This window comes from Thermophilibacter immobilis, from assembly GCF_015277515.1.
Lineage (GTDB): Bacteria > Actinomycetota > Coriobacteriia > Coriobacteriales > Atopobiaceae > Thermophilibacter > Thermophilibacter immobilis.
The window spans coordinates 1,781,447-2,009,152 of sequence record NZ_CP063767.1 but is presented as its reverse complement, the minus strand read 5'-3'; the positions used below and the strand labels follow the sequence as shown (position 1 = coordinate 2,009,152).

The window sequence follows — 227,706 nt, the reverse complement described above, 5'->3', positions numbered from 1 at the left end:
TCGACCAGGCCCACGACCTTCTGGTCGGGCGTCAGGAGCAGCTCCATGCGACCGGGAACCTTGGCGCGGACGAGTGCCGCCTGGATGCGCTCCCGGCCAATACCCAGGAGCTCGCAGATGGCAATCGTGGCGAGCGCGTTGTCCACGTTGAAGAGGCCCGGCATGGCAAGGGCGATGTTTCCCTCCCAGCTGGGAGTGTGAGCGCGAAACTGCACGACGCCACAGGAGGAGCGGACGTCAGTTGCCCACACGTCGGCCCCGGGACGCGTCTCGGCGGAGAAGCTCAGCACGCGCTCGCACTTCTCGGCATGGGTGCGGATGACGTCAGCATGGTCGCAGTCGAGGTTGATCACGGCGGCGCGGGCGTGATCGAAGATGCGCAGCTTGCTGGCAAAGTAATCCTCGAAGTTCGGGTGCTCCACGGGAGAGATGTGGTCGCGCCCGATGTTGAGGAAGCAGGCCACGTCCAGGTCAAGGCCCAAGACGCGGTCGTACTTGAGGCCCTGGCTCGAGACCTCCATATCAAGGTAGGCCAGGTGCGCGTCGCGCATGTGCGCGATGTGGCGCCAGAGGTCGGGGGCCTCAGGCGTGGTGTTGTGGCTCTCGAGGTTCTCGACGCCGTCAAAGGTCTCGATGGAACCGATGACGCCCGCTGTGGAATAGGGCTCGCCGCCGTCGAGCACGGCGCGCAGCATGTAGGAGACCGTGGACTTGCCCTTGGTCCCCGTGATGCCGATGGTCGTGAGGTCGCGGTCCGGATGGCCAAAGGCCTCCGCCGACGTCACGGCCATGGCCCGCCTGAGGTCGGAGGCTATGAGAGCCGGCACGCCCGGGGCGGTTGCCGCGAGCCCGTCGGCGTGCTCCTCGTCGCAGAGATACGCCACGGCCCCCTGCTCGAGCGCGCTCGTGAGGTAGGCAGGCGAGAAGGCCCGGCCCTTGCACACAAAGAGATGGCCCGCGCGCACGACGCGCGAGTTGCAGTCGGCACCGGTGACGGGTATGGTGCCCGTCTCGGCCGTGAGGTTGTGGGTGCCTGCGAGAAGGCCCTGCTCGGTGAGGAGCGTGGCCAACGAGGCGAGCGTCGTCGTATTCATGCGGCTAAGTATAGGACACGAAGCTCTGGAGACGCCATGCTGCGGCGTGCCGTGGTAGACTTCTTGAGTCCGGGCGATTGGCGCAGTGGCTAGCGCAGGTGCTTTACACGCACAAGGTCGGCGGTTCGAACCCGTCATCGCCCACCATGCACGCGCTCAGGGGCTCCTCGTGGCCCCTGATTCTTTTTTTGCTCTTAACGTGGCCGCCGAGGAGGCCGAAGGGACGTTCATGACTTCCGACTCTGCTTCCACCCCTGCTCGCGCACAGGACCGCTCCGCCTCTCAGATGCGGCCCGTCACGCTCACGCCGAACGTGATGAAGAACGCGACGGGATCCTGCCTGGCCGAGTTCGGGGACACGCGCGTGCTCTGCTCGGCAACGGTCGAGGAGGGTGTGCCCTCCTGGCGCAAGGGAAGCCATGCCGGCTGGGTTACGGCGGAGTATGCGATGCTTCCCGCCTCCACCAACCGTCGCACGTCGCGCGAGTATCGAGGTCGTAAGGGCCGCTCGATGGAGATCGAGCGTCTCATCGGGCGGAGCCTGCGGGCGGTCTGCCGGCTCGACCGGCTGGGTGAGGTCACGATTACGCTCGACTGCGACGTTCTTCAGGCGGACGGAGGTACCCGCACGGCCTCCGTGACGGGAGCCTGGGTCGCGCTGCACGCGGCGCTCTTGTCCCTCGTGGAGAAGGGACGCCTGCCGCGCCTGCCGCTGACGGGCCAGGTGGCGGCCATCTCCGCGGGAATCGTGGGTGGTAGGCCCCTGCTCGACCTGGACTATCCCGAGGACTCCCATGCAGACGTTGACCTCAACCTGGTGGGAAACGAGAAGAGCCAGATCGTGGAGGTGCAGGGCACCGGCGAGCGAGCGCTTCTGAGCCGGGAGCAGCTCGACGAGCTACTCGACCTGGGCCAGGCGGGTATCGCCCAGCTGACGGAGCTGCAGAGCCAGGTAACGGGCTTTCGCCTCTAGGTCGCGTGGCGCGTGCCACCTTTCTGCCTCGCTCGTTCAAAGAACGAAGCCCTGTTGACCCGTCCCAGCTGACATTCCCTTCGTTTTCATTGCCAGAGCGTAGACGCGCTCCCAGGAGAAGTGGCTGCGCACGATTTTGCATCGGCGGCGATGGTCGGTCTCCTGCAGGGCCTCTTTGGCTACGAGCTCCACAGCGCTCTCATCTTCGCCGAGCGCCTCTGCAATCCACAGAAGGGATCCGGCGTTCTGGAGTCTGCCATAGGCTACGCGGGCGCTCGTGTTGGGAACTTTGCGAGAATAGGCTCCGCTACCGTTGTTCCCGTCCTGACAGCCGAACCAGGAGAGCATATGCTCTCGTTCGTCCGCATAGCCGAATTTTGAGACGCCTGCGTATCCGGGGCCGTTCAATGCACTCTTGATAAAGAGGCCCGCTGCCGGGGTATGCGCGGGAAGCTCCCGTAGAATTCTCACGAACTGTCTCGTGGTGAGATCTGGTTCCGTGGCCATGGCTGCCGCTCCTCCGAGATGGTGTGTCTAGATAGTATCCCTGTATAAGGGCTCTGCGCGAGTCCTCCGGACATCTCTTCCCAGCCTTGAGCCAGCGCTCACGAAGAGCATCGTGCTGCCAATGGGTAGCTCCCCGTAGGAGGCTAGTTCGATGACGTTCTGTATAAAATGCTGGTTACGCTCCGCTCAAAGAATGCTCAAGTGATCGTGGTGGTCTGGAAAAGTGCCCTCAAAAACACTGGAAATTTGCACATTAGTTCAGGTGATGCCGCTATTTTAACCATCCCGCTAAAGAGGGAGAAGGGCACATCATGAGAGAGTACATCCCCCGCGTCGTGGACTCCGGGCTTGAGGAAGACCTTTCTCTATTCGGTACTCTCGTGCTTCGCGGGCCAAAGTGGTGCGGCAAGATCACGATCGGGCGCAGATACGCAAAGTCTGAAATCTCGATGACTGATCCAGCCGGTGACTTCGCAGGACGGCTCATGGCGACTGCGGACCCCGCGACAGCGATGGAGGGGCCGACGCCGCGTCTCATAGACGAGTGGCAAGAGGTGCCAAAGTTATGGGATGCGGCTCGCTTTGAGTGCGACCGTAGGGGAGATCCGGGGCAGTTTATCCTCACGGGCTCGTCGACCCCCCATGACGCCGCTCAGCCTATGCATAGTGGCGTAGGGCGTTTCTCCGTGCTGAGAATGGATACCATGACCCTCTTTGAGTCGGGAAGATCCACGGGAGAAATTCCTCTTTCGCGGTTACTCTCCGGAGACACGTTCACCAGGGCACAAGGATCGATGTCTGGTCTTCCGTCTGTGGCGGAAGCTGTATGTCGTGGTGGGTGGCCCCGGTCTGTCGGCCTTTCGACGAAAGCGGCGATGCGAATAGCGGCAGAATACGTGCAGACGGTCGCCGATTCAGATATATCGAGGTTAGATGGTGTGCGTCGTAGCCCCGATAAGGTGAATGCCCTACTTGCCTCGCTTGCTCGCAACGAGTCGACGCTTGCAGGGAGAGAAACCGCCCGTCGCAAAATGTGTCGTAGTTGCCTATGGGGCTCCCGCTTACGTAACAGACGAAGGAATTCAGGTCGTACCGCTTGACGTGCTGGCGCCATAGCCGGTGGCCTCGAGAGACTCCACGGTTCATAGTTGTCAGGGGGCGAGAGCTTCTTGTCGTCTTGGACTCGCTCTTTGAACGCTATCGGCAGGTGCGGACGAGAAACAAGCCTCCGAACTGCCGATAGCGTTCAAAGAACCAAAGAACGGGAGATGCCCGGTTGAGCTGCAGCTGACGAGCCGTGCGCCCCCTAGCTGACCACGACCTCGCCAAAGCCAAGCTCGTGCGCTCGTGCCTCCAGCGCGTCCATCCGTGCGTCGGAGGGGGAGGGCGCGCTCGCCATGGGCCCGCGCACCCCAAAGTGGCGGAAGCGCATGAGGCGCAGACGCGCGGCCCCCACGCGCCTGCCCAGCGTGGCCGCGATGCCGTCCACGGCATCCTCGGGGTCGTTCCATCCCTCGGTCACGATGACGCGCACCTCTTCGAGCTTGTCGCGCTCCGCCAGAAAGGCGAGGTTCTTTCTCACCGTCGCGCCGTCGGTGCCCGTGAGGTGCACGAACCACGCGTCGCTCCACGCCTTGACGTCAATCATCACGCCGTCGGCCACGTTTAGGAGCCCCTCGTGCTCAGAGAAGTCGATTGTCCCGTTGGAGTCGATGAGGGCGCCGATCCCCGCCGCGCGGCATAGGCCAAAGAGCTCAAGCAAAAACTCCGGGTAGAGCATGCACTCGCCGCCCGAGGTCGTGACGCCACGGATGAAGGGCTGATAGCTGGATACCTCGGCAAAGACCTCACGCGCGTCCATGTGGCGGATGCGCGGCGAGGAGCGATACGTGCAGGTGCCAATGCACGTATCGCAACCCGTGCAAAGCTCGGAGTCCCACACGACTGCGCCCGCCTCGAGCGTGAGAGCCCGTGCCGGACAGGCCCTCACGCAGGCGCCGCAGGCCACGCACAGGGACTGGGTCTCGGGGTTGTGACAGTAGGCGCAGCGAATGTTGCAGCCCTGCAAAAACACCGAGCAGCGAGCCCCCGGCCCGTCCACCAAGGAGAACGGGATGATGTTGTTGATGGGGACGTGTGCGGACATGACTAGGGCTCCGACCTAGAGCCTGACCTTGCGGTCGGCAAGGTCGTTGGCGCGCCAGTTGCCCTCGCCGTCGTGGGAGGTATCAGCGAGAACCGCCTCGCCCTTGGCGTACTTCTCCATCTCGGAGCGCTTTACGAGGAAGCCCGTGATGCGCACGAGGTCGCCGTCGGACGAGTAGAACGACAGGTACTTGTCGTCGATGGAGAAGGCGGCTTTGATGACGTCGAGAAGGGCATCCGGGTTCTTCTCGGCCGTGGGTTCGACGGGGAAGATGTCGGACACGCCGGCGTTGAAGAAGCGGTGCAGGCTCGCGGCCTGGCGAATGTGGTCGTAGAGGACCTCGGGCTCGTCGCCCACCTTGACGCGCACGCCCGGCGTGACGCCCACCTGGTCGGAGAAGCCGGCCTGCGCGTGCAGGGTGAAGCGGCCGCCCGCCACCTCGGAGTACACGGCGTCGAACTCGTTGACCTGGTCGTAGATCTTCTGCATGATCTTCTCGGCCAGCTCGTCGGCCTCGGGGTCCGTGCCGTAGGCGCGCTCGTCTCCCAGGTGCAGGAGCTCCTTCACGCACTCGCTCATACCAGCCACGCCGAACATCCCGGTGAAGCGCTCGCGGCTGATGAGGCCGTCCTTGACGAGCCAGGAGCTCTGGAAAAAGTTAGACTCCTCAACCTCGAAGCGGATGCGCTCGTTCATGTAGTTGCACAGCTCGCCGGTGGCCGAGGGCAGGATGTTGTCCAGGAAGTCGTCGACGCTCGTGGCCAGGCGCGCCATGCCCGGCAGCAGGAGGCGGTCCAGGCAGTAGGCACCGCCGCCCAGGGGCAGCACGTTGTAGCAGCTCACAACCTGGTAGCCGCCCTGATAGGTGTGCTTGTGAATGGCGTGGTTGGCAAACGCCGGGTTGGCGCACTTCATGGCGGTCGTAAGCGCGAGGCGCATGAAGTCGTCGGGCGTCACCGCGGGGTCGTACTTCAGGGTGAAGTTTGGCACGGCGTTTTGGAGCTCGGCCTCGACCTCAAGGAGCAGGCGACCGGCTCGGGTGTCCTCGGGGCCTATGTTGGCATGGCAGTAGCCAGAGGCTACGGTGCGGTCGATGTAGTTCAGGAAGTGCTTGAGCGCGCGCTTGGCCTCGTCGTCGGAGACGCCGTCAAGGAACGGGTCGATGATCTTGTCGAGCTGCCCCACCGAGACGGGACGGCTCGTGACGGAGGGCACGTTGTTATAGACCATCGAGAGGCCCCAGAGCAGGTCGTCGAGGTCCCTGGGGGCATCCAGGTGAAGGAACTCGGAGCCGTGGCCGGAAAAGTGCTGGTAGTCGGGGCAGATGTAGCGCGGGCGATAGGGGGCGTTGCCCTCCTGCATGTCGTCGAGCGCGCGGGCCTCGAAGAAGCGGTCGAACTCCTTGGTGGTCTTGAGGGGGCGCACGGAGTTCTCGGCGGCCTGCGCCAGGTGCAGCACCTTCTGCTTGTAGGTGAGGTTGCTCGCGGTGATGATGTTCAGGTACCCGTTGTCGCTCATTGTTCCTCCCTCTTGCCGCCCTGGGGCGGCTCCGACTCCAGCTCGTGTCGTATCTCGTTTTCCAGGCGCTCGTAGGCGTCCCGGTCAATGACGATCTTTCTGCCTGAGCGCCTGAGCATCTGGCGGCCCTCGAGCTCGCCCAGCGCGCGCGAGACGGTCTTGGTACTCACGCCGGCCCGCTCGGCGAGCTCCGCGCGCGTGGCCTGGATGGTGGCGCCTCCGTTTTCGCTGCGCCCCGTGCCCTGGTGACAGGACTGGAACAAGACGAACATGAGGCGCCTCGTTGCGCTCCAGCCCATGAGGCTGCGCGCGTTGCCCATCTGACGCAGGAGGCTCCTCACGACCCAGCGCGAGCGGGCGAGAAGGGCCTCGGGGTCGGACGTGAGCCAGGCGAGGTAGTCCGCCTGCGGCGCCGCGATGAACGAGCAGCCGCTCAGTGCCACGAGCGATCCCAGGGTGATCGGGCTCTGGGCCAGGAGCTCCATCTCCCCGAAGACCGTGGGGGCCTCGAACTCGTCGATGGTGAAGCTCGAGCCCGAGACGCTCCGGGTCGTGGTTCGAATGCGACCCACGCACAGGACGTAGACGTGCTCGCAGCGATCGAACATGCTCACGAGCTCCTCGCCGCGCTCCACGTGGATGAGGCGGCAGCGCGCCAGGAGGCCAGCCGGGATGCGACGCGCCCACGGCATGAGCGCCTCGCGCGTGGGCGCGTTCAGCGCGCTGATGTATCCGAGAACGTCCACGGCCCTCTCTCCGGCGTCATCGAACCCCTTTTGGGCCATTCTACGGAGCTGCTGGTTTACATTCGAGGACATATGTCCCTTTATGGAAAAGCGCCCGCAGCCATGTCGGCGAGCGGCGTGGCTGCGGGCGCAGACGGCGGGCGTGGGACGCGAGAGGGAGCTACCCCTCGAGGGCGCGCAGGGCAACGGCGGTCTTGGCCCCCAGGACCACGTTGTTGAACACGAGGCGGATGTTGGAGTCGAGCGAGTCCCCGCCGGTGAGCTCTGCGACCTTGGCGAGAAGAAACGGCGTGCACTCCTTGCCGTGGATTCCCTGTTCGTCAGCCTCGGCGAGCGCCTGGTCGATGGCCTGGTCGATGACGGCCTTGTCCATCGAGTACTCCTCGGGGATTGGGTTGCCCACCAGGACGCCGCCGGACAGGCCCATCTCACGCTTGGTGTGGAAGACCCGCGCGAGCTCCTCGGGGCTGTCGACCTCGTAGTCCACGGCGAAGCCGGAGTGGCGGGTGTAGAAGGCGGGCAGCTCCTGGGTCTGGTAGCCCAGGACGGGCACGCCCCTGGTCTCCAGGTACTCGAGCGTGAGGCCCAGGTCGAGAATGGACTTGGCGCCCGCGCAGATGACCATGACGGGGGTCTGCGCCAGCTCCTCGAGGTCGGCCGAGACGTCCATGGTGGTCTCGGCGCCGCGGTGGACGCCGCCCACGCCGCCGGTGGCAAAGACCTCGATGCCGGCCATGTGGGCGATGATCATCGTGGTGGTGACGGTCGTGGCGCCGTCCATGCCCCGGGCGCAGACCACTGCGAGGTCGCGGCGGGAGACCTTGGCCACGCCGTGGCCCTTCTTGCCCAGATGGTCGATCTCCTCCTTGGACAGGCCGGCGCGCAGGCGCCCGCCGATGACGGCGATGGTCGCCGGCACGGCGCCGCTCTCGCGCACGAGGCGCTCGACCTCGAGGGCCGTCTCGACGTTTTGGGGGTAGGGCATGCCGTGCGAGATGATGGTGGACTCCAGGGCGACGACAGGCCGGCCCTCCTCGAGCGCCTTCTTGACCTCGGGGGCAACGTCCAGGTACTGGTTGAGCTCCTTCATGGCAGTTCCTTTCATGTAGGGTTGGCTACGTGGTTTGATCGGGCGCATGCCCCTAGGCGGACTTGTGCTCCCCGGGCGACGCGGACATCCTCCTGCGGACCGCCGCTGCGGTGATGGCCGGGTTGATGGTGCCGGCGGACTCCACGCACAAGGAGGAGGTGGCCAGGCCAGCCAGTCCCTGCCCCCTGAGGTCGGCCCCGTCGAGGTATGCCCATGCGATGGCGGCCATCATCGAGTCCCCGGCTCCGGTGGCATTGACCACCTCGCTGTCGAACGTGGACAGCTCGAACTGGCAATCGTGGTTGGCGCAGTAGAGGCCTCGTGTGTCGAGCGAGATGAACACCTGCTCCAGGCCCGTGTCCAGGAGGCGCTGAGCGGCGAGGTGCAGGGTCTTCTCGTCATGGATCTCAACACCCGAGAGGGTCTGGGCCTCGAGCTGGTTGGGCTTGATGGTGTGGAGCTTGCCCAGGATGCCGTCGAGCTTGTGCGCCTTGGCCGTGGAGACGGGGTCGCAGAAGAGGGGGACCGAGACGTGCTCGGTGAGCCACTGGAGGCTCTCTGCGGGAATGTTGGTGTCGACCACGCACAGGGCCGCGCGTTCGATGAGGTCGAGCTTGCGCCCGAGGCACGAGGGCGTGAGACGGTCGTAGATGGCCATGTCGGCGATGGCGAGCTGCATGTCACCCGTCTCGTCCATGATGAACAGGTAGGTCGAGGTGGCCGCCCCGGGGATGGTCACGGAATCCTTGACCTCGATGCCCACGGAGCGGCAGCTATCCTGCAGCTCGCGGGCGTGCAGGTCGTCGCCAAAGGCCGAGATGAACTTGACGTTGCAGCCCAGAAGCGCCATGTTATGGGCGATGTTGCGACCGGCGCCGCCCGCCGACATGCGCACTGTGCCGGGGTTGGAGTCGCGCGGCACCAGGTCGTGGTCGGGCCGGCCGGCGATGTCCATGTTGGCACCCCCGATGATCACGGCGTAGGGGCTCTCGGAGATGACGTACTGCCGTCCCAGGATGGCCCCCTTGCGCGCGAGGTTGGAGATGTGGACGGCGACCGAGGAGCGAGAGATGCTCGCGCGTTCGGCTATCTCCCTTTGGGTGACGGAGGGGTCCTCGCGGATCCAGTCAAGAATCTGCCGTTCTCGTTCGGTGAGCATGGGACCTCCTCCTCAGCACTTCTTTAGAGACGTAATCACTTCTTTATTTCTCGTCATTATACGGAGGCCCTGACGTTGTGTAAAGAAGGCTGTGAGAAAAGGGCGCCGCTGGGGTCAGGCGGTCGTAAAAGGGGGCCAGAAGGTGCTTTTGCACCCTGAAGACGAAGATTTCTGGTGACGGCCGGCGCGCCCCGCGTCTCCTGTGGCAGCATCGCCTTCCCGCATCTGCCACTCGCGGCAAATCACCTGCCACTCGTAACACTGAGGCGCAGGGGCGGTTCGTGCGAGAGAAGCGATGAAGTAGACTGACGTCGGCTAATCAAAGTAACAAGATGGTAAGCAGATATTTATGCACGTCACGGCAAGCGACAGTTCGTGCATCATGCCAGGGAGCGGGTGCAGACCCATCGGGGATTGGAGTACACATGAGTGAGGCTTCCCATGCCGATCGGCGCGTGTTTCTTGTCGTTCTTGACAGCTTTGGCATAGGATCGGAGCCCGACTGGCCCGACTTCGACGACGAGCTGAGCAACACGCTTACCGCATGCGAGACCTCGGGAGAGCTTCACATTCCCAACCTCACCAAGCTGGGCCTCCTTAACATCGAGGGCGCGCTCGAGGGCCCCCGTGACGTTGACCTCGCGCCCATCGCGCATCCCACGGGAGCCTTCGCGCGCCTGCGGGAGGCCTCGGCCGGCAAGGACACCACCGTCGGCCACTGGGAGATGGCGGGCGTCGTCACGCCGCGCCGCTTCCCGACCTACCCTGAGGGTTTCCCTCCCGAGGTCATCAAGGAGTTCGAGCGCCAGACGGGGCGCGGCGTGCTCTGCAACCGGCCCTACTCCGGCACCGAGGTCATCAAGGACTTTGGCCAGGAGCATCGGGACACCGGCAAGCTGATCGTCTACACCTCGGCGGATAGCGTCTTCCAGATCGCCGCTCACGAGGACGTCGTTCCCGTCGAGCAGCTCTACGCGTACTGCCGTATCGCCCGCGCGATTCTCACCGGGGAGCACGGCGTCGCTCGCGTCATAGCTCGTCCGTTTGTGGGCGAGGACGGCTCCTTCACGCGCACTCCGCGTCGCCACGACTTCTCCCTGGAGCCCACGGGACCCACGATGCTCGACGTCCTCTCCAAGAGCGGCTACGACGTGCTCTCGGTGGGCAAGATCTACGATATCTTCGCCCATCGCGGCATGACCGACTTCGTCTACACCTCGGGCAACCCCGAGGGGATCGACAAGACCATCGAGCGTACGGGGCGCGCCTTCAACGGCCTGTGCTTCACGAACCTCGTGGACACCGACATGATCTACGGCCATCGCAACGACGCGGTGGGCTATGCCAAGGCAATCTCGTACTTTGACGCCAAGTTGCCCGAGCTCCTGACGGGTCTCGGCGAGGACGATCTGCTCATGATCAGCGCCGATCACGGCTGCGACCCCGTCACTCCCTCGACCGACCATTCGCGCGAGTACGTCCCCTGGCTCATCGCGGGCCCGCGCGTCAAGCCGGGCGCGAACCTGGGGACGCTCCCCACGTTCGCCGACGTCGCCGCGACCGTCCTCGACTATCTGGGGGCTCCCATGCTCCCCATCGGAACGTCTCATCTCGACCAGATCCTGGAGGGCTAGGACATGGCGCTCACCCCCACCCCGCACAACGCCGCCGCCAAGGGGCAGATCGCAAAGATGGTCCTCATGCCCGGAGACCCGCTGCGCGCCCAGTTCGTGGCCCAGACCTACCTTGAGGACGTCGATCAGTTCAACTCCGTGCGCGGCATGCTCGGCTACACGGGAACCTATCAGGGCGCGCGCGTCTCGGTCATGGGATCGGGCATGGGCATGCCGTCCATCGGCATCTACTCCTACGAGCTCTTCAACTTCTACGACGTGGATGCGATCATCCGCATTGGCACCGCGGGCGGCCTAGCCCCCGACGTGCAGCTGCGCGACCTGGTCATGGGCATGGGCGCCTGCACGGACTCCAACTACGCCGCGCAGTTCCACATGCCCGGCACGCTCGCCCCTCTCGCCGACTTTGGCCTTCTGCGCCGCGCCGTCGAGGTGGCCGAGCAGCTTGGCTTTGACTACAAGGTTGGCAACGTCCTGTCCTCCGACGTCTTCTACAACGACGACGAGACGGTCAACGAGCGCTGGGCACGCATGGGGGTGCTGGCGGTGGAGATGGAGTCGGTCGCCCTGTACCTCAACGCCCTGCGCGCCAAGAAGCGCGCTGTGACCCTGCTCACCGTCTCCGACCTTCCCCTCACGGGCGCATCTTTGCCGGCCGAGGAGCGCCAGACGTCATTCACCCAGATGATGGAAGTTGCGCTGGGAGTTGCCACCTCGGATGTGCGCTAATGCCAGGGGGAGTGCACAAAAAGCGGGCACTTCACGGGTCTTCGGGCCCGTTCAAAAGGAGACGGACAAGGCCGTCTCAAAGGGGTCTCGGCGTCCAGCCGAGATACAACAGAGAAGGAGCGTTGCAATGAGGGAGAATCACAGCGTTTCGCGTCGTGGCTTCATCGGGGGGATGGGTGCCGTGGCGGTCTTTGCGGGTCTCGGCCTGGCGGGGTGCGGTGGTGGCTCGAGTACCTCCGACTCCTCCTCCGATTCCGGCTCCTCCAGCACGGATTCCGAGGCCAGCTACAAGCTCGAGATGATCACCGACACCGGCGGCGTCAACGACCAGTCCTTCAACCAGCTCTCTTGGGCCGGCCTTCAGCAGCTCAACGAGGAGAAGGGCTGGGAGGTGAGCTACCTCGAGTCCAAGCAGGAGGCCGACTACGCCACCAACCTGGACAAGGCCGTCGATGACGGCTCTAACCTGATCTGGGGCGTGGGCTTTGCCATGGCCGACGCCGTCGAGAAGTCCGCCCAGCAGAATCCCGACGTCAAGTTCGCCATCGTCGACAACGCGAACGCCTCTGACGTCTCCAACCTCACCGGCGTCCAGTTCCGCGCCCAGGAGCCCTCGTTCATGGTCGGCTACATCGCGGCGTGCTTCACCAAGACGGGCAAGGTCGGCTTTGTGGGCGGCGTCTCCTCGGACGTCATCGACCAGTTCGAGTTTGGCTACAAGGGCGGCGTCGCCTACGCCAACTCCACCAAGGGCACGAGCGTCGAGGTCCAGGCCCAGTACGCCGAGTCCTTCAGCGACTCCGCCAAGGGCAAGTCCATCACGCAGAAGATGTTCTCGGACGGCTGCGACATCGTCTTCCACGCCGCCGGTGGCGTGGGCACGGGCGTCATCGAGGCGGCCAAGGAGGCCAACCAGTACGCGATCGGCGTGGACATGGACCAGTCCTACCTCGCCGAGGACAACGTCATCACCTCGGCGCTCAAGCGCGTCGACGTGGCCGTCGTGGACGTGTCCACCCGGATCGAGTCCGGCGACCTCGAGGGCGGCACCACGATCAGCCTGGGCATGACCGAGGACTGCGTGGGGATCCCCGAGGGGCATGACATCATCGGCGACGAGATCTACAACGAGGCCGTCGAGATCGGCGAAAAGATCAAGAGCGGAGACATCAAGCCTCCCGCAAACGAGAGCGAGCTCAGCTCCTTCTCTGCCTAGGGCTGCACGCAGGCCCATTGCGCCGGGGGATGCCTCGATGAGGTGTCCCCCGCGCTATGGGAGGACGAGCTAAAGGAGGCGACACGTGGAGGTCAGTCCGGCATACGCGGTGCAGATGCACGGCATCACCAAGACCTTCGGCACGTTCAAGGCGCTCGACGGCGTGAACCTGGACGTCAGGAGGCAGTCCATCCATGCCATCTTGGGAGAGAACGGGGCGGGCAAGAGCACGCTCATGAACGTGCTCTATGGCCTGTACCAGGCCGACGAGGGAGAGGTCTTTCTCAACGGCGAGCAGGTCGGCATCAAGGACCCCACGGGTGCCATCGCGCAGGGCATCGGCATGGTTCACCAGCACTTCATGCTCGTGGAAAACTTCACGGTCACCGAGAACATCGTGCTCGGCGACGAGGTCTGCGGCGCCCCCGGCATCCTGGACCCCCGGCGAGCGCGCGAGCGCGTCGCCCAGATCGCCGACGAGTACGGCTTCGACGTTGACCTGGACGCCAAGGTCGAGGACATCTCGGTGGGCATGCAGCAGCGCGTGGAGATCCTCAAGGTCCTCTATCGCGGGGCCCAGACGCTGGTCTTGGACGAGCCCACGGCCGTGCTCACCCCTCAGGAGATCGACAAGCTCATCAAGATCATGCACGGCCTGGTGGACAAGGGCAAGACGATCATCATCATCACCCACAAGCTCAAGGAGATCATGGCCTCCGCGGACGAGTGCACCATCATCCGCCGGGGCGTCTACATGGGCACCGTGGACGTTGCCACGACTAGCCAGGAGGAGCTCGCCTCTCGGATGGTGGGACGTCGCGTGAGCTTCAACGTGGAGAAGGGCTCTACGCGTCCCGGTGACGTGGTTCTGTCCATCCGCGACCTCCACGTGAAGGACGCGCGTGGCATCGGGCAGGTCAAGGGCCTCTCCCTTGACGTGCATGCCGGCGAGATCGTGGGCGTGGCGGGCATCGACGGAAACGGGCAGGCGGAGCTCACCGACGCCATAGACGGCCTTGTCAAGGTGGAGTCGGGGACCATCAGCGTACGGGGCGTCGAGGTGCAGAATACGAGCATCAAAAACGTGCTCGACCACTCCGTGGCCACCATCCCCTCCGACCGTCACCGCTGGGGCCTGGTCTTGCCGTTTACCGTGGCCGAGAACGTCGTGCTCGAGATTCACGACCAGGACGAGTTTGGCTCGGGCATCCGGCTCGACTACGACCGCATGCGCGCGTATACGCGCGAGCTCATCAGGGAGTTTGACATTCGCCCCGATGACTGCGAGGACCACGCCGCGGGAGGCCTCTCCGGGGGCAATCAGCAGAAGGTCATCATTGCGCGCGAGGTCTCACGCGAGCCCGATCTTCTTGTTGCGGTTCAGCCCACGCGCGGCCTCGACGTGGGCGCTATCGAGTTCGTGCACAAGGCGCTCGTGCGCGAGCGCGACCGAGGCGCCGCCATCCTGCTCATCTCGCTCGAGCTTGACGAGGTCATGAGCGTGTCCGACAGAATCGACGTCATCTACGACGGTGCCATCGTCGGCTCCTTCGACCAGGGAACGGTCAACGAGCGACAGATTGGCCTTCTCATGGCAGGGGGTGAGAGCAAATGAGCACCTTCACCAAGATCCTGAAGAAGCCCATCGTCTCGGCGATCGTCGCCATTCTCTTTGGTTTTGGTGTGGCGGCGATCGTGCTCGCCAGCGCGGGCTATGACCCCGCGGGCTCGTTTGCCGCGCTGTTCAACGGGGCTCTCGGCAGGCCCAAGTACATTGCCAACGTTATCATCAAGGCCACGCCGCTCCTGCTCACGGGCTGTGGGGTCGCCTTTGCCTACAAGGCGGGGCTCTTCAACATCGGCGGAGAGGGGCAGTACATCTGCGGCACCGTGCTCGCCGTCGTCGTGGGCTCGCAGGTCAATCTCCCGGCGCCCCTCCAGATTCCGCTCGTGATCCTTGCGGGCACGGCGGGAGGCGCGCTCCTGGGCGCCTTTGTCGGCTGGCTCAAGGGGAAGTTTGGCATCCACGAGGTCATCACGAGCATCATGCTCAACTGGATCATGCTCTACCTCTGCAACTTCGTCGTGCAGACTGACACCTTCCACCGTGCCAACTCCACGGGGGCCATCCCGGTCAACGAGTCGAGCTTCACGATGATCCTTCCCAACTGGAAGGTGTCCGAGGCGGGCCAGAAGGCGCTCTCCGGCATTCCCTGGCTCCAGGAGGCGCTCGTCAAGACCGACGCCAACGTGGGCTTTGCCATCGCCCTTCTGGCCGCGATTTTCATCGCCTGGCTGCTCACCAAGACCAAGGTGGGCTACGAGATCCGCGCGGTGGGCCTGGCCCGCGACGCCGCCCAGTTCGCTGGCATCAACGTGCAGAAGAACATCGTGTTGTGCATGCTCATATCCGGAGGCCTGTGCGGCCTTGCCGGCGCCCTCACCATCACGGGCATCTCCCCGCACTCCATCTCCACGATCGCCGCTTTTGAGAACTACGGCTTCAACGGCCTGTCCGTTGCCTTTATCGCCGGCTGCTCGCCTCTGGGCTGCATCCCCGCGTCCCTGCTGTTTGCCGGTCTCATCTACGGTGGCCAGACGGTGCAGCAGGTCATGGGGGCGCCGTCAGAGATTATCAACATCATGATTGGCACCATCGTATTCTTCATGGCCCTGGGCGGCATCGTGCCCAAGCTCGCCGAGCGCATCGAGCGCAGGCGCGCACTCGCGGCCGAGGGCGCCCTCGTAGGGGCGAGTCCGACGGATGCGTCCGGTGGCGTCATCGAGATGGGCGCCGAGAAGAACGAGACCTCCGCCTATCCCATAGAGCAGGAGGCATCCCCGGTGGAGCCGGGCCCTGTGCCGGCTGACCCCGACGTGGGCGCGCCCGGCGGCACGGACGCAGACGCGAACAGCAAGGAGGCCGGCGATGCTGAATAGTCTGATCATGCTCGTTGCCATCACACTTACGTATTCCACGCCCTACGTGTTCGGGGCCCTGGGCGGCGTGGTCTCGGAGCGCTCCGGCGTGACCAACATCGCCATCGAGGGCATGATGGCCGTGGGTGCCTTCGCCGGCGTGGCGGGCAGCCACCTCACGGGCAACCCGTGGCTCGGCTTTTTGTTCGCGGGCGTCTGCGGAATGCTCATCGCGGCGCTCCACGCCTTGGCGTCGGTCACCTTTACGGCCGACCAGACGGTCTCGGGCGTGGCCATCAACCTGCTCGCCCCGGGCATTGCCCTGTTCGCTTGCCGCAGCATGTTCGACGGGGCGGCCATGTCCTCCATCGTCGCCACGCTTCCCAAGGTCTTTGGGGCCGGAGGTCTTTCGGACACTCCGATTGCGAGCCTCAACGTGGACGTCACGGTGCTGCTCGCTCTTATTGCCACCATCGCCGTCTGGTTCGTGCTTTACAAGACCAAGTGGGGGCTGCGCGTGCGTGCCGTGGGCGAGCATCCCGCCGCTGCCGACACGCTCGGCATCAACGTCTCCCGCACCCGTTGGCTGTGCGTCCTCACCTCCGGCATGCTCGCCGGCTTTGGGGGCGCCTCGGTCACGCTGGCCATCATCTCCCAGTTCACGCAGACGGCCATCGCCGGCCAGGGCTTCATCGCGCTTGCTGCGGTCATCTTCGGCAAGTGGAAGCCGTTTGGCACCTATGGCGCGTGCATGCTGTTCGGCTTCACGCAGGCGCTCGTCATCATGCTGGGCGGCGGTGCGGCCATTCCGTCCCAGATCCTCTCGATGCTGCCCTACGTCATCACGATTCTCACGCTCGTCCTGTTCGTGGGCAGCTCCGTGGCTCCCAAGGCCGATGGCGTGCCGTACGTGAAGGGCAGCCGATAAGGAGGGCACCATGGAGGACGAGGAGCTCGTCGGACTGGCCGTCGGGGCGCGCGAGCGGGCGTACGTCCCGTACTCCCGCTTTGCCGTGGGGGCGGCGCTGCTCGCGTCCGACGGCAGCGTGACCCAGGGGTGCAACATCGAGAACGCCTCCTACACGCCCAGCAACTGCGCCGAGCGCACGGCCTTCTTCAAGGCCGTCAGCGAGGGGACGCGCTCCTTTGCGGCCATCGCCATCGTGGGCGGGCCCGAGGGCGAGCCCCCGCGTGAGTGGTGCGCGCCCTGCGGCGTGTGCCGCCAGGTGATGCGCGAGTTCTGTGACCAGGATACGTTCCGTGTTATTCTCGGACGCTCCGGCACACGGGCAGGCACGTTCGAGACGCGCGCGCTCGCGCTGAAGGAGCTTTTGCCCCTGGGGTTCGGACCGGAGGATCTAGGACGGCCCGCGCCCGGGACATCGGCGTAGCGCTACGAAAGGAAACGATTCGGCATGAGAATGTACGACATCATCGAGCAGAAGCGCAACGGCGGCGTGCTCACGGACGACCAGATCGACTTCTTCGTCAACGGCTACGTGGCGGGAAGCATCCCCGACTATCAGGCGTCCGCCCTGCTCATGGCCATCTTCTACGAGGGCATGAACGCCGGCGAGACCGCGCGTCTCACCATGGACATGGCCCGTTCCGGCGACATGGTCGACCTCTCCGCCATCCGAGGCGTGAAGGTCGACAAGCACTCGACCGGCGGTGTGGGCGACAAGACTACGCTGGTCATAGCCCCGCTCGTGGCGTCTCTGGGCGTGCCCGTGGCTAAGATGAGCGGACGCGGCCTGGGACACACCGGGGGAACCCTAGACAAGCTCGAGTCCATCCCTGGGCTTTCCGTAGACGTGGACATGGAGCGGTTCTTCAGAATCGTGAACGAGGTCGGCTGTGCCGTCATCGGACAGACGGGCAACCTCGTCCCCGCGGACAAGAAGCTCTATGCCCTACGTGACGTCACCGCCACCGTCGACTCGCTTCCCCTCATCGCCTCGAGCATTATGAGCAAGAAGATCGCGTCCGGTGCCGATGCGATTCTGCTCGACGTCAAGTGCGGAAGCGGCGCCTTCATGAAGACCTCCGAGGACGCCGTAGCCCTTGCTCAGTGCATGGTCGACCTGGGAGAGGAAGTTGGCCGCACCACGGTCGCCCTTATCACCGACATGGGACGTCCCCTGGGCCGTGCCATCGGCAACTCCCTCGAGGTCATGGAGGCCTGCGATGTGCTCAAGGGCACGGCTTCCGAGGATCTCACCGAGACCTGCGTGGAGCTTGCGGCCAACATGCTCTTTCTCGCGGGCGTGGGCAGCCTGGAGAAGTGCCGCAAAACGGCGCGTACGCAGATCTCCAACGGTCAGGGATTCCAGAAGCTGCACGAGATGGTCGCGGCTCAGGGCGGGGACGCGCGGGTCCTCGATGATTACGCGCTCTTTGCACAGCCCGCGTGCTCTCGCGAGGTCCGCTCCGTTGACGGAGGCTGGGTCTTTGCTATGGACACGGGGCGCTGCGGCATCGCGTCGGTCGCGCTCGGGGCGGGTCGTGCCACCAAGGAGGATGCCATCGATCCGGCGGCCGGCATCGTGCTCGCGGCCAAGACCGGCGCGCGGATTGCTCCCGGAGACCTCATGGCCACGCTCTACGCCAACAGCGAGGAGCGTCTCGACGAGGCGGAGCGCATCCTTCGGGGCGTGTATGACATCCGCGATGAGCAGCCGGAACCCGTTCCGCACTTCTTCGCGCGTGTCTCGCGGGAGGGCGTGGGGCGTTTCGGCGCCTAGGGGGTGCCCCCCCTTGCCCGCTTATCGCGGTGGGCTCTCATTGCTCGTTCGTCCGGGGGCGCGGGGATCTTCTCGCCCTCGGGGCTTTTCCGGGCTGAGCTATCATGAGACGTCTTAGAAGGCTCTTGAGAGGCGAGCGACACGTATGTCGACAGGCCCAAGCTGCGGCGAATTTACCTTTTCGTGCGTCGATGGCCTAAAGTGCAGGAGACGGACAGGGGAGACAAGATGGCAGCCATTGACACAGAGAGCCTAGACCCCGCAAAGACCGTGGTCGTGGCTACGGGCAACGCGCACAAGGTCACGGAGATCGAGGCCATGCTCTCAAAGGTTCTTCCGGGGGTGCGCTTTGTGGCCCTCGGTGAGCTTGGGGACTTCGAGGACCCCGTCGAGGACGGCGAGACCTTCTTTGACAATGCCCTCATCAAGGCACGAAACGCGCAGACTGTCACGGGACTGCCCTTGGCCGTGGCCGATGACTCCGGCCTGTGCGTGGACGCGCTCGATGGCGCCCCGGGCATCTTCTCGGCACGCTGGGCGGGCGCACATGGGAACGACGCCGCCAACAATGCCAAGCTCCTGTCCGAGCTCAAGGATGTCGCGGATGCCAAACGCACGGCGCACTTCCACTCGACGGTGGTCTTCGCGCGCACAGACGAGGTGCTGCGTGGAGACGGTGACTGTGAGGGTGCGATTGGTCACGAGGCCCGTGGCCAGTACGGCTTTGGCTACGATCCCCTGTTCCGACCCAGCGTGACTCCCGGTCGTGCCATGGCAGAGCTCACCCTTGACGAGAAGAACCGCATTTCTCACCGCTTTCATGCCCTCGAGGACCTGGTCTCCAAGCTCTAGGCGATTCTCCGCTCATGCTGCCTCGGGGTGCCTATCCTAACTCACGCGTCCGAGATGATCGTTCCTATAAAACTCGGCACCGATGGCCCGCGGACGCGCTATGGTGGTGCCGTGGGGCAGTGCGCCTCGCGATCTCCGTGGACGGGCAGGGGCCTCGACACGGTGAGTCCTTTTTGAGCTCTGTGCGACCTCGCCCTGGTGGTCGCCGTCACATTGGCCGCGGCTGATGGGGCCGCGAGGTGGGCGGACGATCGCTCGCCGCTGGACGAAGGGATGCACCATGAAGATTCTGCGCGCTAAGGACTATGCCGACATGAGCCGCAAGGCGGCCAACATCATATCGGCGCAGATCATACTCAGGCCCGACTGCGTGCTGGGGCTGGCAACGGGCTCGACGCCGGTGGGCACCTATCAGCAGCTCATCGAGTGGTACCAGAAGGGGGACCTCGACTTCGCACAGGTCTCGACCTACAACCTGGACGAGTATCGCGGGCTCTCCCACGACGACTCCCAGAGCTACCACCACTTCATGCGCGAGAACCTCTTCGACCACGTCAACATCGATGCGGCCCACACGCACGTGCCCGACGGCTCCAATCCCGACGCCGACGCCGCCTGCTCCGCCTATGATCAGGCGGTGGCTGCGGTCGGCTACCCTGACCTGCAGCTTCTGGGCATCGGCAACAATGGGCACATCGGCTTCAACGAGCCCGACGACCACTTCTCCAAGGGGACGCACTGCGTCGATTTGACCGAGTCGACCATCCAGGCCAACAGCCGCCTGTTCGCGCATGCCGACGACGTGCCCCGCCAGGCCTATACGATGGGAACGCAGACGATCATGGCCGCGCGTCAGATTCTGGTGATCGCGAGCGGCAAGAAGAAGGCGCAGGCCGTCTACGACATGTGCTACGGCCCGGTAACGCCCGCCTGTCCCGCCTCCATACTGCAGCTGCACACCAACTGCGTGGTGGTTGCTGACGAGGCCGCGCTGACGATGTGCCCGGCTGAGTAACCTCTCAAAGGGCGGAGGGACAACCCCCGTTCTCAAACAGCGCTTCGCGAACTGCGGGCGGGGGTTGTCCCTCCGCCCGCAGGGGCGTCTCTGGGCCGGGCGCGCAGCTGGCACGGCCTCGTCGGTGCCGACGGCCTTGGGGTGCAGCCTTACCCCTATTTAAAAACGCTCAATAAGAAAGAAATCGCTAGAGGACGACTAGGTCGTGGGGGTAGTGGTTGAGGATCTCGCAGCCGGTCTCGGTGACGATGAGAAGGTCCTCGATGCGGACGCCCATGTCGCCGGGGAGGTAGATACCCGGCTCGATCGAGAAGCACTGGCCGGGCTGCACGGGCTCGTCGTGGGAGGCCGAGACGTCGCCGGGCTCATGATCCACCAGGCCGATCTGGTGTCCCAGGCGGTGCGTGAAGTACGGTCCCCAGCCAGCGTCCTCGATGGTGCGGCGGGCGGTGAGGTCTATCTCGGCAAACGTTACCCCGGGGCGCACGATCTTCTCGGCGGCCTCGTTCGCGCGCCGCACGGTCTCGTAGACGGCACGCTGGTGATCGGTGGGCTCGGCGGTGAAGAAGGTGCGCGTCATGTCCGAGCAGTAGTCCTCTTGGCGGCAGCCCACGTCAAAGAGGACCACGTCACCCGGAACGAAGGCGGTGTCATCGGGCTCGTGGTGCGGGTCGGCCCCATGGTCGCCAAAGCTCACGATGGGCGAGAAAGAATGCCCCTCGGCCCCGAGCCGGCGGTACTCCCCGAGCAGGGCGTCGGCGATGGTGCGCTCGGTCACGCCGGGTGCGATCTGCTTGACGAGCCATGCCATGGCCTGGTCGTTGGTGGCCGAGGCGGCGCGCATGAGGTCCTGCTCGCGGGCATCCTTGATGGAGCGGGCACCGTCCACGGCATCCGAGGCAAGCACGAAGCCGGAGGCCGCGCCGGACTCCATGAGAGGCACGAGCCAGCGGGCCATGAGGGCCTTGTCCACCCCAAGAGGCTGTTCGCGCGTGCAGGTTTCGGTCACGAACGCCACGGGATCGTCGGTGTCAGAGAAGCTCACGATGCGCGCGCCACAGCCGGAAGGGTCGGGGAAGAGCTGGTTGGCAAAGAGCGTCGGCGCGCCCTGTGCGGGCACGTAAAGCGCAAGAAAGCGCTCGTAGGGCTCGGTGTAGTAGCCGCAGAGCCACTTGATGGAGATGGGATCGACCACGAGCATCTGTGCGAGGTCTCTCTTGCTCAGGTTCTCGCGCACGCGTGCGAGGCGCCTCTCGTCCATGGGCGCTCCTTTCTGCCGCAGGGCAACGTAGGGTTTCGTGGGCAGTGTATCACCGAGGTGCCTCAGCGCATGGTCTTGTCGTGTCAAGAGATTGCTGCAGATTGTGGCTAGCGTGATGGCAGCGTATGATTGAACTTCCTGTATTCTGGACTTTTTGCCCCTGGGGCGCATGGAGGTTTACATGGAGAACGACATTCCGCCCGTCAATCGGATTGACGAGATTCGAGACGAGCTCAGCGGGCTTGAGGGCAAGCGTTTGCGGGTCAAAGCCAACATGGGACGCTCGCGCATCATCGAGCGTACGGGAACGCTCGTGCACGCTCACCCTTCCCTCTTTGTCGTGGAGGTCGAGGAGCGCCGCGGGCGCACCGCGCGCCAGTCGTATCAGTACGTTGACGTTCTCACCGGTACCGTCGAGCTGTATGACGCGGAGACCGGCGAGCGGCTCTTTGACTTTATCGAGTCGGCTTCTGACTAGGCGTCGTGGCTAGCATGGCGCGCCGTGAGGTCGTCACCATACCCTGCAAGATCAACCTTCACCTGGGAATTCATGGCGAGAAGGACGCGCGTGGCTATCATCGCGTCGACTCCGTAATGGTGCCGGTAGCGCTCTTTGACACCGTGGTGGTCGAGGAGGCTCCCAGCCTGTGCGTGGCGCATGAGCCCGCGCTCGAGGTGCTCTCCGAGAAGACCACCGTGTGGAAGGCCACCACGCTTCTGGCCAAGGAGCTGGGCGTGGAGCCCGCCGTGCGCATCAGCGTGACGGCGCGCATTCCCGAGCGCGCGGGGTTGGGGGGCTCGTCTGCCGACGCGGGTGCCACCCTGCGCGCCCTTGCGCGGCTCTGGGGCGTGAACGCGCTCGACGCGCGCGTGGTCGGCGTGGCGCGGCGCGTGGGCGCGGACGTGGCCTTCTTCTTGCAGCCGGTGCCGTCTCTGTATCTGGGGGCGGGGGACGTGCTTGAGGAGGCATTTCCCTCTTTTGAGGCTCCCATCGCCTTGGTCATGCCCGCGACGAACGGCATCTCCACCCAGGCCGCCTACGACGAGTTCGACCGCATGGGGTCCGAGCCCATGGGCTACGAAGACCTCTGCGCAGCACTTCGCGCGAGCGACATGCGCGGCGCTGCGGCTCATCTCTACAACAACCTGGCACCTGCGGCGAGCAGTCTGTGCGGCGAGGTCGCGCGTGTGCAGGAGTGGCTGCATGACCAGCCGGGAGTGCGTGCGTCTCAGGTGACGGGCTCGGGCAGCTGCTCGTTTGCGCTCTGCGAGAACACGGAGGATGCCGAGCGGATTGCGCACGTCGCTGCGGAGGAATGCGGGTGGCGCGCGTGGGCAACAATGTCGGTTGGTTCGCCTGGTAAAATCTGCTAGACTTTCTGAGCTTCGGGTTGTGGCTCAGCTTGGTAGAGCGCTCGGTTCGGGACCGAGAGGTCGCTGGTTCGAATCCAGTCAACCCGACCACGAAAGCGCAGGTCGGAGGCCCTATGGCTTCCGACCTTTTTTGTTCGCTACTGCACTGAGTGACGCTTCGCTCCGGACGGTCCGTCTCTCATGGGACGGGCTCAAGATGCGATTGAACTTCTCCTCTATCTCCCAGGTCATGGGAGAGATGAAGGCCCATATCTGGGCCTTGTTGCGTGCGCAGAGATCGGCAAGGATAGGGCCTGGCCACACTTGCGCAGATATCTCGATAAGATTCGGGATGATGCGGCGCCTTTGCTCGTCACGAGCAGAGACCCCAGCGCCAACGTGGTCGTCATCAGCGCTCGTGACTACGACAACCTGATGGAGAACCTCCGCATTGCATTCAGTCCCTGTCTGCGCAATAGGCTCGAGCCTGGGCAAGCCGGATCCACTGCAGGGCAACTATGTGGGCATGTGGTCAAGGAGGATAGGCCAGGAGAACAGGCCTATTTCCTCAGTGACGGGCGACGAGCTGAGAGCTTACTCGGCCAAAGATCACTACGCCGAGAGATAGCCCCATCTTAGCCATCAGGTTTTCTACTGCTCGAAGAGCCGAGCGGCTCGGGCTCGACCATCCTCTTAGCGCTGCTGCAGGTGCTCGCGTGCTGCTCGGTCGTACCCCTCGGCCTTCTCGGCTTCTCCGCGGTTGCGATAGATCTGTGCCGCGATGTTCTCGTAGTAGCCGCGCTCGGGCCCCGTGGCCTTCTCCATCGCGGCGAGCACCTCGTCAAGGTGCGCGTCTCCGTGCTCGGCGTAGGCGTCGTAGAGCCAGGCTGACCTGGTCTTGAGAGCGTCGCTACCCTTGAGGGCCTCGATGACCTCGAGCCAGGTCTTTGCCGTGGGATAGTCGTCTCGGTTCATGTAATAGCTAAAGGCGAGGTTGGCAGCGGCGGCGCGTTGGCGCTCTACGAGGCTCGATACGTTCATCTCGCGCAGAATCTTGCTTGCGCGTCTCTCGTCATCCTTGGCGATGGCCCCCTCCAGGCGCATGTAGCTTGCGTTGAAGCGTGGGAAGAGGCCTAGGTTTTCGTTCTTGTCGATAAGGGACTCGTAGGTCGCAAAATCCTTCTTGAGCAGGGCCTTGGTGAGCTCGGAGAGCGCCTCGTTCGTCTGCTTCTTGCGCTTGCGGGCCTTCCACGCGTCGACAGATATAAAGAGGAGCGCAAGCAGAATCGTGACCAAGAGAGGGATGTTCATGGGAAGCTCCAGACTCGTCGTCGCCTAGAAAGAGGATAGGACATCGGGCTCACGCCTGCCGAGGCGCTGTCGACCCTTTGGGGATACTGCGATAGGCTGATTGCCTAGTCGACCGTCTAGGTCCTTGGAGGTGTCCCGTGAGGTCATACGAGTCCGGCGACGAGCTTGCCGACGAGATAGAAAAGCGCGCACGACTGTTCATCACAGAGTTCACGGACGTCCCCGCTGATTGTTGGGGCGTTCTTGTTGAAGGTGTAGACCGAACTCCTCGTCAGATGATCGCCTACCAGCTGGGTTGGATGGAACTGCTGCTCGGTTGGGAGCGCGATGAGCGGTCTGGTAGCGCGGTTGTAACTCCCGCCCCGGGCTTTACCTGGGGTCGTCTGGGCAAGCTCTATGAGTCCTTTTATGCAAGATGGGAGGACGCCCCGCCTACGAAGCTAGCCGAGGCGTTTGACCAGGGCGTCGATGCCGTGTGCGCTTGGGTACGCTCCCTCTCAGAGGACGAGCTGTTCGGAGAGGAGCAGCGCGCGTGGGCGGCGTCCACTCCCTCAGCGTGGCCGGTGTGGAAGTGGATTCATATCAACACGGTCGCTCCGTTCACGACGTTTCGCACCAAGATCAGAAAGTGGAAGAGGCTGGCAGACGCTGGGTAAAGCGGGGGGGGCTCTCAGCGGGTTCGCGGCTACTCCAACGGCCCTTCTCGGCGTACGGTCCGCAGCAGGTGGCGGGGCACGGCGTGAAACGCGCATGAGCCCAAGACGCTCCCGGCGGCGCGCTTGGCCTCGTCGCTGGCACCTCGGGTGGCATAGGCGTGCTCGAAGCGCGAGAGCATCGCCAGGTCGTTGCCACCGTCCCCATAGACGGCGACCTCGTCCTCGCCTACGTCAAGATGGCGCGCAAGCCAGGCGACGGCCGAGCCCTTGTTCACGCTCGCATCGGTGAGCTCGAAGAGGTCGCCGTCAAAGGAGGCGTTCGTAATTGTGCTCGCATGATCGGCGACAAAGGCGTCGAGCTCACGCCTGAGCCCCGGGTCCTTCTCGCGCACGTTGACCTTGCAGACGTCCTTTCTCAGGATGTCCGAGGCTGTCCGATCGAAGTGAAACTCGCCGCTTTGCGCGTTGCGCTGCATTCGTCGTTTGATGAGAACGCCCACGAGCCCGCGCGGCATGAGGTAGCCGGAGGCGAGCTGCTCCTGGCTTCCCCTCACGTAGGTTCCGTCAAGCGCGATGCAGCTTGCGCAGACGGTGGGAAAGCAGGAGAGAAGTTCTTCGAGCGTTGCCGGGTCAAGGGGAGCATGACGTAGGAGCTGCCCACGCGGGCCCAGGATGAGGGCCCCGTTTGCGCAGACGACGTCAAGGGGAAGCGAGCCAAAGCCAAGATCGGCGGTCGAGCGTACGCAGCGTCCCGTGGCCAGCGCGACGTGGCGACCCGCCCGGAGCGTGCGATCAAGGGCCGCGCGTATGGTCCCGTCAACCTCGTGCAGGGCGTTGAAGAGCGTTCCGTCAAGGTCGCTTGCAAAGAGCTTTATCAGGCTGCTCGCCTCCCGTCGCGCCTTGTCGCCGTTGCGGACGGCGTCAGTATAGCCCGAGCGCGATTCGAGCTTCTGATGCCGCATCCTAGGGACTCTGACTTTTGTGAGAGCGGAGTTCTTCCGCTTGAATATCTCAATTAATCTACCTGTGTTCATATGAATAGAAATGAATAAAACCGAAGCTGGCTCTTACAAAAGTCAGAATTTGCCGGGGGAGGAGTGGGGCAGTGGCAGCAGGGACGGTGGTGCGTGATGCCCATGCAACCCGTGCATGCTAAGCAGTCAAAGGTTCGATGTTTTCCTTGGTTGCAACCAGCTTCTCAAGTAGCGCGGCCTACCGCTTACCTCTTGACTGGGCCCGTCCGCGCAGGCAAGGGCCTACCATAATGTGCGCTTCAGACCAAGATGCGACCTAAGGAGAACAAAATGGTGGCTACCGCGGCATCCGGGGGCATGAAGAAGGAGCTCACTCTCTTCAACTTCTTCACCATTGGATTTGGTGCCATCATCGGGACCGGGTGGGTCCTGCTCGTGGGCGACTGGATGATCTTGGGCGGCGGTCCCGTTCCTGCCATGATTGCGTTTGCGATAGGAGCTCTCTTCCTCGTCCCCATCGGCATGTGCTTCGGCGAGCTCACGGCGGCCATTCCCATTTCGGGCGGCATCATCGAGTACGTAGAGCGCACCTTTGGTCGCAAGATGGGGTTCTTCACGGGATGGATGCTGCTTTTGGGCAACGCTCCCCTGTGCCCTTGGGAGGCCATCGCCATCTCCACTCTGCTTACTGACCGATTCGCCGAGTTTTCCGCCCTTGCGTGGCTGCGCTCGGTGAAGCTCTACACGCTTCTGGGGGCAGACGTCTACCTCTGGCCTACCGTTATCGCGCTGGCCTTTGCGATTCTCGTCATCTTTCTCAACTTCAGGGGCGCGGGCGCGGCTGCCAAACTGTCGAGCTTTCTTACTAAGGCCCTTCTTGCCGGCATGGTGCTCGCCATGGTTGTCTCGTTCATGACCGGCTCGCCCCAGAATGCGCTGCCCGTGTTCTCGCGAGTTGCGGAGGGGGCAGGCGGGAGCTCGACTGAGGCCACGAGTCTTCTGGGTGGCATCGTCGCAGTGCTTGTCATGACCCCGTTCTTCTATGCGGGATTTGACACGATCCCTCAGCAGGCCGAAGAGGCGTCCGAGAACATCGACTGGAAGAAGTTCGGGCTCGTGCCGGCCATTGCACTTCTGGCCTCAGGGGTCTTCTACCTCGTGTGCATCTACTCGTTTGGCACGATCGTCGACTGGCACGAGTTCGTCCAGTCCTCCGTTCCCGCTCTGGCCGTCCTCGAGCGCATCAGCCTGTTCTTCTACGTTGCGATGCTCATCATCGCTACCCTGGGGCCCCTAGGTCCGATGAACTCGTTTTTTGGCGCGTCGAGCCGACTCATGCTGGCCATGGGGCGCAAGCAGATGCTGCCGATGTCCTTTGGCGAGATCGACCCCAGAACGGGCACGCCCAAAAAGGCGCTCGTCGTGATGGGCGTGCTCACGCTTGTGGGTCCGTTTCTGGGTCGCAACATGCTCGTCCCGCTTACCAACGTGGCCTCGCTCGGATTCATCTTCGCGTGCACGATGGCGGGATTCGCCTGTCTCAAGCTGCGTCGCACTGAGCCGAACCTGTCGCGACCCTACAAGGTCAACGGCGGGAAGGCAGGCATGGTGTGCGCCATTGTTGCCGGTCTCACCATCATCGCCCTCATGGTCGTTCCGATAAGCCCGGCGGCGCTTTCGGGTGTGGAGTGGGCTATCACGGCCGCGTGGATTCTGGTGGGGGCGGTCGTTCTCATTGTTTTCGGAGGCGCTCGCGGGCGCGACAGAACACCAGCACCCGCCTCGGCATCCGCGGGGCAGGGGAGCAAAAGATAGCGGAAAGCTAGTTAGCAGGTTTGCGGCGAATGGAGGAAAGCATGGGTAAGTATGCATTTAGGGGTGGAACGCTGGTCGATGGCACCGGTGCGGCTCCGGTGACAGACAGCCTCGTCCTCGTTGACGACAAGAAGATCACCTACGCCGGCCTCGGCACCGAGGTGCCCGAGGGCTATGACGTCGTGGACACTACGGGCAAGACTGTGATGCCCGGCATCATCGATAGCCACCTGCACTTCTCGGGTAACCTGACCGATGATGATGACGACTGGGTCATCGAGTCCGTCCCGCAGAAGCAGGTCGTAGCCGTCAAGCAAGCCTATGATGCATTGACGCACGGCCTCACCACGGTCTGCGAGATCGGCCGCAACGGCATCGCCGTACGCGATGTGATCAACATGGGCATCATGAAGGGCCCACGCATCTTTGCTACCGGCCTCGGCTTCTGCCGCACCGCCGGTCACGGGGACTCGCATCGTCTGCCGCAGGACTACAACAAGGCCTCGCATCCCTGGGGCGATCAGGTCGACGGCCCGTGGGAGCTGCGTCGCGCTGTGCGTCGCCGCCTGCGCGAGAACCCCGATGCCATCAAGATCTGGGCCACCGGCGGCGGCATCTGGCGTTGGGACTCCGGCCGCGATCAGCACTACTGCTACGAGGAGATCAAGGCCGTCTGCGACGAAGCCGCGATGGTGGGCATCCCCGTGTGGTCGCACAGCTACAACTCGGTGAGCGCCGCCTATGACTCCGTGCGCGCCGGCTGTGAGCAGCTCATTCACGGCTTTGAGCTTGACGATAAGACCATGGATCTCATGACCGAGCAGGGTACCTTTTTTACGCCTACGATTGGTTTTCTGCCCACCTGGTATGCCACGTATCCTCCCGTCTACGTTCCCGAGATTCACGACAAGTTTCCCGGAGACACCGTCGTGGAGAAGGAGCTCCAGCGTACGTATGCCAATCTGCGCGAGGCCAATGATTGCGGCGTTACACTGACCATCGGCTCCGACTCGTTCTCCTTCGTCACGCCGTACGGCTACGTGACGATTGACGAGATGTATGACTTCGTGGATAAGGCCGGCATCCCCATCCTGGACACCATTAAGGCGGCCACGCTCAACGGCGCTCGAATGGTCCACAAGCAGGACGAGTTTGGCTCGCTCGAGGCCGGCAAGCTTGCCGACCTGCTCGTGGTTAAGGGTGACGTGGCTTCCAACATCCATGACCTCACGCCCGATAACATGGACGTCATCATGAAGGAGGGCGACGTCGTCGTGCGCGGTGCCCTGTAGGGTCAACGTTTTTGTCGACGCTGCTCTCTCTGGCGCCCCGTCGCACGCGCGACGGGGCGCTATCATGTCTCGCAACGACGTGTGGAAGGGACGGCGATGGACGCGAACGTGCGCAAGATTCAAGTGTTTGCCACCGCCGCTCGGCTGGGAAGCCTGACGCGCGCCGCCGAGGAGCTCGGATGCGCCCAGTCGACGGCGAGCCGCATGGTCTCGAGCCTCGAGGAGGACTGGGGCGCGCGCCTCTTCGAGCGTCGAGGGCCATCGCTTCGCCTCACGCAGGAAGGTGGCCAGCTGCTGCACGATGCTCGGAGCGTGTGCGAGGCGTACGAGGCGCTGGTCCGCCACGTGGGAGACCTTCGAGGCCTCGAGGCGGGAACCGTGAGCCTTGCCGCTCCCTCGAGCATCGTGTCCTGGAGGCTTGCGGAGCCGCTGGGACGTTTTCTGGCTGACCATCCGCTCCTTGAGGCAGACATCCACGAGTGCACCTACGGGGAGGCCGAGCACCTGATGCTTGACGGTAAGGTTGACCTGGCCTTTGTTCCTCGTGAGCTGGTCAAGTCGATCGGATGCGTTGCGTCGCTGTTCGACCGTGACGAGATCGTAATCGTGGCGCCGAAGGGATACTTTGCGGGCGAAATAGGCAGCATCCCCGTCGAGCGGCTCGTGGGCGGGCGCTTCATTGCCGACTCCGAGACGGCACCCCTTCTCCAGCGTGAACTTGAGAACCCCTGCGTACGCTTCGTGACCTCTGACATCACGGCTATCCTTGCCATGGTGGAGGCGGGCTTGGGCGTCTCTTTGCTGCCGAGCCTCGCGCTCGAGAGGACCGCGCTTGCCGTGGATGTCCGCCATCTTGCGGCCCCAGCCTACCGCAGCATCTATCTCGTGCATCGCACGCCGGACGAGCTCTCGCATGCCGCCTCCGCGTTTCTCGGCTACCTACCTAGATAGCGCGCTGACCTCACTGAATAGCGAGTTCCCGGCTCTCTCCGAATCGTGACTTTTGTGAGAGCCATCCTTTTTAGTATGCATATTGATGTTGCGGTATCAGACTATGAACAAGAGAAAGTGTATGTTCCTAGAGGCTGCTCTTACAAAAGTCAGGATTTTCTGAAGAGGAGCGGGGCAGCGGTGACGTGGCGGCGCGCTAGGCCCCTGCGCTTACACAAGGGCAGTTCCGCCCAGCTCGTAAAAAGCTCGTCACGTAGCTCGCACGTTCTTCTCTGCTGCAGAGCTGTCTTGCAGAGCACCTCTTGTCCAAGTTTGTCTGCCACAAGATGCGAGAGCGCGGCGAACCGCTCGGGACTCACAATCTGGCCGTGAGTGGCAAACTCAACGTCGATGCCCATGAGCTCGAGCGCGTCGGCTCGGTCGGCATCGGAGAGCGTGGACGTTCTGCCCGAGTGAAATCGGGCGCTGTGACATTCAAGATCGAGTCTGCCCCAGAAGAGGTCGCAGAAGCAGCTTGACCTTCGAGCGATGAGACGCGCCTCAGGGGAGAGCACGATTCTCTGGTTGTGCACAAATCTCGCGTACCCCTCCCCACCTCGGCAGGTCGGAAGTCCCAGAAGCATGCCGCTGCGCACCTCCAAAGGTGAGGCCGCACGAGGCACGGTGAGTTTGAGAGCTTCGATGAGCCGTGCTCGCCCGCGGGAGGCTGAGCTGGCGCTCAGATCCCCCAATGCCTTCGGTATCTTTAGCAGTGCAGGGCGTGACCAGAGATCGGTGAGCTGCCCGTTTTCATCGAGTGCGGGCCTCCACCCGCCCAGCAGGGAGAGGCGGCCCTCATCGCAGAGCTCTTGGAGTAAGGCCGCAAGGGGCGAAGGAGGCTCATAGACGGAGAAGGTTCCGCAGAGCTCGGAGGCAAGCATGACCGTTCGCGTGAGCGTTGAGCGGGCGGCGAGCTGCTGCAGGGTCAACAGGGGTGACGTGACAAGGAGACCCGGCGAGACTCTTCGCGTGGAGCCCGCTACCAAAGGGGCACTCCAGAGCCGTGGGCGGCAGAGCACGGAAGGTCGCCTCTCGTCTGGGGAGGATACGAGCAAGTCAACGGGCACCGTGACGCTGGGGCCAACAAGCCTGTTCTCCTCAAGAAGGGCGGAGGTCTCCGCTCCGTAGTGTGCACTTCTCGGTAACGGGAAGCGCGCTCCCATTTCCTCCAACTCGGTGCGCAGTCGAGAAAGACGGGGGTCCATCAAACTACGCAGCAGCCCATCGTCCTCGGGCGCGCCGGCCAGAAGACGAACCACTGGCGGGGTACGCCAGTAAAGAAGTGCCGATATGTCGCAGATAATGAGCTCCATGCCATGAGGCTAGCCGCTCCGTGCGCCCGCGCAAGCGGCATCTGTGGGGTGCCACGCCGACATGCCGTGACTTTTGTAAGAGCGGAACGCGATTTTATTCAATAAGAATTAGATATTAGCAGGTAGATTAGAATCGTTATTCATTTCTAGGAGGACAGTTTTTACAAAAGTCAGAAAAGACCGCTCGCGTCAGGTTGGGGACAGGTTCGTAAACGGTCGCTACTTCACCACGACGGCGTCGGTGGGCAGGATGGCCTCGGCGCTGGTGGCAACGAACGTGTTGTTGCCGGGCTTCTCGGGCTCGTCGGGCCACTCGGGAACGTAGCAGACGTGCGCGAACTCGCGGCCAAACGCCTCCGCGACCTCGCGCAGCGCACGCGAGCGTCGCCCCGAGGTGGCACAGCGAACGTTTGCCAGGTAGACGCCGTCCTTACCCAGATGCTCGCGCACCACGCGCGCACCCTCGGCGCTGCTCAACGGCCCCAGCGGGCGCTTGCCCGAGAAGGCGTCGTTCACGATCACGTCGTAGGGCTCTCCGGCGGCGCGCAGAAAGCCCCAGGCGTCACCGTTGAAGAGGTTGAGCCTCCCTTCGCGGGCGGCCCCCGTCTGCTCGAGGCACTCGTCCAGGAAGAACGACTCCCGCGCGACTCGGGTGATAGCGGGGTCCACCTCAACCACGTCCGTGCGCGTGCGGCGCACGTGGGCGGCCAGGTACTTGGGCAGCGAGTAGCCGCCCCCGCCCATGACCAGCACGCGCGGGGATCCCCCGAGTCCCTCTATGACCTCGGCCATCGAGCGGTGATAGACGCAGGCGAGCTCGAAGCGCAGGTCCTCGGGCACGTAGGAGACGGACTGGAACGTGCCGTTCACGTTGAGCAGGCGCACGGGGGTCCCGTCGGCGTTCTCGGAGTCAAAGACCAGAGTGAGTCCGAACTTGGTGCGACTCATGGTCACGCCGCGTCGCGCGAGCAGCCACGGCAGCAGGGCGACGATGAGCGTGAGCATGGCGGTCACCACGAGGGCGACGATGAGCAGAGTCTTCAAGGGGCCTCCCGAAAGCGGCGACGACAAAAAAGCAACGGCAAAGACACGTTTAGGGATTGTGAGTAGCCAACAACCTCGGCTATACTAACTGATGCCGCATCGGGCCCAGGGCCCGCGCCCAAACAACGCATTGGAAGGACACTTCATTATGATTCTTGGCATGGGACCTCTTGAATTGATTCTTATTCTCGTTGCCGTCCTGCTCATCTTCGGGCCCAAGAACCTTCCCAAGATCGGCAGCGCGCTGGGAAAGACCGTGAAGAACGTGCGCGAGGGGATGGACGAGGGCAAGGACGACGAGAAGTCCGAACCCGACGCGTCCGCGGATGACTCCGTCGAGGTCATCGCTGACGAGGACGACGCCGACGCCCCTGTCGAGGGCGCTCCTGCCGAGGGCGGTCAGTTCTGCCCCAAGTGCGGCGCCCACAACGCCGCCGGCGCTGGTTTCTGCGCCAAGTGCGGTGCCAAGCTCGGCTCCGACGAGTAACACGTGGCACCCAGCGCACGTCGTGGTGACCAGGCAGCATAATTGCAGATAGAGCTAGCAACAAGTAGAGGGCAGGCTATGGACGCAACCAAGAAGATCGAGCTCACCGCAGAGGGTCGCCAGCGCCTTGTTGACGAGCTTGCCTACCGTGAGGGCGAGAAGCACGACGAGATCGTCGAGCGCATCAAGGAGGCGCGTGGCTTCGGCGACCTCTCCGAGAACTCCGAGTACGACGCGGCCAAGGAGGAGCAGTCCCACAACGAGTCGCGCGTCTCCGAGATTCGCCAGATTCTCTCGGTGGCCACCGTCGTCGAGAGCGGCGCCCGCCGCACCCTCGAGGTCTCGATCGGCACCACGGTCGAGCTCAAGGACGAGAAGGACAAGAAGTCCACGTTCACGCTCGTGGGTACGACCGAGACCAACTCCCTGGAGCACAAGATCTCGAGCGAGTCTCCCGTGGGCAGCGCGCTGGTGGGCCACAAGAAGGGCGATGAGGTAGAGGTCGTCTCTCCCTCGGGCGCGTCCAGGACGTACACCATCACGGGAATCACCCGCTAGAGCGTAGACTTCCCGAGCACAAGACAGCGAGGCGCCCCGTGTCTGCACCGCAGGTACGGGGCGCGCCTATGAGATGACAGGAGAGAAGATGGCCAGCGAGACCACCCCGAGCACCATCAACGACGAGCGAGCCATCCGCCGCGGACGCCGACAGGCCCTTATCGACGCAGGCATCGAGCCCTATCCGGCGCACTCCACCGTGGACGCTCACGCGGCCGACCTCGAGGAGCGCTATGCCGACCTCGCCGACAGCGCCTCCACCGAGGACACCTACTGCGTGGCGGGGCGCATCCGCGCCTTTCGCAAGCAGGGCAAGGTGGCCTTCATCGTGCTCGAGGACGTCTCCGGCTCCATCCAGCTCTTCTGTCGCGTGAACACGCTCGAAGCCAGCGGATGGGACCTCCTGTCCCAGCTTGACCTGGGCGACATCATCGGCGCCACGGGCACCATCATGCGCACGCGCCGCGGGCAGCTGTCCGTCTCGCCCACCGCGATCGAGCTTCTGTCCAAGTCTCTGCGCCCGCTTCCCGAGAAGTTCCACGGCCTCACCGACCGCGAGGTCCGCTACCGTCAGCGCTACGTCGACCTCATCATGAACCCCGAGGTCCGAGAGGTCTTCCGCAAGCGCTCACGGATCGTCTCGACCATCCGCCGCCACATGGAGGAGTGGGGCTACCTGGAGGTCGAGACCCCCATCCTGCACGACATCCTGGGCGGAGCCAACGCCAAGCCCTTCACCACCCACTACAACGCGCTTAACACGGACTGCTACCTGCGCATCGCCACCGAGCTGCCGCTCAAGCGCCTCATCGTGGGCGGTCTGGAGCGCGTCTTCGAGCTCGGGCGCCAGTTCAGAAACGAGGGCATGGACCTCACGCACAACCCCGAGTTCACCACCATGGAGGCCTACTGCGCCTACTCAGACCTCGACGGCATGAAGGAGCTCTCCCAGAGCCTCTTTCAGACCATCGCGCGCGAGGTCTGCGGCTGCAAGGAGGGTCGCGAGCGCCTGAGCTATCAGGGAGCTGAGGTGGACCTCTCCGGAACCTGGCGCTCGGCCACCCTGTCCGAGATTGCCTCCGAGGTCACGGGCGAGAAGCTTAGCATGGGCACCCCCGTCGAGCACCTGCGCGAGGTCTGCACGACGCACGGCATCGAGTGGGCCCCCTCCTGGGGCGCGGGCAAGCTCCTCTTCGAGCTCTACGATGAGCTTGGCGAGAAGACCCTGGTCGACCCCACCTTCGTCTGCGACTATCCGGCCGAGGTGTCGCCCCTGGCCAAGCGCAAGCCCGACGACCCCCGCCTCACCGACCGCTTCGAGCTTGTCATCTGCGGCCACGAGTATGCCAACGCCTTCTCTGAGCTCAATGACCCCGTGGACCAGGAGGGGCGCTTCGCCGCGCAGATGGAGGCCAAGCGCGAGGGCGACGAGGAGGCCATGGGCTACGACACCGACTACATCCGTGCCCTCGAGTACGGCATGCCCCCCGCCGGCGGCATAGGCTACGGCATCGACCGGATGATCATGCTCTTCTGCGACCAGCCCTCCATCCGCGACGTCCTGCTCTTCCCGCAGCTGCGTCCCGAGGGGGGCAGGGCTCAGGCAGCCCCTGCGTCCGAAGCCGTCCAGCTGCGGAGCGGCCTCACGCGCGAGCAGGCGTTCGAGCTGCTCAAGCGCTACAACAAGGACCCCTTCCACATCCAGCACGGCGAAACCCTCGAGGGCCTCATGCGCTACTACGCCCAGAAGTACGACCCTGCCAACGTCGAGTTCTGGGGCCAGGTGGGCCTTCTCCACGATCTGGACTGGGAGCAGTTCAGGGACGAGGTGAGCCACACCGTCAAGGGAGCTGAGCTCCTCGCCGAGGCGGGCGGCACCACCGAGCTCTCGCATGCGATTCAGACGCACAACTCCGACAACAATCCCGACCTCCCCAAGCCGGAGCACAAGATGGAGCGCGTGCTCTTTGCGGTCGACGAGCTCTCCGGCCTCATCCAGGCCGCCGTGCTCATGCGGCCGAGCAAGTCCGTCATGGACTTCGAGGTGAAGTCGCTCAAGAAGAAGTTCAAGGACAAGCGCTTCGCCGCCGGGTGCGACCGCGACGTCATCCGCAAGGGCGCCGAGCTCAACAACATGGAGCTCGACGAGCTCTTTGCCTCCGTGATAGAGGCCATGAGGGCCATCGCGCCCGACCGCGACACCTTTGGTGCGGACGGGGCCGCCCGGTAGCCCGTGGCCCGGAACAGCCTGGCGTGGCGCGGTCTCATGCCTTCGCCACGCCCTCCCCATGCCCGCGTTTGTCGGCGTGCCCTTCTGGGTACATCTTACTGATGCGATTACTGACATGGGGAGGGAAGTACCCATATGTTTGAGAAGTTCACCGACAAGGCCAAGAAGGTCATGAGTCTCGCCCAGGACGAGGCCCGGGGCCTGGGCCAGATGTACGTGGGCACGGAGCACCTGCTCCTGGCCCTTATCAAGGAGGGCGAGGGCGTCGCCGCCCAGGCTCTCGCCAAGCTCGACGTCAACTACGACGAGACCCTGGCCACCGTGAAGGGGCTCACCTCGAGCGAGGCCGAGCCCGCTCCTGGCGGCCACATCCCCTTCACGCCGCGCGCCAAGCGCGTGCTCGAGGGCGCCTATCGCGAGACCATGACCCACGGCCAGACCTACATCGCCACCGAGCACCTGCTTCTGGGCATCGTCGCCGAGGGCAACGGTCGCGCCATGGACGCCTTGCGTCAGATGGGCGTCTCCGGCGACGCGGTGCGCAATGCCGTCGACGCGCTCGCGTCCTCGCAGCCCGAGGGGGCCTCGTCCGGTCCCGCCCCGGCGGACGTGCGCATGGGCGGCTTCATGGGAGGCCCCTCCCCGCAGTCGTCCTCCGACGAGGGCTCTATGCTCGAGCAGTACGGGCGCAACCTCACCAAGCTCGCTGCCGACGGCAAGCTCGACCCCGTCATCGGCCGTGACCGTGAGATAGAGCGCGTCATGCAGGTCCTCGCGCGCCGCCAGAAGAACAACCCGCTCATCCTGGGCGACCCGGGCGTGGGCAAGACGGCCATCGTCGAGGGCCTCGCGCAGCTCATTGCCTCCGGCAACGTGCCGGACATCCTACGCGGCAAGCAGATCTGGACGCTCGACCTGGCCTCGCTCGTGGCGGGCTCCAAGTACCGCGGCGAGTTCGAGGACCGCATGAAGAAGGTCATCAAGGAGCTCGAGAAATCCCAGGAGGATATCCTGTTCATCGACGAGATCCATACCGTCATCGGCGCGGGTTCCGCCGAGGGCTCCATCGACGCCGCCTCGATCCTGAAGCCGCCCCTGTCGCGCGGCGAGATTCAGGTCATCGGCGCCACGACCGCCGAGGAGTATCGCAAGCACATCGAGAAGGACTCCGCCTTCGAGCGGCGCTTCCAGCCCGTCAACATCGGCGAGCCCTCTCCCGAGGACACCATCAAGATCATCGAGGGGCTCAAGGACCGCTACGAGAAGCACCATCACGTCCACTACACCGAGGCTGCGCTCAAGGCGTCGGTGACCCTCTCCAGCCGCTACGTGCAGGACCGCTTCCTGCCCGACAAGGCCATCGATGTGCTCGACGAGGCAGGCGCGCGCACGCGCGTCCACAAGATGGCCCTGCCCCCCGAGATCGCCCAGGTCGACGCCGACCTGGCCCGCGTGCGCGACGAGAAGTCCGCTGCCGCGGCCGCCCAGGAGTTCGAGCAGGCCGCGCGCCTGCGCGACCAGGAGAAGGAGCTCACGGCTCGTCGCGACGAGCTGGAGAGCGGCTGGCGCGAGGAGCTCGCGGCCAACGTCGTGACCGTGGACGAGGATGACATCGCCGACGTGGTCTCCAGCATCACGGGCGTGCCCGTCTCCAGCCTGACCGAGGCAGAGGCCTCCAAGCTCCTGCGCTGCGAGGACGTGCTCCACGAGCGCGTCATCGGTCAGGACGAGGCCGTCACCAAGGTCGCCAAGGCCATCCGGCGCAGCCGCTCGCCGCTCAAGGACCCCCGCCGCCCCGGTGGCTCGTTCATCTTCCTGGGCCCCTCGGGCGTGGGCAAGACCGAGCTCGCCAAGGCGCTCGCGGAGTTCCTCTTTGGCTCCGAGGACGCGCTCATCTCGTTTGACATGTCCGAGTTCATGGAGAAGCACACCGTCTCCAAGCTCGTCGGCGCGCCCCCGGGATACGTGGGCTATGACGAGGGCGGCGAGCTCACCAAGGCTGTCCGTCGCCGTCCGTACTCCGTCGTCCTGTTCGACGAGGTCGAGAAGGCCCACCCGGACGTCTTCAACGTGCTCCTGCAGATTCTCGAGGAGGGCCGGCTCACCGACGGCCAGGGTCGCCACGTGGACTTCTCCAACACGGTCATCATCATGACCTCCAACATCGGCGCGCGCGACATCGCCCAGACCACCACAATGGGCTTCTCGGCCCAGGGCGCGTCCGGCCTGTCCGACAAGGAGATCACGAGTCGCGTGACGGCCGAGCTCAAGAAGCACTTCCGCCCGGAGTTCCTAAACCGCGTGGACGAGGTCGTGGTCTTCAAGTCCCTGACTGCCGGGCAGCTGCGGGGCATCGTGGAGCTCATGGTGTCCGACCTGCGCGAGCGTCTCATCGCCCAGGGGATGTCCATCGAGCTCACGGACGCCGCGCGCGCCCTGGTGGCCAGGGAGGGCGCAGACCCGGTCTACGGTGCGCGCCCCCTGCGCCGCGCGATTCAGACGCTCATCGAGGACCCGCTCTCCGAGGAGCTTCTGCAGGGCAGGTGGCACAGCGGCGACATCATCAAGGTGGACGCCGTGGATGACGCGCTCACCTTCGAGAAGACGACGGGAACCATCCCCGAGCCGCGTCACCGCGAGCACCTCACGTCTCCGGACCTCTCGCGCCTGCCCGAGCCGCACGGCAGCGTTGCGAACACGGGAGGTCTCACCGCCTCTCAGGAGTAGCGCGCAGGAGTGTCGCTCAGCTCATGGCGTGCCTCCACGTGGCCGTGTCCCCTTCGGAGGGCGCGGCCGCTTTGGCCGGGACGCCGCGACGATCGAGGCCGCGCGTGGCAAGGCGCAGCGCATATACTTAAGGACGTGCATGCGCGCAGGGCATGCGAGAAGGGCACACGGAGGTCACCCATGGACGCTTCCCAACTGGATACTGGCGTCTCCGAGCGCGAGCTGCGCCTGGACGACGCCATTAGGAAGACCGCGCCGGGCACGGCGCTGCGCCATGCCCTCGACATGATCATCGCGGGCCACCTGGGCGCCCTTGTCTGCATCGGCGACACCGAGAACGTGCTGGCCGCGGGAGACGACGGCTTTCGCCTGGACGTCTCGTTCACGGCCAACCGTCTCTTCGAGCTCTGCAAGATGGACGGGGCCGTGGTCGTGGACCGTGATCTCACCAAGATCCTGCGCGCGAACTACCACCTCAATCCTGACCCGTCCTTGCCCACCTCCGAGACGGGCACGCGCCACCGCACGGCCTCGCGCATGAGCCTGCTCACCAACGCCATGGTCATCTCGGTCTCCGAGCGCCGTTCGGTCGTGAACGTATACGTGGACGGCAAGGGATACCAGCTCAAGACCGTGAGCGAGCTTCTCGCCCTGGTAAACCAGCTCACCAATGCCATGCAGAACACCCGCCAGCAGCTTGACCGCAGCCTCTTGCGCCTCACGTCGCTCGAGCTCGACAACTGCGTCACGCTCGGGGACATCACGAACGTCCTCTACCTGTTCGAGACGCTCATCACGGCCGGAGACGAGCTTGACGACTGCGTCGTCCAGCTCGGCCGCGAGGGCAAGACCACGCAGATGCAGCGCGAGGAGTACCTGGCCGGCATAGACGAGGCCTACACCCTCATGATCCGCGACTACGCGCTCGACTCGTCTGCGGAGGCTGCCCGCGCCATTCGCGTGAGCCTCCACGACATTGTGAACACCCAGCTGCGCTCCGCGAAGTCCGTCTCCAAGCTGCTCGGCTACACCGACGAGCGCGCGGACGACTCCATCATGGTCCCGCTTGGTCTGCGTACGCTCTCGCGCGTTCCCGTGGTGCGCGAGGGCATGGCCGACAAGATCGTGGACGAGTACGGGTCACTCCAGGAGGTGCTCGAGGCCGTGGACGATGACCCGGCCCGCCTCGGCGAGATTGGCGTCAAGAACCCGGGCGTTCTGGCCAACAGCCTGCACCGCATGTGGGGCAAGGGGGAGAGATGAGCGCGCCCGCGCCCTGCGTCTGCGAGAAGACCGAGCTCGTGGGAGCTTCTGACCGCGCCCCGGACACCTGTGCGGTCATCGTTGCGGGCGGCGCCGGGGACCGCTTCGGCGACCCGCGCGGCAAGCAGTTCGTTGAACTGTGCGGCCTGCCGCTCATGTGCTGGTCGCTCGTCGCGCACGACCGGGCGCCGAGCGTGGCGCGCCTCGTGGTGGTCTGCGCCCCCGAGCGCGCAGCTGAGGTCGAGCGCGACGTGCTCTCCCGCGTGGTTCTCAAGAAGCCGACGACGCTTGCGGCGGCGGGCGCCACGCGCCAGGAGTCGGTTCTGGCGGGACTGCGCGCGATGCCGCGCGACCTCGCGCTCGTTGCGGTCCATGATGCGGCGCGCCCGCTCGTGGAGACCGAGATGATCGAGCGTGTGATCTCGACCGTGCGTGCCGACCCCGCGCTTGCGGGCGCCATCCTTGCGGCCCGCTCGATCGACACGCTCAAGCTCGTGGAGAAGGACACCATCATCGCGACGCCGGACCGGACGTTTTACTGGGCGGCGCAGACGCCGCAGGTGTTTCGTACCCAGGCGCTGCTCTTTGCCCATCGCCAGGCCGTGCGCGAGGAGTATCGGGGCACCGACGACGCGTCGCTCGTGGAGCGCTGCGGCGGACGCGTCCGCGTCGTCGAGTGCTCGCGCGACAACATCAAGGTGACGGTCCCAGGGGATCTCGCCATTGCCGAGGCGGCCCTTGAGCAGCGTCTCGTTGACGCGGGGTGCGGGCGTCCCGAGGAAGGGGCCCTCTGATGCGCATCGGGCACGGCTATGACGTCCACCGGTTCGGCGCGGGAAGGCCGCTCGTTCTGGGCGGCGTCCACGTCCCCTGCGACCGGGGGCTGGTTGGTCACTCGGACGCGGACGTGGTCGCCCATGCCCTCATGGACGCCATCCTGGGGGCCCTGCGCGCCGGCGACATCGGCGCGCTGTTCCCGGACACCGACCCCGCCTACGCGGGCGTGGACTCGCTCGTCCTCATGGCTCGCGTCGCCGACCTCGCGTGCGAGCGCGGCTGGAAGGTCGTGGACGCGGACTGCACCATAGCTGCACAGGCCCCCAAGCTGGCCGGATATCGTGAGGCCATGCGCAAGAACATGGCCCGCGCCCTCGGGGTGAGCGTCGAGAGCGTGGGAGTCAAAGCCACCACGACGGAGCGCCTCGGCTTTGTGGGGCGCGAGGAGGGCATCGCCGCCTGGGCGGTGGTTCTTCTCGACCGCGCGTAGCGCAGGCGTCGAGCATCCCGCGTCCGGCGCGTTCGTGCCACAATAGGCGCCTAGCAAGCAAGCGCGCCTCGGTGGCGCCGGAGAAGGAGTTCGCCGTGCTCGTCTATAACAGTCAGACGCATCGCAAGGAAGAGCTTATCCCCCTCGAGGAGGGCAAGATTCGCATGTACGTCTGCGGCCCCACCGTCTACGACCAGATTCACATTGGCAACGCGCGCACGTTCCTCTCGTTCGACGTGATTCGCCGCTACCTCATGTACAAGGGCTACCAGGTTACCTTTGCGCAGAACCTCACCGACGTGGATGACAAGATCATCAACCGCGCCCACGAGCAGGGCCGCGAGGCCTCTGAGGTCGCCGAGGAGTGCTCGGCTGCCTTCATAGACCAGATGCACCGCTTCGGCGTGCTCGACCCGGACATCCGTCCACGCGCCACGCGCGAGGTCGAGGCCATGCAGGAGATGATCTCCACCCTCATTGAGCGTGGCTTCGCCTACCCGGTCGCATCCGGCGACGTGTACTTCTCGGTGCGCGCGGACAAGAGCTACGGCATCCTCTCCGGTCGCGACCTCGACCAGATGCGCGCCGGCGAGCGCGTGGAGGTTAACGACGAGAAGCGCGACCCGTTCGACTTCGCCCTCTGGAAGGCGGCCAAGCCGGGCGAGCCGAGCTGGTCCTCTCCCTGGGGGGACGGCCGTCCCGGCTGGCATACCGAGTGCTGCGCGATGATTCATCGCTACCTGGGCACCCCCATCGACATCCACGGCGGCGGGGCGGACCTCATCTTCCCCCACCACGAGAACGAGACCGCTCAGGCCCTGTGCGCTTGGGATACCGCGCTCGCCAACGTCTGGATGCACGCGGGGATGCTCAGGGTCGACGGCGAGAAGATGTCCAAGAGCCTGGGCAACTTCTACACCCTCAAAGAGGTGCTCGACACGTACCCCGCCGATGCGATACGCCTGCTCATGCTGCAGACCCACTACCGCGCCCCACTCGACTTCTCCTTCGCGCGCCTCGAGGGCGTCCGAGGCACGCTCGAGCGGCTGCAGACCTGCGTCCAGAACCTGCGCTGGGCCGCCGATCGGGCACCTCAGGACGGCAAGCTCAACAAGGCTGATCGTATCCTCGGCCGCGCGATCGACGACGCGCGCGAGGACTTCAGCCACCAGATGGATGACGACTTCAACACCGCGGGTGGCCTTGCGGCGATCTTCGCGCTCGTGACGGCCGCGAACACCTACCTTGCTGACGCCGCCGACGACACCTCGACCGCTGTGTGTCTGCGCGCCGCGGACATGCTCTGCGAGCTGGCCGACGTCATGGGCGTCGAGCTTCCCCACGCCGCGGCCACCGAGGAGCTGCCCGCCGGCCTCGTCGACCTCGCGCGCGCGCAGGCCGGCTACGGGGGAGACTCCGCCGCCGACGCCGCCGAGGCGCTTCTCGGCGCCCGCCAGGAGGCGCGCAGCGCCAAGGACTGGGGTCGCGCCGACGCCATCAGAGACGGCATCGCGGGCCTGGGCCTCCTGGTCGAGGACACGTCCGCCGGCGCGCGCCTGCGCCGCAAGGAGTAGGACACATGGCGCGTGACATATCCAGGAAGAACGGTCGCGGCCCCGCCCGCCAGAAACAGGGCGGCGAGGGTGCACGCACGCACGGGAAATCCTCGCAGAGGGGTCGCTCCCGTGCGGGATCGGAAGAGCCTCGGGGCACACGTCCCCCCGGGCGTGATCGCACCGACCTCATCGAGGGACGTCGCGCCGTCGAGGAGGCGCTCGCGTGCGGCATGCCGCTTCGCTCGGCCCTCGTACTCGCATCCTCTGGTGAGCGCGACCAGGCGCTCGAGCGGCTTGCGGCCAAGTTTGACGAGGCGAGCGTCCCGGTGGAGCGCGTCGCCCGCCCACGCCTCGATGCGCTCTCGAGCCATGGAGCCCACCAGGGTGTCATTGTGCGGACTCGCCCCTTCGTCTACGCGACGCTGACTGACGTCATCGCGGCCGCCGGCTCGAGTGATGCTCTTGTCATCGTGCTCGACCACGTGACCGACCAGGGAAACTTCGGTGCGATCGTGCGCACGGCCGAGGTCGTGGGCGCGGCAGGCGTCGTGGTGGCCAAGGCGCGGTCGGCCTCGGTGGGCATAGGCGCCTACAAGACGTCAGCCGGGGCCGTCATGCACCTCCCCATAGCGCAGGTCTCCAACCTCGCACGAGCCCTCGACGAGCTCAAGGGCGCTGGGTTCTGGTCCTGTGCCGCCACCGAGCATGCCAGGGAGGACGCCTGGCACGCCCCACTCGACGGGCGTCTCGCCCTGGTCATGGGCTCGGAGGGCGAGGGAATCTCCCGCCTGGTCGCCGAGAAGTGCGACTTCTCGTGTCGGCTTCCGCAGCGCGGACGCGTGGAGTCGCTCAACGTGGCCCAGGCCACGACGGTCCTATGCTACGAGTGGCTGCGCCGCGTGGAGCTGGGGGCTGAGCGGGATGCCTAAGAGCAGCCCCCTGGGCCTGCTCGTGGTGGACGGCTACAACGTGATCCACCAGACGCCTCGCTACGAGGAGCTCGTCGATGCGCACACGGTGCCGGAGAATCTGGACACCGACCCCTTCGTACGCGCGCGCGGCGCGCTCGTCTCTGACGTGGCTGCCTTCGCGCACGGCTCCTACGAGGCCGTCATTGTCTACGACGGGGCGAACAACCTCAACCCGGAGCACCCCGTCCTGACGAGCGCCGGTGTGCGCCTCATGTTCTCGGACGTGGGCCAGAGCGCCGACGAGCTCATCGAGCGCCTGGTGACCGAGGCACGCCAAGCGGGCCGCGCGGTGGCCCTCGTGACCTCTGATGGCGCGATTCGCTCGACGGTGGGGTTTGGCCCCGGCGAGGTGACCTGCATCTCGAGCGCCCTTCTCGTCCATGAGATCGAGGTCGGTGCGTCCGAGGCCGCGCGCAGCGCGCAGCGGGGACGGGTTCGCCTCACGCTCGAGGACCGCATAGACCCCGCGCAGCGCGAGAGGCTCTGGCGGCTTCTTGGCAGGTAGCGCGGGGAGCGGGGACACGCTATCATGGACGGCGTCGCCGGCATGGCTCAATGGCAGAGCAACGGTTTTGTAAACCGTGGGTTGGGGGTTCGACTCCCTCTGCCGGCTCCAGAGAACGTGGGAGGCCGTGGGGCGCTGCCCCGCGGCCTCTTTGTCGAGCGCTGGAAGTGCCGCTCTTTTTCGTACGTACCTACAAAGAATTTCTGTAGGTACAAAAAAACTGTGTCACTACTTTGTCACCCAGGCGCTCGAGTGACAAACTTTGTACAAAGTTTGCCTACAAAGACGAGAATGCAAAGGCACATGAGCCCGAGGGAGGCGGAGGAGTCCCGTGCAGAGAAGCGTTGACGTCGCCTCCCCCCGCCTGCGCCGCGACCCCGAGGGGCTCACGCTTGTGGCCGCGGACGGCCATGAGCTGCGAGCTGACCTTACGCGGATGCTGCCCCGCCTGCGGCCCGACCGGCTCGCCCGCGAGCTCCTGGTGCGTGCGGCCAAGATCAGGGGAACGTCAATCAAGGAAGCGCCCACGGCGGTGGACGCCACGGCAGGTCTGGGCGAAGACGCGCTGCTGCTCGCGACGGCGGGCTTCGAGGTGACGCTCGTCGAGCGAGATCCCACCATCTTCGCCCTGCTCGCCGACGCCTTAGACCGTGCGGAGCGCGTGGACACGCTCGCGGGTCCCGTCGCGCGCATGCATCTTGTTCAAGGCGACGGCCTCCAGGTCCTCGCGAGCCTTCCGGAGCCTCCCGACGTGGTCTACCTCGATCCGATGTTTCCCGCCCGCCGCAAGAGCGCGGCGGTGAAGAAGAAGTTCCAGCTGCTCCACCAGCTCGAGGCCCCCTGCGCCGATCAGGAGGGCCTTCTGGCCGCCGCCTGTGCGGCAGTTCCGCGCAAGGTCGTCATAAAGCGCCCGGCCAAGGGGGAGCCTCTGGCCGGGCGGCGCCCGAGCTACGTGATTCGCGGAAAGTCCGTGCGCTACGACGTTATCGTGGCGCCCCTCCCACCCGATGGGGTGCCGTCTTAGGGGGCCTGCGATTCGCAGGAGCGCACCCTGCTTGCCAGGTGTTTCTCGTATGCCGTGGCACCTACCGTCTACCTGCGCGCGTGTGAGAATCGTGGTGTAGATACGCCCGGGTGGGAGGTATACGTTGACAAGTTTTTTGCGCCGTCGTAATCTTTTCACCGCTTGCGAGGGGGTCAGTGTCTCGCGGGTGTCTGAAAACGGAATGGGGATGTGGCACAGCGGCAACTGCGGCGGACTGTAAATCCGCTCCCTCTGGGTTCCTTGGTTCGAGTCCAAGCATCCCCACCATCCGCCCGTGTAGCTCAGTCGGTAGAGCACTTCGTTGGTAACGAAGAGGTCACCGGTTCAAATCCGGTCGCGGGCTCCATTCCAGATTCAGGCGAACGACACCATGCCGGTGTAGCTCAGCTGGTTAGAGCACGCGGCTCATACCCGCGATGTCACTGGTTCGAATCCAGTCACCGGTACCAGAGTTCTTGGCGGCGCCTCGGCGCCGCCTGGTATAAGGACGCAGAAGCACGTACTAAGGAATGGCCGCAAAGGTTGGTTCCAGGAGGAGGATGGCAATGGCCAAGGAGAAGTTCGATCGTTCTAAGCCGCACGTAAACATCGGTACGATTGGTCACGTCGACCACGGCAAGACCACCACGACGGCCGCAATCACCAAGGTTCTCTCTGAGACCCCCGGCTGCAAGGCAGACTTCACGGCCTTCGAGAACATCGACAAGGCCCCCGAGGAGCGTCAGCGCGGCATTACCATCAACGTCGCCCACATCGAGTACGAGACCTGGGAGCGCCACTACGCCCACGTCGACTGCCCGGGCCACGCCGACTACATCAAGAACATGATCTCCGGTGCCGCCCAGATGGACGGTGCCATCCTGGTCATCGCCGCCACCGACGGCCCCATGGCCCAGACCCGCGAGCACATCCTGCTCGCCCGTCAGGTCGGCGTGCCCTACATCATCGTCTTCCTGAACAAGTGTGACATGGTCGACGACGAGGAGCTTATTGACCTCGTCGAGATGGAGACCCGTGACCTTCTCACCGAGTACGGCTTCCCCGGAGACGATACCCCCATCATCCGCGGCTCCGCTCTGGGTGCCCTCAACGGCGAGCAGAAGTGGGTCGACTCCATCATCGAGCTCATGCACGCCGTGGACTCCTACATCCCCACGCCCCCGCGCGACAACGACAAGCCCTTCCTGATGGCCATCGAGGACGTCATGACCATCTCCGGCCGCGGCACCGTTGCCACCGGTCGTGTCGAGCGCGGCGAGCTCAAGCTCAACGAGACCGTCGAGATTGTGGGCATCAAGCCTACGCAGACCTCCACGGCCACGGGCATCGAGATGTTCCGCAAGACCATGGACTTCTGCGAGGCCGGCGACAACGTGGGCATCCTCCTGCGCGGCATCAAGCGCGAGGACATCGAGCGCGGCCAGGTTCTCTGCAAGCCCGGCTCGGTCGACCCCCACAAGTGCTTCACCGGCGAGATCTACGTCCTGACCAAGGAGGAGGGCGGCCGTCACACCCCGTTCTTTGCCGGCTATCGTCCGCAGTTCTACTTCCGCACCACGGACATCACGGGCGACATCACCGAGCTCACCGACTCCAACGGCAACAAGGTCGAGATGGCCATGCCGGGCGACCACATCACGGTCACCTGCGAGCTCATCCACGCCATCGCCATGGAGCAGGGCCTCAAGTTCGCCATCCGCGAGGGTGGCCACACCGTCGGCGACGGGCGTGTCTCCACGATCACCGACTAGCTAGATTCTTAGCGAGCATCGGACCCGGCGCCCTTGGGACGTCGGGTCCTTTTTCTTGCCCGTCTCTTTGGTATTTTTGTGAGAAGATGTGCAGGACACACGGGAGGTTGACAGCTTTGGCCACGGGATGGTAGCGTATACCACCGCGTCACGTTCGAGGGAGACCTTCCACCGAACGAAAAGTTGTTCAGGAGGATTCATGCGTACTCTGGTTACCCTCGCATGCACCGAGTGCAAGCGTCGCAACTACACCACGGATAAGAACAAGTCCAACAACCCCGATCGCATGGAGTTGAAGAAGTACTGCCCGTGGTGCCACAAGCACACACTTCACCGGGAGACCCGCTAAACGGGTGGGCTTTCATCACAGGCCAGTAGCTCCAATGGTAGAGCGGCGGTCTCCAAAACCGTTTGTTGAGGGTTCGAATCCTTCCTGGCCTGCCAGACTTCACCACCGGCTTTCCCCTCGGGGTTAGCCGGTTTCTATGTAAGGCACACTTTGAGGGAGTCGAGGGATGGCGAACAAGGACCGTAGCAAGAGAAGCGCCCGCAAGGCACGTGCCGAAGAGCGCGCCCGGGTCGAGGCCGCTCAGGCTGCTTCGGTGCCTGAGACTCAGGGGAGCAAGAAGGTCCCTGCCAAGGCTCCCGCCAAGACGGAGAAGAAGCCCGACAAGAAGCCCGACAAGAAGCCAGGCCTCCTTCGTCGCTTCCGCACCTATCTAGGCGACGTGCGCTCCGAGATGCGCCGGGTCGTATGGCCCTCTCGCGACGAGCTCAAGACCTACTCGATTGCGATCATCATCATGCTGGTCGTCTTTGGGGTGCTTCTCTGGTTGGTCGATTCCGGTATCGTGGCCGCACTTGTCGGCTTCACGAGTCTGAGAGGGTAGAGATGGCTAAGCGCTGGTATGTGATTCACACCTACTCGGGCTACGAGAACAAGGTCAAGGCCGACCTCGAGCACCGCATCGAGATCTACGGCCTCGAGGACAAGGTCGTGGACATCCAGATTCCGACCGAGGAGGTCACGGAGATCAAGGACGGCGGCAAGCGCGAGACCAAGGAGTCAAAGGTCTTCCCGAGCTACGTCCTCGTGCGCATGGAGGTCGATGACAACACCTGGGCCGTCGTGCGCAACACGCCCGGCGTCACGGGCTTCGTGGGGCTGGACGGCAAGCCCACGCCGCTGCGCCGCGAGGAGTTCAACAAGATCATGCGCCGCACGGGTGCGCGCGGGGACAGCGTCGTGGTGCCCAAGCGTACCGCCACCAACCTCGAGGTGGGCCAGTCCGTCAAGGTGCTCTCGGGCCCTCTGGCGGACTTCGACGGCCAGATCTCGGAGGTCATGGCCGAGTCCGGCAAGGTCAAGGTCATGCTCATGATCTTTGGCCGCGAGACTCCCGTCGAGCTCACGCTCGACCAGGTGACGGCCATAAGCTAGGGGTTTCCGCGCGCCCGGTATCGGTGAGGATTGCTTCTCGGGCGCAGCGACACTGATAGTAGGTTTTCCGCTCGACTCCCCAGGAGGGACATCATGGCCAAGAAGAAGGTCACGCACTTCATCAAGCTTCAGATTCCGGCTGGCGCCGCCAACCCGGCTCCTCCCGTCGGCCCCGCCCTCGGCGCTGCCCAGGTCAACATCATGCAGTTCTGCCAGGCGTTCAACTCCGCCACGGCAGACAAGCAAGGCGACATCATCCCGGTCGAGATCACGGTCTACGAGGACCGCACCTTCGACTTCATCTGCAAGACGCCCCCCGCGGCCCAGCTCATCAAGAAGGAGCTCGGTCTCAAGGGTGGCTCCGGCGTTCCCCAGCGCGACAAGGTCGGCCAGCTGACCGACGAGCAGCTCACCAAGATCGCCGAGATCAAGATGCCGGACCTCAACGCCAACGACATCGACGCTGCCAAGAAGATCGTCGCCGGTACCGCCCGCTCCATGGGCGTGACCATCGCCGAGTAGTCGGCGCGCTCGAGCACGACGCCCCTCGGGGCATTCCTTTCAGGACGCGGGCCTTCGCCCGCCAAGATGTGGGAGGGCAGCACGCCCGCTGACCACAGGAGGTAGCAACATGGCAAAGCACGGAAAGAACTACCGGGCCGCGACCAAGAAGGTCGAGCAGTCCAAGCTCTACACCCCCAAGGAGGCCATGGGTCTGGTCAAGGAGCTCTCCTCGGCCAAGTTCGACGAGACCGTCGAGGTGGCCATCCGCCTGGGCGTCGACACCCGCAAGGCGGACCAGAACATCCGCGGCTCCATCTCGCTTCCCCATGGCACGGGCAAGACCGTGCGCGTCGCCGTCTTCGCCGAGGGCGAGAAGGCACGCGAGGCCGAGGCCGCTGGCGCCGACATCGTGGGCTCCGATGACCTCGTCGCCCAGATCCAGGCCGGCAACCTCGACTTCGACGCCGCGATCGCCACGCCCAACATGATGGGCAAGGTCGGACGGCTCGGCAAGATTCTCGGTCCCCGCGGCCTCATGCCCAACCCCAAGCTCGGCACGGTTACCATGGACGTCACCAAGATGGTCGAGGAGCTCAAGGCCGGTCGCGTGGAGTACCGCGCTGACCGCTATGGCATCTGCCACGTGCCCATGGGTAAGGCCTCCTTCGAGCTCTCCCAGCTCGTCGAGAACTACGCCGCCCTGCTCACCGAGCTCCTGCGCGTGAAGCCGTCGAGCGCCAAGGGCAAGTACGTCAAGTCCATCGTCGTCTCCAGCACGATGGGCACGGGCGTCAAGGTCGACTCCTCCAAGACGCGCGACTTCATGGAGGACTAGCTCCTCTCGCGTCTTTCTCGCCAGCTTGACGAGGGTCTCGCGGCGTGCCACAATGTGGCCTGCGCGAGATGACCGTCTCGCCGTTTCGTACGTCGCACGTCCGCTGCCAAAGACAGCCGGTGCCGAAAGGCTCAAAGGGGAAACCTGCCTGCCGAGGTGGTCTCAGAGATTGCATTCTGAAGGCCCCGCTTTGGTTGCAAAGCGGGGCCTTTCCTGTGAAGGGCCCGCCCGCGTTGGCGGTTCGTGCCCGATTGCAATCAAGGAGGTGTACTAACCATGCCATCCCAGTCCAACCAAGCCATGCTCGACAAGGTCGCCGTCTCCCTCGAGGCCTCCAAGGGCGTCTTCGTCGTGGATTACCAGGGGCTCTCCGTCAAGGAGACTCAGGAGGTCCGTCGCGCGCTGACGGCTGCAGGCGCCCACATGAAGGTGTACAAGAACAACATCGTCAAGATCGCCCTCAAGAACGCCGAGATGCCCCAGATCGACGAGCAGCTGTCCGGTACCTGCGCCTACGTCTTCTACGAGAAGGATCCCGTCGACGCCGCCAAGGTGATCAAGGAACAGTCCGAGAAGCTCAAGAAGATGGCCTTTGTCGGCGGCATCGCTGACGGCAAGGCCCTCTCCGCCGAGAACGCCCAGGCCTATGCTGACCTGCCCTCCCGCGAGGAGCTCCTGGCCAAGCTCGTCTACGTCATCGGCAGCCCGCTGTCCGGCATCGCCCAGGTCTGCGCCGGTCCCGCCCGAGGCCTCGCAACGGCCCTTCAGGCCGTCGCCGACCAGAAGAACGCCGCCTAGGCACGCACGTCGCACGTCGTACCACCCCATATGACCCGGGCGCGCCCGCGCCCGCTACAGAAGGAGAATTGACATGGCTGTCACCAAGGAAGAGATCGTCGAGGCCCTCAAGGAGATGCCCGCCCTTGAGCTCTCCGAGCTCGTCCACGAGCTGGAGGACGTCTTTGGCGTCTCCGCTGCCGCCCCCGTCGCCGTTGCCGCTGCTGCCCCGGCCGCCGCTGCCGAAGAGGAGGAGGAGAAGACCAATTTTGACGTGGTCCTCGAGTCCTTCGGCGACAACAAGATCGCCGTCATCAAGGTCGTTCGCTCGCTGACCAGCCTCGGCCTCAAGGAGGCCAAGGATGTCGTCGAGAGCGCCCCCAAGGCCGTCCTCGAGGGCGCCAAGAAGGAGGACGCCGAGGCCGCCAAGAAGCAGCTCGAGGAGGCCGGCGCCTCCGTCACCCTCAAGTAACTTCTCGTTACTCGGGTTTCGCGCACGGATCTTGTGGGGGTCGGGCCTTTGGGCCCGGCCCCTTTTTGCGCGGCGGCCCGCGGCGTTCTTCTCAGCGCGCTCACGAATCCCGCGCTGTGGCACGTGCACGGTCCCCGCAGTCTGCCACAGGGCCCCGTTCCTGCGCAAGCGCATCGTAGACGTGCCCCAGCCCCGGATTCCCGCGCGCATCGAGGGGCGCAGGTGGTCTTGGTGGCCGTCTTTGTGTCCCTGAGCACCTCGAGCGAGCCCGCGTCGACGACTGCCGAGCCGGCGCAGAAGACCTCCGAGACGACCCCGGACCAGACGGAGGAGGCCGCCCCGCCAACGGACGAGGACTCGTCCGACGCCGACAAGGACTCTGACGCATCCTCGACGGACGACTGTCTGCTCGCCCAGAGCAACGCGCGCATTTACTCGAGCGCGGGGCTCGAGAAGCTCTCGACCGATGAGCTCTGGCTGGCCCGCAATGAGACTTACGCCCGTCACGGCAGGCGCTCCCCCCGCCTTCACCCTCCAGACGTACTTCGACGAGAAGACCTGGTACCGCCAGACGTACACTCCCGAGGAGTTCGACGGGCTGATCAATCAGCTCAACGTCACCGAGCAGGCCAACGCGGACGCCATCTCTGCCATCGAGGGGTCTCGCGGCTCGCCTCACCTCTAGGCCCCTGCGTGTGAGCTCATGCCTCAACGGCGGGAACGCATCGTGATGCCTACCCCGCCACTCACAGAACCGCCATATTCGGAGCACGTGAGAATAACGATTCCGCAGCTCAGATGGGTCAAGCCCAAAAAGCTAATCGAAGAGAGGGTGCAAGTCAAGGCTTTTCATTGACCCTCGCGAGGGCTTTCGGTAGATTATTAGGTTGCGACAATTACCACCTTCCACCCTTTTGAAGGAGGAAAAGCCTGGTGTCTACCGCGAAGAAGACCTCTTTTACGAAACCACAAGGCATGACCGGACGCAAGACCTTTAGCAAGATTGCTCCGGCTATGGAACTGCCAAATCTCATCTCCGTTCAGAGGGAGTCGTTCGAGCACTTCATGGGCGAGGGGCTCGCTGAGTCCTTCTCCGAGTTCTCTCCGATCGAGAACAATGCTCACACCATGCAGGTCGTCTTTGGCGACCATCAGTTTGGTGACCCCGCCCACACGGTCGCGGAGTGCCGCGCCAAGGACATCTCCTATCAGGCGCCCCTCTTCGTTGACGTGCGCTTCGCCAACCTCGAGACGGGCGAGATCAAGGAGCAGCTCGTCTTCATGGGCGACTTCCCGCTCATGACCGACCGCGGCACCTTCGTCATCAACGGCACCGAGCGCGTCGTGGTGTCCCAGCTCGTGCGTTCCCCGGGCGTGTACTTCTCGTCCGAGATCGACAACGGCGTGCGCGTCCATCGGGCCCAGTTCATCCCCGCGCGCGGCGCGTGGCTCGAGTTCGAGGTCGACAAGCGCGGCCACCTGGTGGTCTCCATTGACCGCAAGCGCCGCCAGTCCGCGACCATGTTCCTGCGCGCCCTGGGCATCGCCGAGACCGACGACGAGCTCCTCTCGCTTCTGGGCGACTCCGACGTGGTGCGCAACACCCTCGAGCGCGACACCGCCACCACCCGCGAGGACTCCCTGCTGGAGATCTACCGTCGCCAGCGCCCCGGCGAGCCCCCCACGGTCGACTCCGCCCGCTCGCTTCTCGACGGTCTCTACTTCAACGCGCAGCGCTACGACCTCGCCAAGGTCGGTCGCTACAAGGTCAACAAGAAGCTCGGGCTCGACCTCGAGCCCACGCAGAAGGTCCTCACTCAGGAGGACATCGTGGAGGCCCTGCGCTACCTCCTGGCCCTGCACAACGGCGACGAGTCCAAGCGCCTCGACGACATCGACCACTTTGGCAACCGTCGCGTCCGCACCGTCGGCGAGCTCGTCCAGAACCAGTTCCGCATCGGCATGAGCCGCATGGAGCGCGTCGTGCGCGAGCGCATGGCCTCGCAGGACGCCGATGACATCACGCCGCAGTCGCTCATCAACATCCGCCCGGTCGTGGCGGCCATCAAGGAGTTCTTTGGCTCCTCTCAGCTGTCCCAGTTCATGGGCCAGTCCAACCCCCTTGACGGTCTCACCCACAAGCGTCGCCTCTCGGCCCTGGGCCCGGGCGGCCTGGCGGGCCACAAGTCCGGCTCGAGCCGCCGCACCAACGTGCCCACGGCCGTCCGCGACGTCCACAATTCGCACTACTCGCGCATGTGCCCGATCGAGACGCCTGAGGGCCCCAACATCGGTCTCATCGGCTCGCTCGCGCTCTATGCGCACGTCAACTCCTATGGCTTCATCGAGGCACCGTACCGTCGCGTCGAGGACGGCAGGGTCACCGACACGATCGACTGGATGACGGCCGACGAGGAGGAGTCGCACCACATCGCTCCCGCCGACACTCCGTTCGACCCCAAGACTCGCCAGTTTATCGAGGTCGATGCCAAGGGTAACGTCACCAACCCCGACCGCGTCATCGCCCGCACCCGCGACTTCGACGGCTCCTTTGGCGCGCCCGCCCAGGTCAGCGTCAAAGACGTCGACTACATGGATGTCTCGCCGCGCCAGATGCTCTCGGTGGCCGCGAACCTCATCCCGTTCCTCGAGCACGATGACGCCAAGCGCACCCTCATGGGCGCCAACATGCAGCGCCAGGCCGTGCCCCTGATTCGCGCGCACGCCCCGTACGTGGGCACGGGCATGGAGGAGCGCGCCGCGCTCGACTCCGGCGAGCTCATCTGCGCCGCGCACGCGGGTACCGTCTCCGAGGTCGATGCCGCACACGTGACCGTCTACTCCGAGGAGCATGGCTCCGAGCGCTTCGACCTGCCCAAGTACGAGCGCTCCAATCAGTCGACCTGCATCAACCACCGCCCGACGGTCCACGCCGGCGATAAGGTCGAGGCTGGCCAGTCGCTCGCCGACGGCACCTCGATCGATCACGCCGAGCTGGCCCTGGGTGCCAACCTCACCGTGGCCTACATGCCCTGGGAGGGCTTCAACTACGAGGACGGCATCGTCGTCTCCGAGCGCGTGGTGCAAGACGACCTTCTGACCTCGGTCAACATCTCCCGTCACGAGATCGACGCTCGCGACACCAAGCTCGGTCCCGAGGAGATCACCCGCGAGATCCCGAACCTCTCCGAGGACATGCTCGCCAACCTCGACGATGACGGCATCATCCGCATCGGCGCCGAGGTCGGCCCCGGTGACATCCTCGTCGGCAAGGTCACGCCCAAGGGCGAGACGGCCCTTACGGCCGAGGAGCGTCTGCTGCGCGCCATCTTTGGCGCCAAGGCCCACGACGTGCGCGACACCTCCCTCAAGATGCCGCACGGCGCCTACGGCCGCGTTGTCGACGTGATTCGCTTCAGCCGAGAGGCCGGCGATGACCTGCCGCCCGGAGTCAACGAGCTCGTCCGCGTCTTTGTGGCCCAGCGCCGCAAGATCCAGCAGGGCGACAAGATCTCCGGTCGTCACGGCAACAAGGGCGTCGTCTGCAACGTCTTGCCGGTCGAGGACATGCCCTACATGGCCGACGGCACGCCCGTCGACGTCCTTCTCGACCCCTTGGGCGTCCCGTCCCGCATGAACGTGGGCCAGCTCCTCGAGTGCCATCTTGGCTGGGGCGCCGCCCACGGCTGGGACGACGAGGACGCCGACTCCAAGCGCTACGTCCCCGGTCCCGTCACCGTGGCCACGCCCGTCTTCGACGGAGCGACCGACGATGACGTCGCCGAGGTTTTGCGCCGCACCAACATCAATCTCATGAACAAGGCGACGCTCGAGTACGGCAAGCACGTGCGCGCGGAGTTCGTGCCGCAGCTCAACGAGCGCGGCAAGACCACCCTGTTCGACGGGCGCACCGGCGAGGCCTTCAAGAGCCCCATCACCGTGGGAACGAGCTACATCCTGAAGCTCGGCCACATGGTCGACGACAAGATTCACGCGCGCTCCACCGGCCCGTACTCTCTCGTCACGCAGCAGCCCCTGGGCGGCAAGGCCCAGTTCGGCGGCCAGCGCTTCGGCGAGATGGAGGTCTGGGCCCTGTACGCCTACGGCGCGGCCAACGTCCTCCAGGAGATCCTCACGGTCAAGTCCGACGACACCAACGGTCGCGTGAAGACCTACGAGTCGATCGTCAAGGGCGAGAACGTGCCCTCCGCGGGCATTCCCGAGTCCTTCAAGGTCCTCGTCAAGGAGATTCGCTCCCTCGCCCTGGACATCGAGCCCATCTCCCACAAGAAGCGCGCCGAGCACCCGGCGCCGGAGAGTCAGGCCGAGGCCGAGAGCGCCGTGGACGTCTTCGCCGACATGCCGGTCTCCTCCGAGCTCGTCGACGGACTCACCCGCGGGCCCCGGGATGCCAAGAGCGTCCTGGTGGGCGACGCGAACAGCGATAAGGAGTAGCGACTGTGGCAGATTTCGACACCACTGATTTCGACGCGATCAAGATCTCCCTGGCCTCCGCCGACCGCATCCGCAGCTGGTCGTGCGGCGAGGTCAAGAAGCCCGAGACCATCAACTACCGTACCCTCAAGCCCGAGAAGGACGGTCTGTTCTGCGAGAAGATCTTCGGGCCCGTCAAGGACTGGGAGTGCGCCTGCGGCAAGTACAAGGGCATCCGCTTCCGCGGCATCGTCTGCGAGCGCTGCGGCGTGGAGGTCACGACGGCCAAGGTTCGCCGCGAGCGCATGGGCCACATCGAGCTCGCCGCTCCCGTGAGCCACATCTGGTACTTCAAGAGCCCCGCGAGCTTCCCGCTCGCGCGCCTGCTCGACATCAAGAGCAAGGACCTCGAGAAGGTCCTGTACTTCGCCAGCTACATCATCACGAGCGTCGACACCGAGGCCCGCGAGGCCGATGCCGACGACCTGCGCGAGGAGCTTGCCGCCGACCTCGAGGAGCTGGACGCCGAGCGCGACGACCAGATCGAGCGCCTCAAGGAGCAGGGCGAGGTTCCCGAGGGGGAGTTCGGCGACATCGAGCCCCTCTCCGCCGACGAGATTCGCGCCGGCATCGCCGACCTCGAGGAGGAGTACGAGGAGGAGAAGGCGCTGCGTCGTGACGCCTACGAGAAGTTCATGCAGCTCGAGGAGCGCGAGCTCATCTCCGACGATGGCCTCTTCTCGGAGCTCAGGCGCTACTACGGCATCTACTTCAAGGGCGGCATGGGCGCCGAGGCCGTGCGTGAGCTCCTGCGCGGCATCGACTTGGAGGCCGAGGCCACGACCCTGCGCGCCATCATCTCCTCCGACGAGTCCCAGAAGCAGAAGCGCGAGAAGGCCGTCAAGCGCCTGGAGATCGTCGACGCCTTCCTCAAGGGCGGAAACGACCCGGCCAACATGATTCTCGACGTCGTGCCGGTCATCCCCCCCGACCTGCGCCCGATGGTCCAGCTCGACGGCGGCCGCTTTGCTGCGTCCGACCTGAACGACCTGTACCGCCGCGTGATCAACCGCAACAACCGCCTGAAGCGTCTGCTCGACCTGGACGCTCCCGCGATCATCGTCAACAACGAGAAGCGCATGCTCCAGGAGTCCGTCGACGCCCTCTTTGACAACGGCCGTCGTGGACGTCCCGTCACCGGCCGTGGCGGACGCCCGCTGAAGTCGCTCGCCGAGGCGCTCAAGGGCAAGCAGGGCCGCTTCCGCCAGAACCTTCTGGGCAAGCGCGTCGACTACTCCGGTCGCTCGGTCATCGTGGTCGACCCGAACCTCAAGCTCCACCAGTGCGGCCTTCCGTCGCAGATGGCGCTTGAGCTCTTCAAGCCGTTCGTGATGCGCCGCCTCGTCGAGCTGGGCAAGGTCGAGAACATCAAGGGCGCCAAGCGCGCGATCGACCGGCAGCTGCCGGCCGTGTGGGACGTGCTCGACGAGGTCATCCAGGACCGCCTGGTGCTTCTCAATCGCGCCCCCACCCTGCACCGCCTCTCCATCCAGGCCTTCGAGCCGATCCTGGTCGAGGGCAAGGCCATCCACCTGCACCCGCTCGTGTGTGCCCCCTTCAACGCCGACTTCGACGGCGATCAGATGTCGGTTCACGTGCCCCTGTCCACGCAGGCCCAGACCGAGGCCCGCGTCCTCATGCTCTCGTCCAACAACCTGCGCAGCCCCGCGTCCGGCAAGGTCATGACCGTGCCGTCCCAGGACATGGTCTTTGGTGTGTACTTCCTCACGACCGAGAAGGGCGAGCCGAGCGAGGAGATGCGAATCTTCTCCGACTTCGAGGACGCCCAGCTCGCCGTTGACATGAAGGAGGAGGTCGGCCTGCAGGAGCGCGTCATCGTGCGCGTGTCCACCGCAGATGCCAACGTCGTCGAGGGCGACCGCAAGATCTTTCGCGTGCTCACGGCCCGCGGTACCTCCGAGGACTACGACGTCACCAAGGGTGCCGCGCGCTTCGAGACCACGGTCGGCCGCATCATCTTCAACCGCCAGTGCCTGCCTGCCGACTACCCCTTCATCAACTACAAGATGGTGAAGAGCGACATTGGCACCCTGGTCAACGACTGCTGCGACCGCTACGACACGTCCGCGGTCGAGCCCATCTTGGATGCCATCAAGGCGATCGGCTTCCACTACGCCACCGTCGCGGGTCTGACCGTCTCCGTGTGGGACGCCGTCATCCCCGACGACAAGCCGCAGCTGCTCGAGGAGGCACAGGGCCGCGTCGACGAGATCAATGAGTATTACGAGGACGGCTTCCTCTCCGAGCGCGAGCGCCACATCGAGGTCGTCAACGCCTGGACCGAGTGCACCGACCTTCTGGGCACCGAGATGCTCGCGGGCTTTGCCGAGGACAACCCCATCTACATGATGGCCGACTCCGGCGCCCGTGGCTCCAAGACGCAGCTGCGCCAGCTCGCAGGCATGCGCGGCCTCATGGCCGACATGTCCGGAGACACGATCGACCTGCCCATCAAGGCCAACTTCCGCGAGGGCCTGCAGCCGCTTGAGTACTTCATCTCCACCTACGGCGCCCGCAAGGGTCTGGTCGACACCGCGTCGCACACCTCCGACTCCGGCTACCTGACCCGTCGTCTCGTCGACGTGGCCCAGGACGTCATTGTGCGCGAGGAGGACTGCGGCACCGACGAGGCCGTCACCTATGCGCTCGTCAAGCCGGGCGAGACCGAGGTCGACGTCGACCTCGTGGGCCGCTGCGCCCTCAACGACATCGTCGACCCCGTCACGGGCGAGGTCCTTATCGCCGGGGGTACCTACCTCGAGTCCAAGGACGACCTGGATCGACTCGTCGCCCACGGGCTCAAGACGATTCAGCTGCGTGCCCTTCTCACCTGCAAGTCCAAGCACGGCATCTGCCAGAAGTGCTACGGCTGGGACCTCTCCACGCGCCGTCCGGTCAACATCGGCACGGCGGTGGGCATCATCGCCGCCCAGTCTATCGGCGAGCCGGGCACCCAGCTCACGATGCGTACCATTCACTCCGGCGGTGTCGCGGGCGCGGACGACATCACGCAGGGCCTCCCCACGGTCGCCCGCATGTTCGACGTCGTCGGCAACGTCAACGAGAAGATCTTAGGCCGCGAGGCCGATCTCGCCCCGGTGAGCGGCCTTTTGCGCGTCATCCCCGAGCAGACCGAGTACCTGCTGCGCATTTGCGACACCGAGGACACGAGCCGCATCATCGAGGAGTGGCGCGTCCCCGCGTCCGTCCGCTTCATGCCTGGCGTCGAGGACAGCGTCGAGGTTCGCGCGGGCGATCAGATCACGCGCGGCTTCGTCAACTTTCGCAAGCTCCGCAAGCTCACGGACATCGAGTCGACGATGCACACGTTCGTGGAGTCCGTCAAGGACGTCTATACCTCCCAGGGCGTCGAGCTCAACGACAAGCACATCGAGGTCATCGCCCGTCAGATGCTCCGTCGCGTCCAGGTGACCAACCCCGGCGACTCCCAGTACCTGCTGGGCCAGTACGTCGACCGCTACGTCTTCGCCGAGACCGTGCGCAACGTGGCGCTCGCCGGCGGAACCCCGCCGGAGGCCGAGCCCGTCATCCTGGGCACGCTCAAGGTGGCCAGCTCCATCGACTCCTGGCTCTCCAGCGCGTCGTTCATCCGCACGGCGGGCGTCCTCACCGAGGCCGCCATCGAGGGCGACGTCGACCACCTGCTCGACCTCAAGTCCAACGTCATCGTGGGCAAGCAGATTCCCGCTGGTACCGGCCTTGCCGCCTACCACAACGTGGCACCCACCTACCACGGCACCAAGATCGACGGTCCCACCTCGCCTCTGGCCAAGGGCCTGCCCGAGTGGGCGCCCGATGACCTCAAGGGCATCGAGGAGCAGCTCCCCAAGCAGCTCGACTGGGTCGGCGACGACTACGGCTTTGGCGGCGTGTACTCCAAGAACGGCCGCACCCTCTCCAGCGAGGACGCCAAGCTCTATCTCTTCGACGACCTCGGCGTCTCGCAGCGCTGGACCAACAAGTTCAGCGAGGTGGGCATCGAGACCGTGGGCGACCTCATTGGCAAGACCGAGGATGACCTGCTACGCATCGACGGGATCGGTGCCAAGGCCATCGAGGAGCTCCGCGACGGCCTCGAGGCCCGCGGCCTGCTCTACATTCTGGAGCCTGATGACGACGAGGCGGACAGCGAGGATCTCTCCCAGCTCTTGAACATGGTCTTCTCCCCTGACGCGGATGCCGACATCATGCTCGGCACGGCGGCCCCCTCCAAGCACCACTTCGAGGACGATGAGCTTATCGGCGGTGCCGAGGAGGACGAAGAGTCCGGGACTCCCGAGGTCATAAACGAGGACCTTGGCTCCCTTGACGATCTGCTCTCCCAGGTCGTACGCCAGGAGTCCGAGGATTCCGAGGGCGAGACCGACAGCGAGGAGTAGCGTTTCCTCCTGCCTTAATGTTCACTGCGGGCACCGGCTCCCCTTGGGGGTCGGTGCCCTTTTCTGTGGAGGCCTCGGCACCCCCACGCTCCGCTCGCGGGGTCTGCCCTCTGCCGAGCTCACCCTCCTACCGGGCCGTCCACCGCGCGCCTGCCCCGCCCTGCCGGTTCAGTCCCTTTACCGTGGACGTGGACGCCGCTGGGCGTCGCCCTCGACCCTAGTCATCCTCGGTTTGTGCGGCCGCAAAAGTCGAAGTTGGAACGATAAATCAAAAGCGTCTGACGTTTTCTCAGCTCACAGGCTCGTGAGTTTTTGTCAGTCGAGGAGTCTTGTCTTTTGCGGCCGCACGTTCGAGAGGAGGGGAGAGGGGGAGGGGGAGGAGTCGGGCCCGCGGGGACTAGGGCGCGAGGGGTCTGAGGGAGGCCTCCTCCGCCGAGAGGTGCCTCGGGCCCTTCGGCGTGGCAACGACGGCGCACCCCCAGGCGTCCACGTGCGAGAAGACGCCCTGGGCGAGAAGCTCGCCGGCGGGGGACAGCGCCACGACCGGCCCGCCGAGAAGCGCGAGGCGGGCGTGGTAGTCGTCGAGCAGAGGCGCGAGCGGCCCCTCGTCGGGTGCCAGCTCGCGCGCGGCGCACGCCCACGCGTCAACCCGCCAAAAAATGCCGTCACGGACCCGCTTGGCCAGAGACTCGAGCGCGGGTGGCTCTGAGTCAATCTCGGCCAGGCCAATGGGCTCGAGCGCATGTGGCTCGTCGGCACCCGGCGTCAGGTCAGCCGCACTTGGCGCAGCCACGTTGACGCCGACCCCGCAGACCGCGAAGGGTGTACCGTCCGCGCGCCACGCCTCGACGAGGATGCCGCCGAGCTTGCGCCCTCGCGCGACCAGATCGTTGGGCCACTTGAGCAGGACCTCGTCGCGCCCGCCCGCGCCCGCCTCCTCGAGTCCCTCGAGCACGCCGAGTCCGCAGGCGGCGGAGAGCCCGGACAGACGCGCGAAGTCGACGTCGGGTCGCAGCAGAACGGAGAGATAGAGGCCGCCGTCTCCCGACGCCCATCGATGTCCCCGTCGTCCGCGCCCCCGGGTCTGCCTGCGCGCAAGGAGTGCGGCACCCGCACGCGCTCCGTCGAGCCCGCGCTCTCGCATCACACCGTTCGTCGAAGCGGCCTCATCTACGACCTCGACGGGGGGCAGGGGGGCTGGCCCCTGTGAAAGTCTCATGATGATGGGCCTCCTTTCGGTGATGGGACTAGCCTTCGTCAAATTAATTAGTTAGTCTAACTAATGAAAGATATTGACTAGTTAACATTAGCAGAGGGGAGGGGCAGGGTGTTCGAGCAAGACGAGAAGGCCGAGAAGGGCCAGAGAGCCGCAGGGCCCTCCCCGCGCGTCGCCTCGTCGCACGACGCTTCGGCGGAGCTCGACGAGGAGTTCGTGCGCGAGCTCAACGAGCGCCTCGCCCTCACCTACGGCTCCATCGAGGACCTCGAGCACCAGATGCTCTCGCGCGGCCACGGCCTCGACATCACCGTGAGCGAGAGCCGCCTGCTCGAGGCGGTGGGCGAGCGGACCCTCCACGTTGACCGCACGGTGAGCGTGAGCCAGATCGCCCACGCCCTAGGCATCCGCGTTCCCTCGGCGACCTCCGCGGTAAACCGCCTCGTGACCAAGGGCCTTCTCGAGAAGAGCCGCTCCAAGCGCGACGCCCGCCGTGTGAACGTCACCCTGACGCACGAGGGAGAGGTGGCCTTTCGCCTCCACAGCATCTTTCACCGCAAGATGGCGGAGGCCATCGCAAAGGACATGAGCCCAGAGGAGCGCGCCGTGCTCCTCAGGGGCATTCGCCGCCTCGAGCAGTTCTACGCCGAGCAGAGGGAGACGCTGTAGCCATGGGCTTCAGGATTCTGGGGACGGGCTCCGCCCTGCCGGAGCGCGCGGTGTCCAACGACGAGCTCTCGGCGTTTCTCGACACGTCGGACGCATGGATTCGTCCGCGCACGGGCATCGCGAGCCGTCGCCTCTGCACGACGGAGACCCTGGACGACCTCGCTCGTGACGCGAGCTTCGCGGCCCTCGAGGTCGCGGGCGTGTCCCCCGAGGAGCTCGACCTCATCGTCTGCTCCACCACGAGCGCGGACCACCTCATGCCCGCCCAGGCCTGCGTGATCGCGCAGTCCCTGGGGACCACCTGCCCGGCCTTTGACGTGTCGGCGGCGTGCGCGGGCTTCGTCTTTGCGCTCGACGTGGCCGACGGCTGGTTCGCGCGCGGCCGTGCCCGTCGGGTCCTGGTCGTGGCCGCCGAGAAGATGAGTCGCCTCATGGACTGGTCGGACCGCTCCACCTGCGTGTTGTTCGGCGACGGTGCCGCAGCGGCCGTGCTCGCGGACGGAGAATCCAACCCGCTCGCCCTGCGCCTCGCGACCGAGCCCTGCGCGGAGGCGCTTCACGTGCCGGGCCTTGCGGGCACGTCGCCCTTCGACCAGACCGAGCGTCGCTCGAGCACCCTGCGCATGGAGGGCCGTCACATCTTCAAGTTCGGCGTCGCTACCATCTGCTCGTCCGTCGCGGACCTGTGCGAGGACGCGGGCGTCTCGATTGACCAGGTCGACCGCTTCATCTTTCATCAGGCGAACGAGCGCATCATAGCGGCGGCCGTCTCCCGTCTGGGCATTGGCGACGAGCGCGTCGCCCACACCCTCGCCCAGACGGGCAACGTCTCGAGCGCGTGTATTCCCCTCGCCCTTGATCGCCTCGCCCGCGCCGGAGAGCTTCACGCCGGCGACCTCGTGGCCCTTGTCGGCTTTGGCGCCGGGCTCGACACCGGCGCATGTCTCATGCGCTGGGGTTAGCCCTCCGCGCAGAACCACCCACACCCATTGGCGCGCCCCGCGGGGCGTTGAAGAAGGAGAAAGACCATGGCAGAGCAGGGCACCTTCGACCGCATTTGTGCAATCGTTCGCGAGCAGGGCGGTCTTGACGACGTCAGGCTCACCCCCAAGACCAAGCTCTCCGACGTGGGCCTGGACAGCCTGGCCACCGTCGAGGTGGTCATGGCATGCGAGGACGAGTTCAACGTGGAGATAGACGCCGAGTCCAATCCCACCACGATCGGTGCCTGCGTCGAGCTCGTCGACTCCCTCCTGGGGAAGTAGCCATGCTGCGCACCCCTCTCTGCGACGTCTTGGGCATCGAGAAGCCGGTCTTTCAGGGTGGCATGGCCTGGATTGCGGATGCGAGCCTGGCCGCCGCCGTGTCCGAGGCCGGAGGACTGGGCATCATCGCCGCCATGAACGCCGACGCGGCCTGGCTGCGCGCGCAGATCCACGAGCTTCGCGTGCGCACCGACAGGCCCTTTGGCGTGAACGTCATGCTCATGAGCCCGTTCGCCGCCGAGGTGGCCCAGGTCGTCATCGACGAACAGGTGCCCGTCGTGGTGACGGGTGCGGGCAACCCCGCCCAGTACCTGAAGGCGTGGCGGGCCGCGCACATCAAGGTCATCCCCGTCGTGGCCTCGGTGGGCCTCGCGCGGCTCATGGAGCGCTCCGGTGCCACGGCCGTGGTGGCCGAGGGCACTGAGTCGGGCGGCCACATTGGCGAGACGAGCACGATGGCGCTCATCCCGCAGGTCGTGGATGCGGTGAGCATCCCCGTCGTCGCGGCGGGCGGCATCGCCGACGGGCGCGGCTTCGCGGCCGCCCTCATGCTGGGGGCCGTGGGCGTCCAGGTGGGAACGCGCTTTCTGGTGGCCGATGAGTGCACGGTCTCCGAGGAGTACAAGGAGCGCGTGCTCGCGGCCAAGGACATCTCGACGGTGGCCACGGGCCGCAGCCTCGGCCATCCGGTGCGCTGCCTCAAGACGCCGCTCTCCAACGAGTACGCGCGCCTCGAGGCCTCTGGCGTCTCGGCCCACGAGCTCGAGGGCCTGGGCACCGGCGCGCTCAGGCGGGCGGCTAAGGAGGGCGACTACGAGCACGGGTCCTTCCTCTGCGGCCAGATTGCCGGCATGGTCCGCGAGCGTCAGAGCGCCCGCGAGATCGTGGACGACCTCGTGAACGGTGCCGAGCTGGTGCTCCAAGGGGCGGGCGCATGGGTAAGCTAGCCCTTCTCTTCGCGGGTCAGGGAGCCCAGCACCCGGGCATGTGCGCGGACCTCGTCGCAGGCGAGCCCGCTGCCCGCGCCGTCTTCGAGATGGCCGACGCCGTGCGCCCCGGCACGAGCGCGCAGTGCCTCTCCGGCACCGCGGAGCAGCTCGCGCAGACCGTCAACACCCAGCCGTGCGTCTTCGCGGCTGATCTCGCCTGCGCCCGCGCGCTCGCTGCGCACGGCGTGCAACCCGACCTCCTGGCCGGGTTCTCGCTCGGCGAGGTCGCCGCCCTCACCTTCGCCGGAGCCTTCTCGGACGAGGAGGGCTTCTCGCTCGCGTGTCGGCGCGCCCGTCTCATGGATGACGCCTCCCAGAGGCGCCCCGGGCAGATGCGCGCCGTGCTCAAGCTCGGGGCCTCCGAGGTCGAGCGCCTGGCCGCCCAGGCGGGCGACGCCTGGCCCGTGAACTACAACAGCCCGCGGCAGACCGTCGTCGCGGGCCTGCCGGACGCCCTGGCGCGCCTCGACGAGCTCGTGCGCGCCGCGCGCGGCCGCTCGATGCGCCTCGCCGTCTCGGGGGCCTTCCACAGCCCCCTCATGCAGGAGGCCTCCGAGGGGCTCGCCGCCTACCTTGCCCAGGGCCACGCGCCGGGCGCCCCGCGCGTGGAGGTCATCGCCAACGCGACCGCCGAGCCCTACCCGGACGACGCCGGCGCCCGCGCGCGCCTTCTCGCGCGTCAGGTGGCCCGTCCCGTCCAATGGGTGCGCACGCTGGAGCTCTGCCGCGCGCGCGGCGTGGACACCTTCGTGGAGGTGGGCCCCGGCGCGACCCTAACGGGGCTCGTGCGACGCACGCTGCCCGGCGCCACGGCGCTTCCCTGTGAGGACGCGCACCAGCTCGAGGCCGTGCTGGCGGAGCTCTTCGCGAGCGGAGGGGAGCGGTCATGACCGAGAGGACCGGGGCGCTCGAGCGCGACGCCGAGCGCAGGGTTGCGCTTGTCACCGGCGCCTCGCGTGGCATCGGGCGCGCGATCGCGGAGGGCCTGGCCGCCGACGGCATGGACGTCGCCCTGGTCTTCGCGGGCAACGCGGAGGCCGCCGAGGAGGCGCTCGAGGCTGTGCGCCGCGCCGGGGCCACGGCGCGCGCCTACCGCTGCGACGTGTCCGACGCTTCCGCGACCAGGGCCTGCGCGGAGGAGGTCCTCGCCGACTTCGGCAGCATCTGGGCGCTCGTCAACAACGCGGGCATCACGCGAGACGGCCTCGTCGTGCGCATGTCAGACGAGGATTTCTCGCGCGTGCTCGACGTGAACCTGACGGGGGCCTTCCACATGATGCGCGCCGTCGCGCGCCCCCTCATGCGCCAGCGCGCCGGCCGCATCGTAAGCGTGAGCTCGGTCGTGGGGCTCATGGGCAACGCGGGCCAGGCCAACTACGCCGCCTCCAAGGCGGGTCTCCTCGGCCTCACCAAGTCCGTGGCGCGCGAGCTCGCGCCGCGCGGCGTCACCGTGAACGCCGTGGCGCCCGGCTTTGTCCAGACCGACATGACGGCCGTCCTCTCTGAGGAGGTGCGCGCGTCCTACGACGCGCAGATTCCCCTCGGGCGCATGGCGCGTCCCGATGAAATCGCCGCGCTCGTTCGCTTTCTCGTGAGCGAGCGGGCCTCCTACGTCACCGGAGAGGTCATCCGCGTCGACGGCGGCATGGACATGTAGCAAGGCCCGCGGGGCGACTCGCGGGCGGTTGGGAGCATGAGATGGAACACAGGGTCGCGATCACCGGCATGGGCACCGTCACCCCCGTGGGCAACACCGCGCAAGAGACCTGGGCGTCTCTGGTGGCTGGCGTCAGCGGCATAGGCCCCCTGACGCGCTTTGACACCATGGGGTTCAAGGTCAGCGTGGCCGCTGAGGTCAAGGGCTTCGACGGCGCGGGGCTTCTCGGCAAGGTCGAGGCGGCTCACGAGGACCTGTTCGTGCAGTACGTCCTCGTCGCCTCGGACGAGGCCATGGCCGACTCCGGATTGGACGCCGCGGACGCGATCGACCACGAGCGGCTGGGCGTCTACGTGGGCTCGGGCACCGGTGGCATGACGACCCTCGTCGACAACGTCCACACCATCGCCGAGCGCGGCCCCCGGAGGGCCTCGCCGTTCATGATCCCCATGATGATCTCGAACATGGCCGCCGGCAGCGTCTCCATCCGCCATCGGGCCCTGGGGCCCACCCTGCCCGTGGTGAGCGCCTGCGCCACCTCGGCCCATGCGGTGGGCGAGGCCTTCCGAGCGATCAAGGGCGGCTATGCCGACGCGATCCTGGCCGGCGGCTCCGAGGCCGCGATTATCCCCGAGTCCATCGCGGGTTTCACGAGCTGCCGGGCGCTCAGCACCAACCCCGACCCCGCGACCGCGTGCCGCCCCTTCGACGCCGGGCGCGACGGCTTCGTCATGGGGGAGGGTGCCTGCATCCTCGTGCTCGAGGATCTGGAGCACGCCCGCGCTCGCGGCGCGCACGTCTACGCCGAGGTCGTGGGCTACGGCAACACGGCCGACGCCTACCACGTTACGAGCCCCGACCCCGAGGCCGCCGGCATCGCCCGCGCGATTCGCCTGGCCGTGGAGGAGGGCGGCGTCCGTCCTGACGAGGGGCTCTACGTCAACGCCCACGGTACCTCGACCAAGCTCAACGACGCCTCTGAGACCCTCGGCCTCAAGCGCGCCCTGGGCGAGAAGGCCGCCCGCGCCGCGCACGTCTCGTCCACCAAGTCCATGACGGGGCACATGATTGGCGCGACCGGTGCGGTGGAGGTCCTGGTCTGCGCTCGCGCCCTCGAGGAGGGCGTCGTGCCGCCGACCATCGGCTACGCCACCCCCGACCCCGCCTGCGACCTCGACTACACGCCCAACGAGGCCGTGCGCTGCGAGCTCACGTGGGCCCTCTCGACCAGCCTCGGCTTTGGAGGACACAACGCGGCGCTCGCGCTGCGCGCCTATAGGGAAAGGTAAGGCGCATGGATACGCGCAAGATATCTGAGATGGCCGCCGTCATGGAGGAGCGCGGGCTCGTCCGCGTGCGCGTCGAGGAAGCGGACGGTACCGTCGTCGAGCTCGAGCGCGAGCGTGCCGTCGTGGCCGCCCCGCCGCTCGCGCAGCCGGTCCCGTCCGCTCCCGTGATCCCTGCCGCGCCCGCGCCTGCCCCGTCAGCCGCCGACGTCCCCGCGCCGTCCGACGACGACCCGCTCGACCTGACGCGTGCCACCGTGGTGAGCGCGCCCATGGTCGGGGTGTTCTACGCGTCGCCCTCGGTGGGCTCGGAGCCCTTCGTGCACGTGGGCTCTCAGGTGAAGAAGGGCGAGACGCTCTGCGTCATCGAGGCCATGAAGGTCATGAACGAGGTCACCGCGGAGGCCGACGGCGAGGTCGTGGACATCTGCGTCAAGGACGGGCAGCTCGTCGAGTACGGCTGCTGCCTCATGAAGCTCTACTAGGAGGTGCCCATGAACCGTTCTGAGCTGGAGGGGCTGCTTCCTCACCGCGCGCCGATGCTTCTGCTCGACGAGTCCGAGGTGGTGGGCGACGAGGCACGCGGACGCCTTGCCATTACGGGTGACGAGTTCTTCGTTCAGGGCCACTTCCCGGGTAACCCCGTGGTGCCCGGCGTCATGCTCTGCGAGATGCTGGCCCAGAACTGCTGCGTGCTTATGGCCTCCGACCCCGCCGCACGCGGGGCGACGCCCTACTACACGAGCCTCGACAAGGTTCGCTTCAAGCACCCGGTGCACCCCGGCGACGTCGTGGAGCTCACCTGCCGGCTCACGCGCGCACGTGGCCCCTTCCGCTTTGCCTCGGGCGAGGCGCGCGTGGGCGACGAGCTGTGCTGCGTGGCGCAGATGTCGTTTGCGCTCGTGGCCGAAGAGGGGCGCTGAGGCGATGTTCGACAAGATCCTCATAGCCAACCGCGGCGAGGTCGCCGTGCGCGTGATTCGCGCCTGCAAGGAGATGGGCGTCAAGACCGTCGCGGTCTTCTCGACCGCCGACGCCGAGGCCCTGCACGTGGCCCTCGCCGACGAGGCGTACTGCATCGGGGGACCGCGCCCCCAGGAAAGCTATCTGAACGAGGACGCAATCCTCACGTGCGCGGTCGAGTCCGGCGCCAAGGCCGTCCATCCCGGCTACGGGTTCTTCTCGGAGAACGCGGGCTTCGCGCGCGAGTGTGGCCGGTGCGGCCTCGTCTTCGTGGGCCCGTCTCCCGAGGTCATCGAGCGCATGGGCGACAAGGACGCGGCCCGCAGGTGCGCGCGCGAGGCGGGCGTAGCCGTGGTCCCCGGCTGCGATTTGCTCTCCGGCCCCGACCAAGCCACGGCCGAGGCCGCGCGCATCGGGTGCCCCGTGCTCATCAAGGCACGCTCGGGCGGCGGCGGGCGCGGCATCCGTCGGGTCGACGCCCCCGAGGCGGCCGTCGCAGCCTTCAACGAGGCCCGCGCGGAGGCGGCTGCGGCCTTTGGGGACGGCGAGTGCTACCTGGAGAAGTTCGTCTCGCCCGCCCATCACGTTGAGGTGCAGGTCATCGCCGACTCCCAGGGCAACGTGGTCTCGCTCGGCGAGCGCGAGTGCTCCGCGCAACGGCGCAACCAGAAGCTCCTCGAGGAAAGCCCGGCACCCTGCCTGGACGGTCACGACGACGTGCGCGAGCGCATGGCCACCGCCGCCCGCGACCTGGCCCGCGCGGTGGGCTACGTGGGCGTGGGCACGATCGAGTTCCTCTACTCCGACGACGGGCGCTTCTACTTCATGGAGATGAACACGCGTCTGCAGGTGGAGCATCCCGTCACGGAGTTCGTGAGCGGGATCGACCTCGTCAAGTGGCAGCTGCGCGTGGCAGCCGGACGCCCCCTGCCCTTCTCGCAGGACGACGTGCGCATAGCGAACCACGCCATCGAGTGCCGCATCAACGCCGAGACGCCGGATTTTCTGCCCTCCTGCGGCGAGGTCACGATGCTGCACGTGCCCAACGGCCCCTGGACGCGCTTCGACTCGGCCCTCTATCAGGGGGTCGTCGTGCCGCCCTACTACGACTCGCTCCTAGGCAAGCTCGTCGTCTGCTCGCCCACGCGTGAGGAGGCCATCCGCAAGATGCGCTCGGCCCTGGGCGAGCTCGTGATCGAGGGGGTGCAGGAGAATAGCGAGCTTCAGCTCGACATCCTGTCCAACCCCCGCTTCGTCGCGGGCGCCTACCACACCAACCTGATGGAGCACCTCTATGAGTCGTAGGAGAGACAAGAGCGTCAACGAGCTCGAGGGCCCCGTCACCGACGTACCCGTCGAGCTCCCGCAGCGCCACCTCTTTGTGAAGTGCCCCGGCTGCAAGCGCATCATTGACGAGGACGACCTGCGCGCCCATCTGGACGTGTGCCCGCGCTGCGGCCATCACCTGCGCGTCTCGGGCCGCCGTCGCATGGAGATGACCTGCGACGCGGGAAGCTTCGAGGAGTGGGACGCCGAGCTGGCCGCCACGGACTTCCTGGGCTTTCCGGGCTACGCCCAAAAGCTCGACCAGGCACGCGAGAAGACCGGCGAGAACGACGCCGTCGTCTGCGGGCGCGGCCTCGTGGGGGGCCAGACCTGCGCCCTGTTCTTCATGGACGCAGACTTCATGATGGGGTCCATGGGCTCGGTCGTGGGCGAGAAGGTCTGTCGCGTCTTCGAGCGTGCCTGCGAGCTCGGCCTGCCCGTCGTGGGCTTTACCGTCTCCGGCGGCGCGCGCATGCAGGAGGGCGCGACCTCGCTCATGCAGATGGCCAAGGTCTCCGCGGCCGTGCGCCGCCACCGCGAGGCGGGCCTCGCCTACCTCGTCGTGCTCACGGACCCCACCACGGGCGGGGTGACCGCGAGCTTTGCCATGGAGGCCAACGCCATCCTTGCCGAGCCGGGGGCCCTCGTGGCCTTCGCCGGCCCGCGCGTGATAGAGCAGACCACGCACAAGCGCCTGCCCTCGGGCTTCCAGCGCTCGGAGTACCTGCTCGAGCATGGCTTCTGTGATCTCATCGTGGAGCGCCAGGACCTCACGGCTGTTCTCGCCGAGCTGCTTAGGCTGCATGCGGGGGTGGTCCCGGGGACCGATGCCCCCCACGCGCTCGGACGCGAGGAGCCCTCTCGCCGCCGCGAGCGCCGCCGCAGCGCGCGCGAGGCTGCGACGGACGCCTACGACATCGTCAAGATGACGCGCTCCACCGATCGCCCCACGTCCCTCGAGCTTCTCGAGCGCTCCCTCGACGGCTTCGTCGAGCTGCACGGCGACCGCCTGTACGGCGATGACGCCGCGGTCGTGGCGGGCATCGGCTGGAGAGCCGGCCGCGTCCTCACCGTGATCGCGCTTGAGCGCGGCCGCTCCACCAAGGAGCGCGTGCGACGCAACTTTGGCATGGCTCACCCGGAGGGCTACCGCAAGGCGCTGCGCCTCATGCACGAGGCGGAGCGCTTTGGCCGGCCCGTGGTCTGCCTCGTGGACACCTCGGGGGCCTACTGCGGCGTCGAGGCCGAGCAGCGCGGCCAGGGCGAGGCCATCGCCGCCAACCTCGTGGCCCTGTCGGGGCTGCGTGTGCCCGTGGTAAGCGCGATCGTGGGCGAGGGAGGCAGCGGCGGCGCGCTCGCGCTCGCCGTGGCCGACCGGGTGCTCATGCTCGGGAGCGCAGCGTACTCCGTCGTGAGCCCCGAGGCCTGCGCCACGATTCTGTGGAAAAAGGCGGGCCGGGCCCCCGAGGCGGCTCGTGCCCTGCGCCTCACGGCCCCCGACCTCAAGGAACTCGCCCTCGTGGACGCAATCGTCCCCGACGGGGGCCTCTCCGCAGCAGAGGTCGCCCACGACCTCTTCCGCGAGATCGACCGCTGCCTCGATGACCTGGCGGGTCTTGACCCCCAGGAGCTCGTGGAGCGTCGCTACGAGCGGCTCCGCGCGATGGGGGGAGATCGCCTATGCTCGCGCTCGTGACAGACTCGACCTGCGGCCTCACGCGCGACGAGGCACGTGAGCTTGGCGTCGACATCGTTCCCATGTCCTACGTCGCCGACGGCGTGCGCCACGCCGAGGGCTTCGTGGGGGAGACCGGCGACTACGCGGATCTCTTCTGGAGGAGCCACCTCGTCACGTCGGAGGCCGTGCGGCCCTCCGCCTTCAGGCGCGCTCTTCGCCCCCACCTCGAGGCGGGAGACGATGTCGTGTGCCTTACGATCTCCTCGCGCCTGTCGGGCACCTTCAGAAGCGCCGAGCAGGCCGCGCGCACCCTGCGCGCCCAGTACGAGGACGGCCCCCAGATTTGCGTGGTCGACTCATGGCTCACCGCCGGTGCCCTTGAGTTCATGGTCCGTCGCGCGCGCCTGAGGGCGGACCAGGGAGTCTCGCTCGATGAGATCGTGCGTGACCTCGAGCGGGAGCGCCGCGCCCGCTGTATAGCCTTCAGCGTGCCTGACCTGCGCGCGCTGCATCGCAGCGGCCGCTTGGGGGCCTTCGGGCGCTCCGTGGCGACCAAGCTCAACCGCTATCCGGTCATGCTGCTCGAGGAGGGTGGCATCGTCGAGGCGGGCTACGGGCGCGGCGCGCACGGCATGGGCACGGCGCTGGTGCGGCTTGCGGGTGATGGCGCCCACAGCTTCGTGATCTCTCACTTCGGGGAGCGCGGCGTGGAGGCCCAGCAGCTGCTCGTTGCCGTGCACGAGCGCTTCCCGCACGCCCCGGTTCGCGTCAAGGACGGCGGCCCCGTGCTCGCCAAGCACCTTGGCCTTGGTGCCGTGGGCCTTTCCTGGGAGTAGGCCGGGCGGCCCCGTCCTCCGCGGGGTACTTTTCCGACCACGCCCAATCGTGCTTCTCAGGGCCAAAGGGGGCCCGGAGGGACCGGTTGGGCGTAGTCGGCTTTCTAGACCCGCGTGCCAACGCTTTGTCGCGACGCAGGCTGACGGGCCTGGCCCCAGAAGAAGCCTCGGTTGGGTGCGTCGTGGGGCCAACTATGGAGATAGATACGCCCGGATGCGTGGCGTGTTGACAACAGTTGCGTCCCAGCGTAAAGTTCATCGTCGCGTCAATCCGGGGCGGAGGTGCTGCTCAGCCCTTGACTTAAGAGAACAGCACGTCGATAGGTATATGAAGGAGAGAACTTTGCCTACTATCAATCAGCTCGTTCGCAACGGCCGTGTGAGCACCAAGGCCAAGTCCAAGAACGCAGCTCTTCAGCACAACCCCCAGAAGCGCGGCGTCTGCACCCGCGTCTTCACCACCACGCCCAAGAAGCCGAACTCGGCCCTGCGCAAAGTCGCCCGTGTCCGTCTTGTCAACGGCATCGAGGTCACGGCCTACATCCCTGGTGAGGGCCACAACCTGCAGGAGCACTCCATCGTCCTCATCCGCGGCGGCCGCGTCCGTGACCTCCCCGGTGTCCGCTACAAGATCGTCCGCGGTGCCTATGACTGCGCCTCCGTCCAGAACCGCCAGAAGGCGCGTTCTCGCTACGGCGCCAAGCGCGCCAAGTAGTTCTCGCCCCCCTGAAAGCACAAAACGAGTTCTGAGGAGATACAACATGCCGCGTCGTGCAGCAGCAGTGCGTCGTGAGGTCCAGCCTGACGCCGTCTACAACAACCGTCTCGTGACCCAGCTCATCAACAAGGTCCTCCTCGATGGCAAGAAGGCCACCGCCGAGCGCATCGTCTACGGTGCCTTTGACATCGTCGCCGAGAAGTCCGGCGAGGACGCGCTGACCATCTTCAAGAAGGCTATGGACAACATCCGCCCGACTCTCGAGGTCAAGCCCAAGCGCGTCGGTGGTGCCACCTACCAGGTGCCCATGGAGGTCAACTCCCGTCGCGCCACCACCCTCGCCATTCGCTGGATGGTCACCTTCTCGCGCGCCCGCAAGGAGAAGACCATGGCCGAGCGTCTGGCCAACGAGATCCTCGACGCCTCCAACGGCGTGGGTGCCTCTGTCAAGCGTCGCGAGGACCTCTTCAAGATGGCAGAGGCCAACCGCGCGTTCTCTCACTACCGCTTCTAGTTCGCAGAACCGAGGAGAAGCTATTTATGGCAAAGGTTAAGTACAAGCTTGAGGACCTGCGCAACATTGGCATCATGGCCCACATCGACGCGGGCAAGACCACGACCACCGAGCGCATCCTGTACTACACGGGCAAGACCCACAAGATCGGCGAGGTCCACGACGGTGCCGCCACCATGGACTGGATGGTCCAGGAGCAGGAGCGCGGCGTGACCATCACGTCGGCGGCCACCACGTGCTTCTGGAAGGACCACGTCATCCAGATTATCGACACCCCGGGTCACGTTGACTTCACGGCCGAGGTCGAGCGCTGCCTGCGCGTCCTCGACGGTGCCGTCGCCGTCTTCGACGCCGTGGCCGGCGTCCAGCCGCAGTCCGAGACCGTCTGGCGCCAGGCCACCAAGTACAACGTGCCGCGCGTCGCCTTTATCAACAAGTACGACCGCGTGGGCGCCGACTTCTTCCACGCCATCGAGACCATGAAGGACCGCCTGTCCGCCAACGCGGTGGCCGCCCAGGTCCCCATGGGCGCCGAGAGCAACTTCTGGGGCCTCATCGACCTGGTCACCATGACCGCCTGGGACTTCAAGGAAGACGCCAAGGGCATGATCTACCCCGAGCCCCTGGAGGCCATCCCCGACGAGTTCGCCGAGGTGGCCGCGGAGAGGCGCGAGGAGCTGCTCGACGCAGCCTCCAACTTCTCCGACGAGCTCATGGAGGCAGTGCTCGAGGAGGGAGAGGTTCCCGTCGAGCTGCTCAAGGACGCCATCCGCAAGGGCGTCATCGCCGGTGAGCTCAACCCCGTCTTCGTGGGCTCCGCCTACAAGAACAAGGGCATCCAGGAGCTTCTCGACGCCGTCGTGGACTACCTCCCCAGTCCGCTCGACGTGACCGAGATCGACGGCAAGAACCTCAAGGGCGAGGAAGAGGTTCGCCACGCCGACCCCAAGGAGCCCTTCAGCGCCCTGGCCTTCAAGATTATGACCGACCCGTACGTGGGCAAGCTCACCTACATCCGCGTGTACTCGGGCCAGGCCGAGGCCGGCTCCTACGTCTACAACGCCGTCAAGGACAACCGTGAGCGTCTGGGTCGCATCCTCGAGATGAACGCCAACGACCGCGTCGACCGCGAGGAGTGCTCCGCCGGTGACATCGTCGCCTGCGTCGGCCTCAAGAACACCACCACGGGCGATACCCTCTGCGACGAGAAGCACCCGATCGTGCTCGAGGCCATCCAGTTTGCCGACCCAGTCATTGACGTCGCCGTCGAGCCCAAGACCAAGGCCGAGCAGGACAAGATGTCCGTGGGCCTGGCCAAGCTCGCCGAGGAGGATCCGACCTTCCAGGTCCACACCGACCACGAGACCGGCCAGACCATCATCGCCGGCATGGGCGAGCTGCACCTGGAGATCATCGTCGACCGCCTGCGCCGCGAGTTCAAGGTCGACTGCAACGTGGGCAAGCCTCAGGTCGCCTATCGCGAGACCGCCGGCAAGGCCGTCTCCCACGCCGAGGGTAAGTTCATCCGCCAGTCCGGCGGCCGCGGCCAGTACGGCCACGCGGTCATCGACATGGAGCCCAATGAGGAGGGCGCCGGCTACGAGTTCGAGAACGCCATCGTCGGCGGCGTCATCCCCAAGGAGTACATCCCCTCCATCGACAAGGGCATCCGCGAGGCGATTCAGAGCGGCGTCATCGCCGGCTACCCGGTCGTTGACATCAAGGTCAAGCTCATCGACGGCTCCTATCACGAGGTCGACTCCTCCGAGGCCGCCTTCAAGATCGCCGGCTCCATGGCGATTAAGGACGCCCTCAAGAAGTCCAACCCCGTTCTTCTCGAGCCCGTCGAGCAGGTCGAGGTCGAGACGCCCGAGCAGTACATGGGCGACGTCATGGGCAACCTCTCAGGTCGCCGTGGCAAGATCGAGGGCATGGAGGATCGCCGCGACACCAAGGTCATCCGCGCCAAGGTGCCCCTGGGCGAGATGTTTGGCTACGCCACCGACCTTCGCTCCCAGACCCAGGGTCGCGCGAGCTACACCATGCAGTTCGATTCCTACGAGCCGGTGCCGAAGGCCGTCCGCGACGAGATCATCGCCAAGAACGGTGGAAGCGCTTCTTAGTTAACGACCAACGAGCCCTGCTCATTGATGGAGGTACCTAACGTGTCAACTCAGAAGATCAGGATTCGCCTCAAGGGCTACGACCACGAGGTCGTCGACCAGTCCGCGAAGCTCATCGTGGACACCGCGCAGAAGACCGGCGCCCGCGTGTCCGGCCCCATTCCCCTGCCCACCGAGCGCAACCTCTACACGGTCATCCGCTCCCCGCACAAGGACAAGGACTCCCGCGAGGAGTTCGAGATGCGCACCCACAAGCGCCTCATCGACATCCTCGACCCCTCGTCCTCGACGGTCGACTCGCTCATGCGCCTCGACCTGCCGGCCGGCGTGGACATCGAGCTCAAGCTCTAGTCCGAGCTCCTGCGTTCGTACTCTTTGGTCCCTCCTTTCTGCGCCGCGCGCGCCGGGAGCGAGGGGCTTTTTGCTGTTGTCCGCGCTTGCGTTTCTCGGCATGCTCAGAAATCGCGACCCGTGGCACGCCGGGAGCCTCCTTGCGCAAGAATTTCCGCCGTGGCATGCGTAAACCCCTCGCCACGTGTCCCACTTCGCAATTCGTGAACGCTCGCTCCGCGCGTCCCGCAGGAGACGCCCGAGAGCGTGGCGCGTCAAGGCGCAGCTCAGCGCTATCAAAATTTCTGCGTAGACCTTGTGGAGACCGAGGCACGTGTGTAAACTAGACAGGCTGCGCAAAAAGAGGAGAGAGGTGTGTCCTTTTGCTGCGTGACAAAGAGGACGTGGTCCGCTGGGGAGGGGCAAAGGGTGCCCCGCTGGTCCCATGACCACCGAAGGTTAGGAAAGAGCATGGTCAATACGATTCTTGGCCGCAAGCTCGGAATGACGCAGATCTGGGACGAGAACGACAACGTCGTGCCCGTCACTGTCATCCAGGCTGGCCCCTGCACTGTCTCGCAGGTTAAGACGAAGGCGACCGACGGCTACGACGCCGTTCAGATCGGCTTTGGAGACATCTCCGCCAAGCACGTCAACAAGCCCATGGCTGGACACTTCAAGGTCGCCGGCGTCGAGCCCATGCGCTATTTGCGCGAGGTTCGCGTGGACGACGGCGAGGAGCACCACACCGGTGACGTCGTGTCGGTCGCTGACTTCTCCGAGGGCATCTCCATTGACGTCATCGGCACCTCCAAGGGCAAGGGCTTCCAGGGCACCGTCAAGCGCTGGAACTTCTCCATTGGCCCCAAGGCCCACGGCTCGCGCAACCAGCGCCGCCCCGGCTCCATTGGCCAGTGCGCCTACCCCGCTCGCGTCCGCAAGGGCCTGCACATGTACGGGCACATGGGCGATGATCGCGTCACGGTCAAGAATCTCAAGCTCGTTCGCGTCGATGCCGAGCAGAACCTCATGCTCATCAAGGGCGCTGTCCCCGGCGGCAAGAATGCCCTCGTCCAAATCCGCATGGCCTAAGTGCCAGGAAAACTCTTAGGCTACCAAGGAGGACAGAATGTCCAAGTACGCAATTAAGAACGCCGAAGGGGCCCAGGTCGGCGAGGCCGACCTCTCCTCTGACGTTTTCGGCATCGAGCCGAACATCCCCGTCATTCATCAGGTCGTGGTCTGCCAGGACGCCTCCGCGCGTCAGGGCACCCACTCCACCAAGAACCGCCATGAGGTCTCCGGCGGCGGCGCCAAGCCCTATCGTCAGAAGGGCACTGGTCGCGCTCGCCAGGGCTCCATCCGTGCCGGCCAGTGGGTCGGCGGCGGCGTGATCTTCGGGCCCACCCCGCGCAGCCACGCCAAGCGCGTCAACAACAAGATGGTCAAGCTGGCCATGCGCTCTGTGCTCTCCGGCAAGCTCGCTGATAACGAGCTCGTGCTTGTCGACGCCCTCGCGTTCGACAGGCCCTCGACCAAGCAGGCCGTGGCGCTTCTCGGCTCGCTGGGCCTGGCCGACAAGCGCGTCACCGTCGTGGTCCCCGACGACGACATCAACACCTATTTGTCGTTTCGCAATGCCCAGAAGGTCAGCGTGATTGGCGTCTCCGAGGCGTCCGCGCGCACCCTCATCGACAACGGTGCCCTCGTCATGGCCACCGACGTCGCCAAGAAGCTTGAGGAGGTGCTCGCATAATGAACTCCGCCTACAACGTGATCATGCGCCCGATCGTCTCCGAGCGTTCGTTTGATCTCATGGAGAAGGGCAAGTACACCTTCGAGGTGGCCAAGACCGCTCCCAAGGAGGAGATCGCCGCCGCCGTCGAGAAGCTCTTCAACGTGCACGTGGTCAAGGTCAACACCATGAACGTCTCCGGCAAGAAGAAGCGCGTCCGCTACCAGATTCCTGGTACCACGCGTTCCTGGAAGAAGGCCGTCGTCACCCTCGCCGAGGGCGACTCGATCGAGGTCTTTGGCAGCCAGCAGGCTGCTGAGTAGCTCAGCACTTCGCCCGCACCTCCCCCAAAGGGGAGGTCGGGTTTTCATGCCGCGCAGCATGGATACGCGCGGTACCGTGGTAATCCGGCGTCGCCCACCAATCCCTGAGCGGGTGGCAAACGGAAGAAGAAGGGAAAGAGTCAATGGCAGTCAAGCACCTCAAGCCTACGAGCGCAGGCAGGCGTTTTCAGACGATCTCGGACTTCTCCGACATCACCTGCACCGAGCCCGAGAAGTCACTTCTCGAGCCCCTGCCCAAGCAGGCCGGCCGCAACAACAACGGCCGCATCACGACCCGTCACCAGGGTGGCGGCCACAAGCGTCAGTATCGTCGCATCGACTTCAAACGCCGTATGGATGACGTGCCGGCCAAGGTCGCCACGATCGAGTACGATCCCAACCGCTCCGCTCGCATCGCGCTTCTGCACTATGCCAACGGCGCCAAGGCCTACATTCTGTGCCCTGAGGGGCTCAAGGTGGGCGACACCGTCGTCTCCGGCACCTCAGACGTCGACATCAAGCCGGGCAACTGCATGCCCCTCTCCGAGATTCCCATCGGCACGCTTGTCCACGCCGTCGAGTTCCAGCCCGGCAAGGGTGCGGCCATGGCCCGTGCCGCCGGCACCTCCGTGCAGCTCATGGGCAAGGACTCCGGCTACGCCGTCCTGCGCATGCCCTCCTCCGAGCTGCGCCGCGTCCTCATCACCTGCCGCGCTACGATCGGCGAGGTCGGCAACGCGGACCACTCCAACGTGGTCGTCGGCAAGGCTGGGCGTAGCCGCTGGGCTGGCGTGCGTCCGACCGTCCGTGGCACCGTCATGAACCCGGTCGATCACCCGCACGGCGGCGGCGAGGGTAAGAACCATACCTCCGGTCGTCCGTCCGTCACCCCGTGGGGCAAGCCGACGAAGGGTTACAAGACCCGCGACCCGAAGAAGGCCAGCAACCGCCTCATCATTCGTCGCCGCAAGTCCAAGTAGCCGGAACACGAGTAGTAGGAGATAGAAAGCATGAGCAGAAGTCTCAAGAAGGGCCCGTTCGTGGAGACTCGCCTCCTCGCGCGTGTCGCCGCTCAGAACGAGGCCGGCAAGAAGGAGGTCGTCAAGACCTGGTCGCGCTCCTCGACCATCTTCCCCGAGATGGTCGGCCACACGATCGCCGTCCACGACGGCCGCAAGCACGTGCCCGTGTACATCACCGAGTCCATGGTCGGTCACAAGCTGGGCGAGTTCGCCCCGACCCGCACCTTCCGCGGGCACAAGGTTAATAACTAGGGGGTAGGGAAAACAGATGCCTCAGAACACCACCGACACCATCGAGGTGCGCGCAACCGCCAAGTACGTGCGCATCGCTCCTCGCAAGGCCCGTGCCGTCATCTCTCTGATCCGCAACCTCCCCGTCGCAAAGGCGCTCGAGGTCCTTCAGTTCTCGACGCGCGCTGCCTCCGAGGACGTTGCCAAGGTCCTGCGCTCCGCGATTGCCAATGCGGAGAACAACAACCACCTGCGCGGCGACGATCTTATCGTCAAGCTCGCCTACGTCGACGAGGGCCCCACGCTCAAGCGCGTCCGTCCCCGCGCCAAGGGCTCCGCGTCGCGCATCAACAAGCGCATGAGCCACATCACCGTCGTCGTTGCTCCTCGAAAGGAGGCGTAGGGAAAGCATGGGTCACAAGGTTCAGCCTACGGGCTTTCGTCTCGGCATCACCGAGGAGTGGCGTTCCCGCTGGTACGCCGATAAGGACTATGCCGAGAATCTCGGCAATGATCTTTCCATTCGTGCCTACCTCACCAAGCGCCTCGAGAAGGCCGCCCTGTCCCGCGTGGACATCGAGCGCGCCGGCGACAAGGTCAAGGTCACGATCTACACGGCCCGCCCGGGCATCGTGATCGGCAAGAAGGGCGCCGACATCGACGTCCTGCGCTCCGACCTGGAGAAGGTCGCCAAGGTCGGCAAGGGCCAGGTCAGCGTTGACGTCATCGAGGTCAAGCGCCCCGAGCTCGACGCCAACCTCGTCGCGCAGTCTATCGGCGAGCAGCTCGAGCAGCGCGTCGCCTTCCGTCGCGCCATGCGCAAGGCGGTCCAGTCCGCCCGCAAGGCCGGTGCCAAGGGCATCCGCATCCAGTGCTCCGGCCGCCTGAACGGTGCCGAGATGGGCCGTCGCGAGTGGTACCGCGAGGGCCGCGTGCCCCTGCACACCCTGCGTGCCGTGATCGACTACGGTCAGGCTACCGCCCGCACCACCATGGGCGCCTGTGGCATCAAGGTTTGGATTTACCTCGGCGAGAAGCTTCCCGGTCAGCCCACGCCCAAGCCGGCGCTTGAGGGGTCCTCGCGTCCTCGCCGCGGTCGCAATGAGAGGAGGGGCCGCTAATGCTTGCACCTAAGCGTGTGCTCCACCGCAAGGTCCAGCGTGGCTCCATGAAGGGCCAGGCAAAGGGCAACACCGAGCTGCACTTTGGTACCTATGGTCTCGTGGCTCTCGAGCGTCACTGGATCACCAACCGTCAGATCGAGGCCGCTCGTATCGCCATGACCCGCGAGATGAAGCGTGGCGGCAAGGTTTGGATTACGATCTTCCCGGACAAGCCCGTCACGCACAAGCCCGCCGAGACCCGCATGGGCAAGGGCAAGGGTAACCCCGAGGAGTGGGTGGCCGTTGTCAAGCCGGGCCGCATCATGTTCGAGATCGGTGAGGTCACAGATGACGTCGCCAAGGAGGCCCTGCGCCTCGCCCAGCACAAGCTGCCCATCAAGACCAAGATCGTCACCCGCACCGAGCAGGACGGGGAGGAATAGGTAATGAAGTACACCGAGATCAAGGCTCTGAGCGATGACGAGCTTTCCAAGAAGGTGGAGGAGGGCCGCGCCGAGCTGTTCAACCTCCGCTTCCAGATGGCCACGAGCCAGTTGGACAACACGTCTCGCGTCAAGGCCGTCAAGAAGGACATTGCGCGCGCCCTCACCGAGCAGCGCGCTCGTCAGATCGCAGCGGACAAGTCCGCTGCGGAGAACTAGAGCGCAGGAGAATAAGCTATGGCTGAGACCGAAACCAGGAACGCGCGTAAGGTCCGCACCGGGACTGTTGTCTCCATCTCCGGCGACAAGTCCGTCACGGTGAAGATCGACTACCGCAAGCACCACCCCAAGTACGGCAAGATGATGACCGTCTCCAAGAAGCTCCACTGCCACGACGAGAAGAACGAGTGCAGCGTGGGCGACGTCGTCACAGTTATGGAAACCCGCCCCATCTCCAAGACCAAGTGCTGGCGTGTCACGGAGATCGTCGAGCGCGCCAAGTAAAAGTATTAGCGACTGCCTACGTGTGCCCCTGGGGGGCGCACCTCTGGGCGGGCACACGTTCGGAGGAACGCCATGATTCAGATGGAGACCATGCTCAACGTCGCTGATAACAGCGGCGCTCGACGCGTGAAGTGCGTCAAGGTTCTCGGTGGCTCCAAGCGTCGTTACGCCGGCCTGGCCGACGTTGTCGTCGGCGCCGTGCAGGAGGCCACCCCCGGTGGGTCGGTTAAGAAGGGCGACATCGTTCGCTGCGTCATCGTGCGCACCGTCAAGGAGACCCGTCGCAAGGACGGAAGCTACATCAAGTTCGACCAGAACGCCTGCGTCTTGGTCGACAAGGAGGGTGAGCCCAAGGGAACCCGTATCTTTGGGCCCGTCGCTCGTGAGCTCCGCGACCACAAGTACATGAAGATCGTCTCGCTTGCGCCTGAGACGCTCTAGGGAGTGAGGACGAATGTCTAAGATCAAGATCAAGACGGGCGACACCGTCCAGGTCCTCTCCGGCAAGGACAAGGGCAAGCGTGGCACGGTGCTGCGCGCCATCCCCGCGGAGGGCAAGGTTGTTGTCGAGGGCGTCGCGGTGGTCAAGAAGGCCCTGCGTCCGACCGCCACCAACCAGCAGGGCGGCATCATCGAGAAGGAGGCGGCCATCGACGTCTCCAACGTCGCGCTGATCGACCCCTCCACCGATGCCCCTACGCGCGTCGGCTTCAAGGTCAAGGAGGACGGCACCAAGGTGCGCGTCTCCAAGAAGAGTGGCGCCGAGCTTTAGGAGCACGGTTTACGTGTCGTTTCAAGGCCCCCGTCAAGCGACGGGGGCCTTTGCTTTGAGGAAGAAGGCGTACCGCGCACATGTCGCCGCGCTCCAGGAGATCGTCTCAGATCGCCCTTCGGGTTTGGGTTCGGGAAATGCTGACTCCTGAGGGCGCTGAGGGATTCGAGTTTTCGTTATCTGGAGTTTCTCGGTTCAGAGAGCCGTACGTCACAGACTACCGAACCCAAACCCATAGAGGGGTTTGGGTTCGGCGTGGTGCGAAAGGGGGAGAGAAACCCTAGGTCGTTGCTGCCAGGAACCTAGGATGCCCTCCACAGTCGTGGGCTGCGAAACCCAAACCAAAAAAGGGTCTCGGCGTGGGGGTTGTGTGGCGGTTCCGTCACAGTAGCCTTTTTTGTGGAGAAGGCATACCATAAACGACTGTGTCCGTAGATAGGGAGTGTTCTGTCTCGGCGCAGATGGCTCCTGGCTCCGCCAAGGTCAGGAGGCACGAGGTTGGAACCCCGTGCTGAGAACCCCATGAACGAAGGAGACAACATGGCAGACACGTACGTCCCACGTCTGAAGGAGCAGTACTTCGCCACGGTTCGTGACGAGCTCCAGAAGCAGTTCGGCTACAAGAACGTCAACCAGATTCCCAAGATCGAGAAGATCGTGGTGAACATGGGCGTCGGCGAGGCGGCCACGGATTCCAAGGCCATCGATGGTGCCGTCGAGGATCTGCGGGTTATTACCGGCCAGCAGCCCCTCATCACCCACGCTCGCAAGTCCATTGCTACCTTCCGCCTGCGGGCGGGCATGCCCATCGGCGCCAAGGTGACCCTGCGCGGCGACCGCATGTGGGAGTTTCTCGACCGCCTGATCGGCGTCGCCATCCCGCGCATCCGCGACTTCCGCGGCGTCTCCCCCAAGAGCTTCGACGGTCGTGGGAACTTCTCCATGGGCGTCACCGAGCAGCTCATCTTCCCGGAGATCGACTACGACAAGGCCGATCGCACCCGCGGTATGGACATCACTATCGTGACCACCGCTCCGACCAACGAGGAGGGCAAGGCGCTTCTCTCCGCCTTCCGCTTCCCGTTCAAGGCAGAGTAGGACTAAATTTTCGTAAAGGTCGCTCCGGCCTCGCCGGAGCTGCCGAGAGGTACTAAGAAGGAGGATTTGTGGCTAAGACATCGATGATCGTCAAGGCATCGCGCGAGCCGAAGTACTCGTCACGCAAGCAGAACCGCTGCCAGCGGTGTGGGCGTCCCCACTCCGTGTATCGCAAGTTCGGCCTGTGCCGCGTGTGCTTCCGCGAGCTTGCGAGCAAGGGCGAGCTTCCTGGCGTCCGCAAGGCAAGCTGGTAGGACGCAAAGGGCTCTGGCGCCTAGGCGTCTGCGCCACGGGTGCGGGCGAACCAGGCACGCAGGTTCATCTTTAACGAAGGAGACGGATCCATGAAGATTACTGATCCCATTTCTGACATGCTGACGCGCGTACGCAACGCGAACTCCGCCAACAAGGCCGAGGTTTCCATGCCCTCGACCAAGGTGCTGGTGGAGATTGCCCGCGTTATCTGTGAGGAGGGCTACATCGCCAGCTACGAGGTCGAGGACACGATCCCGCAGAAGACGCTGCACATCACCCTCAAGTACGGCACGCGCCACGCTAAGATCATTCGCGGCATTCGCCGCATTTCCAAGCCGGGACTGCGTATCTACTCCACCGCGGACAAGCTCCCGCGCGTTCTCGGGGGTCTCGGCACCGCCGTTATCTCTACTTCCAAGGGCATGATGTGCGACCGCGACGCTCGCAAGCTGGGCGTTGGCGGCGAGGTCATCGCCTACGTCTGGTAACTCTCGGCAGGAATGAAAGGAGACTACCGTGTCTCGTATTGGTAAGATGCCCGTTCAGGTTCCCGCCGGAGTCACTGTGACCATCGAGGGTGCACGCGTTAGCGTCAAGGGCGGCAGGGGCGAGCTCTCTCGCACCTTCTCGGACCTCGTTCAGATCAAGAAGGAGGGCGACGAGCTCATCGTGAGCCGCGTCGACGACTCCACTGGCTCCAACGCGCAGCAGGGGCTCACCCGCACTCTGGTCCACAACATGGTCGTCGGCGTGTCCGAGGGCTTCGAGAAGAAGCTCGAGCTCGCCGGCGTCGGCTATCGCGCGGCGCTCAAGGGCAAGGACCTCGATCTCTCCCTTGGTTACTCGCACCCCGTCATCTACGCCGCCCCCCATGACATCTCGTTCGAGGTGCCCGACAACACCCACATCACGGTGAAGGGCATTTCCAAGGAGCAGGTCGGCCAAGTCGCCGCCGAGATTCGCATGAAGCGTCCGCCCGAGCCGTACAAGGGCAAGGGCATCCATTATGCGGGCGAGCACATCCGCAGGAAGCTCGGCAAGGCTGCCAAGTAGCCTCAGCTCAGGTAGAAGACCGTCACCCCGTCAGGTGACGGCACGTCTAAGGAGAAGGAATGAACAAGCAGAAGGCGAAGAAGGCCGGTCTCAAGCGCCGCGAGCGCCGCGTCCGCGCCAAGATCTTCGGCACCGCTGAGCGCCCGCGCCTCAGCGTGCACCGCAGCAACGCTCACATCTACGCTCAGGTCATCGACGACGCCGACGGCAGGACCATCTGCTCTGCCTCGACCCTCGACGCGGAGTTCCGTTCCATGGGCAAGCGTGGTTCCAACAAGGAGGCCGCTGCGTTTGTGGGCGACCTCGTTGGAAAGCGCGCCGTCGAGAAGGGCGTCACCACGGTCACCTTTGACCGCGGCGGTCGCATCTATCACGGTCGCGTCAAGGCTCTGGCAGACGGTGCCCGCAACGCGGGCCTGAAGTTCTAGGAGGATTCAATGGCACGAGATCGTAAGCGCCAGCAGGACACGGACCTTCAGGAGCGCGTCGTCTACATCCACCGCGTCTCCAAGACCGTCAAGGGCGGCCGTCGCATGTCTCTCGTCGCGCTTGTCGTCGTCGGTGACGGCAAGGGTAACGTCGGCCTGGGCATGGGCAAGTCCGCTGAGGTGCCCCTGGCTATTTCCAAGGGCGTCGAGGACGCAAAGAAGAACATGTTCAAGGTGCCCGTCACCGAGCACGGCACCGTGCCCCACACCGTCGAGGGCCACTACGGTGCCGGCCATGTGCTCATCAAGCCGGCCATCGAGGGTACCGGCGTCATCGCTGGCGGCCCCGTGCGTCCGCTCTTCGAGCTCGCTGGCATCACCAACGTGCTCTCCAAGTCTCTTGGCACCAATAACGCCATGAACATCATCAAGGCCGCCGCTGCGGGCCTCAAGGAGCTGTCCAGCCCCGAGGAGACCGCCGAGCGCCGTGGCCTCACCGTCAGCGAGATGTTCACGGGGAAGGAGAACTAGAAGATGGCTCAGTCCCTCAAGATCACGCTCGTTCACAGCGCGGTCGCCTCTGTCAAGAAGGACCAGACGGCCACCTGCCGAGCCCTTGGTCTGCGCAAGATCGGTGACGTCGTCGAGCAGCCCGACAATCCGAGCATCCGTGGAATGATCTTCAAGGTCAAGCACCTTGTCGACGTGGAAGAGAACTAGGAGTTATTCATGCAGCTCAATGATCTGCGTCCCGCGGAGGGCTCGCGCAAGAACCGCAAGCGCGTCGGTCGCGGCAACTCGGCTGGCCAGGGCACCACGGCTGGCCGAGGTACCAAGGGCCAGCTCTCCCGTGCCGGCGGCGGCAAGGGGTCGGGCTTCGAGGGTGGCCAGCAGCCGCTTGCGATGCGTCTGCCCAAGCTCCCCGGCTTCACCAACCACAATCGCGTGGAGTACGCCCCGGTGAACGTCGCTCGTCTCGACACGCTGTTCGCCGACGGTGACACCGTCGACTCCGACAGCCTGGTCGCCAAGGGCGTCATCAAGCACGCGTACGTCCCCGTGAAGGTCCTCGGGGACGGCGAGCTCACCAAGAAGCTCACCATCAAGGTGGATAAGGTCTCCGCCTCGGCCAAGGCTAAGATCGAGGCGGCCGGAGGAAAGGTCGAGCAGGCGTGCTAAAGGGAATCGCCAACGCGTTTCGCGTTCCGGAACTGAGGCAGAAGCTCCTGCTGACGGCGGGAATCCTCCTGCTGTACCGCTTTGGTGCCTATCTGCCCGTCCCGGGCGCTCCGTTCAAGGACATGCTCTCCGCCTATCAGGCGGGGCTCTCCTCGGGTGGTGCGATGGCCGTGCTCAACCTGTTCTCAGGTGGCGCGCTTTCCCGCATGTCCGTTTTTAGCCTGGGAATCATGCCCTACATCACGGCGCAGATCATTCTGCAGCTTCTGCAGGTCGTCATTCCGTCCCTCGGCGAGCTTGCCAAGGAGGGCGAGGCCGGTCAGCGCAAGGTAACGCAGTACACGCGCTACCTCACGATCGGGCTTGCCCTTCTCAACGCCATTGGCTACCTCTTCCTCTTCAAGAGCTACGGCGTGAGCTTCTCGAACATGGGCATCCCCGCGATGCTCGAGAACGTCATCGTGGTCTTCACCATGCTCGTGGGCGCCGTGGTCATCATGTGGCTCGGCGAGGTCATCACGCAGCGCGGCGTGGGCAACGGCATGTCGCTCATCATCTTTGCGAACATCATGTCGGGCCTGCCCACCTCGCTCATCTCGTCGGTCACCAGCACGGGCAACGTGGCCCTCACGCTGGTCACGCTTGCGATCATTGTCGCGATCATCCCGATCATCGTCTACGTGGAGCGCGGCCAGAGGCGCATCCCGGTCCAGTACGCCAAGCGGGTCGTGGGCCGCAAGATGATGGGCGGCCAGTCGACCTACCTTCCCATCAAGGTGAACACGGCGGGCGTCGTGCCCATCATCTTCGCCTCGGCAATTTTGTATCTGCCGGTGCAGCTCGCCGTCTTCTTCCCCACCGTGGGCTGGGTTCAGGTCGTGGCCAACGCCCTTTCGGCCGGCTGGGTCAACTGGGTGCTTTCCGTGGTGCTCATCGTTGCCTTTGCGTACTTCTACTCCTCGATGGTCTTCAACCCCACGGAGACTGCCGACCAGCTGCGCAAGCAGGGTGGCTTCATCCCCGGCGTCCGTCCGGGAGCTGCCACCGCGGCCTACATCAAGAGCACGATTGATCACGTCACGCTTCCAGGTGCCCTGTTCATGGCCGTCCTGGCCGTCGTGCCCACGATCATCTTCTGGTTCACGGGCAACTCGCTCATCCAGGCCTTTGGCGGCACCTCGGTCCTCATCATGGTCGGCGTTGCCATGGATACGCTCTCATCCATCGAAAGCCAGCTCAAGATGCACAATTACGAGGGGTTCTTCAAGTAGGCCCCTCGTGGCAGACAGGCAAGGCGAGGGAAAGGCAGGCGGCATCATCATGAACATTGTTCTCCTTGGCGCGCCGGGTGCCGGTAAGGGCACGCAGGCCCAAAAGCTCGTGGCCGAGTTTGGCTTTGCCCACATCTCCACGGGTGACCTCTTGCGCGCGGCCATCAAGGATGGCTCGAAGCTCGGCGCGCGCGCCAAGGGCTATATGGATTCTGGCAAGCTCGTTCCCGACGCACTCGTCATCGACCTCGTCAAGGAGCGCCTGGCTGCCGATGACGCGCAGGAGGGCTTTATCCTCGACGGCTTCCCTCGCAACACGTCGCAGGCGGTCGTACTTGACTCCGAGCTTGCCGACATGGGTCGCACGCTTGACGCAGCCTTGCTCGTGGACGTGGAGCCGGACGTGATCATTGAGCGCCTGAGCTCGCGTCGCACCTGCCGCGACTGCGGCTACACGGCACCCGCGGGCGTGGACGTGTGCCCGCGCTGCTCAGGTCAGATGTACCAGCGCGATGACGATAAGCCCGAGACGATCCAGCAGCGCCTTGACGTCTACCAGACGCAGACGGCACCGCTCGTCGAGTACTACAAGGGGCATTCAATTCTCAAGGAGGTCAAGGGAGACCGTCCGGTCGACGAGGTGTATGCCGACGTCAAGGCACTCCTGGGTCTATGATCAACATTAAGTCGCCTGCAGAGATCGAGCAGATGAAGGCCGCTGGGGCATTGTCCAAGGCGGCCCTTCGTCGCGCGGGGACGCTTGTTAAGCCAGGCGTCACCACCAAGGAGATCGACCAGGTCGTGGAGGGCCTCATCCGCCTCCACGGTGCCATTCCCACCTTCAAGGGATACGGCGGCTTTCCGGCGAGCATCTGCTCGTCCGTCAACGAGCAGATCGTCCACGGCATTCCGTCTCCTCTGACGGTTCTGCAGGAGGGCGACATCGTCTCCATCGACACGGGCGCCACCTACCGGGGATGGGTGGGGGACAACGCCTGGACCTTCTACGTGGGCACGCCGTCCGAGGCCTATCAGGCCCTCTGTGAGTGCACGCGCGACTGTCTCAAGGCGGGCATCGACGAGGCTGTTCCGGGAAACCACCTGGGCGACATTGGTGCTGCCGTTCAGGAGCTCGCCGAGTCGAACGGGTACGGCGTGGTGCGCGACTACGTGGGCCACGGCGTGGGCCACGTAATGCACGAGGAGCCCGAGGTGCGCAACTACGGCAAGCGCGGTCGCGGTGTCAAGCTTCAGGCGGGCATGGTCATCGCCATCGAGCCCATGATTACGCTTGGCACCTATGAGTGCGTGGCGCTCGCCAACGGCTGGACCGTCGTGACCGAGGACGGCCTGCCGGCGGCCCACTACGAGAACACGCTCGCCATCACCGAGGACGGTCCGGTGATCCTGACCGCCGACGACGAGGGTCCCTGGTGTCCCCTGCAGGGCGGCGTCGAGGAGTAAGCCCTTCTCGGCACGTGTTGTGTTTGTCTGGTGCAGCATGGATTCCGTTGTGTGTTTTAGGTATGATTATCAGTCGCTGTCACAGTGTGGAGAGGGTGGAATTTGAGCAAGCAAGATGCCATCGAACTGGAGGGCAAGGTCGTCGAGCCCCTGCCCAACGCGATGTTCAAGGTTGAGCTCGAGAACGGTAAGACTATCCTCTGCACCATATCGGGCAAGATTCGGATGAACTACATCCGCATCCTTCCCGGCGACAAGGTCGTGGTCGAGATTTCTCCCTACGATCTCACCAGGGGGCGCATCACCTACCGCTACAAGTAGGTCGCGTCTTTCAGCTGTGGATGTTCACGCCAGCGGCTGGGCGAGTAGATAAGTTCGTATCAGCACTACCGGAAGGAATGGCTCATGAAGGTACGTCCTTCGGTCAAAAAGATGTGCGACAAGTGCAAGATTGTCCGTCGCCATGGCAAGGTTTACGTCATCTGCGAGAACCCGCGCCATAAGCAGCGTCAGGGCTAAGGAAGGAGCTCCAAGTTGGCCCGTATCAACGGCGTCGACCTGCCGCGCGAGAAGCGCGTTGAGGTCGGACTCACTTATATCTACGGCATCGGCCAGACCAGCGCAACCAAGATTTGCGCAGAGGCCGGCGTTAATCCGGATACCCGCGTCAAGGATCTGACCGAGGACGAGGTCACCAAGATTCGCGACTACCTTGACGCCAACTTCACCACCGAGGGCGACCTTCGCCGCGAGGTCAGGCAGAACACGGCCCGCCTCATGGAGATTGGCTGCTATCGCGGTCTGCGTCATCGCAAGGGACTTCCTGTCCGTGGCCAGCGCACCCACACTAACGCTCGCACCCGCAAGGGCAAGAAGCGTCAGATCGGTGCAAAGAAGAGGGGCTAGGGAGTAGACCATGCCGCAGAAGAAGAACGCTCGCACCACGCGCGTCCGCCGGTCTGAGCGCAAGAACATCGCTGTGGGCCAGGCCCACATCAAGAGCACCTTCAACAACACCATTGTCTCGATTACCGATCCTCAGGGCAACGTCATCTCCTGGCAGTCTGGTGGCACCGTCGGCTTCAAGGGCTCTCGTAAGTCCACGCCGTTTGCTGCACAGCTCGCTGCCGAGGCTGCGGCCAAGGCGGCCATGGAGCACGGTCTGCACAAGGTTGCCGTCTTCGTGAAGGGTCCCGGCTCCGGCCGCGAGACCGCCATCCGTTCTCTTCAGGCCGCTGGCCTGGAGGTTTCGGGCATCCAGGACATGACCCCCATCGCGCACAACGGTTGCCGTCTGAGCAAGCGTCGCCGCGTGTAGCTAGGAGGAGTATCAATGGCTATCGATAGGACCCCGGTCCTTAAAAGGTGCCGCCAGCTCGGCATCGATCCCGTTGTCATGGGCATCAACAAGACCTCTCACCGCGAGCCCAAGCGTCGTCGCCGCCAGGAGAGTGAATACGGCATGCAGCTTCGCGAGAAGCAGAAGGCCAAGTTCATCTATGGCGTCCTCGAGAAGCAGTTCCACGGCTACTACGCGCTTGCCATGAAGCGCGAGGGCATCACCGGTGACAACCTCATGAGCATCCTCGAGTGCCGCCTCGATAACGTGGTGTTTCGTCTCGGCTTTGCCCGCACCCGCAAGGAGTCTCGTCAGACTGTCCGTCACGGTCACATCACCGTCAACGGTCGTCGCGTCGACATCCCCTCCTATCAGGTGAAGGCTGGTGACGTCGTCGCGGTCGCCGAGAAGGCCAAGGAGCTGCTCCCCATCAAGGAGGCCCTCATCTCCTCCGAGCACATGGCCGTGCCGGCCTGGCTTGAGGTCGACATCGAGAAGCTCAAGGGCACCGTCCTCCAGACGCCGACGCGCGATCAGATTGACCTCGACATCGACGCGCAGCTGATCGTCGAGCTCTACTCCAAGTAAGCCCGACTAGTTTTGGAGGTAGCAATGTCCGAATTCATCCGACCCCAAGTGTCGGTCGAAGAGATCAGCGAGAACCTCGCGCGCGTGAGCGCCGAGCCGCTCGAGCGCGGCTATGGTGACACGCTGGGAAACTCGCTGCGCCGCGTGCTGCTGTCCTCTCTTTCGGGGGCTGCCGTGGAGGCCATCCAGATCGACGGCGTGCAGCATGAGTTTACGACGGTCGAGGGTGTGTACGAGGACGTCACCGACATCGTCTTGAACGTCAAGGGGCTGTACTTCCGCTCCATGGAAACCGGGGACGAGGCGGAGGCCACACTTTCCGTCGACGGCCCCATGACGGTCACGGGTGGCGACTTCTCGATTCCCGCCGAGTTTGAGCTCGTGAACCCCGATCAGGTCATCTGCACGCTTGGAGCGGGTGCGCACCTCACCATGCGCATGCGCATAGGCGTGGGTCGCGGCTACGTCTCCGGTGAGGACAACGAGCGCGAGAACGACCCCATCGGAATCATCCACGTGGACTCGCTCTACTCGCCCGTGCGCCGTTGCGCCAAGGCCGTCGAGGCCTGCCGCGTCGGACGCCACACCGACTACGACCGTCTCGTTCTCGAGGTCGAGACCAATGGCTCGATCACTCCGCGCGATGCCGTCGTCGAGGCCGCCAACATCATCAACCAGCACATGGCTGCGTTCATGAGCCTGGCCGACGAGGACGAGCCCGCCGAGGACGCATCCATCTTCGCCGTAGGCACCGTCGAGGACAACGTTGAGCTCGACAAGCAGATCGAGGACCTGGACCTCTCCGTCCGCTCCTACAACTGCCTCAAGCGCGCCGGCATCCACTCTGTGCGCCAGCTCGTCGAGTTCTCTGAGAATGACCTGCTCAATATCAGAAACTTTGGCGTCAAGTCCATCGAGGAAGTCAAGGACAAGCTCGAGACCATGGGACTTTCCCTCAAGCTCTAGGCGCGCCGCCGGATTTAGGAGAAGCAAGAAATGCGACACAACAAGAAGAGGGGCATGAAGCTTGGCACCGATGCCAGCCATACCAAGGCCATGAAGAAGAGCCTGGTCTGTGCCCTGTTTCAGAACGACCGCATCAAGACGCTGGACGCGCGCGCCAAGGCCATCCGCGGAGACGTGGACAAGGTCATCACCTGGGCCAAGAGGGGCGACCTTGCGGCTCGTCGCCTTGCCATCGCCAAGCTCGGTGACAAGGATCTCGTTCGCGAGATCTTTGAGAAGGCCGCGCAGGGCATGTGGGCCGATCGCAACGGCGGCTACACGCGCATCATGAAGCTCGGTCCCCGCAAGGGCGACGCTGCCGAGGTCGTGATCATGGAGCTCGTCACTGAGCCCGTCAAGGCCAAGGTCGCTCCCAAGGCAAAGGTCACCAAGGTCGAGGCTGCCCCCGTCGAGGAGGACAAGCCCGCCGAGAATGACGCTCCCGCCGAGGACGAGCCCAAGGCCGAGGAGGCCTCTGAGGAGACGGCCGAGTAGGTCGGGCTTCTCGTACGTTTGATGTTGGGGCCTCGGCCATGCGCCGGGGCCCTTTTTCTCGGGAGGTGAGACGTTGATCGAGCTGCGCCGCGTGGGGTTCTCCTATGACGGAGAGCACCCTGTGCTCGAGGATGTCTCACTGAACCTGATGCCGGGCGAGCGCACGGTGCTGCTCGGGCTCAACGGGTCCGGAAAGTCGACGCTCGCTCGCATGCTGAATGGTGCCCTTCTCCCTGCGCACGGCACCGTCACGGTCGATGGGGTCGTCTCGGGACTCGCTACAGCGCGCGAGCTGGCCCGTCGCGTGGGCTACGTGCGGCAGGACCCGCGCAATCAGATCGTAAGCGCGCTCGTGTCCGACGAGGTCGCCTTTGGGCCTCGCAATCTGGGCCTCGCGCGCGAGGAGGTCCTGGCGCGCGTCGACGAGTCGCTTGTCGCCTGCGGCATCTCCGAGCTGTCCGATCGCATGACCACGGAGCTCTCGGGCGGACAACAGCAGCTCCTGGCCCTGGCTGGCGTGCTCACCCTGCATCCGAGTTACCTGGTGCTCGACGAGGCGGGCTCTCAGCTGGACGGTATCGCGCGCGCTCGGCTCCGCGCGACGGTCGGGCACCTGGTCGAGCGAGGCGTTGGCGTCCTCGAGATAGCTCATGGGGCCCAGGCGCCCTTTGGGGCCGATCACGTCCTGGTGCTCTCGGGCGGCCGCATGGGCTGGGAGGGCACAACGCAGGGCTTCTTTGAGAGCGAGGCAGCCCTGGCGGCTGCGGGGCTGGCGGATGATACGCTGGCGCGTCTCCTCTCAGAGGCGACCCGACGGGGCTACGCGCTTGGTCAGCAGCCCGACCCCGAGGGGCTCGCGGCGTTCCTGGGACCGGAGTCCGTCCGCGTGCGGCGGGAGGCTACGGACGAGCCATGCCCCACCGCCCAAACTCATGAGATTTCGCTCTCTCAGGTGACGGTGGGGTATGGTGACGTGCGCGCCCTCGATGAGGTCTCGCTTGCGGCGTCGAGCGGGCTGACCCTCGTGCTGGGGCGACCCGGCTCGGGAAAGACCACGGCCGCCCGGGTGCTCGCGGGCGTCCTCGAGCCGGACGCGGGCCGGGCGCTGCTTGACAGGAAGTCGGTGCGGGCCGGGCGTGTGGGCCTTGCCTTCCAGCGACCCGAGGACCAGCTCTTTGCCGACACCATCCTTGCCGACATAGCCTTTGGCCCCCTGGCGGCGGGTCGCACGCCCCGGGAGGCCGAGAAGGACGCCCACGCCGCGGCCGTCCGGCTCGGGGTGGGAAAGGAGCTTCTGAGAAGGTCTCCCTTCGAGCTCTCGGGCGGTCAGATGCGCCGCGTCGCGCTCGCGGGCGTGATCGCTGCCGAACCCGTCGCCTACGTCTTCGACGAGCCCACGGCGGGACTCGATGCGCCTGCGCGACGGCTTCTGCACGATCTCATACGGAATCTGACCTCGCGCGGTGCCTCCGTGCTCGTGATCAGCCATGACGCAGATGAGTGGCTGGACGAGGCCACGCGCGTCGTCTTTGTCCGTGACGGTCGCGTCGTGCGGACGGTGCCGCCCGAGGCGCTGTTCGAGGCCCCGAAGATCTTTGAGGAAGCTGGCCTCGAGGTGCCCTTCGAGGTGCGCCTGCGCGCGGCCCGGGGAGGAAGGGACCATGCGTAGGGCTCCCTTGCCGGGTGCCTATGCCCCCGGAGCAACCCCCATGCACCTGCTTGACGCGCGCGTGAAGACGGCCCTGCTTCTGGGGGCCGCCGTGGCCTCCTTTGGGGCCTCGACGCCCCTCGGCTTTGCCTTCGCGGCGGCAGGGCTCGTGGCAGCTCTCACGGCAAGCAAGACGTCGCTTCGCACCGTCGCCCTGGGGCTGCGCCCCGCGCTCGTGGTCCTTGCGTTCTCGCTTCTCGCCAATGCGGTCGTGCTCGCGGGGCAGCCCCAGGTCTCTCTGGCAGGCCTCGTGCGCGGGGCGCTTGCCGTGGGAAGGATCGTGCTTGTGGTGGGCTTCGCGCTCGTGTTCTCCGCCACGACGATGCCGCCCGCCATCGCCGACGCGTTCGCGAGTCTCATGTCTCCGCTCGCCCGGGTGGGCGTTCCCGTGGGGAGCGTGGGCACGGCGATCTCGGTGGCGCTTCGCTTCATTCCCCTCACGGTCGAGGAAGTCGAACGGATCAGATGCGCGCAGCGCGCCCGGGGGGCCCGTCTCGACGAGGGGGGCATCGTGAGGCGTCTGCGGGGCTGGACCCAGGTGCTCGTGCCCCTGCTCGTGGGGCTGTTCCGCCGAGCCGACGAGCTGGCGTGCGCCATGGCGGATCGCTGCTACACGGGCGAGCAGACCTTGATGGCGCGTCCGCTCACCAGGCGCGACCGCGCGGTCCTTCTCGGTGGCCTGGCCTGGGTCGTGGTGACGGTCCTCGCCTGAGCAGAGAAGAAGGGGCGCGTGGTATCCTCGCAGGGGAGAAGGGGGCCTCATGGCAGACGCGACCATGGTCATAGAGCTGGGCTATCGCGGGGCGGACTTTGCCGGCTTCGCCGAGCAGCCGAGCGAGCGCACCGTGGCCGGCGAGCTGCGTCGCGCCCTGGAGACCGTGCTACGTCGTCCCATCGAGCTGACCTGCGCCGGGCGCACGGACGCGGGTGTCCATGCGCTCTGCCAGTACGTGAGCCTGCCCGTGAGCGCTGACGAGCTTAAGCTCCCGGCACGGCGGCTTCTGCGCGCGCTCGTGGCGCTCACGCCAGACGACCTCTCGATCAGGGGGATCCAGCGCGCCCCGGAGGGCTTCTCGGCGCGCTTTGATGCCCTGAGCCGGAGCTATCGCTACCGCATCGCGGCGGGGGAGGCGCGTCCCGTCCTGGCATGGGACCACGCCTGGTGGTACAAGGGCGCGCTTGACGTCGAGGCTATGAACGCCGCCGCCCAGCCTCTCGTGGGCGAGCACGACTTCAAGAGCTTCTGCAAGGCCACTTCGGCCGTGGGCAGGCCAACCTGTCGCCGGGTGGAGGGGCTCACGGTGAGCAGCGTCTGCGAGGCGGGCGAGCGGCTCGTGGCCATCGACGTCACGGGCAACGCCTTTCTCCACAACATGGTGCGCACCATCGCGGGGACGCTCGTGGAGGTGGGCAGAGGCCACCGTCCTGCCGCGTGGGTGAGCGAGGTCCTCGACGCGCTTGAGCGGACAGCCGCAGGCCCCTGCGCCCCGGCCAAGGGCCTCACGTTCGTGGGGGTGGCATATCCCAAACGGATGCTGGAGAGCTGGGAGTAGCCCCGGCGAGCCCCAACCCGTCCGTGGGATTGCTGCGACTGCAGGAACTGCGCCCATCGCCTCGGGTATCCTATTCTAGAGTCCGTCTTGTAGGAGCCAGAGGGAGGCGCGTGAGATGCCCAGAAAGCGTGAGAAGTTCGACCGCATTGACGTCCCTCGTGAGAGTCCGCACAAAAACGTGATGGGTGCGGTCATAAGCGGCGTGGTGCTCGTGGCGGCGGCCCTCGTCGTGGGCGTGGTATGGAACCGCGTGCAGCTCGAGAGCCGTCTTGGTGACACGGGCCTCACGAGCGCCGTGGGCGCCCAGAGCTCGACGAGCGTGTCAGACGAGTCCTACGTCGCCTCCACGGACGAGTTCGAGTGCATCCTCCTGTTTACGGCGGACAGCTTAGATCAGACGGGTGCCACCCTCAACTCCGCGCGCATCCTCGCGCTCAACAAGACCCAGGGCACGGCGATCCTGGCTGACGTTCCGCTCGAGGCCACGCTGAGCGTGCAGGACTCGTCCGTCACCCTCTCTGACCTCTACACGTCCTCGGGCTACGCCGCGTGCGTGGCGCCCCTCTCCAAGGCGACCAACGTGGAGTTTGCCCACGTGGTCGTCGCAACGGACGACGTGCTCGAGGAGGCCTCGTCGCTTGCGGGGTCGAGCGCGTCCGAGCTCGTGAGCTCGGCCTCGGGGCTGCTCTCCAAGATTAGAACGGACATGGGCGCCCAGGAGCTGCTCTCGCTCGCGCAGACCCTCTCGAGCGTGGGGAGGGCCAACCTGACGCGCGTGGACGCGACGCTCGTGCCCCAGACCACGACCGATGACGAGGGCAGCGTCACCGAGACGGGCTCTCAGGTGATCGACGCGACGCAGCTCGACGTGGCGCTCGGTCTTCTGGTGGCGGCGGAGTAGGAGCCCCTTTCGTAGAGTGTCCCGCGGCCAGGGGTCATGTGAGACCCCACTGTGCTCATTTTGCCAAGGGGGGGTCGTGTGCCTTCAGCTTGGCGGGGTGGCTGATAACCTAGGGAGCATGTTCCTACGCAGCTTCTTGTGGGGCGAAAGGACCGTGCATGATGCACTACACGCCAACTTCACCTACGGTTTCGGTACTCATGATGACCCATGATGCCGGTAAGACCGTGCGGCGTGCCGTCGAGAGCCTCCAGAATCAGACCTTCAGAAACTTCGAGCTCGTGGTCGTCGACGCGGGGTCCGATGACACCACCCTAAGGCTCCTCGACGCGCTCGCTGAGCGCGACCTGCGCGTAGTGGTCGTGCGTGCTGACGAGCTGGGCCGTCAGGAAGCCCTGTCGCTCGCGCTTGACCGTGCGCGAGGCTCCTGGGTGCTTGTCATGGACGCCGACGGATGGGCCGAGCCCTCGCTGCTCACCGACCTCGTGAAGAGCGCCGAGGAGCACGATCTCGACCTGGCCGTGGGCGGCTTCTCGGTGAGCGTGTCCTCTGCGGGCCCGCGCGTATCGGAGCTCGCTGCCTCCTCGGAACCTCTGATCTATCCCACGCAGCAGGACTTCAGGGCCGCCGCCTGGCAGCTCTTTGCCTCGGGGCAGCTCCTTCCCGCGAGCGCCAAGCTCTTCTCGCGCGCGCGCATCGACGAGTGGGGCGTGCGCTTTGACCCCGAGGCGCTGACGGACCACGCCTTCGTCATGGGGTATCTGCGCGAGGTCCAGCGCGTCGGCGTGATGGGTGGCGTCGGGTATCATCTGAGCCGCTCGAGCGCCCCTGCGCTGAGCGCGGGAGGAGGGTCCGCCCGGGTTCGTCTTCTGGAGGAGGAGCACGCGAACCTTCTGGCCCTCTACCACGCCTGGGGGCTCGACGGTGACGTGGCGAGCATGGAGATGCTCCAGAACCGCCATCTCGAGCGCCTCGTGGCCTGCATCGAGGACGTGTGCGGGTGGGGGAGCCCCCTGTCTGCCTCCGAGCAGCGCCATCTGGTATCTCAGATGATCGGGACCGAGAGCGCCCAGCTCGCGCTCAGCGTGGCCCATCCGCAGGGCAGCGAGGCACGCGCCCTTCTCGTCCCCCTTCGCGCGCATAACGTGGCGCTCGTCTGCGTGCAGGCCCGGCTCGTCTCGCTCTTGAGGCGTGGCTCCATGGCGCGGATCGTACCGGACGCATTCGTGTAGGGAGCCTGACGCCTGGCCCTCTCCTGGACCCAACACAAAAACAAAAGGGAATTACGCACAAGGGAATTACCGACGGAGGACCCATGTTTCTCAAGGAGCGACAGGCGAAGATCATCGAGCTCATCAACGCCGAGGGGCGCGTTACCGTGGCCGACCTGGCCCAGCGCTTCTCGGTGACCGAGGATTGCATCAGAAAGGACCTCAAGCAGCTTAACGCGCAGGGCGCCCTTAAGAAGGTCTACGGGGGCGCGCTCAGCGTCGCGAGCGCGCCCGACAGAAACGTCAGCAAGCGCGTGGGCAGCCACATTGCCGAGAAGCGCGTCATTGCGGAGAAGGCCCTCGAGCAGATCGCCTCCGGGGACACCATCTTTCTGGACGTCTCGACCACCAACCTCGCCCTTGCCGAGCTCCTTGCCAAGGGGTCCAAGCAGGTCTTCGTGGTCTCCAACATGATGGAGATCCTTCGCACGCTCGCGACCAACCCCGCCCTCACCGTTCTGGGCACCGGAGGCAGCGTCAACACGGAGCTCGACGGCTTCATTGGGACCATGGCCCTTGCGTGCCTTAAGCCCATGCGGTTCGACAAGGTCTTTCTGGGCGGCTTGGGCGTCGACTTGGAGACGGGCGACGTCACCACCTACGTCTGGGACGACGCCATGATCAAACAGCTGGTCATAGCGAACTCGCGACGGAGCTTTCTGGTGGTGGACGAGCACAAGTTTGGCATCGGAGGGAACTACGTCTACGCGAGCGTCTCGAGCTTCGACGCCCTCATCACCGACCGGCCCTCCACGAAGCTGCGGGCCCAGATCAAGGACCTCGGGTCGATAGTCATATAGGCGATTCCAAGCTGAGGCGTGTCGAGTCTGAGGCACCTCGACCCCGGTGCCGCATAAAAACTGCCGCACCTCGTATGAGGCGCGGCAGAGGGGGCTGCCTGCGACCACGCTGAGGGATTACTCGACGGGATGCCGGGCGATGAGATCCTCGAGAATGGCCGCGGCCGTTTTGACCATGCACTCGCAGCGGAGCTCGTCGGTCTTGTGGCGGCTCTTGAGCTCCTCGCACCTCATGGCTCCCAGGTCGTGGTCAAACCGAGAGACCAGCTCCTTGACGAGCCGCCGCATGAGCTCGCTGTCGTGGGCCCGCCCGGTGGAGTAGAGCACCCCGAGCACCGCACTCGCCCCGACAAGGGCCCCACAGGTCTGGTCGGAGTACATGCCACCGCTGAAGGCAGACATCATCTTGAATGACTTTTCATCTAATCCTAAATCATAGTAATCATTGGCGGCATGTATGAGCGCCTCCGAGCAGCTATAGTTGTTGGTCTTCTGATAGGTCTGCAGCGCTTTGCCCACGAACATGGCCCCTCCGCTCTGTCCGATGCCCCCAAGGCCGGGCCTATGCCCAGCCGAAATCCCTCGCGCAGCGCTCCACGTCATCCTCGAACGAGGACCCAAGCTCAATGCCGGCGCCCAGCGCCTTGGCGTTGTCCAGGCGATAGTCGCGGAAGCGGTCGGAGTAGCGCTCGTTGTCGGGGAGTATGAACTTCTCGATCTGGGCGTCGGGGTAGCCAAGCGCGCGGGCCACGATCCTGGCGCACTCGTAGGTGCTCTTGTCGTTGGAGCTGGCGATGTGATACTCGCCCGTGGGGAGCTCCGTTATCCTCTTGAAGTTGTCGGCGAGGTGCTGGGCGTAGGTCATGCAGCGCCTCTCGTTGACGGTGAACTTCGTGGGGGTCTGGGAGCGCAGGGCCGCAAGCGCGTTGAGCACGATCCCGGGGGACGGATTGATGTGCGGCAGGGGCATGCCGAACTGCCAGCTCAGGCGGATGATGATGTAATCGTCGAGGTTCTCGCGAATCCAGGAGTCGACCTCAGCCTTCTGCCTGCCGTAGTTCGTGACGCTGTCCGCGGCCGTGGCCTCGTCGAAGGGGCCGGGAACCGCTTTGCCATTGAAGACCTGCTCGGTGGAGATGAAGACGAAGCGCTTGCCCTTCTTACGGCAGACCTTTGCGATTTCTATGGCGGAGTCGCAGTTCACCAGATGCGTGCCCTCGGGGTCGTTCTCGCAGGCAGCGGTCTGGGCGTTGGCGGCGGTGTGGAAGAAGAGGTCGAAGTCGAGCGCGTCGAAGAACCTCCCGACCTCCTGGGGCTTTGAGTAGTCGACGTCATGGCGCTCGAAGCCGGTGAAGTCGAAGTTGTCCTTGTTGTACAGCTGGATCAGGCTGGCAAGATAGCCCCGCGCGCCGGTGATGATCATATGTGGTTTCATGCTGCTCTCCCTTGCGGTCGTGTTCGGTGCCAAACCTCGTGATGCGCGCTCTTGCTCGGGCTAGGGGCGGTAGCTCCGGATGACGCGGCAGGTCCCCCGCACGGTGTAGCTTCCCGCGCTTGCGGGGATGAGAAGGGACTCGGTGAACTTGAGGTCCGTGGTGCCCCCCTCGGGGGTGGACACCTGAGCGTCGCCCCAGACGCAGGTGAGAATCTGGTAGCGGTCCAAGAGCTCGCCTGCGAACTCGCCGTGGACGTCAACGACCTCGGCCTCGAAGAGCTCGTGGGTGACGCCGAGCTGCACCTGGTCGGGCCCGTTGGGGTCGAAGGCTCCCAGATGGCGCGGCTCGGGGCGCAGGGAGGTGTCTATGAGGTCGAAGCCCTGTTTGACGTGCAGCTCGCGGCCACGGCCCCAGTCGCAGATGCGATAGGTCTTGAAGCCCAGGGACCCGATCTCCACGGCGAAGATGCCCGCGCCCAGCGCGTGCATGGTGCCGGCCGGGATGAGGATGAAGTCGCCCTCGCTCACGCTCACGTGTCGTCCAAAGAGGTTCCCGACGGTGTCATCGGCCGCCGCCGCGCGCAGGGCGTCCCTGTCGTTGGTGGTGGATCCGGCGATGAGGGTCGCGCCGGGATCGGCCGCCAAGATGTACCACGACTCGGTCTTCTCGTGATCGTTCTCGTGAGCCTGGGCGTAGGCCTCGTCGGGATGGACCTGCACCGAGAGGGACTCGCGCGCGTCCATGGTCACCACCTGGATGATCCCGTCGTCATCGGGAAGGCCTTGGCCGAGAAGCTCCTCGTGGTGGGTGTCGATGAGCTCATCGAGCCTGATACCGTCGTAGGGTCCTCCCTCGACGGTGTTGACCAGGTCGCGGTGAGCGGTGACGTCAAAGGACTCTCCCGGGGGAGTGCCCTTGTCGTAGACGATTCCGCGAGCTCGGGCGATGCGGTCCCCCGACCAGATGGGAGAGATGTAGTTTGGCTTGAGCCTCAGAGGGGTCATATCGGTCTCTCCTGTCTTTCCGGATTCCTACAACTCTATATGGTCGACACCCTGCTCGTCCATGCGACGGCGGATCTCCTCGATGATGGGGATGCCTGCAGAGCAGCCGATGCGCCGGGCACCCGCCTTGACCATGGCGAGAAACGTGTCGGCGTCGCGGATGCCACCGGCGGCCTTGACGCTGACCTCAGCGGGGACGTTGGCACGCATGAGCTCGACGTCTTCAAGAGTGGCACCTCCCGCGAGAGAGAAGCCGGTGGAGGTCTTGACGAAGGTCGGCTTCACCTCCGCGGCAATCTGGCAGAGTCTTATCTTCTCATCTTTGGTGAGCTCTTGGGTCTCAAAGATGACTTTTGAGGGAACTTTGGCCTCGTTGCACACGTCGACGATCTGCTGCATCTCGTCGCGCACGTAGTCCCAGTTGCCATTCTTGAGCTCGGTGCGGTTGACCACGTAGTCGATCTCAGTAGCCCCGTTGGCGAGGGCGTCCTTGGTCTCGAAGACCTTGGTGGCAACGCTCGTCTGACCCAGGGGGAAGCTGATTGCGGCGCCCACGTGGACATCGGTCCCCTTGAGCATCTGCGCGCATCGGGCTACCTGGGACGACTCAATCGCGACCATGCGGAAGTGGTACTGACGCGCCTCATCGCAGAGCGTGTGCATGTCGGCTGTGGTCGCATTGGGCTTGAGGTTGGTGTGGTCAATCAGCTGACAGAGGTCATCGATGGTCCAGGTGGTCATGGCTTCCCCTTCGGTTGCGGAACAGACGCCTTTCGTCTGTTTGAAAACATGTTAGTCAAAATATACCAGTGTGGTTTGCATATATGGAAATATGTCTGTATCGTGACTACAAAAATCGCAAAATTCCTCTTGATTTGTCCGAATAGTGCTGCAATAAGTGCTGCAATAATTCGAATGTGATGGAAGAGTGTAGGAAATAAATGCTGTCATATAAGCAAGCTACACCGAACTGCCATATGTAAGGAGCTGCCTTGAACATCCTTCTCGTCTCTCATGGAACGCTGTGCGGGGGCGTCTATGACGCCTATCGGATGCTGATGGGCCCCACAGACACCATCGATACGCTCAGCCTCACGGTCGACGGGGGCATCGAAGGGTTTCGCGCCGAGTTCAACAAGAAGATGGACGACCTCGTTGACAAAGGCGTCCTCGTGATGGCCGATCTCAAGGGTGGGACTCCCTATAACGAGGCCTACGCCCGCTACCTTCAAGACCCCGACCGCATCCGCATCGCGTGCGGTCTCAACCTTCCCATGCTGATCGAGGTGGGCATGGACGCGGCGTCCTCCGATGATCTCGAGGCCATCTACCAGTGCGCCCTTTCCTCCGGTGCCCTCGGAGTGAGCGGAGCGGACGCTCCTGGTCCGGACGCCTGCGAGATTGACGACGACCTCTTCTAGGGAGAGGCGTCGCACATGCGGTGGTGTCAGGTCGAGGCGCGCAGAGGCGCTTCGATGAAATAGCAAAAGCAAAGAACAAGAGAGAGGAGTGTCGCGCAATGGCTATCAGCTTTGTACGGATTGACGACCGCGTGATTCACGGGCAGACCATGACCCGCTGGGCAACGCAGAGGCCGCTCAACGCGATTCTCGTCATCAGCGACGCAGTCGCTGGCGACGAGCTGCGCAAGAAGGTCCTGCGTGCCGCAGCCGGTCACTTCAAGATCGGCATCTACACGGTCGCCCAGGGGGTCGAGGCGCTCAAGAAGGCAAAGGAGTCTCCCAAGAACTTCTTCGTCATCTCGGACACCGTCGAGGAGTTCGCGAACCTCAAGAAGGCCGGCGGCGATTTTGGAGGCGTGCTCAACGTGGGCAACATCCACGCCTCCGGAGGCGGCGCCAAGAACCTCGGCAACGCCGTCGTCATCGGGACCGAGGACGTCGAGGCATTCGACTACCTGGCGTCCCAGGGAATCGATCTTCAGTTCCAGCTGATTCCCGACAACAAGGTCACCGCTTGGCCCCAGATCAAGGCCAAGTATCAGTCTGCATAGCGTGAACGAAGGAGGAAAACATGCTTGCACTTCAAGCAGCGCTCGTTGGCATTTTCAGCTATCTTGCCGCCATCGAAGCCGCTAACCCACTGGGTACCACCGGAAGCTTCTACTGCCTTGGCCGCCCCCTGGTAGCCGGTCTGGTCCTCGGCCTCATCTTTGGCGATGTGACCCAGGGCGTTTTGTGTGGCGTCGCCGTCCAGGCGGTCTTCATCGCCAACCTCTCCACTGGCGGGGCCACCAACGCCGAGATCTCCTATGCCAGCTACGCGGGCATGGGCCTCGCGATGGCCACCACCAAGGACCCCGCGATTGCGGTTACGCTCTCCGTGCTGGTGGGCAACAGCTTCGGCCTCATCTTCTACAACCTCCGTATGGCCTTCTACTCCGTGATCAACAACAAGGAGTATGACGCCGCGGCAGCGGGAGACACCAAGGCGCTCAACTTCTGGCACATCGTGGTGTCCCAGATCTGCACCTTCCTCATCCGCTTCCTTCCCGCCTTCATCGCCGTCTACTTTGGCCAGGGCTTCGTCGACGTTCTTATCTCCAGCGTTCCCGAGCTGGTCACCCACATGATCCAGGTCCTCGGTGGCGTTCTGCCCGCCCTTGGCGTCGGCATGCTCATGAACATCGTCGTCAAGGAGAAGACCCAGCTCGTCTTCTTCTTCCTCGGCTTCGTGCTCTTTGCCTTTGCCGGCCTGGGGACCATCCCCGTCGTCTTCATCGCTGCCGTCGTCGCGTACCTCGTCTACCTCGCTTCTGGCAAGTCCGCCGCAGGTGAGGTCCTGACGTCCTCCGCAGACGCCGCGTACGAAGACGCCGACCTATTCTAACGAGAGGAGAGGACTCACTCATGGCAAAGGATAGTCAGTCCGTGCGCGTTGGCGCCAACGGCAAGCAGGGCCTTACCAACAGCGACCTCAACAAGCTCTGGTATCGCTGGCAGGTGGGCTGGTTCGCAACCTCCTCCTACGAGAAGCTCGAGACCCACGGGTTCGCGTGGTCCTACATCCCCTTCGCGGAGAAGTTCTATGCCGACGATCCCGAGGGCAAAAAGGAGCTCCTGCTCCGCCACTCGCAGTTCTACAACACCGAGCCCCAGGTGGGCACCATCATCAACGGCATCGTCGCCTCCATGGAGGAGGATATCGCCCTGGGCGGCGAGACTCCCAATGAGCTTCCCGTCTCCATCAAGACGACCCTGATGGGCCCCCTCGCCAGTCTTGGTGACTCCGTCATTCAGGGCATCATCGTTCCGACGCTGCTCTCCATCGGCATGTCCATCGCCGCTGACGGCAGCGCCGCCGGCCCCCTGTTCTACATCGTCTCCTGGCTGATCATCGGCATGGGGCTCTCCTACGGCCTGTTTCGCTACGGCTACAAGATGGGCCTGAACGCCCTGGACATCTTCGTGGGCGAGAACTCCCGTCGCATCATGGACGCGATCAACGTCGTGGGCATCATCATCACCGGCACGCTGGCGGCATCGATGATCTCGGTTAAGACCATCGTCCAGATTCCCATGGGCTCGGAGATGAGCGCGCTCCAGGATACGCTCAACGGCGTGTTCCCCGGCCTGCTTGCTCTTATCACCGTCCTGTTCACCTACTGGATGCTCAATAAGAAGCAGTACACCGCCACCAAGACCATGCTTATCTTGGTCGTCGCTGTTATCGTGCTCTGCGCCGTCACCTTCCTGTAGGCCCCCGAACCGCTCGCACGGGCTCTGGCACAGAGAAATGCGGGGCCCAGCAGTTCGAGGAATTGCTGGGCCCCTGCTTCAACGCATGGTAAGGAGTCTCATGGAACCCCTCTTCTTCAAGCCCCTCCCCTTCGAGACCGTTTGGGGCGGCGCCGCCATCAGGGAGTACTACGGCTACGACTGGATGCCTCGCATGACCGGGCAGGCTTGGGCGTTTGCCGCCCAGGACAAGGGATCGAACATTTGCCAGAGCGGACCGTTCAAGGGCCAGACGCTGGGCGAGCTGTGGGAGTCGAATCCCGAGCTCTTTGGCGACACCGATCGCGCGTTCCCGGTGATCGTCTCTCTGCTCTGCCTCTGCGACGACCTCTCCATTCAAGTCCATCCCGACCAGGAGCACGCCCGTGCCCTGGGCTATCCCTATGGCAAGAACGAGGCATGGTACTTTCTTGAGGCCGATCCCGACGCGCGCATCGTCTTTGGTCACAACGGTGCGAACGAGCGGGACCTGCGTCAGAAGATCGCCGCCGGGAGGTGGGTCGAGCTCGTGCGCCACCTCAAGGTGCGTAGGGACGACTTCGTCTACATCCCGTCCGGCACCCTGCACGCCTGCGGCAGGGGCGTGATTGCCTACGAGGTCCAGCAGTCCACCGACGTCACCTATCGCTTCTACGACTACGATCGCGTCGATCCTGAGGGCAACAAGCGCCCGCTCCACCTCGAGCAGGCCCTGTCCACGCTTCACTATGACTCCGCAGGCAACTACGAGGGCTACCAGGCGTCCGTTGTTGCCTATGGCGGCTGCGTCAGGACAACCTACTGCGACAGCCCCTCGTTCACCATCGAGAAGCTCGTGGTCGACGACGACGCCTACGTCCTCGAGGGAGGCACCTACGAGCTCGTGAGCGTCGTGCGCGGCCAGGGCACGGTCAACGGCGTCGGGGTTGCGGTCGGCTCCCACTTCCTTGCCCCACGGGGCTGCAAGACCGAGATTTCCGGAACGCTTACCTGCATGATGACGACTGCGTAAGGAGAACACGCATGCTGCTTTGCCCCTCAATGATGTGCGCTGACTTTTCCCGGCTTGGCGAGGAGACCGACGAGCTTGCCGCGGCCGGTGCCGATATCTTTCATCTGGACGTGATGGACGGCTCCTTCGTGCCCAACTTCGGGCTCGGGCAGTATGACGTGGAGGCCATCTGCAGGAGGACGGACGTTCCCTGTGACATCCATCTGATGGCCGCCCAGCCGGACGTCTTCATCGACCTGGCTGCCCAGTCCGGCGTCAAGATCGTCTACGTTCATACCGATGCCGTGCAACCGATTAACTCCACGCTGCTCAAGATTGCCGAGCTTGGCATGAAGGCCGGTATCGTCGTAGATCCGGGGGTGAGCTTCGAGAGCGTCAGGTACTCCCTGCCCACCGTCGACTATGTCTTGATCATGACCGTCAACCCGGGCTTTGCGGGTCAGACCTACCTCGACTACGTCAACCCCAAGATCGAGGAGTTTGCCGCGCACAAGGAAGAGTTCGGCTACCAGATTATTATTGATGGTGCCTGCTCCGCGCAGGTGATCAAGCAGGCCGAGACGCTCGGTGCCGATGGCGCCGTTTTGGGAACGAGTGCCTTGTTCGGCAAGGGCAGGCCCTATGCCGAGATTATGAAGGACCTTCGCCGCCTCTAGCAGCGTCCACGGCTGCTGACGCAATAGTGACGATGGGTCAATCCTGCTGGTTTTGTAGTGGTGTGCCCTGATTCGGGAATAGTCAGGGCACATTCTTTTAAACATGGTATTTTTGTAAGTACATAAGTATTTGTATAGCAGCATGGGATTACGAGAACATGGAAACGCTTTACTCGTCTATAAAGAACGACCTCCTCGCAAAGATCAAGAACGGTACCTACGCCGTGGGAGACGTCATCCCCACGGAGGTCGCCCTTGCCAAGGAGTACGGCGTCAGCCGCCCGACCATCAGGCAGGCGCTCCAGATTCTTGTCAACGCGGGCTACCTCGACAAGCGCAAGCGCCGCGGGACCATTGTCATGAATCCCGACCTTGCGACAAGCGAGCCGGAGACCCCTCTGGGGGGCTCGGGCGTGCGAAGCTTCGAGGACGAGATCGCGGCGGCGGGTCGCGCAGTCAGGACGCTGCCCATCCTGGTAAAGGAGGAGCCGGCAGACGACGAGGTCGCCGCAGGGCTGAGAATTGCTCCGGGAGACCCCGTGTACAAGCTGATACGCCTTCGCTACGTGGATGACGTTCCCAACGTCTTCATGGAGAACTACGTTCCCTGTGCCCTCTTTCCCAACTTCACTGACTGCGACTTCTCCCAGAAGCGCCTCTACGAGCGCATGACCGAGCTGGGCCATCCGGTAAAGAGGATCACGCGTCACCTGGAGGTCATCAAGGCGGACTCGTCCATCTCCGTCCTTCTTGACGTGCCCGTGGGGGACCCCCTTTTTTACTTCCACACCGTGGGACGCGACGAGAACGATAACATCGTTGAGTACTCGGCCTCGATGTACCGGGGCAGCGAGAACTCGTTCGAGTTCGAGGTCGCCCCGTCCTCGGATAGCCAGCGGGACGCCTTCGACGGCTTTGCCACCTACGATGACGCGCTGATCGGCTGATCGGCCGGCAACCCCTCCATCGCCGAGGTTCCTAGAGAGACTTCTCGACGAGGGCGCTCATGCGCTCGTGACAGCGCTCGACCATCTCCGGGTTGTGGGCGTTCTCATATTGGATGGCCAGCAGGTGGAGGAGGCGCATTCGCTCGGAGGCCTCGGCGTGCGCGGCCCTCTCCTCCATCTCGGCTATGTGGCTCGTGTCCGCCTTGGCCGTGATGTCATAGGTGAGCTGACACTCCGCCACGAACCGCGGGTTTGTTGAGGTCGAGGTAATCTCATCAAGGATCACCTGGGCCTGCTTGTACTTCCCGTTCTGAAGGTAGAAGTCGAAGGCTCGCGGAAGCAGGTCAGCGCGCTGCTTCTTGGTGCACTTAGAGCGAAGAAGATCGCCCATCAGGGTGCCTGCGGCCTTCCGGTCCCCCTTCTGCAGCTTGGCGTTAAGACGCAGGAGCGTGAGGTTGTAGGTGGGAAAGCAGAGCCTGACCCACCATCGATCGAGATAGTCGAGGACCTCGTCGGGACGTCCCTGGGCAAAGAGCCGATGGACCCTCCGATACGCATGCTCGCGCTCCAAATTGTTCCACACCACAAGCGCGACGAAGGCAAGGGGAATCAGGAGAAATGGTGACACGGATGCCTCCTCGGGCACGTGCGGACGGGAGCGAGCCTTCTATCTGCAAAAAACATGTTAACGCAGATACCATACTTATGGTAGCAAACTGAGGTGAGATACTGAATATGACCGATAAAGTTAAGAAATATGTCATTATAAAACTCATGACTTAATGGAAATCCTGGTGAGGAGCTTTAAGAGATGAAGTCTCTGTACCTTTCCATACGTGACGAGCTTCGCTCCCTGATCGCCGACGGGACCTACAAGGAGAAAGAAGTCCTGCCCTCCGAGGAGCAGTTCGCCGAGCTCTACGGCGTGAGCCGTCCGACCATACGCCGTGCCATAGACCTCCTGGTGGAGGAGGGCTGTCTTGAGAGGAGGCCACGTCGAGGGGTGATCGTGCGCTCCCGCAAGATCGAGCAGGCCTTTGCCACGTCGATCCTCAGCTTCAACGACGAGATGTATCGTCACGGCAAGGTTCCGCGCACGAAGGTGATCTTGGGCAGAGTCGTGGCGGCCGATGAGTCCATGGCAAAAAAAATGGGACTGACAAGAGGCGACGAGGTGTTCAAGCTGGTGCGCCTTCGCTACGCGGACGAGCTCCCGAACGTTCTTGTCGACTCGCTCGTTCCCATGGAGCTGTATCCCAGCATCGGCTCGGCCAACTTTGAGGTGACCTCGCTCTACGACTACTTCCACGAGTGCGGAAACCCGGTCACGTGCGTGAGACGCCGTCTGAGGGTCGAGCGCTCGGACGCGCACATGGCGACCCTGCTCGACATGAACGAGGGAGACCCCCTCTTCCTGTTCAACACGTCGGCGACCGACCGCAGCGGGCGGATCGTCGAGTACTCGGTTGCCAGCTATCGCGGCGCGAGCAACGCCTTCGACTTTACCGAGGGCCTCTCCTATGCCTAGAAGAGGCCCAGAGCGAAGGTGCCTCTCGAGCCGTGCCCTGCGGCAGTTTCCTATCCAACCTATTTCGTCTTAAACAATAGGAATAAATAATAATTAGCTGCAAATGGGATATACTAAGAGCGAATGCAGGAAGAGGGACGAGGGAGGAATCGCATGCTTACGCCACGCACGCAGCGCATCAAGGACAGTCTGTTTTCCCGAAAGAGGCAGGTCTCCATCGAGCGCGCCCTTCTCTGGCAGGAGAGCTATCAGCAGACGGAGGGGGAGCCCCCGGTCATGCGGCGGGCGAAGGCGTTTTGTCATGTACTGGAGAACCACCAGATCGTCATTGATGGCTATGACCTGCTCGTGGGCAACCGCAGCGCCACTCCGCGCGCCGGCGTGCTCTCGCCCGAGATGTCGCCCTACTGGATTCTTGACGAGCTCGACCAGTTCCCCACGCGCCCCCAGGACACCTTTGAGATGTCCGACCAGGACAAGCGCACGTATCGCGAGGTCATCTACCCCTACTGGGCGGGTCGCTCGCTCAATGACTGGTACACGCAGCATCGACCCCCCGAGGTCGCGGATGCCGAGAATGACCGCGTCTTCGCCGTTGCCCAGACCGACAAGGGTCAGGGCCACATCATCGCTGACTTCGGGCTCGTTCTCTCTCGGGGACTCGGCGCGCTTCTGAGGGAGGCGAGCGCGCTTCGGGACGCCTCTCCGGACAAGGACTTCCTGCAGGCGTCCGTCCTGAGCCTGCAGGCCATGATCGACTACGTGCGTCGCTACGAGCATGCGGTGCGTCTTGCCGCGCAGGGCTCGCCCTCCGATGACGCCCACGCCCTCGTGGAGCTGCCCGACACGCCCCAGCGTATCTCTGAGCTCGTTCGCCTCGCGGACGTCCTTGCCCACATCGCCACGGAGCCCTGCCGAGACCTCTACGACGCCCTCCAGATGGTGTGGCTGCTCTCGGTGGTGCTGCAGCACGAGTCGAACGCGAGCTCCCTCTCGCTGGGGCGCATGGACCAGTACCTGCTCCCGTACTACCAGGCGAGCCTGGCGTCCGGAGCAAGCGGCGCCGAGGTGCGTGAGCTCCTTCAGTGCTTCTACCTCAAGACGAACACGGTGGTCGCCATACGCTCTACCGACAGCGCCCGCTTCTTCGCGGGATTCCCCATTGGCTACAACCTCGTGGTGGGTGGGGTGGACGCGGAGGGCAACGACGCGAGCAACGAGCTCTCCTCCCTGCTCCTCGACCTTCAGCGCGATACGCGCCTGCCCCAGCCCAACCTGAGCCTGCGCATGCACCAGAAGACGCCCGACTCCCTTCTCCACAAGGCGACCGAGATCATCCGCCTGGGCGACGGTCTTCCCCAGTGCTTCAACGACGGGGTCAACGTCGAGTCCTTCGTGGAGCGGGGCATCTCCCTGGCAGACGCCCGAGACTATGCCGTCGTGGGCTGCGTGGAGCTCTCCATCCCAGGGCGCATGTACGGCCTGCATGACATATCCATGTTCAACATGGTGCGCTGCCTCGAGCTGACCCTGCGCGCACACCCCGAGGGATTTCCCTCCTTCGAGGGGCTCGAGACGGCGGTCGAAAAGACCATCGACCGTTACATCCGCCTCATGGTGCAGGGGTGCAACGTCTGTGACAAGGCCCATCGAGAGACCTCGCCGACACCGTTTCTCTCGACCCTCGTGCACGACTCCCTCGAGCGGGGAGCCGACATCACGTCGGGCGGCGCTCGTTACAACCCGTCCGGCGTGCAGGGCGTGGGAACGGCCAACCTCGCGGACTCGCTTCTCGTGATCAAGGAGGCCGTCTTCGAGGAGCACTCCATTACCTGGGAGCACCTGCTCGAGGTTCTGGACCGCGACTGGGCCGGCGAGGGCGACGAGGTTCTGAGGCAGCGCTTCATCAACGGGCACGCAAAGTACGGAAACGACGTCGACGAGGTCGACGAGATAGGCCGCCGCTTCCTGCACCACTATGGGTGCGAGGTGGCCCGCTACGACAACGTGCGTGGCGGCAGGTTCCAGCCGGGAAGCTATACCGTCTCGGCCCACATCCCCCTGGGGGCCGCCGTGGGAGCCACTCCCGACGGGCGCCGCGCGGGCGAGCAGCTCGCGGACGGGGGTCTTTCCCCGATGGTTGGTCGCGACAAAAACGGTCCCACCGCCAGCCTGCTCTCGGTGTCCAAGCTCAACAACGTCCTCGACACGAACGGCTCTTTGCTCAACGTCAAGTTCTCCCCGTCGACGCTCGAGGGGGAGACGGGCCTGGCGAGGCTCATGGCGTACCTGCGCAGCTACTGCAGGCTCGGCATCCAGCACATCCAGTTCAACGTGGTGGACCGCGCGACGCTCTTGGACGCCCAGGAGTACCCCGAGAACCACAAGGACCTCGTCGTGCGCGTCGCGGGCTACTCCGCCATGTTCGTCGAGCTCTCGAAGGCGATTCAAGATGACATCATCAATCGAACCGAGCATGAACTGTAGGCGCGAGCTTGATGGTGCTCCCGCGGCCGTGGTCACCAACGTGCAACGCTTCTCCCTGCACGATGGGGGCGGCATACGCACCGTGGTCTTTCTCAAGGGCTGCCCCTTTCGCTGCCCCTGGTGCTGCAACCCGGAGAACCTCTCGTGCGAGCCTGAGGTGTCCTACAAGGAGCGCCTCTGCATCCGGTGCTCCATGCGCGCGGGCGAGCACGTGTGCCCCGTGGCGCCCGAGGAGTGCCCGACGGGTGCCAAGGAGCTTCTCGGCAAGGTGAGGGGCGTCTCCGAGCTCGTCGACGAGGTCGAGCGGGACAGGACCTTCTACGAGGAGAGCGGGGGCGGCGTCACGGTCTCCGGCGGAGAATGCCTTATCTACCAGGACTTTCTCCATGCCTTTTTGGAGGCCTGCCACGAGAGGGGGCTGAACACCGCCCTGGAGAGCACGCTCGGTATCCCCCTCAAGGACGCTCCTCGCCTGGTCGCGGCGTGTGACAGCTTCCTCGTCGACTACAAGATGGCCGACCGGGAGCGAAGCCTCGAGGTGACGGGCATCGACCCCAGGGTTCGAGACGCCAACGTCCGGGCGATTCTCACGCTGGGGGGCCGGGTGGTTGCGCGCATGCCCATCATCCCGGGGTTCACCGACGACCTCGACTGCGTGGCGTCCAACGTGGCCACCATCAAGCGGCAGGGCATCGACCGGGTGGACGTGCTCCCCTTCCATCAGCTGGGGGAGGGCAAGTACGACGCGCTCGAGATGCCCTATGCGCTCAGGGGAATGAGGCAGCTCTCCGAGAGCGACGTCAAGACCGTCGTCGACCTGTGCGGGCGGGCGGGCCTGAAGACGATCATCCACGGGGAGTGATCAACAAGGCATAAACTGGGGAGTCATAGATGCATCATTGCGAGATGCTTCGCAAAAAAAGAAAGCTTAAGCAGGAAAGGAAAGGCAGTCACATGGAGTTCATGCTCGATACCGCAGATGCCCAGGCCGTCAAGGAGCTCAGCTCCGTCATCAGCGTTTTTGGCGTCACCACCAATCCCACGATCATCACCAAGAGCGGCAAGGCTCCCGAGCAGGTCGCCCAGGAGATGCTCGAGGTGCTCTCGGAAGACCAGGCGTTCTTCATGCAGAGCATCGCCACGGACTTCGAGGGCATCATGACGGACGCGCGCAAGATCTGCTCCCTGCGCCCCAAGAACATGTACGTGAAGATTCCCGTGACGCCGGCCGGGCTGCGTGCGATCAAGGCGGCCAAGGCGGAGGGCCTGGGGGTGCTGGCCACCGCGATCTACTCTGCCGACGAGGCCTTTCTCGCGGCCATGAACGGGGCGGACTACCTGGCTCCCTACGTCAACCGCATGTGCAACTACGGCGACGGCATCCAGCAGGTCTCCGATCTGCTCGACATGCTGGCCGTCAATGGGCTCGAGTCCAAGGTGGTCGCGGCCTCGTTCAAGAACTCGGGCCAGGTGCACGACATCATGCACCTGGGGGCGCACGCGGTCACCGTGTCGCCGGACATCGTGTGGGCCATAATCGATCACCCCGGCACGCAGATCGCCGTCGACGAGTTCAGCACCGCATGGAAGAGCTCGTTCGGGCGCAGCACCTTCGCTGCCGAGTAGCGCCTCGTCTCAGGTGGGCCTGCGAGGAGCGGCCCCGATGCCTCACCGGTGTCGGGGCCGCTCCCTTCTCGGCTTGTCCTACTCGCGGTCGGCGAGACGGGCGCGGGCGGTCCTCAGCGCGAGGCCCAGCCCGTTCGTGCGCACGCGATAGAGAGCCTCGCCCGCGAGGTGGGCGTAGTGGGGAAGGGGGCTGGCCTTGGGCCCGGGCAGGCCGCACGCCCGGGCGTAGAGCCTCTTTCCCGCGGGGCTGATCCGGGGCTCGGCCATCACCACGTCCTCGTCGATCCTGCGCAGAGAGGATTCCACGAGCTCGCGCACGCCGGGGGCATCGCCTGCCGCACCGACCGTGATCAGGGCGTAGTTGACGCCGCGCAGGGCAAGCGCCGAGATGACGCGCGCGTCGTCCACGCCGGCGAGGGCGGCGGCGTCCAGCATGTCGTTCCAGCGCGTGAGCGGCACGAGCGGGAAGCGCGCGGCGAAGGCGCTCGCGTCATCGAGGGCGTGCTCGCGGTAGACGTAAAGCGGGCGGTCGAGATAGCAGATCTTGTCCGTGCGGCAGAGCGACTCCACGAGGAAGGGGTTGTCGACCCAGCCGGACCCCGGGGCCTCCACGAAGCGGATGCGCCTCTGGGCGAGGTAGTCGCGCCGATACACGCCCGACCAGACGGCGGGGTGGTGGCGCAGGAGCTCGACGCCGTCTCCCACCGAGAAGGGCTGGTGGCGCGGGTGGACGCGCCCCTTGTACGGGCAGGTCGTTCGCGGCCCGTCCGCACCCTGCGAATCCTCGAAGACGCGCCAGTAGGCGCAGCGCACCACGTCGACGTCGCGAGCCCCGCCGTGCTTCTCGGCACAGGCGAGAAGCTCCTCGTAGCAGGTGGGCTCGAGGACGTCGTCGGGCTCCACGATGGCGACCCAGGTCCCGCGTGCCATGCCCATGCCCCGATTGCAGGAGGCGCCGTAGCCCTCGTTGGGCTTGTCGACCACCAGGACGCGCGGGTCGCGCGCGGCGTGCGCGTGCGCGAGGGCGCTCGAGCCGTCGGTCGAGCCGTCGTTCACGCAGATGATCTCGAGTCGCTCGTGCGTTTGGGACTCGATGCTGCCCAGGCACTCGTCGAGGGTCTTCTTGACGTTGTAGATGGGGACGACGACCGAGACCAGGTCCCGTTCGACCTCTGCGTTGTTGGTGCTCATGCGGCCTCCCTGCGGATGCGGGTCCGATTCGGTCGTACCCTATACTAGTATGTCGGACGGGTCGCGGAGCTGCGACAGGAGCCGTAGAGGGACGTGCATGAGAAGACCTGCGATCGTCATCGTGACCTTCAAGCGCCAGCAGCTGCTGGCCGAGCTCTTCGACTCGATTCTGGAGCTTACCGTGGCGCCGTGGCGCGTCGTGGTCGTGGACAACGAAAACTCCTCTGACACCGCGCGGCTCGTGGCGGACTTCTCCGCACGCGCGGGTGCCCTGTGGGGTCCCACCACCGACGACCCGGACGCCGCTGGTGGCGTCGGGCGTGTGGTCTACGACCCCATGCAGACCAATACGGGAGGCTCCGGGGGCTTCTCGGAGGGCGTGCGACGGGCCTTCGAGCTGGGCGCGGAGTGGTTCTGGGTCATGGACGACGACGTGTGCGCGCTGCCGGAGGCGCTCGAGGTCCTGGGCCGCTGGTCCGAGCGGGCCGACGCCATCCAGGGGCAGCGCTACGACTTCGACGGCGGCCCGTTCTTCTGGCAGTATCGCTTCAACACCGCGCTCGGCATCTACAACCCTCTCTCCCGGGCGCGCTGGGAGCCCGGGGAGGAGTACAAGGAGTGCAACGCGCTGTGCTTCGAGGGGGGCTGCTTCAGCCGGCGGGTGGTCCAGAAGATCGGCCTGCCGGACCCGCGCTTCTTCATCTACTGGGACGACGCCCTCTACGGCTACCTGGCCAGCAAGGTGTGCCCGGTGCTGCTCGTGCCGGACTACGTGCTGAGGCGCCGTCGAGAGGTGCCCAACAAGGAGATCGGGACGGTCCGCCAGCTCAACTCCACCTCGGACATGACGCGCTTCTACATCACGCGCAACCGCGGCTTTCTGGCCCGCTACTACCGGCTCCATGGCGACTACCATCCCGCGGCCTTTGGCGTGGGGACCTTCCTCACGTTCGCCAAGGAGATCGTGCGCATCCTCATCGTGGACCGGGGGAGTCTCGTCTCGGGCACCAAGCGGCTCTTCGCCGGCTGGCGCGAGCAGCGCCGCATCCAGAAGGATCCCGACTGGGAGCCCATGCCCCCACTGGGGTAGGGGCGACGTGTGACCCGGGTCTTGTTTCTGCCCTTCTCGTCACTTGCCGCGCCCCTCGAAGGCCACCTCCCCTAAAGCAGCAACTTTTTATGTATGACCGAAGTCGCTCATGAATCTTTTTCAGACGACCCTTTGACATTGTTTATCGGGGGCTTTGTCAAGTGGTGACAGGTTTATGTACGATTCGCGTCAGACACAAAGAACTAAGCTTTATTTTCTCGAGGGAAACCCCTGCGTCCGGGATGGATTGGTATGGCCGAGGGCCCCCATCCTCCAGGGAGGGGATCACCGTGTTGATTCTTATGAGTCACAACTCTGCGCTCGGGCTACGACGCGCGCCTCTTCACGTCCTCGTGCGCAGATACGCCCCCGCCTGCAAGGCGCAGGGGATTCAGATTCACCGCTTCGGGCTCGGCGAGGTTCCGGCTGGGCCGATGCTCGAGGCGGCCCCGGAAGTCTATGCCGCCGGTCCGGAGGCCTGCTTCGCCCAGATGGCGCGCGAGGCCCTGCGCTGGATTCGCGACGGCTCGCGCTCTCCCATGGAGACGGTGATGTCGCGTCTGCTCTACCTGCCGGAGGAGCATGGAACCCTTGCGTTCGCTGCTCCGCAGCTCAACTACGAGGTCAAGCTCGATGCCGTGGCTGCAGCGGTTGGGGGTACGGCCGCCTGCTCGATCGACGCCGCGCGCAAGGAGGAGAAAAAATATTCATGCATGAGCGGGGTCGTACATAAATAGTGGACAGGAGGGGGACGGGGGCTAGCGGCTGGAAATCGGGGTTTCGACGTGACGAGGGGGGACGAGGCGCAACGGCTGGGAGTCGAGGACTGTGGCCCAACGAGAAACGTGAGGTCGACGGGGGGACGTAGTCCTTCTCGGTACGGACACACATGCCTGCACGCGGGCGGTACAATAGGACGCTCACCAACCCAAGGAGAGGACGGTCGACGCGTGGCCGAGAAGAGAGACTTCCTCGATGACCTCATCGACATCCAGACCGACTGGCAACGGCTGCAGGACCTCCCCAGCTCGATGATGAACTCCCTGGTCGCGGACCCGGGCGCGCGCAAGGTCTTCGATCCGGCCGACTACAAGGAGAAGCCCTTCGCCAACTCAAATCGCTGCCTGCGTGGGGCGGCCGGTCGCGAGGACGTGTGCTCGCGCTGCCTCGACGTCTGCCCGGTCGACGCCATCACGATTCACAAGCAGTCGGTGAGCATCTCCGACGCCTGCCGCAAGTGCGGCCTGTGCGCGGCCGTGTGCCCCACGGAGACCTTCTCGTCGCGCCGGCACATGCCGCGTCAGGTCTACGACCAGATCGCGCGCGTGGCCTCGGCCTACGAGCACTGCTACGTGACCTGCACGCGCGCCCTCAGGCGTCTGCCCAAGGGCAACGAGGTGACCCTCGCCTGCGTGGGCATGATTTCGCGCGAGATGTGGTTCTCGCTGCTCGCGGACTACGATAACATCAGCGTCTACCTGCCGGTGGGCATCTGCGACCGCTGCCGCACCACGACGGGCGAGGACACCTACGTGGAGGCCATCGGCACGGCCGAGGAGTGGGCGGACGCTGCCCTGGGCCTGGAGGTCGACGAGAAGGATCTGGACCACGAGCTTACGCGCGCCTACAAGCGCAGCCAGTTCATGAGCAGTGCCATCCACTCGGCCGAGCGCCTGGTCGTGAGGAGCACTCCCGCGCTCGCGGGCGCCCAGGCCGTGGCCAAGAAGATATCCGACCACTCCAAGCGCCTTGATCAGCTTCAGCGCCAGCTCGAGAACGCCGTGGGCTCCAAGACCTCGTCCAACCGCGCGCGCATGCTCACCCAGAGCCGCAAGCTCATGATGGGCGCCCTGCAGCACGACGAGGGCCTCGCTGACTTCGTGAAGCTCCGGATTCCCGTCTGCGACTCGGCGCTTTGCACCCTGTGCGGGGAGTGCACCAAGGTCTGTACCACGCGTGCGATCGACCTTGACAAGGGCGGCAACATCACGGTCCAGAGTCCCTATTGCGTGAGCTGCGGGGCGTGCGTGACCGTCTGCGCGGACGGTGCGCTCACCATGGAGCCCATGGATGCGCACGACCTCGTGGTCCCGGACAAGCTGGCCGAGGAGGTCGCGCTCAAGAAGGCGCAGGCCAAGACCGAGGTCGCCAAGTATCTGGAGCAGGGCAAGAAGCAGCTTAATCGCGCGGCCGACGCGCTCGAGCGCCTGGACGGCTCAGGCACCGCCGCAGGCGAGAGCGGCGCCACGGTTGCCAAGAAGGAGTAAGGAGAGGGACGTGTCTTTATCGATAGGTATCGTCGGCCTGCCCAACGTGGGCAAGTCGACCCTGTTCACCGCGTTGACCCGCAAGGGCGGGCTCGCGGCCAACTATCCGTTCGCCACGATCGATCCCAACGTGGGCGTCGTCGACGTGCCGGACGCCCGCCTGTCCAAGCTGGCCCAGATCGTGCACCCCAGCCGCATCGTGCCGGCCACGGTCGAGTTCGTGGACATCGCCGGCCTGGTGAAGGGCGCCAACGAGGGCGAGGGGCTGGGCAATCAGTTTCTGGCCAACATCCGCAACACCGACGCGATCTGTGAGGTCGTGCGGTTCTTCTCGGATCCCGACGTCGTACACGTGGAGGGGCGCGTCGATCCCGCCGAGGACGCCGACATCATCCAGACCGAGCTCATCCTGGCTGACCTGGGCACCCTCGAGCGCGCGATTCCCAAGCTCGAGAAGGAGGCCAAGCGCGACAAGGAGAACGTGGCGCGCCTCGCCGTGGCCAAGCGCCTGCAGGAGTGGCTGAACGAGGGCCGGCGAGCAGCGGACCTGGAGATGAGCGACAAGGAGCGCGAGGCGTCCCACGACCTCTTCCTGCTCACGATGAAGCCGATCCTCTACGTGGCCAACGTGGACGAGGACAAGCTCGGAGGACCCGCACCGATGGTCGGCGACGTGGAGGCCATTCCCGTGTGCGCCGAGGTGGAGGCCGAGCTCGCCGAGCTCGACGAGCAGGAGGCCGCCGAGTACCTGGAGAGCCTGGGCCTGGAGAAGAGCGGCCTTGAGACGCTCGCGCAGGCGGCGTACAAGCTGCTGGGACTGCAGAGCTACTTCACGGCAGGAGAGCTCGAGGTCAAGGCCTGGACCGTGCGCATTGGGGCCAAGGCGCCCGAGGCCGCCGGCGTGATCCACTCCGACTTCGAGCGGGGCTTCATCAAGGCCGAGGTGGCTAGCTACGAGGACTACGTGGCGCTCGGCGGCGAGGTGGGATGCAAGACTGCCGGCAAGCTCCGCATGGAGGGCAAGGACTACGTGGTGGCCGACGGCGACGTGATGCACTTCCGCTTCAACGTGTAGGGTTCGCGGGGTCTTCTCCTGCGAGTCGGGGCGCTCCCGAGGCGTGTCCGGCCGGCGCTAGTCCTCGACCTGATCGGCTCCGAGCACGACCACGACGTCCGTGCTCGTGGGGTAGGTCCCGTCGTTGGTGGTGACGGCGTCCTCGTCGATGCCGAGCGTCTGGGCCACGCCGAGCGCCGCAGCCTGCGCGCCCGTGCGCGAGCGGTTGTAGAGGATGGCCGTCTCCGCTATGTCGCTGGACGAGGCGTTCTCCGCCGTGGCCGAGAAGCCCGCGTTCACCAGGGTGTTGGCCATGTTCTGAGCGAGCCCGCTCGTGCCAGTGCCGTTGAGGACGGTGACGGAGCCGGTGAAGCTCGCCGCAACGGAGCTCGTGGAGCTGTCCGAGCTGGTAGTGCCCACCGAGCCGGCAACGCCCGCGGTCGGGTCCTCACTCTCGTCGGCGTAGGGGCTCTCGCCGTTGTTGACGCGCTGCATCATGGTCTTCCAGGCGCTCTCGTCGACCACCTCGTACCAGAGGCTGTCGATGTACTGGGAGTTGGTGGGCACCAGGCCCGAGTAGACGTTGTTGTCCACGTCAAGGTCCTTGAACTGCGTGGCGAGGCTCAAGATGTCCGTGACGTTGAAGTCCGTGGTGACGCTGCTCGCGAGCTGTGAGACCGTGGAGGTCATGGAGGCTGCGTCGAGCTGCAGGACCTTCTTGACGATGGCACCTATGACCATGCGCTGGTTGGCGGCGCGGTAGAAGTCGCCCGCTCCGTACGCGTCGTAGGCGTGACGGCTGCGCACGAGGCCAAGGGCCTCCCCGCCGTCGAGCGTCTGGGTGCCGGCGGGCAGGTCGATGCCGGCGTAGTCCACGTCGGAGACGGCCACGGGCAGGGTGACCTCAATGCCGCCGATGGTGTCGACGATGGAGGTGAACTGCTCGAAGTCGATCTCGGCGTAGTGGGAGATGTTGACGCCGGCAAACTGGGAGACGACCTGGGTCATGTAGGCGGCGCCACCGTAGGAGTAGGCGGCGTTTATCTTCTGCTTGCCGTAGTCTCCCATGTCCACCATCGTGTCGCGGGGGATCGAGACGAGCGTGATGGTCTGGTTGGGCGGGTCGACGCGCGCCAGGATGATCGTGTCAGAGCGGAAGTTCGAGGTGTCGGAGCCCCAGTCCTCGGCGCGCTCGTCGCTCTTGTCGACGCCCAGAAGGAGCATGTAGAACGGCTCCTGGGGCTCCACGGAGACGAGCTGCTGGCGCAGGCTGTCGGAGACGCCCGCGCTCAGACGGCTGTTGATGTCCGTGAGGTAGACGCCGGCCGCCACGCCTACGCCCACGAGGATCACCGCGAGCGAGATGAGCACGCCGCGCAGCACGTGACCATGGCCCTTCTTCTTGCGACGGGCGGCATATGCCTCAACGCCGTTCGTGCGCGAGGCGGCGTCGCGAGAGTTGTCTGCATGGGAGCCAGAATGCCGGCCCGCATGGGCGGCCCTGCTCCGAGGAGCCTGAGCCGGGGTACCTTGTCCGTAGCGGTCCTCCGAGAGGCGCGCCTGCTCTGCACGAGTCATGCGTCCATGAGGTCTTCTGTCAGCCAAGAGGGCCCCTTCTCCTGATCGAATGGGAGGCTGTGCCCCCGCGAGCTGCTCAAACGCGAGCACTACATGATAGATAAAACAGATGTAAGGCGCATGAAGGGTCATTAATTCGCCGCTCTCCACAGAAAACTGGCAATAATAGAGGGGCTTTCCAGATAACGCATCAGCTGCCGAGAAAACCGGAGGACGCATGAGCGAAGCGAGGCCAGAGCAGTTCGTCGCAGTATTGGACTTTGGGGCCCAGTATGGACAACTTATCGCCCGGCGCGTGCGCGACCTGCACGTCTACTCCGAGATCGTCCCCTGTGACGTCTCGGCGGAGGAGCTGCGCGAGCTGGCTCCCAGCGCGCTCATCCTCTCCGGCGGCCCCGCCTCGGTCTACGCCAAGGACGCCCCCTCCATCGACCCCGCGATCTTCGACCTGGGCCTACCGGTTCTGGGCTTTTGCTACGGCCATCAGATCATGGCCGTGACGCTGGGGGGCGAGGTCTCCCACTCCGACGTGGGGGAGTATGGCCCGGCCACGATCGAGCGCGCGCCCAAGTCTGCTCTGTTCAACGCCACGCCGCTCAAGCAGACCGTCTGGATGAGTCACCGCGACGCCGTGAGCCGCGCGCCCGAGGGGTTCATCGTGACGTCGAGCACCGCGGTCTGCCCCGTGGCCTCCATGGAGTGCCCCGCGCGCAAGCTCTACTCGACGCAGTTCCATCCCGAGGTGCGCCACACCGAGCACGGCCAGCAGATGCTCTCCAACTTCCTCTTTGACATCTGTGGCCTCTCCGGCGACTGGACCATGGAGAACATCGTGGACCGGAAGGTGGAGGAGATCTGCAAGAAGGTGGGGGAGGACCGCGTGATCTTGGCCCTTTCCGGCGGCGTGGACTCCTCCGTGGTCGCGGCTCTGGGCGCGCGCGCCATCGGACGGCAGATGACCTGCGTGTTCATCAACCACGGCATGCTGCGCGCCAACGAGCCCGAGCAGGTCGAGGAGGTCTTCACCAAGCAGTTCGACGTCGACTTCATCCACGTCCACGCGGAGGGGCGCTATGCCGCGTTGCTCGACGGCGTGACCGACCCCGAGCAGAAGCGCCGCATCATTGGCACGCAGTTCTGGAAGGAGTTCTTCGCCGTCGCACAGCAGCTCGAGGAGGGTGGCCGCCCGGTGAAGTTCCTGGCGCAGGGCACCATCTACCCCGATATCATCGAGAGCGGCGCGCGCAAGACCGGCGGCAAGGCGTCCACGATCAAGAGCCACCACAACCTGATCCCGTTCCCCGAGGGCGTGAGCTTTGACCTGATCGAGCCGCTCGACCACTTCTTCAAGGACGAGGTCCGCGAGCTGGGGCTGGCCCTGGGGCTGCCGGCGCACATCGTGTATCGCCAGCCGTTCCCCGGGCCGGGCCTGGCCATCCGTATCATCGGTGCGGTCTCTCCCGAGAAGCTTCAGATCCTCAAGGGCGCCGACGCCATCGTGCGCGAGGAGCTCGACGCCTACAACCAGCGCCTGTTCGACCAGACCGGCGAGCGCAACTCCGAGCACAGCTGCTGGCAGTACTTTGCCGTGCTGCCCGACATTCGCTCCGTGGGCGTGATGGGCGACGAGCGCACCTACGCGCGCCCGGTGATCCTGCGTGCCGTGGAATCCTCCGACGCGATGACCGCCGACTGGGCGAAGCTTCCCTACGACGTGCTCGCGCGCATCTCCGGGCGCATCGTGGACGAGGTCCCCGGCGTCAACCGCGTGGCCTACGACATCACGAGCAAGCCGCCCGCGACGATCGAGTGGGAATAAAGCACATTTTGCATTGGCTGGCAACAGCTGGCATCGAACGTCGTTCCGTATCAGGCTTTGCTCTCGCATCTCCTTTAGTCGAAGCGGAATGTTGCGATTGTAGGGAAACAGCCTACAATCGCAACATGAAGTATTCGAACCACATAGAGAAGATCGCCGAGCTCTCCGAGTCGGAGGGCGTCTTCACCACGGCCCAGGCTGCTCGCATGGGCATCCCGCGCGACGCCCTTCACGACGCTGTCGAGTCCGGCCGCCTCGAGCGCGTCGTGCGCGGCGCCTACCGCATGGTGGGGTTCGGCTCCTCCCTCGCGGACGAGCTGGCGGCGATATGGAAGCTCACCGCCCCGGCGAAGTTCTCCCGCGAGAGGATGCGGGTCGCGGATTGGGACGGCATCGCCGTCGGGGGGTCCACCGCCTCCGCCCTCCTCGGGATCGGAGATCTGCAGCTCTCGCCCTACCGGCTCTACGCCCCAAGGAGAATCAACACGAGGAACCCGTCGGCGAGCTTCGTCAGGCGGGAAGTGGCCCGCGACGAGGTGACGTTCGACTCGGGGCTCCCCGTGACGCGCCCCGAGCGCACCGTCTTCGACCTCGTCGTGGACGACGAGGACCTCTCGCTCGTGGCGGACGCCTTGAGCGACGCTTCGAGGAGGTACTCCGACTTCGACTACGGGAGGCTCCAGAGGCTGCTCGAAGGTCGTTACGGTAATGAATGCGGACGGGTCATCTACCAAGGTCTGGTTGAGGACTCGGGGATTCTTGGAGATTGAGGAATGAGGCGAGATATGGAACATCGCGCACATGAATCGATTGGCGACCTTCCTAAAGTCAAGAAGCTGCGACGAGAAGCGTCGGCCCTTGGCGCTCTCGGCTGGCTGTTGGGGAACGGCGATGCTAGGAAAACCGCACGTGGTATCAATGATGAACTTGATGTTATCGTTTCGCTCGTAGACGACTTCTATCGTCTGCTCGGCGACAGGAACTGGGTCTTCTCTGAAACCCTCAATCTGGATAGGATGCGCAAAGTTGTCGCGCAACCTACGCCCGAGGAGGCGGAGCGCGAACTTGTCGAATATCTCAAGGAGAAGGACTCGCTTCACTGGATGGTCACTCGGCTGAGCCGTTTTCCCGACATGCGCCCCCGTATCCCGCTTCTGGAAAAGGCGGAGAGGGACTATCTCGAAGGGCGCTACTACAGTTCGGTTCTCGTGACGGTTTCCATGATGGACGGGTTCGTGAACGACGCTTTCAAGGCCGAGAGGAAGGGGCTTCACGCGAGGGAGGCCGGGGAACTCCATTCCGAGGATTGCGTCGCCACCGTGTGGGATGGATTGCCTTCCGTTCAAAAGACGTTTACGAAACCCTTTTTTGCAAGGGAGGACAAGCCGGTTTACGAGGTCTACCGCAACGGCATTATGCACGGGATGACCGTTGATTACGATAACGACGTGGTCGCCTCGAAGGCGTGGTGCATGCTATTCGCTGTCGGGGATTGGGTCGATTCTGTAACCAGGGCGCAGAAAGAGGGCGAAGGCAACCGTCAAAGCCTGGCTGAGACGCTCAGGCGCATCTCCGAGATGAAAAGGCGGAACGCTGAGAACGACATGAGGTTGAAGGCTTGGAAGAAGCACCAGGTGGATCTCGAGCATCCCATCGGCCCGGACGATGAGGTCCTGAGAAGCTGCAACGACTTCTTGGAGGCATGGAAGGCGAAAAATTACGGGGCCTTGGGGTCGTTTTTCCCAAACATCGTGGGCATGACGTACGGCAAGCTTGCGGGCCAGGCGAGGGAGCTCTACTCGCCCCATCCGATTGAGGAATTCAAGATCGAGGAGATAGACAGGCCTGCTGCTGCGCTTGCTCTTGTAAAAGTGAGTCTCCGTTTCCAAAACAGATCGTGGACTGCGCTTATTCGCCTTTGCCGATTCGACGGGGTTGACCCGGCAGCAGAGTGGGAGCCGGGCGAATGGAAAGTGAGTAGGTACGGAGTCGATCCGTTTTCCGACATCGAGGAAGCGGAGCCCACGAAGTAGATTCTGCCTACTTGGCTGTGTGGCAAGGCTTGTTTCGAGACGTCACGGAATGATTTGCTGCTGATAGACCATGGATATACCAACCAATAATTGTGGTTTCGTGATAAATTATGCAGCATGAAGTTCTCAGACTACATAGATAGCCATCACGTGTTCACCACGTCCTCGCTCCTCGAGGCGATGGATTCTGCGGGCGCGGCCGAGGAGCAGCTGCGCCGCGCCGTGAGGTCCGGGGCGGTGGAGCGCGTGCGCCGCGGGCTCCTCGTCTCCAACCACGGGCGGTTCGAAGACGTCCCCGTTGAGCAGACGGAGGTCGTCGCGGTGCTCGACGCCGGCGCGGTCGTCTCGTACCACTCGGCCCTCGAGTCGCACGGCGTCGCGCACAATGCGGGCTTCGCGTGCCGCTTCCGCTCGGACTCCGTGCGGTCCAGGTTCGACTTTCGGGGCGTCGCCTACTGCCCCTGTGGCCCGGTGGGAAACGCGAGGTCGAAGACCATGAGGTCGCCCGCGGGCACGTACCTCGCCACGACCAGGGAGCAGACGGTAGTCGACTGCCTGGGCAAGCCGGCCCTGGCGGGAGGGGTCGAGGAGGCGGTGCGGAGCCTGACCGCCTTCGTGTACCTCGACGTGGAGGAGCTAGTCGGGCTCGCCGTCGATGCGGGGCCTTCGATGGCTTCTCGCGTCGGGTGGCTGCTGTCCGCGAAGAAGGCTGAATGGCACGTGGGCGAGGAGAGCCTGTCGCTGCTCGAAGGTCGACTCGGGCCCGGACCTTACCGCCTGGGGCCCGCGAGCGCGGGATCGGCGGGCTGGGTCGCCAGCTGGCGGCTCGTCCTGCCCGAAGACGAGGAAGAGGTGATGTCGTGGATAACGCGCTCGTGAGGGAGTTCCCGCCCCGCACGCTAGACAAGGTCGAGAGACTTCTCGACCTGCTCGCGGAGCTCGACGAGCACCCCATGCTCAGGGGCAAGTGGGCGCTGCACGGCGGGACCGCGATCAACCTGTTCATGCTCGAAGTGCCGAGGCTGTCAGTGGACATCGACCTCTCGTACGTCGGCGCGCTCGACAGGGACGCGATGCTTGCCGAGAGGCCGGCCATCGAGAGGTCCATCGGCGAGGTGGCGCGCTCCCAAGGATATGCCGTCTCCGGGGCTCCAGGTGGCCATGCCGGTAGGACCTTCATCCTCAATTACAGGTCGCAGTGGGGGCCCGACCACGTGAAGATCGACTGCATCTATTTGAACCGCTCCCCGCTGATGGCCATCGAACGCAGGGCTTCGACCCTCATGCCAGAGCTCCGCGTCCCGCTCTTCGCCGATGTCGAGCTCGCCGGAGGCAAGGTCAAGGCGTTCTTCGACCGCGTGAAGGTGCGCGACCTATACGATATCGCGAACTTGAAGCGCGTGCTCGACGCCAGAGGCGTTGAGGAGCGCGGCGTTGCCCATAAGGTCATCCTCTTCTACGCGTCGCTCTCGGCGACGTTCCCGCACGGGTTCGAGAGCCGTCCCGAGCGATTTGCCGGCAGGGGACGCGAGCTCGAGGAGCAGCTCCTGCCCATGCTCCGGAGGGATGAAGAATCTCCCGTTCTCGAACAGCTTGTCGGCACTGCGCGCGAGTTCGTTTCCGCCTACGTTCTGCCGCAGACGGACGTCGAGGAAGAATATCTCGGTCGATTCTCGAGAGGGGCGTTCGAGCCTGCCCTGCTGTTCGAGAACGAGACAACGGCGCGTGCGGCCATTGCCAGTCCGGAGGCCCAGTGGAAGCTGCAGAACATTAGAAAGATGCTTGGGACCGAGTAACAAGGCGTCCGACGGCTTGTAGCCACTCAGCGATCTCGCCAATGTATTCCACCAGCTCAGAGCTGTCACTCTTCACTCGAGAATCGTCACTCTTGAGTTGGGAGACACCTCGCCCCGCCGCCGCTATACCCGTCCATATAGTCAGTTGCGCGCAATCGAACTGCGTTTACGCAGGTCAAACATGTCACTCTTCGTTCGGCATAAAATACTCTCCCCAAGTGACTACGGAGTATGTAATCATCGATGACTACGGGGTGACTATATGGTTTTCGCGACGAGAGAGCGGAGGGAATACCAGCTCAACTGCCCTGTTGACTACATCAAAACGGGCTATGCAACAATCGAGTGGGAGTGAGCCGAAAAGGTCATGCTCCGCAAGGCCGGCTCCGTTAGAGCCGGCCTTTTTTATGACGGCCCCTGCGGGCCTCCGGCGGCGGCCTCCGCGCCGTGTGCCTATATGTCCTAGATTCGGCTTCTCTCTTCTGGATGTCCTCCTGATCGGCTGGTGCCCGCATCCCGTGCGGGGCATCTCGAGATCTTTATAGGCCATCTTCAAGGAAGGCGCCGGCGCGAACCGCGGTTAAACAGTACCGAGTGGTAGCAAGCGCTTCACCACCAGGTCGGTGCGGTCCCTGTGCCGGGGACGCGCCGGTGCCCGCGCCCCGGCGGTTCGCGGGCAGGGCCTCGACAGCCCCGCCCGTGGTATGAATTAACCGGCGATCTCAATAGGATGGCCCCCAAGTGCCGGGGCCTTTTTCCCGGCGTTTTCTTTATATAGGAGCCCCCTTGGAAGAAGAGGGCTGCTTCGTAGACGAATCGGGGGTCGGACAACCTGCGCGACAGGGGGCTCCCACATCCCGCTGCACGCGGGGCCGCTCATGACGGGCCACGGCCACCGACGAGAAGTTCTTTGGCGGCTGGTCGCAGTTCAAGAAGGGCGTACTGAGGGAGCTGCGGGCGAAGCGGATGTGAGGTGATTTCCGGTGGCCCTGACGATGCGGCGACGTTTCTCCAAAGCATAAGGTTTCCGGATGTGCAGCCGCACTTCTGGCAGCAGCCCTCGGCTTAACGCCAACACCGGGTGGGGCGGCTGAATCTTGGAATCCGATGCCCAAATTCAGCCTTGCATCCCAAGGCGCCATTGGCGTTTGCGTCGAGCGGTCTTTTGGCGACGCACATTGGCGGTGCGTATCGAGGCGCGGTTTGTAAGCCGCCCGGTACGAGAACGCGGGCGGCTTGCGCCCCTCCCTCGAGTTCCCGGCCGTGACGTTCGACGGCTTGATCCGGCGCGTCATAATGGAGGCAGACAAAGAACCGAACCTGACAAATCGTCAGAACCTGACAAATCGTCAGACAATTTGTCATATTCGTAGCTGTTACCAGCGTTTCGCGATATCGAAAAGGTTGGCCGCATGGATTCGGACAATAGCAACTCCCTTAAGCAGTCTCTCGGTCTGGTTCCGAGGAAAATAGACAGTGTTGCCGCTCCAGACATTGCCTCGTATCCCGGTGCGTGGGGCTTAAAGGCGATGGGAAAGCGCGGACAGACCGAAGAAATTCTCCGCGAGGCCATAGAGTTCGAATACGACATGAATGACTGGCGACAACGCTATGCAGCCCAGCTTCACGTCCTCAAGTTCGCCTCGAAACGCGCGATGACGTACGATTTGTGCCTAGAGGCATGTGAGAGGGATGCGCACAACCTCCGCTATGTACCAGAGAAGTACCTCGATGATGCGATATTCCTTACGGCGGTGTCGAACGAAGGAGGGGCGCTCTCGTCTGTACCGGAGGAGCACCGCTCGTACGACATCTGCATGGCGGCCGTCTCGAACAATGGGCAGGCGCTCCGAAATGTGCCGGCCCGTATCGTCGACTTTGCCCTATGCAAGGTGGCAGTCAGCAACGACGACCGCGTGAACGGCGGATTTGACCCAGCCCTCGCGTATGTCCCTAAAGAACTCCTGAAAGGCGATGCCGGCCGAGAGCTCTGCGAACTGGCTGTACGGAAAAACGGCGCGGCCATCTCAAGCGTAGCGCCTGAGCTTATGAGTCGCGAGCTCGCTGAATCGGCGATACGCCATCCGGTTGAGGCGCTTCTGAAAGAGGTTCCACCAACGAGCGACAATTACTTGCGCTTCCGTCCCTGGCAATTGTCATGGCCGATAAACCGCGTCCCGGACGCCTTCATGTCCCAGGGGCTTGCAGACTTGTCCGTATCGCTGTTCCCCGCCAGTATCTCGGGAGTGCCCGATGACTTCGTCGACATCAAGGCGTGTGTCAAGTCAATTTCGGAGAATTGGAAGTACTACGGTCTCATCGCACCTCCGACTAACGAGAACAGTCGACTCATTAAGGCGGCGCTCGACTCGTCCCCACTCGCCCTGCAATACGTTCCGAGGCATCTTCGTACGAAGAAGATGTGCCTCAAAGCAAGGAGACGCGGCGGCGACAGCGTGAGTCTCGATTGGTTTCCTGAAGAGGTAAAAAGAGAGCTGGCTCAGCCACGGGACAGAACCAAGCTGCGGACGGCTGCTGGGTTGCAGATTCCGAAAACGGCTGCACCAGACGGCTCCATTGTGAGAATCGGTGAATCTCCAGAATTAGTGGTGAGGGACGAGCCTGACGAGTCCTCGCTGCGCGTCCATTATGTCACCGACCTCCATCTCGAACATCAGCTGAAACTGGGCGGCATGACTCTCTCCCAGGCGAGGCCGGTGGTCGAAGGGAAGGTCGCTGAACTGATCAACTCTCTCGACGGTACCTATGGCAGCGTCGGATCCGAGAGAGGGATAGGGCCCATGCATGTCGTCAACAATGGGCAAGGCGTCGTACTCGTCGGCGGAGACGTTGCGGATGGATTGGAGTTGACTGCCCTTTTCTATGACGCGCTATGTCGCGGCCTACCCAACATGATAAGAATAGGTGTTCTGGGAAACCACGAATTGTGGGATCTCGGCGTTGACGGGAAGACGACGAATCGACCGATTGACGACGTTATCGCGAGCTACCGTGACAGGTTAAAGGAGCTCGGCGTCTACCTGCTCGACAACAGCCTTATCGTCATGCATAGGGGTATTAACCTCAGGCGTATACCGGAAGACGTTCTCCTCGATGCCGGCGACGCAGAGCTCGCGGAGGTCTGCCGCAAATCCACGCTCCTCGTGCTCGGGGGAACGGGATTCTCTGCGCTGAATCCAACTTTTAACGCCGAGGTCGGAGACATCTACCGCGGAACGCTCGACTATGATGAGGACGTGAGGCGCGCGGAGCGCTTCCGGGCAGCCTACAAGAAGGTGCTGCGGTGCGCCGGCGACCGTCGCGTGATCGTGCTCACCCATAATCCCGTGCATGATTGGTCGGACGTAGCCCTCAATCCCAACTGGGTCTACGTGAACGGGCACACTCACCGGAACGTCATTCTGCGTAAGAACGATGGGACGACTGTTCTCTCAAACAACCAGGTCGGCTACGAGCCCCGCGAGTGGCACTTCGACGAGCTTGTCGTTCGCGGTAGATACGACCCGTTCGAGGAATGGCCTGACGGCATCTACGAGATAACGGCCGCGCAATACGAGGACTTCAGCCGCGGCCGCGGAATATCGATGGATCCTTTCAAGCGTAAGGGGACCATCTGGATGCTCAAGTGCGATGGGACATACATGTTCGTGTTCTCGAGCGGGGCTAACCTGAATCTCCTGGTCGGGGGTCGCCTCAACCGTCTTTATCACCCGAAGGAATACTATTACGAGAACATGTCCCGTTATGCCGATGGCGTTCGAAACGCGTTCGCGCCGTACAGGCGAGCCCTCAACGCCATATCGAAGGAGGTCCGAGCGGTAGGGGGCTGCGGCGATATCCATGGCTGCATCGTCGACGTGGACTTCTGGAACCATGTGTATCTGAATCCTTATGACGGAAAGGTGTCCTATTACTATGCGGAATCCACTGCCGAGAGGAGGCTCTTCAAGACATTCCGGGCTCTTCTCAAGTCATCCCCGGTGCGTCCTGTGTCTTCAGATGGCACCTACCTGCTTGGACGTTTCGATAAAGCCAAGAAGGGCGACGCTCTTCCGATCCTTTCAAAGAGAGCGACGTCCCTGGCTCCCGTGCCCGATGCGGTCATCGATACTGACGCAAGGATGTATGAACCGTCGCGCATCATGAGGTCGATACAGTACGTCTTCGACCAGGACGTTATCCGCATCTGGCGTGACGAGGTGCTGGACTACGCTGGCAAGGCTGGCGCGCTCCCAGTTGGCGGGCTAAAAGGCGGCTCCTCGTCATAGGCATGTTCACTCCTCGCCGTAGACTTCTAGCGCTTGGGGCCGAATGGGGCGCCAGCCATATAGCAGAGTTCATAAATGACATGCCACTCGGGGTTTAGCGTAGCGGACGAGCGCTTGCGCTCGAAACGGGCAAAGTCCTATGACGCAATAGCGAGGTTGCCGTAAGAGGTGAGCATTGCGTCCATCGGTGCGCGCCGATGGGGATTCTGCCTAATGCGTAGCGTTCTGATCTCGTGTAGTCAGTGCCTTGTCTAGACGGCACGTTTCCGCAGGTCAGACGTGTCACTCTTCGGTCGGGATTTGTCACTCTCTGGTCGAGCCCCATGCAGCACCGCTCCACTCGTTTCGGGGCATGTAGTCAGTTGCGTGCAATCGGACGGAGTTTCCGCAGGTCATACGCATCACTCTTCGGTCGGCGGAAAATACTCTTCGAAAGTGACTACACGGCATGTAGTCATCCCCGACTACACGGTGACTACACGTTTCCCGAGAGCGAAGAGTGACAGGAACCGCAGGTCAGACGCTGTGCCGACTACACTCATACTTGCCTTGTCACGATAGAGTGGGAGTAAGTCGATAGGGCTTTGACCAGCACTTTTGAGTGCCGCACTGTACTCCTGAGTTTCGTTGGGACCCCGGACGAACGATCGGACCTTCTTGGTCCGGGAGGGAGCCCGGGATGTATACCAAAGGGGAGCGCGAGGGGACACTCTGGGAGTTCCACCGTAGCGGGATGAGCGTGGCGGAGGCCTGCCGCAGGCTCCCGCTGTTCCCCAACGAGTGGAACCTGAGACGGTGGCTGCGCATGGAGGAGGCGGGGGAGCTCGCCGCCCGCGAGATGCCCGAACGGGCCTCCCGCATGCACTGCGCCCACGGCGAGGGCAGCCCCGCGTACCGGAGGGCGCGCCCCCGCCCCGGGCCCGCGGCACGCGCGCGCACGGAGGGAAGGGGGCCCGACTTGGCCGGCACCGAGGGGCGCGAGGGGCAGACCGACTGGCGCGACTGGGGCGCCGACCTGCCGGAGGACCCGGCCGAGCGGGCGAGGGTGGCCGAGGCCAGGCTCGCCGAGGCCCTGGCGGTGTTGGACGTCCTAAAAGCACCCGGCCCTGGCTCTTTGACCAGCGAGGAGAGGTACCTCGCGGGCCAGGCGGCCAGGGAGGCGAGCCCGGCGGTGAGGCTCGCTGACGTCTGCGAGACGCCCTCCATACCCAAGAGCACCTACCTCTCGCAGCGGGCGAGGCTGTCGCGGCCCGACCCCGAGGCGGCCCTCAGGGCGCGCGTCCGCGCCTCCTTCGAGGCGTCCGGCGGCGCCTTCGGCTCCGAGAGCGTGTGGGCCGACCTCAGGCGCGGGGAGGGCGAGCCGGTCTCCTGGCGCGGCCTCGCGGAGGGCGACATGGCCACGCCGGTCGTCGTCTCCGAGAAGGTGGTGCGCCGGGTGATGCGCGAGGAGGGCCTCGTGCCCCGCAAGGCGGCCCAGGTGCGACGGAGGGCGAGGTGCAGCAGCTACGCCGGGGAGCGCGGCGAGAGGCCGGCCAACCTGCCCCTCCGCGAGGACGGGGCGCACGACTTCCACGCCGCCGAGCCCGGCCTGCTCTGCGTCACCGACGTCACCGAGTTCCGGCTGGGCGGCTTCAAGGCCTACCTCAGCGCGGCCGTCGACTGCTTCGACGGCTGGCCGGTGTGCTGGAGGGTGTCCCCGCACCCCGACGCGGGGCCGGCGCTCGGCACGCTCGGGGACCTGGTCGCCGCCGTGCGCCCGACGGAGGGGAGGCCGCTGGTCCTGCACAGCGACGGGGGCGCGGTGTACATGACCGACGAGTGGGCGGCGGCGTGCGCCGCCGGCCACGCGGCGCGCTCGATGTCGCGCAAGGCCAGGAGCCCGGACAACGCGAGGTGCGAGGGGTTCTTCGGCACCCTCAAGAGCGACTTCTTCCACGGGACCGACTGGAGGGGCGTGACGTTCGCGGAGTTCCGCGAGAGGCTGGGCGCCCACGTCGAGTGGCACGGGGGCGGCAAGCCGAAGAAGGCGCTAGGATGGAGGACGCTGAGGGAGCACCGCGCGGCGCTGGGCTACGCGGCGTAGCGGTGGTCCAGAGGAACGTCCGGGGTCCCAACTGCCACAGAATGTGCACTCGTTGTCGAGAAACCTCATTGTCAAAGTTTATCATGCAGCAAAGCACCAAGGCTGCGCGTAATCCATGTTCGCGCCAGTGTCCTTTCCAATACTGGAGTTAATTGGGTTGCTAAATTCATTCATAACCGCAGATCGCCATGCACAGAATCGCCGCCCGAATTGATTGCCGTCAACTCGGGCACCCGGACATTTTGCCCATTAACTCGAGACGGCGATTGTTATTGATTCGGAAAATAAAAAATCGACTTCAATCCATTTGCAGAAATAAGCGAACTATATTGACAGGTATCGATATAATGCCTAGAATAATCTATTGAGAGTTATCGATATATCAAACGCAAAGTGAGGTCAGATGGACTATGGAACCTGCGCTGCGGTCTGTAATGTGCTCTCGGATGCGACGCGTCTGAAAATCGTCGACATGCTCTCCTGCGAGGAGATGTGCGCCTGCGATCTGCTGGAGCACCTCGAGATATCGCAATCGACCCTGAGTTACCACATGAAAGCGCTTACCAGCTGCGGACTTGTGCTCGGCGAGAAACAGGGTCCGTGGATGCGCTACCACCTCGATACGACCCGTTTCGAGGAGTTAGCCCGCTACATAGGGCACCTCTCGATGGAAAAGGAGGATTGCATCTGCGAAGCTGCGAAACGGAATTGCGCGGATAGTATCAAGGTAAACGAACAGATGGAGGAAAAGAAATGAAAAAGCTTGAGTTCTTCGAACCGGCGATGTGCTGTGATACGGGGCTCTGCGGCCCGAGCATCGATCCCGAGCTGCTGCGTGTAGCCACCGTAGTCGAGGAGGTGCTCAAATCGGGAAACTACGTATCACGGCATAACCTGAAATCCGACCCGGACGCCTTCGTCACCAACGAGACCGTAGCGGGAATCCTGAAGGAACTCGGCATCGATTCGCTTCCCATAACGCTCGTGGATGGGAAGGTGGTCGCAACCGGTTCCTACCCTTCAAACGAACGGATATCAGAACTGCTCGACTTCGAACTGAACTCCGCACCGGAACCTGCCACAGAGGATTCATCATGCTGTTGCCCACCAGCGGCGTCCGATGAAGGCACTTGCTGCTGTTGATGTCGTCATCCGACGCGAGCGATCACTTGGTAGAACGAAGGGTGCTATGCAACCTACGATGAATGCTTTCGATATAAACGCGCTTGAACCTTACAAGTACCTGTTCTTCACAGGCAAAGGAGGTGTCGGCAAGACCTCGGTCTCCTGTGCGGCGGCGGTCGCGTTCGCCGACGCCGGTGAACGAGTGCTCATCGTGAGTACCGATCCGGCCTCCAATATGCAGGACGTCTTCGAGACCGAGATCTCGGAGGAAGGCACGAGGATAGAAGATTGCCCGAACCTCACCGTGATGGATGTCGATCCGCTCAAGGAGGCGGCAGCCTATCGTGAGAACGTCGTGGGGCCCTATCGCGGCATCCTTCCCGATGACGCCATAGCGAACATCGAGGAGCAGCTCTCTGGGTCGTGCACCATCGAGATCGCCGCATTCGACAGGTTCGCCTGGGCGCTCACCGACAACGATGTTGCGACTAGGTACGACCGCATCGTGTTCGACACCGCACCTACCGGACATACCTTGAGGACCCTCGAGCTCCCGTCGGCGTGGACGAACTATCTGGACGAGAACTCGACCGGAACCTCATGCCTGGGACAGCTCTCCGGCCTGGGCGATAAACGGGAAACCTATGCCAAGGCGGTGGCCACGCTTGCCGACGTGACACAGACCGGCATGGTACTCGTCGCTCGTCCGCAGACCCCGACGCTCGAGGAGGCGGCGCGTTCGCGTGCCGAGCTCTCGGACCTCGGGATAGTCTGCCAGATGCTCGTGGTGAACGGCATGCTGGAGCAAGCCACCGATGAGGCATCCGGTGAGATGCTCGATGCGCAGGAGAAGGCGCTCGAGCATATGCCGGAAGGCCTCGCGGGGCTGAGGATGTATCGGAATCCGCTCAGGTCCTATAACGTCACCGGGCTCGACTTTCTCCGCAGATTCCTGAAGGGTGAGGCGGACCGATTGATGACGTCAATCGAGGTCGAGCGTCCTGACGTCCGCTCGCTCGATGATCTGGTGGACGAACTCGCCGGAAGCGGCCGACGCGTCATATTCACGATGGGCAAGGGCGGGGTCGGGAAAACCTCGGTGGCCGTCGACATCGCCAAGGGTCTCGCAAGACGCGGGGAGAAGGTGCGTCTGACGACGACCGATCCGGCCGACCATCTGGGTAACTTCGATTTGGATACACCCGGTCTCTCGGTCAGCCATATCGACGAGAAACATGAACTCGAAGCCTATGAGACCGAAGTGCTCGACACGGCGCGCAAGACCATGGGCGATGAGGACTTCTCCTATATCCAGGAGTCCCTGAGGTCACCCTGCACCCAGGAGATCGCCGTGTTCCGAGCGTTCGCCGATATCGTCGCGAAAGCCGATGAGGAAGTCGTCGTCATCGACACCGCTCCCACCGGGCATACGCTTCTGCTGCTGGAGAGCACGCAGAGCTACGACGAGCAGATGGAGAGTACCGGCGGCGAGGTTCCCGAATCCGTCAGAGAACTGCTCCCTCGCCTGCACGATCCAGCTCAGACGGAGGTCGTCATCGTGACGCTTCCCGAGGCGACACCGGTCTACGAGGCGCAGCGCCTACGCGACGACCTCGACCGGACGGGTATCGACAGCAGGTGGTGGGTGGTGAACCAGTGCCTGTCGCTGGGAGATGCGACCGACCCAATGCTCAGGGCCCGCGCCGCCTCCGAGCGACAGTGGCTCGACCGTATCGATGACATGTCGAAGGGTCTGACCGTCGGCATACCATGGAACGCATCGGGAGATGTGAGATGAGCGACAAGGAGCCTGTCATGGAAGAGATGAACGATCCAACGGCCTGGGTGGCCGAGCTCTGCGAGGCGAGCGACGGCACATGCCCCTCGGGTCTGCTTGAGGAGGTTATGGCCGATCCGCGATGCGATGCGTTCGGTCCCATACACCATTTCATCGTAGGCGCGGTCCTGCTGACCTGCTATCGGAATGCACTCGGAGGCGCCGATCGCGATGAACGGCTACAAGCGGACCTCGAGGAACTGCGGCAGCGTTCCGCCATCGTTCCCGGTGCCGCCTGCGCCTACTGGGGCGTATGCGGAGCGGCCGCCTCGGCGGGCATGGCGCACGCCATCATCCGGGGCAACGAACCCCTTGAGAAGGAAGGCTGGTCGGAGGGCCAGTCGATGGTCGCACGCATCCTGGCCGAAATCGCAAAGACTGGTGCGCCACGCTGCTGCAAGCGTGACTCCCGCATCGCGGTCGCCTCGGCGACCAGAGCCTTCAATGACCTGTTTGGCTGCGATATGCAGACGCTGGGCGTGCTCCCCCTATGCAAGACGATGCCGAAGAACACCGTGTGCCTGGGCAGCACGTGCCCCTACCATCCGAGGCGTGCATCATGAGTGATGGGAATGAGAGAAGCACCGGCAAGCGCCTGGGCGTCCTGAACAGATTCCTCACGCTGTGGATATTCTTGGCCATGGGAGCAGGCGTGGCGATAGGCTACTTCGCGCCAGGCACGGCGTCGGCGATAGATTCACTGTCCGTGGGCACCACTAACATCCCCATCGCCATTGGGCTCATGTTTATGATGTATCCGCCGCTTGCGAAGGTGCGCTATGAGGAGTTGCCGGCCGTGTTCGCCGACAAGAAGACGCTCACTCTCTCGCTGTTGCTGAACTGGGTGGTCGGTCCCATCCTCATGTTCGCTCTCGCACTCATCTTTCTGCATGGATATCCCGAGTACATGGCGGGGCTCATCATGATCGGCCTGGCGCGCTGCATCGCCATGGTCATCGTCTGGAGTGGCCTTGCCGGCGGCAGCAATGAGTACACGGCGGGGCTCGTGGCGATGAACGCCATATTCCAGATACTCTTCTACGCGCCCATGGCGTGGCTGTTCATCACCGTGCTTCCGCAAGTTTTTGGCTTGCAGGGTGTTGCAGTGGACGTCACAGTCTGGCAGATCGCGCAGAGCGTGCTCCTCTATCTCGGTATCCCGTTCGCAGCAGGCGCGCTTACGCGCTTCCTGTTCGTGCGGGCCAAGGGGCTTGAATGATATGAGACATACGTGGTGCCGAAGATCTCGCCGGTGAGCCTCATCGCGCTGCTGTTCACCATCGTGGTCATGTTCTCGCTCAAGGGTCAGATGATCGTGCAGATCCCGCTCGACGTGGTGCGTATCGCCGTGCCATTGGTCTGCTATTTTGCGATCATGTTCTTCGCGAGCTTCCTTCTCGGGCGCAGTCGTGATATAGATTATCCCAAAAACGCCTCAGTTGCATTCACCGCCACAGGCAACAACTTTGAGCTTGCCATCGCTGTATCAGCTGCGGTGTTTGGACTCTCGTCCGGCGAGGCCTTCGCCGCCGTGGTCGGTCCATTGATCGAGGTGCCAGTACTTATCCTGCTGGTAAACGCAGCACTAAGGATGAAGGAACGGATGTATCCGGCAGTGACGGTTGAAGATGAATGAACTCTGGACAAGGCGAGGCCAGAGTATTCCCGTTTGCACAATGAAACTCGTGTGTGTTGCCGGAATATCAAAGGTGACCCAAGGGAGACAGCCCTTCACTTACGGCAGATAATTGACATTCGCGATATGAAGCTAAATCTTCGCCGATGCTCTCTGCTATGAACTGAGAGCTGGACTCAAAGATGATCTATTGCCCTGCGTTCTATTGAAAGAAGGGTTTATTCCTGTAAAAGCTAAATTGGACAAAGGCGGCATCGAGGAATTTGTCGATTGGTCTCTACTTGACAAAACGAGTGTAAAGAAACTTTTGCAAAGCTTGAGAACAAGAAGGAAAACCGATTCTTGTGTGACATCCATGAGACGCCTGTCAGAAGCAATGCATAAGCAAGCACTTACGCATTGCAGATGAGAGGGTAATACTTCTTGCCATTGCCCTGCCAAGGGGTGGTCGAAGAGACGGAACGCGAGATTGCTTGTCTCCAAGCCGCCTGCAATCATTCCCGCAGGCAAAACTGGGAATAATCAAGTCTGCAAGCATATTTTTCCAGCAAAAGTGTAACTACTCCTTTTCCGTCCGAATCAAAGGCTGATTCGGACGCGATTCGTATCGAACGGTACGAGACGGACGAGGTAACACGATATGAGATTACATCGAACCAGCTGGACAAACGCCGCAGTTGAGTGGGAATAATTTACATCATTAAAATAGCCACGATTTGCTTTTTAACGTCCTTATTTTCGCCATCTTGTGCGATAATAAGGACGTTCTGATGTCATGATGATTGGAGGGCCATGGAGCGGTTCCTTATGGATGATCTCATCGGGTGGAAAGATTCTGTCCGCAGAAAGCCCCTCGTGCTCAACGGAGCCAGGCAGGTTGGAAAGACCTGGCTGCTCAAGGAGTTCGGGGCGAGATACTTCGAGAACGTCGCCTATGTCAACCTCGACAACAATCCAGGTCTCGCCGCCCAGTTCGATGCAGGCTACGACTTGCCCCGTCTTCTGCTCATGGTGCAAGCGGAGAGCGGGCAGAAGGTAACTCCCGGGAAGACATTCGTCATACTTGACGAAATTCAGGAATGCCCCAAAGCGCTCACCTCGCTCAAGTACTTCTGCGAGAATGTCCCAGAGCTTGCCGTAGCAGCGGCAGGATCTCTCCTCAGCATTACGTTCCATGAGGGCACCGGCTATCCCGTTGGCAAGGTCGACATGCTTGATCTCTATCCCTTGAACTTTCGCGAGTACCTTGATGCGACTGACAATTCAACGCTGCGGGAGATCGTTGATTCGGGCGACGAGCATCTCCTCGGGCCTTTTGCTGTGAAGTTCAAGGAACTGCTCAAGCAGTATTACTTCGTAGGGGGTATGCCTGAGTCCGTGTCCGCATTCGTCGAGTCCGACGACCTAGGTGTCGTCCGCGCCGTGCAGGAAGGCATCCTGTTCGGCTACGAGAGAGACATCTCCAAACATCTCGGTGCTGCCAGCGCGGAATATATCCTTTCCGCATGGCGTTCTCTGCCAGCGCATCTCGGTCAGGAGAACAAGAAATTTGTGTTCGGTCATATCAAGGATGGGGCTCGGGCTCGGGACTATCGCTCGGCGATCACCTGGCTCACCCAAGCCGGTATTGCGACGAAGGTTCCTAGAGTGTCCAAGCCAGGCATCCCATTGGTCTCTTACGCCGATGAATCAGCGTTCAAGCTCTTCGCCCTCGATGTTGGCCTCCTCTGTGCGCTCTCCGGGCTCGATGCTTCGAGCATCGTCGACGGCAACGCACTTTTCACGGAGTTCAAGGGAGCCCTCACCGAGCAGTACGTATGTCAGCAGCTTGTCTCGGACTGCGACCTCAAACCCTTCTACTGGTCAGCTGAGAACTCTAGCGGCGAGATTGATTTCCTCATCCAACGCGGCAGCGGAATCTACCCAATCGAGGTTAAAGCCGAGGAGAACCTGCGCTCGAAGAGTTTGAGGGCGTTTTCCGAGCGGTACCCCGACACGGTTCCGAGGCGCTTCAGCCTCTCGGGCTTCCGAGACCAGGGGTGGATGCGCAACGTGCCGCTCCACGCCATCGGGAACCCAAAGAACTGGGAGTGAGCGACGCTGATTGCGAGCCTTTAGATCAACAAAGTCCATCGACAGACGGCATACCAGCGCGGTCATCTCGTGCCACTCTGTCCCCGAGGCGCACGACGTCGCAAATAATGTGGGTTTGAGCTGGTCAATCTCGCCGTCGGCACAGGTCCATTTGCTGCCTCCCGGGTGAGGTGGCTGCTGTTGGAGAAGAGAGATGAGTGGCATGTGGATGGCGGCAGCCTTGTTCAGCTCGAACGCCAGATCGGACCGAGACCCCGCCACCTAGGGTCTGCGGTCGCGGCGTCGGCGGGCTGGTCAGCTGGATGGGGCTGGTCAGCTGGATGGAAGCCCGTCCTGCCCGAGGAGAACGAGGAGGTTGAGTCCAGTCGATACCTCCCTGCAAGGAGGTTAGGGTCTCCACGGGCTGGCTTGTCCGAAAACCCCATGAAGACGGCCGTACCTCAATCGAAGGTACGGCCGTCTGGAGCAGGACTCTTTATCGAGCCCGCATGCAAATACTACGGATGGCTTAGTCTTTAGACGCAGGTATAGCCCCCGTCGACGGGAACCATGATGCCCGAGACATAGCTCGATGCCGGCGAGGCGAGGAAAATGGCGGCCGTGTCAAGCTCGCCCTCATTTCCATAGCGCTCCATGGGGATAACGGTCTTCGAGTACTCTTTGAACCAATCGGTATTCAGGGTCTCTTTGGTCAGCGGCGTCCAGAAATAACCGGGGCAGATGCAGTTGACGGTGATGCCGTACTTGCCCCACTCGCCGGCAAGGCCGCGGCTAAGGTTGACCACGCCGCCTTTGGCCGCGTGATAGGGAGAGCAGGGAGCAATCTTGTTGCCGACGAGGCCGTACATGGAAGCGATGTTTATGATGCGGCCGTACTTCGCGGGGATCATCGCGGCCTTGGCGACCGCGCGGGCAACCTTGAAGCTGCCGAAGAGATTGATGTTGAGTTCGTTTCCGAACTGCTCGTCAGTGATGTCTTCAGCGGGGGCGACAGCGCCGGTACCTGCATTATTGATAAGAATGTCGATGCGACCGAACTCGTCCATGATCTTTTTCACTGCGGCATTCACCATTTCGGTATCGGTGATATCGCAGCGCACGGGAAGTGTCTTGACGCCGTATTCCTCGGCGATTTCCGAGGCGACCTTCTCGATCAGCTCCTGCCTGCGGGCGAGAGCGACGATATTGCAGCCCTGGCTCGCCAGAGCTTTGGCCATCTGAACCCCAAGGCCGGTCGAGCAGCCTGTGACAAGTGCGACACGGTCGGTTAGATCAAAATAGTTTTTCATCTTGTCTTTCTTCTCTCCTTGGTTATTGGCAGCGCCTGTGACAGAAATACTACTAGGTATCTTAATTGATAGCAGAGATGCTGAGAGCGCTGCTAGGAAAACCATACACCTCACCACACCGGTACTCGTATCGAAGCGGACTCGTTCGCTTCCGCCTGTCCTCGGTATTCCGCCTTGACTTCTTCGAGGAGTTCTACGAGCTGTACAGGGCCGACGTGGTGCCGCGCATCCGCGAGCACACGTGGCCCAACAAGGAGTACCTCATCAAGTCGAAGATCATGCCCCACTTCGAGAGCCACCGCATGAGCGAGGCCCGGGGCGTCGACACCGTCCGTTGGCAGAGCCACCTCATGGACGGGAGCAACAACAAGGGTAGGGGCTACACGCAGACGTACCTGCGGACCGTGAACAACCAGCTCTCCGCCATCCTCAACCATGCCGCGCGCTACTGCGTCCCGTGCGCCTTAGTCTCTCGGGTTTTCGTGACGAGGGGTGGATGAGAAACGTTCCCCTGTGGGCGATGGGAAACAGGGGCCTGTGGAAAGAATAAAGCCTGCCGTATGTCTGTCGGTTTCTATTGATGAATCTGCATAGGAGCAAAGAAACACGCCATGCTGATGCAATATCATGATTGCGAGAGTCCGGGCACCGATGATTCTACATTCGTAGCAAGAGACAAACCGCCTCTCACGATGGAGTCAGAGGGTCCCTGTGGGAATTTATTTTCGGACTATGCGAAAGTATTTTAATACCAATGCATACCTTTTGTATCTAATCGAGCCACATATTGTCTATGCTGTTGCGAGGGTCAGAAATTGTATAGTCAAGCCCGCAGTTTGTGTCTTGCCACCCGGCTAGACGACGCAGCATGGATTCGATCGGAGATTTTCCCTCATGGAGCTCGTGGAAAAGTCAGGTCTGCCTCTCTTTCAGCAAATCGTGGAGGACATGAGAGGAAGCATCGAGGCAGGTCGCTATGTGCCGGGAGGCATCATCCCCTCAGAGAGGGAGCTTTCTGAACACTATTCGGTAAGTCGCGTTACGGTGCGCCGTGCCATCAAAGAGCTCGTGGACATGGGCATCCTCAGCAAGAAGCAGGGCAAGGGCACCTTTGTGAGCGCTGCCCCGCTTGAGAGGAAGATTACCCAGACGCCAGAGGTCCTGACGTTCGCTCAGATGTGTGAGGCCGCCGGCAAGCAGCCCGGAACCAGGGTGATGCGGGTGGACGAGATAATGGGGGACCAACGGGACCTCGAGTTCCTCGGGCTTCCCAAGGGCAGCAATCTTCTTCGTATCCAACGAGTGCGTACGGCAGATGGGATGCCCGTAATGCTCGAGAACAGCCTCACTCCCATAGAGGGCTTCGAGTTTCTGCGGCAGGGGGTAATGAGGGAGCCGGGCATCTTCGGTCTGATAGAGGAGAACCTCGGTCGAAAGGCCGGCGGGCACGTGCACTGCTCGCTTCGCATTGCCAAGGCGGATGTGGAAATGTCGAAGCAGCTTGAGGTCCCCATGGGGGAGCCCCTGTTCATGGAGCTCATCGATCTGGTGGACAGCGACGGTAAGCCGCTCCTTATCGCAAAGAACTACGTCGTCGGAAGCCTCATGGTCTTTGACTTCTAGATCGGTTTGCCTAGGATGTCAGCTTGAGGCCGCAGGACGGTGTGGGGGTTTTCTCGCTATTTTTCTACCGCTCGCAGAATGCAGATAAAATTTACCTTGTGGCAATCACCCCTCTACGGGTATGCTTACTGTACCAGCTGGTATTGAAACGTATTGTTATAAGCTGAAGAGGAGTGGGGCATGGCAAAAGAGGCTAGACAAGAAAAAGAGCCCAAGAAGTCCAGGTTATGGCATGTGTACACCATCATCTTCGCGCTACTTGCGGCCGTTACGATTCTCACGTGGGTGATACCATCCGGCCAGTATCAGAGGACCGAGGTAAACGGCCGCGAGGTGACCGTCGCCGATACCTATGAGAGCTTGGACAAGGTATCCACCGACGAGGACGGCGTTACAACCGACCTTCGCCAAGGCGTCTTCGACCTGTTCATGGCACCCACGGAAGGTATCCAGGCTGCCATTGACGTCGTGGCGTTCGTCTTCATAGTCGGTGGTGCCTTCGGAATCATCACGAAGACGGGTGCCATAGAGGCTGGCATGAAGCGCCTGGTGAAATCGCTCAGGGGAAATGACATACTCATCATTCCCATAACGATGATTCTCTTCTCGCTCGGCGGGACCATGTTCGGGATGTCCGAGGAGACGCTGCCCTTCTTCGCGATTTTCGTGCCGATTATGATCGGCATGGGTTTTGATTCCTTCACCGCGTTCATGGTCGTTTTCGTTGGTCCCAGCGTGGGCTATATGGCGGGCGTCGTTAATCCGTTCAACACGCTCGTGGCCCAAGGCATCGTGGGCATCACGGACAATCCCCAGATTTGGCTTAGAAGTATCTACTGGGTCATCCTCACGGGTGTCGGCATCGCCTTCGTTATGCACTATGCGAACAAGGTCAGGAAAGACGCGAAGCGCTCCATCGTGTACGAGGAAGATCTCGCCAAGCGCAGCGAGATGGCGGAGGGCGCCGGAGACGACGAGCTCGACAGGTCAACGTTTACCGGCCATCAGAAGGCCGTCCTAGTCGTGTTCCTCGTCGGAATGATCGTCATGGTCTGGGGCCTGGTGACACAGGGCTGGTACATGAACGAGCTCTCGGGCATCTACCTTGCGATTGGCATCCTCTCCGGGATTGTCGGAGGACTCAACGAGCACCAGATCGCCGAGGAGTTCGTAAACGGCGTCAAGGACTTTGCATATGCGGCCATCATCATCGGCCTGGCGCGCGCGGTCCTGATCATCGCCCAGAACGGCCAGATCATCGACACCATACTCTACGGTCTGGCCACCACGCTCTCCGGCATGCCCCCCGCGATCTACTCGGTGCTGCTGTACGTCTTCCTGGCCCTGCTGTCCTTGCTCGTTCCGAGCTCCTCTGGCTTCGCCGCGCTGACGATGCCCATCATCGGCCCCTTGACCGAGCTCATGGGTCTTAACGCCCAGGCCGCCATCACGGGTGTGGACATGGCGAACAAGCTCGCCAACATCCTCAGTCCCATGAGCGGAATGATGGTCGCTGGCCTTGCGATCTGCGGCATCCCCCTCGTCAAGTGGTGGAAGGGGAGCTGGAAGCTCATGGCCTTCTTGGTCGTGGCGGGCATTGCCTTTACGACCATCTCCGGTCTCATGCCGGCATAGGGGCAACCATGCGGGCGGTTTGTTCGACTGGGTGACGATACGTAGTACACGATGGTCACCGGTGGCACGGTAACCAAGAAAGAAAGTGGGAGGTACGATTTCATGCCTAAGGGTTTGAACGTTCATACCGAGATCGGGCCCTTGAAGAAGGTCATGCTCCATCGACCGGGGCTCGACATGGTCTATTTTGGTGACGAGGACTTCGACCGCGTCTGGTTCCACGACGCTCTGTATCTGGAGAGGGCTCAGGAGGAGCACGACAGGTTCGCCGAGCTCCTGCGCCAGGAGGGCGCAGAGGTGCTCTACCTCGAGGACCTGCTGAAGGAGGCTCTTGACGCGGACCCCGATGCCCGTGGGGAGTTTACCAACACCTATCTCGCCGAGAGCAGGCTTCCCGGCAAGGAGTATGCCGCCGCGGCACGCGAGTTCCTGGATTCCATCGAGGACACGGGCGAGTTCGTGAAGCGAGTCTTTCGCGGCATACGCCGCAAGGAGGTCGAGCTGCCGCACCGCTCGGCGCACACGCTCGCCGAGCTGGACGCGACCAAGGACGATCCCGACTCGCTTATCGACCCCCTGCCCAGCAGCTATTTCACGCGAGACGCCTTCGCAGTCGTGGGGAATGGCGTGAACATGAGTCACATGTACCACTACAACCGCAATCGCGAGACGCTGCTCGGCGAGACCATCTTCACGCATCATCCGGAGTACAGGGGCGTTCCGCTCTGGTACGACCGCAAGAGCTCATTCCATACCGAGGGCGGCGACGTCCTCAACTTTGGCCGTCATACCCTCGCCGTCGGGCTCTCTCAGCGCACCGAGGCCGCTGCCATCGACCAGATGGCACAGAACATGTTCTGGGGCGACGAGGAGTGCGAGATCGAGGAGATTCTCGCCTTCAAGATTCCCGCGTCCTATGCCTTCATGCATCTGGACACCGTCTTCACGCAGGTTGACGTCGACAAGTTCACCGTCCACCCCAACATCCTCGGCACGCTCAAGGTCTATCGACTGACCCCCGGCGCAACCAAGGGCGAGGTAAGAATCGCCGAGATAGACGACACGCTCGAGCACATTCTCGAGAAGGCCCTGGGGATTGACTCCGTCCAGCTCATCGAATGCGGCGGAGGGGACCCGGTCCTGGCGGCTCGCGAGCAGTGGAACGATGGCTCCAACACCCTGTGCGTGAAGCCCGGTGTGGTATGCGTCTACGAGCGCAACGTGGTGACCAACGACCTGCTCTGCAAGAACGGCATGAAGCTTCTCGTCGTGCCCTCGGCCGAGCTCTCCCGTGGTCGTGGAGGCCCCCGCTGCATGAGCATGCCGTTCTGGCGTGAAGAAATCTAAACCGGGGCTGACCCGCGAGACGGTGGGTCCCCCGTCAATCCCTTCGAAAGGAACCAATCATGGGCGTCAATATCAAGGGACGTAGCTTCCTGTCCCTGCTGGACTTCACCACCTCGGAGATAGAGTACCTTCTCGATCTTTCTGTCGACCTCAAGCGCATGAAGCGCGCCGGTGTTCCTCATCGTTACTTAGAGGGCAAAAACGTCGCCCTCGTCTTCGAGAAGACCTCCACGCGCACGCGCTGTGCCTTCGAGGTGGGTGCACACGACCTGGGCATGGGAACCACCTATCTTGATCCCAGCGGCTCCCAGATGGGGCATAAGGAGTCCATCGCCGACACCGCCCGTGTCTTGGGCCGCATGTTCGATGGCATCGAGTATCGTGGCTTCGAGCACGAGAAGGTCGAGAAGCTCGCCCGCTTCTCCGGCGTTCCCGTCTGGAACGGTCTGACCAATGAGTTTCATCCCACCCAGGCCCTCGCTGACATCCTCACCATGCGCGAGGAATTCGGCGACGATCTGAAGGGCAAGAAGATCGTCTTCATGGGTCAGGTGGGCAACACGGCGGACTCCCTCGCCGTCATCTGCTCCAAGCTCGGCATCGACTTCTGCCAGTGCGGCCCGCAGGAAGACGTTCCCGGCAACCGCACTTTCCAGCCCTGGATCTGGGAGCGCTGCCAGGACGAGGCTGCCAAGACGGGTGCGCACCTTTCGGTCACTGACAACGTCAAGGAGGCCGTCTCAGGCGCCAATGCGGTCTACACGGACGTGTGGGTGGGCCTGGGGCAGCCCAAGGAGCTCTGGGAGAGCAGGATTGCTCTGATGTCTCCCTACCGCGTAACCGACGAGGTCATGGGGATGGCCGCGGACGATGCCATATTCCTGCACTGCCTCCCATCCTTCCATGACACGAACACCACGGTGGGCGCGCAGATCGCCCAGGGCTTCGGCATCTCGGAGATGGAGGTGACCGACTCCGTTTTCGAGGGGCCGCGCTCGCGCGTGTTCGACGAGGCGGAGAACCGCCTGCACACCATCAAGGCCGTCATGTACGCGACGCTGGGGTAGGCCCGTTCTTAGCAACGTTTTGCTTTCATGCTTGAACGCGCGAAGGGGACACGCGTGATGTGCCCCCTTCGCGCCTAGAAGAAACATTCAAAAGAGGAAGGGGCAAGGTATGCCAGGCATCAGCGACAGGCCCAGTCGCGTCGTCATCGCACTGGGCGGAAACGCCCTTGGCGACACACCGGAGGAGCAGGCCGCACGGGTTCGCGAGGTGGCACCGGTGCTTCTCGGCGTCATCGAGCGGGGCAACGAGATCATCATCACCCATGGCAACGGCCCGCAGGTCGGCATGATTCAGAAGGCCTTCTCGCTCGCTCACGACGACGATCCCACCGTGCCTGCCATGGACCTGCCCGAGTGCGGGGCCATGAGCCAGGGCTACATCGGCTACCACTTGCAGCAGGGTCTCGGAGCAGCGATGCACAAGGCCTACAAGCGCTGGCACGTGGCCACGGTCGTCACGCAGATCGAGGTCGACCCGGAGGACCCCGCCTTCGCGAACCCGAGCAAGCCCATCGGGCAGTTCCTGACGAGGGAGAGGGCCGACGCCGAGCGGTCGGCTCACCCCGAGATGGCGTTCGTCGAGGACTCGGGTCGCGGGTGGCGACGCGTCGTCGCGTCTCCCGAGCCGAGGAAGATCGTCGAGGCGGAGTCGATCTTGAACCTGCTTGATGACGGATTCATCGTCGTCGCCTGCGGAGGAGGCGGCATCCCCGTGGTTCGTGACCCCTCGGACAAGGGTGCCTACCGGGGCGTGGCCGCCGTCATCGACAAGGACATGGGCGGTGAGCTCCTCGCGGAGGATTGCTCTGCTGACGTGCTCGTACTGCTCACCGCCGTCGATCACGTTGCCATCAACTTTGGGAGGCCCGATCAGAGGGAGCTCATCGAGCTGAGTGCCAGCGAGGCTCAGGGCTACGCCGACGCCGGCCAATTTGGGAAGGGTTCAATGGAGCCCAAGGTCCGGGCGGCAATCAAGTTCGTACGGAGTCGGCCGGGGCGCGTCTGCGTCATCGGCTCCCTTGAGCACGCGCGCGAGGCCGTGGCTGGCGAGTCTGGAACCCGCATCCACGCGTAGGCGTTTTGCGGGCTGGAGTTGCTTCCCCTTCTAGCGTGGCCCCATCCCTCTCGTGCGCAGCCTCTTTCTTCCCCGCTATGTTTGTCTCCCTTACGGGTATAACGTCGCATAGGCACATCAAGAGACCCCGTCGCAAGGAAGGGAATGCAACATGAACGCGAAGCAGCTGGAGCGCATGCATCACGGGAAGGGCTTCATAGCGGCGCTTGATCAGAGCGGAGGAAGCACCCCCAAGGCGCTCGAGCTCTATGGCGTCAAAAACGACGCATACAACACCGATGACGAGATGTTCGACCTGGTGCACGCCATGCGTACGCGCATCATCACGAGCCCCTCGTTTAGCTCCGAGCACATTCTGGCGGCCATTCTGTTCGAGAATACGATGGACCGTAAGATTGAGGGTTCCTACACGTCAGACTACCTCTGGGACACCAAGGGCGTCGTGCCCATCCTGAAGGTCGACAAGGGCCTCTCTGCCGAGAAGGACGACGTGCAGCTCATGAAGGACATCCCCGGCCTTGACGATCTGCTTGACCGTGCGGTCGCGCGTCACGTCTTTGGGACCAAGGAGCGCTCGGTCATCAAGCACGCAAACCGCAAGGGCGTCAAGGCGATCGTTGACCAGCAGTTCGCGATGGGTCGTCAGATTGCCTCGCACGGTCTGGTCCCCATCCTGGAGCCAGAGGTTTCCATCTTCAGCGAGGACAAGGCCGACGCGGAGGCGCTGCTCAAGGAGGAGATTCTGCGGCACCTCGACGAGATGCCAGCCGACGCCAAGATCATGCTCAAGGTGTCCATCCCCACCGTTGACGGCTTCTACAGTGACGTCATGGAGCGTCCGCAGGTCGTTCGCGTGGTCGCGCTCTCGGGTGGCTACACGCGGGACGAGGCCGATGCCCGCCTGGTCAAGAACCCCGGGCTCATCGCGAGCTTCTCGCGTGCGCTTCTGCAGGGTCTCTTGGCCCAGCAAAGTGACGGGGAGTTCAACAGCACGCTCGCCGAGTCGGTGGCCGAGATCTATAAGGCGTCAGTCGACAAGTAGCTTGCGGGCAGAGAAGTGCGTTCAAGACCGGCAGGACGTATTACGTCCCGCCGGTTTTTGTTGTGGGATGCGTGGGGTGTAAGCTGGCAGCTGCGCCTAGATATCTCTGGGAGGTCCGCATGGCTATATAAAAGGCTGCCATCATCGGCAGAGGGGCCCTCGGTCTGCTCTATGGCGACCTGATCGCGCGAAGCCTTGGACCTGATGCCGTCGAGTACGTCATGGACGGCGCTCGCTTCGAGCGTCATCAAGGGGAAGCCCTTGCGATCAACGGAGTTCCCTGTCGTGTCAAGACGATTCCGTCACAAGATGCCTCTCCGACCGACTTGGTGATTCTCGCGACGAAAGCGACGGGTCTTGCGGGCACTCTCGTTGTTGCGGAAGACCTCGTCGGTCCTCGGACGCGCGTCGTCCCCCTTTTGAACGGCACCACAAGCGAGGAGCGCGTCGCCGCACGATTTGGCTGGAAGAACACCGTCATCAGCGTCGCCCAGGGCATGGATGCCACCTTCATCGAGGGAGAGCTCACCTATGCGCATCCCGGTGAGGTTCGCTTTGGCGCGGCGTCAGGAACTGCGCAGGAGACGGTAAGCGACGTGGCAGACTTTTATGCCCGCGTGGGCATGCGAGAGACACGACCTGAGGATGCCGCAGAACGAGTTTCTCTCTCAGCGCATTCACCAGATCGAGAAGAGCTACGAGGACCAGTTGGCTCGATTTGTCGCGCGCGTCTCATGCGCTACGATACAGTCCATTCGAGACGAACGGAGCACATGTGGACATAGGGCTTTTCATACTCCAGATGGTTCTTTGGTCACCGATCATCGTGTTCGGGGCGCTCTTTCTTGTGTCCTATCATCGCGAGCCCCGGCAGTTTAGAAACGCCATCTACCTGCTGCTGTTCGTTCTCGTTACCGCGCTCATACTGCTCATGCGCTATGGGCAGCAATGGATGGTCGTGCCGCTCCTCCTTCTTGTTCTTTTCTTTCCAATCGTTGCGGCGCTGGCATTGATCGTCAACGGTGTCGTGGTCGTGCGTCGAAACGGGCTCTCTGCGGCCTCGCTTCTTCCCGTGGCGCTCGCGCTGTTCATCTTGTCGATGTACGCGGTCATTCCCGCTGCGGGCATAATGAGCGCACCCGCGTGGGTCGTTTCGATCTTGGAGCTCTTCGTGTGGGAGGGCATGTGGTTTTCGTTCACGCTCGTGGCGCTCTTGCTCTACTCATGGCTCTATCGCGCCCTTCCGCGCCGCCGCACGTACGACTTCATTGTCATACATGGTGCCGGGCTCTCAGGTACCGAGCTGACCCCGCTTCTGGCCGGTCGTGTCGACAAGGCCCTTGAGCTCTGGGAGCGGCAGGGGAGAGGGGGCCTTCTGGTGGTATCGGGCGGGCAGGGCTCTGACGAGGAGATATCTGAGGCCGAGGCGATGTATCGCTATCTGACGCTGCGAAAGGGCATTCCCGCAGGGTCGATTGTCAAGGAGGAGCGCTCCACGACCACGATGGAGAACCTGCGCTTCTCCAAGGAGCTCATGGATGCGCGTGCGGACGGAGCGCCGTATCGCTGCGCCGTGGTGACGAGTGACTATCACGTCTTTCGTTGCGCAGAGTATGCCCATGAGCTGGGGATCTCTGCCGATGGCGTGGGGAGCCACACGCGTGGCTGGTACTGGCCGGCCGCCTTCATCCGCGAGTTCGCGGCCATCACGCGCGCGCACTTCTGGCCCTACGTGGTCATCCTCGTGCTGTGGGCGCTGGGGCTGGTTCTTTCGCTGTTCTAACGGGTGCCTGACGGAGCTTGTCGCCCACGCCTACTTACCGGATGAGTCCAGCCCGCGCTCGAGCCATGCCTTGAGAACGAGCGCGTGATTGCAGGCGGGATCCTTGGCGGCATAGAGCAGCGTGACGTTGCGATTCGACGCGAGCTTCTCACGGCATGTGTCCAAAAACGCAGCCGCAGCCGATGAGGAAGCCAGCTCGTCCTCGTAGCGAGCGGAAAACTCCGAGAAGCGCTCCGGGTCATGGCCGAACCAGCGCCGCAGCTCTGGCGAGGGTGCGACGTCCTTGCTCCACAGGTCAAGGGCGGCGCGCTCCTTCGAGACGCCCCGGGGCCAGAGCCGGTCGACAAGAACGCGCAGGCCGTCCGTGTCCTCGGGCTGCTCGTAGACGCGCTTGACAGTGATGGATGCCATAGATGCCTCCTCGAACGTAACCTAGCGTGGATGTACCCGTTGCGCGCCCTGGGATGTGGATGGGTCCCTCAGGCAAGCGCGCTTACAGGTCCGAGCGCGTCAAAATCTCTTGCGGGAGGAGGCGACTGTTCTCCACGACGTCGCGCAGATAGGCCATTTCCCTCTTCTTGAGCAGGGGCTCCATCAGGTCGAGCCCGGCTAGCGGGACCGCCTCTTGGTCGGTCGTCTCGTTGTCAAGAGGGTCAGGGAAGCGCTCCATGGCGCGCTCGAGCATGAGATGGTAGGCTTCGGCGAAGGGAGTCACCGCGAAGCGCCCCGCGGTCTCGTCAACAAGCTTGGAGAGGATGGACAGGCCTGCGCGGTCGATGTCTCCCCAGTAGAGGACCTCGATTTCGTCTGCGCCCAGCGTGTCGAGAAGATCGGGAAGCTTGTGAGGATCGTTGACCAGGTAGCCGGTCCCAAAGATTACGCCGTGCACGCGCTCGCCCAGGATGCGCTTTCTTCCGTCGAGGTACATCGCGTCGCGCATGTTGAGCCAGGGATCGAGGTTCTCGGACACCACCAGACGCATGCGGTCGTGATGGCGCGGGATGTGATGCAGCAGGCCAAGCTTGGCTTGTGGATGGCAGCGCACAATGTCGGTGAGCCCCATGAAGTGCAGGAGCTTGCGACCGTCACCGTCGACGCTCAGGAACTTCTCGTCACCAAAGATCCGGTAGGAGAGCTCGCGGCCGCTGAGCGTGCCGTCACCTAGAGACGTGGCTCCTACAAGCGCATGATCCAGGGCGATGAGCTCCTTCTCGTAGCTGGCGTAGGCCTCGGGCGTGCTGAGCAGCCAGCCGTTGATCCACAGGCGCGGATCAAGGCCAATGATCTTGCGTCTGACCTCGTTGAGCTCGGGGCTCTGCTTGCGCACGCATCCCAAGCTCGTAAGCGAGCGCGCGATCTTTCGTTTCTGCACCTGTCGCATCGGCGGCTTGGAAACAGTGGCGGTCGCAATCGCACGTGTTGTCTTTTGCGTCCGCGTCTGCAGCGCCATGCGGTCTTCCTCTGGTTCCTGGGGGAGTACGAGGACGTAGGTGTCGTCGGCGTTCGAGCCGGGCGTTTTGCTCTTCTCGGGTACGAGCACCCCGAGCTCCTCAAGGTCGCGGCGCACCTCCTTGCCGGCACCGTACTTCTCGAGCACCCCGTCCACGTCTTCTGACGCGAGGCGCTCCTTGCGTAGGCGCACGAGTCCGCTCGCAATGCCTCCCGCGTTGCTGCGCTGGTCCGTGCTGAGCCTTTTGCCAAGCAGCTTGGCGAGGGACAAGATCATGCCTTGCTCCTGCTCGGTGAGTTTGTGCGACATCAAAGCCTCCTGGGATTGCCCTGTGTGACAGCATAGCGCGAGTCAAGAAAATGCCCAATCGGAGCTGTCAGATCAGGTTTTTGTCAGGTACCTTCGCCACAATGAGAGGGCCGGTGCAGGAGCGCGATGGTGCGCAGAGATGGAGAAGATAGATATGGGTAAGCACGACGCAAGCGTCTCGAAGTCTGGTATGGCAATAGCGGGGCTGGTGCTGGGCATCATCGCACTGGTCAGCTCGTGGATGCCCATCCTCAACAACATCTCCGCGCTCATCGCACTGGTGGGTGCGGTGCTTGCCATCGTAGGCGTGGTGGGCACCGTGCGGGGCAAGCACTCGGGCAAGGCGCTCGCCATCGCGGCGGTCGTCATCAACGTGGTGGCCTTCATCATCGTTCTTGTTATGCAGACTGCCACGACGGCGGCGCTGAACAAGGCCGTTGATGGTCCGAGCGTGTCGAGCACGTCGACGAGCGCTCCCGCAGACAGCACGAGCTCGACCACGACTTCGGACGACAGCGCGGACGCCGAGCAGCAGGCGACCACGGACCTTGCCGTTGGAGCTTCCATCGACCTTGAGAACGGCCTGTCCGTTTCCGTCGACTCCGTTGACGCGAGCTTGACCAACTACGACGGGTCGACCGTCGTGGGCGTGAACGTGACCTACACCAACAACGGCAGCGACTCGGCGAGCTACAACGAGTACGACTGGAAGGGCGAGGACGCAAACGGCGCTCAGGAATACGCTACGTTCTACTCAGGCTCTGCGGGCGACAAAGACGGCGCCCTGAATTCGGGGACGCTGTCTGCGGGCGGCTCAAAGTCGGGAACGCTTTACTTCGAGGACGGGACCGTAAAAATCCTGTACTTTGGCTCCATAATGAGCAACGATGCTACGGCGAGCTGGGACGTTGCGTAGGAGGGGTCAATCGTGAGTGAGCCTTTGACGGAGGAGCTGCTCAACGATCTTGTCTCGTCTTCCAACCTGGGCGATTTTCTCGAGGAGCACGACCGGGACATGACCGACCGGTCGCTCGCCGACTACCTCCAGCAGCTGCTTGCCGAGAAGAACCTCAAGCAGTCGCGCGTCGTTCGGATGTCAGGCCTGGCGGAGCACTATGGGCGCGAGATCTTCTCGGGCAAGAAGTGTCACCCCGATCGTGACAAGGTGCTGTCCATTGCCCTCGCGATGGCGCTTGACCGCCGAGAGACCAACCGTCTGCTGACCGCCGCCGGCGTGAGCGAGCTGTATTCCAAGAACCGTCGTGACGCCATTATCATCTTCTGTCTCGATCGGGGATGCTCGCTCCAGAAGGTAAACGAGGAGCTCTATCGCTTTGACGAGCGGACCGTCTGCTAGGCGGGGTCTTATCTGCGCGCAGGGGGCGGGGCGCTGTTCGTGCCTCGCCCCCTGCGTTTGCTATGATTGCCGACATGGAGACTGATGACCTTGACAGAGAGCTTGCCGCCCAGCTAAGTGGGTTGGGCGTTCCTGATGGCTACCGCGTCGAGCGGGTTCTCAAGCAGGGTGGGGACGAGCAGACCCAGCTCGTCTACCTCGTTGCCCAAGATGGCCGTGAGCACGGTCCTCTTGTGCGCAAGATCATACGCGACGAAAAGGGTCTGGGTGGTGCGTACGAGACCGTGCGTGCCGCTCAGCGACGAGGAACGCGTCTCGTGCACCTGCCGCGCATCTACGAGTGCACGCATGCTGACGGATATCTTACGGTTGTCATGGAGCACGTGGGGGGAGCCACGCTGGGGACGTACGTTGGTCGATTGGACACTCCCGAAGCGCGTCTTTCCTTTGTGCGCTTGTGGTTTCCCGACCTATGTGACGCGGTGAGCGAGCTACATACATGTTGTGGCGTCCCCATCATTCATCGTGATCTCAAGCCGAGTAACGTCATGGTCACGGTGGGGGGCATTGTCCTCATCGACCTGGGAATTTCCCGTACGTTCAAGGAGGACGCCGACCGAGACACCACGCGCTTTGGCACGCTCGCCTACGCCCCGCCCGAACAGTTTGGGTTCGGTCAGACAAGTGTCCGTAGCGACGTCTATGCTCTTGGCATGCTCCTGTTCTTCTGTCTCACGGGGCGGGAGGCATCTTCGCGAGACCGAGCGTCAGGCTTCCTCGGCTCGGGGATTTCCCCCGCGCTCAGAAAAGTCATCGAGAGGGCCACGCAGTTCGATCCGTCTGCTCGCTATGCTACGGCTCACCTGTTCAGAGAGGCACTTACTGCGGCGTTTGAGGGGGAAGATGCTGGGGGGAGCGAAGCAGGGGCTTTCTCGTTCGTTGCATCATCCTTTGATCCTGGTGCGGATACGGTCACGGTTGATGCTTCCGGTGCTTCTCGTCCGTCTCTGCTCGCGCGTGTTCCTCGGCTTTTTGGTCTTGTCTGGGATGTGCTCGTGGTGGCAGCCTGCGCCCTTTTTGTCGCATCCTGCGTGTCGGCCTACGCATCTGCGGATCAGGCTGCCAGCTATCCGGCGTGGTACCTGATATTCACATACCTCTTCTGCCTGTTACCTCTGATTCTCATAGCGAGCTATCTACTTCTTGACCGTAGACCACTCAGGCCCCTGATTCCCGCCCTCTCAAATCTTACGGTCAGGCGCGAGACCACCAGAGGGCTCAAGGCCATTGCGCTTATCTTCGGCGTGTGGATACTTGCCACGACGATGGAGGCCTTCCTAGCTGGCTGGCAAGGATGACGTGCCACGGTCGCTATCTTTGAAAACGGCGTTTCTTCTTTTGGACAGAATGAGTCCGTTCCTTAATGAAAGAAATGGCGGATTCTTTCATTAAGGAGCGGGAAACGGAGCTCAAAAATGAAACCGTAAGGATCAGCTCAGCCGTGTGATCTCGGTCTCGAGGGCATGAGCGTCGCCCGTGAAGTGAAACGCCTGCATGCCCGCTGTGCGTGCTCCTGCGCAATTATCGGTGTTGTCGTCCACGAAGAGGCAGGTAGCGGGATCAAGCGCATAACGTTTGCAGAGCAGACGAAAGATAGCAGGGTCCGGCTTCATGAGTCGCTCGATCGCCGAGATGACCCGTCCATCAAGATATGGCATCGCTGGCATGTGATTGAGCTGCTCGAGGATGCGTGTCGAGGCGTTAGAGAGCAGGTAGATGCCATAGCCCTGCTTCTTGAGGCGGATGGCGAGCTCGTTGGTGCCCTCGAAAGGAGCCGAGTGCTCGGGCCAGTGAGCAATGCAGGCCTCAAGATTGGGATGGAGCCGCTCGGGCAGATGCGCCGCCGCGACGCGGGCCATGGTCTCGTGGCTGATCGTGCCGGAGTCGAGAAGGGACCACGTCGTGCTTCCAAAGAGCGCCCCGTTGAGCAGGGCGGCATCTGCGGGCGTGTTCGTGAAGAGGCCCGCAAAGTAGGGACCGTCGAAGTTCATGAGCACGCCGCCCATGTCAAAGACGACGTTGGCGATGGGCTTGTCCATGAGCATAGGCGTCAACCTCTCGAGTTTCATGACTGAGTACATCGAGTATAGGAAAATGAGAAGGGTAAGTATGTCCTCCGAGTCTCCTTTCTTCAGATTGACTAAGCTAGCTACAGGTGACTTCTGGGAGAAAAAGCGAGCAAATATGGACAAGGGATATGACTCGTACGACATAGACTCAATCGTTGAATATGCTACGAAGCTTGAAGGAAAGACGTTGCGTCAGATGACGGGGCTGGATGCGATTGCTGATCCACATCAACGTCGCGGTTCTTTTGGTAACGCGGTTGAGGAGTATTATTTTAAATACCCTATCAACAGCAGCCAAGTTCCCGATTTCGACAAGGTTGGGCTTGAGCTTAAAACCACGCCGCTTAAGCGGAACTCGAGTGGAGAGCTCGTGGCAAAAGAACGACTAGTTATTACAAATATTGATTATATGGGAATTGTGAACGAGAATTTTGAAGAAAGTCATTTTCTCAAAAAGACAGCTGATGTTCTGCTTATCACATACCTATATGAAAAGGATAAGAGTCCGCTCGACTACACCATTGAGCTCGTTGCGCGATGGGGAATTCCTGAAGAAGACTTCCCCCAGATTAGGCATGATTGGGAGACGGTCGTTGAGAAGGTCCGCTCGGGTCATGCTGAAGATATTTCCGGCGGCGACACATTGTATCTTGAAGCCTGCACAAAGGCTGCGAATGCCGAGGTCAGGAAGCGACAGCCCTTTTCCACCGTTTCAGCAAAGCCGCGAGCATGGGCGCTCAAGGCATCCTATATGACAACGGTCCAAAGAAAACTTCTCAAGGCAATGAGTAAGATTCCTCGCACCCGTGGCGAAGAGAGTATGGACCTCCTTGCATTGCTTCATGAGAGATTTGCCCCCTATTTCGGAAAAACTGAATTAGAGCTTGAAGCCCTTTTTGCTCTATCTGCTTCCAAGAACCTGTGCGCTCGTATCACGAATAAGATTCTTGGTGTTGGTGAGGATTCCGAAATAGAAGAATTCCAAAAGGCAGGAATTAAACCGAAAACAATGAGACTCAAGGCAAGCGGCGTTCCCAAGGAAGCTGTTTCATTTCCTGCATTTCGTTACGATGAGCTTGTGGCTCGCCCCTTTGAAAACTCTGCCTTTTTAGGCTACCTTCAGCAAAAGTACCTCTTTGTGATTTATAAAGAAGATAAAGAGGGGAATTATCTCCTGAGTGATATCTGTTTTTGGCAGATGCCTGAGAAAGATTTGGATGAGGCACGGCTTTGCTATGAGCAGATGCAAGACAACGTGCGTAAAGGACAAGCGGCCATTTCAATTAAGTCAGCAGATACTCGCTGCTGTCATGTGAGACCTCACGGACGTAACGCTGAAGATGTTTGTCCACAGCCTTTTGGCCCACCTGTGGTTAAGAAAAGCTTTTGGTTGAATCAAAACTATCTTAAGGACGAGATTGAGAGCGTGCTCGGTGAGGATGACTCTGAGTCCATCAACCCTAAGAATCGTTAGTCCCGTTCTGATTCTGTCCGCTTGATCGGTTATGATAGGCGGGCACTGCGACACAGACAGCGAATGGAGAAACGTGTCGTCACAGAAAGTGATTAAGGTTGCCGAGCTCTTTGCGGGGGTCGGTGGATTCAGATTGGGTCTTGAGGGTTACCACAATGCCCATGAGCTGCAGATGAGAATGCCATCGGCAGGCCCATTCAAGACGGTGTGGGCCAATCAGTGGGAGCCTCCTGGAACTCAAACCAAGCAGTTTGCCGCTCGATGCTACAGGGCTCACTTTGGCGAGCAATCTGTGGTGAATGAGGACATTCATGAGGTCCTTGCGAAAGCCCAAAAAGGCGAGCTTGAGATTCCCGACGTCGATATGGTCGTCGGTGGATTCCCTTGCCAGGATTATTCGGTTGCAAAACCCCTCTCCCAGGCAGGGGGCATTGAGGGTAAGAAGGGCGTCCTTTGGTGGGACATCTATGACTTTCTCCGCCTTAAAGGACCGGATAAGCAGCCACGTTACGTGCTGCTCGAAAACGTTGACCGCTTGCTCAAGAGCCCGGCTTCTCAACGTGGCCGAGACTTTGCGATTATTCTCTCGTGCCTCAACAAGCTCGGCTACTCAGTTGAGTGGAGGGTGGTCAACAGCGCAGAATATGGATTTCCCCAGCGGAGAAAAAGAACTTACATTCTTGCACAACTCACTGATGAACGATGGAGCTTGGAGAACATGCTCTCTGGTGGACTCCTGGCGCAAGCTTTTCCTATTGCAGAGCTATCTCCCGAGCAGATGAGCAGCATCGAGATTCCAGATGACCCCTTCGTCGCAACGGAAGGTTTCAATAAGGGAGGAAAACTTTCTCCGTTTATGGAGGCGGGCGTCATGCAGAAGGGGCACGCGTCTACCTGTAAAATTATTGAGAGCTATACGGGGTTACGTTGCACGCTTGGAGATGTCCTAGTTCCTGATGAGGAGGTCCCCGAGGAGTTCTACATAGAGTCCGAGAAGCTTTCCCAGTGGAAGCGGCTCAAGGGAGCAAAGAGCGAAGACCGCATTAACAAAAAGACAGGGTTCTCCTACCGTTATTCCGAGGGTTCTATGTCCTTCCCCGACTCTGTTGACAAGCCTTCTCGCACGATTCTGACGGGGGAAGGAGGTCGTGGCGCCTCGCGCTTCAAACACATCATCCAAACCAAAGAAGGCCGTTATCGTCGTTTAGTTCCTGATGAGCTTGACCAGCTCCAGGGGTTTCCCCGCGGATGGACGAAGACGGGCATGACTGATGGGCAGAGGGCATTTTGTATGGGGAACGCGCTCGTCGTGGGAATTCCACATGCGATTGGAAGGGCACTCGCTCAATCCATCGCTCAGGAACAACTCTGAGGAGTGCTAGCAGCCTCGGCATAAAAAATGCGGTGACAAGCTCCCTGGCTCGCCACCGCACGGCCTAGCTAAGCGCGCTTACCTGGCCTAGAACGCCCCGTCGATGTCGCAGACGCCGACGACCTTCTGGTTCACGAATTCGTGAATGCCCAGGTCGATGAGCTCGTGGCCGTAACCGGAGCGCTTCACGCCGCCAAAGGGGATGTCGGCTGCGACCTTGGTCGGCTGGTTGATGAACACCATTCCGGTGTCGAGCTGACGCGCCACGCGGCGGCCACGCTCGACGTCCTTGGTGAACACGGAGCCACCCAGGCCGTAGGGGGAGTCGTTGGCGAGCTTGATGGCAGTGGCCTCGTCGGGCACGCGATAGACCTGGGCAATGGGGCCAAAGAACTCGGCCTGGTACGCCGGGTTGTCCTCGGCGATGTCCGTGACCATCATCGGCTGGAAGAAGAAGCCCTCTTCGGGGACGGGCTTGCCGAGCTTCTCGGCCTTGGCGCCGTGTGCGACGGCCTCGTCGAGCTGCTTCTGCAGGCGGTCGACCGCCTCCCGGGAGGAGAGCGGGGCGAGGGTGGTCGTGGGGTCGGTCGGGTCCCCAGCGACGAGCTCGGACGCGAGCTCGCGATAGGTCTCGACGAACTCGTCGTAGACGGAGTCGGCGACGATGAGACGCTTGCTGGACACGCAGACCTGACCGGCGTTCCAGTTACGGCCAAAGGCCGCCCACTTGGCGGCCTTCTTGACGTCGGCGTCGTCCAAGACGATAAAGGCATCCGATCCGCCGAGCTCGAGCGTGCTCTTCTTGAGCGCCTTGCCGGCAGCCGCAGCCACCTGCGCACCCGCACGCTCGGAGCCGGTGAGCGCCACGCCGCGCACGCGAGGATCGACGATGACGTGGTCGGACTGCTCGTGCGAGAGGTAGAGGTTCTGGAAGGTCCCCTCCGGAGCACCCGCCTTGCGGAAGATCTCCTCGAAGGCCGCGGCGCACTGCGGCACGTTGGAGGCATGCTTCATCACGATGACGTTGCCGGCGGACAGCTGCGGCGCCGAGACGCGAATGATCTGATAGAACGGGAAGTTCCATGGCTCCACGATGTAGAGCACACCGAGAGGGTCGCTCACGAGCTGGACGCTGCCCTCGGGATAGCCCTTGGGAGCAAGGACGCGCGGGGCCAGCTGCTCGGCTGCGTGCTCGGCGTAGTACTCGGAAATCTGGGCGGACAGCTCGACTTCGGCCTGTGCCTCGGAGAGCAGCTTGCCCATCTCGAGCGAGATGAGGCGGGCGTACTCGTCGGCGTTCTCACGCAGGATCTTTGCGACGTTGCTCATCACGTCGGCGCGCTCGGCGAACGAGGACGTGCGCCAAGACTCGAAGGCCGTCTGGGCCTTTGCGAGCGCGGCGTCAACCTCAAAATCAGTTGCGGTGGGGAAGCTCTTGACCTCTTTGCCGGTGTACGGGCTAATCGTCTTGTAAGCCATCTGGTACCCCCTTCAGAGATACGTTACACGTAAAGTGACATTTGCTTGACAGACGTATACCCAAGGCTCCCTGTTTGATGCAGCATGGCAATTATTGTCTTGCGGCATGGTCTCTGGACGTCTCCAGCGTGTCTCTCTCGTCGTACCCCGGAGCCGTCCAAAAAAATAAGGGTGCATCACAAACTGTTCGGTCGGCGGTAGGGGCTTTTTGGCCAGTGGCGGTAGGGCCCAAGATCTCGGCCGTTGGAGCCCGCGAGGGGCATGCTACACTGGCCAAAAGCAATCGACTGGAGGAAAAAAACATGGCTGACGTGCTCTTTGTTGAGTATCCAAAGTGCAGTACCTGCCGGCGCGCGAAGGCGTGGCTGGATGCTCGTGGCATAGCCTACGAGAATCGCGACATTGTCAAGGAGAGCCCCACGGCATCCGAGCTCTCCGCGTGGCAGGCTCGCTCCGGCCTTCCCGTGCGGCGCTTCTTCAACGCGAGCGGGCGTCTTTATCGTGAGCGCAACCTCAAAGCTCGGCTGGACGCCGGGGTGTCTGACGAGGAGGCCTTCTCGCTGCTTTCAGAGGACGGCATGCTGGTCAAGCGACCGATTGTGGTGGGCTCCGACTTCGTGCTCGTGGGCTTTCGCGAGGACGAGTGGGAGCGGGCGCTGTGCGGGGAGTAGGCTGCGTACGCGAGTTTCTCGCGAGGGTGGGGAGCCGATGATGCGCCCCCAGAAGACGCAGGGCTTCTCGAGAATCGCGTCTGACGTGGGGGAGCGCCTGAGCGTCGAGGGGCTTCTCGCTCGGTTTTCGACTCCTGACGCCTGCGTGCGCGGCACGGTCTTCTCCGGGCTTGAGCTCTCGGATGCGTCCGCCGATGGCACTTCCTTCGAACAGGTCGTCTTCCGGGGCTGCACGCTCGATAACGTATGCCTTGCCAACTGCACCTTCACGGACGTGCTCTTTTCGGGCTGTCGGATGACGCGCTGCGACATGGGTCGCTCATGGCTCAATCGATGCGACTTTAGGTCTTGCTCGGCTCCGGGTCTGAGCTTTCTGAGGGGCCGTCTTACGGGCGTCTCGATCGAGGACAGCCAGATGAGCTACTGCGACCTTTCCGAGGCCACGGTCAATCGCCTTATCGCTCGCGAGACGGGCCTCGCGGAGGTCAGCCTCTCTGCGACGAAGCTTCGCCACGTAACGCTGGACCAGTGCGACCTCACGCGCATGACCGTCCTGCGCACCTCGCTCGCGGGGATAGACCTTTCGAGCTGTGATATCTCGGGCCTGCGCGTGTCGGACACCTTTCGCGAGCTCAGGGGCACCGTTGTAAGCTCCGAGCAGGCGGCGCAGCTTGCCGGGCTCCTGGGCGTGCAGGTGAAGCAGGACGAGTAGTGGGGCAGCTGGCCCCAGACTCTGCTGGGCTCCTAGGAAAGCGCTGTTAGCAGTGGGGGAAGTTTGCCGACGAGCGGGCGCACGTAGGAGAGCATCTCCTCGCTCACGCCCATGCCGTCCGCGTTGATCCACGAGCGGGGGACGCTGCGAATCTGGTTGGCTACGGAGCTCACGTCAACGAGGGCTGTCCGGGTCGCGTAGGGGTCGTTCGAGATGCGGTCGAACGCGCACATCCTCACGGACTCCCCCGCAAGCGCGGCCTCGACGCCCGCGCGTCCGAGCTCGAACGCCTCGTCGAGGTCCGTCCTGCTGGCCGCATGGCTCGCGCAACGCTGGAGGGTGGAGAGCTCGACGGCCCGGGTCTTGCAGCCCAGACGACCCTTTATCATGCTGGCGAGGTAGCGGCTTGTGCCCGAGAGCGCTGCTCTGTGGCCAAACTCGTCCGTGCCGGCACCGTGAGCCATCGTTCGCTCGCAGACAAGATGGCCGTCGGGCGTGCAGACTCCCTCGCTCACGCCGACCATTACGGTGTTCTTGTGGGAGAGCAACTCTGAGAGACGCTCCACGAGTGCATCCTCCACCAGGGGAATCTCAGGAAGAAGAATGAGGTCGGGCTCGGCCAGCACGGATGACGCGGCGAGCCATCCCGCGTCGCGGCCCATGATCTCGACGAAGGTCACGCTCTTGAGGTCGTAGACGTCCGCGTCGCGTGCGAGCTCGCGCAGGGCCGTGACCACGAACCGCGCGGCGCTGCCGTAGCCGGGGGTGTGATCGGTGCCCATGAGGTCGTTGTCGATGGTCTTGGGGACGCCGATGAAGCGGATGCTGCTTCCGATCGAGCGTCCGTAGGAGCCGAGCTTGGCGATGGTGTCCATGGAGTCGTTGCCGCCAATGTAGAGGACGGCTGTGGCATCGATTTCCCTGAACCTTTCGAAGAGTTCCTGGTAGACGGACTGGTCGGTGCCTGGCTCGGGAAGTTTGTAGCGACAGCTCCCCAGCCAGCTGGAAGGGGTGCGGCGCAGCAGATCGAAGCTGTCCTTATTGGGGAGGGCGGAGTCGAGGTCGATCATTCGGCCGTTCAAGAAGCCCTGGATGCCGTAGCGCATCCCCATGGCGCGCAGGCCCGCAGCTCGCGCGCCGTCAATCACGCCGGCAAGGCTTGCGTTGATGGCGGCGGTGGGACCGCCCGACTGTCCAACTAGCACACACCCTTTTTCCGCCATGGAGATTCCTTCCTGAGTCAACGACGAACAGCATAGCGCGGGGCTCGGCCTCACATCGTGCGGGCTGTGGTGCGCGGCGTTCCGCGACCCATAAGGGGGGGCTATCCCGCATGCGGGATAGCCCCCCTGGTGCCGCAAAGGAGAAACAGGACTACGCGAGGTTGTAGAAGGCCTTCTTCTGCAGGTACTCGGAGGAGTCGCCCAGAGCGTCCTCGATGCGGAGGAGCTGGTTGTACTTGGCCACGCGGTCAGTGCGGGCGGGGGCGCCGGTCTTGATCTGGCCGGCGTTGGTGGCAACGGCGAGGTCGGCGATCGTGGTGTCCTCGGTCTCGCCGGAGCGGTGGGAGACGACGGCGGTGTAACCGGCGCGCTTGGCGGTCTCGATGGCGTCGAGGGTCTCCGTCAGGGTGCCGATCTGGTTGACCTTGATGAGGATGGCATTGGCGGCACCGAGCTCAATGCCCTTCTTCAGGCGCTCGGTGTTGGTGACAAAGAGGTCGTCGCCCACGAGCTGGACCTTCTTGCCCAGGCGCTCGGTGAGCTTGACCCAGCCGTCCCAGTCCTCCTCGTCCAGGCCGTCCTCCAGGGAGATGATCGGGTACTTGTCGACGAGCTCCTCCCAGTAGTCGACCATCTGATCGCTCGTGAGCTCGCGGCCCTCGCCGGCCAGCACGTAGACGCCGCGCTCCTTGTCGTAGAGCTCGCTCGTGGCGGGGTCCATGGCGAACATGAAGTCGCGTCCCGGCTCGAAGCCGGCGGCCTTGACGGCCTGCATCAGATAGATGAAGGGCTCGGCGTTAGTCTTGAGGTTGGGAGCGAAGCCACCCTCGTCGCCCACGCCCGTGGAGAGGCCGGCGTCCTTGAGGATACCCTTGAGGGTGTGGTAGACCTGCGTGCTCCAGCGCAGCGCGGTAGCGAGGTCAGGCGCGCCGACCGGCATGATCATGAACTCCTGGAAGTCGACGGTGTTGTCCGCATGGACGCCGCCGTTCAGGATGTTCATCATGGGGACGGGCAGGGTGTGTGCGTTGGCACCGCCGAGATAGGCGTAGAGCGGCTGACCGGCAGAGGCGGACGCGGCCTTGGCAATGGCCAGCGAGCAGCCGAGAATGGCGTTGGCGCCCAGGTGGCCCTTGTTGGGCGTGCCGTCGGCGGCAATCATGGCGGCATCGGCGCCGCGCTGGTCGGTGGCCTCGCGGCCCACGAGGGCCTCGGCGAGTTCCTCGTTGACGTGGCCCACGGCCTTGAGGACACCCTTGCCCAGGTAGCGGTCCTTGTCGTCATCCCGCAACTCGACGGCCTCGAACTCGCCGGTGGAGGCGCCGGACGGGACGATGGCGCGCCCGAAGGAGCCGTCCTCCAGCGTGACCTCGACCTCGACGGTGGGGTTGCCGCGGGAGTCCAGGACCTCGCGACCGTAAACCTTGGTAATCTTGCTCATGGCATGCCTTTCTGTCATCTGCGATCTGTGTCGCATAAATACCCAACACCTACCTTGTAGGTATACCCCGCTGGACCGGCTCCATCAGCCCAGAGTGGCGGGCTTTGTTTCTACGCGGGTGCCGCGTGGTACGAGATGCCTGCTAGTGATAGTCGTAGAAGCCCTTGCCAGCGGCCACACCCGTCTCGCCGGCGTCAATCTTCTCCTTGAGCAAGGCGATGACCTTGGCCTGCGTGGAGGTGGGGTCTTTTGCGGCGGGATTCATGCTTGCGATGTTGTAGGCCGTGGTGAGGCCCACGACATCAAGAATCTGGAACGGGCCGTTGGGTGCCCCGGTGCCAAGCTTCCAGGCCAGGTCGATGTCCTCGGGGCTGCCGATTCCGTTGGCCCACAGGGCCTGACCAGCCGAGAGGAAGGGGATGAGCAGGCTGTTGAGAAGGTAGCCTGGCTGCTCCTTCATAATCTTGAGCGGCACCATCCGGATGGAGGCAGCAAAGCTCACAGTCTCGTCGAAGGCCTCCTTGCTGGTCCCGGCGTGGGGCATAACCTCGGCGCTGGGATTCTTCCAGATGGAATTGGCGAAGTGCAGTGCGAGATAACGCTCGGGGTGTGCGACGTGGGACGCAAAGGCGCTCGGCAACATGGACGAGGAGTTGGTGCACACGACCGCGTTCGCAGGGACATGCTTGGACATCTCGGTGTAGAAAGCGATCTTGTCCTTGGGGTTCTCGGCGATGGACTCGATTACGAAGTCGGCATCGGACAGGGCGTCCTCGTAGCTCGTGGTGAGCGTGAGGTCCTGGTAGGCGGCCTCGACCTTGGCCTTTGCGGCCTCGCAGGCCTCCGGTGTGACGTCTTGTTTGGCGAGAAGTCCGTAGGCGTAGGCAGACGGGTCGGACTTCATGGCTTCGAGGGTATCTAGATAGACCTGGCGTAGGTGGTCGATCTTGGGCTGGCAGCGGCCAATCGAGCCCTCGGAGCGTAGCCAGATGGTGACGTGGTAGCCGCTGTAGGCGCACTGGAAGGCGATCTGGCTTCCCAGTACCCCTCCGCCGGCAACGACAACGTTCTTGATGTCCATGCTGTTCCTCTCTCATGCAGAGCCAAACGGTCACAGGCGGGATGAAGTCCCCCCATAGATTCTAGTCATATTTCAAGAAGCTATTCTGCGAACGCTGTGAATGGTGTTAAAAACTTTTTTAATAGTGGGCAAACAAAAAGTTAGTGTCAGATTCGGCCTCTACTCCGGTCATCTCAACAAGTGGCTCAGATACTAATACACAAGAGCCCTCGTACCGTTCCTGCCCCTTTACGGGATGTCAGGAAAATCGAGGTGCCCGCGGTTTTGAGGGCCGTATGATTCTTTACGTGGTTTAAAGTCTGCTCACGAACATAAGGGGTGCGCGCCCATGTCCGAAGATCTTAACAGCTCGTCCGCCCTGCCCCTCTACGTGCAGGTGGTCGGCAGGATTCAGTACGCAATTGATTCGGGCGAATATGGGATTGGGGACAAGATCCCCTCGGAGGGGGAGCTCCAGAGTCTCTTCTCGGTGGGACGCATTACGATTCGCAGAGCGATTGAGGAGTTGGTCGCGGCTGGCTACCTCATGAAGAAGCAGGGCAAGGGAACGTTCGTAAAGGCTCCCGGAAACCTTCACCTCGTGCAGTCGCGCCTGGATTCCCAGGTCTTCAGCTACACCGAGGCCTGTGAAAAGGCCAGTCTTGCAGCGGGATCCGTCGAGCTGGGATCGTCGCTCGTTGAGCCCACCGCCGACGACCGAGCGTTTCTTGGTATTGAGGGAGACGACAAGGTGCTCGTTACACGGCGTGTGCGGACGGCGGACGGAGTTCCCATCATGATCGAAGAGAATCACTTCTCCCTGTCTGATTTTCTGTTTCTTGCAGAAGCCAATCTAGAGAACCGCTCCCTATATGGCCTCATCGAGAAGAGGACGGGACGCCGCCCCAAGATGGTGGGGGAGTGCATCCTGAGCTCGGCCCGCGCCATGGAGAACGTGGCCGCGCAGCTCAGCGTGCCTGTTGGAGAGCCTCTCTTCAGCCTTCATGCGCGTTATGCCGACGGGGATGATCGCCCCCTGTACATCGGTGACCAACTCATTGTGGGCGCGCGCTGGTCCTTTACGTTCTAGGTACGCAAGCAGACTGGTCACTTGGATTGGCGCCCGCTTGAGCGCAAGCCTGACGCCAAATCTCTCCCTTGATTTCGGCTTCCGGTCATACCTCTTGCCAGAGTAATAGAACGTTCTAGAACGTTTAAAGAGAAAAGCATGCCATCCACGGATTCACGGGGGCTTCTGTGTTGTGTGCACGAGCCGTTCTCTCATCATGGCGAGCATGATGGCGCGCACTTCTTGAGGGAACGGAGCATGACATGCCAGATATTGTACATGCGCGGATTGACAACCGCCTTGTCCACGGACAGGTCGGAAACTCGTGGGTCGGTGCGACTGGCGCCAACCTCGTGGTAGTTGCCGACGACGAGGTCGCCGTGGACCCCATCCAGAAGTCCCTCATGAAGATGACGGCGGACTCCTCGGGCTGCGGTATCAGGTTCTTCTCGGTTCAGAAGACGATTGACGTCATTGGCAAGGCGAGTTCCAGCCAGCACATCTTTCTTATCGTACAGAATCCCAAGGTCATGCGCGCCTTGGTCGAGGGCGGGGTCCCCCTCAAGGAGGTCAACGTAGGCAACATGCACGCGACGCCCGGCAAGCGCGTGTTTCGCGAGAGCCACGTCTACGTGGACGACAACGACGTGGCGGACATCGAGGCGATGAAGGAGGCAGGGGTCAAGCTCTATATCCAGATTCTGCCGGGCGACAAGAAAATCTATCTCTAAGAGGTAAGTGGTTCAGGCAGGTCGCTCTGATACGAACGACGTAAGCGTAGGAGAAGGAGGAAGGCATGGACATTACCCTTATTCAGGGGCTGCTGCTCGCGCTTGTCGGCTTCATATGCGCGTGTGACGCCCAGTTCGAGGCGTTCTACTGGTTCCGCCCGATGGTCGTCGCGTTCTTTGCCGGGATCGTGCTGGGGGACATCCCCCTCGGCGTCATGTGCGGTGCCGTCGCGGAGCTGTCGTATTTGGGTCTTCTCACGGTGGGCGGGACGGTTCCGCCCGACCCGCTCATGGCCGGCATGATGACGGTGGTCATCGCCTACACCACCGGCCAGAGCGCGGACGCGGCAATTGGCCTCTCTCTGCCGTTCGCGCTCCTGGCGCAGTGGGTGGGCATTCTGTTCAACACCGCCTACGTCTGGGTTGCCCACAAGTGCGACGCCTACGCCGCCGACGCCGACGTCAAGGGCTTCGGGCGCATGATTCCGCTCGCCATGTGCTTCAAGGCGGCTGTGATCGCGCTTCTCGTCTTCCTGTGCTCCTTCGCGCTGCAGGGTCCCATCCAGATCTTCGTCAACGCGTTTCCCGCGTGGCTCATCCACGGCTTCGAGATCGCGGGCGGCCTTCTGCCGGCCGTCGGCCTGGGCCTGCTGCTCATGGTCATGATGAAGAAGAACAACATCGTGTACCTGTTCCTCGGATTCATTATGGCGACCTTCCTCGACCTGCCGAACGTGCTGCCGGTCGCCATCGCGGCCGTGTGCCTGGCCTACATCAACTATCGACACGAGAAGAGGGCCGACGAGGTCGCCGCCTTGGTGTCCGCGTCCGGTTCCGCAGACGGGGGCGAGAGCGATGGCATCTAACGAGACCCAGGCAACCCAGGGCAAGCTCACCAAGAAGGACCTCAACCGGCTGGGACTTCGCTCCATCCTGATGCAGTGCGGCTTCAGCTTCGAGCGCATGCAGGCGCCGGGCTTCACGTGGTCCATGCTGCCGGCGTTCCAGAAGCTCTACGGAGACTCCAAGGAGGACCTGTCCGAGTTCATGACCTACAACATGGAGTTCATGAACACTGAGATGCACATGGGGACCTTCCTTATGGGGCTTATCCTCTCCATGGAGGAGCAGCACACCGACCGCAAGCTCATCGCGGGCATCAGAAACGGTCTCTTCGGGCCACTCGCCGGCCTGGGTGACGCCATCTTCTGGTTCACCGTCCTGCCCATCTCGGCGGCCATCTGCTGCTCGCTTGCACAGGACGGCTCGGTGCTGGGTCCCATCCTCTATATGATTATCTGGGGCTTCATGGCCATCTCGCGCATCTGGTTTGCGGACTTTGGCTATCGAGTGGGCTCCCGGTTCATCACGAACATGACCGAGCAGACCAAGTACCTGACCGAGGCCGCCGGCATCCTGGGCATGATGGTCGTGGGCGGGCTCATTCCCTCCTACGTGTCCTTTGCCTTCAGCGACGAGCTCGTCTTTGGCGTTGCGAGCACCACGGTGCAGTCCGTCTTTGACGGCATCCTGCCCAACATCTTACCGCTGGCCATCGTCTTCGCGGTCTACGGGCTGTTCAAGAAGAACGCGAACGTCGTGGTCATCATCGTGGGGCTCATCGCGTTCGGGATCCTCATGTCGTTTCTGGGGTGGATGTAAGCAGGCGCAAAGCCAACGCTAAGAGATCGGCGTGGTGCCGAGAAAGGAAGAACATGACAGACGAGAAGCCCACCATGATGACGTACATCAAGGCCACTCCCGAGCAGCTGGCCACCAACACGCGTGACGCGCATGACATCACGCGCTCGCTCGTGGACGCCTACGTCTCGGGCGGATACGAGAGGGTCGTGATCGTGGCCTGCGGCTCGAGCGCGAACGGATCCCAGTGCGCCCTGCCTCTCATGATCAAGTACCTGCGTCAGGACGTGCAGGTGGTGCCCCCCGAGACGTTCAACTGCTGCAAGCACGCCCTGGGCAAGACGGACTTCGTGTTCGCCGTCTCCCAGAGCGGGTGCTCCACGAACACCATCGCCACGCTCGACAGGCTGCGTGAGATGGGACGGCTCTCCATCGGCCTCACCGGCAACGTGGGCGCAGACTTCAAGGACCACGCCGACCTGTTGGTCGACTGGTGCGTGGGAACGGAGAACGTGGGCTACGTCACCAAGGGAGTGACGACGCTCGCGCAGTTTCTCATGCTCTTTGCCCTGGGGGCCTCGCAGGCCAAGGGCCTCACGAGCGACCGGGACTACGCTGCCGTCATGGCTGAGATGGCGCAGGTTTCCGAGCGCCACGAGGTCGTGCAGCGCGAGACCAACGAATTCTACGAGCGCAACCGTGCCGCGCTCACCTCTCTGGGCGCCGTTTACTCCTGCGGCTTTGCCCAGGGCTATGGGGTCGCCTGCGAGAGTGCCCTCAAGATCGGCGAGACCATCAAGGTCCCGAGCTTCGCCTATGAGGCTGAGGAGTACATACATGGCCCCCACCTGCAGCTCACTCCCAAGTATACGGCCTTCTTCTACGATGACCTAGGAGTGTGCGGAGAGCGCCTCCACACGATCTACCGGGCGACGCGCACGGTGACGGACTACGCCTACGCGGTCACGAACAGCCCGGAGGTCGATGACGCCCACGCCGTGAGGCTCCCGTTCGAGATTGGCGAGCCCCTGCTGGCGCCGCTCTACGTGCTGCCCTTCTGCCAGACGATCGCGTTTCGCGCGAGCACCGAGCTCAGCTCGTGGGACAGCCACCCGCTGCTATCCCAGTTCGGGGACATCGCCGCGACCAAGACGAAGAGCATCTCCCAGGTGATGCCCTACTAGAGGCGCGCGGGCTTCTCGCACTCTAAGCTCTGCGCCCCCTGGGGCCGCGCGGCTCCAGGGGGCGCAGAGTCTGCTTTGGGTGGATGCAGCTAGGCGGCCGTCTCTGCGTCGAGGGTCTCGCGGATGGCGAGAATGAAGGCGCGGGTGTCCAGGGTCTGGGGGCTCGGCAGCGAGGTGATGCGAGCGAGGTCGCCCGTCATGCGCCCGGACTCGATCGTGTGGAGGGTCGCCGCCTCCAGCCTTCCGGCAAAGTCGGCCAGGTCGGCCAGGCCGTCGAGTTCGCCTCGCTTGCGCAGGGCACCGGTCCAGGCGAAGATCGTGGCCACGGGGTTGGTCGAGGTCCTCTCGCCCCTGAGGTGGCGGTAGTAGTGGCGCTGCACCGTGCCGTGCGCGGCCTCGTACTCGAAGACGCCCTCGGGACTGACCAGCACGCTCGTCATCATGGCCAGAGAGCCAAAGGCCGACGAGAGCATGTCGCTCATCACGTCGCCGTCGTAGTTCTTGCACGCCCAGATGAACCCGCCCTCGGACCTCATGACGCGAGCCACGGCGTCGTCGATGAGGGTGTAGAAGTACGAGATGCCAGCCGCCTCGAAGCGCGCGCGGTAACGGGCCTCGTAGAGCTCTGCGAAGACGTCCTTGAAGCGGTGGTCGTAGGTCTTGGAGATGGTGTCCTTGGTGGCGAACCACAGATCCTGACCCGTGGCCAGCGCGTACTCAAAGCAGCTGCGCGCGAAGCTCTGGATGGACGCGTCGAGGTTGTGCTGGCCCTGCACCACGCCAGGGCCGTCGAACTCGTGGACGAGCTCGCGGCGCTCGGTGCCGTCGGCCGCCGTGTAGACGAGCTCGACCTTGCCGGGGGCGTCGATGTGCATCTCGACGTTTCTGTAGACGTCGCCGTAGGCGTGACGCGCGATGGTGATGGGCCGCTTCCAGACCTTCACGACCGGCTCGATGCCCCCGACCACGAGCGGGGCGCGAAACACGGTGCCGTCGAGAAGCGCGCGGATGGTGCCGTTGGGGCTCTTCCACATCTGCTTGAGGCCGTACTCCTCCACGCGTTGGGCGTTGGGGGTGATGGTGGCGCACTTGACGGCCACGCCCAGTCGCAGGGTCGCCTGGGCGGAGTCAACGGTGACCTGGTCATCGGTCTCGTCGCGATGCTTGAGACCCAGGTCGTAGTAGTCGGTCTTGAGGTCGACGTAGGGGCAGATGAGCTCGTCTTTGATGAGCTGCCAGATGATGCGGGTCATCTCGTCGCCGTCCATCTCGACGAGGGGGACGCTCATGGAGATCTTGGGCATGGTTACCTCCGGAGTTCGTGCGAATCGTGGGTCGAGCGTAGCACGGCGTCGGCGGAGATAATCGCGCCGGCGCCGTGTGGAGACACGTTCGATACAGTTTGCGATGCGCGAGTGCCGCTCAGCGGCGAGACCGGGCGCAGCCGAGAAATCTAGGCGAGCCCGGCCGTGAGCCAGGAGGGCTGCTCCGCGCTCACCACGCGCGCGCAGGCGTAGGCGTCGGCAAGCTCGAGGGTGGCTGCGACCTCGTAGCCGGAGGGCGTGGCCGCAAGGGCGAGCGCGCGGCCGTCGTCTGCCGGGACGAGCAGCCTGACGTCGTCGGCGATTGCGTCGTAGGCGCAGGTCGCGGTGCGCGGGCTTCTCTCCACGAGCGGTGCGGCCGCAAAGGCGGGGGCAGGCAGGCTGGAATCGAGCGTCACCTGGGCGAGAGAGGTCGCGTAGCGCGCGGGTCGGGCGGAGCCCCCGGTGGCAAAGGCAGCGAGCTCCCAGGGGATGTCGCCGTCCAGCGGTTCGAGACGTGCGTAGACGGCCGCGCCCGCAGAGGTGAGAAGGCCCGTGTCGAACTCCGCGCGCGATCCGTCCGGAGCCACGGCGAGAAGCCCCTGGGCCTGGACGCGCGCGAAGGTCATGATGAGGTAGGCACGCAGGACGCTGCGGTCCGCGCCCCAGTCCTCGGGCGCGGCAAGGGAGGCGAGGTCTTGGAGCGCCTCGTCCCAGGGGCCGAGCGACACGGTCTGCGTGAGGGCGCGCTCGGGGTCCACGGCATCGACGGGCAGCTTCCGCTGGGGGAGAAAGGCGGCCCACGCGCCGGCCGGGCGAGGGGCGAGGCCCTCGAGGCCCACCTCGTCGGGATCGGCGCCGTCCACCGAGGCGAGCGACCAGAACTTGCCACCCTGTGCCTTGACCGAGCGGCGCAGGGTGGCCGTGACAGGCGTCGAGCCGTCAGCACGCAGGAAGCGCAGGGGGAACGTGACCTCGCTGCGCGTCCCCTCGAGCGTGTGGGTTGAGCGGGCCACGCGGAAGTCCTCCTCGAGCGTGGTCAGGGGATCGACGGTGGGCGGCAGCAGCTGGTAGAGGAGGCTGAGCTGCTCATTGGGGGAGCGCACCTCGGCATGGAAGTCCTGAGGGGGTCCGCTGGGGGCGTGCGTCGTGGACGGCATGGAGGACCGCGCCGTGTGTGCAGTTGCGGGCTCGTCGACGCGTGCCGCGGCGGGTTTGGGTTCGGCCTCGCCCTCCTTCTGCTCGGGAACGTAGGTGATGGTGAGGGAGATCGAGGGCTCAGGCGATCCAAAGACGGGTGCGCGCCGAGGCTCCCCCTCGGGTTTGGGTTCCGACGCGGCCGCAGGCTCGGTCTGCGTTGCGGATGTGGGGTCGGCTACCAGCGCAGGCTCGAGCGCGGTCGCGGATGCGCCGGCTGCCTCCGGTTTGGGTTCTCCCTCGGGCTCCGCCTCGGACCCAAACCCGATATCGGGTTTGGGTTCAGCTTCGCTTTGCTCGGCCCCAGGCACGGACCCAAATTCGTGGGAGGGTTTGGGTTCAGCTATGCGCTGGGGCTCGGATAAGGCCTCGGGGGTGGACGGCGTCGCCTCCTTGGGCTTCTCGGTGGGACGCGGCTTGACTGGTCGCAGGCCCTTGGCCTCCTTGCGACGCTTCCAGGGCTTGCCGTTCGCCGCGCTCTTGCTGCTCGCGCCGTTGGCAGGGCCCTCGAGGGCCCGGTCGTAGTCCTCGCAGGCATGGACCGTTGCGTAGACGTAGCCCTTCTTGAAGGCGGTGACCCTGAGGAACTCGGGCAGGGCCTCGCAGAGGGAGCGAGTGTCGGCGAACCCGAGGTCCGCAGGGGCAAGGTCGTCCTTCGCGAGAACCTCCTCCACGCGGGCGAGGGCAGTCTGTGCGCCCACGCCAAGCTCGTTCGAGAGGAGCTGGTACAGATAGAGGCGGTTGCCAGGGGTGATCGTGGGCATGGTCGGCCTTTCTCAAGCTATGGTGGCGCGCCGAGGCGCGAGAAGATGCACGTGCCTTGTTCTACCCATCAAAGCGCTCTGAGGGCTCCTCGGCGGGTTCTTCTGCCGGACGCGTTCGCGAGGATGCCCGCTCAAAGCGCGACTCTATGCGAGGGTGTCAATGCAAAAGGGTACTGGGGACCCAGAACCTCGCGCGGCTGCGAGTCCTATCCCTGCGACCCGTGGTGCCGTGCGGCGTAGTTGCGCAGGTTCTCCACGGTCGACTCCATGCCGTGGGGCGCGTAGGAGAGCTGCTCGAGTTCGTCCAGTTCATGGGGCAGATAAGTCGCGAGCGAGAGTTCGGCGGTCTGCTCCGGGTGCTCGGGTGCGGGTCCCGGTGCCGGTCGCGTGGTCAGAGCGAGCACGTGTGCCCCCCGGGCGCTCAGGCGCTCCTCGTACTCGCTTGCGAGGTCGCAGGGAGCCTCGGCGTGCGCGTCTCGGCTGGACCAGAGAAGCTCGTAGCCCGCAAGGGGCACCTGGGTGAGCATGAAGTCAAAGAGCGGCTGGCTGTCGGTGCGCAGGCGCACCTCGCCGTCGCCGGACAGGACCGCGCGAAAGTCCATGAGGCGCTCCATGCTTGCCATGCGCCTCTTGGCCTCGCGCTTGCGCGGAAACGGCGTGGGAAAGTTCAGGTAGATGCGGGAGAGCTCGCCAGCCGAGAAGAACTCGCGGATGCGCATCCCGTCGCCGGGCACGATCAGCACGTTGGAGAGGCCGCTCTCGCAGGCGAGCTGGGCGGCGTGGGCGATGCAGATGGGCTCGCTGTCCATGCCTACGAACAAGACGTCGGGCTCTTGTCGCGCGGCCTCGACGGTGAATGACCCCTTGCCGCAGCCCAGGTCAAGACGCACCTCGGAGAAGCGATTCGCGCCTCCCTCTTGCGCGCTCGTTCCAAGGCCGGGCCAGCACGCCTCGGCCCAGCGACCGCGCCAGCGCTCGGGTGCGGGTTCGATGGCGGAGGCGTAGCGCTCCAGGCGCTCCTCGAGGACGAAGCTCTTGGGGATGCGAGCGTGTAGGCCGTGCATAGGGATCCGTCCTTCGGGTGGTAGGTTTTGGGCAGGTTCATGATAGGTTCGGGGCGGCGTGGTGATCGGCGCCTGGGTGCGCGCCGCCCTCTAGAGCAGCTCGTCCAGGGTGGCTCCGTAGGAGGGGAGAAACTCGCGCACGAAGTCGGCGACCTCGGGGAGCTCGTAGCTTGCCTCCTCGACGGAGGCGCGGCAGGTCTTCTCGGCGCTCGCGAACTCCGCGTTGCCCGAGCGAGCCTCGTCGACGCACTTGATGAGGGCCGAGATCTTGTCGGCGGCCTTGACGAGGCGGCGCAGGTAGAGCTCGTCCGCATCGGCGTCGGCCGTGGGCCAGAAGACATCCTCGAAGGCGGGGCGCAGGTCGGCGGGCAGGGTCTCGAGGAGGCGCTCCTCGGCGGAGGCCTCCACGGCCTTGTAGGCGTCGTGAATCTGCCCGTCATGGTACTTGACGGGGGTGGGCAGGTCGCCGGTGATGATCTCGGAGGCGTCGTGGTAGAGCGCCACGAGCGCTGCGCGCTCAGAGTCGAGCGCGCAGCCGTGGCGCACGTTGGCGATCACGCAGAGCATGTGCGCGATGAGGGCCACCTCGAGCGAGTGCTCGGAAAGGTTCTCGGGGCGCGAGCTGCGCATGAGGGCCCAGCGCTCGATGTACTTCATGCGCGAGAGAATCGCAAGGAAGTGTGACTCACGTGGCTGCGATGAGCCGTCAGATTCCCGGATGCCTCCAGAAAGCTCCTCGGCCACTAGTCCTGGTCCTCCTGGATGCTCTGGAGCGTGGCCATGAGGGCGGGGATGACCTGCTTCTTGCGACTCACCACGCCCGGGAGCTTGGCGAGGCCGTCCTCGGGCTCAACGTCGAACGCGCGCGACACGATGCCATCTGCGTCCTCTCCGTACCACAGGACCTCGCTCGAGGAGGTCTTGACGTCCGTGAACAGGTAGAAGACGAGCGGGAGCTCCTCGGCCTGCGCGGCCTCGGGCAGGTAGGGCCCCACGAGAGCCTCGGCGGCCTTGCGGCTGTTCTCGGTCATGAAGCTGCCCTGGCCCACGCCGAACTTGACGTTGCCGCGGCTGAAGATCTTGAAGTCCTGATGGAAGACCTCCTCGGCCGTGCGGCCGGTGAGGTCGGCGCCGGCCTCGAACATGGCGTCGGCGTAGCTGGGGATGTCCTCGCCGCAGATCTTGGCGAGCGCCTTGCCGGCCTTTTGGTCAACAGGCGTGCAGGTGGGCGAGCGAAACGCGAGCGTGTCGGAGAGGATGGCCGAGAGCATGAGCCCCGCGATGCTCGGGGGGATCTCCACGTCGTTCTCCTGGTAGATCAGGTAGAGAATCGTGCAGGTGCAGCCCACGGGCATGTTGCGGAACAGGGCCGGGCCCGAGGTCTCGATCGAGCCGATGCGGTGGTGGTCGATGATCTCCATGATTTCGGCCTGCTCGAGGCCCTCGACCGCCTGGGTGCGCTCGTTGTGGTCGACCAGGATGACGTGCTTTTTCTTGGCGGTGAGCAGGCTGGAGGAGCTGATGAGGCCCGCGTACGTGCCGTTCTCGTCGATGATGGGGAAGAAGCGGTGACGCGACTTGGCCATCATCTTGCGGGCGTCGTCGATCGAGGTGTTGACGCTCACCTTGAGGATGTTCTCGGCGAGCATCTTGGCCCGCACGGGGATAGACATCGAGATGAGCCTCGCGGCGGCGTAGGTGTCGTACGGCGTGGTGATGATCGAGCAGCCGTGGCGCCGGGCCGAGGCCACGACGCGGTCCGAGACGTGCGCGCTGCAGCAGATGATCAGGCAGCTCGCGTCACACTCGACGGCGAACTGCTGGGTCTCGTAGCGGTTGGTCACCAGGACGATGTCACCCGCCTTGACGGTGTCCTCCATCATCTCGGGGGTGGTGCCCACGCGGACGTCGCCCGCGTGAACGGTGTCCGCGGGGTTGCCGAGGATCATCTCGCCGTTGAGCGTGGAGACGATGTTGGCGTAGCTGGTGTGGGAGTCGGCGACGATGCTCGTGTCGAAGACGTCCATGTTGGCGTTGGCGATGTCCTTGACGGCGATGAGGCCCTCGAGGTTGTTCTGGGGGTCGGTGACGCACAGGGTGTCGACCTTGGTCTCACGCATGAGGTTCCAGGCGGCGAACAGGCTCATCTCGGAGTCGATGCCGGCCTGACGCTGAATCTCGGTGTCCTTGACCTGCGGCATGACGGAGGTGATGAGCTGCGGTTCGTCGAAGCCAAAGTGCTTGAGGACAAAGGCCGTCTCTCGGTTGATGGTGCCCGCCCGGCGCGGCTCGTAGATGTTGGTCTTGCCGACCGTGTTCTTGAGGTAGGCGTAGCTGATGGCCGAGCAGATGCTGTCTGTGTCCGGGTGGAGGTGGCCGATGATGTTGACCTTGCGGATTGCCTCTGGCATGAGAGCTCCTTGAAGTGCGCGGCGCGCAGGATCGCGTTTGGTTTCCTATCCGCATTGTGCCACGTGGTGGGCAGGATTTCAGCAGGACGTCCGTAAAGGGCCCGTTTCTTGAAGGCGACGTGAAAACGGGGGGCGAGCCCGATAGAATGGGAGATCACTTCATCCGCAACCCCCCGAGAGGCGAGAAGCCCCATGGCCGAATTCGTGTATCAGTTCTACAAGGCCCGCAAGGCCGTTGGCGACAAGCTCATCCTTGACGACGTCACCGTGGGCGTCTTCCCCGGTGCCAAGATCGGCGTCGTGGGGCCCAACGGAGCGGGCAAGTCCACGCTGCTCAAGGTCATGGCCGGCCTCGAGGACGTCTCCAACGGCGAGGCTCAGCTCACGCCCGGCTACTCGGTGGGGATCCTGCAGCAGGAGCCGCCGCTCGACGAGGACAAGACCGTCCGCGAGAACATCGAGCAGGCCTTCGGCGATGTCCTGGCCCAGATCGCGCGCTTCAACGAGGTGAGCGCCGAGATGGCTCTGCCCGACGCCGACTTCGACGCCCTCATGGAGGAGATGGGCGCCCTCCAGACCCAGATCGACGCCGCCGACGGCTGGGACCTGGACTCCCAGCTCTCCCAGGCCATGGATGCGCTGCAGTGCCCCGACCCTGATGCCCCGGTGGCCCAGCTCTCCGGTGGAGAGCGCCGTCGCGTGGCGCTGTGCCGTCTGCTGCTTGAGGCTCCCGACCTGCTGCTGCTTGACGAGCCTACCAACCACCTCGACGCCGAGTCGGTGCTATGGCTCGAGCAGTTCCTCCACCGCTATCCCGGGGCCGTCATGGCCGTCACGCACGACCGCTACTTCCTCGACGACGTGGCCGAGTGGATTTGCGAGGTCGACCGCGGAAAGCTCTACCCCTACGAGGGCAACTACTCCACCTACCTGGAGAAGAAGGCCGCTCGTCTGGAGGCTCAGGGCCAGCAGGACGCGCGCCGCGCTAAGAAGATGAAGGCCGAGCTCGCGTGGGTGCGCAGCTCGCCCAAGGCGCGTCAGGCCAAGAGCCGCGCCCGTCTGGAGCGCTACGAGCAGATGGAGGCCGAGGCCCGCAGCGCCAAGCGGGTCGACTTCACGGACATCCAGATTCCCGTGGGCCCGCGCCTGGGGGCCAAGGTCCTCGTGGCTGACCACCTGGGAAAGTCCTTCGGGGACCGCGTGCTTATCGACGGCCTCTCGTTCATCTTGCCCAGAAACGGCATCGTGGGCGTGATCGGTCCCAACGGTGTGGGCAAGACCACGCTGTTCAAGACCATCGCGGGACTCGAGGGGCCCACGGCGGGCGCGCTCGAGGTGGGCGAGTCCGTTAAGCTCTCCTACGTGGACCAGATGCGCTCCGGCATCGACGACGACAAGACCCTCTGGGAGGTCGTGAGCGACGGAAACGACTTCATTCGCGTGGGGGACGCTGAGATTCCGAGCCGCGCCTACGTGGCGGCCTTTGGCTTCAAGGGATCTGACCAGCAGAAGCGTGCCGGCGTGCTCTCTGGTGGCGAGCGCAACCGCCTAAACCTCGCGCTCACCCTCAAGCAGGGGGGCAACCTCCTGCTGCTCGACGAGCCCACCAACGACCTCGACGTGGAGACCTTGGAGAGCCTGGAGGAGGCGCTCGAGCGCTTCCCGGGCTGCTCGGTCGTGATCTCCCACGACCGGTGGTTCCTCGATCGCGTGGCCACGCACGTCCTCGCGTGGGAGGGCGACGACGAGAACCCCGGGCGCTGGCACTGGTTCGAGGGCAACTTCGCCGCCTACCAGGCCGACCGCGTCTCTCGCCTGGGCCCGGATGCCGCGCAGCCGCACCGTCTGCATCGCAAGCTCACGCGCGACTAGGGCATCTGGAGCAACTAGAATCAAAGAGGACGGGCGCCTCGCCCTCTGGGCGCGAGCCGAGCCCAACCGGGCGGCGAAGGCGCCAACCGACGTACGCCAACGAACAACGGGAGCTGCCATGATACGGATAGACCGCGTCAGCAAGAGCTACGACGGAGGGGAGACCCTCGCGGTCAGGGACCTCTCGCTCGAGATAAGAAGCGGTGAGATCTTCGGGCTGCTCGGCCCTAACGGGGCGGGGAAGTCAACGCTGCTCAACATGCTCGCGGGGGTGCTCGCCCCCACCTCGGGCACGGTCGAGCTCGATGGGGTTGACGTGGTCGAAGAGCCCCTTGCGGCCAAGCGGAGCCTCTGCTTCGTGAGCGACTCGCCCGACCACCTGCTGCGCCTCAAGGGCCACGAGTTCCTCCGCTTCATCGCCGACGTCTACCAGATTCCCACCGAGGCCCGCGCCGAGCGCATCGACCGCCTGGCCCGGGAGTACGGGATGCAGGACGAGCTGGACAACCAGATCCAGTCGTACTCCCACGGCATGCGCCAGAAGATGATGGTCATGGGCGCCCTCCTGCCCGACCCCGCCGTCTGGATTCTCGACGAGCCCATGACCGGGCTCGACCCCAAGGCGTCGTGGCTGCTCAAGCAGTCCATGCGCGCCCATGCCGACGCCGGGAAGACCGTGCTCTTCTCGACGCACGTCCTCGACGTGGCCGAGAAGGTCGTGGACCGCGTGGGGGTCATCGCCAAGGGGGAGCTGCTCTTTGTGGGCACCGTCGAGGAGATGCGCGCGCACTTTCACAACTCGGGCTCGCTCGAGGAGATGTTCCTCGAGCTCACCTCAGGAGACTCCCCGTTTGCGCCGGAGCCGGCCGAAGACGTCCCCGCTTGCCCGTCCGGTGCCCCCGAGCCCCCGGAGGTGCGCTAGATGACGCGCGCGACAGTGCCTGACTCCTTCTCCTGGACCCAGTTCAGGGTGCTGTTCCGCGTGATCGGGAGGGGCGAGGAGAGGATTGACGCCGCGGGCGTGGGCATGTCGCTCGGGGCCAGGGGGCACGGGAAGAGACGCCTGGGCGCCGGCCTGCGCCGCGTGATGACGCTCGCCGCGTTCCTCCTGCTCGCATCGTTGTTCTTCTCCATGGGCCTGGCAATGGGCTTCATGGGCGCCACGCCCTACGCCGCGTTTTCCTTTGCCCTCGTCTGCTTCGTGGTCATGACGGTCTTCATCGGCCTCTACCAGGCCGTGAACGTGCTCTACTTTGTGCGCGACCTTGGTTACTACCTCACGCTGCCCCTCTCCTCCGTGACGGTGATGTGGGCCAAGCTGGCTCACTTCCTGCTCATGTCGACTACCAACGACCTGTTCGTCCTGCCCGTGGGGCTCGGGTGCCTGTGGGCTCTTGGGGCCGAGCCTGCGGCCTACGTCATCATGTCCGTCGCGTTTGTCCTGTGCGCGCTGGCGGTGAACCTCGCGCTGGTCATCATATGCGTGCCACTCATGCGCTTCTCGCGGGTCGCCCGCGACAAGGACAGGTTCTCGCGTGCGTTTGGGGTGCTGATCACGGTCTTCGCGCTGGCGGTAGGCGTCTCCAGCCAGTTCGTCTTCAGGGGTGACGGGATGGGGAGCCTGGCGGCCGGCGCGGGGTCCCTGGCCTCCGAGGGCCCGTCCGCCGTCGTCATGGGGCTTCTGTGCCCGCCGGCGCTCGTGGCGCGCCTGGTCATCGAGGGCGGGCCGCTTGAGGTGGCCGGGGGCCTTGTTGCCATGGCCGCCCTCGTGGCGCTTTACGCCGCGCTGCTCTCCCTTCTGGCGCGCCGCTGGTACTTCGAGGGCGTCCAGGCCCTCCAGGGCGCGGGCGGCAAGAGGAGCTCGCGTCGGTTCGAGGTCTCCGACCTGCGCGCCGCCGTCAGGACTCGGGGCGCGTTTGCGGCCAACCTCGCGCGAGACTGGAAGATGATGGCGCGCACCCCGGCCTTCTTCAACCAGTTCGTCCTGAGCCCGGTGCTCATGCCGGTCTACTTCGTCGTGATCATCGTCGTGTCCGTGGTGTTCGGCTTCTCTCAGGCGGGCGACGCCGGCATGGACTCCGACGCCCTGCTGACGATGGTGCCGGCCCTCACCTCTGCGGTAACCCCCGGCAGCGAGGTCCTCACCTGGTGCGCCCTCGGCGTCTTTGGCCTCGCGGTCTTCATGGGCTTCTCGTCGTATGCGCTCGTGATGGCGGTGAGCCGCGACGGCGAGGACTTCTTCTACCTGCGCGCCATGCCTATGGACTGGTCGGCCTACCTCGCCGCGAAGCTCGTGCCGACGACGCTCATGGGCGCGGTCCCCATCCTTGTGCTCATGGTCGCGCTCATGGTCGCCTTGCGTGTCCCCCTTGTCTCGGTCGCCTATCTCGCTACCCTCTACGTGGCGGCCATAGGGGCGCTCGACCTCTTCTCCCTGGGTCTTGGCGCACGCTTCCCACGCCTCCACTGGGAGAATGAGGCCCAGCTCACCAAAGGCGGATCGGCGGCGCTCATCGTGTACGCGGGGCTGCTTGTGGCCGTGCTGGTCATGGCGGTCCCGGCGCTCGTCGCGGCCCTGCCCATGCTGACGGGGGGCGTCGTGGCGGTCCCCGCGGCCCAGGCCGCCGCCCTTGCGCTGCAGATCGGCGAGTGCGTCCTCGCGGCCTGGTGGGCCCTTGTTCGCTGCGCCGGGCCCCTCGGTCGCCGCGAGCCGTAGGGAGTCGCGTCCCGGCGGCCCGACGGTCGCCGCTACCGCGTCTCTCGGTCGTGGCCGATGGGCTGGTAGAACAGGCGGGCCACCTCGGCTGGGTCATGCGTCTGGCCGAGGGCCCACATCGTCTTGGCCACGAGGGCCTCGGTGGTCATGTCGTCTCCGGTGAGGATGCCGTCCTTCTCCGCATAGGCGTGTCCGACCTCGTAGATTCCTAGGTCCAGGCCCTCCTCGGGCACCTGGGTGGTAATCACGAGGGTGCGCCCGGAATCTACCCAGTCAAAGATGGCCTCCTGGTAAGAGCGGTCATAGGCGGGGATGCCACCGATGCCAAAGGTCTCCACGATCACGGCGTCATAGTCGCGCTTGAGGAGCTCGAAGATGCTCGGGCGCAGCTCAGGCGTGAGCTTGAGCACGATGACGCGCTCGTCGAGGTCGTCGTAGAAGCGTGGTTTGCGGGCCTGGTCACGAGGTTCCGGGTGGGGGTCCGTCGCGCGCACGATGCGATCGTTGCGCAGGTAGGCCAGAGGCGGAAAGTTCATGCTCACGAAGGCGTTGAAGCTCATCGTGCGCTGCTTGCGGGCACGCGCCCCGCAGATGACCTGTCCGCCAAAGACGACGCTCACGTCATGGCTCTCCTCGTCGCAGGCATAGAGAACTGACTGGTAGATGTTGAGCTTGGCGTCGGTGAAGGGGCTGGCCATGGGCTGCTGCGAGCCTGTGAGCACGATGGGCTTCGCGCTGTCCTGGATGAGGTAGGAGAGGGCCGCGGCTGTGTAGGCCATGGTGTCGGTGCCGTGCAGGATGACGAAGCCGTCGTAGCGCGCGTAGGCCTTGCGGATGACGTGCGCCATGCGCATCCAGTCGCGCGGGCGCATATTGGTGCTGTCGATGTTCATGGGCTGAACGAAGTCCAGCTCGCAGAGAGTGTCAAGAAGGGGGACCTTCTCGGCGAGCTCGCGGCCCGTGGCCGTGGGGGCAAGGCCCGCTCCCTCCGGGGTGGAGGCGATCGTTCCTCCGGTGGCGATCATGAGGATGCGACGGCGGCTCACGAGAGGCGTCTCCTAAGGGCTAGAGGAGGTAGGTGTGGATGGCCTCGGCGCAGCCGCCGTGGTCGTTGTCGGCCACGCTCGCGTTCGCCGCCGCGCGGACGCGCTCGTTGGCGTTGCCCATGGCGACGCCAATCCCGGCGGATCGTACCATGGCGAGGTCGTTGTCCGCGTCGCCTACGGCGATGGTGGCCTCGGGCGCGATGCCGAGCAGCTCGGCCAGGGCCAGAAGCCCTGCGGCCTTGTCGACGCCGGCCGCTTGGAGCTCGATGCTCGTGGTCTCCGAGTCGATTACCTCGAGGGGCAGGTCGGCGAGGCGCGCGCGGACCCTTCTACGCGCCTCGGTGGTCGTGAAGTGCAGGCCGAGCTTCTGGAACGGCGTGTCCGGGTCGAGCACCACGGCGCGGATGCTGTCCACAGGGGTGCAGGTGGCTGCGTACATGCCCTCGTAGGGGCCCATCTGGTAGCGTCCCATGGAACCGAGCTGGGATGACTGGCAGAAGAAATCGCGCCCCGAGAAGGCCTCGGGCATGGCGTCCTCGCCGGCGCACGCCTCGACGACGCGTCCGATGAGCTCATGCTCGATGTTGGTCTCGGAGAGGACTCTGTTCGCGGAGAGGTCAAAGAGGACGGCTCCGCTGTCGCAAATCGCGTAGCGCACGTGGGGGAGCTCGTCGGCGTAAAGGGCCACCATCACCGGGCAGCGACCCGAGCAGAGCGCGATGTCCTTTCCCGCGTGCGCCGCCTGGCCGATGGCCTCGATCGAAGAGGAGAGGACTCGCTTCCTAGAATCTAGGAGGGTCCCGTCCATGTCAAAGGCTATGAGATCGTAGGTCACGCTGCTCTCCTTCTTGCGTCCGGGGGCCCTAAGGATAGCGCGTGGTGGGCTGCTACTTTGCCGACCATACCCGAACGCTTGATTCGAGTGAGCTTTGACCCTGAATTAGGCGTTCGGGTATGGTCGGTTATCGAGACTATGTGAAGTCAGGTTACTGCGGTCGCTTCAATCATACAGGTTGCATTTTTTGCTATCGTCACAGACCCCTTGGTCTGCGGGTCTGAAAAGTCGAGCCTGTCAGATTGCGATAAGGGTGGGGGAGAATGCGGGCAGGTCAGGGAAAGCGAGCCGAGAGGCCTCTCGTGTACGCTCATCCCATGGTGACCTTGACTGACATATCTGCGCTTCGTCTCTGGGCTCACGAGGGCTTGGGAGGCCAGCTTGGAGGACCTTGCTCGACACGTGGGCTGACGTGGTCCTCGGGGTCGGTTAAGGAGCTCATGAAGGTCGCAGAGAATACTTTGAAGGAAGTCCCTACGGAGAGCAATCCCTTGCATGTGCTCGTCTCGGGAAAGGAGGGCCGTCTTCAGTCTCATAAGGTGAGAAATCACATTTGGTCAGGGGCCTTGCCGGCGGGCTCTCTGTACCAGCTGGCTCCAGGAATCATGATTGCCTCTCCCGAGCTTTGCTGTCTGCAGATGGCGAGCCAAGCCACGCTCTCTCGTATGGTGGCACTCGAGATGGAGTGCCTGGGGCTTTATGGCCGCGTGCCGGGACCAAGGGGATTCCTCGACCGTCGCCCCCTCATTTCCAAGGAAGAGCTAAGGAGCTTCTTGGATGACGTGCAAGGACATCGCGGGGTCAACAACGCGCGCCGGGCGCTTCGCTGGGCCCTCGAGGGCTCTCGGTCTCCCATGGAGACAAACGTGGCCGTCATTTTCACGCTCCCCCTCGAGCTCGGCGGCTATGGGTTCTGCCACCCTACGCTTAACTATGTCGTGCGCCCAACGCCAGAGGAGTATCCCCTCTGCCAGGCTCCCTACTACAGCGTGGACGTCTGCTGGCCGCGGCAAATGGTCGCTCTTGAGTACAACAGCTACATGGAGCACATGGGGCATGTGGCCTTTGACCATGACGGCATGAAGAGGAATTCGCTTGAGGCCTTGGGATGGAAGTTCATAGAGGTGACCAAGGGCCAGCTCTCGGGCGACGCGCTTGACGTTTTGGCGCGTCAGCTGGCCAAGGCTCTGGGTGCTGCGTATTCTCAGTCTGATCCGGGGCTGCGAGACAGGCTTCTTTTGGAGCTTGCATAACGTCGACCATACCCGAACGCCATATTCGGGTGAGTTTTGGGCCTGAATCTGGCGTTCGGGTATGGTCGGAAAAGTAGCTCGCTCTATGCGGCGGCGATTCGACGGCGCTGACGCTGTTCCGCGAGTTCGCAGAAGGCCGCACCGCCCAAGATGAGCGTGCCTCCGAGGATGTTGACCGGCGTGAGCGGCTCGCCAAGTAGCAAGGCCGAGAAGACCACGGCAGAGAGCGGCTCGAGGTAGCCGCAGACGGCCACGCGCTGGACGGGGAGCTCGACTATGGAAGAGAAGTAGAGGTAGCAGCCCACGCCCGTGTTCACGAGTCCCAGGAAGAGGGTGGCGGGCGCGTTGAGACGGGTAAGCTGAGCGAGGGGAAGCGCCATGGACTCCGTTGCCACCGACGCGGCCACGAAGACCACCACGGCCAGCGCGGCCGCGCCGAGCTGGATGGTCGCGCACTCGAGGCCCGCAATGTCCGTGACGCGCTTGCTGCAGATGACCATGACCGCGTACATGACGGCCGACATCGCGCCATAGAAGAGCCCCCAGCCCGACATGCCCGCACCCAGGACCTTTCCCACCACGAGAAACGCGCCGCAGACCACGGCCGCAAAGCCTGCGACCTTGGGAAGCGTGAGGCACTCGCCGAACAGGACGGGTGAGAGGGCCATCACGATGACGGGTCCGCAGTAGTAGGCGAGCGAGGCCACGCCGACGCCTATGAGTCGGTACGCCTCGAAGAGAAAGAGCCAGCCCACGCCCAGGGCCGCACCGGAGGCGGCCAGATAGAGCGCCTGGCGCGGATGCGCACGGGAGGCAAGCGGGGTCGGACTCTGGGCGCGCCCGCGCCGTGAGGCGCGCGAGCGCGAAGCGGCGAGCACCGCCACGAGTGCCAGCGCGCCCAGGACGGTCCGCAGAAGGACCACCAGCGGGCTCGGCAGGTCTATGAGGCTCGCGATGACGCCGTTGGAGCCAAACAGGACGAGTGAGAGGAGGTACTTCTCGGTTGCCTTGGACATGGCAGAGTCTCTTTCTCGCTCTTTTTCGCAGGTGAGGACTACTTTTAAGACTCACTCTGACAGAGGCGCATAGCTGATAAAAGCGAATGTTTGGTATGATTATCATGCTAAAACCAGATGGAAAAGCCAGGGGGAAGGGCAATAGTGGACACCAACATCCAGAAGTACCAGGCGCTCGTCGAGGCCGTGCGCTGCGGTAGCTTCACGCGGGCCGCGCACAACCTCTCCTACAGTCAGTCGGGCGTGAGCCGTATGATTGCGGACCTCGAGCGCGACTGGGGCTTGCGCCTCGTGGAGCGCGGCCGCGCGGGAGTGAGCCCCACCGGGGACGGACGGCAGCTCATGCCCCTCGTCGAGGCCGTTTGCGAAGACTATCGTCGGCTGACGGCTCGCGCGTCCGAGCTGCGCGACCTGGACGCGGGCACCATCAGCGTGGGGACCTTCTCGAGCGTGGCCACCTACGTGCTGCCGCCCGCCATACGTCGGTTTCAGCAGGAGTATTCGGGCATCGACTACGAGCTCCTCATGGGGGACTACTCGGAGATCGAGCGCTGGGTCGCGGAGGGGCGTGTGGACTTTGGGTTTCTGCCGTACGCACCGCGTACGCCCGGGCTCGTCTGCGAGCCGCTCCTCTCCGACGAGCTGCGCGTCGTGATGCCCGAGGGGCATCCCCTCGCGTCTCATGCGGCGGTGAGGCTGGAGGAGCTTCTCGACGATCCGTTCATCTTGCTGGAGCGCTCCGGAGACGACGAGGTCACGCCGCTGTTCGAGCGCGCGGGACTTTCGCCGCGCGTGCGCTTTACCACCTGGGACGACTACGCGATCATGTCGATGGTCGAAAACGGCCTTGGCCTGGCTGTCCTTCCCTCGCTCATCTTGAGTCGCGCGCCCTATCGCATAGAGACGCGCCCGCTCGCCGAGCCTGTGGGGCGCAAGATCAGCGTGGTCTTTCGCGCGGGGTCCCTGGGGGTCGCCGCACGACTCTTCATCGATTTTCTGCGCGCCCGTGACGCAGTGTGAACGAGTGGGTGACGCTTGGCCTTGCGACGCGGCGTGAACGTGCGGGGGACGTTACGTCCTAGCGGTGGTAGTAGGCGCGCCGCTCGTACTTGGGTTCACAGCAGACGTTGATGCCCAGGTTCCTATAGGTGCTCCGGTCCGCGTCGGAGATGATGACCGAGAAGTACGCGTCGCATCCGGCAAGCTGACCGAGCGCATCCACGGTGGCTGCGGCCTTCTGACTCGTGGCTGACGAGAGGGACAGCGCGATGAGGATCTCGTCGGAGTGCAGGCGCGGGTTGCGGCTGCGCAGGTGCTGGGTCTTGAGGCGGCAGATGGGCTCGAGGGCAGCGTCGCTCACCACGTAGGAGCCGCGCTCGATGCCGGCCAGGTGCTTGACGGCGTTGATCAGCAGCGACGCCGCGGCTCCCATGAGGTCCGAGGTCTTGCCGCACACGAGCTCGCCGTCGGGCAGCACCATGGCCGCAGCTGGTCCTCCCGTGGCCTCCTCCTTGGCGAGCGCCGCCTGATGGGCGGGCGAGAAGTCGCAGGTCACGTCGGCCTGACTCATGAGCAGCTCGATCTTGGAGAGCGTGGCGGCTCCGACGCCCGTGCGCCGGAGCTCCTCGGCAGCGGCAAAGTAGCGGCGAACTATCTCGTTTCTTGCCGCCTCCTGGCAGATGGCATCATCGCAGATGCACAGGCCCACCATGTTGACGCCCATATCCGTGGGGGACTGGTAGGGGCTCTTGCCGGCGATCTTCTCCATCATGGCCTTGAGCACGGGAAACGTCTCCACGTCACGGTTGTAGTTCACGGTGACGTCGCCGTAGGCCTCCAGGTGGAAGGGGTCAATGATGTTGCGGTCGTCGAGATCGGCCGTTGCGGCCTCGTAGGCGATGTTCACGGGGTGCCTGAGCGGCAGGTTCCACACGGGGAAGGTCTCGTACTTGGCGTAGCCGGCCTTCATCCCGCGCTTGTTCTCGTGGTAGAGCTGCGAGAGGCATGTGGCAAGCTTGCCCGATCCGGGGCCCGGCGCGGTGACCACCACGAGCGGACGGGTCGTCTCGACGTAGTCGTTCTTGCCAAAGCCCTGATCGCTCACGATGCCGTCGACGTCAGAGGGGTAGCCGTCGATGAGGTGGTGGCGATAGACGAGCACGCCCATGCTCTCCAGGCGCCGCTGGAACGCCTCGGCGTGCGGCTGGCCCGTGAAGTGCGTGATGCACACGCCGCCCACCAGAAACTCGAGCGCCCTAAACGCATCCATGAGGCGCAGCGTGTCCTCGCCGTAGGTGATGCCGATGTCCGAGCGACGCTTTGCGTTCTCTATGTTGTCGGCGTTGATGACGATAATGACCTCGACGTCCTCGCGCAGGCTCTGGAGCATGCGAATCTTGGAGTCGGGTGCGAAGCCCGGGAGCACGCGCGAGGCGTGGTAGTCGTCGAAGAGCTTGCCACCGAACTCGAGGTAGAGCTTGCCGCCAAACTGCCCGATGCGTTCCCGGATCTTCTCCGCCTGCAAGGAGATGTACTTGTCGTTGTCAAATCCGATGCGCATGGGCTTCGGGCTCCTCTCGTGTGGCATGTGGCAACCAAATAGGGTAGCATGCGGGGCGGCGCGCTATCCTTGAGTTGAAAGCCCCGGGTCAGAAAACCGTTTGCGAGGAGGCAGCGATGGAGATCAGGCGCGCAGGCGAGAAGGACCTTCCCGGTCTCGGGCGGTTGCTTGACCAGGTACTGAAGGTGCACGCCCAGGGCCGCCCTGACATCTTTCGCGCGGGAACGCGCAAGTACACCGACGACGAGCTCCGAGAGATCTTGGCTGACGACACGCTCCCCGTCTTCGTGGCCGTGCGCGAAGGTGCCCCGGACGGAGAGATTCTGGGCTACGCGTTTTGTGTGATGCGGGACTATGCGGGGAGTAACAACCTACAGCCGATAAGGACCCTCTACATAGATGACCTCTGCGTGGACGAGTCCGCGCGCGGCCATCACGTGGGCATGGCCCTCTACCAACACGTGGTGAGCTACGCTCGCGCGCAAGGCTGCCATAACCTGACGCTCAACGTCTGGGCATGCAATCCCTCGGCCCAGCGCTTCTACGAGGCCATGGGGATGTCTCCCCAAAAGACCTGTCTGGAGCAGATGCTATAGGGGACCACGCAGATGCTCGAGGAAGCGACGCCACGGTGAGGTTTCAGTCTCTTGCACGAATATCCTTTTATCGCAGTGGCTCCCGTGCAAGAGACTGGTCCTGTTGTAGAAATAACGCGTAGCATCACTAGCGTGCGAACGGTCGCTATTTCTCCCTGAATGGTCTGTTTGTCTGCGTATTACTTGTCATGTCCTGTGGACTTTTGGAATATATATAATAAATAATAAAAATATATAATAGTTTATTAATCTAATAAAAGCCAGATGAATGACGTGTCAACTAACTGATTTGTACATCTGTATGCAAGAGTACAGCTTATTGCACCCATTCTGGCACGAGCTCTGAACCAAGTTGGTAATTCCCAGAGCAGGCCTCGTCAGAAAGAATGGTTTTGTAGCGGAACCAAACGGAAGCATGGCGCAGCAGGTCGCGGACAGCAGGGAGGTGGCGCCATGGATCTCAAAAGCAGGCAGATCTCTCTCTTGCGCTGTCTTCCTCAAGCTGCTGAGGGAGTAAGCGTTCAAACCCTTGCGGATGAGTTTGGAGTATCGCGACGGACGATTTACTACGACATAGCGCACATCAATGAGTGGCTTGGGCGCGAAGACCTTGGTAAGGTTACTCTCGAGAACCAGATGGTTACGAGTAAGGACGTCTGCTGGAAGTACGCAGGGCGTCTTGTCGGCCTCAGCCGCGTGCGCGTGTTTACGGTATCTGAACGTCGGTCAATGACTCTTGTGCGTATTGCCCTCGCACATGAGCATGCCACCATCCCGAGCCTCATGGACGGCTATGAAGTTTCTCGCAACACCGTAATCGCCGATATTCGTGAGCTCAAGGGGGAACTGAATCCACTCGGAATCAATCTTGCCAGCGTACCGGGACAAGGCTACACGCTTTTGGGCGACGAGATTACCATTCGAAAATTCATCTGGTCCAAGCTCCAGGGCCTTGCGGGAGCCGAGTGCATCCAGGACGTGAGACGCTTTCTCCAGCGCACGCTTGTTGACGTAACAAAGAATGACATTGATTATTATGAGCTTTGCCGCAGTCTCATCAAACAATACGAACTAGATCTCAAAACTCGCTGCTTTCTTGACAGCAACGGCCTTGAGGGCATGATGATCCAAGTTTCGTGGCTCCGGGGCCTTAGGGGCAGCTGGGTCGCCATGGGCCGAGAAGAGCAGATTACGCTCAGCGGAACCCTCTCTTATCGTTCGGTTCAGTGCAGCGTCGAGAAGCTCAAGAGCGCAGGCATTGCCCTGCCCTCCGAGGAGATTCTCTACATCACCTCCCTTTTGCTGGGAATCAAGACCACCAACTTTGCGCGGCAACGTGAGGAAGACGAGTACGTGAGTGAGCTCGCCGAGAATCTCATCGGCAACTTCGAACGTGTGGGCTGTCTCACCTTCATGAACAAGGAAACTATTCACGAGCAGCTCTCCCATCACATCAGACCGCTGTACTATCGCCAGAAATATGGCATCTCCGTTCACAACCCGCTTACGGTTGACGTGCAGAAGATGTATCCGATGGCCTTTGACTTCACGCGACGCGCCGCGGTGGAAACCGGTATGGATGACCTCTCCGACGACGAGCTCGCCTATCTCACGATTTACCTGTCAAACGACCTCGACAACAAGATGCTCGAAAACGGGGACACGAGTGCTACCAGGGTCCTTCTCGTGGGTGCCAGGAATATGTCAACCATTACCTTGGTCAAGGAGCAGCTCTTTGACGCCTGCGGCATCTGCTTCGAATACGACTGTGCCGAGGTAGATAGCCTGCACCGATGGACACTTGAGTCCTATGCGCTCGTCGTTGCGCTCTCGCATCTTCCCCAAGAGTTCAGAAGCGACAACATGGTCGAGACCACCCCATTCTTCTCTGAGGAGAGCCGCAGGCAAATCTATGAGGTACTAAGAAGCAATCGGATCATCTCTCGCTATGACGCCCTCATCGAAGGTATCGTCGAAATAGTGGGTGAGAACATCCCCGACTCCGATTGGGGGTGGCTGCGCTCTGACAAGCTTCACTTCGAACTCTTCCGCTATTTTGACGAGCGCGACCGAGGCTTCAGGGGGCCGACTTCGGTGCAGCTGGGCGACTCGCATGTGCGCGCTGAGCGCGTGGTCGTACCTCAGGGCTCGACATGGGGCACGGCCGTACTGCTGGGGGCCCATAAGTTACAGGAGGACGCCTCCAAAAGCTGCCTAGTGGAGCGTATGAGCAACATCATGGCAAGCAATAAGCTTCTTTATTATCGTATGGCTCCCGAGGTCGTGATCGTGCGCTGCCCCATGCAGGGAGACGAGAACGCCCACGTTGAGGCGCAGATCGTGCTTGCCCCTGATGGCATCGAGCTTCCCGATGGCAAGCCGGCCCGTGTCGTGGTCTGCATGGCAACCATCAACCGATACTCGCACTGGGGAACACTTTACGATATATATCAATACTTTTCCAGTCAAGAGCACGTGGCCACGCTCATGGCCGATGTGTTGGAAGCTTAGGGAGACAACATGGCGAAACGGCGCAAGTTCGTCTACCACGGCCATCACGGCATCGAGGGCCAGGAGGCCGCCTGCCTGTGGTGCGGAAAGCCCACGGCCTCGCATGAGTACGTGGTGAATCCAGGTGGCGACCCCGTTCTCAAGTGCTGCTGCGAGGAGCACTTTGAGAGCACGGTTTCGTTCGTGAACCATGACGCCCGCATGCGCCCCCTCTTCTACGTGGCCGTGGGACTGTGCGCCATCGCGTCGTGGATTGCCATTGCCTTCTTAGACTTTCAACCGGTATGGACGCCGATGCCCTTCGTGGCCCTTTCGGCGGTGATCCTCATATGGCCGCGGGTTCTTCCGCGCTATGAGTACTACCTGCCCCTGGGACTCGTAAAAACGCGCAAGATCGTGCGTGCCATCGCTCTGGTCGCCTTGGTCTTCTCACTCTATGTGGCGGGAGTTCGTTTGGGTGTCCTACCCGGATAGCTCTTTCTGCTTCCGGACAAAATATGGACTTTACCTGCGCTTTCATTGAAGGAGGTGAAAACGAATGGGGAAACTACTGGACAAAAGGCTCGTCTTTGTGGACGCGGACGTGAAGACCTCGGAGGATGCGATTCGTCTCATGGCGGCGCGCCTGCAGGACTGCGGCTACGTCAACGAGGGCTATGCCGAGATGGTCATCGAGCGCGAGAAGGTCTTTCCGACGGGGCTGCCCGGCAAGACCATGTGCATCGCAATTCCGCACACCAACCCCACGTTCGTCAACAAGGCCGCCATTGGGGTCATCGTTCCCAAAAAACCCGTCAAGTTTGACATGATGGGCGAACCGGGCACGTCGCTCAACGTGAGCCTGATCATGCCCCTTGTGATAAAGGACTCGGGGCAGCAGATAGAGCTGCTCAAGGAGATGATGCACGTCATCCAAGACAGCCCCCGTCTTGAACGCATCCGCGCCTCAAGGGACGCGGACGAGATCCTTGGGCTGCTTCATTCGCTCGAGGAGGCGTAAGCACGGGGGCCTCAGGGGATTGAGCTCGCGTACGGAAAAACGACAACAAAGGAGAGAGCACCATGAGGATTGTCAATATTCTATGCGTCTGCGGATCGGGCACCGCCACCTCCGCCATGCTCGCCGCCAAGCTTCGCGACGTGCTTGAAGAGCACGGATACGACTGCGATACGGACGAGACAAACCCTCCGGGCATCGCTACTGCCGTGATGACGCGTGCCTGGGATCTTATCGCCTACACGAGCCCCGTGGAAGAGGACTACGGCATTCCGATGCTCAATGCCACCGGCTTCCTTGTGGGAATCAACGAGGACGAGTTCATCGAGCAGCTCATGGAGGCCGTTGGAAAACTTGACCTGAGCGAGTAGCCCCGGCACCCTTGCCCTGCCGTTTTATCCGCTGTAACTGGCATACACCTATAACACCTAGGGGATGAATTCATGGACGGCTTCTTTGCAGTTTTGAAGCAAATATTCGACGCCTTCGGCAACTACATTACCGTGCCGATAATCATCTACATCATCTGTCGCGTCTTTAAGACTCCGCGCAAGCGCGCGTTCCAGTCGGCCGTGCTCGTGGGCGTGGGCCTCATGGGCATGTCTTTCGTCACCACGGCGTTCGGAGGGGTCCTGACCCCGCTCATTACGCGCATGGTCGACGTCTCGGGGCTCAACAAGCCCGCACTCGACATCGGCTGGCAGGCCGTGGCCGCCGTGGCCTACTCGACCAACCTTGGCATGATGTTTATCGGCGTTGGCCTGCTCTTCCAGGTCGTCCTTTGGTTTGGCAAGATTACCGACATCTTCATGCCGTCCGACCTTTGGAACAACTACTCGATTTCCGTCTGGGGATCCATGCTGTTCCTGCTGACCGGCAACATGCCGCTTGCCTTCGTGCTCATGCTCCTCATCAATCTTGTGACGCTCCTCATTGCGGAGTCGGTCCAGAAGCGTTGGTCGACGTACTATAACTATCCCAGCTGCGCGATGACCGCACCCCATCACAACGGCGACGCCCCCATGTACCTGGTGCTCAACGTTCTCTTTTCCAAGCTTGGCTTCGACAAGATCAAGGCGAACCCCCAGTCCATTCGCAAGAGGATCGGATTCATGGGCGAGCCGATGTACATCGGCCTGGCCATCGGTCTTATCTTGGGCATCGTCGGCAACGTAGACCGGCTCAACACCATCGTGGGGCTGGGCAACGTCGCACAGGTTGCCGTCACGTGCTCGGCCGTCATGGCCATTTTCCCCAAGATCGCAGGCATGTTCGCCGCAGGCTTTGGTGCGTTGACCGAGTTCTCTCGCAAGACCCTCTCCAAGTCCAAGTATGGAAAGGACCGCCAGTTCATCGTGGCCGTCAACGATGCTTTGGGCTATGGTGAGGCAGCCACGCTGACCACTGGCCTCCTGGTGATTCCGTTTGGCGTCCTGATTGCCTTCCTGATGCCGGGAAACCTGGTCGTTCCCCTTATGGTGCTTCCCTCTCTTCCGTACATGGTCGAGATCCCCGTTGCCCTCTCTAACGGGAACGTGTTCAAGGCGTGGTGCATGGCCGTCATCGTCTTTGCCGCCAAGCTCGCCATGGCCTCCTACTGGGCCTCCGCCTTCACGCAGGTCGCCGCTGGGGTCGGCTTCGAGGCCGCTGTCGAGGCCGTAGCCTCGGGAACGTTCGTCATCGGCTTCATCATGTCCAACTGCACGGCCGGTCTCATAACGATGGCCTTCCTCACGCAGAACCCGCTCGTCATCGCTCTGGTCATGGCCGCCTACGTTGCATTCTTCATTCTATTCCGCAAGAACAAGGATCGCTTCCAGGGCTACCTCGAGTTCCTGGCAACGGGCAAGCGTCCCGAGCCGGAGGTAAGCAAGGTCATGGCCTAGGTAGTCATCACAAGATCGTGCACGGGCGGGGCCCTCGCCTCGCCCAGCGACACAGGAAGGAGACAGGCATGAAGATCGTGGTTATCGGTGACATCGTGGTGCCCTGCGACCTACTCGTCGAAGCGGCGCAATCCCTGGATGAGGAGGCTGACGTCGTCGCCCTTGAGTGGAAGTGCTCCACGCGTCAGGAGTTCCAGCGTCGAGCCCAGAACCTCGAGAAGAACGGCCCCACGGCCGAGGAGATTCCTGCAGAGGCCTATGAGCAGGTGAAGGATGCCGACATCCTCCTCACGCACTTCTGCCCCGTGGCCGAGGACCTCATCGCGGCCGGTCCGCACCTTAAGCTCATCGGTACGTGCCGCGGGGGGATGGAGCACATCGACGTGGCCGCGGCCACCAAGCGCAACATTCCCGTCATCCACTGCATCCGCAATGCAGAGTGCACGTCCGACTTTGCCGTGGGTCTCATGTTCGCCGAGACGCGCAACATCGCTCGCGCCCATGCGGCCCTCAAGAAAGGTGACTGGCGCAAGGAGTACATGAACAGTGGCTATACGACCTCTCTGTGCGACATGACCCTTGGGCTCATGGGCCTTGGACACATAGGCAAGCTCGTGGCCAAGAAGTGCCTGGGCATCGGCATGAAGCGGGTCATCGCCTATGACCCCTACCTCACGCAGGAGCAGATTGACGAGGTGGGCCTTGCCGTGGAGCTTGTCGACGAGAAGACGCTCTTCTTGGAGGCGGACATCGTGAGCCTTCACCTCCGTCTCACGCCCGAGACCAAGGACAGCGTAAGCACCGAGCAGCTCGCCCTCATGAAGCCCACGGCGTATCTCATCAACACCTCACGTGCCGGCGTGCTGGACAAGGACGCCCTGGTAAAGGCACTTGACGAGCGCTCCATCGGGGGGTGTGCCCTCGACGTCTTCTGGGAGGAGCCACTCGCCCAGGATGACCCGCTGCTGAGCCTCGACAACGTTACGCTCACGCCGCACAACGCCGGCAACGTCGTGGACGCGCTGCCCAAGAGCCCGCTCCTGCTTGCGCGCAAGATTGCCGAGTTCTGGGAGACGGGCAAGAGCGACATGGTAGTGAACCTCAAGGCGATCGCGTCCTAGATCGTAGACCTGCTCAAATCAAGAGAGAAATCAGACAAACCCCGCGCAGTGGCGGGGGAGGGGAGACTCTTATGTTGATGGAGGAAGAGCGCGCGCAGATCGTTGAGTATGGCAAAAAGATGAGTGCCGCAGGCCTCTCGGTGGGCACGAGCGGAAACATCTCGATCTACGATCCCGAGACCGGCTACATGGCCATTAGCCCCTCTGGACTGGGCTACTTTGACACGAAGCCCGAAGACGTGGTCGTCATGGATCTTGACGGTGCCATCATCGACGGCGCGCGCAAGCCGTCGAGCGAGCATGGGCTTCACACCATCGTCTACCAGAACCGTCCCGAGGCTCGGGCAGTGGTGCACACGCACTCGCCCTACGCTACGACCCTCGCATGCCTGCACCAGACCCTGAGGCCCGTTCACTATGTGATTATGGGCGCGGGCGTCAACGAGGTGCCCTTGGTGCCCTACGTTACCTTTGGCACCCCTGAGCTCGCCGAAGCTGTCGGAGAGGTCCTGGTAGCCAACCCGAAGACGCGCGTGGTGCTTCTCGCCAACCATGGTGACGTGTGCTATCAGGCGAGCCTGCCCAAGGCGTTCGGGCTTGCCACGAACATCGAGTTCACCGCTCAGATTCAGTGGCAGTGCCTGTGTGCGGGCGAGCCGCAGTATTTGACTGACGAGCAGATGGCAAGCGCCATGGAGCGCTCCAAGACCTACGGTCAGCAGACCAAGTAGCGGCTGGGCGCGGCCGGCGGACATTGCGGCCGCCGGCCGCGCCGGCTTTGTACCCGTCCTTGGATGATGAAGAGGGAGGAAAGATGCGTGCAGCTGTGCTTTACGATCAGGGAGACATCCGCATCATTGATGCCCCCCTGCCTCAGATTGCATCCGATGAGGTGCTGGTGAAGAACGTCGTCTCGACGACGTGCGGGACTGACGTCAAGAACTATCGTCGGGGCTATCCCCTGCTCAAGCCTCCGCACCCCTATGGGCACGAGTTCTCCGGGGTGATCGCGGCCGTCGGGTCTGCCGTCGAGGGCGTGCGCGAGGGCGATCGCGTCGCCGTGCACAACTCGGCCCCGTGCGGTCACTGCTACTGGTGCAAGCACGGGCAGCCCTCGATGTGTGAGAACCTCCTGTTTAATCGGGGATCTTACGCGGAGTACGTGCGCGTGCCCGCGCCCATTGTGCAGCAGAACCTTTTTGTGATGCCGGACGAGCTGAGCCACAAGGCGGCCTCGCTCATGGAGCCCTTATCGTGCGCCGTCTATGGCATCCAGAACTGCCCCATCGAACAGGGTGACTTCGTGGTCATCAACGGGGCGGGGCCCATCGGGCTCATGTTCGCGCGGCTCGCCGTGTTGCGCGGGGCCCAGGTGCTCGTCACGGACTTGGTCCAGAGCCGCCTTGACGTGGCTGAGCGTCTGGGCGTGTGGCGGACGCTCAATCTAACGGGAGTCGAGGACAGCGTGGTCGCCGTTCGCGATATGACGGATGACGGGCGTGGTGCCGACGTGGTTATAGAGGCTACAGGACTTCTTGACGTGTGGGAGACGAGCGTGCACATGGCGCGCAAGGGCGGGTTCGTGCTGCTCTTTGGCGGCACGAAGTCGGGGAGCGTGCTCAAGATGGACGCGACGCTCCTGCATTACTCGCAGCTCACGGTCAAGGGGGTCTTTCATACCACGCCACTTACGGTCTCGGAGGCGTTCAAGCTCCTGTGTCTGGGGGTCATTTCCGCGGATGACTTCGTCCAGAACGAGTATCCGCTCGAGCGTCTCGAGGAGGCCATCTTGGAGCACGCGTCGGGCAAGGTCATCAAGAACTGCGTCGTCTACGACTAAGGAGAGCAGGGAGACATGAAGACATACAAGCTTGGAGCCGATAAGATCTACTTCGGAGAGGACGCCGTCTTTGCGCTCGCAGAACTTCCCGCAGAGCTTCGGCGGGCCTACATCGTGATGAGCGGGACCATCCAGAAGGAGCTTGGCCAGCTCAAGGTGATTACAGACGTGCTCGAGTCGTCGGGCTGGACGTGGCGCGCCAACACGGACGTGGAGCCCGAGCCTTGCTGGGAGTCGGTGCGTCGCGGCGTGGAGGACATGAAGGAGTTCGAACCCGACTGGGTGATAGGCTTTGGCGGGGGCTCCGCGATGGATGCTGCCAAGGCCATGTGGGTCTTCTACGAGAACCCCCAGTACAAGAGCCTCGAGGAGGTCATGCCGCCGGCGCCGCTCACCTTGCGCGAGCGGGCTCGCGTCTGTTGCATCGCGACAAGCGCTGGGACGGGCTCCGAGTGCACGCGCGCTGCGCTCATAAAGGACCCCGTGCAGAAGAGGAAGTACTCGGTGCGCGAGTACACGGGGCGCCTGATTCCTGACGTGGCCATCTTGGACCCGGCCTTCTCTGCCACGATGCCGCGCAGGGGAACCGTGGCGTGCGGCATGGACGCGCTCACCCATGCCATCGAGTCGTATGTGGCCAACACGGCCAACGTCTTCTCTGACGCGCAGGCCATGGGGGCATGGGTCGCGGGCTATCGAGCGCTCAGGACCTGTGCGAACGAGCCGAGCAACCTGTCCGCCCGTGCGGACATGCTGGCTGCCAGCTGCTTGGGTGGCATCGCGTTTACCAACGGGGCGCTCGGTGTCTGCCACGGCATCGCACATACCTTCGGGGCCACCTACAATGTGGCTCACGGGCTGGCCAACGGCATCGTGCTTCCCTACAGCATCGCGTTCAATCGTGATCATTCTGAAACTGCCGCAACACGCTATGAGGAGCTTGCGGGATTTGTGGGGGCTCACGATCTTGAGCGCGTGATTCTCGATCTGCGGTCAGAGCTGGGGGTGCCCACCACCATGCGCGAGGTCGTGCCCGACGAGGCCGAGTTCGAGTCCAGTCTCGAGGTGCTTGTCGGCAAGGTCCTGTCCGACGTGTGCACGCCCGCTAACCCGGTTGAGGTTACCGCGGATGACGCGCGACTGCTCCTGCGCACGGTCTACTACGGGGAGTAGGGCATCATGAAGATTACAAGCGTAGACATCATCAAGGCGTTTAAAGAACCAAGCGTTGCCGCAGAGGTGGCGGTGGGAAACGTTCCCTGGCATCCGGTGTTCGTGCGCATCAATACCGATGAAGACATCTCAGGTCTTGGGGAAGTGGGCGTCGCCTACGGAAATGCCCAGACTGCAGGTTTTGGCATGGCAATCGACTTCGCTCAGTGCATCGTGGGGCTTGACCCCATGAACAACGAGCAGATTTGGGATCGCCTTCACCGTCTTACCTTCTGGGGCATGGGCAACGGCGGCGTGATCATGGCGGGTATCTCGGGCATCGATATCGCCCTTTGGGACATCCGAGGCAAGGCGCTGGGGGCTCCCGTGTGGAAGCTGCTGGGAGGAAAGACCAACACCAGACTGCGCGCCTATGCCTCTCAGCTGCAGTTCGACTGGGGGAAGGTGTCGCATTCGCTCGCGCGGCCCGAGGAGTACGCCGAGGCCATGCGCAAGGCAATGGACGACGGCTTTGATGCCGTGAAGGTCGACCCCATAGGCTTCGACATGAACGGCGTGTGGATGGGCCGCTCAAGTCGTGGGATTCTTCAGCGTGATCAGATGCGGCTTGCCGTCGATCGCGTGGCTGCCATGCGCGAGGCAGGCCCGGACGTGGACATCATCATCGAGCTGCACGCGCTCACGGATGCCACGACCTCTGTCCAGCTAGGCCGCGAGCTTCAGAAACTTGGTTGCTTCTATTATGAAGAGCCAACGCAGCCGCTTAATCCCTCCCTCTTCCGTGAGATCGCCGATAAGGTCGACATTCCCCTGGCGACCGGGGAGCGCGTCTACACGCGCTGGGGCTATCGACCCTTCTTCGAGGATCGATCGATTAGTGTCATTCAACCCGACCTCTGCAATGTGGGCGGCATCACCGAGGGCAAGAAAATCTGTGACCAGGCTCATGTCTATGACATCGGTGTCCAGGTGCACTGTTGCGGAGGGCCGGTCTCTGCGAGCGCCGCGCTCCAGCTCGAGGCCGTGATTCCCAATTTCGTGATTCACGAGCTGCATGCTTCGGCTCTCATCGAGGACAATATTCGTCTGTGCAGAAATGACTATGTGACTCATGGCGGATACTTCGAAGTCCCGGATGAGCCTGGTATTGGTCAGGAGCTTACCGAGTACGCGTTGTCGAACGCAGAGATAGTGACTGTTCGCTAGTTGTTTGCCCGGCGTTGTGCAATCGGAGGCCTCGGCATGCAGAGCACGGCGTGGCCTCTCCTTAGACAGCCTGCAACGCGCGTGGCGCAGAACGTGCCCCCTCGCGCTAGAATGGCTTCGTCAAAAGCTATCTGAGGGGTAACACTCATGCCTGCATTCTCCGGCTCGATGCCGAATCGACCCCCGCGGCGTGCCAAGCGAGCGGTGACCGATCTTTCCGAGCTGCGCTCGATCGTGGAGCGTGCTCAGGTGCTGCGCGTGGGCTCCTGCGATGCCGAGGGGCCGTTCATCGTGCCCATGAGCTTTGGGTTCGAGGTTTCCGAGGGCAAGGGGGACGCCACTGCTGTCCGCTGGACCTTCTGGCTGCACTCCGCCTCCACCGGTCGCAAGGCCGATGCCTGGACGGCTGCACCCGAGGTAGCCCTTGAGCTTGACGTTCCCGCTGGCGTGATTGAGGGAGACTTCTCCTGCCTTTACTCGTACGCCTACGAGAGCATCATGGCCACAGGTCGCATCTCTCCCGTGGACGATCACGCCGAGAAGATCCACGGCCTCGAGCTCCTCATGGCGCACATGGCACCGGACGCTTCCGTCTCGTTCTTCAGGGAGGCCATCAATCACGTGGCCATCTGGCGCGTGGACGTGGACTACCTCACCGGCAAGCGCCGCGAGGGGCACGCGTTCGACGCGATGGCCCATGGAGGACCAGGTCATGAGGGTTCCGATGATCTGCGCAAAGCGGACGTTCCCGCCAAAAAGCACGACAAACACCACGGTCATGACAAGCACCACAAGCACGATGGAAAGCACCACAAGAACCACGACCACGCTGCAAAGGACGATTACGCAAAGGACGCCGCCACTGCATCCGCAAAGCTCTCGAAGAAGGCGCTCGCCCGCGCTGCTGAGCCCGCCCTTGTTGGCGAGCACTGCCCCGGCTGCGGCAACCACTGCAAGCTCAGCAATCCTCGCTGCGGTAAAGGCCGCAAGCTGCGCCGCCGACGCCTCGAGCAGCTCGAGGCAGCGTCAAAATAGCACGGCTACTTAGGGTGACCATACCCGAACGCCAAAAACGGTACCAAATCGGCCCCGAAACCGACGTTCGGGTATGGTCGTCATTCTGCGATCACAGCGAGCAGGACCAGCGAACATTCTCGTCGTCGTAGTCGGGCAGCTGGGGCAGCTCGACGAGGTGTAACATGGGGCAGCTGCGGTCGCTCACCACGCGTGCGGGATTGCCGGCGACGGTCGTGTGGGGGGCAACGTCGCGAATCACCACGGCCCCGGCGGCCACGCGCACTTCGTCGCCGATGGTGATGTTGCCCAAGATAATGGCTCCGGCTCCGATCATGACGTTGTTGCCCACGGTGGGATGGCGCTTACCCCCGTGCTTTCCGGTCATCCCCAGCGTAACTCCCTGGTAGATAAGGCAGTCGTCGCCGATGACCGCCGTCTGGCCAATGACGATTCCCGTCCCGTGGTCAATCATGAATCTCCGGCCGATGCGGGCCGCCGGGTGGATGTCCACGCCATAGCGCCGCCGCGAGCGCTGCGAGAGAAAGACCGCGAGCCCGTGCGCACCGTGCTCCCAGAGCCAGTGCTGTTGGCGGTGTGCCCAGACGGCATGCAGCCCCGTCGAGAAGAGCACCACGTTGCCGGTGCTCGCCATGGAGGGGTCGCGGGCCAGAACGGTGGCCACGTCCTCGCGCATGTGGGCCAACGCGCCCATGTTAGAGGTCCATGGAGAGGTATCGCTCGCCCGTGTCGGGCAGAATCGCGACGATGGCCCTCCCCGCGAGTTCGGGGCGCTCGGCCAGCGCGAGGGCGGCCGCCACGGCGGCTCCCGAGGAGATTCCCACCAGGAGGCCGGCCTCCTTGGCCAGACGTGCCTTGGTGGCCACGGCGTCACCTGAGGTCACAGGCAGAATCTCGTCCACCACGGAGCGATCGAAGTTGTCCGGCACGAAGTTGGCACCGATGCCCTGAATCTTGTGGCCGCCGGCCGGCTTGCCGGCGAGAACCTGCGACTCGTCGGGCTCCACGGCCACGGCGCGCACGCTAGGGTTCTTCTCCTTGAGGAAGCGTGCGGCGCCGGAGATGGTGCCGCCCGTGCCCACGCCGGCTATGAGCACGTCGACCGTGCCCTCGGTGTCGCGCCAGATCTCCGGGCCGGTGGTCTCGTAGTGGGCCTGGGGATTGGCGGGGTTGGTGAACTGCCCGGCGATGATGGAGCCGGGGATGGAGGCCTTGAGCTTCTCGGCGCGCTCCACGGCACCGCGCATGCCGTCCGCGCCGGGGGTGAGCTCGATGGTGGCACCGTAGGCGGCGGCGAGCTTGCGGCGCTCGACGCTCATGGTCTCGGGCATGGTGAGGATGAGCTTGTATCCGCGTGCGGCGGCCACCATGGCCAGGCCGACGCCGGTGTTTCCGCTCGTGGGCTCGATGATGGTGCCCCCGGGGGCAAGAAGCCCCTGGCGCTCGGCGTCGTCGACCATCGCGGCGGCGATGCGATCCTTGATGGACCCGCCGGGGTTGGTGGCCTCGTACTTGCCGAGGATCGTTACGGAGTTGCTGGTGAGGTCGGAAAGATCCACGAGGGGCGTGGAGCCGATGAGGGCCTCAATCTTGCGTGCGGTACGCATGGTGCCTCCTTCTTCGATTGTACTGGTCACGAGGGATGTCGTCCGGACGACTGCTCGCTACCGTATAGGGTGGCACTTATAAACCCACCATGCAAGTGGGAATTGAGGAGGAACACGCGCCGGAAACATGACTTTCGTGCCAGTCGCCGGTGGCCTCCCAGCCATGGCCACTTTCGGGTTTGGGTTCGCAACGGGGGAGGGGAAAGTATGCCCTGTGGAGTTTCTGCAGGTAAAAGAAGTGAATTTTGATGTCATCACCGAAGGGGATGCGAGCCCGAACCCAAACTCTATATCGAGCTTGGGTTCGGGCACAGGCGATAGTGCAAGTAGCCTAGTTACTATCGTTGAGAAACGCCAGATAAGAATCGGAGAGTTCAAAAGGGTTCTTGTGTGAACCCCTTCCCGCGAACCCAAACCCGGAAGAGGGCACTGCGAGCCCCGTCTCGCGCCCGCCTAGTACAGCGGCAGTTCGCCGGTGAGGGGGTCGATGACGTCGGCGGGGAGCGGCTCGAAGGCCAGGCAGGTGTAGGTGGGCTCGCCGTGGAACTCGGTGTAGCCCGCGTCGCGTACGAGGGCTACCACAAAGCCCTGTTCACGACCCCTCTGGGCGAGGTCGAGCAGCTCTTCCTCGGAGTCCACGTAGACGCAGACCTTGGCCACGCCGGCGTCGAACCAGTCGGTGAGCGGGGAGCGGTCATCCTCGTCGTGCTCGATTCGGACCCAGTCGTCCTCCGCGCGCAGCTCGCCGGAGCGCCCCTCGCGCACGAGCGCCAGAAGGATGGCCTCGACGCAGGCGTGCCCGGCCTGGGCGGCGATCTTGCCCTTGCGCATCTTGAGGTCGCGCCGCATGACGATCATCTGCTTGGCCTTGTACGAGCTCGAACCTGCCATGTTTTCCCTGCTCCCGCCCTACTGCCTCGGAGAGACGTAGCCGTCGTCGATGGTGATCTTGCAGACGGACCGAGGATAGCGCTTCTCCACGAGCTCCGACACGCGCCGCCTGAGCTCGGTCGAGGAGAGCTCGCACCTTGCGGATCGGACGCAGTCGAAGGTGATCGTGGCGTGCGAGGGCCCGGGAACGTGGCGCAAATCGTGGATCGAGAGGCCCGGATCGATCTCCTTTACGGCGAGGTCGATCCAGTGGCGCATGTCGTGCACCTGGGGGTCGTCGGTCACGATGGGGTCGTAGTGCAGGGTCATGACCAGGCCCTCGTCGCTCAGGAACGCCTGCTCGATGCGGTCCAGGACGTCGTGCTGCTCGAAGGCGCCGCCCTCGCCTGCCATCTCGACGTGCGCGCTCGCGAACCGCCGTCCGGGGCCGTAGTCGTGGATCATGAGGTCATGCGTGCCCAGGACGCCGGGATAGCTGAGGATCTTGCGACGGATGTGCTCGGAGTAGGCGGGGTCGGGCGCCTTGCCCAGAAGCGGGCTCACGGCGTCACCCACGAGCTCGACGCCGCTCCAGCAGATGAAGGCCCCCACGGCCAGGCCCGCCCACCCGTCGAGGTTGGCCCCCGTGAGCTGCGAGACCACGGCCGAGGCAAGGACCGCCGCCGAGGTGATGACGTCGTTTCGGGAGTCCACCGCCGTGGCTGCCAGGGTCTCCGACGATATGGTGCGTCCCAGGCTCCGGTTGAACGTCGTCATCCAGAGCTTCACGACTATGGACGCGACGAGGACCACGACCGTGGCCGGGCCAAACTCGGTGGGCTCGGGGTGCACGATCCTGTTGGCGGAGCTCATCACGAGGTTGAGGCCGATCGCGCACACCACGACGGACACCACGAGGCCGGCTAGGTACTCGTAGCGTCCGTGCCCGTAGGGGTGGTCCTTGTCGGCGGGACGGCTGGCCAGCTTGAAGCCCAGGAGGCTCACGATGTTGCTCGAGGCGTCGGAGAGGTTGTTGACGGCGTCGGCCACGACCGAGACGGACCCAGCAAGGAGGCCCACCACACCCTTGCCCACAAAGAGCGCCACGTTGCAGACGATGCCGGTGACGCTCGCCAGAAGGCCGTAGCGCGTGCGGACCTCGGGATCGCTCACGTTCCGGGCGTTCGGCACGAACGTCCGCACTAGCCACTCTGTCATGAAAATCCCCTTCCCCGTACGCGATGAGGGTGAAGTATACCCACTCCTAGGCGAGCCCAAGCCACCTGAGCAGAGGGAGCCTCACGAGGGCGTCCGTGAGCAGCATGACGGCGAGGAGTGCCAGGCTAAAGGCCGTGCCCGCGACAAGAAGGGCCACGTCGCCCCCGGCAGCCGCCGCCTGGGTGAGGGCGTCCGCCAGGGGGCGCCAGAGGGGCGAGAAGATCGACTGCGCCAGGTAGAACCCCAGCACGCAGGGGGCGGCTCGGCAGGTGAGGGCGGCTGCATGGTTCGTCGGAGTCGAAGCTGGGGCTGTGGCTGCGTCCGCCGATCGCGCGGCGTACGCCACCGAGAGGACCGCGAGTGCGAACGAGAGGGCCGACGTGGACTTGAAGGAGAGGGCTACGAGTACGTCCGACGAGCCCATGAACGCCGCCGCTCCCTCTACGACCACGGCAACGGCCGCGCACGCCGCGAGTGCCCGGGCGGGACGCCTGCTCTGCGTCTCGCCGAGCACCCCTCCCACCAGAAACGCCACGAGGTAGCTGGCCGCGCTCATGAGCTTGCGCCACTCCAGAAGCCCTCGATCAACCTCCCCGGGCGAGAGGAACGCGATGTAGGCGTTGAGCGCAAAGGCCATCGAGACCAGCACGAACACGGCCGCGTGAGGGCGGCGCATGCATCGCCACGTCCAGCCCACCAGGGGTACCAGGGCAACGAACACGAGGTAGAGCCAGACGAACTCGAGCCCTCCGACGAGCCAGCCCGCCTCATGCAGGCTGACCCCCTCGACGGGCACGACCCACGTGCTCACGGCAAGCGCCACGAGTGCGTAGAGGGCCACGCTCGCCAGGATGGTCAGGGCGCGCCGGCCGGTTTTTCTAACCTGGTCGGGCCAGTAGCCGGCGGTCGTGGAGGCCTGGGCCGCACGGGGCACGAGGAAGAGGCCCGAGATAAGAAAGAAGACGTGATTGCCGTACGCCCCGAGCAGACTGACGCAGCCCAGGGCCCACGTGATGAGGGGACCTGCGGCCCACGAGCCGTCGGTCGCGGCAGAGAACCAGGGCTGAAAGGTGTGGAAGAGCGCGATGCCCGCGATGGCCACGAGCCGCAGCGCCTCGATGCGCGGGTTGCGACTATGAGAGGGCACGTGCGACATGGCGGCGGCTTTCCGGGGGATGACGAGTGGGGGCAACGAACGTGGTGCGACGAGCAAAGGCCCCTCTCTTATACCAAATGCGCGTGCCTCTGGCGGGCTCAAAGACGCCGCTCGTGAACCTGTCACGAATCTGACGCGCACGGTCACAGTTGGTATCGGTGCAGGTGACGGGATCCGTTTCCTAGCGAGAGGGTCTCTGGGGTCCTCGCGGTCGTCCTCCATGCCGCGCCCTCAGCCCCTAGAATCGCGCCACGGCAGATGAGACGGGTAGGGCCAAAGAGGGCGAGAGGAGCCAGGGTGGACGTGCTCGGCGTGGTGCTCAGGGTGGCGGCGTATGGCGTGCTCGCGGCCGCGCTCGGCGTTGCGGCCGTCACGGACCTCGCGCGGCGCGTCGTGCCCAACGGGTGCGTCGTCGCGGTGGCGGTGTCGGGAGCGGCACAGGCGTGCGCGGGCGTCCTTCTCGGCGGCTCGGCCTCGCAGGCGTGTCTGCGCAGCGTGTGCGGCCTGACCTGCGCGCTCGTGGTGATGCTCGCGACGGCGGCGGTCTCCGCGCGCATCCGGGGCACGCCGGGCGTGGGAGGTGGTGACGTCAAGCTCCTGGCCGTCGTGGGAGTGTGGGTGGGGCCCGCGCGCGTGCTCGTGGTTATCGCCCTGTCCTGCCTGGTGGCGGTGGCTGGCTGGGTGGTGCTCCGCATCGTCGCGTCCTGGGCCGCGCGCGGGAACGCCCGTGCGAGTGCGTTTCCACTCGCACGCGACGGACGCGCCCTCGCCCAGGGGATTCCCCTTGCGCCTGCCATCGCGCTCTCGGCGCTCGTGATGGTCCTGCTCGGCGGTGCGTCCTACGAGTAACGCGCGTGTGTCAAGGGTCACTTTCTGCCCGGCGGGTCGTGGGAGGAGGTCTATACCAGGGGGGTCGCCCGTCGAACCACCTGAGCACCTGACAGGCGATACAAGGGCGTGACGGACCCCGACCGTCGCGCCTGAACCTTTGGGGCGAGCCGCGCGCGGACGAGGTAGCATAGGTTGCGCCGCCGTGCTGCGCCGCATCCGCCGCGGCCCGCCTTCGAAAGGACCCTCATGATCAAGCTCGTGCTCTGCGACCTGGACTCTACGCTCATCTGGCAGCCCGACCACGTCATCACGCCGTTCGCCCTGGACGCGATCCACGTCCTGCAGGGCACCGGCGTCTTGTTCGCCCCGTGCACGGGCCGCATCTACCGAGACCTCACCCACATGCTCGCCGGCGACGCGGCGGCCACCTCCACGGCGGTGACCAGCAACGGCCAACTCGTCTACCTCGAGGGCCAGCTCGTGGAGAAGGTCGCGCTGTCTCATAAAGCCCTGCTGTGCGCGGAGGCCAGCCTCGCCCACATGCCCGACGCCTACCTCGTGGTGGAGTATGGGGGCCGCAAGGTCGCTGTGGGAACGGACCTAGGCTTCGTGCGCGCGCACCCGGACAACTTCTGGCACGTCGAGCGGGCGCTCACGGACGTGCCCGAGGAGCCCTGTTACAAGGCCAACGTGCGCGTGGTGGGAACGTACGAGCGCTGCCAGGAGGTGGCCGCGCATCTGAGCGACGCCCCCGCCGAGCTCGACTTTCTCTGCCCCATGCCCGGGACGCCCCACATCGACGTTACGCCGCACGGCTTTGGCAAGGACCACGGCGGCGACTTCCTCATGGATCGTCTGGGCCTGGAGCCCCAGGAGGTCTGCTGCTTCGGGGACGCCGAGAACGACCTTGCGGTCTTGCGCCACTATCCCCACTCCGTGGCCGTCGCCAACGCGGTGCCTGCGGTGAGGGACGTCGCGCGCTGGCACATCGGCCCGGCCAACAATGACTCCGTGGCCCATGCCCTGCTGGACATCGCCGAGGCCACCCCTGAGGGACGTATGCCGGCGTTCATGCGCTAGGACTAGAACTTTGGTCACTCTGGTGCCGGCTGCCTGCTTCTCGCACGCTTTCGCGTAGGCACTCTGTGACCATTCCTTGGGAACCACGAATTCCCCCGGGGGCATGCGCTTGGCACCGATCCACGGGTCGAATGTGACACTGGCGCCGTTTCTATACTCGTCGTTTGCCTTAATGGAGTGCGCTCCCGAGAATCTGAACTGTACGTGGTCATCTAGATTCGTGGACGAGAGTCTCTTAATCTCATCCACGGCACCGTCGAGACCATCGCACGTGGATAGCAGGTCGATATCGCGGGTTGCCCGGGCTTTCACAGTACGGGCGAGCATGGCCTGACCGCCCTTGAGCACGAGCTCTCCTTTGCCGCTAGCGAACACACGGCAGAGTAAGCGGACGAACTAGAATGCCCTGATTGCGTTTCCCGTGCCCATTGACGAGCGATTAGCGGCAGCCTTGACTGCCATTTCGAGAGCGTGGGGCGTCTCGTATGATTCGCCTTTTTCCTGTAACGTCATAACGGGGAGCCCTCCCTCAGACTAGAGCCCGTCTCGGCGAGCGTACGAAACAAGGTGGAGGCGGCGCCCCTCGGGGGCTGCTTGCTTATGAGCTCCCTCAGATGCTCGAAGTCGATCCCCTCTCGCGTGGCGTCTCTGAGCGCGTTCTCCACAAGGGAGGGGTCCTCGAAATCAAGGCACAGGTCCATGAGCGTGCGCTCGAGCCTCGTCACGGGTAGGCCGCGTAGCCAGGTCACATCAGCCTCGTCTACGACACGCTTGGAGAATCGGGCATAGGAGAGCCGCGAGTTTATCCGTCTGGGCGCATAGAGTCGATAGGGAGAGAGCCAGAAATCTCCGATTCCCAGCAGACTGCTCGCGGTAGAGCCGCCGACCACAACCCCGTCCCAGCGTGCCATCCGCTCACTCGTGAACTTCGTCGGATTGGTAAGCTTCCAAACGGCCGTCAGTTCATCTATCTCGGAGCTCGGCGTGCCTGACAGACGATAGGCACCGTGAGCGATGCGCTCGGCGCGGTCCGACGCAGCGGCTTGGGAGAGGGCCTTGCGCGTGATGCCGAGCCGCTGGGCCTGGGCGGACGTGAAGATCCTCTCGGAAGCCGAGAGTTCATTTATCTTCTCTATGTGGTCACTTCTCGTCATGTTGCAATAATACCCTATAAGGAAACTATTGCAACAGATAATGACTTCAAGAACGCCCATCGTGCCAGGCTCAAACCCCTCCCTACCTTCATCCCCCGCCCCTCTCCCCCCGCCACTTACGTCTCCAATCCGACTCCTCGCGGAATCGTTCCTCGTACGGGGACCCCTCACCCCTACCATCTCGACCGTGTATCGGCGCGGGGGATGAGGGCCCCGGCGTCACGTTTCTCGCGCAAGGAGAGGCCCATGGCCAGATTGAGCGTCATGGAGCGCAGCGAGTCGCAGGCCATCATGTCGAGCATGCACGAGATGCTCGAGAAGCGCCTGGCCGTGAGCTCGCTCGCCCCGTGCCCCGTGGAGTTCACGGCGTCCTACGTGGCCATGTGCGCCACGCAGAGCTGCGGCAAGTGCACGCCGTGCCGCGTGGGGCTGCGCATGCTGCACCACCTGTTCGACGACGTGCTCGAGAACCGCGCCACCATGGAGACGCTCGACCTCATCGAGTCCACCGCGCGCACCATCTACCTGTCGAGCGACTGCGCCATCGGCTACGAGGCCGGCGAGGTCGCGCTCATGGCCGTGCGGGGGTTTCGCGACGACTTCGAGCACCACGTCAAAAACCACGCCTGCGGCTTCGCGCAGAGCCAGCTCGTCCCCTGTGTCTCGGGATGCCCGGCCGGGGTGGACATCCCCGGCTACGTGGCGCTCGTCGAGGCCGGCCGCTACACCGAGGCCGTGCGCCTCATCCGCAAGGACAACCCCCTGCCGCTCGTGTGCGGCCTGGTCTGCGAGCATCCCTGCGAGATGCACTGCCGCCGCGGCATGGTGGACGACCCGATGAACATCCGCGGCATAAAGCGCTACGCCGTGGAGCACGCGGATGATTACGCGCCCCGCATCCAGCCCGCGACCGGCCGGCGCGTGGCCGTGGTGGGCGGCGGCCCCGCAGGCGTCAGCTGCGCCTACTACCTCACCCTCATGGGCCACGAGGTCACCATCCTGGAGCAGCGCGCGCACCTGGGAGGCATGCTGCGCTACGGCATCCCCAGCTACCGCCTGCCGCGCGAGGACCTGGACCGGGAGATCCGGTGGATCTTGGACCGAGGCATCTCCGTGGAGCTCAACCACCCCGTCTCCGGAGACGAGCTCGCCCGCCTGCGCGCGGACTACGATGCCGCCTACCTGGCTATCGGTGCCCATGCGGACAAGAAGCTCGGCCTGCCCGGCGAGGACGCACCGGGCGTGCTCAGCGCCGTGGCGCTCCTGCGCGACATGGGAGACGACAACCCGCCCGACTTCGATGGCCTCATCGTGGCCGTGATCGGCGGCGGCAACGTGGCCATGGACGTGGCCCGCACCTCCGTGCGCCTGGGGGCCAAGAGGGTCGTCATCGTCTACCGCCGCCGCGTGGGCGATATGACGGCCCAGGCCGAGGAGGTCGCCGGGGCGCAGGCCGAGGGCTGCGAGGTCCTGGACCTGCACGCCCCCCAGGAGGTCGTCACGGACGCCCGGGGTCGCGTGGTGGGCCTGCGCGTCGCCCCGCAGATCATCGGCGGCCTCAGGCGGGGACGCCCCGCCCCGCGCCCGGCGGAGCGCCCCGACGAGGTGATCGCCTGCGACCGCGTGATCGTGGCCATAGGCCAGGACATCGCGTCGGCCCCTTTCGAGGAGCTCGGCGTGCGCTGCGAGCGCGGCCGCATCACCACCAACCCGGACGGCTCGGTCCCCGGCAAGGAGGGGCTCTTCTCGGGCGGAGACTGCCAGTCCGGGCCCGCCACCGTCATCCGGGCCATCAACGCCGGCAAGGTCGCGGCCGGAAACATCGACAACTATCTTGGCTTCGACCATAGGATCGAGCTGGACGTGGACCTGCCCCCGGCGCGCTTCACGGGCAAGGTCTCGTGCGCGCGCTGCGAGATGCGCGAGCGCGAGGCGTCCGAGCGCGTAGGCGACTTCGCCCTCGTCGAGCGCGGCCTCACGGACGAGGAGGCGCACCAGGAGGCGTCGCGCTGCCTGCGCTGCGACCACTTTGGCATGGGGGCCTTCAGGGGAGGCAGGGTCGAGCAATGGTAAACCTGACCGTAGACGGCCGCGCGGTGAGCGTGGAGCCCAAGACGTCCATCCTCGACGCGGCCGCGCGGGCGGGGGTCAGCATCCCCACCCTGTGCTACCTGCGCGGGCTCAACGAGATAGGCTCCTGCCGCGTCTGCGTGGTGGAGGTGGAGGGGACCGACCAGCTCGTGGCCGCCTGCAACAACGTCGTGTCCGAGGGCATGGTCGTGCGCACCAACAGCCCCAAGGTCCGCCAGGCGCGGCGCATGAACGTGGAGCTGCTCCTGGCCACGCACGACTCCGAGTGCACGAGCTGCGTGCGCAGCGGCAACTGCACGCTGCAGACCGTGGCCAACGACCTGGGCATCACGTCTCTGCCGTACGACAGGCACCTCGCACACGAGCCGTGGGACCAGAGCTTCCCGCTCATCCGCACCAACGACAAGTGCATCAACTGCCTGCGCTGCGTCCAGGTCTGCGACAAGGTCCAGGGCCTGGGCGTGTGGGACCTCGTCAACCGCGCCACGCACACGAGCGTGAACACGCGCGGGGCGGTCCCCATAGCCGAGTCCGCCTGTACGCTCTGCGGCCAGTGCATCACCCACTGCCCCACAGGCGCCCTGCGCGAGCGCGACGACACCTCCCGCGTCTTCGACGCCCTGGCGGACCCGGACAAGGTCGTCGTGGTTCAGATCGCGCCGGCCGTGCGCGCGGCCTGGGGCGAGCAGCTCGGCCTCACGCACGAGGAGGCCGGCGTGGGGCGTCTGGTGGCCGCCCTTCGCCAGATGGGCGCGGACTACGTCTTCGACACGGACTTCTCGGCGGACCTCACCATCATGGAGGAGGGAAGCGAGCTGCTCCAGAAGCTCGCTCACCCCCAGGACCAGAAGCTCCCCATGTTCACGTCGTGCTGCCCGGGGTGGGTGCGCTACGTCAAGGCCACGCGCCCCGAGTTCACCGACCAGCTCTCCAGCTCAAAGTCGCCGGGCCAGATGTTCGGCGCCATCGCCAAGAGCTACTACGCCGAGCTCATGGGCATAGACCCGCACCGCATCTTCTGCGTGGAGGTCATGCCGTGCACGGCCAAGAAGGCAGAGGTGGCCATCCCCACCATGAACGACGCCTGCGGGGACGCGGACGTGGACGTGGCCCTGACCACGCGCGAGGTCTGCCGCATGATTCGCGCCGAGCACCTGGACCCCCGGGCACTCCCGGACGAGGCGTTCGACGAGCCCCTGGGCACGGCCACGGGCGCGGGCGTGATCTTCGGCGCCACGGGAGGCGTCATGGAGGCGGCCCTGCGCACGGCCTACCACCTGGTGACGGGCGAGAAGCCCACGCCCGACGCGTTCTCCGCCGTGCGGGGGCTGGATGGCTGGAAGGAGGCCACCTTCGACCTGGCGGGCGCGCCGGTGCGCGTGGCCGTGGCAAGCGGCCTGGCCAACGCCGGGCTCCTCTTGGACGCCCTTGCCGCGGGCGAGGTCTCCTACGACTTCGTGGAGGTCATGGCCTGCCCCGGGGGCTGCGCGGGCGGGGGTGGCCAGCCCATCCACGAGGGCCAGGAGCTCGCCGGCGCGCGCGGGGACGTGCTCTGGGGCCTCGACCGCGCGGCCGATCTGCGCAACTCCTACGAGAACCCTGCCATCGCGGCCTGCTACGAGGACTACCTGGGAGCCCCCCTCTCCGAGCGCGCCGAGAGGCTCCTGCACACGGATCATCGCGCCTGGCGGCTCCCGCGCGAGGCCGCGCTCGGGTAGGACCCCTTGGTCAGAAGCGCGCGCGACGTGCCGTGCGGCCCCGCTCGACGGGGCCGCAGCATGGGATTCATATGTTGTGAACCGCGCCGAGGACCCTACCTCACGATTTGGTCTACTATAGCAAAACAGCTTAAAGTCAATTGAAGGAAGGCGGCGCAGGTGATGGGCACAGAGAGCGCACCGGTACGTCCCCTGCGCCCCGCGGTCCCCCTGGGTGGAAAAGTGAGCTGGGGGCTCTGGCCGTCTGGTTGTCCCGCTGCTCTGGGCCACATTCATCCGTTAACCAAAGGGGGCCCGTGCGCCTCGGCCGTGCCGGCCGTCCGGGGGCAGGGGGCGACGCCGGGGAACTAGGGCGCCAGGCAGCCTTTTGCGCGGGGCTCGCTGCAAACCAGCGGTTCCCGCGCAGGAAACTGCGAGACATACCTTTCTCTTTGGGGCAGCGCCACGTGCGTGCTTCGACGAGTTCAGGGAATGCAGAGACTCTGGAAGACCGGTTTTTTGCCGGAAGGGCGTAGCCCTAAAAGTCTTCCCTAGTAGTGGGCATTCTCCCTGTTTTGTCGGACGGCGGACAGCTGAGGTGGTGATGCGCATGTGGTACGTGATTCAGGTCGCAAGGGGTCGCGAGGAGGCCATGGTCGAGCTCATAGCTCGAGTGGCCTCTGCGGAAGTCCTCGAGGAGTGCTTCTACCCCCAGTACGAGGCCGAGATCAAGCTTCACGGCCTCTGGGTCCCCTGCGCCAAGCCACTGTTCCCCGGCTACCTCATTGCCATCTCGGACGATCCGGTGGCGCTCGAGTCAGAGCTCGCGCGCCTTCCCGAGTTCGCCCGCCTGCTCACCATGGGCGAGAGGCCCGTCCCCCTGGCAGACGAGGAGGTCGCCCTCATCGGCGCGCTCACCCGCCCCGGCGAGCGCGTGGTCCCCATGAGCCGCGCGGTCAAGGAGGGCGAGCGGGTGACGGTCGTGGACGGCCCGCTGGTGGGCCACGAGGGCCTCATCCGCGACGTGAACCGCCGCAAGTCCACGGCATATCTGGAAGTCAACCTGTGCGGGCGCACGGTCTCCACGCGCGTGGGGCTGGCCGTCCTGGCCGCGTCGGACGAGGACGCAGCCGTAACCGCACGAACGAGAGCGAGGGCCGCCTGCTCGTGTACGAAGAGATGACGTCGGACGTGGACGTGGCGGGGGCAGCCGTGGCTAGCCCCCTTGAGGAAGAGGTTACGGTGGTCAGCCCCCTCGAAGCGGAGGCAGCCGCCTATCCTCCCGACTTTGACGAGAAGGCCTTTGCGGTCGCCCACCCCGAGGTGACCTATCGCGCTCCGGCTCCCGTGGCGGGCGCGCTGCCGCTCCCGGGAGGAGTCGCGTACCGGGCTGTCAAGCGCGTCTTCGACTTTGTGTTCTCCGCCTGCGTGACGGTGGTGCTGGCCATCCCGGTTGCGATCGCGTGCCTGGCCATCCGTCTGGAGTCGGCTGGACCGGCCATGTTCACCCAAGAGCGCATCGGAAAGGACGGGAGGCCTTTTCGCATATACAAGATCCGCACCATGTACGTCGACGCTCACGATCATCCGGAGCGCTACCTCAACGAAACGCAGCTCGAGGAGTGGCGTCGCGAGCAGAAGGTAGACCACGACCCGCGGGTCACGCACGTGGGCCGCATTTTGCGTAAGGCCTCCCTGGACGAGCTCCCGCAGTTCCTCAACGTCCTCAAGGGTGACCTCTCCGTTATAGGGCCGCGCCCCGTGACCGAGGCCGAGACCTGGCAGCTGGCAAACGCCCGCGATGAGTTCCTCTCCCGCAAGCCTGGCATCACTGGCTGGTGGCAGGTCACTTCCAGAAACGATGCCACGTGGGCCGACGGCGAGCGTCAGGGGCTTGAGCTCTTCTACGTGCGCCATGCGAGCCTGAGCCTGGACCTAAGGATCTTCGTCCGCACCTTCAGGGCCATGGCGAGAAAGACGGGGCAATAGCTTGAGACCTGACTTTTGCAAGGCAAGGGTGGGCTTCGTTATCTTGGCGTGGAACTCCGAAGCCGTGGTAAGGCCCTGCCTGGAATCAGTTTTGGCTCTGGACTGCACAGATCTTGATGTGTGGGTTGTGGATAACGGCTCTACGGATTCTACGCCTTGCATTCTGGCCGAACTCTCATCAGCCCATTCGAATCTGCACGTCGTTACCAGCGATAAAAATTTGGGTACTACTATTTCCCGTAATGAAGCTCTTAAAGAAATTGAATCGGCTACAGACTATATCTGCATACTCGACTCAGGCACAGTTGTGAACCAAGCTGCATTCGATCAGATGGTAGCTGTGTTGGTTTCGAATCAGAAGATAGGTGTAGTTGGACCGACAATGTCAAGCTCAGACGGGTCTGTCCAGCTATCTGGCAGGAATCTTCCTACGCCTAGTATTAAGCTTGGTAAGGCATGGCCATTTGGTAGTGTCTCAAAAAAAGCAGCAAAAGCGGAGGAGCCTAAGACGCCTATCGTTAATGGGATTCAAGATGTGGGGTATCTGCTTTCGGCTTGTTGGGTGCTTCCTAAGCAGGTCCTTGACCTTGTTGGTCTTTTTGACGAGAAGATTTTCTACGCTCCCGAAGATGTGGACTGGTGTGTGAGATGTCATGCGGCTGGGCTGCGTGTCGTTCGTTGCTACGAAGCACATATAGTGCATGAGTATCAGCGTTTATCGCATAAGAAGATTATGAGCAAGATGAACCTTGAGCATATAAAGGGACTCGTGTATTACTTCTGGAAGAACAGGTATTTCTCCATGGCTCCTGAGCAAATACGCTAATTATAAAAGAGAGTATAATGGGACTATCTACTTTTGATGTATTTAAACATATTTTAAATACTGATGATTCAGTTGAAATATCACCTGATATGCTAGAGCAGCTCCAAAACGTGCTTCGCATGATGCTGGGGGATATAAATGAGGTGTGCCTAGCCAATAAAATTACGTACGTTTTGGGCGGTGGAAGTTGTTTGGGCGCAGTGCGGCACAGGGGCTTTATCCCCTGGGACGATGATCTCGATATCAACATGACACGGAAGGACTTCGCCCGCTTTTCAGAGGCTTTCTCAGCTCGTTTTGGCGATAAGTATTGGGTTCAGCAACCCGGTGTGACTCCAGGCTACGACCTTGCATTTCCGAGAGTCAGGCTCAAGGGAACGGTTGTGAAGTGTAGGGATGACTATGAGTCTGGTCAATGTGGGGCTTATATCGATATATTTTATATTGATAATGTTCCAGACTCCGCTCCTTTTAGGTATATCCATGGGACTGTTTCGCTTCTGCTCGGACTTGCCTATTCGTGTCGTAGATTTGCATCAAGAGGGGAGGAGTATCTGTCCCTCGTATCTGGATCTCCCAAGAATATGAGAATATTTAAAATAAAAATTATGTTCGGCAAGCTACTTTCTTTTCGTTCACCCGTAGCATGGACTATCACATGGGATCGCTGGAATGCCCGGTTTGGCAAGGAAAGATCGAAATATATTTCAGTTCCTGTTGGCCGAAAGCACTATTTTGGAGAACTCTATCGACGTAGTGATTTTTTTCCGGTTAAAAACGTGGACTTCGACGGATACGAAGTACCTATTCCTGTCCACTACGAGGTATATCTCTCTGGACTGTATGGTCCGGACTATATGACACCACCCTCTGAATTAGACCGTGAGAGCCACTTCGTATTTGAATTTGATTTGGGAAAGTACGGAAATAAAAGATCTGTAACCGGAATAACTGAATAGATGATTATTTAACTATGAACATGAAGCTTAACCGTAAGATAGAAGCACGAGATGAAATAGCAAGAGCAGTTAAATTTGTTGGTGCAAAGATTTTTGCCCTTGCGACTAAAGCACAGCTCTTGAGCCGCCCAACAGAAAAGAAACTTATTCTGCTGGAAAGTTTTCTAGGGACTCGCTTGGAATGTAATCCTCGCGCAATTTATGAGTATCTATGTGAGCATTATCCGAACCGGTTTTCGTATATATGGGCTGCACAGGATCCAGATAAGTGGGCCGATTTGGCTTCTCGGCCCAATACGAGAGTCATTCGGTATCGCTCTCAAGAGCATCGAAGAATGGCCTGCCTCGCGTCGGTCCTTATAACCAATAGCCCTCGTTCTAATGATCTTCCTGCTCGCAAAGAGCAACTTCAGATTCAAACATGGCATGGGGGCGGATGTTATAAAAAAGTTGGCATTGCAACTAATGCTGGCCTGCCATTCTCTCGGTTTATGACAAGAAATCAATTCTCTCATTATAACTATTTTGTTTCAAGTAGCAAGTTTTTTACAGATGAAGTAATTCGTAAACAATATGCGTATTCGGGTGAAGTTATTGAGAGGGGCATGCCTCGTAATGACAGATTGGTGACTAACAGTTCTTCAGAGAGACTGAGAATTCGCAAGAGCCTTGGATTAGACGAGATGGATTACCTTGTTCTTTTTGTTCCTACATGGCGTGATTTCTCTGACGATATTCCCCAGGTTGATATTAGCATCGTCCACGATGCATTCGAAGTTATATCGGATAAAAATATTATTTTTGGTCAACGGGGACATTATTTTTCAGAGTTTTCTGGCAAGGGTTTTGACCGCGATCTCTCTGACTATCGCGATATGCAGGGTCTACTTCTTGCTTGTGATGCCATTATCTCAGACTATTCGTCTGTTATCTGGGACTTCTCGTTCACCTATAGGCCTTGTTTTCTTTTTACTCCTGATTTAGCTCAGTATGAGCGCGACCGTGGTTTTGACGTTGACATCCACGAATGGGGCTTTCCAGTTTGTGAGTCGAATGAGGAGCTTGCGGAGGCGATTCGCTCATTTGATGCCATATCGTATAGGGTGCGAATGGAAAAGCATCATAATGACCTAGGTTCTTTTGAAACTGGCCATGCATGTGAGGCCGTCGCAAAGGTAATCGAGGAGCACGTCCGCACTCTTGAACAAGGGGAAAAACAATGAATGTGGCCGTGCTGTTTGCTGGTGGCGTTGGCAAAAGGATGCATTCGAGAGAATTACCAAAGCAATTTCTTGAGATTCACGGTAAGCCAATCATCGTTCATACGGCAGCACTATTTGAAGAGCATCCAGATATTGATAGCATCGTTGTTTCCTGTCACCCAGACTGGATTTCCCATTGCAAAGACATCTTTGAGAACTATGGGATTTCGAAAGTGAAGGCTGTTGTTCCAGGCGGTGAGACAGGTCAACTCTCCATCTATAGTGGTCTTTGCGCTGCAGAAAAACTCGCTGCCGGAGAGCGTTCGATTGTACTTATTCATGATGGCGTGAGGCCGCTCATAGCGCACAAGACCATAACTGACAATCTCGAGTCAGTGAGGTCCTATGGTTCTGCGATAACTACGATAGAGGCATCTGAGACGGTGGTTGAAGTTACGGAGGATGGCAGTATAGCCTCAGTTCCTCCACGCAGGAACATCCGCCTCGCACGTGCCCCACAGAGTTTCTGGCTTGAGGAAATTCTTGCTGCGCATAGGCGCGCCATCACCGAGGGCAGATCGGACTTCGTGGATTCTGCCACTATGATGATGGAGTATGGACACGGTCTGCATCTTATTGATGGGCCCGTGGAGAATATCAAGATTACGACGCCAGGAGATTTCTTCTCTATGAGAGCCATCCTGGATGCTCGCGAGAACGAGCAGATTTACGTTTAGTAGGGATCCAATATGAAAATCAGCAAGATGGTCAAACGTGACTTCGTCTCTCTTGGTCGTGATCTTTTCGAGCCTTTTCGTGAGGCAAGTATTGTTATTACTGGCGCGACGGGGTTGATTGGCTCGCTTGTTGCGCGTTATCTTTTACTCGCTAATGCCGCATACGATCTCAATGTGTCAATTTGTGTGCTTGTGCGTGATGCAGATAAAGCTCGTAATCTCTTAGAGGCATATGACGCCAATGGCGACGTTCACTGCCTTGTCTGCGACCTGCAGAGTGGGCAGATTCCCGAGGGCATTGATTCTTGCGACTACATCGTACATACGGCGGCCATTACTAGTTCAAAGATCATGGTTACGAAGCCGGTCGATACGATTGTCACCTCGTTCGAGGGCACACGAGCTCTTCTTGAGCTTGCTCATAGGACCGGTGCCAGAATGGTCTACCTCTCCTCCATGGAGGTGTATGGCAACATTGATAAGCGAGGTAAGACATCGGAGTCTGACCTGGGCTTCATTGACATTCGCTCGGTGCGGTCTGGGTATCCAGAAAGCAAGAGGCTGTGTGAGTGCCTCTGCACCTCATACGCAGAGCAGTATGGTGTCGGGGTAGCTATTGCCCGTCTTGCTCAGACCTTTGGCGCGGGTATTCTCCCCACCGAAAATCGAGTGTTCGCCCAATTTGCGCGTAGCGCTCTGGCGGGGGAGAACATAGTTCTCAAGACAAGGGGACTCTCCGAGGGCAACTATGTCTATGCAGCAGATGCGGTAGCCGCTCTACTTCTTCTACTTGCAAAAGGAATTGCCGGTGAGGTATACAATGTCTGCAACGAAGCATCTCATACGACCATACGAGGGATGGCGGAACTTGTCTCTCAGACGCTCTCTCAGGGCAAATCTAAGATTGTTCTTGAGCTTGATGAAGAGGGGGCATCTGGATATGCTCCTGACGTCCGTCTCTTCCTGAGCTCCGAAAAACTGCGCAATCTTGGTTGGGTGCCAACGGCCGACTTACGTGAAGCTTATCGGCGTCTTGGAGAGTTTCTTAGGGAGCAGAAGAACTAATGGGCGGGCGAAGCCTGAGGAAGAACTTTCTTCTTAACTCTGCATACCAGATCCTCCAGGCAGTGACTCCCCTGCTTACCACACCGTATCTTGCAAGAGTTCTTGGCCCAGATCAGAATGGAGTTTTTTCATATACACAGTCAATTACCAACTACTTCGTTCTATTTGCAACACTCGGAATGTCAATCTACGGGGTGCGCACCATTGCATTGTGCGGAGAAGACCGGAAAAAACGCTCTCAGACCTTTTGCGAAATTTATGCCTCTCAGCTTGGCGTTGGCCTTGTAGTTATGCTGGTCTATATCCTATATGCAGCGACGATACACAAGGGTGGGACAGTTATTGCAGCGCTCTGGGGGCTATGGGTGCTCTACGCGGCAACAGACGTTTCATGGCTTCTATTTGGATGCGAAGAGTTCAAGATTCCTACCATCAGGAGCTTCGCAACCAAGATCATTATGATTGTGACGGTATTCTTTTTTGTGCATGACGAAAACGACCTATGGGTTTATGTGATGGCTGTCTCGGGAAGCTACTTTTTAAATGCAGCTTCACTCTGGCCATTCATGAAGAACTATATTGATTTTGCCAAGCCTAAGCCAAGTGAAGTTTGGAAGCATTTAAAGGCAAGCGCACGTCTTTTTGTGCCTGTCATTGCAGTCTCGATTTATACCACGTTAGATAAGATCATGCTGGGCTCTTTATCTTCAAGTGATCAGGTTGCTTTTTTTGACTACTCGGAGAAAATCTCACGATTGCCTTTAAATGTGGTAACCGCCCTCGGCACGGTTATGTTGCCCCGAATGTCTCAGACGCTGCAATACGGTGATCGGAAAGAAGGCCTTTCGCTTCTTAAGACAGCCGTCTGGATTATGCTTGCTACCGCAATTGCCCTTGCTGCGGGCATCGCTGCGGTTGCGCCCGTATTTGTTCCCGTGTTCTTTGGCAAAGGATACGAGGCTTGCATTGGCCTTATGCGCGTTCTCGTGGTAATCATTCCTGTGATTTCGATGACAAATGTGATTGGAAAGCAATACCTTCTTCCCTCATCCCGTGACGGGGAGTACACGCTATCTTTGGTTATTGGGGCAATTGTCAACGTTGTCTTCAATCTCATCACTATCCCCTTGTTGGGGGCCATGGGGGCCGCCATTGGCACCGTGCTAGCAGAGCTATCTATTCTTGTGACTCAGTCAATAATGGTGCGCGAAGAGCTTCCCCTTCTCTCTTATTTTAAGGGCGCAATCCCGTTTTTGTGTATTGGAATAATTATGTCGGCAGCAATTCGGGTATTTGCCCCGCGAATGCTCCGTGCGAGGGGAATCTCTCTATTGACTCTCTTGGCGGAGGTAGTTGTAGGAGCTATCGTCTATCTTGGTATTTCAATCGTATGGTGTTTGGCGACAAAAGATGTTCAGTTTCGACGGCTCTTTGGGAAATACCTTCCAAGAAAGACCCGGAGTTAATTTTCATATAATCGAGCAGGATGCATTCATGAAGATCTATTTAGAAAAGGATATCTAGATGGTTGTGGGGCATATGGAACCTTCAAAACTTAGGACACGTCTGGCTTGTGCATCCTTTTTTTCTGGCTATGGATTGTGGCTTATTTGGAAGCTCGTGAGCATCTCTATGCTTTCAGTTGCCGAGGGGTCTGTATTTAATACGATGACTCATGCGCTCGTGTATGGGCTAATCTTAATATCGATCCTTATGAGCATCTCAATGGATGTCTCACTTATTTTATTTGTAATTACGGCAGGTATTGGGATAGCAGTAAAAATCGCAGCCGGTGATGTCCTTCTGCTAGACACGGCTCTCATACTTTACGCTGGCAGAAAAGTTGAATTTAAGAAGATAGCTTGGTTTACCCTATATCTCATTGGCGCAGGTAGCGTTGTCATTGTTGTTCTTTCGCAATTTGGAGTAATCCCGGACTATCTTTTTAAGCGAGGTTCTGAGGCGGTGCGGCACGGATTAGGCTTTCGATACTGCACCTATCTAAGCCATATATATCTTAATCTCGTAATGCTGCATCTCTATGTGAGAGATGGTAAGCTGCCAGCCTGGCAGTACATCGGAATTATTATAATTAATATATTAATATTTATATTTACGGATTCACGTAATTCATTCGCACTAGTCCTTCTCTTGATGATAGGAACTCTCTGCCTTAGCATCTTTAGACAAAGGCCATGGTTAGGTAGTTGTTTAAGATCTCTCGCCAAGTATTCTTTTGTTGCATTTTCTGTCATTGGTCTCGTTATGGCGCTTGTATATGATTCCTCAACTCCAGCATGGAAGGCACTAAACAGCCTCAGCAGCAATAGGCTTGCTCAAGATCATGCCTCACTAAATAAGTATGGCATCAAGCCATTCGGGCAGGAGATTGAATTTGCGGGCAACAGCTTGGTTACGGGAGGCTCACTTGTTTCAAGAAAGGAATCCTTTCCTGAGGCAGATAAGAATTATATTGAGAGTTCATATCTGAATACATTAGTCCTCAGAGGTCTTGTGCCATTTCTGGCTGTTCTTGTAGCATTTTCGGTCGCGTCGAGAGAGGCTGCATCAAAAGATGACTTACTGATGTGCCTCATTCTGTTTGTAATTGCAGCTCATTCTGCTTTTGACCCTCAACTCCTCAATCTTCTTTACAGCACGTTTCTATTCTGGGTTTGGCAAGAGTGCTCAGCGTTTTTTAGAAAAATAAGTATGGAATGTGCAGAGAAAAATAAAAGAGATTAACACAAGGCCATATAACTAGATAGGTTGAAGGAAGAGGAATAGGTGGACCTTGGGCTGGTAAGTAGATACCGCAAAGAATTATATGGGTTTTGTGCCATATGGATTATTCTATTCCATATGGCCCATAACGCTATGGTTGATTTTTCATTTGGAATATCTGTCCTTCAACCTCTACAAGCATTTGTATCCGTTGGAAGTCTTGGAGTCGATATATTCCTTTTTCTATCGGGAATTAGTCTTTACTATTCGTTTCAAAAAAATCAGAGGGCTGATCTGTTTATTATAAAACGGCTAACTCGTATCCTGCCGCCTCTGGCACTTACCTACGGAGTATTTTGGATTGCCCGATTCATCGGTGGAGATTACTCTTTTGCACAGCTGCTATGGAATTTTACGCTTATTTCAAGAATGGTTTCAGGATTGCCAGGCGGGGACAATGGCATGTGGTTTGTTGTGTTTATCATCGGTATGTATCTCATTTTTCCCTATATATATCTATTTATTTATGGTGTGTATATTGAAGAGTCATCTGAGAAAAAAAGTGAAGGTTTCATCTTTATGAGGATGGCTGCGCTGGTCGTTGCAGCCCTGCTATTCTACTGGCTGGTACATAAGTTTGACTTGAAGTGGTTTAAAATATCTGAAATAGGGCTTGCTCGCATTCCTATTTTCATTGTGGGTTGCTATGCTGGTCATTTGGTTAAGGAGAATGTTAGACTCCCTTGGCCGGTCTGGATTCCTGTTTTTATGATTACGATTATTTTCTTCGTGGTTGTATCTCCACCAGGCATTAGGCACTGGTGGTGGAGATTGGCATACTTTCCAGCTGGTATAACAGTAAGTTATTCATTGTCATTCATGATTGCTGCTGTGTCCAAATTGGGCAGCTTTGGAAGAAGGCTGCAATCTGTGTTAGGCATCTTTGGGGGCATCTCTCTTGAGGTTTATTTAACGCATTGCATCTTATTCACTAACAAACTTGGCCTTCCCCTTATTGACGGACGGCTCTGGCTAGCTATCATATTAGCTGCGTTCGCTGTGCTTTGGGCCCTTGCGGTTGGGAAGGCAACGAAAGCTATCTCTAAACTAATAAATAAGCGGATATAATTTTAATATTATTCCGATGCAAGCATCTTGATTGTGGTAAGGCTAGACTCATGGACGGACGTTCTCTGGGCGTATGCGAGGCAGTTTGGCATCACTAAGCTCAAGTGGGTCATTCCTGGGGAGGCACGGGTCAGGAGTCCATTCTTCTCGGCCTGAAGGAAATTGCGCGGCACTCCTCCCCCGATGATGCGGTGATCATCCATGATGGTATTCGTCCCATGGTGTCTGCCGAGGTCATTTCTGATGGCTTGGCCACCTATCGGGAGCGAGGCTGCTCTGTTGAGGCCATTCCCTGTGTCGAGGCCATCTTCCGCTGTGCGGACGGCGTCTCATCCACGGAGTCCCTTCCGCGCGAGGAGCTGTGGAGGACTCGGGCCCCGCCTATCTGGCCACTGGGCAGGCTCCTGTGGGCGCGCGACGAGGCGGCGAGGCGCGGGAAATTAACACGGCGGCGTCGTGCACGCTCATGCAGAAGTTCGGACAGGAGATTTTCTTCTTGCGCAGCTCGGAGACGAACCTGAAGATAATGACGGTGGAGGACCTGCGTATCTTCGAGGCGCTCCTGCACACCAAGCAGGAGTCCTGGCTGAAGTCCGATCTCACCTGGGGGAACGAATGAGATACACGGAGGGTTACCTCGGCGACCTGCGTGAGGCTGCGAGCGGCCCGCGGCTCGCGGCGCTTGATGGCCAGTTCGTCTTGGTGACGGGTGCGACGGGCCTCATCGGCTCCGCGCTGGCCGACGCCCTGCTGTGCAGGAGCACTGAGCTTGGCGGGAGCGTGCGCCTGGCCTTTGTCGGTCGGGATCGGGGGCACGTGGAAGAGCGGTACCTGCGGTGGGGGAGTGAGGCTTTCTCGTTCGAGAGCACGACGCCTTGGCCGTCTTCGAGCCAGCGGGCAGCTATGACTACGTCGTGCACTGCGCCGCCAACGCGCATCCGAGCGCCTATGCCAAGGAGACCGTCGAGATGGCGTGGGGGATCGCCTACGGTGCCCGGGAGATACTGGAGGCGCTGCGCCGCCTCCGGGGGTCGGGAAGGCTGCTCCCCATCTCCAGCAGCGAGGTCTACGGAACCAGGTCCGGGACGGAGCTCTACGGGGAGGGGGACTACGCGTACGTCGACGTGACCAGCCCGCGCTCGTGCTACCCCTCCGCCAGGCGACCGGCCGAGACCCTCTACGCTGCCTACTCGACGGAGTACGGTGTCGACGTTGTCATGGTCCGCCCCAGCCACGTCTACGGTCCGCAGGTCACGCCTGCCGACACCCGCGCGCACGCGTCATTTGCGCGCGAGGCCGCCGCCGGGAGGGACATCGTGATGAAGAGCGAGGGCAACCAGCTGCGTTCGTACACTTACTCGCTCGACTGCGCGACGGCCCTGCTTGCCGTCCTCCTGCGCGGCGAGATGGGGCAGGCGTACAACATCTCAAACCCCGGCCCGGTCGTGACCGTCCGGCAGCTCGCGGAGGCCTTAGCGGTGGCTGGGGGAGTGTCGGTGAGGTTCGAGCTCCCCACGCAGGGGGAGCGTGCTGCCTACAACCCCATGACGTGCTTCGCGCTGGACTCGTCGAAGCTAGAGGCTCTGGGGTTGAAGGGTGCGCATAGGCTCGCGCGCACCGCCGAAACGCCGGTGGGGGCAGCGGGGTTAGAGTGTGGGTATTGCTCTTGCGGAGCTGGCGCAAGTTCTATCATTCAGCATAATCAAATCATGGATCAAGAGGGACGAGAGGGGAAAGATAGCTCTCGCCTTAAGCGAACGAGAGGAACTCCGGGCTCTTCGCAAGGAGAACGCCATCCTTCAAGAGGAAAACGAGATTCTAAAAAGCCGCTGCCTTCTTCGCGAAGGAGAGCCTTTCAAAAAAGTGATCTTCTGGTTTATCGAGGTGGAGGAAAAAAAGTAAAATATCTATGACTCTTCTCATATAAATAAGACTTGAATCGTAAGGGTATTCGGACCTCCTGCAAACGCATCGCCCATCTGATGAGGGAAAACGACACTCAAGACGTACCCAAGAGAAAGCAAAACTCAACCAGAAAGTGAGTAAGCCTGAGAGAAAATAGAATAGACCTGGTCAATCGACATCTGGCCGAGGAAGGTAGCGGGCTGGTCGATGGATGATTCGATGGAAGCGAGGCTTGTTGACAATGCCTTTTGTATGGGGATCAAAAGGAGGAACCCGCCTGCGGGCCTGGTCCATCATTCCGGCCGTGGTTCTCAATGCAGGTCGCTTCTCTTGGGCGGGACGCTGGAGATAAACGGCATCATCCCGTCGATGGGGGCGATATCATCTCCTGGGGATAACGCGGTGACCGAATCACTCCTAGCCATTATCAAATTAGAATGTACCAACGAGACGACCTTCAAGACCAGGTATGACACCCGCCTTACGATATTTGACTATAGCGAGGTTTTCTACAATCGAATGTGGATGAGTTCGGCTCTTGGACACTTGAGCCCTGAGGAGCTTGAGACTAGTATGCAGAGGTTACGAGAGGCGGCGTGATCACACAGGGGGTGTCAACGAAAACGGGTTAAGTCCACAACAGCACCAGCCCATCCATCGATCTCAGCGTGGGACATCATTTACATTCAATAATAACTGAGGCATTCAATAATAACTGAGCTAATATCGCGAGGAACTACGTAAGGGTTCTCGAGTGCCCATTGCTCTTTCATGGAAGCGTGGCTGATGCGGCGCAACTTGCCGCGGAACTGGGAAGCCTACCGTGGTGCTCAGCGTGGTCGACCGTGCCGACTGCCATATCTGGTTCGGGATTCTTACTGCAGCCCTTTCTGCCCAGATTCTACTGATTATAAATACTACTTGATAGGACACGCTGCGCGATGGTCTAGGGTACCCCATGTTATTCATGGCTGATTCTCAGTAGCATAGAGGCTAACGACTTTAGGTGCTGTTGGCTACGTTCTTCGCAAAGCGACGCTGATGACTTGACTTGGGACGTAATCAGAATGGCTGAATGGCATAAGCTAAACACACGGGCGTTCTTTGTATTATGCGGTTGACGGGCTTGGTAAAGGGGAGTAATTTCGCGCTTTGTTCCGAGTTCCTATGCTGTTATTTGTTTATCAGGACAGAAGATTATTGAGAGGGTGCCTTTTGTGGACGCATGGATTCCTGTTTTGAGCAGCATAGTTGCAGCTGCGACAGCGATAATCGCACAAAAAATAGCGACTGGTTCTGTTTGGAAGCAGCAGCTTGGAAAATATAAGATTGAAGAAAGTTTAGCTGTAATGGAATGTGCGCAAAAAATAAAGCGGCACTTTGAGGGAATGGGCGGGTCATTAAGCGGGAGGAAAGAACCTGAAGTAAATTCGCCAGAAGACGAAAAAAAAGAGGCCATGCGACGTGATAAAGAATTAGCAGCACATCTCTCAGCTCTTAGTGGTGCTCTTGATGAGCTCAAGATGCATTCTGTACGGCTATCTGCATTAGGAAGCGATAAGGTCAGAAAAGCGTGCGATGATTTAGATGGACTATTATATGAATACTTCGTTCAGGCACTTGAACAAGCGCAACGTGATGGAAAGTTTATTGCCGCCAATCACCACGCAGCTGACGAAAAAATAAAAACATCAATTGATTATTTAACTGATAGTATACGAGAAGATTTAAAGTGCTGAATTATAGATAACGTAGCGGGTCTCTCTGTCAGATTAATGCCGGCAAGACGAGATTTCGAAAGGGTATGGCTTGAGGCGAACATTTCTCTGCGCCTTAGGCTGCGTATCCCAGGATTTGCTATAGTTACCAGGAAAATCTACATGAGAAATCTCTTTAGGTGGGGCTGGACAGTTCGGTACTCAGAGGTCTGAAGGCTCAAAAGGCAGCGGTCGATTTTGTTGCGTTGGGTGCGTTCGCGGGCTCATTTTTTGTGTAGCGCTCCTATAGTAAAGGAAAAGCGGTAGTATCTTTGCACGCATCCACTGGAAGGGGACTTCTAGGAGCAGGGTCTCCAAGGTCCTGGCGACTAATGGAATCTTCCGACCAACGCGGCTGTCTCGACAGGGGACTTCTCCTCAGCAGGTCAAAGTACTCCGAGGTCAAGTGCTACGTCGACGGTCATCTTGGCAGCTTTTCGGTGCTGATTGACGGTGGCCCCCAGTTTCCTAGGGGCTCAGGGCGGAGAAGCGTTCACTCTCCGTCTTCTGTCACTATAGAAACGTCTCTCTTGTGGAGTCAAAGCGCGTGTCCATCGTGGGTACGAGGCATCCGAGTGATCATGGGGCGGCGGTTCAACGCGTTGCCTATGCTCTCGCCGAGAGAGGTATCACGGATGCGTCGGTCTCTCTGCGGGAATTGACATCGCCGCCATGACAGCCGCCATGGATGCCGGCGGCGAGGCCATCGGGGTGATTGGGACTCTATGGGCAGGTACTACCCAAAGGAGAATCAGGGCCTTCAGGAGCGGGTCGCCCTGGAGTACCTGCTCCTGAGTTAGGCGCCCATTTATCGGTATGACCATCAGCCGTTCGACACCCCAGCGCTACTACTTTTCCGCGCGAAACATCACCATGGCTTCTCACCCTGGGTCGACGGTCACCGTCGAGGTCGGCGAGACCAGCGACACGTGCACACAGGCGAGGGCATGCATCGAGTAGCACAAGGAGCTGATCTTTCTGCCCGGCGTGGTGGAGAGCATCTCGTGGGCCAGGGGATTCACGGAGAAGGGGCCAAAGGTTGTCTCCTCGGTAACGGAAGCTCTCCAGGCGATTGGGCAATGTCACGCCCTCTTCAAAATAGATCATGGTGGACGAGTTCAATGGCCCAAGCAACTTGGGCCAGAATGACCATTGCTTCTAATATCACATCTATACTCCTCACGCCGGCTACAAGCACTCTCGTGCCAATCAGGAGGTACTGAACTATAAGATTCCGATCGGTACAGATAAGGGCCTGACGGAGCGCCCTGCCAGGATGCCCCACAAGTAAAGAGCGATAAGGGCATATGCGGAGATGGTCCTCGACGTCCTAGTGTCAGGGCCCATTACTCGGCCATGAAGCCCTGCTCGTTGACACGGGTCGCACGGGGCGGATCTCAGGGCTGTTTCTCGCACATTCGGAAGGCGAAGGACTGATGCCGCTGGCGTGAGATTATTACATTGATTTATTCGTCCCCCAAATTCCAGCATACCAGCATTTCAGGTGCTATCGCGCGTCGCGCCGCTATGCGGCGGAGTGCGGGGTGGGCGTATCGGCGAGAGCTTCTTCATGCAGGGCTGCTTCATCATGACGCTAGATACTCACAGCGCTTAAGACGTGCTCACAGCGGCGGTGTCCGTTGTGAGCACTTTGATACGAGGACTCAGAGATGCGTTCGCTAATCATCCTCGTAGGGGCTCCTGTCAGATTTAGACGAGAGTAAAGATGGCGCAGATGATTAGGTTTGCAATAAATATTACAACGCAGGGTACGGCACACCGACGGACCAGGTCCATCAGCTTCACCCCGCCCATGCCTGCCACGGCAATCATTACTGCTGCGACTGGTGACATGCAGCGACCAATGCCGGAGGCGATTTCCATGGGGAGCGCGATAGAAAGGGTGGAAATCCCCATTTTTGTGGCGATGTCCGGAACGAGCGGGCCAAACCCGTACCAGGAGGCGATTCCCGATCCGAGGACTATCCCTGCAAGGAATGTGATCAGGGACATGAGGGTGCTGGCCAGAATTGGGATATTGGCTGATGCGAGGGCGTTCGAGATAATGGTGATCCCGCCCAGAGACTCGATCGCCTTGACAAATACGCTGGCACCAATAATGATGGTCACCACGTTTGTAAAGGATTTCCCCATGGCACTCATGACGATCTTGAAATCGCCCGTAGTGGCCTTTTTATTGGAGGAGCGAACGAGCTCTATAACGAATACCACCATAAGCGAGAGCAGGAACGCGGAGACCACCTGGAGTTTAAAGACGGGGAGAACTGAAAACACAATGATCAGCACGAGAGGAAGCACTGGGAACAGGGCGTACCAAGTTGGACAGCTAGGGACGGTCTCCGCTGGCGCCACTTTGTCTACCCCCAGCTTGGAGTCAGAACCACCGGAGGCTTTCCTGTCTAGGTATCTGAAATAGAGGGCAGTGAATATGGCCGCGACCAGCACGAGAACTGTTCCTGGCAGCAGCTGATCTTGAAGGAAGAACTCAGTGGGGGAGATCCCAAGAACCTTGCTGCTGGCAAAAATGGCACTGGGCGAGCTGGGCCCCCAGTCAATGAAGCCGCCAATGACCACAATCGCTGCGGCGCTTAATCTACTAAGCCCAAGCTCGACTAAGATTGGAAATGCGATTGCCATGAGTAGGATGCCCAGGGCCGAGTGGCTGCTGATGATTGTTTTCATGTAGCTATCAATGACGAACAAGAGCGCTGCGACGAGGTAGGGTGACCTCAGTTTGGAGAGGGGACCTACAACGATCTTTGCCAACTTATTAGACGCCCTAATATGTGACATGTATGCTGCGTAGCCTGAGACGACCATCAGGGTAATTCCGGTTCCAGCGGTATTGGAATTGAACTCGTTCTCCACAAACTGAAAGACGTCAATCAGGAGGTTGCCAGTTGACTTGTCGGCGTCTAATACCGACTGGCCCGTAAGCAATGCGCAAAGGAGAAGGACGGCAATGCCTGAAGACATAAAGACAAAAACCACGTTGTACTGTTTAATGACGAGGTAAGACACGAAAAAAATGTATG

The 227,706-nt window shown here is 62.8% G+C and carries 223 protein-coding genes, 7 tRNA genes, 4 pseudogenes and 1 other annotated feature (2 of these 235 only partly in view); of the genes and pseudogenes, 188 read left to right on the top strand and 46 right to left on the bottom strand.

The features are described from left to right. On the bottom strand, positions 1-1,094 hold the 5' portion of the coding sequence (locus INP52_RS09145; protein ID WP_194371101.1) for a Mur ligase family protein. It extends 454 nt beyond the left edge of the window; 1,094 of the gene's 1,548 nt are visible here — the first part of the coding sequence; the start codon lies at positions 1,092-1,094; its stop codon lies beyond the left edge, outside the window. 71 nt (positions 1,095-1,165) lie between these two features. Between INP52_RS09145 and INP52_RS09140 the strand changes: the two genes are divergently transcribed. Continuing rightward, positions 1,166-1,241: transfer RNA gene (locus tag INP52_RS09140), tRNA-Val, on the top strand. Between the two features lie 82 nt (positions 1,242-1,323). Further along, positions 1,324-2,067 carry a ribonuclease PH gene (gene rph, locus INP52_RS09135; RefSeq protein ID WP_194371099.1) on the top strand — a complete coding sequence of 248 codons (744 nt, stop codon included), beginning with the start codon at positions 1,324-1,326 and terminating at the stop codon, positions 2,065-2,067. 36 nt (positions 2,068-2,103) lie between these two features. On the opposite strand, the gene INP52_RS09130 is transcribed toward rph, so the two are convergent. After that, entirely contained in the window at positions 2,104-2,574 is a 471-nt protein-coding gene (locus tag INP52_RS09130) for a hypothetical protein (RefSeq protein WP_194371097.1), read from the bottom strand. Between the two features lie 311 nt (positions 2,575-2,885). On the opposite strand from INP52_RS09130, the gene INP52_RS10210 reads away from it, so the two are divergent. After that, complete coding sequence (locus INP52_RS10210) at positions 2,886-3,674, top strand: ATP-binding protein (protein ID WP_194371095.1); 789 nt, start codon at positions 2,886-2,888, stop codon at positions 3,672-3,674. Positions 3,675-3,880: 206 nt separating this feature from the next. On the opposite strand, the gene INP52_RS09120 is transcribed toward INP52_RS10210, so the two are convergent. The 5 genes from INP52_RS09120 to INP52_RS09100 all read right to left on the bottom strand — a co-directional run bounded on the left by INP52_RS09120 (position 3,881) and on the right by INP52_RS09100 (position 9,233). After that, positions 3,881-4,720 carry a YjjW family glycine radical enzyme activase gene (locus tag INP52_RS09120; protein ID WP_194371093.1) on the bottom strand — a complete coding sequence of 280 codons (840 nt, stop codon included), beginning with the start codon at positions 4,718-4,720 and terminating at the stop codon, positions 3,881-3,883. A gap of 15 nt (positions 4,721-4,735) precedes the next feature. Then, positions 4,736-6,238: a YjjI family glycine radical enzyme gene (locus tag INP52_RS09115; RefSeq protein WP_194371091.1), complete on the bottom strand. Its 1,503-nt coding sequence runs from the start codon at positions 6,236-6,238 to the stop codon at positions 4,736-4,738. Further along, entirely contained in the window at positions 6,235-7,023 is a 789-nt protein-coding gene (locus INP52_RS09110; protein WP_194371089.1) for a Crp/Fnr family transcriptional regulator, read from the bottom strand. The genes INP52_RS09115 and INP52_RS09110 overlap by 4 nt, the downstream gene beginning before the upstream one ends. A gap of 121 nt (positions 7,024-7,144) precedes the next feature. Continuing rightward, positions 7,145-8,074: a pseudouridine-5'-phosphate glycosidase gene (locus INP52_RS09105; protein ID WP_194371087.1), complete on the bottom strand. Its 930-nt coding sequence runs from the start codon at positions 8,072-8,074 to the stop codon at positions 7,145-7,147. A 52-nt stretch (positions 8,075-8,126) separates the two neighbouring features. Further along, positions 8,127-9,233: a PfkB family carbohydrate kinase gene (locus tag INP52_RS09100; RefSeq protein WP_194371085.1), complete on the bottom strand. Its 1,107-nt coding sequence runs from the start codon at positions 9,231-9,233 to the stop codon at positions 8,127-8,129. Between the two features lie 425 nt (positions 9,234-9,658). On the opposite strand from INP52_RS09100, the gene INP52_RS09095 reads away from it, so the two are divergent. From INP52_RS09095 to nagB, 10 genes are all read left to right on the top strand, one after another. Then, positions 9,659-10,867: a phosphopentomutase gene (locus tag INP52_RS09095; protein ID WP_194371083.1), complete on the top strand. Its 1,209-nt coding sequence runs from the start codon at positions 9,659-9,661 to the stop codon at positions 10,865-10,867. 3 nt (positions 10,868-10,870) lie between these two features. Continuing rightward, positions 10,871-11,596, top strand: coding sequence for a purine-nucleoside phosphorylase (gene deoD / locus INP52_RS09090; protein ID WP_194371081.1), 726 nt, complete (start codon positions 10,871-10,873; stop codon positions 11,594-11,596). Positions 11,597-11,723: 127 nt separating this feature from the next. Continuing rightward, the gene (locus INP52_RS09085; RefSeq protein WP_194371079.1) at positions 11,724-12,812 is read left to right on the top strand and encodes a BMP family lipoprotein; all 1,089 of its coding nucleotides are present in this window, start codon (positions 11,724-11,726) and stop codon (positions 12,810-12,812) included. An 85-nt stretch (positions 12,813-12,897) separates the two neighbouring features. Then, a complete protein-coding gene (locus INP52_RS09080) occupies positions 12,898-14,427 on the top strand; it encodes an ABC transporter ATP-binding protein (protein ID WP_269747166.1) in 1,530 nt (509 codons plus the stop codon). Then, the gene (locus INP52_RS09075) at positions 14,424-15,752 is read left to right on the top strand and encodes an ABC transporter permease (protein WP_194371077.1); all 1,329 of its coding nucleotides are present in this window, start codon (positions 14,424-14,426) and stop codon (positions 15,750-15,752) included. Before INP52_RS09080 ends, INP52_RS09075 begins: the two co-directional genes overlap by 4 nt. After that, positions 15,742-16,659 carry an ABC transporter permease gene (locus tag INP52_RS09070; protein ID WP_194371075.1) on the top strand — a complete coding sequence of 306 codons (918 nt, stop codon included), beginning with the start codon at positions 15,742-15,744 and terminating at the stop codon, positions 16,657-16,659. Before INP52_RS09075 ends, INP52_RS09070 begins: the two co-directional genes overlap by 11 nt. 10 nt (positions 16,660-16,669) lie before the next feature. Then, positions 16,670-17,122: a cytidine deaminase gene (locus tag INP52_RS09065; RefSeq protein WP_194371073.1), complete on the top strand. Its 453-nt coding sequence runs from the start codon at positions 16,670-16,672 to the stop codon at positions 17,120-17,122. 24 nt (positions 17,123-17,146) lie between these two features. Further along, the gene (locus INP52_RS09060; protein ID WP_194371071.1) at positions 17,147-18,475 is read left to right on the top strand and encodes a pyrimidine-nucleoside phosphorylase; all 1,329 of its coding nucleotides are present in this window, start codon (positions 17,147-17,149) and stop codon (positions 18,473-18,475) included. A 228-nt stretch (positions 18,476-18,703) separates the two neighbouring features. Next, on the top strand, positions 18,704-19,327 hold the full coding sequence (gene rdgB, locus INP52_RS09055) for an RdgB/HAM1 family non-canonical purine NTP pyrophosphatase (RefSeq protein WP_194371069.1): 624 nt from the start codon (positions 18,704-18,706) through the stop codon (positions 19,325-19,327). A 280-nt stretch (positions 19,328-19,607) separates the two neighbouring features. Further along, complete coding sequence (nagB, locus tag INP52_RS09050) at positions 19,608-20,342, top strand: glucosamine-6-phosphate deaminase (protein ID WP_194371068.1); 735 nt, start codon at positions 19,608-19,610, stop codon at positions 20,340-20,342. 187 nt (positions 20,343-20,529) lie between these two features. Here the strand turns inward: nagB and INP52_RS09045 are convergent, their stop codons facing one another. Further along, complete coding sequence (locus INP52_RS09045; RefSeq protein ID WP_194371067.1) at positions 20,530-21,603, bottom strand: M24 family metallopeptidase; 1,074 nt, start codon at positions 21,601-21,603, stop codon at positions 20,530-20,532. A gap of 181 nt (positions 21,604-21,784) precedes the next feature. On the opposite strand from INP52_RS09045, the gene INP52_RS09040 reads away from it, so the two are divergent. The 5 genes and pseudogenes from INP52_RS09040 (at position 21,785) to INP52_RS10200 (ending at position 23,584) form a co-directional block, all read left to right on the top strand. Then, positions 21,785-22,081 carry a Veg family protein gene (locus INP52_RS09040; RefSeq protein WP_194371066.1) on the top strand — a complete coding sequence of 99 codons (297 nt, stop codon included), beginning with the start codon at positions 21,785-21,787 and terminating at the stop codon, positions 22,079-22,081. Between the two features lie 14 nt (positions 22,082-22,095). Then, positions 22,096-22,977, top strand: coding sequence for a 4-(cytidine 5'-diphospho)-2-C-methyl-D-erythritol kinase (locus tag INP52_RS09035; protein ID WP_194371065.1), 882 nt, complete (start codon positions 22,096-22,098; stop codon positions 22,975-22,977). A 13-nt stretch (positions 22,978-22,990) separates the two neighbouring features. Continuing rightward, positions 22,991-23,067 (top strand) — tRNA-Pro (locus INP52_RS09030). 90 nt (positions 23,068-23,157) lie between these two features. Beyond that, positions 23,158-23,349: pseudogene (locus INP52_RS10205) on the top strand (hypothetical protein); the annotation flags it as partial. Positions 23,350-23,482: 133 nt separating this feature from the next. Then, the gene (locus INP52_RS10200; protein ID WP_408647701.1) at positions 23,483-23,584 is read left to right on the top strand and encodes a type II toxin-antitoxin system RelE/ParE family toxin; all 102 of its coding nucleotides are present in this window, start codon (positions 23,483-23,485) and stop codon (positions 23,582-23,584) included. A 65-nt stretch (positions 23,585-23,649) separates the two neighbouring features. Here INP52_RS10200 and INP52_RS09020 read toward each other — a convergent pair whose 3' ends face one another. After that, a complete protein-coding gene (locus tag INP52_RS09020) occupies positions 23,650-24,267 on the bottom strand; it encodes a hypothetical protein (RefSeq protein ID WP_194371063.1) in 618 nt (205 codons plus the stop codon). A 137-nt stretch (positions 24,268-24,404) separates the two neighbouring features. Here INP52_RS09020 and INP52_RS09015 point away from each other — a divergent pair, with 137 nt between their 5' ends. After that, a complete protein-coding gene (locus tag INP52_RS09015) occupies positions 24,405-24,923 on the top strand; it encodes a ClbS/DfsB family four-helix bundle protein (RefSeq protein ID WP_194371061.1) in 519 nt (172 codons plus the stop codon). A 29-nt stretch (positions 24,924-24,952) separates the two neighbouring features. On the opposite strand, the gene INP52_RS09010 is transcribed toward INP52_RS09015, so the two are convergent. Continuing rightward, positions 24,953-25,885 carry an HAD family hydrolase gene (locus INP52_RS09010; protein WP_228478330.1) on the bottom strand — a complete coding sequence of 311 codons (933 nt, stop codon included), beginning with the start codon at positions 25,883-25,885 and terminating at the stop codon, positions 24,953-24,955. A 342-nt stretch (positions 25,886-26,227) separates the two neighbouring features. Between INP52_RS09010 and INP52_RS09005 the strand changes: the two genes are divergently transcribed. The 3 genes from INP52_RS09005 to INP52_RS08995 all read left to right on the top strand — a co-directional run bounded on the left by INP52_RS09005 (position 26,228) and on the right by INP52_RS08995 (position 29,955). Further along, entirely contained in the window at positions 26,228-27,712 is a 1,485-nt protein-coding gene (locus INP52_RS09005) for an APC family permease (RefSeq protein ID WP_194371059.1), read from the top strand. A 41-nt stretch (positions 27,713-27,753) separates the two neighbouring features. Further along, positions 27,754-29,004 carry a metal-dependent hydrolase family protein gene (locus tag INP52_RS09000; protein WP_194371057.1) on the top strand — a complete coding sequence of 417 codons (1,251 nt, stop codon included), beginning with the start codon at positions 27,754-27,756 and terminating at the stop codon, positions 29,002-29,004. 96 nt (positions 29,005-29,100) lie between these two features. Continuing rightward, positions 29,101-29,955 (top strand): LysR family transcriptional regulator, encoded by an 855-nt coding sequence (locus INP52_RS08995; RefSeq protein WP_194371055.1) that lies wholly within the window; start codon positions 29,101-29,103, stop codon positions 29,953-29,955. Between the two features lie 149 nt (positions 29,956-30,104). Here the strand turns inward: INP52_RS08995 and INP52_RS08990 are convergent, their stop codons facing one another. Both INP52_RS08990 and INP52_RS08985 read right to left on the bottom strand, forming a co-directional pair. After that, positions 30,105-30,875, bottom strand: coding sequence for a hypothetical protein (locus INP52_RS08990; protein ID WP_194371053.1), 771 nt, complete (start codon positions 30,873-30,875; stop codon positions 30,105-30,107). A gap of 651 nt (positions 30,876-31,526) precedes the next feature. Then, entirely contained in the window at positions 31,527-32,351 is an 825-nt protein-coding gene (locus INP52_RS08985) for a spermidine synthase (RefSeq protein WP_228478329.1), read from the bottom strand. A 148-nt stretch (positions 32,352-32,499) separates the two neighbouring features. Between INP52_RS08985 and INP52_RS08980 the strand changes: the two genes are divergently transcribed. The 28 genes and pseudogenes from INP52_RS08980 (at position 32,500) to INP52_RS08845 (ending at position 59,655) form a co-directional block, all read left to right on the top strand. Beyond that, a complete protein-coding gene (locus INP52_RS08980; RefSeq protein WP_194371051.1) occupies positions 32,500-32,838 on the top strand; it encodes a Sec-independent protein translocase subunit TatA/TatB in 339 nt (112 codons plus the stop codon). 78 nt (positions 32,839-32,916) lie between these two features. Further along, a complete protein-coding gene (greA, locus tag INP52_RS08975; protein ID WP_194371049.1) occupies positions 32,917-33,396 on the top strand; it encodes a transcription elongation factor GreA in 480 nt (159 codons plus the stop codon). A gap of 88 nt (positions 33,397-33,484) precedes the next feature. Beyond that, on the top strand, positions 33,485-35,626 hold the full coding sequence (gene lysS, locus INP52_RS08970) for a lysine--tRNA ligase (RefSeq protein WP_194371047.1): 2,142 nt from the start codon (positions 33,485-33,487) through the stop codon (positions 35,624-35,626). A gap of 135 nt (positions 35,627-35,761) precedes the next feature. Then, entirely contained in the window at positions 35,762-38,353 is a 2,592-nt protein-coding gene (locus INP52_RS08965) for an ATP-dependent Clp protease ATP-binding subunit (RefSeq protein ID WP_194371045.1), read from the top strand. A gap of 180 nt (positions 38,354-38,533) precedes the next feature. After that, positions 38,534-39,616: a DNA integrity scanning diadenylate cyclase DisA gene (gene disA, locus INP52_RS08960; RefSeq protein WP_194371043.1), complete on the top strand. Its 1,083-nt coding sequence runs from the start codon at positions 38,534-38,536 to the stop codon at positions 39,614-39,616. Further along, the gene (gene ispD, locus INP52_RS08955) at positions 39,613-40,410 is read left to right on the top strand and encodes a 2-C-methyl-D-erythritol 4-phosphate cytidylyltransferase (protein ID WP_194371041.1); all 798 of its coding nucleotides are present in this window, start codon (positions 39,613-39,615) and stop codon (positions 40,408-40,410) included. The genes disA and ispD overlap by 4 nt, the downstream gene beginning before the upstream one ends. Continuing rightward, positions 40,410-40,883: a 2-C-methyl-D-erythritol 2,4-cyclodiphosphate synthase gene (ispF, locus tag INP52_RS08950; RefSeq protein ID WP_269747165.1), complete on the top strand. Its 474-nt coding sequence runs from the start codon at positions 40,410-40,412 to the stop codon at positions 40,881-40,883. Before ispD ends, ispF begins: the two co-directional genes overlap by 1 nt. A gap of 95 nt (positions 40,884-40,978) precedes the next feature. Continuing rightward, positions 40,979-42,457 (top strand): cysteine--tRNA ligase, encoded by a 1,479-nt coding sequence (gene cysS / locus INP52_RS08945; protein ID WP_194372934.1) that lies wholly within the window; start codon positions 40,979-40,981, stop codon positions 42,455-42,457. A gap of 5 nt (positions 42,458-42,462) precedes the next feature. Further along, positions 42,463-43,368: a 23S rRNA (guanosine(2251)-2'-O)-methyltransferase RlmB gene (gene rlmB, locus INP52_RS08940; RefSeq protein WP_194371039.1), complete on the top strand. Its 906-nt coding sequence runs from the start codon at positions 42,463-42,465 to the stop codon at positions 43,366-43,368. Beyond that, entirely contained in the window at positions 43,361-43,915 is a 555-nt protein-coding gene (locus tag INP52_RS08935; RefSeq protein ID WP_194371037.1) for an NYN domain-containing protein, read from the top strand. The genes rlmB and INP52_RS08935 overlap by 8 nt, the downstream gene beginning before the upstream one ends. A gap of 36 nt (positions 43,916-43,951) precedes the next feature. Beyond that, a tRNA-Thr gene (locus INP52_RS08930) sits at positions 43,952-44,026 on the top strand. A gap of 220 nt (positions 44,027-44,246) precedes the next feature. Further along, the gene (locus INP52_RS08925; RefSeq protein ID WP_228478328.1) at positions 44,247-44,939 is read left to right on the top strand and encodes a class I SAM-dependent methyltransferase; all 693 of its coding nucleotides are present in this window, start codon (positions 44,247-44,249) and stop codon (positions 44,937-44,939) included. Between the two features lie 204 nt (positions 44,940-45,143). After that, positions 45,144-45,227: transfer RNA gene (locus tag INP52_RS08920), tRNA-Tyr, on the top strand. A gap of 3 nt (positions 45,228-45,230) precedes the next feature. After that, positions 45,231-45,306, top strand: a tRNA-Thr gene (locus INP52_RS08915). Positions 45,307-45,332: 26 nt separating this feature from the next. After that, positions 45,333-45,409, top strand: a tRNA-Met gene (locus tag INP52_RS08910). 96 nt (positions 45,410-45,505) lie between these two features. Further along, entirely contained in the window at positions 45,506-46,711 is a 1,206-nt protein-coding gene (tuf, locus tag INP52_RS08905; protein WP_194371035.1) for an elongation factor Tu, read from the top strand. A 199-nt stretch (positions 46,712-46,910) separates the two neighbouring features. Next, positions 46,911-47,060: a 50S ribosomal protein L33 gene (gene rpmG / locus INP52_RS08900; RefSeq protein ID WP_075575821.1), complete on the top strand. Its 150-nt coding sequence runs from the start codon at positions 46,911-46,913 to the stop codon at positions 47,058-47,060. A 19-nt stretch (positions 47,061-47,079) separates the two neighbouring features. Next, positions 47,080-47,155 (top strand) — tRNA-Trp (locus INP52_RS08895). A gap of 71 nt (positions 47,156-47,226) precedes the next feature. Beyond that, complete coding sequence (secE, locus tag INP52_RS08890) at positions 47,227-47,601, top strand: preprotein translocase subunit SecE (protein ID WP_194371033.1); 375 nt, start codon at positions 47,227-47,229, stop codon at positions 47,599-47,601. Between the two features lie 2 nt (positions 47,602-47,603). After that, positions 47,604-48,152, top strand: coding sequence for a transcription termination/antitermination protein NusG (gene nusG, locus INP52_RS08885; protein ID WP_194371031.1), 549 nt, complete (start codon positions 47,604-47,606; stop codon positions 48,150-48,152). A gap of 93 nt (positions 48,153-48,245) precedes the next feature. Next, on the top strand, positions 48,246-48,674 hold the full coding sequence (gene rplK / locus INP52_RS08880) for a 50S ribosomal protein L11 (RefSeq protein WP_194371029.1): 429 nt from the start codon (positions 48,246-48,248) through the stop codon (positions 48,672-48,674). A 109-nt stretch (positions 48,675-48,783) separates the two neighbouring features. Beyond that, positions 48,784-49,491, top strand: a complete 708-nt coding sequence (gene rplA / locus INP52_RS08875) for a 50S ribosomal protein L1 (protein WP_194371027.1) — start codon at positions 48,784-48,786, stop codon at positions 49,489-49,491. An 88-nt stretch (positions 49,492-49,579) separates the two neighbouring features. Next, positions 49,580-49,714 (top strand) — a sequence feature (ribosomal protein L10 leader region). Positions 49,715-49,767: 53 nt separating this feature from the next. Further along, positions 49,768-50,289 carry a 50S ribosomal protein L10 gene (gene rplJ / locus INP52_RS08870; RefSeq protein ID WP_194371023.1) on the top strand — a complete coding sequence of 174 codons (522 nt, stop codon included), beginning with the start codon at positions 49,768-49,770 and terminating at the stop codon, positions 50,287-50,289. 73 nt (positions 50,290-50,362) lie between these two features. Beyond that, entirely contained in the window at positions 50,363-50,740 is a 378-nt protein-coding gene (rplL, locus tag INP52_RS08865; protein ID WP_194371020.1) for a 50S ribosomal protein L7/L12, read from the top strand. 33 nt (positions 50,741-50,773) lie between these two features. After that, positions 50,774-51,202, top strand: a pseudogene (locus INP52_RS10195) (hypothetical protein); the annotation flags it as partial. A 25-nt stretch (positions 51,203-51,227) separates the two neighbouring features. Next, positions 51,228-51,425 carry a YARHG domain-containing protein gene (locus INP52_RS08855; RefSeq protein ID WP_194371018.1) on the top strand — a complete coding sequence of 66 codons (198 nt, stop codon included), beginning with the start codon at positions 51,228-51,230 and terminating at the stop codon, positions 51,423-51,425. A 290-nt stretch (positions 51,426-51,715) separates the two neighbouring features. Then, on the top strand, positions 51,716-55,195 hold the full coding sequence (gene rpoB, locus INP52_RS08850) for a DNA-directed RNA polymerase subunit beta (protein ID WP_194371015.1): 3,480 nt from the start codon (positions 51,716-51,718) through the stop codon (positions 55,193-55,195). A gap of 5 nt (positions 55,196-55,200) precedes the next feature. Next, on the top strand, positions 55,201-59,655 hold the full coding sequence (locus INP52_RS08845; protein WP_194371013.1) for a DNA-directed RNA polymerase subunit beta': 4,455 nt from the start codon (positions 55,201-55,203) through the stop codon (positions 59,653-59,655). A 397-nt stretch (positions 59,656-60,052) separates the two neighbouring features. Here INP52_RS08845 and INP52_RS08840 read toward each other — a convergent pair whose 3' ends face one another. Continuing rightward, entirely contained in the window at positions 60,053-60,874 is an 822-nt protein-coding gene (locus INP52_RS08840; protein WP_194371010.1) for a biotin--[acetyl-CoA-carboxylase] ligase, read from the bottom strand. A 108-nt stretch (positions 60,875-60,982) separates the two neighbouring features. Here INP52_RS08840 and INP52_RS08835 point away from each other — a divergent pair, with 108 nt between their 5' ends. The 52 genes from INP52_RS08835 (at position 60,983) to INP52_RS08580 (ending at position 97,766) form a co-directional block, all read left to right on the top strand. Then, on the top strand, positions 60,983-61,540 hold the full coding sequence (locus INP52_RS08835) for a MarR family winged helix-turn-helix transcriptional regulator (protein WP_194371006.1): 558 nt from the start codon (positions 60,983-60,985) through the stop codon (positions 61,538-61,540). Between the two features lie 2 nt (positions 61,541-61,542). Beyond that, positions 61,543-62,502, top strand: a complete 960-nt coding sequence (locus tag INP52_RS08830; protein WP_194371003.1) for a beta-ketoacyl-ACP synthase III — start codon at positions 61,543-61,545, stop codon at positions 62,500-62,502. Between the two features lie 66 nt (positions 62,503-62,568). Further along, a complete protein-coding gene (locus INP52_RS08825; RefSeq protein WP_194371001.1) occupies positions 62,569-62,805 on the top strand; it encodes a phosphopantetheine-binding protein in 237 nt (78 codons plus the stop codon). 2 nt (positions 62,806-62,807) lie between these two features. Further along, positions 62,808-63,752, top strand: coding sequence for a nitronate monooxygenase (locus INP52_RS08820; RefSeq protein WP_194370999.1), 945 nt, complete (start codon positions 62,808-62,810; stop codon positions 63,750-63,752). Further along, positions 63,740-64,684 (top strand): ACP S-malonyltransferase, encoded by a 945-nt coding sequence (locus INP52_RS08815; protein ID WP_194370986.1) that lies wholly within the window; start codon positions 63,740-63,742, stop codon positions 64,682-64,684. Before INP52_RS08820 ends, INP52_RS08815 begins: the two co-directional genes overlap by 13 nt. After that, the gene (fabG, locus tag INP52_RS08810) at positions 64,681-65,451 is read left to right on the top strand and encodes a 3-oxoacyl-[acyl-carrier-protein] reductase (protein ID WP_194370984.1); all 771 of its coding nucleotides are present in this window, start codon (positions 64,681-64,683) and stop codon (positions 65,449-65,451) included. Before INP52_RS08815 ends, fabG begins: the two co-directional genes overlap by 4 nt. A gap of 41 nt (positions 65,452-65,492) precedes the next feature. Continuing rightward, positions 65,493-66,740, top strand: coding sequence for a beta-ketoacyl-ACP synthase II (gene fabF, locus INP52_RS08805; protein WP_194370981.1), 1,248 nt, complete (start codon positions 65,493-65,495; stop codon positions 66,738-66,740). Between the two features lie 5 nt (positions 66,741-66,745). Further along, positions 66,746-67,222, top strand: a complete 477-nt coding sequence (gene accB / locus INP52_RS08800; RefSeq protein ID WP_194370979.1) for an acetyl-CoA carboxylase biotin carboxyl carrier protein — start codon at positions 66,746-66,748, stop codon at positions 67,220-67,222. A 9-nt stretch (positions 67,223-67,231) separates the two neighbouring features. Then, positions 67,232-67,660, top strand: coding sequence for a 3-hydroxyacyl-ACP dehydratase FabZ (gene fabZ, locus INP52_RS08795; protein WP_194370977.1), 429 nt, complete (start codon positions 67,232-67,234; stop codon positions 67,658-67,660). Positions 67,661-67,664: 4 nt separating this feature from the next. Next, positions 67,665-69,005, top strand: coding sequence for an acetyl-CoA carboxylase biotin carboxylase subunit (locus INP52_RS08790; protein ID WP_194370975.1), 1,341 nt, complete (start codon positions 67,665-67,667; stop codon positions 69,003-69,005). Beyond that, positions 68,995-70,722 (top strand): acetyl-CoA carboxylase, carboxyltransferase subunit beta, encoded by a 1,728-nt coding sequence (accD, locus tag INP52_RS08785; protein ID WP_194370973.1) that lies wholly within the window; start codon positions 68,995-68,997, stop codon positions 70,720-70,722. The genes INP52_RS08790 and accD overlap by 11 nt, the downstream gene beginning before the upstream one ends. Beyond that, positions 70,707-71,540 carry a DegV family protein gene (locus INP52_RS08780; RefSeq protein WP_194370970.1) on the top strand — a complete coding sequence of 278 codons (834 nt, stop codon included), beginning with the start codon at positions 70,707-70,709 and terminating at the stop codon, positions 71,538-71,540. Before accD ends, INP52_RS08780 begins: the two co-directional genes overlap by 16 nt. Positions 71,541-71,883: 343 nt before the next feature. After that, a complete protein-coding gene (rpsL, locus tag INP52_RS08775) occupies positions 71,884-72,255 on the top strand; it encodes a 30S ribosomal protein S12 (RefSeq protein WP_194370968.1) in 372 nt (123 codons plus the stop codon). A 46-nt stretch (positions 72,256-72,301) separates the two neighbouring features. Then, the gene (gene rpsG, locus INP52_RS08770) at positions 72,302-72,772 is read left to right on the top strand and encodes a 30S ribosomal protein S7 (RefSeq protein WP_194370966.1); all 471 of its coding nucleotides are present in this window, start codon (positions 72,302-72,304) and stop codon (positions 72,770-72,772) included. Between the two features lie 26 nt (positions 72,773-72,798). Beyond that, positions 72,799-74,895: an elongation factor G gene (gene fusA / locus INP52_RS08765; RefSeq protein ID WP_194370964.1), complete on the top strand. Its 2,097-nt coding sequence runs from the start codon at positions 72,799-72,801 to the stop codon at positions 74,893-74,895. Positions 74,896-74,937: 42 nt separating this feature from the next. After that, complete coding sequence (gene rpsJ, locus INP52_RS08760; RefSeq protein ID WP_194370962.1) at positions 74,938-75,246, top strand: 30S ribosomal protein S10; 309 nt, start codon at positions 74,938-74,940, stop codon at positions 75,244-75,246. 450 nt (positions 75,247-75,696) lie between these two features. Next, positions 75,697-76,317, top strand: a complete 621-nt coding sequence (rplC, locus tag INP52_RS08755; protein WP_194370960.1) for a 50S ribosomal protein L3 — start codon at positions 75,697-75,699, stop codon at positions 76,315-76,317. A gap of 37 nt (positions 76,318-76,354) precedes the next feature. Then, positions 76,355-76,981: a 50S ribosomal protein L4 gene (gene rplD, locus INP52_RS08750; RefSeq protein ID WP_194370955.1), complete on the top strand. Its 627-nt coding sequence runs from the start codon at positions 76,355-76,357 to the stop codon at positions 76,979-76,981. Further along, positions 76,981-77,283, top strand: coding sequence for a 50S ribosomal protein L23 (gene rplW, locus INP52_RS08745; protein ID WP_194370953.1), 303 nt, complete (start codon positions 76,981-76,983; stop codon positions 77,281-77,283). Before rplD ends, rplW begins: the two co-directional genes overlap by 1 nt. Positions 77,284-77,426: 143 nt before the next feature. Next, positions 77,427-78,263: a 50S ribosomal protein L2 gene (rplB, locus tag INP52_RS08740; protein ID WP_194370951.1), complete on the top strand. Its 837-nt coding sequence runs from the start codon at positions 77,427-77,429 to the stop codon at positions 78,261-78,263. Positions 78,264-78,293: 30 nt separating this feature from the next. Then, positions 78,294-78,557, top strand: coding sequence for a 30S ribosomal protein S19 (gene rpsS, locus INP52_RS08735; RefSeq protein ID WP_194370949.1), 264 nt, complete (start codon positions 78,294-78,296; stop codon positions 78,555-78,557). A gap of 16 nt (positions 78,558-78,573) precedes the next feature. Continuing rightward, entirely contained in the window at positions 78,574-78,939 is a 366-nt protein-coding gene (rplV, locus tag INP52_RS08730) for a 50S ribosomal protein L22 (RefSeq protein WP_194370947.1), read from the top strand. A 7-nt stretch (positions 78,940-78,946) separates the two neighbouring features. Beyond that, a complete protein-coding gene (gene rpsC, locus INP52_RS08725; protein ID WP_194370946.1) occupies positions 78,947-79,657 on the top strand; it encodes a 30S ribosomal protein S3 in 711 nt (236 codons plus the stop codon). Continuing rightward, positions 79,657-80,082, top strand: a complete 426-nt coding sequence (gene rplP / locus INP52_RS08720; RefSeq protein WP_194370945.1) for a 50S ribosomal protein L16 — start codon at positions 79,657-79,659, stop codon at positions 80,080-80,082. Before rpsC ends, rplP begins: the two co-directional genes overlap by 1 nt. Before the next feature lie 3 nt (positions 80,083-80,085). Next, positions 80,086-80,301, top strand: coding sequence for a 50S ribosomal protein L29 (rpmC, locus tag INP52_RS08715; RefSeq protein WP_194370944.1), 216 nt, complete (start codon positions 80,086-80,088; stop codon positions 80,299-80,301). Between the two features lie 18 nt (positions 80,302-80,319). Beyond that, a complete protein-coding gene (gene rpsQ / locus INP52_RS08710) occupies positions 80,320-80,586 on the top strand; it encodes a 30S ribosomal protein S17 (protein WP_194370943.1) in 267 nt (88 codons plus the stop codon). A gap of 72 nt (positions 80,587-80,658) precedes the next feature. Then, positions 80,659-81,027 (top strand): 50S ribosomal protein L14, encoded by a 369-nt coding sequence (rplN, locus tag INP52_RS08705; protein WP_194370942.1) that lies wholly within the window; start codon positions 80,659-80,661, stop codon positions 81,025-81,027. A gap of 13 nt (positions 81,028-81,040) precedes the next feature. Next, positions 81,041-81,358: a 50S ribosomal protein L24 gene (gene rplX / locus INP52_RS08700; RefSeq protein WP_408647673.1), complete on the top strand. Its 318-nt coding sequence runs from the start codon at positions 81,041-81,043 to the stop codon at positions 81,356-81,358. A 540-nt stretch (positions 81,359-81,898) separates the two neighbouring features. After that, complete coding sequence (rplE, locus tag INP52_RS08695) at positions 81,899-82,456, top strand: 50S ribosomal protein L5 (protein ID WP_194370941.1); 558 nt, start codon at positions 81,899-81,901, stop codon at positions 82,454-82,456. A gap of 68 nt (positions 82,457-82,524) precedes the next feature. Beyond that, entirely contained in the window at positions 82,525-82,710 is a 186-nt protein-coding gene (locus tag INP52_RS08690) for a type Z 30S ribosomal protein S14 (protein ID WP_194370940.1), read from the top strand. Between the two features lie 90 nt (positions 82,711-82,800). Further along, positions 82,801-83,199 (top strand): 30S ribosomal protein S8, encoded by a 399-nt coding sequence (gene rpsH, locus INP52_RS08685; protein WP_194370939.1) that lies wholly within the window; start codon positions 82,801-82,803, stop codon positions 83,197-83,199. A gap of 28 nt (positions 83,200-83,227) precedes the next feature. Next, on the top strand, positions 83,228-83,764 hold the full coding sequence (gene rplF / locus INP52_RS08680) for a 50S ribosomal protein L6 (protein WP_194370937.1): 537 nt from the start codon (positions 83,228-83,230) through the stop codon (positions 83,762-83,764). Between the two features lie 59 nt (positions 83,765-83,823). Beyond that, positions 83,824-84,192 carry a 50S ribosomal protein L18 gene (rplR, locus tag INP52_RS08675; RefSeq protein ID WP_194370935.1) on the top strand — a complete coding sequence of 123 codons (369 nt, stop codon included), beginning with the start codon at positions 83,824-83,826 and terminating at the stop codon, positions 84,190-84,192. A 9-nt stretch (positions 84,193-84,201) separates the two neighbouring features. Then, positions 84,202-84,723 carry a 30S ribosomal protein S5 gene (gene rpsE, locus INP52_RS08670; protein WP_194370933.1) on the top strand — a complete coding sequence of 174 codons (522 nt, stop codon included), beginning with the start codon at positions 84,202-84,204 and terminating at the stop codon, positions 84,721-84,723. A 3-nt stretch (positions 84,724-84,726) separates the two neighbouring features. Further along, positions 84,727-84,912 (top strand): 50S ribosomal protein L30, encoded by a 186-nt coding sequence (gene rpmD / locus INP52_RS08665; protein WP_194370931.1) that lies wholly within the window; start codon positions 84,727-84,729, stop codon positions 84,910-84,912. Positions 84,913-84,921: 9 nt separating this feature from the next. After that, positions 84,922-85,371 carry a 50S ribosomal protein L15 gene (gene rplO / locus INP52_RS08660; RefSeq protein ID WP_194370929.1) on the top strand — a complete coding sequence of 150 codons (450 nt, stop codon included), beginning with the start codon at positions 84,922-84,924 and terminating at the stop codon, positions 85,369-85,371. After that, positions 85,365-86,642, top strand: coding sequence for a preprotein translocase subunit SecY (secY, locus tag INP52_RS08655; RefSeq protein WP_194370927.1), 1,278 nt, complete (start codon positions 85,365-85,367; stop codon positions 86,640-86,642). The genes rplO and secY overlap by 7 nt, the downstream gene beginning before the upstream one ends. A 49-nt stretch (positions 86,643-86,691) precedes the next feature. Then, positions 86,692-87,318, top strand: a complete 627-nt coding sequence (locus INP52_RS08650) for an adenylate kinase (protein ID WP_194372931.1) — start codon at positions 86,692-86,694, stop codon at positions 87,316-87,318. Continuing rightward, positions 87,315-88,106 (top strand): type I methionyl aminopeptidase, encoded by a 792-nt coding sequence (gene map, locus INP52_RS08645; protein WP_194370925.1) that lies wholly within the window; start codon positions 87,315-87,317, stop codon positions 88,104-88,106. Before INP52_RS08650 ends, map begins: the two co-directional genes overlap by 4 nt. Positions 88,107-88,208: 102 nt before the next feature. Continuing rightward, on the top strand, positions 88,209-88,427 hold the full coding sequence (infA, locus tag INP52_RS08640; RefSeq protein ID WP_194370923.1) for a translation initiation factor IF-1: 219 nt from the start codon (positions 88,209-88,211) through the stop codon (positions 88,425-88,427). A gap of 84 nt (positions 88,428-88,511) precedes the next feature. Then, positions 88,512-88,625, top strand: a complete 114-nt coding sequence (gene rpmJ, locus INP52_RS08635; protein WP_009278459.1) for a 50S ribosomal protein L36 — start codon at positions 88,512-88,514, stop codon at positions 88,623-88,625. 15 nt (positions 88,626-88,640) lie between these two features. After that, on the top strand, positions 88,641-89,012 hold the full coding sequence (rpsM, locus tag INP52_RS08630) for a 30S ribosomal protein S13 (protein WP_194370920.1): 372 nt from the start codon (positions 88,641-88,643) through the stop codon (positions 89,010-89,012). A gap of 10 nt (positions 89,013-89,022) precedes the next feature. After that, entirely contained in the window at positions 89,023-89,424 is a 402-nt protein-coding gene (rpsK, locus tag INP52_RS08625; protein WP_194370918.1) for a 30S ribosomal protein S11, read from the top strand. Between the two features lie 15 nt (positions 89,425-89,439). Then, positions 89,440-90,033, top strand: coding sequence for a 30S ribosomal protein S4 (rpsD, locus tag INP52_RS08620; protein ID WP_194370916.1), 594 nt, complete (start codon positions 89,440-89,442; stop codon positions 90,031-90,033). Between the two features lie 24 nt (positions 90,034-90,057). Next, a complete protein-coding gene (locus INP52_RS08615; protein WP_194370912.1) occupies positions 90,058-90,999 on the top strand; it encodes a DNA-directed RNA polymerase subunit alpha in 942 nt (313 codons plus the stop codon). Between the two features lie 30 nt (positions 91,000-91,029). Further along, positions 91,030-91,533 (top strand): 50S ribosomal protein L17, encoded by a 504-nt coding sequence (gene rplQ, locus INP52_RS08610; RefSeq protein ID WP_194370911.1) that lies wholly within the window; start codon positions 91,030-91,032, stop codon positions 91,531-91,533. Between the two features lie 73 nt (positions 91,534-91,606). Continuing rightward, the gene (locus tag INP52_RS08605; RefSeq protein WP_194370910.1) at positions 91,607-93,202 is read left to right on the top strand and encodes an ABC transporter ATP-binding protein; all 1,596 of its coding nucleotides are present in this window, start codon (positions 91,607-91,609) and stop codon (positions 93,200-93,202) included. Beyond that, positions 93,195-93,953, top strand: a complete 759-nt coding sequence (locus tag INP52_RS08600) for an energy-coupling factor transporter transmembrane component T family protein (protein WP_194370908.1) — start codon at positions 93,195-93,197, stop codon at positions 93,951-93,953. Before INP52_RS08605 ends, INP52_RS08600 begins: the two co-directional genes overlap by 8 nt. 49 nt (positions 93,954-94,002) lie before the next feature. After that, positions 94,003-94,794, top strand: a complete 792-nt coding sequence (gene truA / locus INP52_RS08595) for a tRNA pseudouridine(38-40) synthase TruA (RefSeq protein WP_194370906.1) — start codon at positions 94,003-94,005, stop codon at positions 94,792-94,794. 115 nt (positions 94,795-94,909) lie between these two features. Further along, positions 94,910-95,695 carry a hypothetical protein gene (locus tag INP52_RS08590; RefSeq protein ID WP_194370904.1) on the top strand — a complete coding sequence of 262 codons (786 nt, stop codon included), beginning with the start codon at positions 94,910-94,912 and terminating at the stop codon, positions 95,693-95,695. 158 nt (positions 95,696-95,853) lie between these two features. Further along, a complete protein-coding gene (locus INP52_RS08585; protein ID WP_194370902.1) occupies positions 95,854-96,927 on the top strand; it encodes a glycosyltransferase family 2 protein in 1,074 nt (357 codons plus the stop codon). 83 nt (positions 96,928-97,010) lie between these two features. Beyond that, a complete protein-coding gene (locus tag INP52_RS08580) occupies positions 97,011-97,766 on the top strand; it encodes a DeoR/GlpR family DNA-binding transcription regulator (protein WP_194370900.1) in 756 nt (251 codons plus the stop codon). Between the two features lie 117 nt (positions 97,767-97,883). Here the strand turns inward: INP52_RS08580 and INP52_RS08575 are convergent, their stop codons facing one another. From INP52_RS08575 to deoC, 4 genes are read right to left on the bottom strand one after another with little or no spacing between them, the layout of a single operon-like run. After that, positions 97,884-98,291 (bottom strand): C-GCAxxG-C-C family protein, encoded by a 408-nt coding sequence (locus INP52_RS08575; protein ID WP_194370898.1) that lies wholly within the window; start codon positions 98,289-98,291, stop codon positions 97,884-97,886. Between the two features lie 37 nt (positions 98,292-98,328). After that, complete coding sequence (locus INP52_RS08570) at positions 98,329-99,201, bottom strand: SDR family oxidoreductase (protein ID WP_194370896.1); 873 nt, start codon at positions 99,199-99,201, stop codon at positions 98,329-98,331. Positions 99,202-99,261: 60 nt separating this feature from the next. Further along, positions 99,262-100,206, bottom strand: a complete 945-nt coding sequence (locus INP52_RS08565) for a class I mannose-6-phosphate isomerase (protein WP_194370894.1) — start codon at positions 100,204-100,206, stop codon at positions 99,262-99,264. A gap of 27 nt (positions 100,207-100,233) precedes the next feature. Continuing rightward, positions 100,234-100,947, bottom strand: a complete 714-nt coding sequence (deoC, locus tag INP52_RS08560; protein ID WP_194370892.1) for a deoxyribose-phosphate aldolase — start codon at positions 100,945-100,947, stop codon at positions 100,234-100,236. Between the two features lie 251 nt (positions 100,948-101,198). On the opposite strand from deoC, the gene INP52_RS08555 reads away from it, so the two are divergent. From INP52_RS08555 to INP52_RS08525, 7 genes are all read left to right on the top strand, one after another. After that, positions 101,199-101,627 (top strand): PTS sugar transporter subunit IIA, encoded by a 429-nt coding sequence (locus INP52_RS08555; protein WP_194370890.1) that lies wholly within the window; start codon positions 101,199-101,201, stop codon positions 101,625-101,627. Positions 101,628-101,725: 98 nt separating this feature from the next. After that, positions 101,726-102,220: a PTS system mannose/fructose/N-acetylgalactosamine-transporter subunit IIB gene (locus tag INP52_RS08550; protein ID WP_194370888.1), complete on the top strand. Its 495-nt coding sequence runs from the start codon at positions 101,726-101,728 to the stop codon at positions 102,218-102,220. A gap of 20 nt (positions 102,221-102,240) precedes the next feature. After that, complete coding sequence (locus INP52_RS08545) at positions 102,241-103,056, top strand: PTS sugar transporter subunit IIC (RefSeq protein WP_194370886.1); 816 nt, start codon at positions 102,241-102,243, stop codon at positions 103,054-103,056. Positions 103,057-103,076: 20 nt separating this feature from the next. Further along, positions 103,077-103,925: a PTS system mannose/fructose/sorbose family transporter subunit IID gene (locus tag INP52_RS08540; protein WP_194370884.1), complete on the top strand. Its 849-nt coding sequence runs from the start codon at positions 103,077-103,079 to the stop codon at positions 103,923-103,925. A 100-nt stretch (positions 103,926-104,025) separates the two neighbouring features. After that, positions 104,026-104,955, top strand: coding sequence for a type I phosphomannose isomerase catalytic subunit (locus tag INP52_RS08535; RefSeq protein WP_194370882.1), 930 nt, complete (start codon positions 104,026-104,028; stop codon positions 104,953-104,955). Positions 104,956-104,966: 11 nt separating this feature from the next. Continuing rightward, on the top strand, positions 104,967-105,611 hold the full coding sequence (locus tag INP52_RS08530; RefSeq protein ID WP_194370880.1) for a ribulose-phosphate 3-epimerase: 645 nt from the start codon (positions 104,967-104,969) through the stop codon (positions 105,609-105,611). Positions 105,612-105,769: 158 nt separating this feature from the next. After that, positions 105,770-106,558, top strand: a complete 789-nt coding sequence (locus INP52_RS08525) for a GntR family transcriptional regulator (RefSeq protein ID WP_194370878.1) — start codon at positions 105,770-105,772, stop codon at positions 106,556-106,558. Between the two features lie 31 nt (positions 106,559-106,589). On the opposite strand, the gene INP52_RS08520 is transcribed toward INP52_RS08525, so the two are convergent. After that, a complete protein-coding gene (locus tag INP52_RS08520) occupies positions 106,590-107,186 on the bottom strand; it encodes a hypothetical protein (RefSeq protein ID WP_194370876.1) in 597 nt (198 codons plus the stop codon). Positions 107,187-107,369: 183 nt separating this feature from the next. Between INP52_RS08520 and INP52_RS08515 the strand changes: the two genes are divergently transcribed. From INP52_RS08515 to INP52_RS08500, 4 genes are all read left to right on the top strand, one after another. Then, positions 107,370-108,086 (top strand): GntR family transcriptional regulator, encoded by a 717-nt coding sequence (locus INP52_RS08515; RefSeq protein ID WP_194370874.1) that lies wholly within the window; start codon positions 107,370-107,372, stop codon positions 108,084-108,086. 153 nt (positions 108,087-108,239) lie between these two features. Next, positions 108,240-110,573: a formate C-acetyltransferase/glycerol dehydratase family glycyl radical enzyme gene (locus INP52_RS08510; protein WP_194370871.1), complete on the top strand. Its 2,334-nt coding sequence runs from the start codon at positions 108,240-108,242 to the stop codon at positions 110,571-110,573. Further along, the gene (locus INP52_RS08505) at positions 110,563-111,435 is read left to right on the top strand and encodes a radical SAM protein (protein WP_228478327.1); all 873 of its coding nucleotides are present in this window, start codon (positions 110,563-110,565) and stop codon (positions 111,433-111,435) included. The genes INP52_RS08510 and INP52_RS08505 overlap by 11 nt, the downstream gene beginning before the upstream one ends. Positions 111,436-111,527: 92 nt before the next feature. Continuing rightward, positions 111,528-112,199, top strand: a complete 672-nt coding sequence (locus INP52_RS08500; protein ID WP_194370867.1) for a transaldolase family protein — start codon at positions 111,528-111,530, stop codon at positions 112,197-112,199. A 78-nt stretch (positions 112,200-112,277) separates the two neighbouring features. On the opposite strand, the gene INP52_RS08495 is transcribed toward INP52_RS08500, so the two are convergent. Continuing rightward, entirely contained in the window at positions 112,278-113,390 is a 1,113-nt protein-coding gene (locus INP52_RS08495; protein WP_194370865.1) for a glycosyltransferase, read from the bottom strand. A gap of 97 nt (positions 113,391-113,487) precedes the next feature. Here INP52_RS08495 and INP52_RS08490 point away from each other — a divergent pair, with 97 nt between their 5' ends. From INP52_RS08490 to ychF, 4 genes are all read left to right on the top strand, one after another. Then, a complete protein-coding gene (locus INP52_RS08490) occupies positions 113,488-114,480 on the top strand; it encodes a glycosyltransferase (RefSeq protein WP_194370863.1) in 993 nt (330 codons plus the stop codon). A 290-nt stretch (positions 114,481-114,770) separates the two neighbouring features. Further along, complete coding sequence (locus INP52_RS08485; RefSeq protein ID WP_194370861.1) at positions 114,771-115,217, top strand: hypothetical protein; 447 nt, start codon at positions 114,771-114,773, stop codon at positions 115,215-115,217. A 213-nt stretch (positions 115,218-115,430) separates the two neighbouring features. Next, positions 115,431-116,747: a 4Fe-4S binding protein gene (locus tag INP52_RS08480; RefSeq protein WP_194370859.1), complete on the top strand. Its 1,317-nt coding sequence runs from the start codon at positions 115,431-115,433 to the stop codon at positions 116,745-116,747. 10 nt (positions 116,748-116,757) lie between these two features. After that, positions 116,758-117,822, top strand: coding sequence for a redox-regulated ATPase YchF (gene ychF, locus INP52_RS08475; RefSeq protein ID WP_194370857.1), 1,065 nt, complete (start codon positions 116,758-116,760; stop codon positions 117,820-117,822). A 57-nt stretch (positions 117,823-117,879) separates the two neighbouring features. Here the strand turns inward: ychF and INP52_RS08470 are convergent, their stop codons facing one another. After that, positions 117,880-119,379, bottom strand: coding sequence for an LCP family protein (locus INP52_RS08470; protein WP_194370854.1), 1,500 nt, complete (start codon positions 119,377-119,379; stop codon positions 117,880-117,882). 217 nt (positions 119,380-119,596) lie between these two features. Here INP52_RS08470 and guaA point away from each other — a divergent pair, with 217 nt between their 5' ends. The 14 genes from guaA to INP52_RS08405 all read left to right on the top strand — a co-directional run bounded on the left by guaA (position 119,597) and on the right by INP52_RS08405 (position 138,091). Then, positions 119,597-121,198, top strand: coding sequence for a glutamine-hydrolyzing GMP synthase (gene guaA / locus INP52_RS08465; protein ID WP_194370852.1), 1,602 nt, complete (start codon positions 119,597-119,599; stop codon positions 121,196-121,198). A gap of 125 nt (positions 121,199-121,323) precedes the next feature. Next, entirely contained in the window at positions 121,324-121,968 is a 645-nt protein-coding gene (locus INP52_RS08460) for a type IV toxin-antitoxin system AbiEi family antitoxin domain-containing protein (protein WP_194370848.1), read from the top strand. Positions 121,969-121,983: 15 nt separating this feature from the next. After that, positions 121,984-123,231, top strand: coding sequence for a hypothetical protein (locus INP52_RS08455; protein WP_228478326.1), 1,248 nt, complete (start codon positions 121,984-121,986; stop codon positions 123,229-123,231). Positions 123,232-123,348: 117 nt separating this feature from the next. After that, positions 123,349-124,110 carry a type IV toxin-antitoxin system AbiEi family antitoxin domain-containing protein gene (locus INP52_RS08450; RefSeq protein ID WP_194370845.1) on the top strand — a complete coding sequence of 254 codons (762 nt, stop codon included), beginning with the start codon at positions 123,349-123,351 and terminating at the stop codon, positions 124,108-124,110. Next, positions 124,092-125,027, top strand: coding sequence for a nucleotidyl transferase AbiEii/AbiGii toxin family protein (locus tag INP52_RS08445; protein WP_194370843.1), 936 nt, complete (start codon positions 124,092-124,094; stop codon positions 125,025-125,027). Before INP52_RS08450 ends, INP52_RS08445 begins: the two co-directional genes overlap by 19 nt. A gap of 1,412 nt (positions 125,028-126,439) precedes the next feature. Next, positions 126,440-129,316 (top strand): DUF4116 domain-containing protein, encoded by a 2,877-nt coding sequence (locus INP52_RS08440; RefSeq protein ID WP_194370842.1) that lies wholly within the window; start codon positions 126,440-126,442, stop codon positions 129,314-129,316. A 679-nt stretch (positions 129,317-129,995) separates the two neighbouring features. Then, on the top strand, positions 129,996-131,399 hold the full coding sequence (locus INP52_RS08435; RefSeq protein WP_194370839.1) for an IS3 family transposase: 1,404 nt from the start codon (positions 129,996-129,998) through the stop codon (positions 131,397-131,399). A gap of 403 nt (positions 131,400-131,802) precedes the next feature. Continuing rightward, the gene (locus INP52_RS08430; protein ID WP_194370830.1) at positions 131,803-132,156 is read left to right on the top strand and encodes an ArsR/SmtB family transcription factor; all 354 of its coding nucleotides are present in this window, start codon (positions 131,803-131,805) and stop codon (positions 132,154-132,156) included. Beyond that, positions 132,153-132,542, top strand: a complete 390-nt coding sequence (gene arsD / locus INP52_RS08425) for an arsenite efflux transporter metallochaperone ArsD (protein ID WP_194370828.1) — start codon at positions 132,153-132,155, stop codon at positions 132,540-132,542. Before INP52_RS08430 ends, arsD begins: the two co-directional genes overlap by 4 nt. Then, positions 132,520-134,322: an arsenical pump-driving ATPase gene (gene arsA / locus INP52_RS08420; protein ID WP_228478325.1), complete on the top strand. Its 1,803-nt coding sequence runs from the start codon at positions 132,520-132,522 to the stop codon at positions 134,320-134,322. The genes arsD and arsA overlap by 23 nt, the downstream gene beginning before the upstream one ends. Before the next feature lie 17 nt (positions 134,323-134,339). Further along, positions 134,340-134,924: a DUF5714 domain-containing protein gene (locus INP52_RS08415; RefSeq protein WP_228478324.1), complete on the top strand. Its 585-nt coding sequence runs from the start codon at positions 134,340-134,342 to the stop codon at positions 134,922-134,924. Continuing rightward, entirely contained in the window at positions 134,921-135,580 is a 660-nt protein-coding gene (locus tag INP52_RS10250) for an arsenic resistance protein (protein ID WP_269747164.1), read from the top strand. The genes INP52_RS08415 and INP52_RS10250 overlap by 4 nt, the downstream gene beginning before the upstream one ends. Positions 135,581-135,592: 12 nt before the next feature. Beyond that, positions 135,593-135,997, top strand: coding sequence for an arsenic resistance protein (locus INP52_RS10245; protein ID WP_269747163.1), 405 nt, complete (start codon positions 135,593-135,595; stop codon positions 135,995-135,997). An 807-nt stretch (positions 135,998-136,804) separates the two neighbouring features. Further along, entirely contained in the window at positions 136,805-138,091 is a 1,287-nt protein-coding gene (locus INP52_RS08405) for an ATP-binding protein (protein WP_228478323.1), read from the top strand. A gap of 515 nt (positions 138,092-138,606) precedes the next feature. Here the strand turns inward: INP52_RS08405 and INP52_RS08400 are convergent. Continuing rightward, the gene (locus INP52_RS08400) at positions 138,607-139,380 is read right to left on the bottom strand and encodes an SDR family NAD(P)-dependent oxidoreductase (protein WP_194370824.1); all 774 of its coding nucleotides are present in this window, start codon (positions 139,378-139,380) and stop codon (positions 138,607-138,609) included. Between the two features lie 77 nt (positions 139,381-139,457). Between INP52_RS08400 and INP52_RS08395 the strand changes: the two genes are divergently transcribed. The 9 genes from INP52_RS08395 (at position 139,458) to INP52_RS08355 (ending at position 148,952) form a co-directional block, all read left to right on the top strand. Further along, on the top strand, positions 139,458-139,880 hold the full coding sequence (locus INP52_RS08395) for an N-terminal phage integrase SAM-like domain-containing protein (protein WP_194370822.1): 423 nt from the start codon (positions 139,458-139,460) through the stop codon (positions 139,878-139,880). A 394-nt stretch (positions 139,881-140,274) separates the two neighbouring features. Continuing rightward, on the top strand, positions 140,275-141,003 hold the full coding sequence (locus INP52_RS08390) for a GntR family transcriptional regulator (RefSeq protein WP_194370820.1): 729 nt from the start codon (positions 140,275-140,277) through the stop codon (positions 141,001-141,003). A 180-nt stretch (positions 141,004-141,183) separates the two neighbouring features. Next, positions 141,184-142,638: a YfcC family protein gene (locus INP52_RS08385; RefSeq protein WP_228478322.1), complete on the top strand. Its 1,455-nt coding sequence runs from the start codon at positions 141,184-141,186 to the stop codon at positions 142,636-142,638. Positions 142,639-142,740: 102 nt separating this feature from the next. Beyond that, complete coding sequence (locus INP52_RS08380) at positions 142,741-143,985, top strand: arginine deiminase (protein ID WP_194370818.1); 1,245 nt, start codon at positions 142,741-142,743, stop codon at positions 143,983-143,985. A 59-nt stretch (positions 143,986-144,044) separates the two neighbouring features. Then, entirely contained in the window at positions 144,045-145,052 is a 1,008-nt protein-coding gene (gene argF, locus INP52_RS08375) for an ornithine carbamoyltransferase (RefSeq protein ID WP_194370816.1), read from the top strand. 109 nt (positions 145,053-145,161) lie between these two features. Then, positions 145,162-146,127, top strand: a complete 966-nt coding sequence (gene arcC, locus INP52_RS08370; protein WP_194370814.1) for a carbamate kinase — start codon at positions 145,162-145,164, stop codon at positions 146,125-146,127. Positions 146,128-146,278: 151 nt separating this feature from the next. Continuing rightward, positions 146,279-147,169, top strand: coding sequence for a fructose bisphosphate aldolase (locus INP52_RS08365; RefSeq protein WP_194370812.1), 891 nt, complete (start codon positions 146,279-146,281; stop codon positions 147,167-147,169). 140 nt (positions 147,170-147,309) lie between these two features. Then, positions 147,310-147,954 (top strand): ketopantoate reductase family protein, encoded by a 645-nt coding sequence (locus INP52_RS08360; RefSeq protein WP_194372927.1) that lies wholly within the window; start codon positions 147,310-147,312, stop codon positions 147,952-147,954. Then, positions 147,945-148,952, top strand: coding sequence for a YdcF family protein (locus tag INP52_RS08355; protein ID WP_228478321.1), 1,008 nt, complete (start codon positions 147,945-147,947; stop codon positions 148,950-148,952). Before INP52_RS08360 ends, INP52_RS08355 begins: the two co-directional genes overlap by 10 nt. Before the next feature lie 30 nt (positions 148,953-148,982). On the opposite strand, the gene INP52_RS08350 is transcribed toward INP52_RS08355, so the two are convergent. Next, on the bottom strand, positions 148,983-149,363 hold the full coding sequence (locus tag INP52_RS08350) for a DUF488 domain-containing protein (RefSeq protein ID WP_194370810.1): 381 nt from the start codon (positions 149,361-149,363) through the stop codon (positions 148,983-148,985). 82 nt (positions 149,364-149,445) lie between these two features. After that, a complete protein-coding gene (locus INP52_RS08345; protein WP_228478320.1) occupies positions 149,446-150,711 on the bottom strand; it encodes a Wadjet anti-phage system protein JetD domain-containing protein in 1,266 nt (421 codons plus the stop codon). A 154-nt stretch (positions 150,712-150,865) separates the two neighbouring features. Between INP52_RS08345 and INP52_RS08340 the strand changes: the two genes are divergently transcribed. Continuing rightward, entirely contained in the window at positions 150,866-151,627 is a 762-nt protein-coding gene (locus tag INP52_RS08340; RefSeq protein WP_194370808.1) for a DUF4190 domain-containing protein, read from the top strand. Between the two features lie 12 nt (positions 151,628-151,639). Then, on the top strand, positions 151,640-152,068 hold the full coding sequence (locus tag INP52_RS08335; RefSeq protein ID WP_194370806.1) for an XRE family transcriptional regulator: 429 nt from the start codon (positions 151,640-151,642) through the stop codon (positions 152,066-152,068). A gap of 113 nt (positions 152,069-152,181) precedes the next feature. Here INP52_RS08335 and INP52_RS09950 read toward each other — a convergent pair whose 3' ends face one another. Continuing rightward, complete coding sequence (locus INP52_RS09950) at positions 152,182-152,418, bottom strand: hypothetical protein (protein ID WP_228478444.1); 237 nt, start codon at positions 152,416-152,418, stop codon at positions 152,182-152,184. Positions 152,419-152,442: 24 nt separating this feature from the next. Here INP52_RS09950 and INP52_RS08330 point away from each other — a divergent pair, with 24 nt between their 5' ends. Then, positions 152,443-153,426 carry a protein kinase domain-containing protein gene (locus INP52_RS08330; protein WP_232364370.1) on the top strand — a complete coding sequence of 328 codons (984 nt, stop codon included), beginning with the start codon at positions 152,443-152,445 and terminating at the stop codon, positions 153,424-153,426. Between the two features lie 132 nt (positions 153,427-153,558). On the opposite strand, the gene INP52_RS08325 is transcribed toward INP52_RS08330, so the two are convergent. Further along, positions 153,559-154,173, bottom strand: coding sequence for an HAD family hydrolase (locus tag INP52_RS08325; RefSeq protein ID WP_228478319.1), 615 nt, complete (start codon positions 154,171-154,173; stop codon positions 153,559-153,561). A 139-nt stretch (positions 154,174-154,312) separates the two neighbouring features. Between INP52_RS08325 and INP52_RS08320 the strand changes: the two genes are divergently transcribed. Then, positions 154,313-155,671, top strand: coding sequence for a Sau3AI family type II restriction endonuclease (locus INP52_RS08320; protein ID WP_194370801.1), 1,359 nt, complete (start codon positions 154,313-154,315; stop codon positions 155,669-155,671). A gap of 73 nt (positions 155,672-155,744) precedes the next feature. Beyond that, positions 155,745-157,043, top strand: a complete 1,299-nt coding sequence (gene dcm, locus INP52_RS08315) for a DNA (cytosine-5-)-methyltransferase (protein WP_228478318.1) — start codon at positions 155,745-155,747, stop codon at positions 157,041-157,043. Positions 157,044-157,130: 87 nt separating this feature from the next. Here the strand turns inward: dcm and INP52_RS08310 are convergent, their stop codons facing one another. Next, the gene (locus tag INP52_RS08310) at positions 157,131-158,522 is read right to left on the bottom strand and encodes an NAD-dependent succinate-semialdehyde dehydrogenase (protein WP_194370799.1); all 1,392 of its coding nucleotides are present in this window, start codon (positions 158,520-158,522) and stop codon (positions 157,131-157,133) included. A gap of 302 nt (positions 158,523-158,824) precedes the next feature. Here INP52_RS08310 and INP52_RS08305 point away from each other — a divergent pair, with 302 nt between their 5' ends. Both INP52_RS08305 and INP52_RS08300 read left to right on the top strand, forming a co-directional pair. Further along, positions 158,825-159,193 carry an arsenate reductase family protein gene (locus INP52_RS08305; protein ID WP_194370798.1) on the top strand — a complete coding sequence of 123 codons (369 nt, stop codon included), beginning with the start codon at positions 158,825-158,827 and terminating at the stop codon, positions 159,191-159,193. 40 nt (positions 159,194-159,233) lie between these two features. Further along, positions 159,234-159,905, top strand: coding sequence for a pentapeptide repeat-containing protein (locus INP52_RS08300; protein ID WP_194370797.1), 672 nt, complete (start codon positions 159,234-159,236; stop codon positions 159,903-159,905). Between the two features lie 32 nt (positions 159,906-159,937). On the opposite strand, the gene INP52_RS08295 is transcribed toward INP52_RS08300, so the two are convergent. The 3 genes from INP52_RS08295 to INP52_RS08285 all read right to left on the bottom strand — a co-directional run bounded on the left by INP52_RS08295 (position 159,938) and on the right by INP52_RS08285 (position 163,650). Then, positions 159,938-161,110, bottom strand: a complete 1,173-nt coding sequence (locus tag INP52_RS08295; protein WP_232364352.1) for a diphosphate--fructose-6-phosphate 1-phosphotransferase — start codon at positions 161,108-161,110, stop codon at positions 159,938-159,940. Between the two features lie 169 nt (positions 161,111-161,279). Further along, on the bottom strand, positions 161,280-162,569 hold the full coding sequence (gene eno, locus INP52_RS08290) for a phosphopyruvate hydratase (RefSeq protein WP_194370795.1): 1,290 nt from the start codon (positions 162,567-162,569) through the stop codon (positions 161,280-161,282). A gap of 142 nt (positions 162,570-162,711) precedes the next feature. Further along, entirely contained in the window at positions 162,712-163,650 is a 939-nt protein-coding gene (locus tag INP52_RS08285; RefSeq protein ID WP_194370793.1) for a 3-hydroxyacyl-CoA dehydrogenase, read from the bottom strand. 328 nt (positions 163,651-163,978) lie between these two features. Here INP52_RS08285 and INP52_RS08280 point away from each other — a divergent pair, with 328 nt between their 5' ends. The 5 genes from INP52_RS08280 to INP52_RS08260 all read left to right on the top strand — a co-directional run bounded on the left by INP52_RS08280 (position 163,979) and on the right by INP52_RS08260 (position 168,254). Next, positions 163,979-164,719 (top strand): GntR family transcriptional regulator, encoded by a 741-nt coding sequence (locus tag INP52_RS08280; RefSeq protein ID WP_194370791.1) that lies wholly within the window; start codon positions 163,979-163,981, stop codon positions 164,717-164,719. A gap of 242 nt (positions 164,720-164,961) precedes the next feature. Further along, positions 164,962-165,429: a PTS galactosamine transporter subunit IIB gene (gene agaB, locus INP52_RS08275; RefSeq protein WP_194370789.1), complete on the top strand. Its 468-nt coding sequence runs from the start codon at positions 164,962-164,964 to the stop codon at positions 165,427-165,429. 65 nt (positions 165,430-165,494) lie between these two features. Continuing rightward, on the top strand, positions 165,495-166,295 hold the full coding sequence (locus tag INP52_RS08270; RefSeq protein WP_194370787.1) for a PTS mannose/fructose/sorbose/N-acetylgalactosamine transporter subunit IIC: 801 nt from the start codon (positions 165,495-165,497) through the stop codon (positions 166,293-166,295). Continuing rightward, on the top strand, positions 166,285-167,091 hold the full coding sequence (locus INP52_RS08265; protein WP_194370786.1) for a PTS system mannose/fructose/sorbose family transporter subunit IID: 807 nt from the start codon (positions 166,285-166,287) through the stop codon (positions 167,089-167,091). Before INP52_RS08270 ends, INP52_RS08265 begins: the two co-directional genes overlap by 11 nt. A 53-nt stretch (positions 167,092-167,144) precedes the next feature. After that, the gene (locus INP52_RS08260; RefSeq protein ID WP_194370784.1) at positions 167,145-168,254 is read left to right on the top strand and encodes an SIS domain-containing protein; all 1,110 of its coding nucleotides are present in this window, start codon (positions 167,145-167,147) and stop codon (positions 168,252-168,254) included. Positions 168,255-168,343: 89 nt separating this feature from the next. Here the strand turns inward: INP52_RS08260 and INP52_RS08255 are convergent, their stop codons facing one another. The 5 genes from INP52_RS08255 to INP52_RS08235 all read right to left on the bottom strand — a co-directional run bounded on the left by INP52_RS08255 (position 168,344) and on the right by INP52_RS08235 (position 174,991). Then, positions 168,344-169,558, bottom strand: a complete 1,215-nt coding sequence (locus INP52_RS08255; RefSeq protein ID WP_194370782.1) for an NADP-dependent isocitrate dehydrogenase — start codon at positions 169,556-169,558, stop codon at positions 168,344-168,346. Between the two features lie 149 nt (positions 169,559-169,707). Then, positions 169,708-171,516, bottom strand: a complete 1,809-nt coding sequence (locus INP52_RS08250; RefSeq protein ID WP_194370780.1) for a DUF3825 domain-containing protein — start codon at positions 171,514-171,516, stop codon at positions 169,708-169,710. 206 nt (positions 171,517-171,722) lie between these two features. After that, the gene (gene trmB, locus INP52_RS08245) at positions 171,723-172,580 is read right to left on the bottom strand and encodes a tRNA (guanosine(46)-N7)-methyltransferase TrmB (RefSeq protein ID WP_194370778.1); all 858 of its coding nucleotides are present in this window, start codon (positions 172,578-172,580) and stop codon (positions 171,723-171,725) included. Between the two features lie 90 nt (positions 172,581-172,670). After that, positions 172,671-173,324 (bottom strand): 5'-deoxynucleotidase, encoded by a 654-nt coding sequence (gene yfbR, locus INP52_RS08240; protein WP_228478317.1) that lies wholly within the window; start codon positions 173,322-173,324, stop codon positions 172,671-172,673. Next, positions 173,324-174,991, bottom strand: coding sequence for a putative manganese-dependent inorganic diphosphatase (locus tag INP52_RS08235; RefSeq protein ID WP_194370776.1), 1,668 nt, complete (start codon positions 174,989-174,991; stop codon positions 173,324-173,326). The genes yfbR and INP52_RS08235 overlap by 1 nt, the downstream gene beginning before the upstream one ends. A 192-nt stretch (positions 174,992-175,183) precedes the next feature. Here INP52_RS08235 and ettA point away from each other — a divergent pair, with 192 nt between their 5' ends. The 3 genes from ettA to INP52_RS08220 all read left to right on the top strand — a co-directional run bounded on the left by ettA (position 175,184) and on the right by INP52_RS08220 (position 179,579). Continuing rightward, entirely contained in the window at positions 175,184-176,863 is a 1,680-nt protein-coding gene (gene ettA, locus INP52_RS08230; RefSeq protein ID WP_194370774.1) for an energy-dependent translational throttle protein EttA, read from the top strand. A 118-nt stretch (positions 176,864-176,981) separates the two neighbouring features. After that, the gene (locus tag INP52_RS08225; protein ID WP_194370772.1) at positions 176,982-177,785 is read left to right on the top strand and encodes an ABC transporter ATP-binding protein; all 804 of its coding nucleotides are present in this window, start codon (positions 176,982-176,984) and stop codon (positions 177,783-177,785) included. Then, entirely contained in the window at positions 177,786-179,579 is a 1,794-nt protein-coding gene (locus tag INP52_RS08220; RefSeq protein WP_194370770.1) for an ABC transporter permease, read from the top strand. 32 nt (positions 179,580-179,611) lie between these two features. On the opposite strand, the gene INP52_RS08215 is transcribed toward INP52_RS08220, so the two are convergent. After that, positions 179,612-180,604 (bottom strand): asparaginase, encoded by a 993-nt coding sequence (locus INP52_RS08215; RefSeq protein ID WP_194372923.1) that lies wholly within the window; start codon positions 180,602-180,604, stop codon positions 179,612-179,614. A gap of 40 nt (positions 180,605-180,644) precedes the next feature. Further along, positions 180,645-181,460, bottom strand: a complete 816-nt coding sequence (locus INP52_RS08210) for a Cof-type HAD-IIB family hydrolase (protein WP_194370768.1) — start codon at positions 181,458-181,460, stop codon at positions 180,645-180,647. A 773-nt stretch (positions 181,461-182,233) separates the two neighbouring features. Here INP52_RS08210 and INP52_RS08205 point away from each other — a divergent pair. After that, on the top strand, positions 182,234-182,713 hold the full coding sequence (locus INP52_RS08205; protein ID WP_194370766.1) for a hypothetical protein: 480 nt from the start codon (positions 182,234-182,236) through the stop codon (positions 182,711-182,713). Positions 182,714-182,796: 83 nt separating this feature from the next. On the opposite strand, the gene INP52_RS08200 is transcribed toward INP52_RS08205, so the two are convergent. Further along, complete coding sequence (locus INP52_RS08200) at positions 182,797-183,729, bottom strand: DMT family transporter (protein ID WP_194370764.1); 933 nt, start codon at positions 183,727-183,729, stop codon at positions 182,797-182,799. A 144-nt stretch (positions 183,730-183,873) separates the two neighbouring features. Between INP52_RS08200 and INP52_RS08195 the strand changes: the two genes are divergently transcribed. Next, positions 183,874-184,749 (top strand): LysR family transcriptional regulator, encoded by an 876-nt coding sequence (locus INP52_RS08195; protein ID WP_194370761.1) that lies wholly within the window; start codon positions 183,874-183,876, stop codon positions 184,747-184,749. Positions 184,750-184,807: 58 nt separating this feature from the next. Here the strand turns inward: INP52_RS08195 and INP52_RS08190 are convergent, their stop codons facing one another. Continuing rightward, positions 184,808-186,289 (bottom strand): DUF1846 domain-containing protein, encoded by a 1,482-nt coding sequence (locus INP52_RS08190; RefSeq protein WP_194370760.1) that lies wholly within the window; start codon positions 186,287-186,289, stop codon positions 184,808-184,810. Positions 186,290-186,405: 116 nt separating this feature from the next. Between INP52_RS08190 and INP52_RS08185 the strand changes: the two genes are divergently transcribed. From INP52_RS08185 to INP52_RS08130, 12 genes are all read left to right on the top strand, one after another. After that, complete coding sequence (locus tag INP52_RS08185; RefSeq protein ID WP_194370758.1) at positions 186,406-186,885, top strand: GNAT family N-acetyltransferase; 480 nt, start codon at positions 186,406-186,408, stop codon at positions 186,883-186,885. A gap of 453 nt (positions 186,886-187,338) precedes the next feature. Further along, positions 187,339-189,396 (top strand): BglG family transcription antiterminator, encoded by a 2,058-nt coding sequence (locus INP52_RS08180; RefSeq protein WP_194370756.1) that lies wholly within the window; start codon positions 187,339-187,341, stop codon positions 189,394-189,396. A gap of 9 nt (positions 189,397-189,405) precedes the next feature. Continuing rightward, on the top strand, positions 189,406-189,870 hold the full coding sequence (locus INP52_RS08175) for a hypothetical protein (protein WP_194370754.1): 465 nt from the start codon (positions 189,406-189,408) through the stop codon (positions 189,868-189,870). Positions 189,871-189,934: 64 nt separating this feature from the next. After that, complete coding sequence (locus INP52_RS08170; RefSeq protein WP_194370752.1) at positions 189,935-190,396, top strand: PTS sugar transporter subunit IIA; 462 nt, start codon at positions 189,935-189,937, stop codon at positions 190,394-190,396. 62 nt (positions 190,397-190,458) lie between these two features. Beyond that, complete coding sequence (locus INP52_RS08165; protein WP_194370750.1) at positions 190,459-190,764, top strand: PTS sugar transporter subunit IIB; 306 nt, start codon at positions 190,459-190,461, stop codon at positions 190,762-190,764. A gap of 72 nt (positions 190,765-190,836) precedes the next feature. Next, positions 190,837-192,279 carry a PTS transporter subunit IIC gene (locus INP52_RS08160; RefSeq protein WP_194370748.1) on the top strand — a complete coding sequence of 481 codons (1,443 nt, stop codon included), beginning with the start codon at positions 190,837-190,839 and terminating at the stop codon, positions 192,277-192,279. Positions 192,280-192,347: 68 nt separating this feature from the next. Further along, positions 192,348-193,400 carry a 2-hydroxyacid dehydrogenase gene (locus INP52_RS08155; protein WP_194370745.1) on the top strand — a complete coding sequence of 351 codons (1,053 nt, stop codon included), beginning with the start codon at positions 192,348-192,350 and terminating at the stop codon, positions 193,398-193,400. A gap of 71 nt (positions 193,401-193,471) precedes the next feature. Further along, a complete protein-coding gene (locus tag INP52_RS08150; protein WP_194370743.1) occupies positions 193,472-194,131 on the top strand; it encodes a class II aldolase/adducin family protein in 660 nt (219 codons plus the stop codon). Positions 194,132-194,214: 83 nt separating this feature from the next. Then, entirely contained in the window at positions 194,215-195,240 is a 1,026-nt protein-coding gene (locus INP52_RS08145) for an alcohol dehydrogenase catalytic domain-containing protein (RefSeq protein ID WP_194370741.1), read from the top strand. A 15-nt stretch (positions 195,241-195,255) separates the two neighbouring features. Further along, a complete protein-coding gene (locus INP52_RS08140) occupies positions 195,256-196,413 on the top strand; it encodes an iron-containing alcohol dehydrogenase (RefSeq protein ID WP_194370739.1) in 1,158 nt (385 codons plus the stop codon). Between the two features lie 6 nt (positions 196,414-196,419). Further along, the gene (locus INP52_RS08135) at positions 196,420-197,619 is read left to right on the top strand and encodes a mandelate racemase/muconate lactonizing enzyme family protein (protein ID WP_194370737.1); all 1,200 of its coding nucleotides are present in this window, start codon (positions 196,420-196,422) and stop codon (positions 197,617-197,619) included. 147 nt (positions 197,620-197,766) lie between these two features. Continuing rightward, complete coding sequence (locus INP52_RS08130) at positions 197,767-198,654, top strand: pyridoxamine 5'-phosphate oxidase family protein (RefSeq protein ID WP_228478316.1); 888 nt, start codon at positions 197,767-197,769, stop codon at positions 198,652-198,654. A gap of 91 nt (positions 198,655-198,745) precedes the next feature. Here the strand turns inward: INP52_RS08130 and cysE are convergent, their stop codons facing one another. Further along, positions 198,746-199,348, bottom strand: coding sequence for a serine O-acetyltransferase (gene cysE / locus INP52_RS08125; protein WP_194370735.1), 603 nt, complete (start codon positions 199,346-199,348; stop codon positions 198,746-198,748). Position 199,349: 1 nt separating this feature from the next. Continuing rightward, complete coding sequence (gene cysK, locus INP52_RS08120; protein WP_194370733.1) at positions 199,350-200,261, bottom strand: cysteine synthase A; 912 nt, start codon at positions 200,259-200,261, stop codon at positions 199,350-199,352. A 127-nt stretch (positions 200,262-200,388) separates the two neighbouring features. On the opposite strand from cysK, the gene INP52_RS08115 reads away from it, so the two are divergent. Continuing rightward, complete coding sequence (locus INP52_RS08115) at positions 200,389-200,655, top strand: hypothetical protein (RefSeq protein WP_194370731.1); 267 nt, start codon at positions 200,389-200,391, stop codon at positions 200,653-200,655. A 59-nt stretch (positions 200,656-200,714) separates the two neighbouring features. Here the strand turns inward: INP52_RS08115 and pth2 are convergent, their stop codons facing one another. From pth2 to INP52_RS08100, 3 genes are read right to left on the bottom strand one after another with little or no spacing between them, the layout of a single operon-like run. After that, the gene (gene pth2 / locus INP52_RS08110) at positions 200,715-201,152 is read right to left on the bottom strand and encodes an aminoacyl-tRNA hydrolase (protein ID WP_194370729.1); all 438 of its coding nucleotides are present in this window, start codon (positions 201,150-201,152) and stop codon (positions 200,715-200,717) included. An 18-nt stretch (positions 201,153-201,170) separates the two neighbouring features. After that, complete coding sequence (locus tag INP52_RS08105; protein ID WP_194370727.1) at positions 201,171-202,349, bottom strand: cation diffusion facilitator family transporter; 1,179 nt, start codon at positions 202,347-202,349, stop codon at positions 201,171-201,173. A gap of 46 nt (positions 202,350-202,395) precedes the next feature. Then, the gene (locus tag INP52_RS08100) at positions 202,396-203,505 is read right to left on the bottom strand and encodes an acyltransferase family protein (protein WP_194370725.1); all 1,110 of its coding nucleotides are present in this window, start codon (positions 203,503-203,505) and stop codon (positions 202,396-202,398) included. 297 nt (positions 203,506-203,802) lie between these two features. Here INP52_RS08100 and INP52_RS08095 point away from each other — a divergent pair, with 297 nt between their 5' ends. Together INP52_RS08095 and INP52_RS08090 are read left to right on the top strand one after the other, a co-directional pair. Beyond that, positions 203,803-204,354, top strand: a complete 552-nt coding sequence (locus tag INP52_RS08095; RefSeq protein ID WP_194370723.1) for a prepilin peptidase — start codon at positions 203,803-203,805, stop codon at positions 204,352-204,354. A 228-nt stretch (positions 204,355-204,582) separates the two neighbouring features. Next, a complete protein-coding gene (locus tag INP52_RS08090) occupies positions 204,583-205,416 on the top strand; it encodes an HAD family hydrolase (RefSeq protein WP_194370721.1) in 834 nt (277 codons plus the stop codon). Between the two features lie 249 nt (positions 205,417-205,665). On the opposite strand, the pseudogene INP52_RS10185 reads toward INP52_RS08090, so the two are convergent. Next, positions 205,666-205,764 (bottom strand): annotated as a pseudogene (locus INP52_RS10185) (nucleotidyl transferase AbiEii/AbiGii toxin family protein); the annotation flags it as partial. Positions 205,765-205,925: 161 nt separating this feature from the next. Then, a complete protein-coding gene (locus INP52_RS08085) occupies positions 205,926-206,570 on the bottom strand; it encodes a type IV toxin-antitoxin system AbiEi family antitoxin domain-containing protein (RefSeq protein WP_194370719.1) in 645 nt (214 codons plus the stop codon). A gap of 246 nt (positions 206,571-206,816) precedes the next feature. Between INP52_RS08085 and INP52_RS08080 the strand changes: the two genes are divergently transcribed. The 16 genes and pseudogenes from INP52_RS08080 (at position 206,817) to INP52_RS08005 (ending at position 224,632) form a co-directional block, all read left to right on the top strand. Then, positions 206,817-208,643, top strand: coding sequence for an NAD(P)-binding protein (locus INP52_RS08080; protein ID WP_194370716.1), 1,827 nt, complete (start codon positions 206,817-206,819; stop codon positions 208,641-208,643). Next, entirely contained in the window at positions 208,637-210,379 is a 1,743-nt protein-coding gene (locus tag INP52_RS08075; RefSeq protein WP_194370714.1) for a [FeFe] hydrogenase, group A, read from the top strand. Before INP52_RS08080 ends, INP52_RS08075 begins: the two co-directional genes overlap by 7 nt. A 589-nt stretch (positions 210,380-210,968) precedes the next feature. Next, complete coding sequence (loaP, locus tag INP52_RS08070) at positions 210,969-211,541, top strand: antiterminator LoaP (RefSeq protein ID WP_194370712.1); 573 nt, start codon at positions 210,969-210,971, stop codon at positions 211,539-211,541. Further along, positions 211,526-212,347, top strand: a complete 822-nt coding sequence (locus tag INP52_RS08065) for a sugar transferase (protein WP_228478315.1) — start codon at positions 211,526-211,528, stop codon at positions 212,345-212,347. Before loaP ends, INP52_RS08065 begins: the two co-directional genes overlap by 16 nt. Before the next feature lies 1 nt (position 212,348). Then, the gene (locus INP52_RS08060; RefSeq protein WP_194370710.1) at positions 212,349-213,173 is read left to right on the top strand and encodes a glycosyltransferase family 2 protein; all 825 of its coding nucleotides are present in this window, start codon (positions 212,349-212,351) and stop codon (positions 213,171-213,173) included. 17 nt (positions 213,174-213,190) lie between these two features. Further along, positions 213,191-214,132: a LicD family protein gene (locus INP52_RS08055; protein ID WP_194370709.1), complete on the top strand. Its 942-nt coding sequence runs from the start codon at positions 213,191-213,193 to the stop codon at positions 214,130-214,132. A 14-nt stretch (positions 214,133-214,146) separates the two neighbouring features. Beyond that, positions 214,147-215,355, top strand: a complete 1,209-nt coding sequence (locus INP52_RS08050; protein ID WP_194370707.1) for a CDP-glycerol glycerophosphotransferase family protein — start codon at positions 214,147-214,149, stop codon at positions 215,353-215,355. Then, complete coding sequence (locus tag INP52_RS08045; protein WP_194370705.1) at positions 215,352-216,071, top strand: IspD/TarI family cytidylyltransferase; 720 nt, start codon at positions 215,352-215,354, stop codon at positions 216,069-216,071. Before INP52_RS08050 ends, INP52_RS08045 begins: the two co-directional genes overlap by 4 nt. A gap of 12 nt (positions 216,072-216,083) precedes the next feature. Continuing rightward, positions 216,084-217,136, top strand: a complete 1,053-nt coding sequence (locus tag INP52_RS08040; RefSeq protein WP_194370703.1) for an NAD-dependent epimerase/dehydratase family protein — start codon at positions 216,084-216,086, stop codon at positions 217,134-217,136. After that, positions 217,136-218,602: a flippase gene (locus INP52_RS08035; RefSeq protein ID WP_194370701.1), complete on the top strand. Its 1,467-nt coding sequence runs from the start codon at positions 217,136-217,138 to the stop codon at positions 218,600-218,602. Before INP52_RS08040 ends, INP52_RS08035 begins: the two co-directional genes overlap by 1 nt. Positions 218,603-218,660: 58 nt before the next feature. Then, positions 218,661-219,881 carry a hypothetical protein gene (locus INP52_RS08030; protein ID WP_194370699.1) on the top strand — a complete coding sequence of 407 codons (1,221 nt, stop codon included), beginning with the start codon at positions 218,661-218,663 and terminating at the stop codon, positions 219,879-219,881. Positions 219,882-219,923: 42 nt separating this feature from the next. Next, the gene (locus INP52_RS08025) at positions 219,924-220,988 is read left to right on the top strand and encodes an acyltransferase family protein (protein ID WP_194370697.1); all 1,065 of its coding nucleotides are present in this window, start codon (positions 219,924-219,926) and stop codon (positions 220,986-220,988) included. A gap of 104 nt (positions 220,989-221,092) precedes the next feature. Beyond that, complete coding sequence (locus INP52_RS10180; RefSeq protein ID WP_194370695.1) at positions 221,093-221,509, top strand: IspD/TarI family cytidylyltransferase; 417 nt, start codon at positions 221,093-221,095, stop codon at positions 221,507-221,509. A 393-nt stretch (positions 221,510-221,902) separates the two neighbouring features. After that, a pseudogene (locus INP52_RS09940) lies at positions 221,903-222,424 on the top strand (NAD-dependent epimerase/dehydratase family protein); the annotation flags it as partial. Between the two features lie 676 nt (positions 222,425-223,100). Beyond that, on the top strand, positions 223,101-223,493 hold the full coding sequence (locus INP52_RS08010) for an IS3 family transposase (protein WP_194370691.1): 393 nt from the start codon (positions 223,101-223,103) through the stop codon (positions 223,491-223,493). A gap of 617 nt (positions 223,494-224,110) precedes the next feature. Next, a complete protein-coding gene (locus INP52_RS08005; RefSeq protein WP_194370689.1) occupies positions 224,111-224,632 on the top strand; it encodes a hypothetical protein in 522 nt (173 codons plus the stop codon). A gap of 1,728 nt (positions 224,633-226,360) precedes the next feature. Here INP52_RS08005 and dcuC read toward each other — a convergent pair. Continuing rightward, positions 226,361-227,706, bottom strand: the 3' portion of a protein-coding gene (gene dcuC / locus INP52_RS08000; protein ID WP_228478313.1) for a C4-dicarboxylate transporter DcuC. The gene runs 31 nt beyond the window's last position; the window shows 1,346 of its 1,377 coding nt (coding positions 32-1,377); the start codon falls outside the window, past its right edge; it ends in the stop codon at positions 226,361-226,363.

Bases quoted from the DNA above. Each gene is read 5' to 3' on its own strand.
- rpsQ (WP_194370943.1), top strand. From the start codon at position 80,320: ATGGCTGAGACCGAAACCAGGAACGCGCGTAAGGTCCGCACCGGGACT.
- INP52_RS08650 (WP_194372931.1), top strand. From the start codon at position 86,692: ATGAACATTGTTCTCCTTGGCGCGCCGGGTGCCGGTAAGGGCACGCAG.
- rplJ (WP_194371023.1), top strand. From the start codon at position 49,768: ATGCCATCCCAGTCCAACCAAGCCATGCTCGACAAGGTCGCCGTCTCC.
- rplK (WP_194371029.1), top strand. From the start codon at position 48,246: ATGGCCAAGAAGAAGGTCACGCACTTCATCAAGCTTCAGATTCCGGCT.
- INP52_RS08075 (WP_194370714.1), top strand. From the start codon at position 208,637: ATGGTAAACCTGACCGTAGACGGCCGCGCGGTGAGCGTGGAGCCCAAG.
- INP52_RS08265 (WP_194370786.1), top strand. From the start codon at position 166,285: ATGGCATCTAACGAGACCCAGGCAACCCAGGGCAAGCTCACCAAGAAG.
- INP52_RS08530 (WP_194370880.1), top strand. From the start codon at position 104,967: ATGCTGCTTTGCCCCTCAATGATGTGCGCTGACTTTTCCCGGCTTGGC.
- ettA (WP_194370774.1), top strand. From the start codon at position 175,184: ATGGCCGAATTCGTGTATCAGTTCTACAAGGCCCGCAAGGCCGTTGGC.
- rplP (WP_194370945.1), top strand. From the start codon at position 79,657: ATGCTTGCACCTAAGCGTGTGCTCCACCGCAAGGTCCAGCGTGGCTCC.
- INP52_RS08100 (WP_194370725.1), bottom strand. From the start codon at position 203,505: ATGTCGCACGTGCCCTCTCATAGTCGCAACCCGCGCATCGAGGCGCTG.
- nagB (WP_194371068.1), top strand. From the start codon at position 19,608: ATGAAGATTCTGCGCGCTAAGGACTATGCCGACATGAGCCGCAAGGCG.
- INP52_RS08340 (WP_194370808.1), top strand. From the start codon at position 150,866: ATGGGTAAGCACGACGCAAGCGTCTCGAAGTCTGGTATGGCAATAGCG.
- INP52_RS08330 (WP_232364370.1), top strand. From the start codon at position 152,443: ATGGAGCACGTGGGGGGAGCCACGCTGGGGACGTACGTTGGTCGATTG.
- INP52_RS08350 (WP_194370810.1), bottom strand. From the start codon at position 149,363: ATGGCATCCATCACTGTCAAGCGCGTCTACGAGCAGCCCGAGGACACG.
- INP52_RS08830 (WP_194371003.1), top strand. From the start codon at position 61,543: ATGGGCTTCAGGATTCTGGGGACGGGCTCCGCCCTGCCGGAGCGCGCG.
- INP52_RS08085 (WP_194370719.1), bottom strand. From the start codon at position 206,570: ATGACGAGAAGTGACCACATAGAGAAGATAAATGAACTCTCGGCTTCC.
- INP52_RS09130 (WP_194371097.1), bottom strand. From the start codon at position 2,574: ATGGCCACGGAACCAGATCTCACCACGAGACAGTTCGTGAGAATTCTA.
- rplO (WP_194370929.1), top strand. From the start codon at position 84,922: ATGCAGCTCAATGATCTGCGTCCCGCGGAGGGCTCGCGCAAGAACCGC.
- nusG (WP_194371031.1), top strand. From the start codon at position 47,604: ATGGCTAAGCGCTGGTATGTGATTCACACCTACTCGGGCTACGAGAAC.
- INP52_RS08495 (WP_194370865.1), bottom strand. From the start codon at position 113,390: ATGAGCACCAACAACGCAGAGGTCGAACGGGACCTGGTCTCGGTCGTC.
- rpsE (WP_194370933.1), top strand. From the start codon at position 84,202: ATGGCACGAGATCGTAAGCGCCAGCAGGACACGGACCTTCAGGAGCGC.
- INP52_RS08570 (WP_194370896.1), bottom strand. From the start codon at position 99,201: ATGAAACCACATATGATCATCACCGGCGCGCGGGGCTATCTTGCCAGC.
- INP52_RS08590 (WP_194370904.1), top strand. From the start codon at position 94,910: ATGCCCAGAAAGCGTGAGAAGTTCGACCGCATTGACGTCCCTCGTGAG.
- INP52_RS08430 (WP_194370830.1), top strand. From the start codon at position 131,803: ATGGACTATGGAACCTGCGCTGCGGTCTGTAATGTGCTCTCGGATGCG.
- INP52_RS08320 (WP_194370801.1), top strand. From the start codon at position 154,313: ATGGACAAGGGATATGACTCGTACGACATAGACTCAATCGTTGAATAT.
- INP52_RS08965 (WP_194371045.1), top strand. From the start codon at position 35,762: ATGTTTGAGAAGTTCACCGACAAGGCCAAGAAGGTCATGAGTCTCGCC.
- INP52_RS08175 (WP_194370754.1), top strand. From the start codon at position 189,406: ATGGCGAAACGGCGCAAGTTCGTCTACCACGGCCATCACGGCATCGAG.
- fabZ (WP_194370977.1), top strand. From the start codon at position 67,232: ATGAACCGTTCTGAGCTGGAGGGGCTGCTTCCTCACCGCGCGCCGATG.
- INP52_RS08980 (WP_194371051.1), top strand. From the start codon at position 32,500: ATGATTCTTGGCATGGGACCTCTTGAATTGATTCTTATTCTCGTTGCC.
- INP52_RS08825 (WP_194371001.1), top strand. From the start codon at position 62,569: ATGGCAGAGCAGGGCACCTTCGACCGCATTTGTGCAATCGTTCGCGAG.
- rlmB (WP_194371039.1), top strand. From the start codon at position 42,463: ATGGCGCGTGACATATCCAGGAAGAACGGTCGCGGCCCCGCCCGCCAG.
- rplE (WP_194370941.1), top strand. From the start codon at position 81,899: ATGGCAGACACGTACGTCCCACGTCTGAAGGAGCAGTACTTCGCCACG.
- INP52_RS08150 (WP_194370743.1), top strand. From the start codon at position 193,472: ATGTTGATGGAGGAAGAGCGCGCGCAGATCGTTGAGTATGGCAAAAAG.
- INP52_RS08080 (WP_194370716.1), top strand. From the start codon at position 206,817: ATGGCCAGATTGAGCGTCATGGAGCGCAGCGAGTCGCAGGCCATCATG.
- rplR (WP_194370935.1), top strand. From the start codon at position 83,824: ATGAACAAGCAGAAGGCGAAGAAGGCCGGTCTCAAGCGCCGCGAGCGC.
- INP52_RS08225 (WP_194370772.1), top strand. From the start codon at position 176,982: ATGATACGGATAGACCGCGTCAGCAAGAGCTACGACGGAGGGGAGACC.
- guaA (WP_194370852.1), top strand. From the start codon at position 119,597: ATGAGCGAAGCGAGGCCAGAGCAGTTCGTCGCAGTATTGGACTTTGGG.
- deoD (WP_194371081.1), top strand. From the start codon at position 10,871: ATGGCGCTCACCCCCACCCCGCACAACGCCGCCGCCAAGGGGCAGATC.
- INP52_RS08415 (WP_228478324.1), top strand. From the start codon at position 134,340: ATGGAAGAGATGAACGATCCAACGGCCTGGGTGGCCGAGCTCTGCGAG.
- rplV (WP_194370947.1), top strand. From the start codon at position 78,574: ATGCCTCAGAACACCACCGACACCATCGAGGTGCGCGCAACCGCCAAG.
- INP52_RS09000 (WP_194371057.1), top strand. From the start codon at position 27,754: ATGGGTAAGTATGCATTTAGGGGTGGAACGCTGGTCGATGGCACCGGT.
- INP52_RS08185 (WP_194370758.1), top strand. From the start codon at position 186,406: ATGGAGATCAGGCGCGCAGGCGAGAAGGACCTTCCCGGTCTCGGGCGG.
- INP52_RS08500 (WP_194370867.1), top strand. From the start codon at position 111,528: ATGGAGTTCATGCTCGATACCGCAGATGCCCAGGCCGTCAAGGAGCTC.
- INP52_RS09095 (WP_194371083.1), top strand. From the start codon at position 9,659: ATGAGTGAGGCTTCCCATGCCGATCGGCGCGTGTTTCTTGTCGTTCTT.
- INP52_RS08490 (WP_194370863.1), top strand. From the start codon at position 113,488: ATGAGAAGACCTGCGATCGTCATCGTGACCTTCAAGCGCCAGCAGCTG.
- INP52_RS09045 (WP_194371067.1), bottom strand. From the start codon at position 21,603: ATGGACGAGAGGCGCCTCGCACGCGTGCGCGAGAACCTGAGCAAGAGA.
- eno (WP_194370795.1), bottom strand. From the start codon at position 162,569: ATGAGCAAGATTACCAAGGTTTACGGTCGCGAGGTCCTGGACTCCCGC.
- INP52_RS08105 (WP_194370727.1), bottom strand. From the start codon at position 202,349: ATGACAGAGTGGCTAGTGCGGACGTTCGTGCCGAACGCCCGGAACGTG.
- INP52_RS08585 (WP_194370902.1), top strand. From the start codon at position 95,854: ATGATGCACTACACGCCAACTTCACCTACGGTTTCGGTACTCATGATG.
- INP52_RS08815 (WP_194370986.1), top strand. From the start codon at position 63,740: ATGGGTAAGCTAGCCCTTCTCTTCGCGGGTCAGGGAGCCCAGCACCCG.
- INP52_RS08305 (WP_194370798.1), top strand. From the start codon at position 158,825: ATGGCTGACGTGCTCTTTGTTGAGTATCCAAAGTGCAGTACCTGCCGG.
- rplN (WP_194370942.1), top strand. From the start codon at position 80,659: ATGATTCAGATGGAGACCATGCTCAACGTCGCTGATAACAGCGGCGCT.
- rpsD (WP_194370916.1), top strand. From the start codon at position 89,440: ATGGCTATCGATAGGACCCCGGTCCTTAAAAGGTGCCGCCAGCTCGGC.
- INP52_RS08405 (WP_228478323.1), top strand. From the start codon at position 136,805: ATGGATGATCTCATCGGGTGGAAAGATTCTGTCCGCAGAAAGCCCCTC.
- deoC (WP_194370892.1), bottom strand. From the start codon at position 100,947: ATGACCACCTGGACCATCGATGACCTCTGTCAGCTGATTGACCACACC.
- INP52_RS08180 (WP_194370756.1), top strand. From the start codon at position 187,339: ATGGATCTCAAAAGCAGGCAGATCTCTCTCTTGCGCTGTCTTCCTCAA.
- INP52_RS10250 (WP_269747164.1), top strand. From the start codon at position 134,921: ATGAGTGATGGGAATGAGAGAAGCACCGGCAAGCGCCTGGGCGTCCTG.
- INP52_RS10200 (WP_408647701.1), top strand. From the start codon at position 23,483: ATGTGGTCAAGGAGGATAGGCCAGGAGAACAGGCCTATTTCCTCAGTG.
- INP52_RS08285 (WP_194370793.1), bottom strand. From the start codon at position 163,650: ATGGACATCAAGAACGTTGTCGTTGCCGGCGGAGGGGTACTGGGAAGC.
- INP52_RS09035 (WP_194371065.1), top strand. From the start codon at position 22,096: ATGGCGCGCCGTGAGGTCGTCACCATACCCTGCAAGATCAACCTTCAC.
- INP52_RS09040 (WP_194371066.1), top strand. From the start codon at position 21,785: ATGGAGAACGACATTCCGCCCGTCAATCGGATTGACGAGATTCGAGAC.
- greA (WP_194371049.1), top strand. From the start codon at position 32,917: ATGGACGCAACCAAGAAGATCGAGCTCACCGCAGAGGGTCGCCAGCGC.
- rpmC (WP_194370944.1), top strand. From the start codon at position 80,086: ATGAAGTACACCGAGATCAAGGCTCTGAGCGATGACGAGCTTTCCAAG.
- INP52_RS08995 (WP_194371055.1), top strand. From the start codon at position 29,101: ATGGACGCGAACGTGCGCAAGATTCAAGTGTTTGCCACCGCCGCTCGG.
- INP52_RS08600 (WP_194370908.1), top strand. From the start codon at position 93,195: ATGCGTAGGGCTCCCTTGCCGGGTGCCTATGCCCCCGGAGCAACCCCC.
- INP52_RS08260 (WP_194370784.1), top strand. From the start codon at position 167,145: ATGACAGACGAGAAGCCCACCATGATGACGTACATCAAGGCCACTCCC.
- INP52_RS08400 (WP_194370824.1), bottom strand. From the start codon at position 139,380: ATGAAAAACTATTTTGATCTAACCGACCGTGTCGCACTTGTCACAGGC.
- rplW (WP_194370953.1), top strand. From the start codon at position 76,981: ATGAACTCCGCCTACAACGTGATCATGCGCCCGATCGTCTCCGAGCGT.
- INP52_RS08250 (WP_194370780.1), bottom strand. From the start codon at position 171,516: ATGCCCACGATCACCCCTGGCAACCGCCTCTATCTGTACCAGCTCCTC.
- INP52_RS09075 (WP_194371077.1), top strand. From the start codon at position 14,424: ATGAGCACCTTCACCAAGATCCTGAAGAAGCCCATCGTCTCGGCGATC.
- INP52_RS09070 (WP_194371075.1), top strand. From the start codon at position 15,742: ATGCTGAATAGTCTGATCATGCTCGTTGCCATCACACTTACGTATTCC.
- arsA (WP_228478325.1), top strand. From the start codon at position 132,520: ATGAAGGCACTTGCTGCTGTTGATGTCGTCATCCGACGCGAGCGATCA.
- tuf (WP_194371035.1), top strand. From the start codon at position 45,506: ATGGCCAAGGAGAAGTTCGATCGTTCTAAGCCGCACGTAAACATCGGT.
- INP52_RS08790 (WP_194370975.1), top strand. From the start codon at position 67,665: ATGTTCGACAAGATCCTCATAGCCAACCGCGGCGAGGTCGCCGTGCGC.
- rplC (WP_194370960.1), top strand. From the start codon at position 75,697: ATGGTCAATACGATTCTTGGCCGCAAGCTCGGAATGACGCAGATCTGG.
- arsD (WP_194370828.1), top strand. From the start codon at position 132,153: ATGAAAAAGCTTGAGTTCTTCGAACCGGCGATGTGCTGTGATACGGGG.
- rpsH (WP_194370939.1), top strand. From the start codon at position 82,801: ATGAAGATTACTGATCCCATTTCTGACATGCTGACGCGCGTACGCAAC.
- INP52_RS08220 (WP_194370770.1), top strand. From the start codon at position 177,786: ATGACGCGCGCGACAGTGCCTGACTCCTTCTCCTGGACCCAGTTCAGG.
- INP52_RS08055 (WP_194370709.1), top strand. From the start codon at position 213,191: ATGGGACTATCTACTTTTGATGTATTTAAACATATTTTAAATACTGAT.
- fusA (WP_194370964.1), top strand. From the start codon at position 72,799: ATGGCAAAGGTTAAGTACAAGCTTGAGGACCTGCGCAACATTGGCATC.
- INP52_RS08160 (WP_194370748.1), top strand. From the start codon at position 190,837: ATGGACGGCTTCTTTGCAGTTTTGAAGCAAATATTCGACGCCTTCGGC.
- INP52_RS08575 (WP_194370898.1), bottom strand. From the start codon at position 98,291: ATGTTCGTGGGCAAAGCGCTGCAGACCTATCAGAAGACCAACAACTAT.
- INP52_RS08235 (WP_194370776.1), bottom strand. From the start codon at position 174,991: ATGCCAGAGGCAATCCGCAAGGTCAACATCATCGGCCACCTCCACCCG.
- INP52_RS08345 (WP_228478320.1), bottom strand. From the start codon at position 150,711: ATGTCGCACAAACTCACCGAGCAGGAGCAAGGCATGATCTTGTCCCTC.
- INP52_RS08170 (WP_194370752.1), top strand. From the start codon at position 189,935: ATGGGGAAACTACTGGACAAAAGGCTCGTCTTTGTGGACGCGGACGTG.
- accD (WP_194370973.1), top strand. From the start codon at position 68,995: ATGAGTCGTAGGAGAGACAAGAGCGTCAACGAGCTCGAGGGCCCCGTC.
- INP52_RS08050 (WP_194370707.1), top strand. From the start codon at position 214,147: ATGAACATGAAGCTTAACCGTAAGATAGAAGCACGAGATGAAATAGCA.
- INP52_RS08395 (WP_194370822.1), top strand. From the start codon at position 139,458: ATGCTGAGAGCGCTGCTAGGAAAACCATACACCTCACCACACCGGTAC.
- INP52_RS08115 (WP_194370731.1), top strand. From the start codon at position 200,389: ATGACTTTCGTGCCAGTCGCCGGTGGCCTCCCAGCCATGGCCACTTTC.
- INP52_RS08040 (WP_194370703.1), top strand. From the start codon at position 216,084: ATGAAAATCAGCAAGATGGTCAAACGTGACTTCGTCTCTCTTGGTCGT.
- fabG (WP_194370984.1), top strand. From the start codon at position 64,681: ATGACCGAGAGGACCGGGGCGCTCGAGCGCGACGCCGAGCGCAGGGTT.
- INP52_RS08820 (WP_194370999.1), top strand. From the start codon at position 62,808: ATGCTGCGCACCCCTCTCTGCGACGTCTTGGGCATCGAGAAGCCGGTC.
- INP52_RS08200 (WP_194370764.1), bottom strand. From the start codon at position 183,729: ATGTCCAAGGCAACCGAGAAGTACCTCCTCTCACTCGTCCTGTTTGGC.
- INP52_RS08145 (WP_194370741.1), top strand. From the start codon at position 194,215: ATGCGTGCAGCTGTGCTTTACGATCAGGGAGACATCCGCATCATTGAT.
- rplX (WP_408647673.1), top strand. From the start codon at position 81,041: ATGTCTAAGATCAAGATCAAGACGGGCGACACCGTCCAGGTCCTCTCC.
- loaP (WP_194370712.1), top strand. From the start codon at position 210,969: ATGTGGTACGTGATTCAGGTCGCAAGGGGTCGCGAGGAGGCCATGGTC.
- INP52_RS08840 (WP_194371010.1), bottom strand. From the start codon at position 60,874: ATGAGACTTTCACAGGGGCCAGCCCCCCTGCCCCCCGTCGAGGTCGTA.
- fabF (WP_194370981.1), top strand. From the start codon at position 65,493: ATGGAACACAGGGTCGCGATCACCGGCATGGGCACCGTCACCCCCGTG.
- INP52_RS09950 (WP_228478444.1), bottom strand. From the start codon at position 152,418: ATGCGTGCACTCGTAGATGCGCGGCAGGTGCACGAGACGCGTTCCTCG.
- rpmJ (WP_009278459.1), top strand. From the start codon at position 88,512: ATGAAGGTACGTCCTTCGGTCAAAAAGATGTGCGACAAGTGCAAGATT.
- INP52_RS09060 (WP_194371071.1), top strand. From the start codon at position 17,147: ATGAGAATGTACGACATCATCGAGCAGAAGCGCAACGGCGGCGTGCTC.
- INP52_RS08460 (WP_194370848.1), top strand. From the start codon at position 121,324: ATGAAGTATTCGAACCACATAGAGAAGATCGCCGAGCTCTCCGAGTCG.
- INP52_RS08855 (WP_194371018.1), top strand. From the start codon at position 51,228: ATGAGACTTACGCCCGTCACGGCAGGCGCTCCCCCCGCCTTCACCCTC.
- INP52_RS08140 (WP_194370739.1), top strand. From the start codon at position 195,256: ATGAAGACATACAAGCTTGGAGCCGATAAGATCTACTTCGGAGAGGAC.
- rplD (WP_194370955.1), top strand. From the start codon at position 76,355: ATGTCCAAGTACGCAATTAAGAACGCCGAAGGGGCCCAGGTCGGCGAG.
- trmB (WP_194370778.1), bottom strand. From the start codon at position 172,580: ATGCACGGCCTACACGCTCGCATCCCCAAGAGCTTCGTCCTCGAGGAG.
- truA (WP_194370906.1), top strand. From the start codon at position 94,003: ATGGCAGACGCGACCATGGTCATAGAGCTGGGCTATCGCGGGGCGGAC.
- INP52_RS08990 (WP_194371053.1), bottom strand. From the start codon at position 30,875: ATGCTTGCCTCCGAGCTCTGCGGAACCTTCTCCGTCTATGAGCCTCCT.
- lysS (WP_194371047.1), top strand. From the start codon at position 33,485: ATGGCCAGCGAGACCACCCCGAGCACCATCAACGACGAGCGAGCCATC.
- INP52_RS08325 (WP_228478319.1), bottom strand. From the start codon at position 154,173: ATGCTCATGGACAAGCCCATCGCCAACGTCGTCTTTGACATGGGCGGC.
- rplQ (WP_194370911.1), top strand. From the start codon at position 91,030: ATGCGACACAACAAGAAGAGGGGCATGAAGCTTGGCACCGATGCCAGC.
- rpsS (WP_194370949.1), top strand. From the start codon at position 78,294: ATGAGCAGAAGTCTCAAGAAGGGCCCGTTCGTGGAGACTCGCCTCCTC.
- cysK (WP_194370733.1), bottom strand. From the start codon at position 200,261: ATGCGTACCGCACGCAAGATTGAGGCCCTCATCGGCTCCACGCCCCTC.
- INP52_RS08545 (WP_194370886.1), top strand. From the start codon at position 102,241: ATGCTTGCACTTCAAGCAGCGCTCGTTGGCATTTTCAGCTATCTTGCC.
- INP52_RS09110 (WP_194371089.1), bottom strand. From the start codon at position 7,023: ATGGCCCAAAAGGGGTTCGATGACGCCGGAGAGAGGGCCGTGGACGTT.
- ispF (WP_269747165.1), top strand. From the start codon at position 40,410: ATGCGCATCGGGCACGGCTATGACGTCCACCGGTTCGGCGCGGGAAGG.
- INP52_RS09120 (WP_194371093.1), bottom strand. From the start codon at position 4,720: ATGTCCGCACACGTCCCCATCAACAACATCATCCCGTTCTCCTTGGTG.
- argF (WP_194370816.1), top strand. From the start codon at position 144,045: ATGGGCGTCAATATCAAGGGACGTAGCTTCCTGTCCCTGCTGGACTTC.
- INP52_RS08010 (WP_194370691.1), top strand. From the start codon at position 223,101: ATGGATGATTCGATGGAAGCGAGGCTTGTTGACAATGCCTTTTGTATG.
- INP52_RS08390 (WP_194370820.1), top strand. From the start codon at position 140,275: ATGGAGCTCGTGGAAAAGTCAGGTCTGCCTCTCTTTCAGCAAATCGTG.
- cysE (WP_194370735.1), bottom strand. From the start codon at position 199,348: ATGGGCGCGTTGGCCCACATGCGCGAGGACGTGGCCACCGTTCTGGCC.
- INP52_RS08540 (WP_194370884.1), top strand. From the start codon at position 103,077: ATGGCAAAGGATAGTCAGTCCGTGCGCGTTGGCGCCAACGGCAAGCAG.
- rpsC (WP_194370946.1), top strand. From the start codon at position 78,947: ATGGGTCACAAGGTTCAGCCTACGGGCTTTCGTCTCGGCATCACCGAG.
- INP52_RS09005 (WP_194371059.1), top strand. From the start codon at position 26,228: ATGGTGGCTACCGCGGCATCCGGGGGCATGAAGAAGGAGCTCACTCTC.
- disA (WP_194371043.1), top strand. From the start codon at position 38,534: ATGGACGCTTCCCAACTGGATACTGGCGTCTCCGAGCGCGAGCTGCGC.
- INP52_RS08135 (WP_194370737.1), top strand. From the start codon at position 196,420: ATGAAGATTACAAGCGTAGACATCATCAAGGCGTTTAAAGAACCAAGC.
- INP52_RS08565 (WP_194370894.1), bottom strand. From the start codon at position 100,206: ATGACCCCTCTGAGGCTCAAGCCAAACTACATCTCTCCCATCTGGTCG.
- INP52_RS09105 (WP_194371087.1), bottom strand. From the start codon at position 8,074: ATGAAGGAGCTCAACCAGTACCTGGACGTTGCCCCCGAGGTCAAGAAG.
- INP52_RS08365 (WP_194370812.1), top strand. From the start codon at position 146,279: ATGAACGCGAAGCAGCTGGAGCGCATGCATCACGGGAAGGGCTTCATA.
- rplB (WP_194370951.1), top strand. From the start codon at position 77,427: ATGGCAGTCAAGCACCTCAAGCCTACGAGCGCAGGCAGGCGTTTTCAG.
- INP52_RS08935 (WP_194371037.1), top strand. From the start codon at position 43,361: ATGCCTAAGAGCAGCCCCCTGGGCCTGCTCGTGGTGGACGGCTACAAC.
- INP52_RS08215 (WP_194372923.1), bottom strand. From the start codon at position 180,604: ATGATCGCCACCGGAGGAACGATCGCCTCCACCCCGGAGGGAGCGGGC.
- INP52_RS09065 (WP_194371073.1), top strand. From the start codon at position 16,670: ATGGAGGACGAGGAGCTCGTCGGACTGGCCGTCGGGGCGCGCGAGCGG.
- INP52_RS08155 (WP_194370745.1), top strand. From the start codon at position 192,348: ATGAAGATCGTGGTTATCGGTGACATCGTGGTGCCCTGCGACCTACTC.
- INP52_RS08455 (WP_228478326.1), top strand. From the start codon at position 121,984: ATGGAACATCGCGCACATGAATCGATTGGCGACCTTCCTAAAGTCAAG.
- INP52_RS08385 (WP_228478322.1), top strand. From the start codon at position 141,184: ATGGCAAAAGAGGCTAGACAAGAAAAAGAGCCCAAGAAGTCCAGGTTA.
- INP52_RS09115 (WP_194371091.1), bottom strand. From the start codon at position 6,238: ATGAGCGACAACGGGTACCTGAACATCATCACCGCGAGCAACCTCACC.
- arcC (WP_194370814.1), top strand. From the start codon at position 145,162: ATGCCAGGCATCAGCGACAGGCCCAGTCGCGTCGTCATCGCACTGGGC.
- rph (WP_194371099.1), top strand. From the start codon at position 1,324: ATGACTTCCGACTCTGCTTCCACCCCTGCTCGCGCACAGGACCGCTCC.
- INP52_RS08090 (WP_194370721.1), top strand. From the start codon at position 204,583: ATGATCAAGCTCGTGCTCTGCGACCTGGACTCTACGCTCATCTGGCAG.
- INP52_RS08030 (WP_194370699.1), top strand. From the start codon at position 218,661: ATGGTTGTGGGGCATATGGAACCTTCAAAACTTAGGACACGTCTGGCT.
- rpoB (WP_194371015.1), top strand. From the start codon at position 51,716: ATGACCGGACGCAAGACCTTTAGCAAGATTGCTCCGGCTATGGAACTG.
- INP52_RS08380 (WP_194370818.1), top strand. From the start codon at position 142,741: ATGCCTAAGGGTTTGAACGTTCATACCGAGATCGGGCCCTTGAAGAAG.
- rpsG (WP_194370966.1), top strand. From the start codon at position 72,302: ATGCCGCGTCGTGCAGCAGCAGTGCGTCGTGAGGTCCAGCCTGACGCC.
- INP52_RS08190 (WP_194370760.1), bottom strand. From the start codon at position 186,289: ATGCGCATCGGATTTGACAACGACAAGTACATCTCCTTGCAGGCGGAG.
- INP52_RS09010 (WP_228478330.1), bottom strand. From the start codon at position 25,885: ATGCGGCATCAGAAGCTCGAATCGCGCTCGGGCTATACTGACGCCGTC.
- INP52_RS08130 (WP_228478316.1), top strand. From the start codon at position 197,767: ATGCCTGCATTCTCCGGCTCGATGCCGAATCGACCCCCGCGGCGTGCC.
- INP52_RS08035 (WP_194370701.1), top strand. From the start codon at position 217,136: ATGGGCGGGCGAAGCCTGAGGAAGAACTTTCTTCTTAACTCTGCATAC.
- INP52_RS08525 (WP_194370878.1), top strand. From the start codon at position 105,770: ATGGAAACGCTTTACTCGTCTATAAAGAACGACCTCCTCGCAAAGATC.
- INP52_RS08505 (WP_228478327.1), top strand. From the start codon at position 110,563: ATGAACTGTAGGCGCGAGCTTGATGGTGCTCCCGCGGCCGTGGTCACC.
- INP52_RS08165 (WP_194370750.1), top strand. From the start codon at position 190,459: ATGAGGATTGTCAATATTCTATGCGTCTGCGGATCGGGCACCGCCACC.
- rpsK (WP_194370918.1), top strand. From the start codon at position 89,023: ATGCCGCAGAAGAAGAACGCTCGCACCACGCGCGTCCGCCGGTCTGAG.
- INP52_RS08550 (WP_194370888.1), top strand. From the start codon at position 101,726: ATGGCTATCAGCTTTGTACGGATTGACGACCGCGTGATTCACGGGCAG.
- INP52_RS08310 (WP_194370799.1), bottom strand. From the start codon at position 158,522: ATGGCTTACAAGACGATTAGCCCGTACACCGGCAAAGAGGTCAAGAGC.
- INP52_RS08450 (WP_194370845.1), top strand. From the start codon at position 123,349: ATGAAGTTCTCAGACTACATAGATAGCCATCACGTGTTCACCACGTCC.
- INP52_RS08270 (WP_194370787.1), top strand. From the start codon at position 165,495: ATGGACATTACCCTTATTCAGGGGCTGCTGCTCGCGCTTGTCGGCTTC.
- INP52_RS09020 (WP_194371063.1), bottom strand. From the start codon at position 24,267: ATGAACATCCCTCTCTTGGTCACGATTCTGCTTGCGCTCCTCTTTATA.
- INP52_RS08535 (WP_194370882.1), top strand. From the start codon at position 104,026: ATGGAACCCCTCTTCTTCAAGCCCCTCCCCTTCGAGACCGTTTGGGGC.
- INP52_RS08515 (WP_194370874.1), top strand. From the start codon at position 107,370: ATGAAGTCTCTGTACCTTTCCATACGTGACGAGCTTCGCTCCCTGATC.
- INP52_RS08435 (WP_194370839.1), top strand. From the start codon at position 129,996: ATGTATACCAAAGGGGAGCGCGAGGGGACACTCTGGGAGTTCCACCGT.
- INP52_RS08300 (WP_194370797.1), top strand. From the start codon at position 159,234: ATGCGCCCCCAGAAGACGCAGGGCTTCTCGAGAATCGCGTCTGACGTG.
- rdgB (WP_194371069.1), top strand. From the start codon at position 18,704: ATGGCAGCCATTGACACAGAGAGCCTAGACCCCGCAAAGACCGTGGTC.
- map (WP_194370925.1), top strand. From the start codon at position 87,315: ATGATCAACATTAAGTCGCCTGCAGAGATCGAGCAGATGAAGGCCGCT.
- INP52_RS08780 (WP_194370970.1), top strand. From the start codon at position 70,707: ATGCTCGCGCTCGTGACAGACTCGACCTGCGGCCTCACGCGCGACGAG.
- INP52_RS08615 (WP_194370912.1), top strand. From the start codon at position 90,058: ATGTCCGAATTCATCCGACCCCAAGTGTCGGTCGAAGAGATCAGCGAG.
- secE (WP_194371033.1), top strand. From the start codon at position 47,227: ATGGCGAACAAGGACCGTAGCAAGAGAAGCGCCCGCAAGGCACGTGCC.
- INP52_RS08510 (WP_194370871.1), top strand. From the start codon at position 108,240: ATGCTTACGCCACGCACGCAGCGCATCAAGGACAGTCTGTTTTCCCGA.
- INP52_RS09085 (WP_194371079.1), top strand. From the start codon at position 11,724: ATGAGGGAGAATCACAGCGTTTCGCGTCGTGGCTTCATCGGGGGGATG.
- INP52_RS10210 (WP_194371095.1), top strand. From the start codon at position 2,886: ATGAGAGAGTACATCCCCCGCGTCGTGGACTCCGGGCTTGAGGAAGAC.
- INP52_RS08255 (WP_194370782.1), bottom strand. From the start codon at position 169,558: ATGCCCAAGATCTCCATGAGCGTCCCCCTCGTCGAGATGGACGGCGAC.
- INP52_RS09100 (WP_194371085.1), bottom strand. From the start codon at position 9,233: ATGCTCACCGAACGAGAACGGCAGATTCTTGACTGGATCCGCGAGGAC.
- rpmD (WP_194370931.1), top strand. From the start codon at position 84,727: ATGGCTCAGTCCCTCAAGATCACGCTCGTTCACAGCGCGGTCGCCTCT.
- ispD (WP_194371041.1), top strand. From the start codon at position 39,613: ATGAGCGCGCCCGCGCCCTGCGTCTGCGAGAAGACCGAGCTCGTGGGA.
- rplL (WP_194371020.1), top strand. From the start codon at position 50,363: ATGGCTGTCACCAAGGAAGAGATCGTCGAGGCCCTCAAGGAGATGCCC.
- INP52_RS08280 (WP_194370791.1), top strand. From the start codon at position 163,979: ATGTCCGAAGATCTTAACAGCTCGTCCGCCCTGCCCCTCTACGTGCAG.
- INP52_RS08580 (WP_194370900.1), top strand. From the start codon at position 97,011: ATGTTTCTCAAGGAGCGACAGGCGAAGATCATCGAGCTCATCAACGCC.
- agaB (WP_194370789.1), top strand. From the start codon at position 164,962: ATGCCAGATATTGTACATGCGCGGATTGACAACCGCCTTGTCCACGGA.
- INP52_RS08440 (WP_194370842.1), top strand. From the start codon at position 126,440: ATGGATTCGGACAATAGCAACTCCCTTAAGCAGTCTCTCGGTCTGGTT.
- rpmG (WP_075575821.1), top strand. From the start codon at position 46,911: ATGCGTACTCTGGTTACCCTCGCATGCACCGAGTGCAAGCGTCGCAAC.
- INP52_RS08470 (WP_194370854.1), bottom strand. From the start codon at position 119,379: ATGACTCGTGCAGAGCAGGCGCGCCTCTCGGAGGACCGCTACGGACAA.
- INP52_RS08045 (WP_194370705.1), top strand. From the start codon at position 215,352: ATGAATGTGGCCGTGCTGTTTGCTGGTGGCGTTGGCAAAAGGATGCAT.
- accB (WP_194370979.1), top strand. From the start codon at position 66,746: ATGGATACGCGCAAGATATCTGAGATGGCCGCCGTCATGGAGGAGCGC.
- rplA (WP_194371027.1), top strand. From the start codon at position 48,784: ATGGCAAAGCACGGAAAGAACTACCGGGCCGCGACCAAGAAGGTCGAG.
- pth2 (WP_194370729.1), bottom strand. From the start codon at position 201,152: ATGGCAGGTTCGAGCTCGTACAAGGCCAAGCAGATGATCGTCATGCGG.